This window comes from Streptomyces tritici (assembly GCF_048500665.1).
Lineage (GTDB): Bacteria > Actinomycetota > Actinomycetes > Streptomycetales > Streptomycetaceae > Streptomyces > Streptomyces tritici.
In genome coordinates this window covers 616,143-822,500 of the sequence record NZ_CP183183.1, presented here as the reverse complement: position 1 = coordinate 822,500, position 206,358 = coordinate 616,143, and the positions used below count along the sequence as shown (strand labels likewise).

The following is a 206,358-nucleotide window of genomic DNA, read 5'->3' as shown; positions in this document are numbered from 1 at the left end:
AGTGGATGATCCTATGCTGTCGAGAAAAGCCTCTAGCGAGTTTCATGGCGGCCCGTACCCTAAACCGACTCAGGTGGTCAGGTAGAGAATACCGAGGCGTTCGGGTGAACTATGGTTAAGGAACTCGGCAAAATGCCCCCGTAACTTCGGGAGAAGGGGGGCCACACCTGGTGATCGGATTTACTCCGTGAGCTGGGGGTGGCCGCAGAGACCAGCGAGAAGCGACTGTTTACTAAAAACACAGGTCCGTGCGAAGCCGTAAGGCGATGTATACGGACTGACGCCTGCCCGGTGCTGGAACGTTAAGGGGACCGGTTAGCTGACTTTCGGGTCGGCGAAGCTGAGAACTTAAGCGCCAGTAAACGGCGGTGGTAACTATAACCATCCTAAGGTAGCGAAATTCCTTGTCGGGTAAGTTCCGACCTGCACGAATGGCGTAACGACTTCTCGACTGTCTCAACCATAGGCCCGGTGAAATTGCACTACGAGTAAAGATGCTCGTTTCGCGCAGCAGGACGGAAAGACCCCGGGACCTTTACTACAGTTTGATATTGGTGTTCGGTTCGGCTTGTGTAGGATAGGTGGGAGACTTTGAAGCAGCCACGCCAGTGGTTGTGGAGTCGCCGTTGAAATACCACTCTGGTCGTGCTGGATGTCTAACCTGGGTCCGTGATCCGGATCAGGGACAGTGTCTGATGGGTAGTTTAACTGGGGCGGTTGCCTCCCAAAGGGTAACGGAGGCGCCCAAAGGTTCCCTCAGCCTGGTTGGCAATCAGGTGTTGAGTGTAAGTGCACAAGGGAGCTTGACTGTGAGACCGACGGGTCGAGCAGGGACGAAAGTCGGGACTAGTGATCCGGCGGTGGCTTGTGGAAGCGCCGTCGCTCAACGGATAAAAGGTACCCCGGGGATAACAGGCTGATCTTCCCCAAGAGTCCATATCGACGGGATGGTTTGGCACCTCGATGTCGGCTCGTCGCATCCTGGGGCTGGAGTCGGTCCCAAGGGTTGGGCTGTTCGCCCATTAAAGCGGTACGCGAGCTGGGTTTAGAACGTCGTGAGACAGTTCGGTCCCTATCCGCTGTGCGCGTAGGAATATTGAGAAGGGCTGTCCCTAGTACGAGAGGACCGGGACGGACGAACCTCTGGTGTGCCAGTTGTCCTGCCAAGGGCATGGCTGGTTGGCTACGTTCGGGAGGGATAACCGCTGAAAGCATCTAAGCGGGAAGCCTGCTTCGAGATGAGTATTCCCACCTCCTTGAGAGGGTAAGGCTCCCAGTAGACGACTGGGTTGATAGGCCGGATGTGGAAGCCCAGTAATGGGTGGAGCTGACCGGTACTAATAGGCCGAGGGCTTGTCCTCAGTTGCTCGCGTCCACTGTGTTAGTTCTGAAGTAACGAACTCGCCATCGCCGGCTTGAGTTCAACTTCATAGTGTTTCGGTGGTCATAGCGTTAGGGAAACGCCCGGTTACATTCCGAACCCGGAAGCTAAGCCTTTCAGCGCCGATGGTACTGCAGGGGGGACCCTGTGGGAGAGTAGGACGCCGCCGAACAATCATTGTGGGAAAGCCCCGCACCTCATGGTGCGGGGTTTTTCTGCGTTTCGGGTCCATAACTCCGGGCCGGGTCGCCGGCACCCCTGTGCACACCCTCGCCGGGCCTGCCGGTAAGGTCAGTGGGCATCGTTGCTTCGTTCCCCACAGGAGGCCCCCGGGTGGAGGTCCAGGAGACTCGCGTTCAGACGGACCGGGTCCTCACCATCCCCAACATCCTCAGCATGGCGCGTCTCGTCGGCGTGCCGCTCTTCCTGTGGCTGATTCTCCGTCCGGTCTTCGGGGGGCCCAACAGTGACGGCTGGGCGTTGCTCGTTCTCGCGCTGAGCGGGGTCAGCGACTATCTCGACGGGAAGCTCGCCCGGCGCTGGAACCAGATCAGCAGCCTCGGCCGGCTGCTCGACCCGGCCGCGGACCGGCTGTACATCCTTTCCACGCTCCTCGGACTCACCTGGCGCGAGATCCTTCCGCTCTGGCTCACCCTCGTCCTTTTGGCCCGCGAGGCGATGCTGCTGGTGATGGTGGCAATCCTCCGCAGGCACGGCTATCCGCCGCCCCAGGTGAACTTCCTCGGTAAAGCTGCGACCTTCAACCTCATGTACGCCTTCCCGCTGCTTCTCCTCAGTGACGGAGACGGGTGGATTGCGTCACTCGCTGAAGTTTTCGGGTGGGCCTTCGCCGGATGGGGTACAACTCTCTATTGGTGGGCAGGGATCCTCTACGTGGTCCAGGTCCGCCGCCTCGTCAAGGCGGACACCGAGGCCGATTGAGCCTGTCTGTCCCGTGCCGTGCAGCGCCGCCGGCACCGTCGATGACGTAAGAGGGCCACCGTACGGATGGGTGAAGTCGGCTAGACCGTCGTCTCAAGGAGGACGCTTCCGACATGAAGGCCGTCGTGATGGCTGGTGGCGAAGGTACTCGACTTCGCCCGATGACCTCGAGCATGCCCAAACCACTTCTGCCGGTGGCCAACCGGCCGATCATGGAGCATGTGCTGCGCCTGCTCAAGCGACACGGACTCACCGAGACCGTTGTCACCGTGCAGTTTCTCGCCTCCCTCGTCAAGAACTACTTCGGCGACGGCGAGGACCTCGGAATGGAGCTCACGTACGCCAATGAGGAAAAGCCACTCGGTACTGCCGGGAGCGTGAAGAACGCCGAGGAAGCGCTGAAGGACGACGCCTTCCTCGTCATCTCCGGAGACGCGCTCACCGACTTCGATCTCACCGATCTGATCGCTTTCCACAAGCAGAAGGGCGCCCTCGTCACGGTCTGTCTGACCCGGGTGCCCAATCCCCTCGAATTCGGCATCACGATCGTCGACGAAGAGGGAAAGGTCGACCGTTTCCTGGAGAAGCCGACCTGGGGACAGGTCTTCTCGGACACGGTGAACACCGGCATCTACGTGATGGAGCCGGAGGTCTTCGACTACGTCAAGGCCGACGTGCCCGTCGACTGGTCCGGCGATGTCTTCCCGCAGCTGATGAAGGAGGGCAAGCCGGTCTACGGCTATGTCGCCGAAGGCTACTGGGAGGACGTCGGCACCCACGAGAGCTACGTCAAGGCGCAGGCCGACGTGCTCGAGGGCAAGGTCCAGGTCGACCTGGACGGCTTCGAGATCTCGCCCGGGGTGTGGGTCGCCGAAGGGGCCGAGGTGCACCCGGACGCTGTGCTGCGCGGACCGCTGTACATCGGCGACTACGCGAAGGTCGAGGCCGGCGCGGAGATCCGGGAGCACACCGTCGTCGGCTCCAACGTGGTCGTGAAGTCGGGCGCCTTCCTGCACAAGGCCGTCGTCCACGACAACGTGTACGTGGGCCAGCAGAGCAACCTGCGCGGCTGCGTCATCGGCAAGAACACCGACATCATGCGGGCCGCCCGCATCGAGGACGGGGCGGTCATCGGCGACGAGTGCCTCATCGGCGAGGAATCGATTGTCCAGGGGAACGTGCGCGTCTACCCCTTCAAGACGATCGAGGCCGGTGCCTTCGTCAACACCTCGGTGATCTGGGAGTCCCGCGGCCAGGCGCACCTGTTCGGCGCGCGGGGCGTCTCCGGCATCCTCAACGTCGAGATCACGCCCGAGCTGGCCGTGCGGCTGGCGGGAGCGTACGCGACGACGCTGAAGAAGGGGGCCACGGTCACCACGGCCCGTGACCACTCCCGGGGCGCCCGCGCCCTCAAGCGGGCGGTGATCTCGGCTCTGCAGGCCAGTGCCATCGACGTACGCGACCTGGAGAACGTGCCGCTGCCGGTGGCGCGGCAGCAGACGGCGCGCGGCAGCGCCGGCGGGATCATGGTGCGGACCTCGCCGGGTGTGCCGGACTCGGTGGACATCATGTTCTTCGACGAGCGCGGGGCGGACCTGTCGCAGGCCGGGCAGCGCAAGCTCGACCGGGTGTACGCGCGTCAGGAGTACCGGCGGGCGTTCCCCGGCGAGATCGGCGACCTGTCGTTCCCGTCGAGCGTCTTCGACTCGTACACCGGGGCGCTGCTGCGGCAGGTCGACACCTCGGGGATCGCCGAGGCGGGGCTGAAGGTCGTCGTCGACGCCTCCAACGGCAGCGCCGGCCTGGTTCTGCCCAGCCTGCTCGGCCGGCTCCAGGTCGACTCGCTGACGATCAATCCCGGTCTGGACGAGTCGCGGCCCACGGAGTCCGTGGAGGCGCGCAGGGCCGGTCTGGTGCGGCTCGGGGAGATCGTGGCGTCGGCGCGGGCCGCGTTCGGGGTGCGTTTCGACCCCGTCGGCGAGCGGCTGTCGCTGGTGGACGAGCGCGGCAGGATCATCGAGGACGACCGGTCGCTGCTCGTGATGCTGGACCTGGTGGCCGCCGAGCGGAGGTCGGGACGGGTGGCGTTGCCGGTCACCACCACGCGGATCGCCGAGCAGGTGGCGGCGTACCACGGGACGCAGGTGGAGTGGACGACGACGTCCCCGGACGATCTGACGCGGGTCGGCCGCGAGGAGTCGACGATCTTCGGCGGCGACGGCCGCGGCGGGTTCATCGTGCCGGAGTTCAGCAGCGTCTTCGACGGCGCGGCGGCGTTCGTGCGGCTGATCGGTCTGGTGGCGCGGACGCAGCTCACGCTGAGCCAGATCGACGCGCGGATCCCGCGGGCCCATGTGATCAAGCGGGACGTGGCCACGCCGTGGGCGGTCAAGGGCCTGGTGATGCGCCGGGTCGTGGAGGAGGCCGGGGACCGGTTCGTCGACACCACCGACGGGGTGCGGGTCGTCGAGGCGGACGGGCGCTGGGTGATGGTGCTGCCCGACCCGGCCGAGGCGGTCACCCATCTGTGGGCGGAGGGCCCCGACGACACCTCGGCGCAGGCGCTGCTGGACACGTGGTGCGCGGTGGTGGAGAGCGCCGGACGATGACCGTGTGATGGGTGTGCCGGGCGGTGTCCGCAAGGGCCCGCCCGGCACTTCGGTGGGGCCATTCGGCGGTAGCAGCCACGACGTGCGACGATGTGCGGCATGTCGCAGCAGCCCCCCGTTCGGAGCACCGGCTCCCCGCCTCCGCGTCCCGACGCGTCCATGTCGCTGCTGAACAACGTGATGGACCACGCCCTCGACGACGGCTATGCCGAGGCCACGGCCCGGCGCGCCGCCGAGGGCGCCGGTCTGCCGCGTCCGCTGCGGGCCAAGCTGGGCCTGGCCGCCGGCCTGGTGCTCGCGGCGGCGGTCGTCACCCTGGGCGCGGCGCAGGCGCACGAGGCCGCGCCGATCGTGGCGAAGGAGCGCGAGGAGCTCATCGACCGGATCGACGCCGAGACGGCCGCCGCGGACACGCTGGAGCAGGACGTCGAGAAGATCCGCCGCGAGGTGGGGGAGCGGCAGCGCAAGGCCCTGGAGCAGCACGGCGGCGACCAGGGGCAGCTGGTGGCGCTGCTGTCCGGCGCGACGCCGGTGCGCGGGCCCGGTGTGAAGCTGGTCGTGGACGACGCCAAGGGCGCCGCGGACGGGGGCGGCGGGCCGCGCGAGAACAGCGGTTTCGCCGACACCGGGCGGGTGCGCGACCGGGACATGCAGCGGGTGGTGAACGGGCTGTGGCAGTCGGGCGCCGAGGCCGTGGCGATCAACGGCCAGCGGCTGACCTCGCTGTCGGCGATCCGGGCCGCGGGTGACGCCATACTGGTCGACAACCGTCCGCTGGTGCCGCCGTACACGGTGCTGGCGGTGGGGGACGGGCGGCGGCTGAGCACCGCGTTCCAGGACAGTGCCGACGGCCAGTACCTGCATGTGCTCCAGGAGAACTTCGGCATCCGCAGCAGCATCTCCGTAGAGGAAGAGGTGCGCCTGCCGGCCGCGCCGAGCCTGATCGTACGTACAGCTGAGCCGCAGGGCACCGGGGGCGGGAAGCCCGCCGGCGGGACCTCGGCCGACAAGGGGAAGGGCACATCGTGATCGCCGTACTGGGCCTCGTCGTGGGAGTCGTGGTCGGACTGTTGGTCCGGCCCGAGGTGCCGGCGGTGGTCGAGCCCTATCTGCCGATCGCCGTGGTGGCCGCCCTCGACGCGGTGTTCGGCGGCCTGCGGGCCATGCTCGACGGGATCTTCGTCGACAAGGTCTTCGTGGTGTCCTTCCTGTCCAACGTGGTGGTGGCCGCGCTGATCGTGTTCCTGGGCGACAAGCTGGGCGTGGGCGCGCAGCTGTCGACGGGTGTGGTGGTCGTGCTCGGCATCCGGATCTTCTCCAACGCGGCCGCCATCCGGCGCCACGTGTTCCGGGCGTGAGGCCGATGAGCGCGGAGGAGACCCCGAAGGGGGCGTCCCAGGAGCCGTCGGAGCCGGCGGCGGGCGGCGAGCAGGCCGCGGCACAGGCCGCGAAGCCGGAGCTGACCGGCCGTCAGCGGCTGGCCGCGGGGCTGTGGCCGCCGCGGTTCAGCCGGGCCCAACTCGTCGTCGCGCTGCTGCTGTTCGTGCTGGGCCTGGGCCTGGCCATCCAGGTCCGCTCGACCAGCGACAACAGCGCCCTGCGCGGCGCCCGCCAGGAGGACCTGGTACGGATCCTCGACGAGCTGGACGACCGCACGCAGCGGTTGGAGGACGAGAAGACCCGTCTGGAGAGCCAGCGGCGCGAGCTGGAGAGCAGCTCGGACCAGGCGGAGGAGGCCCGCAAGCAGACGCGGGAGAAGGAGCGGCAGCTCGGCATCCTCGCCGGCACCGTCGCCGCCCAGGGACCGGGCATCACGCTGACGGTCCGGGACGGCGCGGGCGCGGTCGAGTCGGACATGCTGCTCGACGCGATCCAGGAGCTGCGGGCGGCGGGCGCCGAGGCGATCCAGGTGAACGACGTGCGTGTGGTCGCGGACAGCTACTTCTCGGGCGGTGACGGCGACATAGAGGTCGACGGGAAGCGGGTGACGGCTCCGTACGTCTTCAAGGTCATCGGCAAGCCCGAGGATCTCGAGCCGGCGCTGAACATCCCCGGCGGGGTGGTGCAGACGCTGGAGAAGGAGCAGGCCACCGCCACGGTGAGCCGCTCGAACAAGATCGTCGTGGACGCCTTGCGGCCCGTGGAGCGCCCTGACTACGCTCGGTCGTCATCGCAGTGAGGCGGGGGTACATGGGGGAAGCGGGACAAGGGCGTGACGTTGCGGGGGGTCGCCGCAGGCAACTCCCGGTGCGTGGTGGAAACTGTCCGGAGGTTACGGACGTTGTGAAGGTGTCCGGGTCGACTGTTGTGTCGAGCCAGGGTTCGTCCTGCCCCACGGGCGGGTCTGTTTCGGTCAAGGGGAATCGCCCGTGAAGTTGTTTGGGAAGTTGTTCGGCAAGAGCGCACGCGAGGACGGCGGCAACGCCAAGCACCGCGCGCCGCGCGAGGCCCAGAGCGAGGAACAGCAGGCCGAGCGGCCGCTCTTCCGCGACGAGGTCGGTGCGCAGGGCGGTGACATTCCGGGCGGACAGGGCGCGTCTTCTGTTGACCCTGCCGGTCCCGGACGCATAGGTTTCGGAGAACCATCAACCTCAAGTGCGGGTGGAGGGTTTGCCTCCGACCCGTATGCGACCCACGCCTCCGCGGGGCAGCCGCGGCAGGAGGATGCGTCCATGCCGGTGTGTACGAGGTGCGGCCACCGCAACGCCGCGGACAGTCGGTTCTGCTCCAACTGCGGGGCGCCGCTGCGCGGTGCGGCCCCGGCGGAGCGCGCGTCGGAGACGACGTCGACGATCTCGATCTCGGGCATCGAGGCGTACGAGTCGGAGGTCACCGGCCAGACCGCACTGCCGTCGTTGTCGCCGGAGGCGCAGGCGGCGGTCGACGCCCTGCCGGCCGGTTCGGCGCTGCTGGTGGTGCGCCGCGGGCCGAACTCGGGCAGCCGCTTCCTGCTGGACGGCGAGCTGACCACGGCCGGCCGTCACCCGCAGAGCGACATCTTCCTGGACGACATCACGGTGTCGCGCCACCACGTGGAGTTCCGCCGGTCCCCGGACGGCAGCTTCACCGTGGCCGACGTCGGCAGCCTCAACGGCACGTACGTCAACCGCGAGCCGATCGAGTCGGTCCGGCTCAACAACGGTGACGAGGTTCAGATCGGCAAGTACCGGCTGGTGTTCTACTCCAGCCAGCGGAGCGTCTGACCGCTCCGGAAAACCTTCAGGGAAGGTCCATGGTGCGAACAGCGACGGGCGGTGCCGGTTCCGGCACCGCCACCGCGGGCGAGCGGCTGGTGAGCATCGGGGCGGTGCTCGGCCAGCTGCGCGACGAGTTTCCCGAGGTGACCATCTCGAAGATCCGGTTCCTGGAGGCGGAGGGGCTCGTCGAGCCGCAGCGCACCGCCTCCGGCTACCGCAAGTTCAGCCCGCAGGACGTGGAGCGGCTCGCCCAGATCCTGCGGATGCAGCGGGACCACTATCTGCCGCTGAAGGTGATCCGCGAGCACCTGGACGCGCTCGCCCGCGGCGAGCAGGTGCGGCTGCCGTCGCCCAGCCCGCAGCGCGACCTGCTGGACGGGGCCTGGGACCCGGAGCAGGACCGTCCGACGGCGGCCAGGATCGGCCGGGCCGAGCTGCTCGCCGCCGCCGAGGTGACCGAGGCGGAGCTCGCGGAGTGGGAGTCGTACGGGCTGATCGCCCCGGGGCCCGAGGGCGGGTACGACGCGGAGGCCGTCAACGTCGCCCGACTTGTCGCGGATCTGGGGAGATTCGGTCTGGAACCGCGGCATCTGCGGGCGGTGAAGGCGGCCGCGGACCGCGAGGCGGGTCTGGTCGAGCAGATGGTCGCCCCGCTGCGGCGGCACCGGAATCCGCAGACCAGGGCGCATGCCGAGGCGACCGCGAAGGAACTGGCGGGCCTGTCCGTGCGGCTGCACGCCGCGCTGGTGCAGACCGCGCTGGGGCTGCGGCTGCAGTGATCTTGGCCGGGCCCGACTATCCAAACCGGTCGAGCACGGCCTAGGGTTGCTGTGTGAACGAGCTCGACGTTGTGGGTGTCCGGGTGGAAATGCCCTCCAACCAGCCGATCGTGCTCCTGCGCGAAGTGGGAGGCGACCGGTACCTTCCCATCTGGATCGGTCCCGGAGAGGCGACCGCGATCGCCTTCGCCCAGCAGGGCATGGCGCCTGCCAGGCCGTTGACGCACGACCTCTTCAAGGATGTCCTCGAGGCCGTGGGCCAGGAGCTCACGGAGGTGCGGATCACCGATCTGCGCGAGGGCGTCTTCTACGCGGAGCTGGTCTTCGCCAGCGGTGTCGAGGTGAGCGCCCGGCCGTCCGACGCGATAGCGCTGGCGCTGCGGACGGGAACGCCGATCTACGGCAGTGACGGCGTCCTGGACGACGCCGGCATCGCGATTCCGGACGAGCAGGAGGACGAGGTGGAGAAGTTCCGCGAGTTCCTCGACCAGATCTCCCCGGAGGACTTCGGAACCAGCAACCAGTGACCCCCGTGCCGCGGGTGCGCTCAGCGCATTCGAGTAGCCTTTCCCGGAGAGAGACACGGGAAACCACTCTCAGGGTGATTATCACTCGGCGTGCCGAGTGTGGCGATCGTTGACGCACCCCGAGTGACTGCCTACCGTCGAGTGGGCAGGTCAAGGACGGAGGGTCGGCGTGATGAGCAGCGGCGACGGTACGGCAGGGGGCGCTCTCGGACGCACTCCGGGAGAGAGTGGGCTGTACCCGCTCCAGAGCGGCGCGGCCGGCGTGCCCGCCGAAACGAGCACCGACAGCATCGGCTACCGCGGGCCCACCGCCTGCGCCGCCGCCGGCATCACGTACCGGCAGCTCGACTACTGGGCCCGCACGGGTCTGGTCGAGCCCAGTGTCCGTCCCGCGTACGGATCCGGGACGCAGCGCCTGTACAGCTTCCGCGACGTGGTCGTGCTGAAGATCGTCAAGCGCTTCCTGGACACCGGAGTGGCCCTGCAGAACATCCGCGCCGCGGTGCAGCACCTGCGGGCGCGGGGGTTCCGGGACCTGGAGCGCATGACGCTGATGAGCGACGGCGCGACGGTGTACGAGTGCTCCTCGCCCGACGAGGTGGTCGACCTGCTCAAGGGCGGCCAGGGCGTCTTCGGGATCGCGGTCGGCGTGGTGTGGCGGGACGTCGAGTCGGCGCTGTCGCAGCTGCACGGCGAGCGGGTCGACACCGGCGAGACGCTGATCGGGCACAACCCCGGGGACGAGCTGGCCCGGCGGCGGCGCGACAAGGCCGTCTGAGACGACCGACTCCCACGGACCCGCACAACAGTGCGGGTCCGTTGTCAGTGGGGTAGGGCAGCATCGGAGCTGTGAGAGCCGCGCCGACGATCCTGCATCTCGACATGGATGCGTTCTTCGCCGCCGCCGAGCAGGCGGCGAAGCCGAGCCTGCGCGGAAAACCGGTCGTGGTCGGCGGGCTCGGCCCGCGCGGGGTGGTCGCCACCGCCTCGTACGAGGCCCGCCGCTTCGGGGTGCACTCCGCGATGCCGATGGCCCAGGCGCGGCGGCTGGCGCCTCATGCGGCTTATCTGTACCCGCGGTTCTCGCTGTACAAGGCGGTCAGCGAGCAGGTCATGCGGCTGCTCGGGGAGCTGTCCCCGCTGGTCGAGCCGCTGAGCCTGGACGAGGCCTTCGTGGACCTGGAGGCCGGGGGCGCGGCCTGGGACTCGGCGAGCGCGCGGGAGGCCGGTGAGCGGTTGCGCAGGGGCATTCTCGGCACCACGGGGCTCACGGGGTCGGTGGGGCTCGCGGGATCGAAGATGCTCGCCAAGATCGCCTCGGAGGAGGCCAAGCCCGACGGCCTGGTGCTGATCGAGCCGGGGACTGAGCGGGAGCTGCTCGGGCCGAAGTCGGTGCGGATCCTCCCGGGCGTCGGGCCGGCCACGGGGGAGCACCTGCGCCGGGCCGGGATGACCACCGTCGCCGATCTCGCCGCGGCCGGCGAGGACGAGCTCGTACGGCTGCTGGGGCGGGCGCACGGGGCCTCGCTGCACCGCATGGCCCAGGGGTACGACGACCGGCCCGTGGTGGCCGAGCGGGATGCCAAGTCGGTGTCCGTGGAGGACACCTTCGACGTCGACCTGCACGACCGGGTGCGGATCCGGATCGAGGTGGAGCGGCTCGCCGAGCGCTGCGTGGGGCGGCTGCGCGCCTCCGGGCACTCGGGCCGCACGATCGTGCTGAAGGTGCGCCGCTTCGACTTCTCGACGCTCACGCGCTCGGAGACGCTGCGCGGTCCCACCGACGACCTCGCGGTGGTCCGGGAGGCGGCCGCGCGGCTCCTGGAGGCCGTCGACACCACCGGAGGGGTGCGCCTGCTGGGGGTCGGCGTCAGCGGCCTCGCCGACTACACACAGGAGGACCTCTTCGCGCAGGCGGCGGAGGCCGCCGACGCCGCGGAGCCCGCGGCCGACGAGGGCGGGCCGGCCGCCGCGGAGGCGCCGGCGGACGAGCCCGAGCCGCCCCGGGAGCGGCAGTGGCACCCGGGGCAGGACGTCCGGCACGCCGCGTACGGCGCGGGCTGGGTGCAGGGCAGCGGCGTCGGCCGGGTCACGGTGCGCTTCGAGGAGCCCGGCTCGGCCCCCGGACGGGTCCGTACCTTCCCGGCCGACGACCCCGACCTGGAGCCCTCCGAGCCGCTGCCCCTGGTGCCGCGGACTTCCTAGGAAGGCCGCTCAGGACTCGTCGCGGCCCGCGAGGCGGCCGAAGTCCCGGTCCTCGTGGGGTGCGGGGGGCAGGGCGATGCTGTAGTGGCGGTAGAGCTGGAGCTCCTGCTCCGGCGAGAGGTGCCGGCCCACGCCGAAGTCGGGGGCCTCCTTGATGAGCGCCCGCTCGTACGGCACGTGGAGGCCGTCGTCGGCGAGCTCGCTGGTCTCCAGCGGGACGAACGCGTCCCGGCTGAACAGGCCGGTGCGGACGGCGGCCCACTCGGGGACCCCGGTCGCGTCGTCCAGGTACACCTCGTCCACGGTGCCGATCTTGGCCCCGTTGCGGTCGTACGCCTTGCGGCCGATCAGGCTGCGCGGATCGATGTCGGTCTGCACGGTCCCTCCAGATGGTCGCAACTGCTCTCCCCACCCCCTACGAAAGGGCACATCGGGGATATCGGCCACTTGAGCGATCTGGCGGCGCAACGGCGCTGGTAGGCTGGCTGTGGCTGTCGACCCCGCGCGGGAGAGTCCTCCGGAGATCCTCCGGGGGCGCCGAAGGAGCAAATCCTCCCCGGAATCTCTCAGGCCCCCGTACCGCGCGGACGAGGTCACTCTGGAAAGCAGAGCGGGAGTCCGACGGCATCCGCTCTCACCGACGGTGAAAGCCGGCATGCCCCCACGCGCGCCGGTGAAGCTCTCAGGTTGAGATGACAGAGGGGGAGGCCGTCCGGGCACCCGCGCCGAGGTGCCCCTTCAGGGTCGTGAAGACCAGGAGGCCTCCGCCATGACCGCCAACCGCACCCCGCTCACCGCACTCGAACAGGGCATCCCCTTCGAGCAGCGGCACATCGGGCCGGACGCCGAAGCCCGCGCCAAGATGCTCGCGCACGTCGGCTACGGCTCCCTCGACGAGCTCACCGCCGCCGCGGTGCCGGACGTCATCAAGAGCGCGGAGGCCCTCGGCCTCCCGGCCGCCCGTACCGAGGCGGACGTGCTCGCCGAGCTGCGCGCGCTCGCCGAGCGCAACCAGGTCGTCGCGCCGATGATCGGCCTCGGGTACTACGGCACCTTCACCCCGCCGGTGATCCTGCGCAACGTCATGGAGAACCCGGCCTGGTACACCGCGTACACGCCGTACCAGCCGGAGATCTCGCAGGGCCGCCTGGAGGCGCTGCTCAACTTCCAGACGATGGTCGCCGACCTCACCGGTCTGCCCACCTCCGGCGCCTCGCTGCTCGACGAGGGCACCGCCGCCGCCGAGGCCATGGCGCTGTCCCGCCGCGTCGGCAAGGTCAAGAACGGCGTGTACGTCGTCGACGCCGACGCCCTGCCGCAGACCATCGCCGTCATCGAGACCCGCGCCGAGCCGACCGGCGTCGAGGTCGTCGTCGCCGACCTGTCCGCCGGCATCCCCGCCGAGCTCGCCGAGCGCGGCGTCTTCGGCGTGCTGCTGCAGTACCCGGGCGCCTCCGGCGCGGTCCGCGACATCAAGCCGGTCATCGACCAGGCCCACGAGCTCGGCGCGATCGTCACCGTCGCCGCCGACCTGCTCGCCCTGACCCTGCTGGCCTCCCCGGGCTCCCTCGGCGCCGACATCGCCGTCGGCACCACCCAGCGCTTCGGCGTCCCGATGGGCTTCGGCGGCCCGCACGCCGGCTACATGGCCGTCCAGGACAAGCACGCCCGCTCCCTGCCCGGCCGCCTCGTGGGCGTCTCCGTCGACGCCGACGGCAACAGGGCGTACCGCCTGGCGCTGCAGACCCGCGAGCAGCACATCCGCCGCGAGAAGGCCACCAGCAACATCTGCACCGCGCAGGTCCTGCTCGCCGTCATGGCCGGCATGTACGCCGTCTACCACGGCCCCGAGGGCCTGCGGACGATCGCCCGGCGCACCCACCGCTACGCGGCGATCCTCGCCGGGGGCCTCAAGGCCGGCGGGGTGCAGCTCACCCAGGGCGCGTACTTCGACACCCTCACCGCCCGCGTCCCCGGCAAGGCCGACGAGATCGTCGCCGCCGCCCGCGAGGCCGGGGTCAACCTGTACCGCGTCGACGCCGACCACGTCTCGATGTCCTGCGACGAGACCACCGGCCGCGAGCAGCTCGCCGCCGTCTGGTCGGCCTTCGGCGTCACCGCCGACGTCGACGCGCTCGACGCCGTCACCGAGGACGCGCTGCCGGCCGATGCGCTGCGCACCGACGAGTACCTCACCCACCCCGTCTTCCACGCGCACCGCTCCGAGACGTCGATGCTGCGCTACCTGCGCCGCCTCGCCGACCGCGACTACGCGCTGGACCGCGGGATGATCCCGCTCGGCTCCTGCACGATGAAGCTGAACGCGACCACCGAGATGGAGCCGGTGACCTGGCCCGAGTTCGGCCAGATCCACCCGTTCGCGCCGGTCGAGCAGGCCCAGGGCTACGTCACGCTCATCACCGAGCTGGAGGAGCGCCTCGCCGAGGTCACCGGCTACGACAAGGTGTCCATCCAGCCCAACGCCGGCTCCCAGGGCGAGCTGGCCGGTCTGCTCGCGGTCCGCGCGTACCACCGCGCCAACGGCGACGAGCAGCGCACCGTCTGCCTCATCCCGTCCTCCGCGCACGGCACCAACGCCGCCAGCGCCGTGATGGCCGGCATGAAGGTCGTCGTCGTCAAGACCGCCGACGACGGCGAGGTCGACGTCGAGGACCTCAAGGCCAAGATCGAGCAGCACCGCGACGAGCTGTCCGTGCTGATGATCACCTACCCGTCCACTCACGGTGTGTTCGAGGAGCACGTCTCCGAGATCTGCGGCCTGGTCCACGAGGCCGGCGGCCAGGTGTATGTCGACGGCGCCAACCTCAACGCCCTGGTCGGCCTCGCCAAGCCGGGCCACTTCGGCGGCGACGTCTCGCACCTGAACCTGCACAAGACCTTCTGCATCCCGCACGGCGGCGGCGGCCCCGGCGTCGGCCCGGTCGCGGTGCGCGAGCACCTCGCCCCGTACCTGCCGAACCACCCGCTGCAGCCGACGGCCGGCCCGGAGACGGGCGTCGGCCCGATCTCGGCCGCCCCCTGGGGCTCGGCCGGCATCCTGCCGATCTCCTGGGCCTACGTCCGGCTGATGGGCGGCGAGGGCCTCAAGCGCGCCACCCAGGTCGCGGTGCTCGCGGCGAACTACATCGCCAAGCGTCTGGAGCCGCACTACCCGGTGCTCTACACCGGCCCGAACGGCCTCGTCGCGCACGAGTGCATCGTCGACATCCGCCCGCTGGCCAAGGCCACCGGCGTCAGCGTCGACGACATCGCCAAGCGCCTGATCGACTACGGCTTCCACGCGCCGACCATGTCGTTCCCGGTCGCCGGCACGCTCATGATCGAGCCGACCGAGTCCGAGGACCTCGTCGAGCTGGACCGGTTCTGCGACACCATGATCGCGATCCGCGCCGAGATCGAGAAGGTCGCCTCCGGCGAATGGCCCGCCGACGACAATCCGCTGGTCAACGCCCCGCACACGGCGGCCGCGCTGGGCGGCGAGTGGAACCACGCGTACACCCGTGACGTGGCCGTCTTCCCGGCCGGCGTCTCCGCCGCGGACAAGTACTGGCCGCCGGTGCGCCGGATCGACGGCGCGTTCGGCGACCGCAACCTGGTCTGCTCCTGCCCGCCGCTGGACGAGTACGACGCCTGAGCCCACGCCCCGCAGGGGCGGCCGGCATGAGTGAGGGCCGGTCCGGAGCACTGCTCCGGACCGGCCCTCGCCGTCGTGCGGCGGTGCGTTCAGGCCGCCTGCGCCACCTGCCCCGTGGTCAGCGGCCGGTGCGGCGCGATGATCTGGCCGTCCGGCAGCAGCTCACCGGTGTCCTCGAAGAGCAGGACGCCGTTGCACAGCAGGCTCCACCCCTGCTCCGGGTGGTGCGCCACCGGGCGCGCCGCCTCCCGGTCGGCGGAGTCGGCGGACGGACAGGCAGGCTGATGCTGGCACATGGATGCGTTCTTTCGCTGCGTGGTGGTGAGTGTCCTGCGGCTCGATGCGGTGTTCATGGCCGCCCCCGTGGTGAGTTCGTACGGTCCAAGTGTTCCCCTGCGGACGACGATCCGCAGGGATTTCACTGCAGCTCTTCCTACTACAGGAGGACGCATCACCCGCGCGGGCGGTTCAATCCAACTGCACGGCCCCTTCGGGTGGTTCGGGATGGTCCCGGCGGGCTAGTCCGTCCGGGGAGGGCTCCGCACAGCTGTGCTCAGGCGGCCGGGGCCGTCGAGCCGAACAGGGGTGCGGCGGGCGCCAGGCGCAGGGTGAGCACCGGCAGCAGATCGGCGACCCGGTAGGGCCGGTGCGAGGCGATCCCCGGCGGCGCGGGGGCCAGGGGGATCAGCAGATCGGACGGGTCGGGGACGCCGTCGGCCCCGTCGGCGGCGGTGTCGCCGTGCAGCCACAGCGTCAGCATGTACAGGTCGGGGACCGAGATCAGCCGCGGCTGGTACGTGCCCGGCAGCGACTCGGCCTGCGCCAGGGCGCGTTCGGTGGCGGCGAGGTACGGCCCCTCGAAGAAGTGCGAGAAGGACCAGCCGTCGGGGGTGAGGACCGCGTCGCCGGCGGCCACGGCCCGTTCCGTCCCCCGGATCAGGAACCGCCAGGCGGTGAGCCGGGTGCGGGGTGCCGGCGCGGGCGGTGCGGCCGGTTCCCGTACGTCCCACACGTGGACGGGCAGGGGGAGTTCGGGGCTGAGCGGTCCCTGGTGGGACCTGAGCGCGGGAGTGCGCGCCTCGCTGACGGCGGTGGGGGAACCGAGGGCCGCGAGGACGCTGCGCAGGGCCGGCGCGGGGGCCGGAGAAGGCAGGAGCATGGTGGGTCGCCTCTCGCTCAAGAGACAAGGGTGATGCGGGGCAGGCAGACGCGGACGGACGGCGCTGTCGGCTGCGGGGCCGGGCCGGAAGCGGGACATGTGGACATGACCGGGCGCCGACGCTCTGCCTCGTCCGCGGAGTTTATACGACGGCTGTTCAGACAGTGTTTCCGCTAGTCGCCCTCGATATTCCGGACAAGGCTCGATCAGGCCCTGTTTTCCGGGGGATTCGCCGGATTTCCGATGAACGCCACTGTGCCGCCTGCGCGTTCTCGGCGGGGACGGACGGCCGAATTGCTTCGGTGCCGGTCCGGACCGGTCGCGCGGAATATGCGTGAGGCGTCGTGCCACGGGTAAGTGCCGGTGGTTCGACGTAACTCAGCCTACCGTCCGGCCGGTGGCCGCGCAGGCGTTATGGATCAGTCAGCTGGGCATTATCGTCCGTGACGCGAGCGACGGAGCCGCGGGCTGCCCACTCGAGGAGGGACCCTTCGATGGGGGAGAAGGTCGTGGCAGACGGGTTCGACCTGTCCGATCGACAGAAATACCGCAGGAAGTTGCAGCAGTGCCTGGCGGGACTGGCGCGGCTGCTGGCGGAGAAGAGGTTCGACCGGCCCCGCAATCTCATGGGCCTGGAGATCGAACTCAATCTGGCGGGCCGCGACGGCCTGCCCCGGATGATGAATGCCGAGGTGCTGGAACGCATCGCGAGCCAGGATTTCCAAACAGAACTCGGCATGTTCAATCTCGAAGTGAACATCGCCCCGCACCAGCTCGGCGGCCGCGTCTTCGACCAGCTCGCCGAGGAACTCCGCGCCGGTCTGGGATATGCCGACCGCATGGCCCGGGAAGTGGACGCCGGGGTGCTCATGATCGGAATTCTGCCGACGCTCCGGCACGGCGACATGGGCCCCGAGCACCTCTCCGCCGTCGACCGCTACATGCTGCTCAACGACCAGCTGGTCGCCGCCCGCGGCGAGGACTTCGCCCTCGACATAGAGGGCGTCGAGCGGCTGCGCTGCACCTCCTCGTCGATCGCCTGCGAGGCGGCCTGCACCTCCGTGCAGCTGCACCTCCAGGTGACGCCCGCGCGGTTCGCCTCCGTCTGGAACGCGGCGCAGGCGACGGCGGCGGTGCAGATCGCCGTCGGGGCCAACGCGCCCTTCCTGTTCGGCCACGAGCTGTGGCGCGAGTCCCGGCCGCCGCTGTTCCAGCAGGCGATCGACACCCGGCCGCCCGAGCTTCAGGCGCAGGGCGTGCGCCCGCGGACCTGGTTCGGGGAGCGGTGGGTGGACTCGGCGTACGACCTCTTCGAGGAGAACCTGCGCTGGTTCCCGCCGCTGCTGCCGCTGATGGACGAGGAGGATCCGCTGCGGGTCCTCGACGAGGGCGGAGTGCCCTCGCTGCAGGAACTGGTGCTGCACAACGGCACGGTCTACCGGTGGAACCGGCCGGTGTACGGGGTGGTCGACGGCGTCCCGCACCTGCGCGTGGAGAACAGGGTGCTGCCGGCCGGGCCGACGGTGGAGGACGTGGTGGCCAACGCCGCCTTCTACTACGGCCTGGTGCGCGCGCTCGCCGACGAGCCGCGGCCGGTGTGGAAGCGGCTGTCCTTCCAGGACGCCGAGGCCAACTTCGACGCGGCCTGCCGGTACGGCATCGACGCCGAGCTGCGCTGGCCCCGGCCGGGCCGGGGCGGCGGCGTCGCGCCGGTGCCCGCCGTGAAGCTCGTACGGGACGAACTGCTGCCGCTCGCGGCGGCCGGGCTCGACGCCTGGCAGATCGAGCCGGCCGACCGCGACCACTACCTCGGGATCATCGAGCAGCGCTGCCGGCTCCGGGTGAACGGCGCGTCGTGGCAGGTGGAAACGTTCCATCGCGCCCTGGCGTCGGGGCTCGACCGGGACGAGGCGTTCGCGGCGACGACCCGCCGGTACACGGAGCTGATGCACACCGACGCACCGGTGCACACCTGGCCGGCGGGTCCGTAGCGCCGTCTACCCTGGCGGGGCTGGACGGACCCGAGGGGTGAGCGGCGTAGTGGAGGCACGAGTGCGGGCGGAGTCGGGAGCGGCGGCGGTTTCTCCTGTGCCGGAGGGACCGCCGCGGCGGATCCTGCGGTCCGAGACCTTGCTGGTCCTGGCCCTCTCGCTGGGCGCCAGCGGGGTGTCGGCGCTGATCAGCTTCATCGGCTCGCTGACCAAGCCGGGCGGCCTGAAGGACCAGGCGGCCACGCTCAACGGCTCCTACGCCCCGGGCCGCCCCTGGCTCGACCTGGCCTGGCAGCTCTTCGGCATCGCCAGCGCCCTGGTGCCGGTCGTGCTCGTGGCGCACCTGCTGCTGCGCGAGGGCACCGGTCTGCGGGCCATCGGCTTCGACCGGACGCGGCCCTGGCAGGACCTGGGCCGCGGGACGCTGATCGCGGCCGGCATCGGCAGTGCGGGGCTCGCCTTCTATCTGGTGGCCCGGGCGGCCGGGTTCAACCTGACCGTGGTGCCCGAGGCGCTGCCGGACGTCTGGTGGAAGTACCCGGTGCTGATCCTCTCGGCGATCCAGAACTCCGTGCTGGAGGAGGTCATCGTCGTCGGCTATCTGCTGCGCCGGCTCGACCAGCTGGGCTGGACGCCGTGGGCGGCGCTCGCCGCGAGCTCGGTGCTGCGCGGCTCGTACCACCTGTACCAGGGCATCGGCGGCTTCATCGGCAACGTGGTGATGGGCGTGGTGTTCGTCCTGCTGTACCGCCGCTGGGGCCGGGTGGGACCGCTGGTCGCGGCGCACGCGCTGCTCGACATCGTGGCGTTCGTCGGGTACGGGCTGCTGGCCGGCCGGGTGGACTGGCTGCCCACGGTCTGAGCGACCGCCCGCGAGACGCCGAAGGGGCGTACGGCACCGCCGTACGCCCCTTCGGCGTTCCTCGCCCGTCCTCAGGCGCGCAGTTCGCCCTCGATCACCGTCACCGCGTGGCCGTTGAGCAGCGTGCGGTCGCCGCGGAGGCGGGTGCGCACCATGCCGGTACGGGCGCCGCCCTGCAGTCCGGTGAGTTCCTCGCGCCCGAAGCGGGCCGACCAGAACGGGGCGAGCGCCGTGTGGGCGCTGCCGGTGACCGGGTCCTCGTCGATGCCGACGCCCGGGAAGAAGCCGCGGGAGACGAAGTCGTAGCCGCGCCCCGGCTGTTCGGCGGCCGCGGTGACGATGATCCCGCGGTCGGACAGGTCCTTCAGGGCCGCGTGGTCCGGCGTGAGCCCGCGGACGGCCGCCTCGTCGGTCAGCTCGACGACCAGGTCGCCGATGTGGGCGGAGGTGTCGTGCACCGAGACGACCTCGGCGCCGAGCGCCTCGACGAGGCCGGCGGGGGCGGCGACCGGCTTCAGCTCCGAGGTGGGGAAGTCCATCGTGATCGTGCCGTCGGCCTCGGCGGTCGCCCCGAGGATGCCGCACCGCGCGGCGAACCGCACGGTGCCCGCGGCCTTCCCGACCGTGTTGATGACGTGCGCGGTGGCGAGCGTGGCGTGGCCGCACATGTCGACCTCGGTGGTCGGCGTGAACCAGCGCAGCGCCCAGTCGGCCTCGCCGCCGGCGGGCAGCGGGTGGGCGAAGGCGGTCTCGGAGAGGTTCACCTCGGCGGCGACCTTCTGCAGCCAGTGGTCGTCCGGGAACGAGTCGAGGAGCAGCACGCCGGCCGGATTGCCGGCGAAGGGACGGTCGGTGAAGGCGTCGACGATTCGGATGCGCATGGGGCAGACCGTACGGCGTGCCCGCGGGCGCGGACCAAGGCCAATCGCGGACGGCTGGACCGGCTGGACCGGGACCGCGGGACCGATGCTTGCCGAGCGAGCTATTCCGATATATCGTCGAAGCATCGCGACAGATCAACGATGGAAGGAGCGTAGCGATGCGTTCACAGGGACACGAGCACGAGCACGGCCGCGGACACTGCGGCCCCGGACATCGCGGCTGGGGCGGTTTCGCCCGGGGTGACTTCGAGGCGCGGCGGGCGGCCTTCGGTCCGTTCGGACCGGGCTTCGGCGGCCCCTTCGGAGGCCCCTTCGGCGGCGGTCGCGGACGCGGCGGCGGAGGGCGGGCGCGGCGCGGTGACGTGCGCGCCTCGATCCTCGCGCTGCTGAAGGACCGCCCGATGCACGGTTACGAGATGATCCGCGAGATCGGCGAGCGCAGCGGCGGGGCCTGGAAGCCCAGCCCCGGCTCCGTCTACCCGACCCTCCAGCTCCTGGAGGACGAGGGGCTCATCACCAGCGCGAGCGAGGGCGGCAAGAAGCTGTTCACGCTCACCGACACCGGGCGCGCCGAGGCCGAGTCCGGGCCGGAGGCCCCCTGGGAGGAGGCCGGGCGCGGCGTCGACTGGGACGCCCTGAACGAGGTCCGCCAGGCCGGCTTCGGTCTGATGGAGGCGTTCGGGCAGGTCTGGAAGACCGGGAACGCCGAGCAGCGGCAGAAGGCCGTCGACGTCATCAACGAGGCGCGCAAGAAGCTGTACCTCATCCTGGCCGACGAGCACTGAGCCCTTGGCCCGGCCGGGCAGCGCGAGGGCCCCGCGGCGAACCGCCGCGGGGCCCTCGGGTGTACCTGCTCGTACCGCGCGTCCGGCGCGTACCGGCGCGTCTCAGGCCACCAGGCCCGCCAGCTTCCGCAGCGACTCGTCGAGCGCCGCCGTCGCAGAGTCCTTCAGCCTGCCCGCCATCAGCGAGACCGCCGCCCCGGTGAACTCGCCGTCGATGCGGACCGTCGTCGCCTCGCCGTCCGGCGTCAGCGAGTAGCGGGTGCCGACGTCGACGCTCATGGGCCCCTTGCCCCGGATCGCGAGGACCCGGGCGGTCTCCACTTCCTCCACCGTCCACGTCACCTCGGCCGGGAAGCCCATCAGCTTCATGTTCTCGACGAACGTGGCCCCGGCCGCCAGGCTCTGCGGGCCGCCGTTCGGGAAGCTCGTGTGGGTGGCGTTCCACGCGCCGTACGCGGTGAAGTCGGTCAGCTGCGCCCAGACCTTCTCGGCCGGCGCCTCGATCCGTGCCTCCGCGCTCACTTCGGCCATGCGACCACCCCTTCTCGTCGGGCTACCGGTGTCGCGGAACGTAGCCGGGCGGGCGTGAACATTCAATACTGATGAACCGTCAGATCCTGTTCCGGGCTCACGAGTTCTGCCGGGCCAGTTCCTCCGAACCGCCGACCCAGCGGATCTCGGCCGAGTCGAACCAGTCGGAGGCGCGCGGTCGGCCGCTGTCCTCGTGGCAGTGGTAGGCGGCCCAGAAGAGATCGGCGGGCAGCGCCTTGCGCGGTGCGTACACGCGGTAGACGTACTGCCGTCCGTCCAGAGCGACAAGAGCGACCATCCAGAACATACTTCGAGGACGAATCCTGGCGGGGTCATGGTTGCGTGTGGGGCGCAGGGCAAGGCGGCGCGCGCCACGCACGCCGGATCCGCGCGATCTCATCCGTAGGGAGGAGGCGTCGGCCGTGCGTGCCCACCTCACGTGGGATGCGCGGATGCTTCTCGGCGGGGATGTTCCGGCCACCGCGGGATGATGAGGTGGAAGGGTGCACCATCCTGTCCCGCGGATACCCGCCCAGCCCGCTCCGTACCGCCTCGCGATCGAGTCCCGCCTGACCGTCGAGCTGGCCATGGTCCTCGCCGGGGCCCGCCGCCGGGCCCTGCGGTGCGGCGACCGGCAGGTCGACACCGCGCACCTGCTGCACGCGCTCCTGGAGTCCGACCCGGCGGTGCGCGCCGCCTTCGCGGGCGAGGCGCAGGTCTCCCGGGTGCTGGCCTACCTCGTCCAGCGGAGCATCGGCTACGGCCTGCGGTGGCGGAAATCCGCCGCCCCGTCCACCTCCGCCTCGTCAGCGTCCGCCTCCGCCCCGTCCGCCTCCGTCCCCTCCCCGTCCGCCTCCTCCCGGTCCACCGAGCTCGTCCGCGGCCCCCTCGCCGCCGGGCCCGGAGGCTGGTCGCCGGCCGCCGCCGCCGCGATGGACGGCGCCCTGGAACGCGCCGCCCGCCGGGGCGACCAGCGGGCCGCCGGCCTCGACGTGCTCGCCGTCCTCGTCGCCGACCCGGACTGCCGGGCCGTCGAGGTGCTGCGCCGGGCGGGGGTCCGGACCGGCGTCCTGGCCGCCCGGATCGCCGAGCTGTCTCAACAGGTGTCACAGGGGTGACGCACCTGACGGTGCGCTGTCATGATGGCCGGATGCACGCGTCTCAGGGGAGAAGCGCCGGCCTGGGACTCGCCCTGGCCTCGGCCTTCGCATTCGGTGGATCGGGAGTGGCGGCCAAGCCGCTCATCGAGGCGGGACTCGACCCGCTGCACGTGGTGTGGCTCCGGGTGGCCGGCGCCGCCCTCGTCATGCTGCCGGTGGCGTGGCGCCACCGCGGACTGCTGCGCCGCAAGCCCGCCCTGCTGGCCGGCTTCGGTCTGCTCGCCGTGGCCGGCGTCCAGGCCTGCTACTTCGCCGCCATCTCCCGCATCCCCGTCGGTGTCGCGCTGCTCGTCGAGTACCTCGCGCCCGCCCTGGTGCTCGGCTGGGTGCGGTTCGTCCAGCGCCGGCCGGTGACCCGGGCCGCCGCGCTCGGCGTGGTGCTCGCCGTCGGCGGGCTCGCCTGCGTCGTCCAGGTCTGGTCGGGGCTGAGCTTCGACCTGCTGGGCCTGCTGCTCGCGCTGGGCGCGGCCTGCTGCCAGGTCGGCTACTTCGTCCTGTCCGACCAGGGCAGCGACGAGGCCGAACCGGCCGACCCGCTGGGCGTCATCGCGTACGGACTGCTCGTCGGCGCGCTCGTGCTCACCGTCGTCGCCCGCCCCTGGGGCATGGACGCGTCCGTGCTCGCCGGCCCCGCGCACCTGGACGGCACCGCGGTCCCCGCCTGGCTGCTGCTCGGCTGGATCGTGCTGGTCGCCACCGTCGTCGCGTACGTCACCGGCGTGCTGTCGGTGCGCCGGCTCTCCCCGCAGGTCGCCGGGGTGGTCGCCTGCCTGGAGGCCGTGATCGCGACCGTGCTCGCGTGGGTCCTGCTCGGCGAGCACCTGGGCGCGCCGCAGCTCGTCGGCGGTGCCCTGGTCCTGGCCGGGGCGTTCATCGCCCAGTCGGCGACGCCGAAGGCGTCGGCGCAGGATCCGGTGGCCGGTTCCGGACCGGCCGACCGCGAGACCGAGTTGTCCGCGGGCCGGACCGCCTCGTAAGGTGCCGATCATGCATTCGACCGTGCTTCCGCCCCCCGCCGCCTAGGCGCGGGCGGAAACCCTCCGACGAAGACCGGACCCGGCGGCGCGACCGCCCCGGGTGGTCCGTCGCTGCCCGCCCGCGGAGCCGAGCGACCACCCACCCGTCTTCCCACGGAGAAGAAGCACGTGTCGAACCCTCTTTCCCCCTCCACCCTGCCCGCGGTCGGGCGGAGCCTCCTCTACCTCGTCGTCGCCGGGCTCGCCTGGGGCACCGCCGGCGCGGCCGCCTCGCTGGTCTTCCGGGCCAGCGACCTCGGCCCGCTCTCCCTGTCCTTCTGGCGCTGCGTCGGCGGACTCGTCCTGCTGCTGCCCGTGCTGCTGCTGCGCCGCTCCCGCGCCACCGCCGAGGCGGCGGCCGAGCCGCGCGGCCGGCGCCTGCTGCGGATCCTCGGCACGGGAATCGGTCTGACGGTGTTCCAGAGCGCGTACTTCGCCGCCGTCCAGTCCACCGGCCTCGCTGTCGGCACCGTCGTCACGCTCGGCGCCGGTCCCGTCCTGATCGCCCTCGGCGCGCGGCTGCTCATGGGCGAACGGCTCGGCCGGGGCGGCGCGGCGGCCGTCGCCGGGGCGCTCGCCGGACTCGGCGTGCTGGTGCTCGGCGGCGGCGCCGCCGAAGTGCGCCCGGCCGGCGTGGCCCTCGCCGTGCTCTCCGCCGCCGGGTACGCGGCGATCACCCTGCTCACCCGGTGGCTCGGCCGGGACGGCGGCGCGGACTCCCTGTCCACCACCGCCTGGGCCTTCGCGATCGGCGCCGCGGGGCTGCTGCCCATGGCCGTCGCCGAGGGCCTCCTCCCGCACACCGGACGGCCGCTGGAGGTCGTGGCCCTGCTGGTCTACGTCGCCGCGGTGCCGACGGCGCTCGCCTACGCGCTGTACTTCGCGGGCGCGGCCGTCGTCCGGGCGGCGACGGTCTCCGTGATCATGCTCCTGGAGCCGGTGAGCGCGGCCCTGATCGCGGTGACGCTGCTCGGCGAGGAGCTCACGGCGGCCACCGTCGGCGGGACCGTGCTGCTGCTCGCCGCGGTGACGGGCCTGGCGGCGGCCGAGGCGCGCACGGCGGCGGTCCGTCGCCGCGAGGCGGCCCTCACAACGCCGTGACGTACTCCGGGACGGCGATGCCGGGGGCCAGGGTCTCGGCCGGGATCGGGGTGCCGTAGGCCGGGGTCACCGGCACGACGCCGGTCCAGTACGGGAGGCCCAGGTCCTCGGGGTCGTCGTTCGGGCCGCCGGTGCGGACCTTCGCCGAGACCTCCGCGAGGTCGAGGCGGAGGACCGCCGTCGCGGCCAGCTCCTTGGCGTTCGCCGGCCGGGAGTCCCGGGAGCGGCCCGGCACGACCTGGTCGACCAGCGCGTCCAGGGCCTCGCGCAGCTCGTCCCGGTCGGTGACCCGGTGGGCGGTGCCGTGCACCACGACCGAGCGGAAGTTGAGCGAGTGGTGGAAGGCGGAGCGGGCCAGGACCAGGCCGTCGACATGGGTGACGGTCAGGCAGACCTCGAGGCCGGGGTCGGCCGCGCGGGCCTGGCCCGAGCCGGTGGAGGCGTGCACGTACAACCGCTCGCCGATCCGGCCGAACAGCGTCGGGAGCACGACCGGCGCGCCGCCCCGCACGAAGCCCAGATGGCAGACGTACGCCTCGTCGAGTATCGAGTGGACCAGGTCCCGGTCGTACGAGACGCGGTCGCGGCTGCGGCTCGGGGCGGTGCGCCCGGTGGGCTCGTAGGCGGCGGGCTCGTCCGTGGGCGCGGTCCCGGGCAGGGTCGTCGACATTGCACTCTCCATTGCACTAGTGCATACTTGCGTTTGTGCTAGGAGAGTATCGGATCGAAGGGTGTCGCGCATCGGAGATCGCGGCCAGCGTGGAGCGCGGGGTCGGCTCGGGAGCTCTGGAGCCGGGCCAACTGCTGCCGCCCATGCGGGAGTTGGCGGCTCGGCTCGGGGTTAACCCGAACACCGTCGCGGCCGCCTACCGCACGCTGCGCGAGCGCGGGGTGATCGAGACCGCGGGTCGGCGGGGCAGCCGGGTGCGGTCCAAGCCCGCCACGACCGCCCGCGGCACCCTCCGGGTCGAGGCCCCCGCCGGCGTCCGGGACGTCAGCGAGGGCAACCCCGAGCCGTCGCTGCTGCCCGACCTCGGCGCGGCCTTGGCCGCGGCCGCCCGGCGCAACGCCGAACGGCCCGTGCTGTACGGGGAACCCGAGGTGGACGCCGACTTCGCCCGGCTCGCGCGGGCCGCGATGGACGCCGACGGCGTGCCGGGCGGCCCGATCGCCGCGACCTCGGGCTCCCTCGACGCGATCGAGCGCGTGCTGAACGCCCATCTGCGGACCGGTGACGCCGTGGTGGTCGAGGACCCCGGCTGGGGCAGCCTCCTCGACCTCCTTCCCGCGCTCGGGCTGCGGCCCGTGCCGGTGCCCCTCGACGACGAGGGCCCGCTGCCGGAGGAGGTCGCCCGCGCCCTGCGCGGCGGGGCCCGCGCGCTGATCGTCACCGCCCGCGCGCAGAACCCGACCGGCGCGGCCGTCGGCGCGCGGCGCGCCGCCGAGCTGAGGGCGGTGCTCGCCGAGCATCCGGGGACGCTGTTCGTGGAGGACGACCACGGTCACGGCATCGTCGACGTGCCGCTGCACCCGATCGCGGGCGGCACCACGCACTGGGCGCTGGTGCGTTCGGTCGCCAAGGCGTACGGACCCGACCTGCGGGTCGCCGCGCTGACCGGCGACCCGGTGACCGTCGACCGGGTGGCCGGCCGGCAGCGCCTCGGCCCCGGCTGGGTCAGCCATCTGCTGCAGCGGGCCGTCGTGGAGCTGTGGGCGAGCGGGGCGGTCGACCCGGCGGCCGTGGCCGGCTGGTACGGGGAGCGGCGCGACGGGCTCGTACGGGCGCTGGCCGCGCGGGGGGTTCCGGCGTACGGCGCGACCGGCATGAACGTGTGGGTGCCGGTCGCCGACGAGACCGGGGCGGTGACCCGGCTCCTCGGCGCCGGGTGGGCCGTCGCGCCGGGGGCCCGGTTCCGGTCGGCGACGGGGCCCGCGGTGCGGGTGACGGTGTCGGGGCTGGCCCTGTCGGACCTGGAGCCGCTCGCCGACGTGCTCGCCGCCGCGGCGGGGCCCGCGCCGGCCCGGGCCTACGGCTGAGGCGCGGCGCTCACTGCCGAGGCGCCGGGCCCACGGCCGAGGCGCCCGGCCTTCTGCCCGGGGCGCGGCAGTCGTACGACCGCCGTGCCCGCGGTCAGGTCCACCGTCGTCCGGTGCGGCGGGGCGCCGTCGTCCTCCTCGTCGGGGACGATCAGGCTCGACTGCCGTTCCTTCAACTCGTGCGCCTTGCCCGGCGACAGGCTGGCGTGCAGCTGCTCGAAGCCGGTCGCCGCGACCTGCCCCTGACGCGCGCCGTTCCGCCACGGCAGCACCCCGGCCCGCCCCATGCGCAGCAGCAGCTGGTCGACGAAGGCCAGGACGGTCAGCACGACGACCAGACCGGGCAGGGTCATGAAGACGATGGTCTGCATGACCCCAGTATCCGCGCCGCCCCTCGCGCCGTAAGTCGCCCGTCGCGCCGTGAGCCGCCCGTCGCGCCCAGCCGTGTGCGCGAGCTAGCGGCCGGTCTCGGCGGGGACGGGGTCCGTGCGGTCCTCGGCCGCGCCCGCCGCCACCGGCTCCGTTCGGGGGCGCCGGGCCGGGCCGCGGGTCTGGGTGAGCGCGGCGCCGGCGAGGACGACGGCCGCGCCGACCGGGGTGTTCCAGGTGAGCGACTCGTCGAGGAGCGCGACGCCCGCCGCCGTCGCGATGACCGGGATGAAGTACGTGACCATGGCCGCCGTCGTCGGGCCGACCTCGGCGACCACGCCGTACTGCAGCAGCATCGCGTACCCCGTGCCGAGGGCGCCCAGCGCCAGCACCGAGAGCAGCGGCAGCAGCTCCACCGAGTCGGGGACGGTCGTGAACAACGGGGTGACCACGGCCAGTTGGAGCGTCGCCAGGCCGACCTGGGAGCCCGCGAGGGAGAGGTGCGAGGCCGGGTTGCCGGCCAGCGTGCGGCGCACGTAGATCCAGCCGACCGCGTAGCTGAACGAGGCGAGCAGCGCCATCGCCGTGCCCGTGGCGTCCAGGCCCGAGAAGCCCTGCCAGGCTCCGAGCACGGTCAGCACGCCGACGAAGCCGATGCCCAGACCCGCCGCGCGCAGCCGCGTCGGCCGGTCCTCGGAGAGCGCGACCAGCGAGAGCAGCATGCCCCACAGCGGCGTCGTGGCGTTGCAGATCCCGGCCAGCGTGGACGGGATCGTCAGCTCCGCGTACGCGAACAGCGAGAACGGCAGGGCGTTCAGCAGGAACGCGGCCACCGCGAGATGCCCCCAGGTGCGCGCGCCGCGGGGCAGCCGCTCGCGCTTGACCGCCATGACGACCGCGAGCACCGCCGTCCCGAACAGCAGGCGGCCGAAGGTGACCTGGAAGGGGGCGAAGCTCTCGTTGCCCACCTTGATGAACAGGAAGCTGAAGCCCCAGACGAGGGCGAGGGCGGCGAAGCGGAGACGCCAGTCGACGGTACGGCGAGTGCGGGTCATGACGACCAGCGTGACGCCCCGGACCTCGTAGGACAAGCGAGATTTCGTGCGCGCTTTCTCGTAGCATCGCTTATATGTTGAACCTGGAGCGCCTGCGCACCCTCGACGCCCTCGCCCGCCACGGCTCCGTCAGCGGCGCCGCCGACGGGCTGCACGTGACGACCTCCGCGGTCTCGCAGCAGCTGTCCAAGCTGGAGCGCGAAGTGGGCCAGCAGCTGCTCGCCAAGAACGGCCGGGGCGTCCGGCTCACCGACGCGGGGCAGCTGCTCGCCGAGCACGCCGCGCGGATCCTGTCCCAGGTGGAGCTGGCCCAGGCGGACATCGAGGCGCAGCGCGGCCGCGTCGTCGGCGAGGTGCGCATCGCGGCCTTCCCGACCGCCGCGCGCGGGCTGTTCCCCGCGGCGCTGCGCGCGCTGCGCGCCGACCACCCGGAGCTGCGGGCCCGTACCAGCGAGCTGGAGCCGGAGCGGGGCATCCGGGAGGTGCTGCGCGGGGACGCGGACCTGGCGATCGTCCTGGACTGGAACAACAAGCGGATGCCCGTGCCCGGCGGGCTGGCCCGCGCCCACCTGCTCGACGACTCCGCGGACGTGGCCATGCCGCTGGACCACCCGCTCGCCGGGCGCTCCGAGGTGGACCTGGTCGACTTCGCCGAGGACGACTGGGTCTCCTGGCCGGAGGGCGAGTTCTGCTACGAGTGGCTGATGTTCACGCTGCGGTCCCAGGGCATCGAGCCGCGCATCGCTCACCTGGCCGGCGAGCACCACACGCAGCTCGCGCTGATCGCGGCCGGCCTCGGGGTCTGCGTCACCCCGCGCCTCGGCCGCGGCCCCGTGCCGGAGGGCGTGGTGCTCGTCCCCGTACGGCAGCGGGTGCGGCGGCACATCCACGCGGTCTGGCGCACCGACGCCGACCGGCGGCCGTCCATCCGCGCGGCCGTGGAGGCGCTGCGCGAGGCGGGCCGGGCGGCGGGGGAGTAGCCGGCGGAGGCCGGCGCGGTCCCCGGGGCCGTCCGGCCTCAGAGCGCGCCGAGTTTGCGGAAGTCCCAGGAGGCGATCGCGTCCGGGGTGAGCCGCAGCCAGGCGTGCCGGCCGTCGTGCGGCATCGCGTCCAGGCCGAAGTTCTTGCGGGCGAACAGCCGTTCCGGCACCTCGAGTTCGGGGCAGGGCTCGCCCGTGCGCGGGGCCTCGCCGACGAAGACCGCCGTACCGGACAGCTCCACGCCCCGCAGCTCCCCGTACTCCTCGCCGGCGTCCACCACCACCGCGAGGCGCGGGTCGCGGCGCAGCTCCGCCCAGCGGCGGCTGCGGGTGATCGAGTACAGCCACAGGGAGGCGCCGTCCCAGGCGAACCACAGGGCGCTGACGTGTGGGCGGCCGTCGGCGGAGACGGTGGCGACCCGGCAGGTGCGCTGCTCGGCGAGGAAGGCGTCCACCTCCGCGGGGGTCATCATGATCCTGCGTCCACGGCGCTGTGCGACGGTCATCTGCCGCCCCTCCCCATTGGTCTGACGGAACGTCAGAGAAGCATCCTCGCTCTTCCCCCCCGACGCAATGGCCGTTACCGTCGCGCGCCCGGAACGCCGGGCGGACCGCCCCGGCAGGAGCCCGGCAGGAAGCCCAGAAGGGGGAAGGCCATGGCGTCGTCGTCCGTACCGCTCGTGGAGCAGCTGGATCCGGCCACCACCGTCCTGCTCACCGTCGAATGCCAGGAGGGCGTCGTCGGGCGCGAGAGCGCCCTGCCCGCACTCGCCGAGGCCGCCCGCGCCTCCGGTGCGCTGGGCAACATCGCCCGGCTCGTCGCCGCCGCCCACGCCTCCGGCGTGCAGGTCGTGCACGCCGTCGCCGAACGGCGGCCCGACGGGCGCGGCGCGAACACCAACGCCCGGCTGTTCCGCGCCGCGGCGAGGCTGCCGGTGCAGCAGCACACCGGCAGCGCCGCCGTACGGATCGCCGAACCGATCGAGGTCGCCGACGAGGACCTGGTCGTGCGGCGGCTGCACGGGCTCTCCCCGCTGGCCGGCACCGACGTCGACCCGCTGCTGCGCAACCTCGGCTGCCGCACGCTGATCGTCACCGGCGTCTCCGCCAACGTGGCCGTCCCCAACGCCGTCTTCGACGCGGTCAACCTCGGCTACGCGGCCGTCGTGCCCGGGGACGCCGTGGCGGGCGTGCCGGTCGCGTACACCGCCGAGGTGCTCCGGCACAGCCTCGCGCTGGTCGCCACGGTGACCACCACGCGGGAGGTGCTCGCCGCCTGGAAGCGGCCGAGGCGCGTCACGCCAGCGTGATCGCGTCCCCCTCCACCTTGATCTGCGCGGGCGGCAGCGGCCGGGTCGCCGGTCCCTGCCGCACGCTGCCGTCGGCGGCCGAGAACGCGCTGCCGTGGCAGGGGCAGGTGATCGTGCCGTCGACGACGTCCTTCACCGCGCAGCCCGAGTGGGTGCACGAGGACGAGAAGGCCTTGAACTCGCCGGCCGTCGGCTGCGTCACCACCACGCCCTGATCGGCGAACACCTTGCCGCCGCCCTGCGGGATGTCCGCCGTCCTGGCCAGCACCGCACCGCCCCCGCCCTTCGCGGAGCCGCCCCCGGAGCCGCCGGACGCCCCCGGCGCGCCCGAGCCCGCGTCGTCCCCCGAGCCGCCGCACCCCGCGAGCATCCCGACCAGCCCGGCCCCGCCCGCCGCCGCGACCACCGTCCGGCGCGCCACTCCGCCCATCACAACTCCCCTTAATGTCCGGAATCCTGCCTACGCCCAGAGGTACGTACGGGGCCGCGCGCCCGTTCACACCCGCGCGCTCAGGCGTCGCGGAGCCCGAGGACGTACGTCGCGGTGAGCGCCACGGCGGGGTCCTCGTCGTGGGACAGGCCGGCGAGGGCGGCGGACGCCCGGTCGCCGGGGATGTCCGCGAGGGCCTGGGTCAGGCGCCCCCGGGCCGGCGATCCGGAGGCGTTCCGGTCGAGGCGCTCGACGAGCGCGTGGGCGATCCGGTCCGCCGACGCGGGATCGCTCGCCAGGGTGCTCAGGGCGTCGGCCGCGTCCGCGTCGTTCGCCCCCGCGACGATCATGTCGACGAGCGTCGGGACGGCGTCGGTCACGCCGCGTGCCCCGAGCTCCAGCGCCGCGTACCTGCGGACCACGACGTCGGGGCTCGTCAGGGCCTCGCGCAGCAGGGCGGTCGCCTCGTCGCCCGGAAACTCGGCGAGGGACCGCACGGCGCGCTTCCGCACCGGGGCCTCGGGCGAACCCAGGCCCTCCGCCAGCAGTGCCAGTCCGTCGGGGCCCGACTGCGCCAGAGCCCAGCGCAGGGCTCCCGCGACGCTCGGATCCGACTCGCTCAGCACGGCCTCGACCAGCGCGTCCACCGGTACGGGCACGTCCTCCGCCGCGGACAGGGCCGCGCGCTGCCGCGCCGCCGGGCTCTTCGAGCCCAGGGCCCGCAGGAGCACGACGACCTGGAGCACGTCCTCCCAGCCGGCCGGTTCCGAGGCGCCGATCCGGCGAAGCCGCGTGAGCAACTCCGTCTCCGCCGCGATGCGTTCGCGCGTGCGGCGGACGAGGTCGTCGACGAGCTCCCCGGGCGCGAACCCGGGGTCGTCGAGCGCGCGCCCGACGTCCCGCAGCGACAGCCCCAGGGACCGCAGGCACTCGATGTGGAAGACGCGCCGGATGTCCTCGTCGGCGTACTCCCGGTAGCCCGAGCCGGAACGGCCCGTCGGGCGTACCAGGCCGAGCGACTCGTAGTACCTCAGCATGCGTGCGCTGACCCCGGACCGCCGCGCCACGTCACCGATCAACACGCCCTAGTGCTCCTCGTCACCGATCAACACGCCCTCGTGCTCCTCCCGGCCGGCCCCGCCGAGGGCCACGACCCGCTTCGCCTCCTCGACCGCGAACGCGAAACCCGCGGCCGGATCGCGCCACAGCCGTTCCGTGGCGAGCGCGTGCGCGCGTACGCGCGGGTCGGCGTCCGTCGCCGCCGCGGTCAGTGCCGGGACCATGACCTCCCCGAGCGCGATCAGCGCCCGGCTCAGACTCAGCTGGATCTCGCGCCCGCCGCGTCCGAGCTGTGCCGCCAACCCTACGGCCAGCTCCCGCTCCTCACCTTCGGGCACGAGCACGACCGCGGCCCGCCACGCGCTGCGCGCCACCTCGTCGTCGGCGTCGGCCAGCAGCTCCGGAGTGATCGCCGGCCACGCCCGCCGGTCCCCGATCTTGGACAGCGTGTGCAACGCCTGGCTGCGCGCCTGCGCCCGCTCCGAGCGGACCTCGTCGACCAGCAGCGGGACGGTCAGCGCGGCCTCGTGGCGGGTGAGCGCCCACGTCAGCATCTCGCGCACCGAGAACTCGGGCTCGACCGCGCAGCGCGCGACCAGCGTGCCGATGAACGACGGGTCCGGGGTCGTGCCGACCGCGAGCGCCGCCTGCAACCGGATCGACGAGCTGCTGTTCTCCAGCTCCTGCACTGCGCGCATGATGATCGTGGCCTTTCGCTGGGGTGGTCGGGAGGACGGGCTCCCGTCCCCAGGAAAGGGCTTGTCACGGTGTCAAGGTCAAGCGGAGGCGTGGGCGGGCGACGGTGGCTGTCCACCCGGCGGTGGCCGGGGCTACGTCTGCCGGGACCTCGCGGGCCGGGGCCGGCCCGGTCCCGCAGGCCCTCGGGCAACAGGAGGAGGGCACCTCCACGACGCGCGGAACGCGGCCCTGACCCCTGACGGCCCCGCACCCTGGAAGGCGCGGCCCGTCCGGCGTACGGGAGGCCGGTCCTCAGACCGTGCCCGCCCGCAGATCGTCCAGGACCGCCCGCGCCGCCCGCGCACCCGACGCCAGCGCGCCCTGGACGGACCCCGTCGCCCGGTGGTCCCCGCACACGTACCGGCCGGGACCCCACCGCACGTCCCGGACGAGCGGCGCCGGTCCCGGCATCGCCGGCAGGGCGTCGGTGACGGTGACCCGGTGGACGGGCTCCCAGTCGCCCGTCTCCGTGCCGTACACCTCGCCCAGGGCCCTGACCACCGCGTCTGTCTCCACCGGGCCGGGGCGGCCGAGCACCGACGTCGACACCAGCGCCCGGCCGTCGGCGGAGAACCGGGGCTGGACGGCGGTGAGGACGCAGGTGTTGAGGAACCTGCGCCGAGCGTCGACGACGAGCACCGGCTCGTCCAGTGGAGGACGGACGGCGGCGTGGTACAGCGTGGTGACGGTCCGTCCGTCGGGCACGCGCAGCCCCGGCAGCAGCTCACCGGCGATCCGCTGCCCGGTGGCGACGACGACGGTCCGGGAGCGCACCTCGCGCCCGTCCGTGAGGCTGATGCCCCCGGGCGTCAGCGCCGAGACGGCGCTCCCGGTCCGCAGCACGTCCCGCGGCAGTCGGGCGGCGAGCTGCGCGGGCACCGCGCCGATCCCGTCCGCCGGCAGGCACAACGTGCCGCGCAGCATGCTCCGCCACACCAGGTGGAAGAAGCGCGCCGAGGTCTCCAGGCCGTCCTCCAGGAACACCCCGGAGAGGAACGGCCGGAAGAACGTCTCCACCAGCTGCGGCGACACGCCTGCCGCCGCCAGGGCGTCGAGCGTCGTACCGTCGGCGCCGCGCCGCAGCACGGACGCCGGCGCCAGCGCGTCCCGTGCCGACAGCGCGGCGAGGGCCGCCAGATCACGTGCCGACGCGAGCCGCCCCGGCAGCAGATCCCGGCTGTCCCGCGGCCGACGCGTCGGGTCCGTGAACCGGCGCGGCCCCCGGTCGGTGTGCACGAGCACCCCCGGCGTGAACGGCCGCAACCGCAGCCTCTTCAGGTCCACGCGCCGCTTCACCTGCGGATACGAGGTGTTGAACACCTGGAAGCCGCGGTCCGCGGTGAAGCCGGCCACCTGATCGGTGCGCATCCTGCCGCCGATCGTGTCGTCGGCCTCCAGAAGCAGCACCCGCAGGCCCGCCTCACACAGGTCGCCCGCGCAGGCGAGGCCCGCGGCCCCGGCTCCGACGACCACCGCGTCGTACCGCGTTCCGTCCTTCGTCCTCTCCATGCCGTCCTCGTTCTCGTGGTGCGTCGCGAGCGGGTCCGCGGGCCGCCGGACGTTTGTCGCCCCGGCGGCGAAGGCCCAGTTTCGTCCACCGGGTTCTTCCGCCGCGGGACGCCCGGCGGATGCGGAACGGCCTGACGCGGGCGACGTCGGCCAGCGGTATCGGCGTACACCGCGACGGGGCCGGCGCGGGCGAGGTCGAGGCTGCCGCATGCGCTGGAGGCCGCGGCGGGCGTGGCTCTTGACCGTGCCCAGCGGCATGCCGGTGGGTCCGCGATCCGGGTCTGCGTCAGCTCGGCGAAGTAGGCGGGAGTCCGGGGCAGCGGCAGACGGCTCCTGGAGGCCCACATGGCCGACCGGCGTGACGGACCGAGGGGCTCAGTCCCCGCCGCGCGCCGCCACCGCCGCCTCCTCGCCCGTGAACCGTGTCGGTCATGCTCCCACCCTGGGGTGCGCAAACGACGCGAGCCACGGGGAGCGCCCGGCGCTCAGGAGCGCCACGCCTCGGCGGCTTCCGGAAGGCGCGTGACCACCCCGTCGGCCAGCCGCTCGAACTCGCCGCGCAGGAACGGCGCCGCCAGCCGTGCCAGGCCCTTGAACCTCAGCGACGCCCGGTAGGTCAGCCGCGTCGCCGCTCCCTCCTCGGCGAACCGGAGGTCGTCCCGCGCGGTCACCGTGCTGTTCTCCCCGACGAACACCAGCCGCGTGGGCTCCCGCACGACGAGTTCGTACCGCAGCTCGGTCGTACGGCCCCGGAAGCGCGACGTGTTCCGCCACCGCGCGCCCCGCCGCACCGGCCCGTCGTCGAGCCGCACGCACCGGACGGTGCCGGGATCCCACTCCTCGGTCCGGGCGAAGTCCTCCAGATAGGCCACGACCTCGGCCAAAGGACGCCGCACCACCATCACCCGCTCCACGTTCACCACTGCAACGGCTCCTCCCACTGTCCGCCGGGGCACGCGACGGCCCCGGCGGTCAGGGTTTCCGCCCGCGGGCCCTACCGGATGCACCGACGGCCGGAGCTGCCCGCCCGGCAGGAGGCCCGGTGTGCCGCCCGCAGCAGCGACGCTCAGGGGCGGACGGAGATGGCCGGAGCCGGAGCGGTCATGAGCTCCGCCGCCCGGTTGGACCCCGCCTTCGAGGTGGCGTCGTGCCGCAGCTGCTCGATCAGACGGGCAGACGGGCACTGAAGCGCACGTGCAGGCCGGACGAGTACAGGACGCTCACAGGCCGCGAGGACATGGCGACCGGCAGGCCGGTGGCGGCCGCGACCAGTTCGTCGTCGAGCGAGAGCAACCCGGCCTCGCGGAGACGCCAGGGGCCGTGCCACAGGGGCCAGTAGTAGGTGCCGCCCCGGGTCGCCGCGTGCAGCCCCCACCGAGCCGTCAGGAAGTCGCCCAGCGCGTCCGGGTTCCTTCGTTCCCCGGCCAGGTCGGCCCGGACGCGCGACCGCGGGCCCCTCGAACATCGGCGGCGCACCGTGTACAGCACGCGGTCGTCGAAGCGGAGCCTCCGTGCCGAGGCCCAGTGGTAGGGCAGACGGTACGCGGCCCGCGCGGCGAACACGGGAAGCAGGCGCGCGCAATCGAGACTGAGGAAGACCACTCCTCGGCGCCCGTGGACGTCGACGCTGTAGAGCCGCACGTTGATCTCGGGGAACCGCCCGAGGACCGGAAGTGCGGGTCCTCGGGCGAAGGCGAGGTTCCGCATCTCGAAGAAGACCAGTCCGACGAAGGTGCGCCCGTCGAACGTGTCGGGGCGCGTGCCCTGCGGGAAGAAGCCGGCCACGGCATCGGGGGAGACCGCCCAGTGGACGAAGAGCAGGTCGCTCCAGTCCTGCCGGTAGGACAGGCCGGCAAGGGGGCGGGGTGCCGTCCGCGACACCGGCTCCGGTCTCTCCGGCGACGATGGCCGGTGCTCTCCGGCACCGTTCTCGGGCGCGTGCTGCGGGAGCGGGAACATCAGCGGCTCCCAAGGAGCCCGGCTGCCCCGGGCGTATCCACGTGGCAGCGCAAGGAATGTCGGGCGATCCGGACGATGCGCATGGAACCCTCCTCGTTCGAGGTCGCGTCCTCGTCCACCGTCCGGCACCTTCCGCGCGGTGGCAAGTCGCATCGATCGTGCACCGCTGGTCGGGCTGAACCTCACGCTCACGGTCGTTCCCCTCTCCTCCCGCCCCGAACTCGTCGTCGCCCTCGCCGCCGTGAAGGAGGCGGCCGCGCCGGCCCACCGGGAACCGGGAGCGCTTCCCGAGGAGTAGGTCCACGCCATCACCGGCGTGTGCCGGGAGCTACGCGTCTTCCTGTTGCGGGCCCACGGCCGCTGATCCCGCCGCCGGGTCACGTGTCCGCGGACGGTGAACTCCTCACACGCGGCCCGGGGCCACCGAGGCCATGGTCCGGACCAGCCGCCGCGCCATCCAGTCCGGACCCCGCCGCCGCACCTCGAGCGTCCATCCCGGCAGACCGGGCGGCACCTCCGCCAGCAGCTCGCGCAGCGCCTCTCCGGCCGCGCGCGGAGTCAGCCGGGACGGGTCGAGGCAGAGCGCGAGGCCGGCCCGCTCCGCGTCGTGAGCGATGCAGAACTGGTCGCTGGAGAAGGGCAGGACGAGCGCCGGCGTCCCCGAGACCACGCACTCGGTGAAGGAGTTGTTCCCGCCGTGGTGGACCATCGCGTCTGCCTTCGCCAGCAGCCAGCGCTGCGGCACGACGTCCGCGATGTGCACGTCCGGCCCGGCCAGCGGAGACAGGGCACCCGCCCGGTCGCCCGCGGCGACCACCACAGCGGCGTCGGGGACGTGGGACCGGACCCCGCGCACGAGGACGGCCAGCACGTCGTCGCGGGCCGAGAGGAAGGTGCCCAGGGCGACGAGCACCAGCCGGCGGCGGACCGTCAGGAGCCGGCGCACCACCTCGTCCCACACCCCACCGGGGCTCGGCTCCGCGGGCGGCGAGCAGTGCCCTCCGTAGAAGAACGGTGTTCCCCGGGGACGTTCCGGAAGCCACGGGAACGGCGGGTAGGCGAACACCACCCCGTGCGGCGACGCCAGCGCGAAGGCGCGTCCGGGAGCGGGGGCGGCCGGAGCGTGAGCACGCGCGACCTCGGCGAACCGTGCGGTGAACGCCTCCTCGGCGGCCGCCGCGGCGCGCCGCAGCTCGGCCATGTCCTCCTCGCCGGGGCGAACCGCACGGGGCCACCTGTGGGGTACGCCGAAGAGGGCCTCAGGCGCGTGCGGCACATAGGTCGGGTGTCCGGGGCAGAACGTGGCGTACGGAAGGCCGAGACAGTGCAGCGCCAGCGTCACCGGGTAGCTCAGCTGGTCGACCACGTACCAGTCGGGCGACAGACGGGCGTGCAGCTCCCGCAGCCCCGCCAGAACGGCCGACGGGTCTCCCAGCAGGTCCTCGCCGCGGTGCCGCGCCTGGGTGAGCAGCGCCGCGACGGCCCCGCTCCGGGTGGAGGCGAGGAACTCCTCCAGCCGCTCCGCCTCCCGGACGCCCTGCCGGGTGCTCCGGGCGACGCCGGTGTTCGCGTTCCGCGTGACGGTCAGCGACACGAACCGCACCCCCGCTGCCTCTGCGAGCGGGGCGAAGGACGGCGCGGTCGCCAGGTGCACCTCGCAGCCCGCCCGGGCGAGCGCCCCCGCCAGCACGGACAGGGGCTGGGCGTGCGAGAGGAAGGGAGGACTGACCACCACGACGCGTGGCGGGCGGGTTCCGGTGGCACCGGGACGCGAGTGCTTCATGCCGGGGTTTCCCCCGTCCGGCGTCCGGCGGATGCGCGGGTGCACAGCACCGGGACCGCCTTCCGGGCGCGGAGAGGCCCGCGGGGACCGACTTCCGGGCGCGGAGGCCGCCGCCCGGTGGCTGCGCCTCCCGCCGTCGAAGACGCGTGCATCCATGCCCCCGGCCCCCGGCGAACAACTCCTCGCCGCCCGTCGTCGAGGAGTTCCGATGAAACGCCCCGATCCCGCCGTGCCCGTCGACCCCGCCCCCCGGGGCCGCCCTTCCGGAAGGCCCGATCCGTTCGCGGCGGCCAGGGCCGCCTACTGGGAGCGCGCACCCCGTCCCTCCCCGGGGCACCGCGCCGCCGCACCGAACCTCTTCGCCGAACTCGTCCGGGCCGAGTACCGCCCCGACGACGCACCGGCAGGCCGGCCCGCCGCCGCGACCTCCGGGGATCTCGTCCTGGCCGGGCTGCGCCGCCGCGTTCGGGCGGGCCGCACGCCGCCTCCCGAGACGTGCGTGCGGCTCCTCGCCGACGGCGACCATGCCCGCGCGGCCGTCTTCGACGCGTGGCCGGAGGCCGTCCGGTGCCACGGCACGGAGCGAGCCGCGGCCGCCGTACGGCGCGGCCTCCACGGCACCCGCCCCCCGCATGTCGTCGCGCCCCTGCTCGACCTCGCCGCGGCGGAGTCCCTCGTCCCCCTCGCGCGGCCCGAACTGCTCCGGCTGGCCTACGCGCCCGAACGGACGGTACGCCACGCGGCCTGGCGTCTTCTCGCCGCGTACGACGGCTCGCTCCTGCTGCCCCACGCCGGTGCCACGCCCGGAACCCGTTCCGCGGACGCCTATGAGCGTCTGCTCCGAGAGGCCCTGCGGGCCCCCGGTCCCCCCGCCGCCCCAAAGAGCGCCGAACTGCGCCCCGGCACGCTCGTCGCCCAGTCCATGCTCCTGGGGCACCTGGACCGGCCCGGTGAGGGGCTCAGCGGCGGCCTCGGCGTCCTGCTGGGAGCCCTCGGCGACGCGCTCGCGCGGACCGACGGCGTCGCGGGCGTCCTCACCCTCGTCACGGCCTGCGCTCCCGAACTGGAGGCCGACCCCGTCCTCCTGCGTCGCCGGGGCCGGCGGCACTGGGTGCTCAGGCTCCCCGTCGACAGCCCGCGGCCGGTCGGGCCCGAGGAGCTGGGGCGGCACCGCGAGGCGCTGGCCTGGTGGGCGACCCGACTGCTCGGCTCACTGGGCAGACCCGTCGACGTGCTCCACATCCGCTACGCCGACGACGGCTCGCTCGCCCTCGCCGAAGCGGCCCGACGGACAGGCGCGGCCCTGGTCTTCACCGCCGCGCCCGACCCGCACCGCCAGATGACGGAGCGGCATGCCGGGCCCGGAACCGACGCGAACGCCCTCCGGCACGACCTGCACCGGGTGTTCGTCGCGGACCGGCTGGTCGAGCGGGCCGACCGCGTCGTCGGCATCGCGGGCCCCGGGGGAGAAGCGGACGAGCTGCTCCACCACTTCCCGCAACTGGCCGGCCGGGCCGGAGGAGCTCCCGACGCGCCGCCGGAGGGAATCGCGCCGTACCGGCCTCCGGAGGACGCCGGCCGGCGGATCGACTCCCTCCTCGCGACCGTCGGTGCCCGCCTCGGCGCCACGGCCGCACCGGGCCGGCCACGCACGCCCACAGTGCTGCTCACCGTCGGGCGGCTGCATCCCGTGAAACAGCAGGACGTCCTCGTCCGTGCCTGGGCCGAGTCGGGAGCCTTTCGGGAGTCGGTCCTCGTCTGCGTCGGGGGCAGCCCGTCGGACGCCGACCCCGCCGAACGCGCGATGCGCACACGCGTCGAACGGGCCGTCGCCGCCTGCCCCGAGGCGGCGGAACGCCTGCTCCTCCTGCCGGCTCTCGCCAACGCCGACGTACGCACGCTGGAGCGTCGACTGGCCGACCCCGCGAACGGGTTTCGCGCCCGATACGTGTGCCCGAGCGCCAAGGAGGAGTTCGGGCTGGCCGTTCTCGAAGCCATGGAGGCTGGACTTCTCGTCGCCGCTCCCGAACGCGGCGGCGTCCCGCATTACCTGGTGGACGGCCGCAATGGCCTGCTGATCGACACCTCCTGTGCCCGGACGCTCGGCGAGGGACTGCTCAGGCTGCTCCGGGCCGACGACGGCGCGGCGGCCGCGATGGCGCGCAACGCGCAGGGCCTCGTCCGCTCCACCTACTCCTCGAACGCCATGGCGCGTGCCCTGGCCCGCCACTACACGGCCGTGGCACCCCGCATCCGTACGGACCGGCAGGCCGCCGCACCTTCGCGCGAAGGACCCGTCCGCCGACCGGTCGCGCCGGAGGGGAGGAGCCGCACCGGAGGGGAGGGCACGAGCCTTCCGGAGCCTGACGGCCCTTCGGCCGTGAGGGCTCCCGCACGTGCCGCGCGCCCACGGACGGCGTCGTGGCGGGGGTGATCCCCGCGGCCGACGGGCACACCGCCGAAGCCGGCTCAGGAGCACCCCGTCCCGGCACAGGAGCAGCCAGGAGCACCCCGTTCCGGCCCGGGGTGTTCCTGCGGACTGCGGAGTGAGGCCGGTCAGGCGGGAGGCGCCGGCTCCTGGTGGCGGGGGATCTCGGCGGACACCATCGAACGCCACGCCTGGGCGGCGCAGTTCGGCGGGAACGCCGGGAAGAGGTGCCCGGCCATGTCGATGCGCCACGTGTGCGCGGCGGCGCAGTCGCAGACGTACTCGCCGGCCTCGGGCGTGTACGTGCCGGGAAGGTATCGGGCGGGTGTGGTCATGGTGTCTCCTCGTTCGGTCGATGTGATACCGCGACGACCTTCGCCCGCCCGTCCGCCGACGGATGCGAGGTCGCGGCCGTTCACCTGGACGGCCCCGCCGTCGTGGCGAGGGGCGGGCGGTCCTTCGTGTCACGGCGGCGCGTCACCGCGGAGGCGCTCCCGTTCCCGCTCCTGCTTCAGAAGTGCGGGCAGGTCCCGCAGCCGGTCCAGACCCCGCACCGCCCGCGTCATGCGGGCGTTCCGGCCGAGGCGGTCCCGGTGCCGGTGGAGGAAGGCCCAGTAGCCAGCGGTGAACGGGCAGGCGTCCTCGCCGACCCGCCGGTCCGGACGGTAGCGGCAGGGACCGCACAGATCGCTCATGCGGTCGATGTAGGAACCGCCGGAGGTGTACGGCTTCGTCGTCATCCTGCCGCCGTCGGCGTACTGGGACATGCCGACCACGTTGGGCAGCATCACCCAGTCGTACGCGTCGACGAAGCAGCGGTGGAACCAGTCCGTCACGGCCGCGGGATCCCAGCCGCGCTGGAGGGCGTGACCGCCGAGGACCATCAGACGCGGGATGTGGTGGGTCCACCCCGTGTCCCGGACCTGGCGCAGCGCCGTCGCCACGCACCGGGCCGACACGGCGTCCGCGTCGAGGTCGTCCCACCACCGGGGCAGGGCACCGGTGTGGCCGAGCACGTTCGACCTCCTGTACTCCTCGCCGAAGTACCAGTAGAGGTGCCAGACGTATTCGCGCCAGCCCGCGATCTGGCGGACGAACCCCTCGACCGAGTTGAGCGGCGCCCCGCCCGCCCGCCAGACTGCCTCCGCCCCTTCCACGCACTCGGCCGGATCGAGCAGCCCCAGGTTCAGGGACGAGGACAGCAGGCTGTGGCTCATGGCGCCGTCTCCGGCGAGCATGGCGTCCTCGTGCGCGCCGAACCCCGCGAGCCGGTGGCTCAGGAAACGCCGCAGCGCGGTCAGGGCCTCCCGGCGGTCGGCCGGGAACACCCGCGGACCGTCGCGGCCGGCGAAGGAGACGTCCCCGTCCTTCTCCCAGCGGTCCAGGTCGTGCCTCACCTCGTCGTCGACGGAGTCCTCCCGCGGGCGGTACGGCGCGGGCGCACCGAGCGACGACACTCCCCGCGGTGGCGGTCGGCGGTTCTCGTGGTCGAGGTTCCAGGTGCCGCCGGCCGGTTCTCCGCCGTCCATGAGGAGGTCGTGGTCGCGGCGGACATGCCGGTAGAAGGCCTCCATGCGGAGCGTGCGCTGTCCGTCCGCCCAGTCAGCGAAGGGCTCGTGGCCGACCAGGAACCCGCGCGGCGGCAGCACGGTGACGTTGTCGAGCGAACGTACGAGACGCAGAGCCGCCCGTGAGGTCGGGTGGTGGACCGTCACCCGACCGCGGCCGACAGCGCGCCGGAGCCCTTCCCGGTAGGTGTCCGCCCGCACGTACGTGACCCGGTCGCCCAGCTCGGCGGCGCGGTGCCGCATCGCCGAAAGGATCAGGTGGGCCTTGGCCCGGTGGAAGCGGCGGCGCCGGAAGACGGCCCGCGATTCGATCATCACGACAGGTGCGTCACGGGCGGGGCCGCCGTCCCCCGCCCTGAGGAAGGCGGGCCCGAGCTGATCGCCGAAGAGCCAGTGCGCGTCCGTCATGCCGGATCCGTTCTCGTGCGCGGTGCTCCGCAGCACCGTTCCTGCACCGTCCGTACCTGTTCGCCCCCCAGGCGCCCGTCGGATGCGGCAGCCGACGGCGCGGACCGGAGCCGTTCCCGCACCGGTCCGCCAGGCGGGGGAGACGGACCTTCGAAGCGCATCCGGAGCGGGACGTGTCGAGAAAAACCTGCTGAAGCACCACAAAGGGTGCTCCATGATGCGTCGGTCCGCCGGCGACCCGCCCCCCGGGTGGGAACCGGTGGACTCCGGAAGCAAGGGGAAAGCTGTGCGACTCAAGGACGAACTGCCCGTGGACCACCATCTGGCCACGGTGTACCGCTGGGGCGCGGCCCTCTGCGGGGGCATCCTGCTCGTGTTCGGATGCCTCGGCTTCGCGGACGCGCTCAGCCCCTTCGACACCTCCGGCGACCGGATCGCGGGGATGACCACCAACACCGCCCTGAGCGCGATCTCGGTCGTCGTGGGGCTCGTCCTGCTGGCGGGTGCCGCCGTGGGAGGGAACGCCGCCTCGACCCTGAACCTGACCGTCGGGGGCTCGTTCCTGGTCAGCGGGTTCTACCACCTGTTCGTGCTGGACCGGCCGGCCAACTTCCTCGACTTCGGCATGACCAACGTGATGTTCAGTTTCGTCATGGGGCTTCTGATTCTCACGTTCGGGATGTACGGACGGGTCTCCGGCAAGCTGCCCCACGACAACCCGTACTGGCGCCGGCGCCACCCGCGCGAGGCCGCCGCGGAGTCGCTCGCACGACGCCGGGCCGCCGGCGCCGTCCTGGGGCGGGACGGGCGGGTCACGCCGCCGTCGCCCACCGGCACGTCCTCGCCGGCCGTTCCGGAGGGGCCGCCGCGGTGAGCGGCGGCCCGCGGGAGGGGACGCGACTCCCTGACGACGGCCTGGGGATCACCGGAGCGCGGGTGCTCGTCGTGGGGGCGACGGGGCAGATCGGGGGCCTCGCGGCAAGGTCGCTGCACCGGCGGGGAGCGTCGGTGGCCGTGGCCGGCCGGAACGCGGGGCGACTCGCCGAGCGGTCGCGGCGGTCGGGCGCGTGCCCCCGCCGCCTCTTCGACGCCTACGACCTCGACGGCTGCGAGGGGCTGGCGGCGTGGGCGGTCCGCTCCCTCGGAGGGCTGGACCGTGTCGTCGTGGCCGTCGGCGTGGCCGGCTTCGGGCGCGCGGAACACGTAGGAGAGGCCGCCGCCGAGCACCTGATGACCGTGAACGCCCTCGCGCCCATGGCCATTGTCCGCGGCGCCCTTCCCCTGCTCGAAGCCGGCGGGGCGGTCGCGGTCGTGACCGGCGCGGTGGTCGACGCGCCGCCGCGGGGCATGGCCGACTACGCGGCCGCCAAGACGGCACTCGCCACTTGGCTGGAGGTGGTGGGCCGGGAGCAGCGGGCCCGGGGCGTACGTGTCCTCGACGTACGGATTCCCCACCTGGACGGCGGATTCGCCGCCCGGGCCGTCACCGGGAGCCCGCCCCCGCTGCCCCCCGGCGCCGACCCGGTGGCGTCCGTCGAGCGCCTCCTGGTCGCTCCCCTCATCGGCGCCGACGGCAGGGAGCGGTGAACGCCCCCGGCGGAGCCGTGGACGGTCAGTCGGTGGTCGCCAAGGGGCTGTCGGCGCCGGCGGCGGCGGGGCGTTCGGTGCGGGCGGGGCAGCAGCCGATGGGGCAGAGGTCGTGCGAGGGGCCGAGGGCGCCCAGGGCGCAGCGCTCGACCACCGTGCCGCGTTCGTGGGCTGCGCGTTCCAGGAGGAGGTCGCGGATGGCGGCGGCGAAGCGGGGGTCGTCTCCGACGGTGGCGGAGCGGCGGACCGGCAGGCCGAGTTCCTTGGCTTTGGCCATGGCCTCGGTGTCGAGGTCGTAGAGGACCTCCATGTGGTCCGAGACGAAACCGATCGGCACCATGACGGCGGCCGGGACGCCGGCGGCGTGCAGCTCCTCCAGGTGGTCGCAGATGTCCGGCTCCAGCCAGGGGATGTGCGGGGCGCCGCTGCGGGACTGGTAGACGAGCCGCCAGGGGTACGCGATGCCGGTGGCCTCGCGGACGGCCTCGACGATCACCCGGGCCACGTCCAGGTGCTCCTTGACGTACGCGCCGCCCTCGCCGTGGTCCTCGACGGGGCCGGAGGAGTCGGCGGCGGAGTCGGGGATGGAGTGGGTGGTGAAGGCGAGGTGGGCGCCGGCCCGGACGGACTCGTCAAGTTCGGCGAGCGAGGCGAGGACGCCGTCGATCATCGGCTCGACGAAGCCCGGGTGGTTGAAGTAGTGCCGCAGCTTGTCGACCCGGGGCAGCGGCAGCCCCTCCGCCTCCAGCGTGGCGAGGGCGTCGGCGAGGTTCTCGCGGTACTGGCGGCAGCCGGAGTACGAGGCGTAGGCGCTGGTGGTGAGGACGGCGATGTGGCGGCGGCCGTCGGTGACCATCTCCCGGAGGGTGTCCGTGAGGTACGGCGCCCAGTTCCGGTTGCCCCAGTGGACCGGCAGGTCGAGGCCGGCCCGCGCGAAGTCCTTCCGCAGCGCGTCGAGCAGGGCGCGGTTCTGGTCGTTGATGGGGCTGACGCCGCCGAAGAGGAAGTAGTGCTGCCCCACTTCCTTGAGCCGCTCCGTCGGGATGCCTCGGCCGCGGGTCACGTTCTCCAGGAACGGGACCACGTCGTCCGGTCCTTCCGGGCCGCCGAAGGAGAGCAGCAGCAGGGCGTCGTACGGGGCGGGATCGTGGTGATCGGACATGGGGCGCATCCTCGGGGTGGGTGGACGGTCAGTCCGGTACTTCTCCCTCCGGCGCGTTCGGGATGCGCTCCGCCCCGAAAGGGTCAGGTGGTCGATCCCACGTGCTCCCCGTGCCGCAGCGTGCATCCGACAGCACGCTCCGTACCGAAGCGCTGTGACCCGACACCTTCGAGGAGCCTTCAGCAATGGGTCGATCTTCCCTCACCACGGCGCGCGCCTCCGCCGTCCTGCTCGCGACCGCGCTCACCGCTGTGGCGCTCGCACCCGCCGCGTCGGCGGACCAGGCCGCGCCGGTGCCCCCCGTCCGTTCCGTGGACCTCTCTCGGTACGGCGGGACCTGGTACCAGTTGGCCGCGGTTCCCCGGCTGTTCGAGATCCAGTGCGCCAAGAACGTCAAGGCCGTGTACGGCCCCACCGCGCGGGGCGCCGTCGCGGTGACGAACAGCTGCGCGACCTGGCTCGGCACCACGAGCCGGATCTCCGGCGAGGCCCTCCCCCTCGACGCCACCCACGCCCGCCTCAACGTGTCCTTCCTTCCCTGGAAGGGGGGTTACCGCCACGGGACCGAGGCGAACTACATCGTGGCCGGCCTCGGCGCCGCGTACGAGTGGGCACTGGTGACCGGCGAAGGACGCACCTCCGGTTTCGTGCTCTCGCGCACCGCGCGGCTCGACCCGGCCCGCACGGCAGACGTCGTCGACGCGATTCGGCGCGCCGGGCTCGACCCGGCGGACTTCCGCACGACCCGTCAGGACGGCGGAGACCCCGGCTGGCGTCTGACGCCCTGAGAGACGTCGGGCCGCCGCTTCCGCGGCGGCCCGACGCGACGGGCGGCCCGCTCAGTCCTCGGCGGCGGTGACGCGCTCCGTCCGTCCCCACAGTTGGTAGGGGCGGAGCCGCTGCGTGCGGTCGAGATGGGGAACGGCCACGGCGCGACGGAACTCCGAGATCTCTCCTGGCAGACGGTCGGTCGCGGGGCGGCGGGGCTGCTCGTGCGGGAGGGGCGGGGGCGTCGTGCCCCGCTGCAGACGGAAGCCGAGGACGAACCCGGCCAGGAGCACGGTGACGACGATCAGTCCGACGAGGATGTGCATGGTGGCCTCCGGGGAGGGAACGGACCATCACTACCTCTACGCCGTCACCGCGGCTTCGGATGCACGGACCCGCCTCGTCACACGGCCGGCCGCACCCGGCGGGCGTCCGGTGCCTCCGGCCGGTGCCGCGCCGTGCCGTCACCACGGCGTGGTCCCGTCATGCCTGGTCACGACCAACCTGCTGCTTCTCTGCGTAGTGGGCGGACGGCGCCGAGTCAGACTCTGCGTTTGCCGCGCCCTGCCGTACGCCGACACGGGCCGCACCGCATGGCGGTCGCTCCCGGCCCAGACAAGGTCATCGAGGCCCACCCGGCGTCGAGCCGACGGCTCACGGCACAGGTCGCGTCGAGTGGACCTCAGATCCGGATGTCCAATGTCTTTACGGCCCCTGACGGCTGCACTAACTTGCCGAAAGATTCAGCAACATATTTCAGCCATCGGCGTTGGGACGGCGTCGAGGCTCTCCTCTGCCTGCCTTCCTGCCCCTGGGAGCCGCCATGTCCTCGATCACTCCTGTCCGCGCCAGGAGCAGGCGCCGCCTCGCTGCCCTTGCTGCCGCAGTCGTCCTGTCCGCCGCGCTCGCCGGTCCCGGCGCGCCCGACGCTCTCGTCGCCCCGGCCGCGGCAGCCACGGGCGGCCAACTGGGCGCACGCTATGACGCGACCGGCGCCAACATCGTGTTCCGCATCCACTCCTCGGCGGCCACCCGCATCGAGCTCGACCTCTATCGGACGGCGTCGGGCAGCCAGGAGGCCGCGGCCCTCACGCTCACCAAGGACTCCTCCACGAACGTCTGGTCAGCGACTGTGCCCGTGGCCACGATCCAGGGGCAGTACGGCATCACTGGGCCGGTCTACTACGGGTACCGGGCCTGGGGGCCGAACTGGCCCTACAACCCGGCGTGGACGAAGGGGTCGAGTGCCGGGTTCGTCTCGGACGTGGACGGCTCCGGCAACCGGTTCAACCCGAACAAGCTGCTGGCCGACCCCTACGCGCTGGAACTCACCCACGACCCGCTCACCCCGAACGGCCCTTCGAAGACCGTCTACGGCACCGGGCCGTCATACCGCTCGGTGGACAACGGCGCTGTGGCGCCCAAGGGCATCGTTCTGGCCGCCGAGTCGACGAGCACCGGGAGCAAGCCGACCCGTGCGCTGAAGGACGACGTCGTCTACGAGGTGCATGTGAGGGGGCTGACGAAGAACGACCCGTCCATACCCGCCGCGTACCGCGGAACGTACAGGGGTGCCGGGCTCAAGGCCGCCGACCTCGCCGCCCTCGGCGTGACCGCGGTGGAGTTCCTGCCCGTGCAGGAGACGCAGAACGACGCCAACGACGTCGACCCGACCGGTACCGCAGGCGACAACTACTGGGGCTACGAGACGCTGAACTTCTTTGCCCCGGACCGTCGTTACGCCGCCGACAAGAGCGCCGGCGGGCCGACCCGCGAGTTCCAGGGGATGGTGAAGGCGTTCCACGACGCCGGGATCAAGGTCTTCACGGACGTGGTCTACAACCACGCGGCCGAGGGCGGGCCGTGGAACGCCGGCGACAAGAGCACCTACAGCCTGTACAGCATGCGCGGTCTGGACAACCCCACCTACTACTCGCTGACCAGCGACAGGCAGGCGTCCTGGGACAACACCGGGGTCAACGGCAACCTCAACACCTACAACCCCGTCACCCGGAACCTGATCACCGACTCCCTCGCGCACTGGAAGGACACCCTCGGCGTCGACGGCTTCCGCTTCGACCTCGCGCCCGTCCTCGGCAACACCTGCGAGCACGGCTGCTTTCAGTACAGCCGCACCGACCCGAACACGGCACTGAACCGGATCACCTCGCTCATGCCTCCCCGTCCGGCGGGAGGCGGGGCCGGCACCGACTGGATCGCCGAGCCCTGGGCCCTGGGCAGCGGCACGTACCAGGTCGGCAACTTCCCCGCCGGCTGGTCCGAATGGAACGACAAGTACCGCGACACCGTGCGCCGCGACCAGAACGCCATGGGTGCGGAGAACGTCACGCCCAGCGACCTGGCCACCCGCTTCGCCGGCTCCTCCGACCTCTACCAGTCCAGCGGCCGCGCGCCTTGGAACTCGGTCAACTTCGTGGTCGCGCATGACGGCTTCACGCTCGCCGACCTCTACCGCTGCAACACGAAGAACAACAGCCAGGCATGGCCGTACGGGCCGTCCGACGGCGGATCAGACCACAACCTGTCCTGGGACCAGGCGGGCAACGCCGCGGACCAGCGCAAGGCCGCCCGCAACGGCCTCGCCCTGCTCATGCTGTCGGCCGGTACGCCGATGATGACCGGCGGCGACGAGTACCTGCGCTCGGTCAACTGCAACAACAACCCCTACAACCTGGACTCCTCCGCCAACTGGCTCTCCGCCTCCTGGACCGCCGACCAGAGCACCTACCGGACCTACGCCCAGCGCCTGATCGCCTTCCGCAAGGCCCACCCCGCGCTACGCCCGGCGAACTTCTACAGCGCCGCCGACGGAAACGGCAACGGCCTGGGCCAGCTCGACTGGTTCACCCCCGCCGGCGGTGCGCCGGACGCCGCCTACTGGGGCGACGCGAACAACCACGCCCTCGCCTGGCGCTACGACGGCACCGAACTCGGCGACCCGAACAGCGCGCTCTACGTCGGCTACAACGGCTGGTCCGGAGCCGTCGACTTCACCCTCCCGTCGCCCGGGGCGGGCAAGAGCTGGTACCGCGTCACCGACACCTCCACCTGGGCCGAAGGCGCGAACCAGGTCGCCCAGCCGGGCAGCGAGGCGCTGATCGGCGGGGCCGGCAGCGTCTACCGGCTCCACGGCCGCGCCGCCCTCGTCCTCATCGCCAAGTAGCACTCCCCGGACCGGCCTCGCCGCTGCCCCCGGAACCGCTGGGCAGCGGCGGGCCTCGCGGTACGCCGCGCCGGAATCCCGGCCGGTGCACCGCCCCGCCCTGCACCGACCGAGCCGCGGTCCCCGACCGCGCCCTCACACCAGGAGCCGCCATCGTGAGCGCCCCACTCCACCGGTCCCCACTCCACCAACCCCCACCTGCGAGGCGCAGGAGGCCCCGGCCGCGGGCCGGCCTGGTTCTCCTGACCGCCCTGCTGGGCCTGCTCGCCACCCTGCTCCCGGCCTTCACCGCGCCCGGCGCTGCCGCCGCCGAGGGCAACACCGCCACCGTCTATTACTACACGCCGACCCGGAACTGGACCGCGTACAACCTCCACTGGGCACCCTCCGGAGGCGGCTGGACCACCGTCCCCGGCACCAGGATGACGGCGGCCTGCACCGACTGGGTCAAGCTGACCGTCGACCTGGGAACCGCCACCACCTGGCAGGCCACCTTCAACAACGGCAACGGCACCTGGGACAACAACAACGGCGCCAACTACCAGCTCGGCACCGGCGCGGTCACCGTCAAGGACGGTGTGATCGCCCACAGCGACCCATGCGGCGCGGCGCAGCCACCGGCGGGCAACGCGGCGACCGTCTGGTACTCCACCGCCACGGTCGGCTGGCCCACGGTCAATCTGCACTGGGCCCCGGCGGGCGGTAGCTGGACCACTGTCCCCGGAATCGGCATGGAACCGGCCTGTACCGGCTGGGTGAAGAAGACGGTCGACCTCGGCACGGCCACCACCTGGCAGGCCACCTTCAACAACGGCAACGGCACCTGGGACAACAACAACGGCGCCAACTACCAGCTCGGCACCGGGAACTCCAAGGTCAAGGACAGGGTCGTCACGGCGAACGCCACCGATCCGTGCGCGGCCGCGGAACCGGACACCACGGCACCCACCGTACCCACGGGTCTGAACGCGAGTGTCAGCGACACCTCCGTGGTGCTCAGCTGGAACGCGTCCACCGACGACGAGGGCGTCACCGGCTACCAGGTCACCCGCACGGGCGGCGGCGGGACGTCGGTGGCCGACACCTCCTCCACCGTCCTGTCCGTGACCGGTCTGGAGGCGCACACCGCGTACTGCTGGACCGTGAAGGCCCTGGACGCGGCCGGCAACCTGTCCACCGCGAGCGCACAGAAGTGCGCCACCACCGGCGACACCCCGCCGCCCGCCACCCCCGGCACGCCGCTCGGCGGCGACCCGCGCAAGGACCCGATCTACTTTGTCCTCACCGCCCGTTTCAACGACGGCGACAGCTCCAACAACCGGGGCGGCAGCCAGCACGTGAAGTCCGGCAACGCGGCGAACGGCGATCCCATGTTCCGCGGCGACTTCAAGGGCCTGGTGCAGAAGCTGGACTACATCAAGGGGCTCGGCTTCTCCGCCGTGTGGATCACCCCGGTCGTCCTCAACCGCTCGGACTACGACTACCACGGCTACCACGGCTACGACTTCTACAAGGTCGACCCGCGCCTGGAGTCCGCGGGAGCCTCGTACCAGGACCTCATCAACGCCGCCCACGCCAAGGGCATGAAGATCTACCAGGACGTCGTCTACAACCACTCCTCCCGCTGGGGCGCCAAGGGCCTGTTCACCCCGAAGGTGTACGGCGTCCGCGACAGCCAGTGGAGCTGGTACTACGACCAGCCCAACTCCTCCTTCGAGTACGACGGCCTCACCGTCGAGCCCGTCTCCGGCAAGTCCTACTACAACGGCGATCTGTGGTCGACGGCCGAGCCCAGCGGCAACACCTGCCTGAACTGGGGCAAGCCGACTGGCGGCAAGAGCCCCGAGGGCTACACGATCTACAACTGTCAGTGGCCCAGCCCCACGTCGAAGATGTTTCCGTCGACGTACTACCACCAGTGCTGGCTCGGCAACTGGGAGGGTGAGGACTCGCGTTCCTGCTGGCTGCACGACGACCTCGCCGACTTCAACACCGAGAGCACCGCGGTCCAGAACTACCTGATCGGCGCCTACGACAAGTACATCGACATGGGCGTCGACGGCTTCCGCGTCGACACCGCCGTGCACATTCCACGCACGACCTGGAACCGGCGCTTCCTGCCCGCCATCCAGGACCGGGTCACGAGCAGGTTCGGCGCCCAGAAGGCGAAGGATTTCCTGGTCTTCGGCGAGGTCGGGGCCTTCGTCAACGACAAGTGGAACCGCGGCTCGGTCAACCACTCCGCACAGTTCTTCACCTGGAAGGAACGCAAGGAGTACGACGCCGACGACGCCAAGGCCGCCCTGGAGATGTACGACTACGAGCAGCAGCAGGGCACGGCGAACCAGCCCACCTCGAACAACGCCTTCCTCGTCGGCAACAGCTACCACACCCCGGACCGCAGCCGGTTCAGCGGTATGCACATCATCGACATGCGGATGCACATGAACTTCGGCTACGCGTCCAACGCCTTCAACAACGGCAAGGACTCCGACGACAGCGTCAACGACGCCACCTACAACGTCGTCTACGTCGACAGCCACGACTACGGACCCAACAAGTCCAAGGAGCGCTACACCGGCGGGACCGACGCCTGGGCCGAGAACATGTCCCTGATGTGGACCTTCCGGGGTATCCCCACCCTCTACTACGGATCGGAGATCGAGTTCCAGGCCGGCAAGGAGATCGACTGCGGGCCCACCTGCCCGCTGGCCACCACGGGCCGCGCCTACTACGGCGACAAACTCGCCGGCGAAGTCACGGCCGGCGACTTCTCGAAGGTCGCCAGCGCGAGCGGCACCGTCGCCACCACCCTCCAGCAGCCCCTCGTCAAGCACCTCCAGCGACTCAACCAGATCCGCCGGGCGATCCCCGCCCTCCAGATGGGCCAGTACTCCACCGAAGGCGTCAGCGGCGACATGGCCTTCAAGCGCCGCTACACCGACACGTCCAGGGGTGTCGACAGCTACGCCCTCGTCTCCGTCGGTAACGGCGCCACCTTCACCGGCGTCCTCAACGGCACCTACAAGGAGGCCGTCACCGGCCAGACCGTCACCGTCACCAACGGCACCCTCAACGCTCCAGCCTCCGGCAAGGGCAACCTGCGGGTCTACGTCCTCGACCTCGGCGGCTCCAACGCCGCACCGGGCAAGATAGGCATGGACGGACCGTACCTGAAGTGACCACCAGACCGGCGACGCGAGCAACGTCCGCGTCGCCGTAGCCTCGGCCCGGCCCTGCTCGGCGGCTCGGGCACTCTTCGCCGGCGATCACCCTCGGTTACTATGCTCACTTCATGCCGGAGGCCGGCGCCAAGGGGCGCGGCACCAGACGGGCTGCCTGGGGAGCAGGAGGACCGGCTCACCAGCTGGAACTCCCCAGCCCAGTTGATCGGCGATTCCGCCTCGACGCCCCGGCGAAGTCGTCCATAGACTCTAAGGTAAAAGAGATGGGTGGCCTGGGAAAGTGTTGAACGAGGTCGTAGCGACCCGCTATGTCACGCCCCTGCGTGAGGGCGGTTCGCTCCCCGGGATCGTCGAGGCCGACGACCTGGGCACGTACGTCATGAAGTTCACCGGCGCCGGGCAGGGGCGCAAGACCCTCGTCGCCGAGGTGATCTGCGGGCAGCTCGCCCGGCGGCTCGGGCTGCGGGTGCCCGAGCTGGTCACCATCCAGCTCGACCCCGTCATCGGGCTCTCCGAGCCCGACCAGGAGGTGCAGGAGCTGCTCAAGGCGAGCGGCGGGCTGAACCTGGGGATGGACTTCCTGCCCGGTTCGCTGGGCTTCGACCCGCTGGCGTACGAGGTGGACCCGCGGGAGGCCGGGCGGATCGTCTGGTTCGACGCGGTCATCAACAACGTCGACCGGTCCTGGCGCAATCCGAACATGCTCGTCTGGCACGGCGACCTGTGGCTGATCGACCACGGGGCCACCATGATCTGGCACCACAACTGGCCGGGCGCCCAGGCCTCCGCGGCCAAGCCGTACGACGCCTCCGACCACGCGCTCGCCCCGTTCTCGCCGGACGTCGCGGCCGCGGCCGCCGAGCTGGCCCCGCGGGTCACCGAGGAACTGCTGACCGAGGTGGCCGCGGACGTGCCCGACGAGTGGCTGGTCGACGAGCCCGGCTTCGACAGCCCGGACGCGCTGCGCCGCGCGTACGTCGAGGCGCTGCTGCCGCGCGCCGCCAGCATCCACGAACGGATCACCCTCGGGCCGCGCACCGAGCGCCGCCCGCAGCAGCCCCCCGGCTGGCTCGCCGCCCGCCTCGCCCCCCGGCACGCCCAGGAGAAGGACAGCACCACGTGACCGACCGCGACGTCTTCGAGTACGCGCTGCTGCGCGTGGTGCCCCGCGTCGAGCGCGGCGAGTGTTTCAACGCCGGCGTGGTCGTCTACTGCCGCGCCCGGTCCTTCGTGGCCGCCCGCACCCACCTGGACGAGGCCAGGCTGGCCGCGCTCGACCCGGGCGCGGACGTGGTCGGCGTCCGGGCGGCGCTGCACGCCGTGGAGGGCGTCTGCCTCGGCGGCGAGGACGCGGGACAGGCCGCGGGGGACGACGCCGGGCGGCGGTTCCGGTGGCTGATCGCGCCGCGTTCCACGGTCGTCCAGCCCGGGCCGGTGCACACGGGACTGACCACCGATCCGGAGGCCGAGGTCGAAAGACTGCTCGATCTGCTGGTGCGCTGATCGTGACGGCCGTCGCGGGGGTCGGCGCGACGGCGTGAGCGGGTGCACCCGGTGGGCCGTTGACACCGGGTGCCAGGACTTCTAGCGTCTCGTCTGCGGAAGGTACTAAGCGGTTGCTCACCCGTCGGGCGGGCCGCCGGTTCCGCCAACCAGGGATGATCCAAGGGCGAGGAGAACCAGCATGACCGAGCAGCGCGTAGCCGTCGTCACCGGTGCGGCGCGGGGGATCGGAGCGGCCACCGCCGTCCGGCTGGCCGCGGAGGGCCGGGCCGTCGCCGTGCTCGACCTCGACGAGGCGGCCTGCAAGGACACCGTCGAGAAGATCACCGCCGCCGGCGGCCGCGCCATCGCCGTGGGCTGCGACGTCTCCGACAGCGCGCAGGTCGAGGCCGCCGTGGCCCGGGTCGCCGAGGAGCTCGGCGCGCCGACCATCCTGGTCAACAACGCGGGCGTGCTGCGCGACAACCTGCTCTTCAAGATGAGCGAGTCCGACTGGGACCTCGTCATGAACGTCCACCTCAAGGGCGCGTTCCTGATGGCCAAGGCCTGCCAGAAGCACATGGTCGACGCCGGTTTCGGCCGGATCGTGTCGCTCTCGTCGTCCTCCGCCCTCGGCAACCGGGGCCAGGCGAACTACTCCGCCGTCAAGGCCGGTCTGCAGGGCTTCACCAAGACCCTCGCCAAGGAGCTCGGCAAGTTCGGCATCACCGCCAACGCCGTCGCCCCCGGCTTCATCGTCACCGAGATGACCGCGCAGACCGCGGCCCGCGTCGGCATGGGCTTCGAGGAGTTCCAGGCCGCGGCCGCCACCCAGATCCCCGTCCAGCGCGTCGGCCGTCCCGAGGACGTCGCCAACGCCATCGCGTTCTTCACGGGCGACGACGCCGGCTTCGTCTCCGGCCAGGTCATGTACGTGGCCGGCGGCCCGCTCAACTGACGCGGAACAGGACGACAGGAACAGGGGCAGGATCATGACCGCACAGGAACTTCCGCCGCTCTCCGGAAAGGTCGCCCTGGTCACCGGCGCGAGCCGGGGCATCGGGTACGGCATCGCGGAAGCGCTCGTCGCCCGCGGCGACCGGGTCTGCATCACCGGGCGCGGCGAGGAGGCGCTCAAGGAGGCCGTCGAGAGGCTCGGCGCGGACCGGGTGCTCGCGGTGGCCGGAAAGGCGCACGACGAGGCCCACCAGGCCGCGGCCGTCGAGGCGACGATGGCGGCCTTCGGCCGGGTCGACTTCCTGATCAACAACGCCGGCACGAACCCCGTCTTCGGACCGATCGCCGAGCTGGACCTGAACGTGGCCCGCAAGGTCTTCGAGACGAACGTCGTCTCGGCCCTCGGCTTCGCCCAGCAGACCTGGCGGGCGTGGCAGAAGGAGAACGGCGGCGCGATCGTGAACATCGCGTCGATCGCCGGCGTCTCCGCCTCGCCGTTCGTCGGCGCGTACGGCATGAGCAAGGCCGCCATGGTCAACCTGACCCTCCAGCTGGCGCACGAGTTCGCCCCGCGGGTCCGGGTCAACGCGATCGCGCCGGCCGTGGTCAAGACCAAGTTCGCCAGCGCCCTCTACGAGGGCCGGGAGGCGGAGGTCGTCAGCCGTTATCCGCTGGGCCGGCTCGGCGCTCCCGAGGACATCGGCGGGACGGCCGCATTTCTCACCTCCGAGCAGTCGGACTGGATTACCGGCCAGACCCTCGTCATGGACGGCGGTCTGTTCCTCAACGCGGGAGTGGCGTGACGCCCGGCGCCTGACGGCGTGACCTTTGCGTGACCGAATTCGGGGCCGCCGCGTGACCGGATTGTTCCCGATTACGCGCCGAATGCCTCAAGTGCCCCGCCAGGGCTCCACATTGACCTGGTGGGGCACTGCGGTATCGTCGGCCGACCCATGGCTGAACGAGGAGTGTGCACGTGTTCAACCGGACCAGTCTGCAGATCACTGCAGCCCTTGCGTCCATATCCCTGGTGAGCGGCTGCAGTCTGTTCGAGGACGAGGCGGCCGAGGGGGAGAAGAAGCTGGTCGTGGGCACCACGAGTTCCCCGACCACCTTGGACCCGGCCGCCGCGTGGGACAACTCGTGGGAGCTGTACCGGAACGTCTTCCAGACCCTGGTGGCCTTTCCGACGGGCAGCACCAGCCCGCAGCCCGATGCGGCCGACTGCAAATTCACGGACGCGGCGAGTCGTGTCTTCGAGTGCACGGTTCGTGACGGTCTGAAGTTCTCCAATGGGCATGCACTCGACGCGGAGGCCGTGCGGCACTCCATCGAGAGAATCCGGAAGATCAACCACAAGGGTGGTCCGAATGGAATGCTCGGATCGCTCGACAAGATCGAAACCGTCGGCAAGAACACCGTGGTGTTCAAGCTGAAGCAGTCGGACGCGACCTTCCCGTTCGTTCTCGCCACTCCCGCCATGTCGCTGGTCGACCCCGCCGAATACCCGATGGATCAGCTCCGCAAGGACGACAAGCTGACCGGTTCGGGCCCGTACGTCCTCGAGTCGTACGAGGCGAAGAAGGAGGCGGTCCTGGTCAAGAACCCCACCTACAAGGGGTTCGCCGACCGCAAGAACGGCGGCGTGACCATCAAGTACTTCGAGGAGTCGGAGCCGATGGTCACGGCCCTCAAGAAGAAGGAGATCGACGCGATCTACCGCGGTCTGACCGCGGAGGAGGTCATCGACCTCCAGGAGAAGACCAAGGAGAACGAGCACCTCCAGCTCGTCGAGTCCACCGGCGCGGACATCCGCTACCTCGTCTTCAACTCCGCCGACCCGGTCGCCCGCAAGACCGCCGTCCGCAAGGCCGTCGCCCAGCTGCTCGACCGCGACGAGCTGGTCGCCAAGGTCTACCAGGGCACCGCCGAGCCGCTGTACTCGATGGTCCCCAAGGGCATCGCGGGCCACACCACCAAGTTCTTCGACCGCTACGGCGACCCGGACGTCGGCAAGGCTCGCAAGTTCCTGCGCCAGGCCGGCATCGACAAGCCCGTCGAGCTGACCTTCTGGTACGCCACCGACCGGTACGGCTCGGCCACCGCCGCCGAGTTCGCGGAGATCAAGCGGCAGCTGGACGAGTCCGGGCTGTTCAAGATCACCGTCAAGGGCAAGCCGTGGAGCGAGTTCCAGGCGGGCTACCAGAACGGCGAGTACCAGGTCTTCGGCCGAGGCTGGTTCCCCGACTTCCCGGACCCGGACAACTTCGTCGCCCCGTTCGTGGGCAAGGAGAACGTGCTCCGCACCCCCTACGAGGCCCCGCAGATCACCGAGACGCTGCTGCCGCAGTCCCGCAAGCAGAGCGACCGCAGCGCGGTGACGAAGGAGTTCGAGCGCGCCCAGGAGATCATGGTGGACGACGTGCAGCTGCTGCCGGTGTGGCAGGGCAGGCTGTACGTGGCGGCCAACGAGGACGTCTCCGGCGGCGAGAGCGCCCTCGACCCGCAGACGGTCATGCAGATGTGGGAGCTGGGCAAGAAGGCCAGCTGGTAGGCCCCACGGGCGGCGGCGCGGGCATCCTGGGAGGTGAGGAGCCCGCGGCGGGCGTTGTCAGTGGCCCCCGGTAGGTTCTGTTCCAGAAGTGATCGCCTACCGGAGGTTGTTGACGTGACCGACACCGACATGCTGCCCGAGTCCTGGCGCGGCGTCCTCGGCGAGGAACTGCAGAAGCCGTACTTCAAGCAGCTCACCGAGTTCGTCGAGGAGGAGCGGGCCAAGGGGCCGGTCTACCCGCCGCGCGAGGAGGTCTTCGCCGCCCTCGCCGCCACCCCGTACGACAAGGTCAAGGTCCTGGTCCTCGGCCAGGACCCGTACCACGGCGAGGGCCAGGGCCACGGCCTGTGCTTCTCCGTGCGGCCCGGCGTCAGGACCCCGCCCTCCCTGCGCAACATCTACAAGGAGATGCACGAGGAGCTCGGCCACCCGATCCCGGACAACGGCTACCTGATGCCGTGGGCCGAGCAGGGCGTGCTGCTGCTGAACGCGGTCCTCACGGTCCGCGCCGGCGAGGCGAACTCGCACAAGAACCAGGGCTGGGAGAAGTTCACCGACGCGGTGATCACGGCTGTGGCCTCGCGTCCCGACCCGGCGGTCTTCGTGCTGTGGGGCGCGTACGCGCAGAAGAAGCTGCCGCTCATCGACCAGGAGCGGCACGCCGTCGTCAAGGGCGCGCACCCCTCGCCGCTGTCCGCGAAGAAGTTCTTCGGCTCCCGGCCCTTCACCCAGATCGACAAGGCGATCGCGGCCCAGGGCCACGAGCCCATCGACTGGCGCATCCCGAACCTGGGCTGACCCGGGCCGCGACACAGGCGCGGGCCCGCGCCCGCGCCTGACCTTCTTCGCGCGCGGCGGGGGCTAGGGTCTGTCTCCCGGAGCGGCCCGGCCCGGGGCCGACGGACCGTACTCAAGGAGGCCGCAGTGGGCGGACAGCAGCCCTCGGACGATCCCGTCATGACCCGGATCGGGCAGGCGATGATGCTGCTCCACGGCGGCGACCGGGAGGAGGCCCGCAACCGCTTCGGGACGCTGTGGGAGGAGATCGGGGCCGAGGGCGACCCGCTGCACCGCTGCACCCTCGCGCACTACATGGCCGACGCCCAGGACGAGCCCGACGACGAGCTCGCCTGGGACCTGCGGGCGCTGACCGCGGCGGAGGAGCTGAGCGAGGAGCGGGTCGCCCGGCACGACTCGGCGGTCGCGCTGCGTTCCCTGTACCCCTCGCTCCATCTCAACCTGGCGGCGGACTACGTGAAGCTGCGCCGCCCCGACGCCGCCCGCGAGCACCTCGCCCGCGCCCGCGCCGCCTCCGAGGCGCTGGACGACGACGGGTACGGGAACGGCGTCCGGGCGGCGATCGGCCGGCTGGAGAGCACGCTCGCCGCGGGGGCCTGAGCCCGGCGCGGCGTCAGCCTCTGCCGCCCCCGTACGTGTCGCGGCAGATGCGCGACTGGTCGCTGCCGCGGCCCCAGCCGCCGTACTTCTCGCCGAGGTCGCAGACCTCCTTGGGGGAGCGCGGCGGAGTCACCGGCAGCTTCGGCAGCACGGGCGGCAGGACGACCGTCGGGCGGCCCGGCGCCCAGCCGGGCGTGCGCTGCTTCTTCTTGCGCGCCCGTTCGGCCTCGCGCTGCTTCGGGCCGTCGTGGGCCCGCTCGGGCGCCTTCGGCCGGGGCGGCGCCTCGGCACGCTCCGGCGCCGGAGGGACGGCGGCCTCCAGCGCCTCGCGCGCCGGCGCCTCGACGACGACCTGCGGCTCCGTCTGCCGGGCCGGATGCTCGGCGGCCCCGGCGGGAACCGGGACGTGAGGCGCGGGGGGCGGCGGTTCCACGGACACGCAGCCGGTGATCGCCGCGACCGTCACGCCCACCACGCCGGCCATGCCGGCCAGGACCTTGGTTGTGGTTCTCGTTCCATGCACCCGCGCAACCTTGCAGGTCGCGCGGGCTCTTCGCGCCCCTACCGGCCGGGAATGCCCCGCACGAGTGATCTTCGCGCCGCGAGGTTCCCGGCCGTACGCGCGGGCGGCCGGTCAGTCGCCCGTCGCGCCGTCCACGGCCTGGCGGATGAGGTCCGCGTGCCCGTTGTGCCGCGCGTACTCCTCGATCATGTGCACGTAGATCCAGCGCAGGTTGAACCGCTCGCCGGAGCGGTGCGCGCCGACGCCGATCTCGTCGAGCTTCCGGCCGGCCGCGAGCTCCCGGGCCCGGGCGATCTCCGCCTGCCAGGTCGCGTACGCCTCCTCGAAGGTGTCGTCGGGGCCCGGGTGGAAGTCCCGGTCCCGGTCCTCCTCGGTGTAGTAGATCGGGCCGGCGTCCTCGCCCGCGAGGACCCGCCGGAACCAGCCGCGCTCGACCTCCGCCATGTGCCGGACGAGGCCGAACAGGGTGAGGTCCGACGGGGACACGGAGGCGGTGCGCAGCTGGGCCTCGTCCAGGCCCTCGGTCTTCAGGGCCAGCGTGGCCCGGTGGAAGTCGAGCCAGGACTCGAGGCTCTCGCGCTCGCCGGCCAGGGTGGAGGGATCGATCCGTTCGATGGTCATGCCCGGCATCGTCGCGCCGCCCGGCGGCCCGCGCCAGGGAATTACCGGTCGGGGCCGCCGAGCATGCCGCGCAGCAGTTCGCCGAAGCCGGTGCGCAGTTCGTCGAGGCCGGGCACGGCCGCGTGGAACGAGCCCACCGCGCAGGAGAACATCAGCCCCTCGCACCAGGCGATCAGGGACAGCGCGTGCCGCCGGGGTTCGGGCGAGCCGGCCCGTTCCATCAGCGCGATCAGCGGTCCGTGGAAGGCCGCCCCGGCCGCGTCGAAGAAGCTGCGCAGCTCCGGGCGGCGGGTCGCCTCCAGGGCCAGTTCGTAGCGGGAGACCAGCAGCGGACGGTGGTCGCTGAGGTAGCGGTGCAGGGCGAGCGCGAGCGCGTCGGCGACGGCCTCGGGGCCGCCTTCGGGGTCAGGCATCTCGTCCGGGGCGAGCACCTGCGCCTCGTGGTGGGCCTGGCGGCGCACGGCGGTCTCCAGGAGCGCCTGCCGGGTGCGGGCGTGGTTGGAGGTCGAGCCCTGGGGGAGGCCGGCCCGTTCATCCACGGCGCGGTGGGTGAGCCCGCGCATGCCCCGCTCGGCGAGCAGGGCCAGGGCGGTGTCGCCGATCAGCTCGGCCCGCGAGGAAGGCGGCGCGGCGGAGGTGCGTGCGGTCATGGCCCCAACCTATCGAGCCCTCCGCTCCCCACGTGACTACATCTGTAGTACCGTCGAAGCGTCACTACACCTGTAGTTACGAGGAGGGGTCATGCGGCAGCATGCCGTCGTCATCGGAGGCGGGATCGGCGGGCTCACCGCCGCCGTCGCGCTCCACCAGCAGGGCCGGCGGGTCACCGTCCTGGAGCGGGCCGCGTCCCTCGCGCCCGTCGGGGCCGGCATCGGCCTCGCCCCCAACGCCCAGCGCGCCCTGGACGTCATCGGCCTCGGCGACCGCGTCCGCGAACTCGCCGCCTGGCAGGGCGACGGCGGCATGCGCACCCCGTCCGGCCGCTGGCTCTGCCGCACCGACGCCGCCGCGGCCGCCGAGCGCTTCGGCGGGCCGCTCGTCCTGCTCCACCGCGCCGTCCTCGTCGACCTGCTGCGCGCGGCCCTCCCCGACGACGCCGTGCGTACCGGCGTCACCGCCTCGGTCGCCGACCCCGGCGACGGCCGGCGCCCCGCCCGCGTCGCCCTCGGGGCCGACGGCCGGGAACTGGAGGCCGACCTCGTCGTCGCCGCCGACGGCATCCACTCCGGCGTCCGCCGCGGCCTGTTCCCCGACCACCCCGGCCCCGCGTACTCCGGGTACACCACCTGGCGCCTCGTCGTCCCCGCCCCCGGCCGGCCCTTCGCCCCGCACGAGACCTGGGGCCGGGGCGGCCTGTGGGGCACCCAGCCCCTCAAGGACGGCCGGATCTACGCGTACGCCATGGCCGCCGCCCCCGCCGGCGCCCGCGCGCCCGACGACGAACGGGCCGAACTGCTCCGGCGCTTCGGGGACTGGCACGACCCGATCCCCGAGGTCCTCGCCGGCGCCGCGCCCGAGGCCGTCCTGCGCCACGACGTGCACCACCTGATCACCCCGCTCCCCGCCTTCCACCGGGGCCGCGTGGCGCTCCTCGGCGACGCCGCCCACGCCATGCAGCCCACCCTCGGCCAGGGCGGCAACCAGGCCGTCGAGGACGCCGTCGTGCTCGCCCACCACGTGGCCGCCGGTCCGTCGCCGGACCGCGCCCTCGCCGCGTACACGGCCGACCGGCTGCCCCGGACCACCGCGCTGGTCCGCAAGGCCGACCGCACGGGGCGGCTCGCGATGCTGTCCTCCCGGCCCGCCGTCGCCGTCCGCGACGCGCTCGTCGCGGCCGTCTCCCGCCTCGGCCCCGGACTCGTCCTGCGCGGCTTCGAAGGCATCGCCGACTGGTCGCCGCCGACCGCCGCGTATGCTGCCGACAGGGAGGCGGGACCTGCGGAAACGGGGACCGCGGACGTTCGGCGACGGAGGAGTACCCCGTGAGGATCGGCTGCATCGGGCTCGGCGACATCGCCCAGAAGGCGTACCTGCCCGTGCTGGCCACCCTGCCGGGCACCGAGCTCCACCTCCAGACCCGCACTCCCGAGACCCTCCGCCGCGTCGGCGACACGTACCACGTGCCCGGCACCCAACGGCACGCCGACCTCGACGCGTTGCTCGCCGCCGGGCTCGACGCCGCGTTCGTCCACGCCCCCACCGACGCCCACCCGGCGATCGTGGCCCGCCTGCTCGACGCGGGCGTCCCGACGTACGTCGACAAACCGCTCGCGTACGAACTCGCCGACTCCCGCAGGCTCGTGGAGCTCGCCGAGAAGCGCGGCACCGGCCTCGCCGTCGGCTTCAACCGGCGGCTCGCCCCCGGCTACGCCCAGTGCCTCGACCACCCGCGCGAGCTGATCCTCATGCAGAAGAACCGGATCGGACTGCCCGAGGACCCGCGGACCTTCGTGCTCGACGACTTCATCCACGTGGTCGACACCCTGCGCTTCCTGCTGCCCGGCCCGGTCGAGCACACCGACGTACGGGCCCGGATGCGCGACGGCCTGCTGCACCACGTCGTGCTGCAGCTCTCCGGCGACGGCTTCACCGCCCTCGGCATCATGAACCGGCTCAGCGGCTCCACCGAGGAGATCCTGGAGGTGTCCGGTCAGGACACCAAGCGCCAGGTCCTCAACCTCGCCGAGGTCGTCGACCACAAGGGCCAGCCGAGCGTCCGGCGGCGCGGCGACTGGGTGCCGGTCGCCCGGCAGCGCGGCATCGAACAGGCCGTCCACCTCTTCCTGGACGACGTCCGCGCGGGCCGCACGCCCAGCGCCCGCGACGCCCTGCTCACCCACGAACTCTGCGAGGACGTGGTGCGCGCGTGCCTGGCGCAGAGCTCCTGACCGCCCGGACGCCCTCCACCCCGCACAGCAGCGCCAGCACCGCGAACGCCGCGTACACCGCCCAGTCGCCGGCCCGCACGTACCCCGTCGACGCCTCCGACAGCGGTACGGCGTACACGGCCGCGCCCTCCTCCCGGGTGCCCAGCGGCTCGCCCACGAGCGCGCCGTCCGGCCCGTACACCGCGGTCACGCCGGTCAGCGTCGCGTGCACCACCGGACGGCCGGACTCCGCCGCCCGCAGCGCCGCCAGCGAGGCGTGCTGCTCCGGGGCCCAGCTGCCCTGGAACGTCGAGGTCGCCGACTGCGCCACCACCAGCTGCGCGCCGTCCCGGACCAGGTTCCGGGTCATGTCCGGAAACGCGCTCTCGAAGCAGACCAGCGGCCCGATCCGCAGCCCGTCCCGGCCGGGCAGCGCCATCACGACCTGCGCCTCGCCGCGCCGCCGGTCCTCGCCGGCCGCCTTGCCCACCGAGGTCGCCCAGCCGAGCACCGAGCGGGCCGGCACGTACTCGCCGAACGGGACCAGGCGCATCTTGTCGTACCGGTCGCCGGTGGTCCCGTCGGGGCCGACCAGCACGCTGCTCTTGTAGATCCCCGGCTGGTCCGCGCGGCGCGCGTCGACGTTGACGAGGACCGGCGCCCCGACCGCCCGCGACACGGCGGCGATCCGGTCCGCGAGATCCGGGCGCTTCGTCAGGTCCCGGCCCACGCTGCTCTCGCCCCACACCACGAGGTCCACGTCCCGCCCCGCGAGGCCGCGGGTCAGCTCCTCGCCCTTGTCGAAGCGGCGGTCCACGCCGCCGGCGCCGTGGTGGATGCCCGGCTGCACGACGGCGACCCGCACCTCGCCCGCCGGACGCGGCGGTTCCCCCACCAGCCAGACCAGACCGGTGGTGAGCGCGCACACCAGCAGACCCACCAGTGCGGGAACCCGCAGGGCGGCCGCCGACACCAGCAGTGCGACGGCGGTGTTGACCGCCACCACCAGCACGGTCACCAGCCACACGCCGCCCACCGAGGCCAGCCGCAGCGCCGGGGCGACGTCCCACTGGCTCGCGCCGAGCAGCCCCCACGGGCCGCCCAGGCCCTCCCAGGACCGCACCAGTTCGACCATCAGCCAGCCCGAGGGCACCACCGCGACCGCGACGAGCGCCCGGACCGCCGACGGCCGGCCGCCCAGCATCGCCCGGACCAGCACGCCCCACGGCAGCCACAGCAGTCCGAGCAGCGCGGCCACCAGCAGGATGAACACGTGCAGGTGCGGCATCAGCCAGTGGTGCACGGCCAGCATGAAGCCGATCCCGCCCAGCCAGCCGTCAAGACCGGCCCGGCCCGCCGACCCGGCCGACCGGATCAGCAGCAGCCACGGCACCAGCGCCACGTACGCGAACCAGCTCAGCGACGGCTCCGGGAACGCCAGCGCGGGCAGCGCGCCGGCCGCCGCCGCGAGCAGCGCCCGCCACCAGGGCGACGCCAGGGCGGCGCGCGCGGCCCCGCCTCTCGGGGAACGGGCGTCCGTACGGGCCGCGACCGGGGTCTGCATGGACGGGACGCCTCCTCAGGCCGGCTGCCGGCTCCGACCGCCGCGCCGAGCGGCGGCCACGGACCGGCGGCTTCGACCGGCGGGGGAGCGGTGTCGCCTCCAGTGTGCGCGCCGGGCGCGAAGGGGGACAGAGGGCGCGACGGGGGTCGCGCACGCCGGCGCCCGGGTTCAGCCGGACGGCATCCGGCGCCACTTCTCGCGCACCACCACCGACCGCAGCCGCCAGCCGTCGTCCGTACGGGCCAGGCCGAAGGCGTACCGGCCGCCGCAGACGAAGTCCTGGCCGGACTCCAGCCGCATGGGGTTGAGGTAGTCGGCCCGGACGTCCGCGGTGTCGCCGGGGTATCCGCCGAGGTCCTGAAGCCGGATCAGCCGGTTGACCACGAGGTGCTGGCGCACCGGGAACAGGCGCATCGTCTCCGCCAGCCAGTCGGCGACCTCGGCCGCCGGGCCCTCGATGCCGCCCGCGTCGCGGTAGTCGGCGCGGCCGTCGGGGGCGAACAGCGCCCGGTAGGCCGACCAGTCGCCGTCGTCGACGGCGGCCGCGTACCCGGTGACCACCTCGTCGACGGCCATGCGGTCCAGCACGGTCGCGAGTTCCACGCGCAGCGTCATCGCCTCAGTGTCGGGCCGCGCGGCCCCGGGGCCAAGAGCCGTGCAGCGACGAGGGGCCCCGCTGTCGGCGGGGCCCCTCGGTGGCGTGCGGGCGGGCGTCAGCCCGCGGACTCCCCGGCGTGGGGGGAGAGGACGTCCGTGCCGACGAGGACGAACAGGACGATGCCGAGGATGATCCGGTAGACGACGAACGGCATGAACGACTTCGTGGTGATGAACTTCATGAACCAGGCGATGACCGCGTAGCCCACCACGAACGCGATGACCGTCGCGAAGATCGTGGGCCCCCAGGAGACGTGCCCCTCGCCGGCGTCCTTCAGCTCGAAGACGCCGGACGCCAGGACCGCGGGGATCGCGAGCAGGAACGAGTACCGGGCCGCCGCCTCGCGGGTGTAGCCCATCAGCAGACCGCCGGAGATCGTCGCGCCGGAGCGGGAGACGCCGGGGATCAGGGCCATGGCCTGGCAGAGGCCGAAGATGAGCCCGTCCTTCACGCTCAGCTCCTGGAGCGTCTTGCGCTCCCGGATGGCGCGGTGCCGGCCGCCGGCCTCGTCGCGGGCCGCGAGCCGGTCGGCGATGCCGAGCACGATGCCCATGACGATCAGCGTGGTGGCGATCAGCCGCAGGTCGCGGAACGGCCCCTCGATCTGGTCCTTCAGCGTGACGCCGAGGACGCCGATCGGGATCGAGCCGACGATGACCAGCCAGCCCATCTGCGCGTCGTGGTCACGGCGCATCGACTTGTCGGTCAGCGAGCGGAACCAGGCGGAGAGGATCCGCATGATGTCCTTGCGGAAGTAGATCAGGACCGCCGTCTCGGTGCCGATCTGCGTGATCGCGGTGAACGCGGCCCCGGGGTCCTGCCAGCCCGCGAAGGCGGCGGTGAGGCGCAGGTGCGCGCTCGAGGAGATGGGCAGGAACTCGGTCAGCCCCTGGACGAGCCCGAGGATGAATGATTCGAACCAACTCATGGGGCTAGGGCCGTCCCGAATGTGCGCGTGCGGTCATGGGCGAGACGGTCGGTGATCGACCGCCGGTCGCCCGCAGCGTACCGTCCCGGGGTGAACGCCTCGATGCCGGGCGTCAGTCCCCGGCCGGGCCCGTCCTGGTCCAGCCGGGCGCGTCGACGCGGTCGGTGACGCTCGCGCCGTCCGTGTCGCCGCCGCACTCCGCGCACACGACCTTGGGGGCCAGCGCGGCGCCGCAGCGGTGGGTGAGGACCACCGGCGGGTCCTCGTTGAGGTGCCGGTCGCCCCAGGCCATCAGGGCCAGCAGGACCGGCTGCAGGTCGGCGCCGGCCGCGGTCGCCCGGTACTCGAAGCGCTGCGGCCGCTCGCTGTACGGGACCTTCTCGAGGAGCCCGGCGTCGACGAGCCGGCGCAGCCGCGCGGTCAGGATGTCGCGCGGGGCGCCGGTGTTGCGGGCGATCCGGTCGAACCGGTGCACGCCGAGCAGGACTTCGCGCAGGACGAGCAGCGAGTACTTCTCGCCCACCAGGGCGAGCGTGTCGGCGATCGAACAGGGGCGGGGCGCGGCCTTCATGGGGTCCAGCCTAGGGCAGTCCGAGGAGTGGGTTTGAAAACTGGACTCACTGGTCTAGGGTGACCCCGAGGGTCGGTCCAGTTTTCCAACTCACATCGCTCGTCCCCCGTCAGGAGCTGTGATCATGCGAGACGCCGTCGTCGTCGAAGCCGTCCGTACGCCCATCGGGCGCGGCAAGGCCAACGGAGCCCTGGCCGCGACCCACCCCGTGGCGCTGCTCTCCCACACCCTGCGCGCCCTGATCGAACGCAGCGGCATCGACCCCGCCCTGGTCGACGACGTCATCGGCGGCACCGTCGACCAGGTCGGCGAGCAGGCCATGAACACCACCCGGTACGCCTGGCTGGGCGCCGGCCTCCCCGAGTCCGTGCCCGCCACCACCGTCGACCGGCAGTGCGGCTCCTCGCAGCAGGCCGTCCACTTCGCCGCGCAGGGCGTGCTCTCCGGCGCGTACGACGTCGTCGTGGCCTGCGGGGTGGAGTCGATGAGCCGCGTCCCCATGTGGTCCAACGTGCCGCCCGGCGCCGACCCGTTCGGCCCCGGAGTCGCCGCCCGCTACCCCGGGGGCCTGGTGCCGCAGGGCATCAGCGCCGAGCTCATCGCCGCGAAGTGGTCGATCGGACGGGAGGCGATGGACGCGTTCGCCGCCGCCTCGCACGCCAAGGCCGCGCGCGCCTGGGACGCCGGGCTCTTCGACGCCGAGGTCGCGCCGTACGGCGACCTCCGCCGCGACGAGTCCGTGCGGCCCGCCACCACGACGGAGATCCTCGCCGGACTGCGCCCCGCCTTCGAGGACCCGGCCTTCGCCGAACGCTTCCCGCAGATCGACTGGTCGGTCACGGCCGGAAACAGCAGCCCGGTCAACGACGGCGCCTCCGCCGTCCTGATCATGGCCGCCGAGACGGCCGAACGGCTCGGGCTCCGCCCGCTCGCCCGGCTGCACGGCTTCGCCGTCACCGGCTCCGACCCGCTCCTCATGCTGACCGGTGTCATCCCGGCCACCGAGAAGGTGCTGAAGCGCTCCGGCCTCGGACTCGACGACATCGACCTGTTCGAGATCAACGAGGCGTTCGCCAGCGTGGTCCTCGCCTGGCAGCAGGAGACCGGCGCGGACCCCGGCAAGGTCAACGTGCACGGCGGTGCGATCGCCCTCGGCCACCCGCTCGGCGCGAGCGGCACCCGCCTGACGACGACCCTGGTGCACGCCCTGCGGGCGCGCGGGGCCCGGTACGGCCTGCAGGCCATGTGCGAGGCGGGCGGGCTCGCGAACGCGATGATCGTCGAGGCGCTCTGACGCCCGTCAGACGGCGGAGGGGGCCCTCTCGTCCGCGCGGACGCCGTCGCCGTGGGACTCGGCGGCGGCGTCGGCAGTGGCGGTGTCGGCAGTGGCGGCGTCCGGGTCGGCGGGGCGCAGCCGGTGGCGCTTGCGCCAGGCGACCAGGGCCCCCGCGGCGCCCGTCACCACGATGAACCCCGTCGAGATCAGGAACGCCGGCGAGGTCGGCGACGTGGCCTCGCTGCCGACGATCACGTACGCGGCGGTGTTGGGCAGCGAGCCCAGCGCCGTCCCCAGCAGGAACGGCGCGTACCCCATCCGTGAGACGGCGGCGCAGTAGTTGGCGGCGGCGAACGGCACCCCGGGGAACAGGCGGATCGCCAGCGTCGACCGGAAACCGTGCCGGCTCAGCTGCCCGTCCGCCGCCTTCAGCCAGCGCCCGCGCAGCAGCGGCCGCAGCGCGTCCTGGCCCAGCAGCCGCCCGAGCGTGAAGGCGAGGCCCGCGCCGAGGACCGTCCCCGCCAGCGCCCCGACCACCCCGGCCTGCGAGCCGAACAGGGCGCCCGCCGCCAGGTTCAGCACCGGCCGCGGCACGAAGGCCGCCGTCAGCAGCCCGTACGCCAGGCCGAACAGCAGCACCGCGCCCGCGCCGGACATCTGCGGCGGCCAGCCCGCGGCCAGCAGCCGGTGCGGCTCGAAGAGCAGCACCAGGGACACCGCCCCGGCCAGCAGCGCGACGAGCAGCGACAGCCGCACCCACGGCGAACGCAGCGCCCGGGTGAGGCGGAGGAGGAAGGAGCCCGGCGGCCGGGAGACGGGGTCGAGCACGCGGGGAGAGTAACCGACGGGGGCGTGTGATCGCCGTCAGGTCCGTCACGCGGCGGAACCTGATCGCCCGGACGATGGCCGTCCGGCGGGAACCACGGGCACGCACGGCAGGCACGCGGCGGTGCCTCTTCATACGGCCGGCGGCCGTACGGTGGGGACCGCGCGCAGGCATGGCTGTCACGCGGCGGGGGACCCGAGCGCGCGGACGACGGCCGCCCGGCGGGGACCTCCGCGCACGGACGACGGCCCTCCGGTCGGAACCCCGCGCACGCCGGACGGCGGTCGCGGCGGGCCCGCGTAGGGTGAACCGCATGACGCCCGCCGTGCCCGCCAGCGCCCTCGCCGACACCGTGCTGGCCCGGCTCACCGAGCTCTACCCGAAGGCCGGCGACCCCTTCCGGGCGCAGGAGATGGTGGCGTACATGAAGGGCGTCGTCCCCTTCCTCGGCATCCGCACCCCCGAACGGCGCGCCCTGTCCCGCAGGGTCCTGGAGGGCCTCGCCCGGCCCGACGAGGCCGACTGCACGGCGGTGGCGCTGCGCTGCTTCGCCCTGCCGGAGCGCGAGTACCACTACTTCGCCGTCGACTACCTGCGCCGCCACGCCGCCCGCTGCTCCTCCGGCTTCCTGTCCGTCGCCCGCCACCTGATCACGACCGACTCCTGGTGGGACACCGTCGACCACCTCGCCGCCCACGTCGTCGGGCCCCTCGTCGCCGCCGACCCGGCGCTCGGGGAGCGGATGGACGAGTGGATCGAGGACGACGACCTGTGGATCGCCCGCACCGCGCTCCTGCACCAACTCCGCTTCAAGGACGCCACGGACGCCGAGCGCCTCTTCGCCCACTGCCTGCGCCGCGCCGGCCACCCCGACTTCTTCATCCGCAAGGCCATCGGCTGGGCCCTGCGCGAGTACGCCAAGACGTCCCCCGCCGAGGTCCGCGCCTTCGTCACCGCCCACGCGGCCGAACTGTCCCCCCTGTCGGTCCGCGAAGCGCTCAAGAGCCTCTGACCGCGCCGTAATTCGTTCGACGGGCCGCCCGTCGTGGGGCAGGATCGGCGGCATGTTCCGGCAGCCCTTCCTCGCAGCGACGTCCGCAGACGCGGACGCGCCGAAGGCTGCCGTTCTCGCCGCCGGCGCGGCCGTCGCCGTCGCCGTCGCCGTTGCCGCAGCGGCCCTCGACGGCGCGCGAAGCTGACTCTCCCCGGAACGTCCGGCGGACCCCGCAGGGGGAGGGTCGGTCCGGCCCAGGGGTCCCCCTCCGCGAAGGAGAACAGCATCGAGTTCCGGGAAGGAACCGAACCCGTCATGTCCAAGACCGCCTACGTGCGCACCAAGCCGCACCTCAACATCGGCACCATGGGTCACGTCGACCACGGCAAGACCACGCTCACCGCCGCCATCACCAAGGTCCTCAGCGAGCGCGGCACCGGGGTGTTCGTGCCCTTCGACCGGATCGACCGGGCGCCCGAGGAGGCGCAGCGCGGCATCACCATCAACATCGCGCACGTCGAGTACGAGACCGACACCCGCCACTACGCGCACGTCGACATGCCCGGCCACGCGGACTACGTCAAGAACATGGTCACCGGCGCGGCCCAGCTCGACGGGGCGATCCTCGTCGTCTCCGCGCTCGACGGGATCATGCCGCAGACCGCGGAGCACGTGCTGCTCGCCCGGCAGGTCGGCGTCGACCACATCGTCGTGGCGCTCAACAAGGCCGACGCGGGCGAAGACGAGCTGACCGACCTGGTCGAGCTGGAGGTCCGCGACCTGCTCAGCGCGCACGGCTACGGCGGCGACACCGTGCCCGTCGTCCGGGTCTCCGGGCTCAAGGCCCTGGAGGGCGACCCGCGGTGGACCGGGGCCGTCGAGGCGCTGCTCGACGCGGTCGACACGTACGTGCCGATGCCGGTGCGCTACGTGGACGCGCCGTTCCTCATGCCGGTGGAGAACGTGCTCACCATCACCGGACGCGGCACCGTCATGACCGGCGCGGTCGAGCGCGGCACCGTCCGCGTCGGCGACCGCGTGGCCGTCCTCGGCGCCGACACGGAGACGGTCGTCACCGGCGTGGAGACCTTCGGCAAGCCGATGGAGTCCGCGCAGGCCGGCGACAACGTGGCGCTGCTGCTGCGCGGCGTCCCGCGCGACGCGGTCCGCCGCGGCCACGTGGTCGCCGAGCCCGGCAGCGTCGAGCCGCGCAGCCGCTTCACCGCGCAGGTGTACGTGCTGTCCGGCCGCGAGGGCGGGCGCAGCACGCCCCTGTCGACCGGCTACCGGCCGCAGTTCTACATCCGCACCGCGGACGTCGTCGGCGACGTCGACCTCGGCGCGGCGGGCCTCGCCCGGCCCGGCGAGACGGTCACCATGACCGTCGAGCTGGGCCGCGCGGTGCCCCTGGAGCCCGGCCTCGGCTTCGCGATCCGCGAGGGCGGCCGGACCGTCGGCGCCGGCACGGTGACCGAGGTCCACTGAGGCCGCGCCCGCGGAGGCCCGCGTTCCGTACCCCACGGGACGCGGGCCCGTCGGCGTGCGCCACACTCGGACCATGACGCAGACACGACGGACGGCACTGGTCCTGGGCTCGGGCGGACTCGTCGGCGCGGCCTGGGAGTTGGGGGTGCTCCAGGGCCTCGCGGAGGCCGGTGCGGACCTGTCCTCGGCGGACCTCCTCGTCGGCAGTTCGGCGGGCGCCGTCGTCGCCGCGCGGCTCGCCGCCGGAGATGCCCCGCTCGCCGAGCTGTACGCGCGCGAGCTCGACGGCGGCGCCCCCGCCGAACCGGCCGCCCGGCTCGGCGCCGGGACGGTCCTGCGCTACGCGCTCGCCGTGCTGACCTCCGGCAGCCCCGAGGAGTACGGGCGCAGGCTCGGACGGCTCGCCCTCGCCGCGGCCACCGTCGACGAGGCCGACCGCCGCGCCACCGTCGCCCGGCGGCTGGCGCCCGTCACCGACTGGCCCGAGCGCCCCCTGCTGATCACCGCCGTCGACGCGCACACCGGCGCGCTCGTCGCCCACGACAAGGACGGCGGCGCCTCCCTCGTGGACGCCGTCACCGCGAGCTGCGCCATCCCCGGCCTGTGGCCGCCCGCCACGCTGAACGGCCGCCGCTGGATCGACGGCGGGCTGCACTCCACGGCCAACGCCCACCTCGCCGCCGGGTACGAGCGCGTCGTGATCGTCGCCCCGAGCGCCCGCGGCAGCAAGGTGATCCACTCGCCCGCGCGGCAGGGCGCGGACCTCGCCGCGGCGGGGGCGCGCGTCGAGGTCATCACGCCCGACAAGGCGTCCCGGGCGGCCTTCGGACGCAACGGCCTCGACCCCGCGCGCCGCGCGCCCGCCGCCCGCGCCGGGCGGGCCCAGGCCGCCGCCCACGCGCCGGCGGTCACCGCGCTCTGGGCAGAATAGGCACGTGAACGAGCAGATTCCCGTGATCCGGGACGTCGACGGCGGCACCGCCCGCCTCCTGCCGGACGTCGACCGGGAGCGGGCCTGGCTGCTCACCGTCGACGACGCGCCCCAGTCGTACGTCGACCTCGACGAGCCGACGCACCTCGAGTTCGAGTACGCCCGCCGGCTCGCCCACGTCGTGGACCGGGCCGCGGCGGAGGGCGCCCCGCTCGACGTGCTGCACCTGGGCGGCGGGGCGCTGACCCTGCCCCGGTACGTGGCCGCCACCCGGCCCGGTTCGCGGCAGGACGTCGTGGAGGCCGACCGGGGTCTGCTCGCGCTGGTCGCCGAGCACCTGCCGCTGCCGGAGGGCTCGGGCGTCACGGTGCACGCCGCGGACGCCCGCGCCTGGCTGGAGGCCGCGCCCGCCGCCTCGTTCGACCTGATCGTGGGCGACGTGTTCGGCGGTTCGCGGGTGCCCGCCCATCTGACGACGAGCGCGTACGCGCGGGCGGTGCGGCGGGCGCTGCGGCCGGGCGGCGTGTACCTCGCCAACCTGGCGGACGGGGCGCCCTTCGCCTTCCTCCGCTCCCAACTGGCCACCTTCGCCGAGGAGTTCCCCGAGCTGGCACTGGTGGCCGAGCCGGCGGTGCTGCGCGGCCGGCGCTTCGGCAACGCGGTCCTCGTCGCCTCCGGCGCCCCGCTCGACACCGCCTACCTGAGCCGCCGGGCCGCCGCGGACCCGTTCCCGGCGCGGGTGGAGGAGGGCGACTCCCTGGCGCGTCTCATCGGCGACGCCCGCCCGGTCACGGACGAAGACGCGATCCCGTCCCCGATCCCGCCGGGCGGCACATTCACCGTCGGCTGAGCCCCGAGCCCGCTCCGGCGAGGCCGGCCCAGGCTGAGTCGGCTCAGCCCGAGCCCGGGCCCAAGTCGAGCCCTCCCAGCCCGAACCGACCCCCCCGAACCGCCCCCCCCCGAACCGACCCCCCCGAACCGCCCCCCGAACCGCCCCCCGAACCGACCCCCCCCGAACCGACCCGACCGAGCCCGCCCCGGGCCGAGCCCGGGCCAACTTGAGCCGACAGGGCCCGAGCCCGCTCAGGCCGGGCCGCTCCGGTCGAGCGCCGGCGCCGCGCTCGCCCCGCCGCCGCCGTCGGCCGCCGCCCCTCCGCCCGTCACCGGCTTCGTCTCCGTGCGGCGCGTCAGATTCCGTACGTCAGGGACCAGCAGGACCAGCGCCGTGACCACGACGATCAGCGTGGCCGAGCCCCAGAGCGCGTTCGTGCGGCCGAAGAAGCTCTCCGCCGGGCCCGCGAGGGCCGTGGAGACGGGCAGCATGGCCGTCGAGCCGAACCAGTCGTAGGCGGAGACCCGGGACAGCTTCTCCTCCGGAATCTCCTGGTGCAGCGCGGTCATCCACGCCACGCCGAACATCTCGATGCACACACCGCTCACGAACATCGCCGCGGCCAGCCCGGCCGCGTCCAGCGGCACGGCGAGCGCCGCCGACGGCAGCGCGAGCGGGAACACGCCCAGCGTGCCCACCAGCAGCATCCGCCGCGGCTTCCAGCGCATCATCAGCAGCGCGCCGCACAGCGTGCCGACGCCGAACGCGGCGAGCGCCAGGCCCCAGGGCCGGGAGCCGCCCAGCTGGTCGCGGGCGACCAGGGGCCCGTACACGGACTCGACCGCGCCGACCAGCGCCACCACGATCGAGAACTGCGCCACGATCGACCACAGCCACGGCCGGCCGATGAACTCCTGCCAGCCCTCGCGCAGATCGGCGAGCAGTCCGCCGCCGGGCTCGCGCTCGGCGATGTGGCTCACGTCGAGGAAGGCCCGCAGCCCGCCCGCGACGGCGAAGGCGAGTGCGTCGACGGCGAGCACCCAGCCGGGGCCGAGCGCGGCGACCATGACGCCGCCGAGCGCGGCGCCGCCGAGGCCCGCGCCGTGCATGGCCATCCGGAACAGCGCGAAGGCCCGGCCCGCCTGTTCGCCGCTCACGCTGGACATCAGCATGCCCTCGGCGGCCGGGTTGAAGAACGCCTGGCCGGTGCCGCAGAGCGCGGTGAGGAGCATCATCTGCCAGAGCCGCGGCTCGCCGGCGAGAACGAGCACGGCGAAGACGCCCTGCGAGACGCAGTTGAGAGCGTTGGCCGCGACCATCACCCGGTGCCGGGGCACCCGGTCGGCGACCGCGCCGCCTATGAGCAGGAAGAGCACCAGCGGCAGGATGCGCGCCGCCGCGACCAGACCCACCTCGCCCGCGCCGCCGCCGGCGTCGAACACCGCCCAGGTGGTGGCGATCAGGGCGCCGTGCGCGCCGAGGTTGGTGACGATCGCGGCGGCGGTCAGCAGGGTGTAGTTGCGTCCGGCCCAGGCGGGGGTGAGCCGGCGGCGGGGTGCGGCGGGGGGAGTACTCACCTCAGGACTATCCCCGCCGACGCACCTGTCTGCCAAACCGATATGCGGCCGCGAGCCGGGTCAGGAAGCGGACTCCGGGGCCAGCCGGACGGTGCTCAGGATCTGCCGGATCAGCGTGTCCGGGACCTCGTCCTTGACGCCCGTGTTCGCGTACAGCACCCACGTGGCGAAGTCGCCCTTCGCGTTCTTGAAGCTGAACGCGATCGACTTGCCGTCGGTGTCGCACTTGTTCTTCTTCGTCAGGCCGGTGACCTTCGCCGTGGCGACGTGGCCGCTCAGGCCGGACTTCGAGGTGTACGCCTCGGCCGGGCTGACCTTGATGAGCTGCCGGGCCTTGGCCTCCCCCTCGTCCTGCGCGAACGGGCCGAAGACCCAGGCGCCGGCCTCGTTGCGGGCGTTGTCCGAGGTGTTGGTGGCGCCCTGGCCGCCGCGCGTGCCGCTGTTGGCCAGGTTGCTGTCCTCCATCGTCCCGTCCTTGTCGGAGTCCTCGCTGCACCACTTGGACTTGTACTCGGCCGGGGCCGACATCACGATGTACGCCGAGCCGTCGTCCTTCTTGTGGTCCAGGATGATCGACTGGACGCCGGTGCCGGCGACCTCCCACGTCGGCGGCACGTCGTAGAGCGTGCCGTGCCGCGGGTTGAGGACCGGCTTCCAGCCCGGGATCGTCGGCTTGAGGTCGGAGCCGCCGCGCGGGTTGTCGATCGGCGGCTGCGTGCCGCCGCCGGAGACCGTCGCGCTCACCGACGGCTTCGGGTCGCCGCCGGCCTGCGGCTCCTCCTTGTCCTTGCCGAGCACGAGGAAGCCGGTGACGCCGGCCGCGACGACGACGGCGAGGGCCGCGACGATCGCGACGAGCGTCGTCTTGTTCTTCTGCCCGTCCGGCCCGCCGGGCTGCGGCGCGCCCGGCACCGCGTACTGGGGCACGGTCGGCTGCTGGTACGGGTTCGCCTGCGGGTACCCCGGCTGCGGCGGCTGCCCCTGCGCGGGCTGCCCCTGCGGGGGGTAGCCCGGCTGCGGGAAGCCGGGCTGCGGCGCCGTCGGCTGCTGGTACGGGTTCGGCTGCCCGTATCCCGGCTGCTGGTACGGGTTCTGGTTCTGGTCCTGCGGGTTCTGCTCGCCCCCGGGCGGCTGCTGTCCTGGCCACATGGCCAGTAACCATAGAGGTCATGCGGCCGTACTGGAGTACGGGGATGGCCAAGCCGTCCTACCCGTGGGTAACATCGCGGCCATGAGCGCAGACCAGATGTCCGTCGGCGAGATACTCGCCGCCACGGTGCCGATGGCCAGGACCCTGAAGCTGGAGTTCCTGGAGACCACCCCGGAGCGTGCCGTGGTGCGCCTGCCGGACCAGGCCGACTACCACAACCACGTCGGCGGCCCGCACGCCGGAGCGATGTTCACCCTGGCCGAGTCCGCCAGCGGCGCCATCGTGCTCGCCGCTTTCGGCGACCAGCTGAGCCGTGCCGTGCCGCTCGCCGTCAAGGCCGAGATCGGCTACAAGAAGCTCGCCATGGGCGTCGTCACCGCGACCGCCACCCTCGGCCGCCCGGCCGCCGAGGTCGTCGCCGAACTCGACGCCGGGCAGCGCCCCGAGTTCCCCGTCGAGATCGCGATCACCCGCGAGGACGGCGCCGTCACCGGCGAGATGACCGTCGTCTGGACCCTCCGCCCCAACGGCTGACCGGCCCGCACCGGCCGCCGGACCCCTCACTGCCGGCTCCCGCCCCCGCACCCCGAATGGGTGCGGGGGCGGGGTCGTTCCGGGGGCGGCGCCCCAGAAACAGACGAACCGTCACGCATAGTGCGTTCGGAACGATCCGCCGCGCGAAGGAGCCGCTGCCATGCCCGACGACGTACCCCAGGACAAGCCCGCCGTGCGCGGCGTGACCCGGCGCACCGCCCTCGGACTGCTCGGCGCGGCCGTCGCCCTCGCCACCACCACGGCCCCCGCCGCACCCGCCCGCGCCGCGGCGCCCGGCCGGCGCGTCGAGGAACTCCTCGGGAAACTGACCCTCGACGAGAAGGTCTCCCTGCTGCACGGCGCCACCGACCCCCACAGCCTCGGACAGGCCGGATACGTGGCCGGCGTCCCGCGCCTCGGCATCCCCCCGCTCCGGCTCGCCGACGGCCCCGCCGGGGTCCGCGTCCGCGAGAACGCCACCGCCCTGCCCGCCCCGGTCATGCTCGCCGCCGCCTTCGACCCCGCCCTCGCCCGCGCGTACGGCAGGGTCATCGGCCGCGAGGGCCGCGCCCTCGGCCAGGACGTCCTGCTCTCCCCGATGGTCAACCTGATCCGCACCCCGTACGCGGGCCGCAACTTCGAGACCTTCTCCGAGGACCCGCTGCTCTCCGCCGACCTGGTCGCCGAGGAGATCCGCGGCATCCAGGACGAGGGCCTGATCGCCACCGTCAAGCACTTCGCCCTCAACAACCAGGAGACGGACCGCACCTCCGTCGACGCCCGCGCGAGCGAACGGACCCTGCACGAGACGGAACTGCGCGGCTTCGAGGCCGCCGTCGGCGCCGGAACCGGCGCGGTCATGGCCGCGTACAACAAGGTCAACGGCGTCCACGCGGGCGAGAACGCCGCCCTGCTCACCGGAGTCCTGCGCGACCGCTGGGGCTTCGACGGCTGGGTGATGAGCGACTGGGACGCCGCCCACAGCACCGCCCCCGCGCTCACCGCCGGCCTCGACATGGAGATGCCCTCCGGGGCCCGCTTCGGCGAACCGCTCAAGACGGCCGTCGCCGAGGGCAAGGTCCCCGAGGCCGCCGTCGACCGGGCCGTGCGCCGCATCCTCACCATCCGCGAACGCTTCGGCCTGCTCGGCGGGGACGCGCCCCCGCGCCCCGACCGCGACGCCGCCGCCGGCGCCCGCCTCGCCCTGCGCGTCGCGACCGCCGGCGCCACCCTGCTCCGCAACGAGCGCGGCACCCTCCCGCTGACCGGGCCGGCCGCCCGGTCCCTCGCCGTCATCGGCCCCACCGGCGCGGTCCCCTTCGTCAGCGGCGGCGGCAGCGCCCACGTCGTCCCGGACGCCGCCGCCCGCCCGATCGACGCCCTGCGGGCCCGCGCCGGCGCCGGCGCCGAGGTCGCGTACGCGGTCGGCGAGGACCTCTACGGCAGGCCGCTGCCCGCGCTGACGCCCGCCGCCTCGCTGGAGGACCGGGGCGTCGCGGCCGGCGCGACCTGGAAGCACGAGGCGGCGTTCACCGTCCCCGAGGACGACACCTGGACGTTCGTCGTCCACTACAGCGGCGCGCGCCCGGTGGTCGTGGTCGACGGCGCCGAGCTCTTCCCGGTCCGCCAGGGCGTGGCCGAGTGGTTCGCCGGCGGGCTGCTCGGCACCGCCCCCGACGGCCTGCACGTCCGCCGCGCCGAGGTCCGGCTGACCGCCGGCGAGCACCGGATCGCGGTGACCGCCGAGGGCGGCGCCACGGGCCAGCGGTTCTCGCTGCGCGCGATCACCTCGGCGAGCCGCGCCGCCGACGTCGCCGAGGCGGTGGCGGCCGCCCGCGCCGCACACACCGTCGTGCTCTTCGCGTACGAGGACGCCACCGAGGGCCGCGACCGCACCGGCCTCGCCCTGCCGGGCCACCAGGAGGCGCTGATCCGGGCCGTCACCGCCGCCAACCGGCGCACGGTCGTGGTGCTCAACACCTCCTCCGCGGTCACCATGCCCTGGCTCGACCGGACCGCGGCCGTGCTGCAGATGTACTACCCCGGCCAGGAGGGCGCCGCCGCGACCGCCGCCGTCCTGTTCGGCGACGCCGACCCCGGCGGCCGGCTCACCCAGACCTTCCCGACCGCCGAGGACACCCACCCGATGGCCGGGGACCCGCACCGCTACCCGGGCAAGGACGGCACCGAGGAGTACTCCGAGGGCGTCCACGTGGGCCACCGCTGGTACGACGCCCGGGGCGTCGCCCCGCTCTTCCCGTTCGGACACGGGCTGTCGTACACGACGTTCGCGTACGAGGGCCTGCGGCTCGCGCCGCGCGCCGACGGCGCCCTGGACGTCACCTTCACCGTGCGCAACACCGGCGACCGGGCCGGCGTCGAGGTGGCGCAGATCTACGCCGGGCCCTCACCCGACCTGCGGCTCGACCAGCCCGCGCAGTTCCTCGCCGGCTATCGGCGGGTGGAGCTCGCGGCGGGGGAGCGGCGGCGGATCACCGTCCGCGTCGCCGCCCGCACGCTGTCGTCGTTCGATCCGGCGCGGGGCGGCTGGGTGCTCGGCACCGGTGTCCGGGAGGTGCGCGTCGGGGCCTCCTCGCGGGACCTGCGGCTGACCGCACGGGCGGAGGTGCGGTCACGGTGACCCGGTAGGCTGCCACGGCGTGCGCGACGCGGCGCACGCCACGCCCAACGGGAGGAACCCGCGTTGCACGTCCAGGAGTGGCTGGAGACGATCCCGGCGGTCGCCGTCTACGCGCTCGTCGGGGTGGTGATCGGCCTGGAGAGTCTGGGCATCCCGCTGCCCGGCGAGATCGTGCTGGTCAGTTCGGCCCTGCTGGCCTCCCAGCACGGCGACATCGACCCGTGGGTGCTCGGCGCCTGCGCCACCGCAGGCGCGATCATCGGCGACTCGATCGGCTACGCCATCGGCCGCAAGGGCGGCCGGCCGCTGCTGACCTGGCTCGGCGGGAAGTTCCCCAAGCACTTCAGCGAGGCCAACATCGCCCTGGCGGAGCGGTCCTTCGAGAAGTGGGGCATGTGGGCGGTCTTCTTCGGCCGCTTCGTGGCCCTGCTGCGGATCTTCGCCGGGCCGCTCGCGGGCGTGCTGAAGATGCCGTACTGGAAGTTCCTCATCGCCAACATCGGCGGCGGGATCCTCTGGGCCGGCGGCACCACCGCGGTCGTCTACTCGGTCGGCATCGTGGCCGAGGCGTGGCTCAAGCGGTTCTCCTGGCTGGGCCTGGTGCTCGCGGTGGCCATCGGCCTCACCTCGATGCTGGTGATCAAGAACCGGGCCAAGAAGGCGGCGGAGCGCGCGGAGAGCACGCCGGCCGCGGAGCCCGAGAAGGTCGCCGCGGTGGCCGACTGACGTATGCCGCATGCACGAGGGCCCGGCGCTCGGTGGAGCGCCGGGCCCTCGTGCATGCCGGGTCAGCCCTTCTCGTGGGCCTCGCGGTGCGCCTGCGCCAGATGCAGATACATCTCGGCGTTGAGCTTGATGCCCGCGCGCTCCTCGTCCGTCAGCTCCCGGCGCACCTTCGCCGGGACGCCCGCGACCAGCGAGCCGGGCGGGACGACCATGCCCTGCGGGACCAGCGCCTGGGCGGCGATCAGCGAGCCGGCGCCGATGTGCGCGCCGTTGAGGACGGTGGCGCCCATGCCGACCAGCACGTCGTCCTCGATCGTGCAGCCGTGCACGGTCGCGTTGTGGCCGACGGTGACGCGCTCGCCGATGGTCACCGGGAAGCCGGGGTCGACGTGCACCGTGCAGTTGTCCTGGATGTTGGAGTCCGCGCCGAGCACGATCGGACCGCAGTCCGCGCGCAGCACCGCGTGGTACCAGACGTTCGCGCCTGCGGCCATCGTCACGTCGCCGATCACCACGGAGGTCGGCGCGGCGAACGCCGCCGGATCGATCCGCGGCTCCTTGCCGCCCACACCCATGACCAACGCCCGGTCCGTCATCGTCCGTTCCGCCTTCCTCGCTGTCGGTCGCGCCAGGGGCACCCTACGAGATGCCCATGACGGACATCACAGCGCACCGCACTGATCAGCGGTGACGCGGCCGACTACCGTGGCCGGGTGCCCAAGAACAGAAACACGTTCTCGTCCTTCACCGCCTGGCGGCGGCGCCTCGTCGCGCGCGCCCTGCAGGGCGGCTGGAGATGGGTGCAGCAGGCGGGCGCGGTCTCGGCCCAGACGCCCGGGCGGCTGAGGTTCCGCCGGCTCGGGGCGGGTACCCGGCTGGCGTTCCCGCAGGGCACGGTCTTCGGCGAGCAGTGGATCGAACTCGGCGAGTGCTGCATCATCGCCGAGCAGGTGACCCTCACCGCCGGCATGATGCCGGGCCTCGACCTCGGTCCGGACCCCATCCTGACCCTCGGCGACGGGGTCGTCCTCGGGCGCGGCAGCCATGTCATCGCCGACACCCGGATCACCATCGGCTCCGACACCTTCTGCGGGCCGTACGTGTACATCACCTCGACCAACCACAGCTACGACGACCCGCACGAGCCGGTCGGCCGGCAGTGGCCGCGCACCGACCCGGTCGAGATCGGCCCCGGCTGCTGGCTGGGCACGGGCGCGGTGATCCTGCCCGGCGCCCGGCTCGGCCGGAACGTGGTGGTCGCGGCCGGCGCGGTCGTGCGCGGGGAGGTGCCCGACCACGCGGTGGTGGCCGGCGCCCCGGCGAAGGTGGTGCGCCGCTGGGACCCGGAGCTCGGCTGGCAGCCGCCGCTGCGCACGCCCACGCCGATGCCGATCCCGGACGGCATCACCCCGGAGCAGCTCGCCGCCCTGGCGGAACTGGACCTCCAGGACGGCTGACCGAGGACGCGTCCGTCCGCCGCTATCCCGTCGCGAGGAGCACCGTGCCGACGAGCGCGAGGCCCGCGCCCGCGGCCTGGACCGCACGGAGGCGTTCCTTCAGCACCCCGCGCGCGGCGAGCGCCGTCACCACCGGGTACAGGTTGGCGAGCACCGCCGCCACCGTCACCGGACCGTTCTGCGCGGCCAGGGCGTACGTGCCGTTCGCGGCCACGTCGGCGAGACCGACGAAGGCGAGGGCCGGGAGCGCGGCGGTGACGACCTTCAACCCGCCCTCCTCCGGCAGGGCCCGGCCGCCGCGCCGGACGGAGACGAACAGCGCGGCGCCGCCCACGGCCACATTGGTGACCCGCTGCACGAAGAGCGCGAGGAACAGACCGGTCAGCGTGGTGGACGCCTCCGCGATCAGCGCCATGACCGAGCCGAAGCCGAAGGCCGCGACGAGGGTGAGCACCACGGCCTGGCGCTGCACCGGAGCGCCCTTCAGCTCCGGACCGCCGGCCAGGATCACGCCCACGAGCGCCACGCCGATGCCGGCGAACTGCAGCAGCCCCGGCCGGTCGCCGAGCAGCAGCCCGATCGACACCGGGACGAGGACCCCGAGCGAGCCGAGCGGCGAGACGACGCCCATCGGGCCGAGCGCGAGCGCCTTGTAGAAGCAGAGCATCGCGGCCGGGCCGACGGCGCCGGCGGCGACCGCGTACCAGAGCTTCGGTCCGGCCTCGGTCCAGCCGCCGGTGGCCACCACGACCGCGCCGAGCACGACCACGGCGAGCGTCTGCGAGGCCACGACCACGGTCAGGGCCGGCATGCGCCGGGTGAGCAGTCCGCCGCCGAAGTCGGCCAGCCCCCACAGGAGGCTGGTGGCCAGGGCGAGCAGTGCTGTCATGGAATCCTCGCAGTACAGTGCGGTGGACATCGGGGTGCACTCGACGGTAGTGCACTCTGTTGAACTCTGTCATCCACAATAATGGACGGAATGTGTCGGACCTCGATCAGCTCACGCAGTCGCTCGCCCGCAACCTGAAGCGCTGGCGCGGCGAACGCGGCTTCACGCTGGACGCGCTCGCCGCTCGCTCCGGCGTCAGCCGCGGCATGATCATCCAGATCGAGCAGGCCCGCACCAACCCCAGCGTGGGCACCACGGTCAAGCTCGCCGACGCGCTCGGCGTCTCGATCACCACCCTGCTCGACTACGAGCAGGGCCCCCACGTCCGGCTCGTCCCGCCGGAGCAGGCCGTCCGCATGTGGTCCACCGAGGCCGGCAGCCACACCACCCTGCTCGTCGGGACCGAGTCGCGCGGCCCGCTGGAGCTGTGGACCTGGACCCTGATGCCCGGCGAGGGCAGCGTCTCCGACCCGCACCCCGAGGGCACCACCGAACTCCTGCACGTCACCGCGGGCGAGCTCACCCTCGTCGTCGACGGCCGGCCGCACGCGGTGCCGGCCGGGACCTCGGCCACCTTCGAGGCCCACGTCCCGCACGAGTACCGCAACGACGGCGAGGTCCCCGTCGAGCTGACGATGGCCGTCTCCGTCCCGCCCGTGCGCTGACCCGCCGTCCGGGCTCCGAGACGGTCAACGGCCCCGCGCCGGGCCGGTGTTAGCGTGCGGTGATGCGCGCACCCATCGGAGACTTCGACCACGCCCGCCCCGCCGCCGAGTGCCTCGACCTGCTCACCGAGCCGGTGGCCGCCGCCGTCCGCGCCTGGCAGGGCGGCGTCCCCGCCGACCGGATCCTGTACGTCGACACCGACCCCGCCATCGCCGACACGGCCGTCTTCGTCGAGCACCACGGCCGAGAGCTCCTCGACCAGTCGGCGAACTGCGTGATCCTCGCCGGCCGGCGCGGCGAGACGACCACCCTGGCCGCCTGCGTGGTGCGCTCGGCGACCAGGATCGACGTCAACGGAGCCGTCCGCAGACAACTCGGCGCGCGCAAGGTGCGCTTCGCCGACATGGACACCGCCCTCGGCCTGACCGGCATGGAGTACGGCGGCGTCACCCCGGTCGGCCTCCCCGACGGCTGGCCCGTCCTCGTCGACGCGACCGTCGTGGACACCGAGTGGGTCCTCGTCGGCAGCGGCCGCCGCCGCGGCAAGCTCATCCTCCCCGGCAAGGCCTTCGCCGAGCTCCCCGGCGCGGTGGTCGTCGAAGGACTCGGCGTGGCCTGACCGGCGGGCGCCCCGGCGGGTCAGCCCAGCCGGGGGATCTCGATGGCGGGGCAGCGGTCCATGACCATGTCCAGCCCCGCCTCCCGGGTCCGCTCGTACGCCGCCTCGTCGACCACCCCGAGCTGGAACCACACCGCCTTCGCGCCGACGGCCACCGCCTCGTCCGCGACCGCGCCCGCCAGCTCGCTGTTCACGAACACGTCCACGACGTCCACCGGGAACGGGACGTCGGCCAGCGAGGCGTACCCCTGCTCGCCGTGCACGGTCTCCGCCTTCGGGTGCACCGGCACCACCCGCTTGCCGAAGCGCTGCAGCACCTGCGCCACCCCGTACGCCGCCCGCGAACGGTTGGTGGACAGGCCCACCACCGCCCAGGTGTCGCCGCTCTCGGTCAGGATCCGGCGGATCGTGTCCTGTTCGGTGCCCGTCCCGATGCTCATGCGCTGCCTCCGGCCGCTCGTACCGCTGTGTCGTTCGTCGCCGGGAAGAACCCGCGGCGGGCCCGGCGGATTCCCGGCCCTCCCGCGCGGCATAGGGTGGCGGGATGCAGGAGCAGTACCGCACGGTGGCCCGCGAGGGCGTGCACGAGACCGAGATCGGCCGTTCGCGCTTCCTCTGCGCGCTCGCCCCCGCGGCCACCGAGCAGGAGGCCCAGGACTTCGTCGCGCGCATCCGCAAGGAGCACCCCACCGCCACGCACAACTGCTACGCGTACGTCATCGGCGCCGACGCCTCCGTCCAGAAGGCCAGCGACGACGGCGAGCCCGGCGGCACCGCCGGCGTGCCGATGCTCCAGATGCTGACCCGGCGCGAGGTGCGGTACGTCGTGGCCGTCGTCACCCGCTACTACGGCGGCGTGAAGCTCGGCGCCGGCGGACTGATCCGCGCCTACGGCGGGGTGGTCGGCGAAGCCCTCGACGCCCTCGGCACGATCACCCGGCAGCGGTTCCGGCTGGCGACCGTGACCGTCGACCACCAGCGCGCGGGCAAGCTGGAGAACGACCTGCGGGCCACCGGGCGCGCGGTGCGCGAGGTGCGGTACGCGGACGCGGTGACCATCGAGATCGGTCTGCCCGACGCGGACGTGGACGCCTTCCGGGCCTGGCTGGCCGACGCCACGGCCGGCACCGCCGTCCTCGAACTCGGCGGCGAGGCGTACGGCGATGCCTGACCGCCGCCCGGCGACGCTCCACCGCGGCCCGGCGACGCCCCACCGCCGTCCGTCCGGTGTGCCCGAAGCCGCCGCCGTTGTCCGACCCTGCCGATACGCTCCTCGATCATGAGACTCCTGCACACGTCGGACTGGCACCTGGGACGGTCGTTCCACCGGGTGAGCCTGCTCGACGCCCAGGCGGCCTTCCTCGACCACCTGGTCGCCACGGCGCGCACCCGCGAGGTGGACGCCGTGCTGGTGGCCGGGGACGTGTACGACCGGGCCGTGCCGCCGCTCGCCGCCGTCGAGCTCTTCGACCGGGCGCTGCACCGGCTCGCCGAGGCCGGCGTGCCGACGGTCATGATCTCCGGCAACCACGACTCCGCCCGCCGGCTCGGGGTCGGCGCGGGACTGATCGAGCGCGCCGGGATCCATCTGCGCACCGACCCGGCCGGCATCGGGACTCCCGTCGTGCTCTCCGACGCGCACGGCGATGTCGCGCTGTACGGACTGCCCTACCTGGAACCCGCCCTCGTCCGCGAGCGGCTCGGCGCGGCGCGGGCCGGGCACGAGGCGGTGCTCGCCGCGGCCATGGACCGCGTGCGCGCCGACCTCGCCGCGCGGCCCGCCGGCACCCGCTCCGTCGTCCTCGCGCACGCCTTCGTCGCGGGCGGCGAACCCAGCGACAGCGAGCGGGACATCACCGTCGGCGGCGTCGCCGCCGTGCCTGCCGGGGTGTTCGCCGGCGTCGACTACGTGGCCCTCGGCCACCTGCACGGCAGCCAGACCGTCGCCGAGCGCGTCCGCTACTCCGGCTCGCCCCTCGCGTACTCGTTCTCCGAGGAGCACCACCGCAAGACGATGTGGCTGATCGACCTCGGCGCGGACGGCGCGATCGAGGCCGCCGAGCGCGTCGACTGCCCCGTGCCGCGCCCCCTCGCGCGGATCCGGGGCCGGCTCGACGACCTGCTCGCCGACCCGGCGCTCGACCGGCACGAGGACGCCTGGGTGGAGGCCACCCTCACCGACCCCGTGCGGCCCGCCGAGCCGATGGCCCGGCTCACCGCCCGCTTCCCGCACGCCCTCAACCTCGTCTTCGAGCCCGAACGCACCGACGACGGCCCGCACGCCTCGTACGCCCAGCGGCTCCGGGACCGCACCGACCAGCAGATCGCGGAGGACTTCGTGGCCCACGTGCGCGGCGGAGCCGGACCCGACGGCGCCGAACGCACGGTGCTGCAGGCCGCGTTCGAGGCGGTCCGGGTGGACGCGGCGGAGCGCGAGGTGGCCCGGTGAGGCTGCACCGTCTCGTCGTCACCGGCTTCGGCCCCTTCGGCGGCACCCAGGAGATCGACTTCGACGCCCTGTCGTCGGCCGGGCTCTTCCTGCTGCACGGGCCGACCGGCGCGGGCAAGACCTCCGTCCTCGACGCCGTCTGCTACGCGCTGTACGGCGCCGTGCCCGGTGCCCGGCAGAGCCCCGGCACCTCCCTGCGCAGCGACCACGCGGCCCCCGGCACGTCCACCGAGGTCACGCTCGAACTGACCGTCGCGGGACGGCGTCTGGAGGTCACCCGGCGGCCCGCGCAGCAGCGCCCCAAGAAGCGCGGCGGCGGCTTCACCACCGAGAAGGCCCAGAGCTGGCTGCGCGAGTACGACGCGGAGACCGGCGCCTGGCAGGCGCTCAGCCGCTCCCACCAGGAGATCGGCGAGGAGCTCGGCCAGGCCGTCGGCATGAGCCGGGAGCAGTTCTGCCAGGTGGTGCTGCTGCCGCAGGGCGACTTCGCCCGCTTCCTGCGCGCCGACGCCGAGGCGCGCGGCAGGCTCCTGGGCCGGCTCTTCGACACCCGGCGGTTCGCCGCCGTCGAGGAACGCCTCGCCGAACTGCGGCGCGGCGCCGAGAAGCGGGTGCAGGAGGGCGACGAGCGACTGCTCGGGCTCGCCCAGCGGATCGCGGAGGCCGCCGGGGGCGCGGCCGGGGACGCGAGCGTCGAGCAGCGGCCCGGCGAACCCGGGCTCGCCGAGGCCGTGCAGGTACGGGCCGCGATCGCCCGCTCCGAGGCCCGTGAGACCCTCGACGTCGCGGGCCTGGCGCTGGCCGCCGCCGAGGACCGGCGGGACGCGGCGCGCCGCCGGCTCGACGAGGAGCGGGAGCTCGCCGCCCGGCAGCAGCGGCACGCCGAGGCCCTGCGCCGCCGCGCCGCCCTCGACGCGCGCCGCGCCGAACGGGACGGCTGGCAGGCGGCCCTCGACCGCGCCCGCAAGGCCGACCTCGTCGCGCCCGCGCTCGACCTGCGCGACGACGCGGAGCGGGCGCACGCCGACGCGGCCGCGGCCCGCGAGCGGTCCCGCGCCGACCTGCCGCCGGACCTCGCGGACGCGGGGGCCGAGCCGCTGTCCCGCCTGGAGCTCGAACTGCGTGAACGGCTCGCCCGGCTGGACTCCGCGCGCCGCGCGGAGCAGCGCAGTGCGGCCCTCGGCGAGGAGCTGGCGGCGCTGGACCGCCAGGCGCGGGCCGACGAGGAACTGCTCCAGGAGGCCGACGCCTGGCTCGCCGACTGGGAGGCCCTCCGCACGGCGCACCAGGAGCGGATCGACGCCGCGCAGGACGCGGCGACCCGCGCGGAGCACCTCGCGGGCCGCCTCGAACCGGCGCGCCGCCGCCTGGACGCCGCCCGTCGGCGCGACGAGCTCGCGGCACGGGTGACGCGGGGCGAGGCCCGGGTCACCGCCGCCCGCGAGGAGCGGAACGCGGCGAAGGAGACCTGGCTCGACGTCAAGTCCCGTCGGCTCCAGGGCATCGCCGCGGAGCTGGCCGCCGCGCTGACCGACGGTGACCCCTGCCAGGTCTGCGGTTCCACCGCCCACCCCGCCCCGGCCCGTACCGGCGCCGACCACGTCGACCGCGCCACGGAGGACGCCGCGTACGCCGCGTACAGCCGGGCGGAGCAGAGCCACACGGAGGCGGAACGCGAACTGGCGGTCACGCGGGAGTCCTGGACGACGGCCCGCGCGGAGGTCCTCGCGGGGCTCGCGTCGGCCGCACGCGTCGGGGCGGCGGCCGCGCGGAACGCGGCGGCGCACGCCGGACCGGACGCGGCAGCCCGGATCCCGGGCCCGGGCGCGGCGCCCGGCACGGACCGGACAGCCCTGACGGACCCGGCGGACCCGACCGCCCCGGCCGACGGCGAGGGCTCCTCGGTCGCGGTCCCCGGGCCCCGGCCCGCCGTCCCGGCACCCGCCGGGGCGGCCGCGCCCGCCGGGGCGGACGCCGAGCCGACCGTCGCCGAACTGGCCGACGAGGTACGCCGGCTGGAGCGGGAGCACGCCGCCGCCCACGCCCTCGCCGCGCAGACGCACGCCGCCCGGGAGGCGCTGGCCCGGGCCGAGCGCGAGCACGAGGAGCGCCTCGCAGCCCGGCAGGAGGCCGAGCGGCGGGTCGCCGCGCGGACCTCGCAGCGCGAGACCCTGGAGCGGGAGCGCGCGACGCTGGACGAGGAGGTCGCCCGCGGACGCGGCGACGTGCGGAGCGTCGCCGAGCACGCGACGCTGCTGGAACGGCGCATCGCCATCCTGGTCGACGCGGCCGAGACCGTACGGGCCGTCGAACTGACCGCCGAGCGGCTCAAGGAGGCCGACGGCAGGCTCGCCGACGCGGCCTTCCGCGCCGGCTTCGCGACCCCCGCCGAGGCCGCCGCCGCCCGTCTCGACGACGCCCGCCACCGCGAACTGCAGCACCGCCTCGACGCCTGGCAGGCCGAGGACGCCGCGGTTGCGGACCGGCTCCGCGACCCGGAGACCCGCGCCGCCGCCGCGCTCCCGCCGGCCGACCCGGCCGCCGCCGAGGCCGTGCACACCGCGGCCGAGCGGGCGCTGCGCGCCGCGGACGCCGCCCTGGCGGCCGTACGGGACCGGTGCGCGGCCCTGGACCGGCTGTCCCGGCAGGCGGACGAGGAGGTGCGCCGGCTCGGACCGCTCCGCGAGGAGTACGAGCGGGTGGCCCGGCTCGCCGCGCTCACCGCCGGCACGTCGGCGGAGAACGAGCGCAGGATGCGCCTGGAGTCGTACGTGCTCGCGGCCCGCCTCGAACAGGTCGCCGCCGCGGCGACGGCCCGGCTGCACCGCATGTCGTCCGGCCGCTACACGCTGGTGCACTCCGACGCCCGCACCGGCGGCAAGCGGGCCGGACTCGGCCTGCACGTCGTCGACGCCTGGACGGGCAACGAACGGGACACCGCCACGCTCTCCGGCGGCGAGACGTTCTTCGCCTCGCTGGCCCTCGCGCTCGGCCTCGCCGACGTCGTCTCCGACGAGGCCGGCGGCGTCCGCCTCGACACCCTCTTCATCGACGAGGGCTTCGGCAGCCTCGACGACCAGACGCTCGACGAGGTCCTCGACGTCCTCGACTCGCTGCGCGAACGCGACCGCAGCGTCGGCATCGTCAGCCACGTCGCCGACCTGCGCCGCCGCATCCCCGCCCAGCTGGAGGTGGTGAAGGAGCGGCACGGCTCGGCGGTGCGGCTGAAGGCCGGCGGCTGAAGGTCAGTGGGTGATCGCGCGCCGGGCCAGCGGGGAGGAGTACACCACGCTCGTCGTCACCGAACCGAGCGCGCCGACCTTGCCCGCGACCTGTTCCAGGTGCGTCATCGAACGGGCGGCGACCTTCAGGACGAAGCAGTCGTCGCCCGTCACGTGATGGGCCTCCAGGATCTCCGGAGTGGTGTCGAGGAGGTCGTGGAAGGGCTTGTAGTTCCCGTTCGGGTAGCGCAGCCGGACGAAGGCGAGGATCGGCAGGCCGAGGCGCTCGGGGTCGACCACCGCCGTGTAGCCGGTGATCACCCCGGCCTCCTCCAGACGGCGGACCCGCTCGGTCACCGCGGACGCCGACATGGACACCGCGCGGGCGAGTTCGGTGAAGCTGGCCCGGCCCTGGTGCTGCAGGGCCTCGATGATGCGCCGGTCCGTGGCGTCCGGCGAGTATCCCGTCATGGCCGCCACCCAACAGGGAAATCCCCGGGCGATCAAGCGTCGCCCGGGGATTTCCACGGGGTGAGAAGGGTCAGAGCTTCGACAGCTCGTCCACCAGGTCGTCGAGACCCAGCGGGCCCTGCGAGAGCGCCGCCATGTGCCAGGCCTTCGCGTCGAACGCCTCGCCGTGTCGGGCCTGCGCGTTCGCGCGGCCGAGCAGCCAGGCCCGCTCGCCCAGCTTGTAGCCGATGGCCTGCGCCGGCATGGACAGGTAGCGGGTCAGCTCGCTCTCCACGAACGCCGCCGGACGGCTGCTGTGCTGCTGGAAGAACTCCTGCGCCAGCTCCGGGGTCCACCGCTCGCCCGGGTGGAACGGCGAGTCCGCCGGGATCTCCAGCTCCAGGTGCATGCCGATGTCGACGATCACCCGGCAGGCGCGCATCATCTGGGCGTCCAGGTAGCCGAGCCGACGCTCCGGGTCCGGCAGGAAGCCCAGCTCGTCCATGAGCCGCTCCGCGTACAGCGCCCAGCCCTCGCAGTTGGCGGAGACGCTGCCCACCGTGGCCTGGTAGCGCGAGAGCGTGTCCGCGACGTGCGCCCACTGCGCGATCTGCAGATGGTGGCCGGGCACGCCCTCGTGGTACCAGGTCGACACCAGGTCGTACACGGGGAACCGGGTGTCCCCGTCCATCACCGGCAGCCAGGTGCGGCCCGGCCGGGAGAAGTCCTCCGACGGACCGGTGTAGTACGGGGCCGCCGCGCCCCCCGGCGGGGCGATCCGCGACTCCACCTTCCGCACCCGCTCGGCGAGTTCGAAGTGCGTGCCGTCCAGCGCCTCGATCGCCTCGTCCATCAGGCCCTGCAGCCAGACCCGCACCTCCTCGACGCCCTCGATGTGCGTGCCGTGCGCGTCGAGATGCGCCAGCGCCTCCCAGGGGTCGGAGCCCGGCAGGATCTTGTCCGCCTCGGCGCGCATCTCGCCGAGCAGCCGGTGGTACTCGGCCCAGCCGTACGCGTACGCCTCGTCGAGGTCGAAGTCCGTGCCGTTGAAGTACCGCGACCAGCGCCGGTAGCGCTCGCGGCCCACCGTGTTCGGGGCGTCGGCGACCGCCGGGGCGTACACCTCGCGCATCCAGTCCCGCAGGGCCGCCACCGCCGCCGTCGCCCCGCGCGCCGCCTCGTCCAGCTCGGCCCGCAGCTCCTCGGGGCCGCCCGCCGCGAACTCCTCGAACCAGCCCCGCTCCGCGCCCTCGCCGGACCACTCGGCGAGCTGCTCGACGAACGTGGCCGTCGGCCGCGGACCGGCGAACAGCTTGCGCTCCAGGCCGAGTTCCAGCGACTGGCGGTAGCCCTCGAAGGCGGCCGGCACCGCGCGCAGCCGCTGGGCGATCGCCGCCCAGTCCTCGGCGGTCTCCGTGGGCATCACCGTGAAGACGATCCGCACGCTGTGCGCGGGCGAGCGCAGGTTGCTGACCGCGCAGAGACCCTCCTCGGCCTCGTGGACGGCCAGTTCGGCGGTGAGCCGTTCCCGCAGCAGCCGGGCGCAGCGGCGCTCGGCGTCGCTGTCGGCGCCCGGACGGCGTTCGGCCTCGTCGAGCCGGGCCAGGGTGCGGCGGGCGAGTTCGGCCACCTGCTCCTGGCCGGCGGGGGAGAAGTCCGGAAGGCGTCCGGCGACCTCGTTGACTCCCAGGTAAGTACCGGTGATCGGGTCGAGGGCGATGAGTTCGTCGACGTAGGTGTCGGCGACCTGGCGGGGCAGCGGGCTGCTGGAAGTCTCTGGCATGCGGCTCATCCTGGCCCCTCGGGCGGCCCCGCGTCACCCTCATCCGATCTCAGTCGGCTGACAAATGAGCGCCGGCCGACGGCGGGAGCATCGGTCCGCACTCCCACTGCTGGAAGATCAGCCGGGTCTCCACGCGCGCCACCTCGCGCCGTGAGGTGAACTCGTCCAGGACGAGTCGCTGCAGGTCAGCGGCGTCCGCGACGGCCACGTGCACCAAGTAGTCGTCCGGACCGGTCAGATGGAACAGCGCCCGGGACTCCGGCAGGGCGCGAATCCGTTCGACGAACGGACCGATCAGTTCGCGACGGTGGGGCCGAACCTGGACCGACAGCAGGGCCTCCAGGCCGCGGCCGAGTTTGGCTGGATCCAGTCGTAGCCGATCGCCCAGGATCACTCCGGTGCGGCGCAGCCGGGCCACCCGGTCCAGGCAGGTGGAGGGGGCCACCCCGACCTCCGCCGCGAGCTGGCGGTAGGTCGTCCGGGCGTCGTTCTGCAAGAGGCGAAGAATGCGCAGATCGATCGGATCGAGTGCGACGGAATCGGCCATGCGGCGAACGTAACACGACGGTTTCACGCTACTGCCCGGTATCCGTTCAGCCTGCGGCCATGGACAACGACGTCTCGACCACCCCCAGAGCCCTCGCCACCGAGGCCGTGCACGCCGGCCGCGAAGACCTCGCCGCCCTCGGCCTGCACGCCCCGCCGCTCGATCTGTCGACGACCTACCCCTCGTACGACACCCGCGCCGAGGCCGCACGGATCGACGAGTTCGCCGGAACCGGCGCCCGGCCGGACGGCCCGCCCGTCTACGCCCGGCTGGACAACCCCACCACCGCCCGCTTCGAGGACGCCCTCGCCCGCCTGGAGGGGACCGAGAGCGCCGTCGCGTTCGCCAGCGGCATGGCGGCCCTGACCGCCGTCCTGCTCGTCCGGGCGAGCCTGGGCCTGCGCCACGTGGTGGCCGTCCGGCCGCTGTACGGCTGCAGCGACCACCTGCTGACCGCCGGGCTGCTCGGCACGGAGGTGACCTGGACCGATCCGGCGGGGGTCGCCGAGGCGATCCGCCCGGACACCGGCCTCGTCATGGTGGAGACCCCGGCCAACCCGACGCTGGCCGAGGTCGACATCGAGGCCCTGGCCCACTCCTGCGGCTCGGTGCCGCTGCTGGTCGACAACACCTTCGCCACCCCGGTGCTGCAGCAGCCCGTGCGGCACGGCGCGCGGATCGTGCTGCACAGCGCGACCAAGTACCTCGGCGGCCACGGCGACGTGCTCGGCGGCGTGGTGGCCTGCGACGAGGAGTTCGCCCGCGCGCTGCGCCAGGTGCGGTTCGCGACGGGCGGGGTGCTCCATCCGCTGGCCGGCTATCTGCTGCTGCGCGGCCTGTCCACGCTCCCGGTCCGGGTCCGGGCGGCCTCGGCGACGGCGGCGGAACTGGTCCGCCGGCTCTCCGCGGACCCGCGCGTCGCCCGGGTCCACTACCCGCGCATCGGCGGCGCGATGATCGCCTTCGAGGTGTACGGCGATCCGCACGCCGTGACCGCCGGCGTCCGGCTGATCACCCCGGCCGTCAGCCTCGGCAGCGTGGACACGCTCATCCAGCACCCGGCGTCCATCAGCCACCGGATCGTCGCCGAGGGCGACCGCCGGGCGGCCGGCGTCAGCGAACAGCTGCTGCGGATGTCGGTGGGCCTGGAGGACGTCGAGGACCTGTGGCGGGACCTGACGCAGGCGCTCAGCGCTCCGTCCGGTCGCAGTGCTCGTCCCGCAGTAGACGGCTCGCCGGTACCGCGTCCAGCCGTGCGGTGATCACCAGCGTGCCCTCCTCGATCTGGTAGTCGAGGGGCAGGTTCAGCGCCCGCATCGCCGCGACCATGCCGGTGTTGGACGACTGCGTCACCGCGTACACGCTCGCGCAGCCGGCCTCGACCGCCAGGGCGACCAGCCGGCGCAGCAGCTCCGAGCCGATGCCCCGGCGCTGCCAGTCGTCCTCCACCAGCAGGGCCACCTCCGTCTCGTCGCCGTCCCACAGCAGATGGCCGAGGGCGACGAGACGGCCGGAGGCGGTCTGCACCGCGAGGGTGCGGCCGAAGCGGGGGCTGAGCAGGTGGTTGAGGTAGCGGTCGGCGTCCGCCACGGGGCCGTGGTAGCGCAGGCTCAGGGTGCGGTCGGAGCAGCGGTCGTGCATGGCGCGCGCCGCGGCGACGTCGCCCTGGTCGGCGCGGCGGACGGTGATCTCGTTGCCCTCGGGCAGGGTGAGCACGTCGCGGCTGCGGGGGACGCGCGGGCCGAGCCGGGCGTCCAGTTCCACGAGGGCCCGGGCACGGGCGAACTCGGTGGGCGTGAACGGCAGATAGGGCCGCTCGACGGTGATCACCCCGCCGTTGGGGTCGCGCAGCCGCATCACGGTCTCCTCCAGGACGCCCTCGACGGGGGCGGGGTCGCGGAGCGGGCGGCCGGTGGGGGAGACGGCGGGCACGGAGTGGATCGTGCAGCGGCCGAGGAGCTGGCGCAGGGCGAGGGGGAGTTCGGCCGCGTCCAGTGCGGTACGGGTGGCCAGGCCGAGGAGCCGGGTGGGGGTGTCGACGAGGTCGTGGGCGTCGGCGCGCTCGATCCAGGTGCTGCGGCCGCCGGCCGCCGTGATCGCGTCGGTGAGGCGGTCGGCCTCCAGGCCGGCCGGGGCGCGCAGCAGGAACTCGTCGACGGTGCCGTCGGCGAGCGGGTGGGTCTGCAGGGTCAGGATGTCCACGGCGTGCCGGGCCAGGGCCGTGCACAGCGTGGCGAGGCTGCCCGGGGCGTCCTGCACGGTGGTCCGCATCCGCCACAGCACGGTCTCGGAACCGGTCGCGGTACCGGTCTCGGTGTCCGTCCCGTCGGTCCCGTCGGACGCGGCGGGCTGGCCGCCGCCGGGATCGCCGGCGGGCGGCGCATGGCTGTGCCTGCGTGCCCACCATGTGTGGAAGGCGGCCGTGGCGGCGAGCGCGACCGCCGAGACGACCAGGACGTAGGGGCCGTCCGGTCCCTTCACCACGGTCTTCGCGATCGTGTCGGCCACCACCACGGCCGTGAACAGCGCGGCCAGTTCGATGAGGTCCCGCCGCCAGTGGTGGGGGCGGCGGGCACTCTTCGCAGAAGTCACATCAGTCATGCACTCACTGTGGCCGAGCGGTGTTGCGTGATCACGAACGCTTTGTGACTGATGGGTTAAGCGCCGATCTGGTGGATTACTGCCCGCTTTCAACCGGTTGTGCGCCCTCTTGATCGGCGGCGTGTGCGAGTGCGATCGACAACCGCTTGGCCTGCACCACGAGCTGCGACGCACCCCGACGTCCCGCCACCGCGTCCAGGCCCGCGACCGTCCCACCCGGCCGGCACTGCTCGGCGCAGTCGGCCGCCACCGCGAGCAGCTCCCCGAGCGACCGCACCGGCTTCGGCTCCGCCAGGAGCGGCGGCAGCAGCGCGGCGAGCACCGCCCACACCGTGGCGTACGCGCCGGTCGCCGCCGCCGTACGGGCCGCGTCCGCCAGCCGGTTCGGCTTGGCGAAACCGTCCAGGACGAGACCGGCGAGCGCCGCCCCGAGACCGGCCGCGTCCAGGTCGCCGCGCGCGGCGAGCACCAGCGTCGCGTCCACCGCCGTCAGCCGCTCCTCCGCGTGCGCGCTCGTCAGCCCGCACGCCAGCGCGAGCAGCGCCGCCGGGCCGAGGTCGCCGTCCGCCTCCGCGAGCGCCGTCAGCCACGGGCCCTCACCCCGCACCTCCCATTCCACGCTGGACGCGATCCGCGGCAGCAGCCAGGCGGCCAGGGCCTCGCGGTCCACCGGCAGCACCGGCGGCAGGCACTCCGGTTCGTGGCCCCATAGCCGGCAGTTCTTCGTCCCGGTGTCCAGCGGGCGGAACAGGAACTGGAACGCGCCGGGGAAGTCGTGCAGCAGGCCGGGCCGCGCGCAGCCGGTCACCTCGACCCGCTCCGACCAGTACAGGTGCCCGTTGGCCCGCTTCTCGACCGGCGGCTTGAGACGCACCACGGGATCGAGCGGCGTCGGGTCGGCGAGCCATTGGGCGAGCCGGTCGCCGGCCCGCGTGCCGAGCGCCGCGGCCGCGCGGGCCGCGTCGGCGGCCTCCGGCCCCGTGCGCCGCACCCGCAGCAGCGCCTGGGCGAAGTCCGCCGGGGCCGGCTCGACGCCCGCCTCCCGGTACCGCCGCAGCCGCTCCACGAGCTCGCCCGCGTCCAGCGCGCCGGTGTGCCACGTGGGCGTGGCCAGCAGGAACGGCAGGGCGGGCGTGCCGATCAGATCGGCGAGCTCCCACAGCCGCTGCTCCACGACGGCCTCCAGGACGTGCCGCGCGCAGTCCGGGCCGAGGTGCTGCCGCGCCCGGCCGGCGTCCAGGTACGCCTGCGGCACCCTGCCGAGCAGGGCCGCGAACACCACCTCGACGCCCTGCGCCGAGTGCGCGAAGTACTGGTCGCTGTGGCGGTTGCCCTCCCGCATCCACCACGGGTCGCCCAGCAGCTCGCGCACCGCCTCCGCCAGGCCCTCGCGGTCCCGCGCCGCGTACCGGACGAGCCCGTCGAGTGCCCGCTCGAACGCCTCCGGCCCCGGCCGGCGACGGCCCTTGACCAGCGGGACCAGGTCCTCCAGCAGCTCCGGCAGGGTGCCGGCGGCCGGTGCGAGCCGCCGCTGCTCCGGGACCGGCGGCAGGAACTCCTCGTACGGCAGGACCGGTTCGGCCGGCAGCGCCGCGCCGAACAGCTCCAGGGCGAGCGGCCGGTGCACGGCGCTCAGCAGCTCCGCCGACCCGGCCAGCTCCTCCCGCACCGCCTCGTCCACGGCGGACAGATGCGCGCCGACCAGCTTCAGCGCCCGCAGTTGGACGTCGCTGTCCGCGTGCCCGAATGCCCCCGCGACCACCGGCAGCAGCTCCGGCGCCGCCGCGGGCCGCTTCCTCAGCACCTTCCCCAGCAGCGTGAGCTGGGCCCGGACCAGCTTCTTCTCCGTACGGAACAGCAGCGCGCCGGACATCTCCGCCAGCGGCCCGTCGGGCAGCTCGCCCGCGAGGGCCCGCGCGGCCAGGACCTGCTGCGCGTAACCGGCCACGGTGGACGGGCCGTCCGCGGCCATGGCGAGCAGATCGGCGGTGTGTCCGCGCAGTTCGTCCTCGGTCGGCGCGAGCCGCTGGAGCAGCGCCAGGTGGAAGCGCAGGTCGTGCGGCCGTCCGCCGCGCACCAGCCGGGCCAGACAGCCCTCCAGCAGGTCCCGGCGGCCGAGGAAGTCCTCCGCCGCCAGGACGGCCAGGGCCTCCTGCCAGGTCGCCTGCGTGGCCGGCTCGGCGCTCCACCACGAGTCGTTGCGGCTCAGCGGCTCGGGGGTCTCCGCCAGCTCGAAGATCCGGGACACGAGCAGCGCCGTGTGCGGGTGGGCCCGCAGCTCGCCGGCGAGCTGCTTGTGGTCGAGGGAGCGGGTCCAGGCGGCGACGTACGCGTCCGTGGCGGGCACCTCCCCGCCGGAGCGGAGCACCAGCTCCTGGACGAGCCCGAACTCGGCCTCGACGAAGGCCCGCCGGTCGGCCAGCCGGCGCGCCACGTCGCCGAGCCAGGCCGGGTCGCGGTCCGCGAGGACCTCCAGGGTGGCGGCGTGCGAGCCGCCGTCCCAGTCCTCCATGTCCCGTGCGGCCAGCCAGGTGGCGACGGCCGCCGCCCCCGTCAGGCAGCCGGCGCCCGCGACGCGGAGCGCCGAGAACGTGCGCTGCCACTCCCACCACCGCGAGCCGGCGCGCAGGTCGGTCCTCAGCTGCTTGAGCTCCCCCGCCAGGGCCTTGCGCCCGGCCGTGTCCAGGGCCTTGAGCAGGGCGGGGACCTCGTCGGTCCGTCCCGCGCGGACCGCCTTCAGCAGCGGCTCCGAGGGATCCTCGGCATGCTTCACCGGCTTCATCGGTCCGCTCCCGTCGCTGCGCCGCGGCGCGCCATGCGCACCGCGAGCGCGTGCTTGCAGGGGCCGCGCCGGCCCCGGTGGTCGGCCCACCACGTGCAGGTGCAGCTCAGCGCCCCGCCCGACTCGCGTATCTGGTAGGTGCGTTCGCCCGAGGCCACCGACGCCAGCTCGCCGTCGAGGGTCACCGCGCCCCCGGCGAGCAGCGCGCGGGCCGCCACCAGGCGCGGGTTGTGCCGTTCGGCGCGGTCGGCGTCGTACGGCAGTTCGCGGTGGAAGTACGCCGCGTCCGCCACGTCGTACCCGACGCGGCCGGCCGTGCCGAGGCGGGTCAGCGCCGCCCGCACCCGCTCCACCGTGAGCCCCGACTCCTCGGCCAGCTCGGCCGGGTCGATCCGCGGCTCCCAGGCGAGGAGCACCGCGATCAGCTCCGCGTCCTGCGCGGCCTCCTCCGTGGCCAGCGCCTCCAGGACGCCGCCCTCGCCGGAGAAGCCGCGCGAGGCGTCCGGCGACAGGGTGAGCGTCAGCCGCATCCCGGGCAGCACGACCTCCCAGGCGCTCGCCGTCGCCTCGCCGTCGGGCGCCGGCCCGTACACCCGCAGCGCCGTCGCGTCCCGCAGCACCCGCTCCAGGGCGACCAGCCGCTCCGGACCCGCCAGACAGACCGCGCCCGGGACGGGCCGGGTCGTCGGCCGCAGCGTCCGCCCCGCCGGCACCACCCACAGCGGGCCGCGCCCCCGGCCGCCGGACCGCGGCAGCCCGCGCAGGAACCGCACCGCCTCCGCCGCCGGCAGCTCCGCCCGCAGGTCGAACCCGGCGGACGCCACCTGCGCCTCGGCGAAGCCGCGCAGCCAGCGGTCCGGCAGCGGCACCTTCTTCTCCACCACGCGCCCGCCGAGCGTGGTCACCGCCAGCTCCTCCGGACCGACCCGCAGATGCAGCGGATCGTCGCCCGTCATCCGGGACAGCGCCTCGCGCAGCGGGTTGTTCACGTCGACGTTCGTCGTGCCGTGCCCGGTCCGCTCCCCGTCCAGGCCCTCGCTGAGCACGTCCAGGCGCGCGTACACCCCGCCGCAGCCCGAGAACGACTCGAAGCGCAGCCGGTCGCCGTTGCCGGTCACCACCGGGTCCAGCGAGGCGGGCCGCAGTCTCTGGTAGTAGCGCGCGGCGGCCACGTCAGCCACCGCGAGCAGCCCGCGGGCGGCGACCCTGGGGGAGCTGAGGAAACCGGTGAAGAAACGGGGGTGCGCCTCGACCCCGTGGGGCGTGAGCCCCTCGGAGGTCTCCAGCCCGAGCACCCGCCCGGCCCCGGACGACTCCAGGGCGGACGGGCGCGCGTAGGCGAGCGCCTGTACGGATCGCGTCATGCCGAGAACCGTAGGACCCCGCACTGACATTCGGCCGCGCGCCCCGGTCCGCCGGCTGCGCTACTGACCGACGAGCCCCGGCCGCAGCGTCTTCGTGAACAGCACGACACCGCCCTCGGCCCGCAGACGGACCGTCAGCTCCCCGCTGTCGCCGTCGATGTCGACCTCGCCGAAGTACTGTGGGGACTCCATCGGCGACAGGTTGGCCCGCTGCGGGGCGCGGACGAAGACCCGCTCCGGCCCGAAGGTGCCGTCCAGCGCGTTGGCCGGGAAGCCGCCGGCCGCGAGCGGGCCCGAGACGAACTCCCAGAACGGGGCGAAGTCCCGGAACGCGGCCCGCTCCGGCGCGTAGTGCTGCGCCGAGGTGTAGTGCACGTCCGCCGTCAGCCACAGCGTGCCGGTGATCCCGCGGTGCTTGATGAACCGCAGCAGCTCCGCGAGCTGCAGCTCCCGGCCCAGCGGAGCGCCCGGGTCGCCCTGGGCGACCGCCTCGAAGTTCGCAGCGCCGTCCGGCACCACCAGGCCGAGCGGCATGTCCGCGGCCAGCACCTTCCACACCGCGCGGGACCGGCTCAGCTCCCGCTTCAGCCACTCCAGCTGCTCCGCGCCCAGGATGCCAGTGGCGTCGTCGGCCTGCCGGCCCGGCGAGTTGGCGTTCCGGTACGAGCGCATGTCGAGGACGAACACGTCGAGCAGCGGCCCGTACCGGACCACCCGGTGCATCCGCCCCTCCGCGCCGCGCGGCCGCAGGGTGGACACCGGGTAGTACTCGGAGAAGGCCCGCAGCGCCCGCGCGGACAGCACGTCCACGTCCTTCTCGGTGTACCGCGGGTCGTCCAGGATCTGCCCCGGGTACCAGTTGTTGCGCACCTCGTGGTCGTCCCACTGCACGACCGACGGCACCTGGGCGTTGAAGGCGCGCACGTTGTGGTCGAGGAGGTTGTAGCGGAACTGGCCGCGGTACTCGTCCAGGGTCTCGGCGACCTTCGCCTTCTCCTCGGTGGTGACGTTGCGCCAGATCCGGCCGTCCGGGAGCGTGACGCTCGGCTGGAGCGGGCCGTCCGCGTAGACGCTGTCGCCGCTGCACAGGAAGAAGTCGGGGTTCAGGCCGCGCATCTCCTCGAAGGCGCGGAAGCCGCCGATGTCCGGGTTGATGCCCCAGCCCTGTCCGGCGATGTCGCCCGACCACAGGAACCGCACGCCGTCCCGGCGCTGTGCCGGGGCGGTGCGGAAGGTGCCGGTCACGGGCTCGCCGGTGCGGCGCGGATCGTCCGGGTCGGCCAGGGTGACGCGGTAGTGGATCTGCTCGCCCGGCGGCAGCCCGCGCAGCGCGGTCGTCCCGGTGAAGTCGCTCCCGGGGCCGAGCAGCGGCCCGTACCAGCGGCGCGCCCCGCGGAACGACTCGGTCGCCGCGGTCTCCACCAGCATCCGGGCGGGCCGGTCCGACCGCACCCACACCAGACCCGAGGTCGCCGTGACGTCCCCGGCCTGCACGCCCCAGGCGGCGCGCGGCCGGCCCGCCAGCGCGAGCGCCGGGGCGGTCCCGGCGAGCGCCCCGGCCGAGCCGAGGGACAGGGCGGCCGTCGCGGCCAGGGAGCCGCGCAGCACGCTGCGCCGGGCGGGTTCGGGACTCGGGGTGCCGTACGACATCGTCGCCTCCAAGCGGGTCGGGCGGGGCCGGTGTGCCGACCCATGCCTAACGCCCGGCTGCGGCCGGCACGCGAACCCCGCGTGAACAACGCCGCACGGCGGTCCCGGGTGACGCCGGGTCAGCGGCTGCCGTCGAGGATCACGCGGGCGACCAGCGCGGGATCGTCGTTCATGGGGACGTGGCCGCAGCCCGGCAGCCGGACCAGCCGGGCGTCCGGGAGCGCCTGCTTGGCGCGGACGCCCTGCCGGGGCAGCAGCAGCCGGTCGCGGCTGCCCCAGGCGATGGTGACCGGGACCCCGGCGACGTCCTCGGTGACCCGGACGGCGCGTCCGGCGGCGAGCGTCTGCCGGAAGCCGGTCGCCCCGCGCAGGGCGAGGGTCTCGGCGACCGCCGCCGCGGGCGAACGGCGGGCGGGCCGGGCGTAGATCGTGCTGGTCAGGGCCGTCCGCCCGGCCGCCGAGCGGGACAGCCGCTCGATCAGCGGCAGCGGCATGGCCGAGGCGGCGGCGTGCATCGCGCGCAGGGTGCCGAAGGCGTACTTCCGCTCGCCCTCGGACCAGAAGCCGGCGGGGGAGAGGGCGGTCACCGAGCGCACCAGCTTCCGCCGGCCCAGTTCGAGGGCGAGCAGCCCGCCGAGCGAGTTGCCCGCGACGTGCGGTCGGCCGATCCCGAGGGCCTCGCACAGTCCGCCGAGCACCGGGACGACGGTGGACAGGTCGTACGCGCAGCCGTCGGGCAGCGGGGCGGAGGCGCCGAAGCCGGGCAGGTCCACGGCGATCACCTCGCGCTCGGCGGCGAGGATCGGGATCACCGGCTCCCACGCCTGCCAGTGGTGGCCGATGCCGTGGAGCAGCAGCAGGGGCTCACCCGCGCCGCGCCGGTCGTAGGTCACCGAGACGGTGCGGGGCCCCGAGGGGGACTCGGTCGTGAACTCGATCCGTGCGGACATGCGGCTGCTCCCTCTGTTGGACACCCTGTCAGGAAGAATTACCCGCCAGTAGGGGCGAGTTCAAGGGCGGCGACGGAATCGATGCCCCCACGGGGGATTGCTGCGCGGGTCTCACGACGGCACGAACGTCCTGTGAACATCCGCGCCGGAGCGCCGGCACTGAGCGGACCCGACGCAGGATTGGTCTTGACCAAGTGGGAGGGCCGCCTTATGGTCGCAGAGTTAGTGCAGGAACCTTTAATAAACAAGGGCGCGGAAAAGCCGCCGAGGACACGGACCTTGCGGAGGATCAGGGTGGGGACCACGCAACCGGAAGCGGTGCCGGAGCCCAAGTACTGGCACCTGAAGACCGTGATCGGCGAGGCGCTGGACTCCGACTTCGCCGTCGGCGAGATCCTGCCGAACGAACGCGAGCTCGCGGCCCGCTTCGGCGTCGCCCGCGCCACGCTCCGCCAGGCCCTGGAGCAGCTGGAGCTCGAGGGCCGGCTGCAGCGCCGCCGCGGCGTCGGCACCACCGTCGCCCCGCCCCGCATGGGCGTCGACGTCTCCACCGCCCAGCACGCCTGGCCGGGCACCGGCGAAGACGTCTGGCAGTCCCTCGACTCCGCCACCGACGTGCCGCCCGCCGCGGTCGCCCGCCAGCTGGACACCGAGCCCGACGAGCCCGTCCACGTGGTGCGCCGGCTGCGCGTCAGCCAGGGCCAGCCCGTCGCCGCCGAGCTGCTCTACGTGCCGTTCGGCAGCGTCCCCGGACGCTCCGCCGCCGACGCCCTCACCGGCCCCGTCCGCGCCCGCGCCGTCCTGCGCGAGCTGCAGCAGCTGGCCCTCGACGGCCAGGACCGCTCCGTGGAGCTCGGCTCCGCCCGCGCCGACGACGCCAAGGAGCTCGACCGGCTGCCCGGCGCGCCGGTGCTCGTCGTCACCACCCGGTACCTCTCCGAGGGCCGCACCGCCGCCGTGTCGGTGGCCACCTACCGCGCCGACACCTGCCGGCTCACCTTCGGCGACTCGGGCGACCTCGTCATGGCCTCCTGACCCCCGAACCGCGCACGACGGCCCCGGCGTTCACCGAACGCCGGGGCCGTCCGCGTCCTCGAGGGCTCAGCGCCGGGACGTCACCGCTCCGTCCACCGCGAACAACTGCTCCTCCACGTGGTCGAGCGCCAGCCGCAGCGCACCCGTGCCGACCGCCGCCTCGCCCAGCAGGGACAGCGCCACCCGCGGCGGACGCAGACAGAACCGGGCCAGCTCCTCGCGCAGCGGCTGCAGCACCCCGTCGAGGCCCGCCGCCCAGCCGCCGACCACGACCAGCTCCGGGTCGAGCGCCAGCACCAGCGCCGCCACGTCGTGCACCAGCCGCTGGATGAAGCGGTCCACCGCCTCCTGCGCCCGCGCGTCGCCGCCGCGGGCCAGCGCGAACACCTCCGCCACGGCCTGCTCGTCGAGCGGGTGCAGCGGCTCGTCCGTCGTCGACAGCAGCGTCTCCGGGGTGGCCTCCCGGCCCAGCAGGTGCAGCGCCCCGATCTCGCCGGCGGCGCCGCCGTAGCCGCGGTGCAGCCGGCCCCCGATCAGCGAGCCCGCCCCGGGGCTGAGCCCGGCGAGCACGAACACGATGTCGTCCGAGTCGGTCGCGGCGCCCTTCCAGTGCTCGGCCACCGCCGCCGCGTTGGCGTCGTTCTCCACCAGCACCGGGCAGCGGAACGAACGGCGCAGCCGCTCGCCCAGCGCCAGGCCCGTCCAGCCCGGCAGCGCCGTGCCCAGCCGGACCGTGCCGTCCGCCTCGACGATCCCGGGCGTGCCGACGCCGACCGCGCGCAGATTGCTCCGCGGCACCCCGGCCCGCCGCAGCACGTCCGCGACCACCGCCCGCACCCGCTCCAGGCGTTCGTCCGCCGAGGCCGTCTCGGACACCTCGCGCGAACCGGCCATCATGATCCGGCCGTCGAGCCCGGACAGCAGCGCGGCGACCCGGTGCGGGCCGATCTCGACGCCCAGCAGATGCCCGGCCTCGGCGCGGAAACGGAACCTCCGGGCCGGGCGGCCCTGCCGCCGGGTCTCGCGCTCCTCCGGCGCGGCCTCGACGACCAGACCGGTCGCCATCAGCCCCTCGGTCACGCCCTCGACCGTCGGCCGGGACAGCCCGGTGACCCGGGTGAGGTCGGTCAGCGTCAGCGCGTCGGCGCCGCGCAGCGCATGGAGCACCACTGCGGAATTGATCCGCCGCAGCAGCGACGGGTCCCCGCCGGTCAGCCGCCCCACAGTGTGTCCTCCCAGCTCGCAGCGCGTGTCTGCCGGATGGTACTCAATGGTTCTCCAGGACGGCGAGGCGAGCGGCCGTCTGACGGACCCTCGGCCGGAGAGCTGACTGTCAGTGGGCTTCGCTTTACTTGATCCATGACCCTCGCAGGCCATCTCGCGACGATCGACCGGCTCCGTCTCGACCCCTTCCCCGAGGCGCCGGTCAGATCCGGGCCGTGCGACAGCGGTCCCGGCTTCCATGTCGCGGAATTAATCACGAGCGAGGACTTCTGGGACGACGACGGGTCGCGCCGGGAGCTCGCGGAGGAGCAGTGGGAGGCCGAACGGGAGGCGCTGGCCCAGCTGCTCGCCGGGCGCTGGGGCGAGCCCCAGGTGTTCGGTCTGGGCTCGCTGCTGACCCGGGGCTTCCAGGGCGAGCACATACCGGACCCCTGGGACCGGCTCTGCAACGCGGTGCCGGACGTCCACCTCTGGCGCGTCGACGGCCGCTGGATCGTGCTCGGAGTGGCGTACGGGGACAAGGAGATGCCCCTCCAGCTCCTGGCGGCCGTCACCACCGTCGACCCGCCCTGACGAAAAGGACGTCAGTCCTCCGCCGCCGCGGCCCGCAGCCGGCCGAACTCCTCGGCCATCGTCGCGGCCGTCCAGTGCGCGTTCAGCCCGCTGGGGTTGGGCAGGACCCAGATCCGCGTCCCGCCGATCGTCCGCTCCTGCGGGCCGATCCGCGCCTTCGGCTCCGCGAAGGCGACCCGGTAGGCGGTCACGCCGACCACGGCCAGCCAACGCGGGCGCAGCTCCCGCACCTTCGCGGTGAGGATCCGGCCGCCCTCGCGGTACTCCTCGGCCGTCAGCTCGTCCGCCCGCGCGGTCGCCCGGGCGACCACGTTGGTGATGCCGAGCCCGTACGCGAGCAGCTCCCGCTGCTCCTCCGGCAGGAGCAGGCGCGGGGTGAACCCGGACAGGTGCAGCACCGGCCAGAACCGGTTGCCGGGACGGGCGAAGTGATGGCCGGTCGCGGCCGTCATCAGCCCCGGGTTGATCCCGCAGAAGAGCACGGAGAGGCCGTCCGCGATCACGTCGGGGACGACGCGGTCGCGGGCGGCCTCCAGTTCCGCCGGGGTGAACCGGGTCAGAGGATGGCTCCCGGGGTGTAGGCCGCGGCCTCCGGGTGCTGCTTCACGAGCTCCTCGATCCGGGACAGCACCGCGGCCACCTGGCCGGCGGCCGCACCGGTGAAGGACAGCTTGTCCGCCATCAGCTCGTCGAGCTGCGCCCGGTCCAGCGGGATGCGCTCGTCGGCGGCCAGCTTGTCGAGCAGCTCGTTGCGCTCCGCGCCCTGCTCGCGCATGGCGAGCGCCGAGGCGACCGCGTTCTCCTTGATGGCCTCGTGCGCGACCTCGCGGCCGACGCCCGCGCGGACCGCGCCCATGAGGACCTTGGTCGTGGCGAGGAACGGCAGGTACCGGTCCAGCTCACGGGCCACCACGGCCGGGAACGCGCCGAACTCGTCGAGCACGGTCAGGAAGGTCTCCAGCAGGCCGTCCAGCGCGAAGAACGCGTCCGGCAGCGCCACGCGGCGGACCACCGAGCAGGACACGTCGCCCTCGTTCCACTGGTCGCCGGCCAGCTCCCCGGTCATCGACGCGTAGCCGCGCAGGATGACCATGAGGCCGTTGACGCGCTCGCAGGAGCGAGTGTTCATCTTGTGCGGCATCGCCGAGGAGCCGACCTGGCCGGGCTTGAAGCCCTCGGTCACCAGCTCGTGACCGGCCATCAGCCGGATCGTCTTGGCCACCGACGACGGCGCGGCCGCCAGCTGCACCAGCGCGCTGACCACGTCGTAGTCAAGGGAGCGCGGGTAGACCTGGCCGACCGAGGTGAAGGCGTGCGCGAAGCCGAGGTGACCCGCGATCCGCTGCTCCAGGTCGGCCAGCTTGTCCGCGTCGCCGCCGAGCAGGTCGAGCATGTCCTGCGCGGTGCCGACCGGCCCCTTGATCCCGCGCAGCGGGTAGCGGCCGAGCAGGTCCTCCAGGCGGGAGTAGGCGACCAGCAGCTCGTCGGCCGCGGTGGCGAAACGCTTGCCGAGGGTGGTGGCCTGGGCGGCGACGTTGTGCGAGCGGCCCGCCATGACGAGCTCCGCGTACTCGCCGGACAGCTTGCCGAGCCGGGCGAGCACGGCGACCGTGCGGTCCCGCATCAGCTCCAGCGAGAGCCGGATCTGCAGCTGCTCCACGTTCTCGGTGAGGTCGCGGGAGGTCATGCCCTTGTGCACGTGCTCGTGGCCGGCGAGGGCGTTGAACTCCTCGATGCGGGCCTTCACGTCGTGCCGGGTGACCTTCTCGCGCTCGGCGATCGAGCCGAGGTCGACCTGGTCGAGGACGCGCTCGTAGTCGGCGAGGGCCTCGTCGGGCACCTCGATCCCGAGGTCCTTCTGGGCGCGCAGCACGGCGAGCCACAGCCGGCGCTCCAGCTTCACCTTGTGCTCGGGGGACCACAGGACGGCGAGCTCCGCGGAGGCGTAGCGGCCGGCCAGGACGTTGGGGATGCGGGGCTTGGCAGTCACGTGTCCAGATTCTACTGGCGGTTTCTGCAGGCCAGCGCCATGGCCCCGTTGGGAGCTTGCTACGAGACGCCCGTCACGTCCCCGTCGCGCCCGACCGCCCGCGCCCCGGCGGGCCGTTCGTACGGCAGCAGCTCCGGGCGCTTGGCCGGGCGGCCGTCGCCGGAGGAGCGGCCGGTCAGCCGCCGGACGATCCAGGGTCCCAGGTGCTGCCGGGCGAAGCGCGCGTCGGCGACCCGGCGGCTCGCCCAGGCGGCCCGCACGGCCGGCGGCAGCGGGGCGCGCCAGTCGTCCTCGGCCGGCAGGCCGAGACCCTGCCAGACGGCCTCGGCCACCCGCCGGTGGCCCTCGTCGGTGAGGTGCAGCCGGTCGACGTCCCACATCCGCTGATCGCCGAGGACCGGGGCGCCGTACAGGTCGACCACCAGAGCGCCGTGCCGGGCGGCGAGCTCGTCGATGTGCGCGAACAGCTCCTCCATACGGGGCCGGAAGCGCTCCATGACGGGGCCGTTCCGGCCGGGGCTGCGCATCAGCACCAGCTGCCCGCAGGCCGGGGCCAGCTTCTCCACGGCCTCGGTCAGCAGCCCGCGCACCCGGCCCATGTCGCACTTCGGCCGCAGGGTGTCGTTCAGCCCGCCGACCAGCGTCACCACGTCCGCCTTCATCGCGGCCGCCGTGTCCACCTGCTCCTCGACGATCTGGCCGATGAGCTTCCCGCGCACCGCGAGGTTCGCGTAGCGGAAGCCGGGCGTGCGGGCCGCGAGCCGGGCGGCCAGGAGGTCGGCCCAGCCCCGGTACGTGCCGTCGGGCAGCAGGTCCGACATACCCTCGGTGAAGCTGTCGCCCAGGGCGACGAGACTGGTGTAACTGACATTGATCTCCATGGCGGGCTCATCATACCGGCCGGTATGGGGTGGCGGGCCCGAGGAGAGCGGGAGGGGAGACCCATGAGCGAGGCGCTGCAGCGCGCCCTGGCCGAGGCGCTGGCGGAGCTGGTGACGACGATCGACACCTGCGACGACGAGGTGCTCGACCCCGACACGGCCGTGAAGTGGCTGGAGTCCACCGGCTACGTCCTCGGCAACCTCTCCGCCGCCGACCGCCGGACCCTCGACCGGCTCTTCCGCGAGACCGCGCTCCGTCAGGAGCCCGGCTCGTGGCGCGACGCGCTGCTCACCACCTCCGAGGGCTTCGGCCTCACCGAGGACGTGCACACCGCGCAGTGCGAGGCCGTGGAGGACCTCGGCCGCCGCTTCGCCGAGACCGTCCGCGACGCCGACTTCGCCACCCCCGTCCCCACGTGCCCCGGCTGGACCCTCGCCGACCTGACCCGGCACGTCGGGACCGTGCACCGGTGGGCGGGCCACGTGGTGCGCACCCGGTCCGACGGCCGCGTCCGCGCCGCCGACCTCCCGCTGGAGCTGCCCGAGGACCCCGCCGCGTACCCGGACTGGCTGGCCGCCTCCGCCGCGTCCTGCCTCACGGCCCTGCGGAACGCCGACCCGGACGACGGGCTCTGGTCACCCGGCGGCGACCCGCACGTCCGGTACTACCCCCGGCACCTGCTCGCCGAGCTCGTCGTCCACCTCGCCGACGCAGAACTCGCGCTCGGCCGGGCGGCGAGCCCGATCGATCCGGGCCACGCCGCCGACGGCATCGACCACTTCCTGACGAACGCGGCGTACGTCCCCCATGTGGCCGAGCCCGTCGCGCGGCTCGGCCGCGACGGCGCGGTGCTGCGGCTCGAAGCCGCCGACACCGGCGCGGTGTGGTGCGTCACGCTCGGCGGGGGCGGCTTCGCCTGGCAGCGGGCGGGCGAGGGGAGCGGCTTCGGGTGGCTGCCGGCGCCGGACCCCGCCCCCACCGCGACCGTGCGCGGCGACGTCGCGGACCTGCTGCTGTTCGTCCACGGCCGGTACGAGACGCAGAACCCGCGGCTCGCCGTCACCGGCGACCACGGGTTCCTCGACGAATGGCGGGCCGCCACGGCCCTCTGAGCACTACGGCGCGAGCGGCCGGCCCACCAGTTCCCGGAGCACGTCCTCCATGGTGACCAGGCCGGCCAGCTTGCCGTCCTCGTCCAGGACGCCCGCCAGGTGCGTACGGCTGCGCCGCATCGCGGTCAGCACGTCGTCCAGCGGGGTCGCCGCCCGCACCCGGGCGATCGGCCGCAGCGCCGACACCGGGAACGGCAGGTCCCGCGGGGTGACGTCCAGCGCGTCCTTGACGTGCAGATAGCCGAGGATCTTCCGGCCCGCGTCCACCACCGGGAAGCGGGAGAAGCCCGACTGCGCCGACAGCGCCTCCAGCTCCTCCGGCGTCGTGCCGACCCGCGCGTACACCACGCGCTCCACCGGCATCACCACGTCGCGCACCGGGCGGCGGCCCAGTTCCAGCGCGTCGTGGAGCCGCTCGGCCGCCCGGTCGTCGAGCAGCCCCGCGTCCCCGGCGTCGGTGACCATCCGCGCCAGCTCGTCGTCCGAGAACGTGGCCGAGACCTCGTCCTTCGGCTCGACCCGCAGCAGCTTCAGCAGACCGTTGGCGAAGGCGTTGATCGTGAAGATCACCGGCCGCAGCGCCCGCGTCAGGGCCACGAGCGGCGGACCGAGCGCCAGCGCGGTGCGCGTCGGCTCGGCCAGCGCGATGTTCTTCGGCACCATCTCGCCGAGCAGCATGTGCAGGTACGTGGCGAGGGTCAGCGCGATCACGAACGAGATCGGGTGCACCAGACCGTGCGGCACGCCGATCGCGTCGAACATCGGCTCCAGCAGATGGGCGATGGCCGGCTCGGCGACGATGCCCAGCACCAGCGTGCTCAGCGTGATGCCGAGCTGGGCCGCCGCGAGCAGCGCCGAGACGTGCTCCAGGCCCCACATGACGCTGCGCGCCCGCCGGTCGCCCTCCTCGGCCAGCGGCTCGATCTGGCTGCGGCGCACGGAGATCAGCGCGAACTCCGCGCCCACGAAGAACGCGTTCACGACCAGCGTCAGCAGGCCGATCAGCAACTGGATCGCGGTCATCGGCCCGCCTCCCGGGTCTCGTCCTCGTCGTGCCCGGCGGCCGGCGCGTGCATCAGCACGCGGGCCGCGCGCCGCCCGGAGGCGTCCACCACGTCCAGCCGCCAGCCGGCCAGCTCCACACTGTCGCCGACCTCGGGAATCCGGCCGAGCGCCGTCGCCAGCACACCGGCCAGGGTCTCGTACGGGCCGTCCGGCACACGCATGCCGATGGCCGCCAGCTGGTCCGTACGGGCCGCGCCGTCCGCGGACCACAGCTCGCGCCCGTCCTCGTCGGCGCCCGCCCGGGCCAGGTCGGGGGTCTCGTGCGGGTCGTGTTCGTCGCGGACCTCGCCGACGACCTCCTCGACGATGTCCTCCAGGGTCACCACGCCCGCCGTGCCGCCGTACTCGTCGATGACGACGGCCATCGTCCGCTTCCCCGACAGCCGGTCGAGCAGCCGGTCCACGGTCAGGGTCTCCGGCACCAGCAGCGGTTCGCGCAGCACGTCGCCGACGCCGCGCAGGCGCCGCTCGTCCGCCGGTATGGCGAGCACGTCCTTGATGTGGGCGATGCCGACGACCGTGTCGAGGTTGCCCCGGTAGACCGGGAAGCGCGACAGGCCGGTGGCGCGCGTCGCGTTGGCCACGTCCTCGACCGTGGCCAGCACGTCGAGGGCGGTGACCTGGACGCGCGGCGTCATCACGTTCTCGGCGGTCAGCTCGGCCAGCCGGAGCGTACGGACGAACAGCTCGGCGGTGTCCGCCTCCAGCGCGCCCTCCTTCGCCGAGTGCCGGGCCAGCGCCACCAGCTCCTGCGGGGAGCGGGCGGAGGCCAGCTCCTCGGTCGGCTCCAGGCCGAGCATGCGCAGGATCCGGTTGGCGGTGTTGTTCAGATGGGTGATCAGCGGCTTGAACGCGGCGGAGAACAGCCGCTGCGGGGTGCCCACCACCTTGGCCATGGCCAGCGGCGAGGAGATCGCCCAGTTCTTGGGGACCAGCTCGCCGACGACCATCAGGACGACAGTCGACAGCGCCGTGCCGACGACCAGCGCCACCGACGAGGCGACGGACGCCGACAGGCCGATGGCCTCGAACGGTCCGCGCAGCAGCGCGGCGATCGACGGCTCGGCCAGCATGCCGACGATGAGGTTGGTGACGGTGATGCCGAGCTGGGCGCCGGAGAGCTGGAAGGTGAGGGTCCGCACGGCCCGCAGCGCGCCGGCCGCGCCGCGCTCGCCGCGCTCGGCGGCGCGTTCGAGCTCGGCGCGCTCGACGGTGGTCAGCGAGAACTCGGCCGCGACGAAGGCGCCGCACGCCACGGCCAGGAGGAGCGCCACCAGGAGCAGGAGCACTTCGGTCATCGGTTCACCTCCGTCCCATGATCGGGCAGGGGGAGGGGGTTCGCTCGATGTCTGCTACTGGGAGGCTCGCCCATGGGCGGACGCTCACACCTTTCGGTCGTACGGCTCCCGGGCGCGAGGGCGTCCGGGCTGGAGATCACCATGGTAAAGGACGGGCAAAGCGCGGCGCACGAGGCGGCCGACGCACCGGGCCCCGCCGGCCCGTGTCGGCCCGGCCGTCCGCCTCAGACCGTGCCCGCCGCCGGCAGCGGCTTGATCCAGCGGGTCCACTCCTCCTGCGGCCCGTACGAGGCGGACCGCCACGCCCGCTGCCCGAGCTCGTTCCGGTCCAGCACCATCGCGTCCGCCCGTCGCCCCCCGAGCCGGACGAACCGCTCCTCGGCCGCGGCGAGCAGCGCGCCCCCGACGCCCTGCCGCCGGTGCTCCGGATGCACGGCGAGCCGGTACAGGTGGCAGCGCCACCCGTCGTACCCGGCGATGACCGTGCCCACCAGCGCACCGGCCCGCTCCGCCAGGATCAGCGCCTCCGGGTCCCGTGCGACGAGCCGCGCGACGCCGTCGCGGTCGTCGGTGATGCTCGTGCCCTCGGCCGCCTCCCGCCAGAACGCCAGGACGGCGTCGAGGTCGTCGGGGACGGCGGGGCGCAGGTGTACCTGTACAAGATCGCTCATGCGGAAGACCCAAGCAGAACCTTCCCCGCGCGGGCGACCGGTTTCCCGTGGGCCGCGCGACGGCCGGCCGGCCGGTTCCGTCCCTTGTCTTGTCGGTGCTAGCGGACCGGCGCTAGCGTGACGGTGTGGCCAAGACACAGCTGAACGTACGCGTGGACGAGACCACCGCGGAAGCGGCCCGGCGACGGGCCCAGCAGCGCGGGGTCAGCGTGAACCGGTACATCGAGGAACTCGTGCAGCAGGACGCGGGCGAGGTCGGCCGGGCCTTCGTCGAGGCCGCCGCCGACTTCATGAGGGAGTACGAGACCGTGTTCGCCGAGGAGTTCGGGCAGGAGCGCACCGGCCGCGCATGAACGTCACCATCGACCTGTCCTGGCTGCTCATGGTCGCCGAGCACCAGACCCCGGGGGACCCGCAGGTCACCGACTGGGGCGCGCTCATCGCCGCCGTCGCCCGCCACGAGGCCGAGATCTTCGGCGTGCCCGTCTACCCCGACCCGCACGCCCGCGCCGCCGCGCTGCTCCAACTGCTGCTGCACGTCCCGGCCTTGGAACACTCCAACGCCATGTACGCCTCCGCCGTCGCCTACGGCTACCTCGTCGCCTGCGGCCTGAAGGTGGTCACCTCGCCCGAGCAGGTCCGGGACCTGGCCCGGCTGGTGAAGGACGGCAAGGGCGACGTCCGCGCGATCGCCGACGAACTGCGCGGCTGGACCCGCTGAACGGCCTCACGCGGACCCGCTGAACGGCCTCACGCCGCGGGCCGGCGTGCCGAACCCAGGACGCAGTACGACGAGGGCAGCCGCGGCCCCTGCTCCGGCACCGTCAGCCGCCGGTACGCGACGTCCTCGAAGCCGGCCGCCTCGATCGCCCGCACCGGCTCGCGCGCCGTGTGACAGCCGCCGAACAGCAGCGGCCACACCGTCAGGTCCAGGCCCCGCTGCACCCCCGCCATCGCCCGCCCCGGGGCCCGGCCGTGCTCGAAGAACCGCAGCTCGCCGCCCGGACGCAGCACCCGGTACAACTCCTGCAGGGCCCGCGGCAGATCCCGCACCGAGCACAGCACCAGGGACGCCACCGCCGCGTCGAACGCCTCGCTCTTCACCGGCAGCGCCTCCGCCGCCCCCGGCGCCACGTCCACCGGCACCCCGGCCCGCAGCGCCGACTCCGTCGCCAACTGCCGCAGATGGCGCTCCGGTTCGATCGCCACCACCTCCGAGACCGTGCCCGGATAGTGCGCGAAGTTCAGCCCGTTCCCCGCGCCGATCTCGATCACCCGGCCCGACAGGCCGGACAGCAGCGCCTCGCGGTGCTCCGCGACCCCGCCCTTCAGATCCGCCTGGACGCTGAAGCGGGCGTAGAAGCGGGCGAACAACGGGTGGTGGACGGCGTCCTTCGGAACCTTCGGGGGGCGCGGTGACATGACGGACCTCCTCGGGCGGATACGCCCATTCTCCCCCGAGGATCAGTTCACGAAGCAGAACTCGTTGCCCTCGGGGTCGCGCATCACCTGGAAGTCGCCCTGCGGATCCGCGACGACCCCGCCGACCCGCACCGCGCCCAGCCGCTCCGCCGCGTCCGCGGCGGCGGCCACGTCGCCCGACTCCAGGTCCAGATGGAGCCGGTTCTTCACCGCCTTGCCCTCCGGGACCTGCTGGAACGCGAGCCGGACGAAGCCGGGCGGCTCCACGTACGACCAGTCCGGGCCCCGGTCCACCGGGTCGCCGCCGAGCAGTGCCGCCCAGAACCGGACCAGCGCCGCCGGGTCCGCGCAGTCGACGACGAGTTCGCTGACCTTCGCTCTCATGGCGTCAGCCTACGGAGCGGGCGAAGCCCTCCGCGTCCCACACGCCGCCGAGCGCCGGGGCGAGCCAGTGCGCGGCCCGCGCCCGGAAGTCCTCCGGCGCGAGGGCGCCCGCTCCCTGCGGGACCGCACCGAGCAGCGGCGCCCCGGCGGCCTCGGGCAGGTCGGCGAGGTTGCAGCGGGCCGCGAGGTCCGGCTCGTCCGGCCAGCTGCCGACGACGACGCCGAGCGGTTCCAGGCCCCGGGCCCGCAGCGCCTCCGCCGTGAGCGCGGTCGCGTTGAGGGTGCCGAGCCCGGCGGGGGCGACGACGAGCACCGGAGCGGACAGGAGCCGGGCCGTGTCGGCGAGGGTGCCGCCGTCCGCGTCGAAGCGGACGAGCAGGCCGCCGGCGCCCTCGACGAGCACGAGGTCGTGCTCCTCGGCGAGCTTCGCCGCGGCCGCGGCGGCCTCCTGGGGGCCGACCGGCGCCATGCCGGCGCGGCGCGCCGAGGTGGCGGGGGCCAGCGGTTCGGGGAACCGCGCGAGTTCGGCGGCCGTCGCCGCGCCCGAGAGGCGCGCCGCTTCGGCGGCGTCGCCCCGCTCGTCGGGCGCGAGGCCCGTCTGGGCCGGCTTGAGCACGGCGACATGACGGCCCTGGGCGGCCGCGACCGCGGCGACGGCCGCCGTCACGATCGTCTTGCCGATCTCCGTGCCCGTCCCGGTCACGACGATGACGCTCATGGGGGAGTCCTTCCTTCGTTGCCGACAAGCGCCGGTCCGACGGCGCCGGTCCGACGGCGCCGGTCCGGCGCCGCCGGTCCGGCGCCGCCGGTCCGACGGCGTCTATCCGGCGGCCGCCGCCGCGCGGACCGCGGTCGCGATCCGGGCCAGGTCCGCGTCGCCCGTCACGTACGGCGGCATCGTGTAGATCAGATCGCGGAACGGGCGGAGCCAGACGCCCTCGCCGACCGCCGCGGCCGTGGCGGCCGCCATGTCGACCTCGTGGTCGAGCTGGACGACGCCGATCGCGCCGAGGACGCGGACGTCCCGGACGCCCGGCAGGTCCAGTGCCGGCGCGAGTCCCTCGCGCAGGGCCGCCTCGATGCGCTTGACGTCCGTGCGCCAGTCCCGGGACAGGAGCAGGTCGATCGAGGCGCAGGCCACCGCCGAGGCCAGCGGGTTGCCCATGAACGTCGGGCCGTGCGCCAGGACCGGCACCTCCCCGCGGGAGATCCCGTCGGCGACCTCCGCCGTGCACAGCGTCGCCGCCATCGACAGGTAGCCGCCGGTCAGCGCCTTGCCCAGGCACATCACGTCCGGCGCCACGCCGGCCGCGTCCGCCGCGAACAGGGTGCCCGTGCGGCCGAAGCCGGTCGCGATCTCGTCGAACACCAGCAGCACGCCGTGCTCGTCGCACGCCTCGCGCAGCACCCGCAGGTACTCCGGCGCGTGGAACCGCATGCCGCCCGCGCCCTGCACCACCGGCTCCACGATCACCGCGGCCAGCTCGTCCGCGTGCCGCGCGACCGCCGCGCGCAGCTCCCGCGCGTACGACTCCTCGTAGCCGGCGGGCGGCGGGCCGACGAACACCTGCCGGGGCAGCACCCCGGACCAGAGCTCGTGCATGCCGCCGTCGGGGTCGCACACCGACATCGGCTGCCAGGTGTCGCCGTGGTAGCCGCCCCGCCAGGTCAGCAGCCGCTGCTTCGCCGGCCGGCCCACCGAGCGCCAGTACTGCAGGCACATCTTCACGGCGACCTCGACGGACACCGAACCCGAGTCGCTGAGGAAGACGTGCCGCAGCGGCTCGGGGGTGATCTCCACGAGCTTGGCCGCCAGCCGGACCGCGGGCTCGTGGGTGAGCCCGCCGAACATCACGTGGCTCATCCGGTCGAGCTGGCCGCGGGCGGCCTCGTTCAGGACCGGGTGGTTGTACCCGTGGATCGCCGACCACCAGGACGACATCCCGTCGATCAGCTCGTCCCGCCCCTGCGCCGGTTCGGCGAGCCGGAGCCGTACGCCGGACGCGGACGCGACGACCAGCGGGTCCGTACGGCCCGGCATGGGGCCGTACGGGTGCCAGACGTGCGCCCGGTCCAGGGCGAGCAGTTCGCCGTTACGCATTCGGGGCCAGGTCCGTGCCCGCTCCGCGGCGGCGCACGGCCACCAGATCGGTCCGCGCCGGGTTCGCCTCTCCGGCGGCCTCGGCCACCGGCTCCGCCGCGTGCCCGCCGCAGGGACCGCAGCCGCCTGCCTGCGCAGCGCAGGCACCGGCGTCCGCCCCGGCCTCGGCCTCGGCGTGCGAGCCGCAGCCGCCCGCCGACGCGCCGGAACCGCAGCCGCCGCCCGCCGCGGCGAGCGCGTCGGCACGGTGCTTCGGGAGCGTCGTCGTGCCCGCGCCCTCCACCTCGAAGCCCGCGTCGGCGATCATGTCCAGGTCGGCCTGGCCGGCCTGGCCCTCGCTGGTCAGGTAGTCGCCGAGGAAGATCGAGTTGGCGATGTGCAGCGCCAGCGGCTGCATCGTCCGCAGGTGCACCTCGCGGCCGCCCGCGATCCGGACCTCCACGTCGGGGCAGACGAACCGGACCATCGCGAGGATCCGCAGACAGCGCTGCGGGGTGAGGTGCCACTCCTTCGCGAGCGGGGTGCCCTCGAACGGGATGAGGAAGTTCACCGGCACCGAGTCCGAGTCCAGCTCGCGCAGCGCGAACACCACGTCGACCAGGTCCTCGTCGGACTCGCCCATGCCTGCGATCAGGCCCGAGCAGGCCGACAGGCCGGCCGCGTGCGCCTTCTGCACGGTGTCCACGCGGTCCGCGTAGGTGTGCGTGGTGGTGATCTCCCCGTACGTCCCCTCGGACGTGTTCAGGTTGTGGTTGTACGCGTCGGCGCCCGCCTCGCGCAGCCGCTCGGCCTGGCCGTCGGAGAGCAGACCGAGGCAGGCGCAGACCTCGATGCCCTCGTTCTGCTCCTTGATCGTCTCGATCGTCTTCCCGACGCGCTCCACGTCCCGGTCCGTCGGCCCGCGGCCGCTGGCCACCAGGCACACCCGCTTCGCGCCGCCCGCGACACCGGCCGCCGCCGCCTGCGAGGCCTCCTCCGGCTTCAGCCAGGTGTACTTCAGGATCCCGGCCGTGGAGCCGAGGCGCTGGGAACAGTACGAGCAGTCCTCCGGGCACAGCCCGGACTTCAGGTTCACCAGGTAGTTCAGCTTGACCCGGCGGCCGAACCACTGACGGCGCACCTTGCCGGCCGCGGCCACCACATCGAGCAGTTCGTCGTCGGAGGTCGCCAGCACGGCGAGCGCTTCTTCACGGGTCGGCAGCTCGCGCCGCAGCCCCTTGTCCACCAGCGTGTTCAGCAGGTCCATAAGGGCAGATCCTGGCCTACGGCACGCCCCTCGGCCAAGGAGGATCCGAACAAACGGGCCCGTTCGAGGTGTGTGTATGACCACACCCCGACCTCGGCGTCCTGCGGTTAGGGTCTGTGCGCTGCCTACAAAAGGATCTGTCATGTCCCAGGCCGTGGACCCGCGCCGCCGCGCGTTCGACTGGACCGACGCGGAGGCCCGCCGCCGTGCCGGCGCCGGACTCGTCCGGACCCTGCGGCCGCGCGCCGCCGAACCGGACGTGCTGGACCTCGCGAGCAACGACTACCTCGGTCTGACCCACCGTCCCGAGGTCAAGGAGGCGGCCGCCGAGGCCGCCCTGCGCTGGGGCGCCGGCTCGACCGGCTCCCGCCTGGTCACCGGCTCGACCCGGCTGCACGCCCGGCTGGAGCGCGAGCTCGCCGAGTTCTGCGGCTTCGAGGCGGCCCTGGTCTTCTCCTCCGGGTACACCGCCAACCTCGCCGCGCTCACCGCGCTCAGCGCCCACGGCTCCCTGATCGTCTCGGACGCCGCCAACCACGCCTCGATCGTCGACGGATGCCGGCTGTCCCGCGCCGAGGCGGCGGTCGTCCCGCACACGGACCCGGCCGCGGTCCGCAAGACCCTCGACGCCCACCCGGACCGCCGCGCCCTGGTGGTCTCCGACTCGGTGTTCTCGGTGGACGGCGACCGGGCGCCGCTGGGCGCGCTCGCCGACGCCTGCCGCGCCCACGGGCAGGCCGCGCTGGTCGTGGACGACGCCCACGGCTTCGGCGTGCTGGGCGACGGCGGCCGGGGCGCGTTGTACGCGGCCGGGCTGGCCGGCGACCCGGACGTGGTCGCCACCCTCACCCTCTCCAAGTCGCTGGGCAGCCAGGGCGGCGCGGTCCTCGGACCGGCGCGGGTGATAGAGCACCTGGTCAACGCGGCCCGTACGTTCATCTTCGACACCGGCCTCGCCCCGGCCGCCGCCGGCGCCGCCCTGGCGAGCCTGCGCCTGATCGGCGCCGAGCCGGAGCTCGCCGAGCGGGCCCGTACCGTCGCGGCGACCCTGCACGGCCGGCTCACCGGGGCCGGGCTCACCGCGGCCCGCCCCGACGCGGCCGTGGTGTCGGTGCACGCGCCCTCCCCGGACGCGGCGCTGCGCTGGGCGGCGGACTGCCGCGAACAGGGCCTGGGCGTCGGGTGTTTCCGGCCGCCGTCGGTGCCGGACGGCATCTCGCGGCTGCGGCTCACGGCCCGCGCGGACCTCACGGAGGCGCAGATCGACGAGGCGGTGTCCACGATCCTGCGGACCGCGCCGCGGGACTGAACGGGGAAGGCCCTCGGGGGCCGAGCGCGGGCGTCCTGCGGGATCTCGCCCCACGGCCCGGCCCCAAATGCGTTCTCGCGTCGGAGAGTTCACCGCATCGAGCGACAGAAGTGCCCATATCCCGGTGAAACAGCCCCAGTTCTCCCGTAACGGTGGCAGTCTGGCGCGTAGCGCAATCCGGGGCCGGGCGCCCGGGTGGGAAAGGGACAGCGTCGCCATGGCAGACCACCAGGAAGCAACCGTCACCCTGCCGAGCGATCCGGCCTCGGTCTCCACCGCCCGCAGATACGTCGCCGACGTGCTCGCCGGCTGGGGCCTCGACGCGAGCTCCGAGACCTCCGACACCGTCCGTCTGATCGTCTCCGAACTCGCCACCAACGCCGTCCAGCACACCTTCGGCCAGTCGCCCACGTTCACCGTGGACGTCCGCCTCGAGCGCGACGAGCAGCTGCACATCGGCGTCACCGACAGCCACCCGCGCTGGCCCCAGCGGCTGCCCGCCGCCGTGCAGCAGGACAACGGCCGCGGCATGGTGATCATCCGCTGGCTGACCGCCGAGTGCGGCGGCCGGCTCTCCGTGCGGCCCACGGACGAGGGCGGCAAGACGGTCTGGATCGAACTGCCCTGGACCGCCCCCGCTCCGTCCCCCAACTGACCCGCCCGAAACCCGGTACCCGTTCCGGCCGGTTCCGCCTACCGTGTCCAGGCGCGAGCGGACACAAGAGCGGGGTGAGGGCATGCGGGCATGGGGAGCGGCGCTGGAGCGGCTCTACGCCGCCCAGGTCCCCGAGGACGAGGACGCCGACATTCCGGACGAGGTCCACGACGCGGTCGACGCGCTCATCGAAGCGTACGGGGCGGACGACATCGCGGAACTCGTCGCCGGGGCCGTGGACGCCGGACGCCTCACCGTGCGTCAGGCGACCACGGTCCTCGGCGTCGCCACCTGGTCCGGCACGGACAACGGCGCCTCGCTGTTCCGCACGCTCGACGCATGGGTGCGGCGGGCGGACGACACGGGGCGCCTGTACATGGCGCTCCACCAGCCGGCCTGGCCGCTGCCGACGCGGGCGGAGATGAACGCCAAGCTGACCGAGATCGCCGCCCGGTACCCCGAACACCGGGAGATCTGCGCCCGCAAGATCGCCACCCGGCGCAGCCCCTGAGACGCGCGTGGGCGTCGGCGCGTCAGCGGACCCTGCCGTACCAGACCTTGGAGGTCCAGATCCGGTCGAGCTTCACCCAGGAGCCCTTCTTGGGGGAGTGCCAGATCTTCCCGTTCCCGGCGTAGATGCCGACGTGGTAGACGCGGCCGCCGGAGTGGAAGAAGACCAGGTCGCCGCGGGCCCGGGAGGCGGCGGAGATGTGCCGGGTCCGGTTGTACTGCTGCTGCGCCGTGCGGGGCAGCGTCTTTCCGGCGCGCTTGTACGAGTACAGCGTCAGCCCCGAGCAGTCGAAGCGGTGGGGGCCGGCGGCGCCGTACTTGTAGGGGGCGCCCTTCTTGGAGGCGGCCACGCCGAGCGCGGTGTTCGCGTACGAGCCGGCGGCCCGCGCCTCGGGCGCGGCGCCGGGGGCCAGGAGCGTGCCGCCGACGGCGGCGGCGGTCAGAACCGAGACGGCTCCGGCCCGGGAGAGCAGGGACGGGACAAGCTTCTGCGCAGTCATGCGCAACCCTTCGTCAGCCGCCTGTGAAGGATGACCTGTCGGGTTCGGGCCCGAAGTCGCCCGGCCGCGCTGTGCGCGGCTTCACCCCGAGGACCTGCCGTGGTCGGTCGTACGGCCGGTCCGTGCTGCTCGGGTCCTCCACTCCTGCCGGTCCACTCTGTCGACCAGTCGTCCGGAGCGGCGGCAGGACTCGGCGTCCGCCCGGACCGCCCCGCCGCGGTGGCGGGGGCTTGTCGTCGTCAGGGATCTTGACCCAGGTCGTGCCGATTTCCGAGCTGAAACGGGGTTGTGTGAGGCTCCTCACGAATGATCCGTTCGGGTGGACAGGCAGCTTTCGTGATCAACGGAGGTTTGGCGGCTGAGCCCCGTACCAGCACCGGAATGATTGGTTCCGCCAAATGCGTACATCGGTGGTGCAACTCACCGGTGCCACATGTCGATTCGTCGACTACGCCGATCGAGGGAGGGTTTCTGCGACCGACTGGCCCTCGACACGACATGCGGAACTGTCAACGGGCGGACCCGTCGGGCACGGTGACCCGCCGGGCGCGGCGCTCGCCGTCCAACACCCGCAGGGCGCGCGCCAATGTGGCCGCGTGCACCTCGCTCTCTCCGCGCCGATGCATGAGTTCGAGGGCGTCCCGCAGGGCCACCGCCCGTCCGACCAGCGCCTGAGCCGCCCTCAGGGCCCCATAGGTATGCGAGGCCCTGGATGGATTGATTCTTCCCAGCTGGTCGACGACGTCGAGATAGGCGTCGACCAACTCCCCCTCGGCGCGCGTCAGCGCGGGCAGCGCGGGCAGTTCGGGGACCATGCCGGTCACCGGGGTCCGGCGGCGCGTGTCTGGATCACGTGGTCGACGAGCCCGTACTCCACCGCCGCCGCGGCGTCGAAGACGGAGACCCGGTCGATGTCGGTGTCGATCTGCTCGTGGCTCTGCCCGGTGTGCCGGGCCAGCATCCCGGCGACCATCCCGCGCAGCCGCAGCAGTTCCGCCGCCTGGATCTCCAGGTCGCTCGGCTGCCCCTGCACCGGCTCGTCCGTGCCCGGTTGCTGGAGCACGATCCGCGCCCCGGGCAGCGCCAGCCGCTTGCCGGGCGCGCCGGCGGCGAGCAGGACGGCGGCGGTCGACGCGGCCTGGCCGAGGCAGGTCGTCGCCACGTCGCAGGTGACGACCTGCATCGTGTCGTGGATCGCGGCCATGGCGGTGGGGGAGCCGCCGGGCGAGTTGATGTAGAGCGCGATCTCCCGGTCGGGGTCGGCGTATTCGAGGTGCAGCAGCTGGGCGATCACGTCGTTCGCGGAGGTCTCGTCGATCGGCGTGCCGAGGAAGACGATCCGCCCCTCCAGGAGCTTGGAGTACGGGTCGAGGGTGCGGCTCCCGTAGCTGGTGCGCTCGGTGAACTCGGGCAGGACGTAGCGGTTCTGCATGGCGTGCCTCCTCTGTAAAAAATGTACAGGACGTACAGGCCGTAAGATGAGGAGCATGGCCTACGAGATTCCGGTGACGCAAGCGCGGGCAGAGCTCGCCGACCTGATCAACCGCGTCGTGTACGGCAACGAACGCGTCGTCGTGACCCGCCACGGAAAGCCGCTCGTGGCCTTGGTCTCGGCCGCTGACCTGGAGAAACTCGAAGCGGAGCCGGAGCCGACGGAGGAGCGGGCGATCAGCACGGTCGCCGCGGTCCGGCCCGTGCCGTCCGCTCCGGGTGAACAGGGCCGCTTCGGCATCGCCGCCCACCACCGCGAACCCGGCGCATGACGAAGGCCGCGTGTCCCCGTCCGCTACGGCGGGGACACGCGGCCGCTCTCGGGCCGGCTCGGCGCCGGCTCACCTCGCGAGTTCGGGCTCCGGCCGGGCGGTCGTACGGCCCTGCTCCCGGGCTTCCGCCGTGCCGCCCCGGGCCGCGAGCACCGCGGCCAGGCCCGCCGCCGCCCAGAGCGCGAGCACCAGCAGCGCGCCCCCGGCGCCGTTCCCGTCGAAGAAGGCGACCGAGCGCAGCGCCGTGCCCGCGGCGCCCGGCGGCAGCCACTGGCCGAGCAGCCCGGCCGGCTCCGGGAGGAGCTGCGGCGCCGAGCCGATGCCCGAGAACGGGTTGCCGATCAGGATCATCAGCAGGCCGCCGAGTCCCAGGCCGCGCGGCCCGAGCAGCGCTCCGAGGCCCGCCATCGCCGCGCCGATGGACAGCACGGTCAGGCTGAGCACGCCCGCCTCCGCCCACCATGAGCCGGTCAGCACCCCGAGCCAGCTGTGGGCGAGCGCCGCGCCGGTCAGGCCCGCCAGGGCGGCCGCGCCGACCAGTGCCGCGGCGGCCCGCGGCCCGCGCAGTCCGAAGAGGGTGACCAGCGCGCCCGCCGCGGCTCCGGCGATGGCCAGCGGCAGCAGGCCGGCCGCGAACACCGCGCCGCGCGGGTCGTCCGCCGGCGCCTTCACGACATCGGTGACCTTCGGTTCGACGCCGGCCGGGAGCTGCCCGCCGACCGCCTCGCGCAGCAGTTGCGCCACGGCGGGGCTCGCGGCCGTGGCGGTCAGCAGCTCGGGGCCCCGCGGCGTCACCACCACGGCGCCGTACACCTCGCGCTCCTCGATCGCCCGGCGGGCCGCTTCGGCGTCCGCGTAGCGGTGCACCTCGAAGGCCCCCTCGTGGCGGGCGAGGCTCTGCTCCAGCGGGGCGGTCGCGGCGGCCGGTCCCGCCACGCCGAGCGGCAGCTCGCGGGGCGCGAGGCGGGCGGCCGGCCAGGCGAACGCCCACAGGGCCAGGGCCACCACCAGCGGGACCAGGACCAGCACCGCGACGGCGCGGCGGGTGGGAGTGACGGACATGGCGTCCCTCGATTCAAAGAGAAGGATCGTTCGTTTTCCGTGTCGTCACTGTCCCGCCGGGCCTGTTCCTTGTCAAGAAGGAATGTTCGTTTTAGGTTGGCCGCATGGCACGCGTATCCCAGGAGCACCTCGACGCCCGCCGCCGGCAGATCCTCGACGGCGCCGCCCGCTGCTTCGCCCGCAACGGCTTCCACGCCACGTCCATGCAGGACGTCTTCACCGAGGTCGGCCTCTCCGCCGGAGCGGTCTACCGCTACTTCAACGGCAAGGAGGCACTGATCGCGGCCATCTCCCAGGAGGCGTTCTCCGGGATCCGCGCCGCCTTCGAGGAGGCCTCGCGCGCGACCCCGCCGCCCACCCCGGACGTGCTGCTCGGCCGGGTGCTGCGCAAGTTCCTGGAGGAGCGCATCCCCGGCGCGGACCGCCAGGCGTTCGCCCGGCTGATCGTCCAGGTGTGGGCCGAGACCCTGCGCGACGAGTGGCTGGCCGCCCGGCTCTCCGAGGGGTACGAGGGCATGCGCGCGGCCTGGGGCGAACTCGTCACGGCGTACCGGAAGAACGGGATCCTGCACGCCGACGTCCCCGCCGACCACATCGCCCGCACCCTCATCGCGGTCGCCCAGGGCTTCATCGCGCAGCAGGCCCTCTTCGGGGACGCGGCCGTCGAGATCCTGGAGGACGGTCTGCGCGGACTGATGTCCATGGAGGCGCAAAGCGCCAGTTAACGCGCCGGAAAAACTTCCGCCCTAACGTGCAATGTCTGGCCCTGCGGGCCTTCGCCGCAGCTCAGGAGGCTGTTCATGATCGGTAGGGTCCGCAGCTGTCCGGGTGCCCGCCCGGTGGACGACTGTGAGGTGGAAGCGTGCGACTCAGCCCCCACGAGCAGGAACGACTGCTCATTCATGTCGCGGCCGATGTGGCCGAGAAGCGCCGGGCGCGCGGGGTGAGGCTCAACCATCCCGAGGCCGTCGCCCTGATCACCGCGCACGTCCTGGAGGGCGCCCGGGACGGCCGCACCGTCGCCGAACTCATGGCCTCCGGGCGGAAGGTTCTCACCCGCGACGACGTGATGGCCGGCATCCCCGAGATGATCCCCGACGTCCAGGTCGAGGCCACCTTCCCGGACGGCACGAAGCTCGTCACCGTCCACGAGCCGATCGTCTGAGGGGCGCAGCCGCCGTGATTCCCGGAGAAATCCTGCTGGGCGACGGCCCGGTGGTCCTCAACGAGGGCAGCCCCGTCACCACGCTCACCGTCCTCAACGCCGCCGACCGGCCCGTCCAGGTCGGCTCCCACTACCACTTCGCCGAGGCCAATCCCGGTCTGCGGTTCGACCGCGCGGCCGCGCACGGGCTGCGGCTGAACATCGCCGCCGGCACCGCCGTCCGTTTCGAGCCCGGCATCCCCGTCGAGGTCGAGCTGGTGCCGCTGGCCGGCCGCCGGCTCGTCGCGGGGCTGCGCGGCGCGATCGGAGGGCCGCTCGATGCCTGAGCTGCACCGCGCCGTGTACGCCGACCTGTTCGGCCCCACCACCGGCGACCGCATCCGGCTCGCCGACACCGATCTGCTGATCGAGATCGAGGAGGACCGCAGCGGCGGGCCCGGCCGGGCCGGCGACGAGGCGGTCTTCGGCGGCGGCAAGGTCATCCGCGAGTCCATGGGGCAGTCCCGCACCACCCGCGCCGAGGGCGCCCCCGACACCGTCATCACCGGCGCGGTCGTCCTCGACCACTGGGGCGTGGTGAAGGCCGACGTCGGCATCCGCGGCGGCCGGATCACCGCCCTCGGCAAGGCCGGCAACCCCGACACCATGGACGGCGTCCACCCCGGGCTCGTCATCGGCCCCGAGACCGAGATCATCTCCGGCAACGGCAGGATCCTCAGCGCCGGAGCCGTCGACGCCCATGTCCACTTCATCTCGCCGACGGTCGTCGAACAGGCCCTCGCCACCGGCGTCACCACCCTCGTCGGCGGCGGCACCGGCCCGGCCGAGGGCACCAAGGCGACCACCGTCACCCCGGGGCCCTGGCACCTGGCCCGGATGTTCGAGGCGCTGGAGACCTACCCGGTCAACATCGGCCTGCTCGGCAAGGGCAACACCATGTCCCGCGAGGCCATGCTCTCCCAACTGCGCGGCGGAGCCGTCGGGTTCAAGATCCACGAGGACTGGGGCGCCACCCCGGCCGTCCTCGACGCCTGTCTGCGCGTCTGCGACGAGACCGGCGCGCAGCTCGCCGTGCACACCGACACCCTGAACGAGGCGGGCTTCGTCGGCGACACCCTCGCCGCCATCGCCGGCCGCACCATCCACGCGTACCACACCGAGGGCGCCGGCGGCGGGCACGCGCCGGACATCATCACCGTGGTCTCCGAGCCGTACGTGCTGCCCAGTTCGACCAACCCGACCCGGCCGCACACCGTCAACACCGTCGAGGAGCACCTCGACATGCTGATGGTCTGCCACCACCTCAACCCGGCCGTCCCCGAAGACCTCGCCTTCGCCGAGTCCCGCATCCGGCCCTCCACCATCGCCGCCGAGGACGTGCTGCACGACCTCGGCGCGATCTCGATCATCTCCTCCGACTCCCAGGCGATGGGGCGCATCGGCGAGGTGATCCTGCGGACCTGGCAGACCGCGCACGTCATGAAGAAGCGGCGCGGCGCGCTGCCCGGCGACGGCCGCGCCGACAATCGGCGCGCCCGTCGCTACGTCGCCAAGTACACGATCAACCCGGCGGTCGCGCAGGGCATGGACCAGCTGATCGGCTCCGTCGAGCCGGGGAAGCTGGCGGACCTGGTCCTGTGGGAGCCGGCGTTCTTCGGCGTCAAGCCGCTCGCCGTGCTCAAGGGCGGACAGCTCGCGTACGCGCAGATGGGCGACGCCAACGCCTCCATTCCCACCCCCCAGCCGGTGCTGCCCCGGCCCATGTTCGGGGCGCTGGGGAAGGCGGCGGCCGCCGGCTCGGTCAACTTCACCGCCCCGGCCGCGCTGGAGGACGACCTGCCCGAACGCCTCGGCCTCGCCAAGACCTTCGCCCCCATCGGCAGCACCCGCCGGGTCACCAAGGCGGACATGCGGGAGAACGACGCCCTGCCGCGGGTCGAGGTCGACGCCGACACCTTCACGGTGACGATCGACGGCGAGCCGGTCGAACCCGCTCCGGCCGCCGAACTGCCCATGGCCCAGCGCTACTTCCTCTTCTGACGGGACAGGGCATGAGCACGCGATCCGCACTCCTGGTGCTCGCCGACGGGCGCTTCCCCGCCGGCGGGCACGCCCACTCCGGCGGCGCCGAGGCCGCCGTGAAGGCGGGCCGCGTCCGCGACGCCGCCGGTCTGGCCGCGTTCTGCCGGGGCCGGCTGCACACCACCGGGCTCACCTCCGCCGGGCTCGCCGCCGCGGCGGCCCTCGGCCTCGATCCGTACGCGCTGGACGCCGCGGCCGACGCCCGGACGCCCTCGCCCGCCCTGCGGGCCGCGGCCCGCAGGCTCGGCCGGCAGCTGATGCGGGCCGCCCGGGCCGCCTGGCCCAGCGCCGAACTCGACGCGCTCGCCGCCGCGTTCCCGCGCGGCGCGCACCAGCCCGTCGTCCTGGGCGCCGCCGCCCTCGCGGCCGGGCTCGGCCCCGAGGACGCCGCGCACTGCGTCGCGTACGAGACCGTCAGCGGGCCCGCGACGGCGGCCGTACGACTGCTGAGCCTGGACCCCTTCCAGGCCACGGCCGTCCTCGCCCGCCTCGCCCCCGAGATGGACGAGGTCGCCGCCCGCGCGGCGGCCGCCGCCCGGGAGGGCCTGCACGCCCTGCCCGCCGCGTCCGCGCCCCTGCTCGACATCACGGCGGAACAGCACGCCGCCTGGCCCGTCCGCCTCTTCGCTTCCTGAACCCTCCGGAGCCGCCCCATGCACCTCGACCACTCCCACGACTCCCACGGCGCCGTGTCCGCCGACGCCCACCGCCCGGACGGCAGCCGCCGGGCCCTGCGGATCGGCCTCGGCGGGCCCGTCGGCTCCGGCAAGACCGCCACCGTCGCCGCCCTCTGCCGCGCCCTGCGCGACCGCCATTCGCTCGCCGTGGTCACCAACGACATCTACACCCGCGAGGACGCCGAGTTCCTGCTGCGCAACGCCGTCCTGCCGCCCGAGCGGATCCAGGCCGTGGAGACCGGGGCCTGTCCGCACACCGCGATCCGCGACGACATCTCCGCCAACCTGGAGGCCGTCGAGGACCTGGAGGAGGCCGTCGGCCCGCTCGACCTGATCCTCGTCGAGTCCGGCGGCGACAACCTCACCGCCACCTTCTCCAAGGGCCTGGTCGACGCCCAGATCTTCGTCATCGACGTGGCCGGCGGCGACGACATCCCGCGCAAGGGCGGCCCGGGCGTCACCACGGCCGACCTGCTCGTCGTCAACAAGACCGACCTCGCCCCGTACGTCGGCTCCGACCTCGACCGGATGGCCCGCGACGCCAAGGAACAGCGCGGCGACCTGCCCGTCGTGTTCACCTCGCTCACCGGCCCCGAGGGCGTCGCCCCGGTCGCCGCCTGGGTCCGCGCCCGCCTCGCCGACTGGACCGCATGAGCCTGCGCGCCACCGCACGGATCGCCGCCGCGGCCGACGGCTCCCTGCCGGTGCTCCACAGCGACGGCCCCTTCGCGCTGCGCCGCACCCGCAGCACCGACGGGTCCACCCGGGTCACCGTCGTCGGCGCGATGAGCGCGCCGCTCGGCGGCGACGAACTCGCCCTGGAGGCGCGGGCGGAGGACGGTGCCCGGCTCACCGTCGACGCCGCCGCCGCGACCGTCGCCCTGCCCGGCCGCACCGCCGCCCCCGCCCGCTACCGGGTCCGGCTGTCCGCCGGAGCGGACGCGACGCTGCGCTGGCTCCCCGAACCGCTCGTCTCCGCGCACGGCTCGCACCTGCGGGCGCACACCACCGCCGAACTCGCCGCCGATGCACGGCTGGTGCTCCGCGAGGAGCAGGTCCTCGGCCGGCACGGCGAGGAGCCCGGGACCCTGGTGTCCCGGCTCACCGTCACCCGTGCCGGCCGTCCCCTGCTCGACCAGGAACTGGCGTACGGGCCCGGCGCCCCGGGCGGCTGGGACGGGCCCGCCGTCCTCGCCGGGCACCGGGCGGTCGGGCAACTGCTCGTCGTCGACCCGGACTTCGAGGGCAAGCCGGTCGAGCCCCGGCTGCTCGGCGACAGCGCCGCCGTCACCCCGCTCGCCGGTCCCGCCGCCCTGGTGACCGCGGTCGCCGGGGACGCGCTCGGCCTGCGCCGCGCACTCGACCGGGCCCTCGCCGCACTCGCCCCTTTCTGAGGCTTTCATCCCCCGTGCCCGGCCCGGGTGTTCGGTCAGCGGTTCGGCCGGTTCCGGCTATCGGTTCGGCAAAAAAACACCTGTACGACTGTTCTCCGGTGTACGGCGGACGCGAGGATCCCCCTCGACTCGATCAACACCACAGGGGGAAGGACCTTACGTGACACGTACAGGAGCACTCGGCACGGCGGGGGCGCTGGTCGCCGGCGCGCTCGTCGCGAGCGCGATCGCCGCGCCCGCGGCCGGCGCCGACACCCGGGACCGGACCTGGTCCGAGGACCGCGGCGTCAGGATCGCGGCGGCACGCGCCGCTCAGCAGGGCATCGACTGGGCCGAGTGCCCCGCCGACTGGAACCTGCCCAAGCCCATCGAGTGCGGCTGGGTCACCGTCCCGCTCGACTACGCCCGCCCGAACGGCAAGCAGATCAAGCTCGCCGTCGACCGCGCCAGGAGCACCGGCACGCCGGCCGAGCGCCAGGGCGCGCTGCTGTACAACCCGGGCGGCCCGGGCGGCTCCGGCATGCGCTTCCCCGTCCGGCTCGTCACCGGCAGCAAGCTGTGGGTCAACACCGCGAAGGCGTACGACTTCGTGGGCTTCGACCCGCGCGGCGTCGGCCGCTCCACGCCGATCTCCTGCATCGACCCGCAGGAGTTCGTCAAGGCCCCCAAGATGGACCCGGTCCCCGACAGCGAGGCCGACAAGCTCGCCCAGCGCAAGCTCGCCCGCGCGTACGCGGACGGCTGCGCCGAGCGCAGCGGCTGGATGCTGCCGCACATGACCACCCCGAACACCGCCCGCGACCTGGACGTCATCCGCGCCGCCCTCGGCGAGAAGAAGCTCAACTTCATCGGCGTCTCCTACGGCACGTACCTCGGCGCGGTCTACACGACCCTGTTCCCGGGCCACGTCCGCCGCATGATCGTCGACAGCGTGGTCAACCCCTCGCGCGAGAAGATCTGGTACCAGGCCAACCTCGACCAGGACGTCGCCTTCCAGACCCGCTGGAACGACTGGAAGGCCTGGGTCGCCTCCCACGACGCCACGTTCCACCTCGGCGACACGCCCGAGAAGGTCGAGGCGCAGTGGGCCGAACTCCGTGCCACCGCCAAGAAGGCCCCGCTCGGCGGCGTCGTCGGCCCGGCCGAGCTGATCTCCTTCTTCCAGAGCGCCCCGTACTACGACAGCGCCTGGGTGCCGGTCGCCGACGCCTGGAGCAAGTACGTCGCCGGTGACCCGAAGGACCTCATCGAGGGCGCGGCCCCGAACCTCGCCGACACCGCCGGCAACATCCGCGCGGAGAACAGCAACGCCGTCTACACGGCCGTCGAGTGCGCCGACGCCAAGTGGCCCACCAACTGGCAGCGCTGGGACCGCGACAACACCCGGCTGCACCAGAACCACCCGTTCATGACCTGGGCCAACGCCTGGATGAACCTGCCCTGCGCCACCTGGTCCACCAAGCAGCGCACCCCGGTCCAGGTGAAGTCCGGCAAGGACCTCACCCCCATCCTCATCGTCCAGTCCGAGCGCGACGCCGCGACCCCGTACGAGGGCGCCGTCGAGCTGCACAAGCGGCTGCACAACTCCCGTCTCATCACGGAGAAGAACGCCGGCTCGCACGGCGTCACCAACCTGGCCAACCCGTGCGTCAACGAGCGGGTGGACGCCTACCTGCTCCAGGGCACGGTGGACGCCGCGAACGTGACCTGCGCACCGCACGCCACGCCGCAGCCGTAGCACCACCGCACACGAGGGGCGGCCGTCCTGACGGCCGCCCCTCCCGCGTGTCCTACGACCCGGCCGCCAGCCAGGCGTCCTCCGCCGCGTAGTCGAAGAAGTCCACCCCGTACTTCACCAGGCCGGGGAACGCCTCCCGCCAGTCCTGCTCCCGCAGCCGCGCGGTCAGCCACGCGACCGTCGCCGGCAGCGAGTCCACGTACGACACCACCGGGCGGTACCCCAACTCCCGCTCCGCCGCCGTCATGTCGTGCACCACCGGATGCGCGCCGCTCCACGGCGTGAGGCCCACCGTGCCCTCCGGCGCACCCGGCAGCAGCACCGTCTCGCTCCGCACCCCCAGCACCGCGTCGATCGCCGCGCCGATCTCCGCGACCGTCGGCGCCTCGGGGTCCGCGCCGTTGAGCACCCGCGTGCCCGGCGCGGCCGCCGCCAGCCGGATCAGCTCCGCCAGGTTGTCCACGTGCACCGGCTGGAACCGCGACGCCCCGCCGTACGCGAGCAGCCGCACCGGCCGCCCGTCCAGCGCCCGCTTGACGAACCACGCCTCGCGCGGCCCGGGGGAGTACGGGCCGTGGATCGCGCCCGCCCGCAGCACCGTCGCCGGCAGCCGGTCGCCCGCCTTGAGCAGCTCGTGCTCCAGGGCCACCTTCCGCGTGCCGTACGTCCCGGGGCCCGGCGGCACCGTCGGGCAGGTCTCCGGGATCGGCAGCGGATAGCGCGGGAAGCCGTCCGGCTCGTCCTGGGTGTCGAAGCTGCGGCCCCGCTCGTCCGCGTACACGGCCCCGCTGGAGATCACCACCGCCGAGCCGATCCGGTCCGCGAGCCCGGTGAGCTGCCGACCGTGTCCGGCGTCGTACGCCACCATGTCCACCAGCACGTCCACGCCGTCGCCGAGCGCACGGGCGAGCGCGCCGTCCTCGTCCCGGTCCACCGCCGCCGACCGCACCTCGTCCGGCCAGTCCTCGCCCCGGCCGCCCCGGCGGGAGGCCGCGGTCACCTCCCAGCCGTCCGCGACGAGCGCCCGCACGGCCGCCCGCCCCACCTGTCCCGTCGCACCCAGCACGAACGCGTGTCCCTTGGTCATGCCCGCGACGGTACGGGGCCGGGGCCCCGGCGACCCAGCGACTCAGCTCTGGGCAGAGTCGCGGGCCTTCACCACGGCCGCGTAGTCGTCCACGTACTCCTGGCCGGACAGCTCCAGGATCCGGTACATGATCTCGTCGGTGACCGCCCGCACCACCGCCTTCTCGCCCTCCATGCCCGCGAACCGCGAGAAGTCCAGCGGCTCCCCGAACCGGATGGTGACCGGACGGATCCGCGGCAGCACCTTCCCCGGCGGCTGGATCTCGAAGGTGCCCACCATCGCGCACGGCACCACCGGCACCCCGGCCGTCAGCGCCATCACCGCCACGCCCACCTTGCCCTTGTACAGCCGCCCGTCGTGCGAGCGGGTGCCCTCGGGATAGATCCCGAGCAGCTCGCCCTTCGCCAGCACGCCGAGCCCCTCGCGGATCGCCGCCTGCCCGGCCTCCTTGCCGGAGCGGTCCACCGGGATCTGCCCCGCACTGCGGAAGAACGCCGCGGTCAGCCGGCCCTTGAGACCCGGCCCGGTGAAGTACTCCTGCTTGGCCAGGAAGGTGATCCGCCGCTTCAGCACCGCCGGCATCAGGAAGTGGTCCGAGAACGACAGGTGGTTCCCCGCGACGATCGCCGCGCCCTCCTCCGGGATGTGCTCCAGGCCCTCGATCCGCGGCCGGAACAGCAGCCGCAGCACCGGGCCGATCAGCACGTACTTCAGCAGTTGATAGAACACCGAGACCCCCGTGACGCGTCCGCGGACCCCGTTGTCCGTGGACTTCCGACTGAGAGTGTCCAACCAAGCGCCCCCGTGGTCCACTGGAGGGGGAGCACGACCATGCCCGGCACACCAGGACCCCGGCGCCCCGGCGCGATCCGCACCGCCCTCCTGTGCGCGGTGACGGCCGCCGGGCTGTACGGCTGCTCCTCGCCCGGCGAGCAGGAGACGCCGTCCCCGCCGAGCCCCACCGGGCCGAGCCCGAGCGCGAGCCCGATCGCCCGCTCCCCGTTCACCGGACTGCCCGCCCGGCCCGCACAGGTCCTCGCCGTCAAGATCGACAACGTGCCGGCGGCCCGCCCCGCCACCGGCCTCGGCACGGCCGACCTCGTCTACGTCGAGCAGGTCGAGGGCGGCGTGACCCGGCTGCTCGCCGTCTACTCCGCTCACCTTCCCGAGCGGATCGGCCCGGTCCGCAGCGCCCGCGAGTCCGACCTCGCGCTGCTGCGCCCCTTCGGCCGCCCGGTCCTCGCCTACTCCGGTGCCCAGTCCGCCCTGAACCCCCTGCTCCGCGCCGCGCCGCTGTACCCGGTCACCGAGAGCAGCACGCCGGCCGCCTTCCGGCGCGATCCCGGCCGCGCCGCCCCGCACAACCTGTACCTGCTGCCCGAGCGGGCGCTCGCCGCCGAGCCGGACGCCGGCCGCGCCAAGGACATCGGCTTCCGCTTCGGCTCCGCGCCCCCGGACGGCCGGGCGGTGAACGTCACCACCGTGCGTTACCCCGCCGCCCGCTACACCTTCACCTGGTCCGCCCCCGACCGGGCGTGGCGCGTGGCCATGGACGGCCGGACCGCCCGCAGCACCGACACCGGCCCGCTCACCCCCGAGACGGTCGTGATCCAGTACGTGACCGTCCGGCCCTCCGGCTTCCGCGACCGCTTCGGCTCCGTCTCGCCGTACACCGAGACCGTCGGCAGCGGCAGCGCGCTCGTGCTGCGCGACGGCCGCGCCCACGAAGCCCGCTGGAACCGCCCCACGGCGGACGCGGGCACGGCGTTCACCACCCCCGCCGGAACTCCGCTGAACTTCGCCCGCGGCCAGGTCTGGGTGGTGCTGGCCCCACGCTGAGGGATCCCGGGCGCCGGGCGGTATCGGGCGGTGGGCCCGAGGGCGCCGGGCGGCCTCAGGCCGTGGGCCCGCGCCGTCCCGGACGGGGCATCGCCGACGGGACGCTGTCCGCCGCCGCCATGCCGAGGGTGACCAGGCCGAGCACGACCCAGCCGAACCACAGCAGCCCGTTGCTGCCCAGCGCCACCGTGTACGCGGTCGTCAGCACCAGGGCGACGACGGTGATCACACCCATCGACTTCGTGGGACCGGACATGGCTGTCCTCCTCCGACCGGGGCCGTCCCCGCCATGGTCCCCCCGCCCCGGGCGGCCGCGCCACTACTGTGCGCGGATCACCTTCCGCACGTGGGGAGCGTCACCTTCCGCGGGTCTGGAGCGAGGCCAGGTACGCGTTGTACGCCTCCAGCTCCTTGTCGCCGTCCCGGTCCGCGGCCCGGTCCTTGCGCACCGCCTGGCGCTGCTCGGAGTGGTACCACTGGTAGACCAGCGCGATCAGGACCAGCACCGACGGGATCTCGCTGAAGGCCCAGGCGATGCCGCCCGCCGCGTTCTGGTCGGCCAGCGCGTCGATGCCCAGCGAGGCCGGCGGGTTTGCGTACGCCTGCACCATCGGCTCGGTCGCCATCATCAGCGCGATGCCGAAGAAGGCGTGGAACGGCATGCCCGCGAACAGCTCCAGCATCCGCATCACGTAGCCCGGCCGGTGCGGGCCCGGGTCGACGCCCATGATCGGCCAGAAGAACACCAGACCCACCATCAGGAAGTGGATCATCATCGCGATGTGCCCGGGCCGCGAGCCCATCAGGAAGTCGAACAGCGGCGTGAAGTAGAGCCCGTACAGGCTCGCGATGAACATCGGGATCGTGAACGCCGGGTGCGTGACGATCCGCATGTACCGGCTGTGCAGCAGCTTCAGCAGCAGCTCGCGCGGCCCGAGCGAGCCCCGTCCGGCCACCGGCAGCGCCCGCAGCGCCAGCGTCACCGGGGCGCCGAGCAGCAGCAGGATCGGCGAGACCATGCTGATCACCATGTGCTGCACCATGTGCACGCTGAACATGACCATGCCGTAGTCGTTCAGCCGGGTGCACATCACCAGCGCGATGCTCAGGGTGCCGAGCACGAACGCGACCGTGCGGCCCGCCGACCAGGCGTCCCCGCGGCCGCGCAGCCGCGCCACGCCCCAGCCGTACAGGCCGAGCGCGGCGAGACAGCCGAACAGGAAGAACAGGTCGGGAGAGAACTCCAGGGCCCGCCCCAGCGTGAACGGCGGCAGCTCCATGGTCGTGCCGTGCCCGCTGTGATCCATGTGTGTACTCCTGGAGCCCGATTCGCGCTTGTTGTCCGCACCAGACTAGAACCGCCCCCGGTCACGGCTGCGACCGGGGGCGGTACGGGACGTCGGCGGCGCGCCGCGGGCGCGTCCGGCGAGCCGTGCTCAGAGCACGGTCTCGGCCTCCTCGTAGCGGTCCGCGGGGACCGTCTTGAGCGTCTGCGTGGCCTCGGCGAGCGGGACCATGGTGATGTCCGTGCCGCGCAGCGCGGTCATCATGCCGAACTCGCCGCGGTGCGCGGCCTCCACCGCGTGCCAGCCGAAGCGGGTGGCGAGGACCCGGTCGTACGCGGTGGGGGTGCCGCCGCGCTGGACGTGGCCGAGGATCACCGGACGGGCCTCCTTGCCCAGGCGCTTCTCCAGCTCGACGGAGAGCTGGTTGGCGACGCCGGTGAAGCGCTCATGGCCGTAGATGTCCGTGCCCGCGGTCTTGAACTCCATCGAGCCCTCGCGCGGCTTCGCACCCTCGGCGACCACCACGATCGCGAAGCGCTTGCCGTTCTCGAAGCGGGCGCCGACGCGGGCGGTCAGCTCGTCCATGTCGAAGGGCCGCTCCGGTACGACGATGGCGTGCGCGCCGGCCGCCATGCCGGAGTGCAGCGCGATCCAGCCGGTGTGCCGGCCCATGACCTCGACGATCAGGACGCGCTGGTGGGACTCGGCGGTGGTCTTGAGCCGGTCCAGGGCCTCGGTGGCGACGCCGACCGCGGTGTCGAAACCGAAGGTCACGTCGGTGGAGGCGATGTCGTTGTCGATGGTCTTCGGCACGCCGACGATCGGCAGGCCCGCGTTCGACAGCAGCGTCGCCGCCTTGAGGGTGCCCTCGCCGCCGATCGGGATGATCGCGTCGAGACCCAGCTCGGCGACATGGCCGCGGGCACGCTCGACGCCGTCGACGAGGTGCGCGGGCTGGACGCGGGAGGAGCCGAGGATGGTGCCGCCGCGGGCGAGGATGCCGGCGACCGCGTCCAGGTCGAGCTTGCGGTAGTCCGCCTCCAGAAGGCCCTTCCAGCCGTCGTGGAAACCGATGACCTCGTCGCCGTGGTCGACGACGGCGCGGTGCACGACGGAGCGGATGACGGCGTTCAGACCGGGGCAGTCGCCGCCGGAGGTGAGCACACCAATGCGCATAGCCCGAAATACCTTTGCAACGTGGGCCGACTCCGGACCACGTCGTCCGGTTGGATCCCCGCCACCCTATCGGTGGCGGACGGCGGGGCCCTACCGGCTGTCCACATTCTGGACACCGTATTTACTTACGAATCCAATGCGCGTATGGGCGCTCAGACGTGCAGTCCGTCAGGCGGACTGCGTGGCCGCCGCGATCCGCTCCGCGCGCAGCGCCTCGTACCAGCGGTCGTCGGTCGGCGGCAGCGCGTTGACGTCGAGGGCCAGCTTCAGGAGCAGGTCCGCGATCTGCGGGTTGCGCGCCATGACGGGGCCGTGCATGTACGTGCCGAACACGGTGTCGTTGTACGCGCCCTCGGTGCCGTCGCCGGTCCCGTTGCCCTGGCCGAAGACCGTGCGCGCGAACGGGCGGGCCGTCGGGCCGAGGTGGGTGACGCCCTGGTGGTTCTCGAAACCGGTCAGCTGCGGCAGGCCGAGCTGCGGGTCGATGTCCGCGAGCACGTCGCCGACGCAGCGGGCGCCCTCGCCGCGCACGGTGGTCACGTCGAGCAGCCCGAGGCCGGGCTGGCGCTCGCCGATGTCGTTGACGAACTCGTGGCCGAGGATCTGGTAGCCGGCGCACACCGAGAAGATGATCGCGCCGTTGGCCGCGGCCCGGCTCAGGCCGCCGTCGCGGAGCAGCCGCTCGGCCGCGAGCCGCTGCGGCCGGTCCTCTCCGCCGCCGATCAGGTAGATGTCGCCGGAGGTCGGGACGGGCTGGTCGCTGCGCACGTCGAGCCGCTCGACGGCGAGACGGCGCTGGCGGGCGCGGCGCTCGACGACGAGCACGTTGCCCTGGTCGCCGTAGGTGCTGAGCAGGTCCGGGTAGACCCAGACCAGACGCAGGCTGCTGTCAGTCATGGTTGCCAAGTCCTCTGGAAGGTCGGGTCGGGTCAGTTGCCGACGCGGCGGCGGACGTCCTGGAACGCGGTGTAGTTCGCGATCAGCTCGATCTGCCCGGGCGGGGCCACCGAGACGGCCTCGTCGAGCGTGTCGCAGACACGGAACTCCACCCCGGCGACCTCCAGGCGGACCGCGAGGTCGAGCCGGCGGTCGCCGATCACCATGATCGGGTGTCCGGCCAGCCGGCCGTAGTCGACGTCCCACAGCCAGGAGGTGTCCGTGCCGTCCGCGCCGCGCGCGTTGACGGAGAGGATCACCGGCGCCGGCGGGCCGTCGATCAGGGAAAACGTTTCGAGCCAGCCCGCCGGGTTCTTCGCGAGCAGCAGCCGCAGCTCCCGGTTCTGGAAGGACACGACGTCGTACCGGCCGGCCACCGCCTGCACCTGGTACATGCGCTCCAGGGCGACCTGCGGCGGCACCCCGAACACCGCGGCGACCGCGGCGGAGGTGGCGGCGTTGGCCTTGTTGGCGCGGCCGGGCAGCTGCAGGTGGATCGGCCAGGCCGAGCCGTGCGGGTCGAGCACGTGGTCGCCGTTGAGCGCCCAGCTCGGCGCGGGGCGGCGGAAGCCGCACTCGCCGCAGAACCAGTCGTCGCCGGGACGCTGCATCACACCGCCGCAGGAGGGGCAGGACCAGGCGTCGTCCTTCCACTCCTGGCCGGCCGCGACCCAGACCACGTTGGGCGAGGAGGAGGCCGCCCACACGATCAGCGGGTCGTCCGCGTTGGCGATCACCACGGCCTTGGTGCCGTTGAGGCCCTCGCGCCACTTCTCGGCCAGCATCCGCGTCTCGGCGGCGCGGTCGAGCTGGTCGCGGGAGAGGTTGAGCAGCGCGATCGCCTTGGGCGTGGTGTCCCGGGCGACGCCGGCGAGGTACTTCTCGTCGACCTCGATCACGCCGTACTTGGCGTCCGAGCCGCCCGCCAGGGCCGAGGTGATGCCCGCGGGCATGTTGGCGCCCAGCGCGTTGGACACGACCGGGCCGCTGGCCCGCAGCGCCTCGGCGATCAGCCGGGTCGTCGTGGTCTTGCCGTTGGTCGCCGACACCAGCACGACGTCCAGATGCTGCGCGAGCCGGCCCAGGAGGTCGGGGTCCAGCTTGAGCGCCACCCGCCCGCCGATCACGGAACCACTGCCGCGTCCCGCCGCCCGCGACACCGCGGCGGCGGCCTTGCCCGCCGTCACGGCCAGCTTGGCACGCGGCGACAGCGGCTCTGGGTTACCGGGGTGTCCTGACATCGTCCTTGTTCCTCCTTGCGTCGGTCCGGGCTCAGCCTATCGAGGTCCGGCCGGGGCCCCGAACCGCGGCACCGCCGAAACGACGAGGTCAGACCGGAACGTAACCTTGCCGCCATGCGAAACCGCCCGATCCCCGGCACTTCCGGCCACGTCCGCGCCCTGACCCTCCTCGGCGACCCGGTGCTGCACACGCCCTGCGCCCCCGTCACCGACTTCGGCCCGGAACTGGCCCGGCTCGTCGAGGACATGTTCGCCACCATGTACGCCGCCGAGGGCGTGGGTCTGGCGGCGAACCAGGTGGGGGTGCCGCTGCGCGTCTTCGTCTACGACTGTCCGGACGACGAGGACGTGCGGCACCTGGGCCATGTGGTCAACCCGCGCCTCGTGGAGGCGGACGGGGAGGAGATCCGCGGTCCCGAGGGCTGTCTGTCCCTGCCGGGCCTGGAGGCCCCGACGCCGCGCCTCGACCGCGCGGTGGTGGAGGGCGTGCGGATGGACGGCACGCCGGTGCGGATCGAGGGCACCGGGTTCTTCGCCCGCTGCCTGCAGCACGAGTGCGACCACCTGGAGGGCTCGGTGTACGCGGACCACGTCACCGGCCTGCGGCGGTCCCGGCTCCTGCGGGCGATCCGCAAGCAGCCGTGGGGCGGGGGAGTGGCGGCGCTGGAGGGCTGAACGGGCGGGGCGGGGCCCGGCGCGGGCAAGGCCCGGCGGGTCCCCCCGTCAGAAGCCCGGTGCGCCCGCGCGGTCCTCCGCCTCGGCGAGCCGGCCCCACAGCAGGTCGGCCAGGCAGCTGACCAACTCGGCGCGGGAGCAGGGTCGTTCGCCGAGCCACCAGTCGCCGGCGGCGTGCATCATGCCGACGATGCCGTGGCCCCAGACCCGGGCGAGGGCGTCCCCGCCGGGGCCGAGGTCGATCCGCTCGGCGATCACCTGGCCGAGCTCCTCGCCCATCCGCCGCAGCAGTGGAGCCGAGTGCCGGCCGACGTCGAAGCCCTGCTCCGTCTGCTGGGACTCCTCCGCCGGGTGCATCAGGAACCGGTACACCTGGGGCATCGCCTCGATGGAGGCGAGGTACGTGTCGAGGGTCGCCTCCACCCGCCGCCGACGGTCGGAGGGCGCGTCCAGCGCCGCCCGGAGGGCCGAGAGCAGCCCGTCGGTGTGCCGCTTGGCCAGCGCGCGGTACAGCCCGCCCTTGTCGCCGAAGTGCCGGTAGAGGATGGGCTTGGTGATCCCGGCCTCCGCCGCGATCGCGTTCATCGACGCCTTCGGGCCGTCCCGGAGCACCACACGGTCCGCCGCCTCCAGCAGCTCTCGCCGGCGCTGCTCGGCCGACTTCTGCTGATCGGCCCGGTGTGCAGTGTCCATGGTGTCTCTCCCCGCCCGTGCGTGTTCCGTAAGGCTTGCGCAACGTAACACCCGGCCGCCCGTCGGCGCGTTCCGGGCCGCGGCCGATGGCCGGTGCGGGACGCCGGTTGACAGCGGATACTCGCCGGTAACAGACTGCCGTTACCGCAAGTAACGCAGTGCTGGGAGGGAACATGGCCGAGTTCACGCTCGATCTCAACGACGACCAGAAGCAGGTCCGTGACTGGCTTCACGGCTTCGCCGCGGACGTGATGCGCCCCGCCGCCGCCGAATGGGACGAGCGTGAGGAGACCCCCTGGCCGATCATCCAGGAAGCCGCCAAGCTCGGCATCTACTCGCTCGACTTCTACGCCCAGCAGTTCTTCGACCCGACCGGCCTCGGCATCCCGATGGCGATGGAGGAGCTCTTCTGGGGCGACGCGGGCATCGCCCTGTCCATCGTCGGCACCGGCCTCGCCGCCGTCGGCGTGCTCGCCAACGGCACCGAGGAGCAGATCGGCACCTGGATCCCGCAGATGTACGGCGACGTCAACGACGTCAAGGTCGCCGCCTTCTGCTCCTCCGAGCCCGACGCCGGCTCCGACGTCGCCTCCATGCGCACCCGCGCCGTCTACGACGAGGCCACGGACGAGTGGGTCCTCAACGGCACCAAGACCTGGGCCACCAACGGCGGCATCGCCAACGTCCACGTCGTCGTCGCCTGTGTCGACCCGGAGCTCGGCTCGAAGGGCCACGCCTCCTTCATCGTGCCGCCGAACACCCCCGGTCTCTCCCAGGGCCAGAAGTTCCAGAAGCACGGCATCCGCGCCTCCCACACCGCCGAGGTCGTCCTCGAGGACGTGCGCGTCCCCGGCAGCTGCCTGCTCGGCGGCAAGGACAAGCTGGACGAGCGTCTCGCCCGGGCCCGCGAGAAGGCGAAGAAGGGCGGCGAGCGCGTGAAGAACGCCGCCATGGCCACCTTCGAGGCATCCCGCCCGGCCGTCGGCGCCATGGCCGTCGGCACCGCCCGCGCCGCGTACGAGGTCGCCCTCGACTACGCCAAGACCCGCGAGCAGTTCGGCCGGCCGATCATCGACAACCAGGGCATCGCCTTCCAGCTCGCCGACATGCGCACCCAGATCGACGCCGCCCGCCTGCTGGTCTGGCGCGCCTCCTGGATGGCGACCACCGGCAAGCCGTTCACCGCGGCCGAGGGCTCCATGTCCAAGCTGTTCGCCAGCGAGGTCGCCAAGAAGGTCACCGCCCAGGCCATCCAGATCCTCGGCGGCAACGGCTTCACCCGCGAGTACCCGGTGGAGCGCATGCACCGCGACGCCGCGATCTACACCATCTTCGAGGGCACCAGCGAGATCCAGCGCCTGGTCATCGCCCGCACCCTCTCGGGCATGCAGATCCGCTGACCCCCCACGGGCCCGCGCCGGCTCCGCTCCCGTGGGGGGAGCCGGAGCCGGCGCACGGTTCCGGCCAACAGGCCGGTTCCGGACGGGAGCCCGCCGGCCCCTGTCCGCCGGATCGCCACTGCGGCACAATCGGCCGGGAAACGATCAAGGGGGCGTGGATCCATGGCAACCAGCGGAAACGGGATTCCCGGGCCGGCGGGACTCCCGCTGCTCGGCTCGATGTTCGACCTCAAGAACGACTCGCTCGGCACCTTCCTGCGGGCCCAGCGCGAACACGGCGACGTCGTGCGGATCACCGCCGGCCCGCCCGGGATCCGGGCCACCGTGTACGGGATCTTCTCCGCCGAGGGCGCGCAGCAGGTGCTCGCCACCGACTCGGCCAACTTCCGCAAGGACAACCACTTCTACCAGGAGATCCGCGAGTCCTTCGGCAACGGCCTGCTGACCAGCCAGGACGAGGACTACCTGCGGCAGCGCCGGCTCGTCCAGCCGCTGTTCACCAAGCGCCGGGTCGACGGCTACGCCGAGGCCGTCGCCGCCGAGGTCGCCCGGGTCGTCGAGTCCTGGCGGGACGCCCCGGACGGCACCGTGGACGTGCTCGCCGAGATGACCGGGCTCGCGCTGCGGGCGGTCGCCCGGGTCCTCTTCGGCACCGACGTCGACGCGGCCGTCGAGATCGTCGAGCGCTGCTTCCCCGTCATCAACGACTACGTGCTGCGCCGCGGCTTCTCCCCGCTCAACGCCCCCCGCGACTGGCCCACGCCCGGCAACCGGCGGGCCGCCGCCGCGCAGGGGGAGCTGTTCGCCGTCTGCGACCGGATCATCGCCGAACGCGGCGCCGCCGGCCGGGGCGGGACCGACCTGCTGAGCCTGCTCGCCGAGGCGGAGAGCGACGGGGACCGCGGCTTCGACGCGGGCGAACTGCGCGAGCAGGTCCTCATCTTCCTGCTCGCCGGCCACGAGACCACCGCCACCTCGCTCGGCTTCGCCCTGCACCTGCTGGCCCTGCACCCCGAGGTGCGCGAGCGCGCCCACGAGGAGGTCGACCGGGTCCTGGGCGGCCGCGTCCCCACAGCCGCCGACCTGGACGCCCTGCCGTACCTCACCCGGGTCCTCAAGGAGGCCATGCGGCTCTTCCCGGCCGCCCCGGCCATCGGCCGCCGCGCCGTCGTCGCCACCGAGATCGGCGGCCACACCGTCCCCGCCGGCGCCGACGTGATCGTCGCCCCGTGGGTCACCCACCGTCACCCCCGCTACTGGCCGGACCCTGAGCGCTTCGACCCCGACCGGTTCACGCCCCAGGCGGAGGCCGAGCGGCCCCGCTACGCCTGGTTCCCCTTCGGCGGCGGCCCGCGCGCCTGCATCGGCCAGCACTTCTCGATGCTGGAGTCCGTGATCGCCCTGGCGATGCTCCTCCAGGCCTACGACCTCGACGCCGTCGACACCGACGTCCCGCTCTCCACGGGCATCACCCTCCAGCCCCTGGGCACGGCCCGCGTCCGACTCAAGGAGCGCGGCGCGTAGCCACCCGGCCGGCCCACGCGAGGGTCCGCCCCGGACCCCCGCGTCGGCGGATCAGCGCGTGGCGGCCACGACGGTGGCGTACCGGTCCTCGTCGACGAGGACCCGGGCCGTGAGGCCGGCCGATGTCAGGATTGCGATCGCGGCCTCGCACTGCCGCTCGCTCGCCTCGCTCAGCAGGACGCCGCCGGGCGCCAGCCAGCCGGGCGCCTCCGCGGCCACCCGGCGCAGCACGTCGAGGCCGTCCGCGCCGCCGTCCAGGGCCACCAGCGGTTCGTGGTCGCGGGCCTCCGCCGGCAGCAGGCCGACCTCGTCGGACGGCACGTACGGCACGTTCGCGACCAGCACCTCGACCCGGCCGCGCAGCTCCTCGGTCAGCGGCGCGAAGAGATCGCCCTCGTACACCCGGCCGCCGCGCGGCTCCACGTTCCGCCGGGCGCAGCGCACCGACGCCGGTTCGATGTCCGCGGCGTGCACCTCCGCGCCCGCCACCCGCGCCAGCAGCACCGCGGCGGCCGCACCCGACCCGCAGCACAGGTCGACGCAGACAGCCCCGGGCCGGGCCGCCGCCACCGCCCGCTCGACCAGGAACTCGGTCCGCCGGCGCGGCACGAACACGCCGGGGTCGACCTGTATCCGCAGGCCCCCGAAGTCCGCCCAGCCCACCACGTGCTCCAGCGGCAGCCCCGCGGCCCGCCGCTCCACCAGCACGTCCAGCTCGGCCGGTCCGGCCGCGGCCGCGCGCAGCAGCTCCGCCTCCTCCTCGGCGAAGACGCAGCCCGCGGCGCGCAGCCGCTCCACCACCCCCTGCTCAGGCAAGCTGGGCCTCGATCGCCGCCACCAGCTCCGGGGCCTCCGGCTCGGTGCGCGGACGGAAGCGGGTGACCGTGCCGTCACGGCCGATGAGGAACTTCTCGAAGTTCCACTGCACGTCGCCGGCCTCGCCCTCGGCGTCCGCGAACCGCGTCAGCTCCGCGTACAGCGGGTGCCGGTCCGCCCCGTTGACGTCCGTCTTCTCCAGGAGCGGGAAGCTCACCCCGTACGTCGTCGAGCAGAACGTCTCGATCTCCTCCGCGCTGCCCGGCTCCTGGCCCGCGAACTGGTTGCAGGGCACGCCGAGGACGGTGAAGCCCTTGTCCGCGTACTCCTTCTGCAGCCGCTCCAGACCGGCGTACTGCGGCGTCAGGCCGCACTTCGAGGCGACGTTCACCACCAGGACGGCCCGGTCGCGGTAGTCGGCGAGGGACAGGGGCTCACCCGCGAGGGTCTTCAGCGGAATTTCGTACAGGCTCATGGACGGTTCCTCCTAGGCATGAGGTTTGATCTCAGCATGGGAGACGAACCGCTGGCAATCGAGATCGATTCCGCACCGGACGACGAGGCCGCCCGCCGCGTGTGGTGCCGGCTCTGCGGCCGCCCGCTCACCGGCGACCGGTCCCGCCGCACGGGCCTCGGCCCCGCCTGCGACGCCAAGCTCCACCCGCCCGGCCCCGACATCCGCACCCGCCGCCACGAGGTCGAGCAGGACACCCTGCCGGGCGTCTGACCCGGGGCGGGCTACAGCTTGCGGAACAGGCCCTCCTGGACCACCGACACCAGCAGCCGGCCCTCCCGGTCGTAGATCCGGCCCCGGGCCAGGCCCCGCCCGCCCGTCGCGATCGGGGACTCCTGGTCGTACAGGAACCACTCGTCGGCGCGGAACGGGCGGTGGAACCACATCGCGTGGTCCAGCGACGCCATGTCGAAGCCCCGCGGCCCCCACAGCGGCTCCACCGGGATCCGCACCGCGTCGAGGAGCGTCATGTCCGAGGCGTACGTCAGCGCGCAGGTGTGCACCAGCGGGTCGTCGCCCAGCGGGCCGACCGCCCGCATCCACACCGCGCTGCGCGGGTCCGTGTCCTGGACCTCCTCCTTCGTCCAACGCAGCCGGTCCACGTAGCGGATGTCGAAGGGCTGCCGCCGGGCCATCCGCTCCAGCGCCTCCGGCAGCGTGCCGAGGTGGTCGCGGATCTCGTCCGCGAGCCGCGGCAGCGTCTCCGGGTCGGTCAGGTGCCGCGGCGGGAGCTGGTGCTCGAAGGCGGACTCCTCCGGCTTGTGGAACGACGCCGTCAGATTGAAGATCGTCCGGCCCTGCTGGACCGCGGTGACCCGCCGCGTCGTGAACGAGCGCCCGTCCCGCACCCGCTCCACCTGGTACACGATCGGCACCCCCGGCCGGCCCGGCCGCAGGAAGTACGCGTGCAGCGAGTGCACCGGCCGGTCGCCCTCCGTCGTCCGCCCGGCCGCCACCAGCGCCTGCCCGGCGACCTGCCCGCCGAACACCCGCTGCAGCGACTCGTGCGGGCTGCGCCCGCGGAAGATGTTCACCTCGATCTGCTCCAGGTCGAGCAGGTCCACGAGCCTCTCGGCGGGATTGGTCACCACATGTCTCCTCTACCGCGGGCCCACGGCCGTCACCCGGACGACCGCCCTGCCCTCCTCGTCGGAGGCGGCCAGATCCACCTCCGCGCTGATGCCCCAGTCATGGTCGCCGTTCGGGTCGGCGAAGGTCTGCCGGACGCGCCAGAGACCGTGCGCCGGGTCCTCCTCGATCGACAGCAGCTTCGGGCCACGCGCGTCCGGGCCGGTGCCCAGCTCCTCGTACTCGTCCCAGTACCCGTCCATGGCCTCGCCCCAGGCGTCCGCGTCCCAGCCCGACTCGCCGTCCAGCTCGCCCAGCTCGTCCACGTGGTCGAGCGCCGCCAGCTCCACCCGGCGGAACATCGCGTTGCGCACCAGCACCCGGAAGGCGCGGGCGTTCGCCGTGACCGGCTTGACCTGGTCGGCCTTCTCCTGCGCCTCCTCGGCCGTCTCGATCTCCGGGTTGGCCAGCTGCTCCCACTCGTCGAGCAGCGAGGAGTCCACCTGGCGCACCATCTCGCCCAGCCAGGCGATCAGGTCCTCCAGGTCCTCGGTCTTCAGGTCGTCAGGGATCGTGTGGTCCAGCGTCTTGTACGCGCTCGCCAGATAGCGCAGCACGATGCCCTCGGTCCGGGCCAGCTCGTAGAACGACGTGAACTCGGTGAAGGACAGGGCCCGTTCGTACATGTCGCGGATCACCGACTTCGGCGACACCGGGTGGTCGCCCACCCACGGGTGCGACGTCCGGTACGTGTTGTACGCGTGCCACAGCAGCTCTTCCAGCGGCTTCGGGTACGAGATGTCCTGGAGCCGCTCCATCCGCTCCTCGTACTCCACGCCGTCGGCCTTCATCGCGCCGACCGCCTCGCCGCGCGCCTTGTTCTGCTGCGCGGCCAGGATCTGCCGCGGGTCGTCGAGCGTCGACTCGACCACGGACACCATGTCGAGCGCGTACGACGGCGACTCCGGGTCCAGCAGGTCGAAGGCGGCCAGCGCGAAGGTGGACAGCGGCTGGTTCAGCGCGAAGTCCTGCTGCAGGTCCACGGTCAGCCGGATCGTGCGGCCCTCGGCGTCCGGGGTCTCCAACTGCTCGACCACCCCGCCGGCGAGCAGCGAGCGGTAGATCGCGATGGCCCGGCGGATGTGCCGCAGCTGGTTCTTGCGCGGCTCGTGGTTGTCCTCCAGGAGCTTGCGCATCGCCTCGAAGGCGTTGCCCGGGCGGGCGATCACCGACAGCAGCATCGTGTGCGTGACCCGGAAGCGCGAGGTCAGCGGCTCCGGCTCGGAGGCGATCAGTTTCTCGAAGGTGTTCTCCGACCAGGCGACGAAGCCCTCCGGGGCCTTCTTGCGGACCACCTTGCGGCGCTTCTTCGGGTCGTCGCCCGCCTTCGCCAGCGCCTTCTCGTTCTCGATCACGTGCTCCGGCGCCTGCGCCACCACGAAACCGGCGGTGTCGAAGCCCGCCCGGCCCGCCCGGCCGGCGATCTGGTGGAACTCCCGGGCCCGCAGGGTGCGCACCCGGTTGCCGTCGTACTTCGTCAGCGCCGTGAACAGCACCGTGCGGATCGGCACGTTCACGCCCACCCCGAGCGTGTCCGTCCCGCAGATCACCTTCAGCAGACCGGCCTGCGCCAGCTTCTCGACCAGACGCCGGTACTTCGGCAGCATGCCCGCGTGGTGCACGCCGATGCCGTGCCGCACGTAGCGCGAGAGGTTCTTGCCGAACTTCGTGGTGAAGCGGAAGTTGCCGATCATCTCGGCGATGGCGTCCTTCTCCTCCCGCGAGCACATGTTGATGCTCATCAGGGACTGCGCCCGCTCGACGGCCTGCGCCTGGGTGAAGTGGACGATGTAGACCGGCGCCTGCTTGGTCTCCAGGAGCTCGGTGAGGGTGTCCGTGATGGGCGTCAGCCGGTACTCGTACGACAGCGGCACCGGCCGCGTCGCCGAGCGGACGGTGGCGGTGGGCCGCCCCGTCCGCCGGGTCAGGTCCTTCTCGAACATCGACACGTCGCCGAGCGTCGCCGACATCAGCACGAACTGCGCCTGCGGCAGTTCGAGCAGCGGGATCTGCCAGGCCCAGCCGCGGTCCGGCTCCGCATAGAAGTGGAACTCGTCCATCACGACCTGGCCGATGTCGGCGTCCTTGCCGTCGCGCAGCGCGATCGACGCCAGTACCTCGGCCGTGCAGCAGATCACCGGCGCGTCCGCGTTCACCGATGCGTCGCCGGTCAGCATGCCGACGTTCTCGGTGCCGAAGATCTTGCACAGGTCGAAGAACTTCTCCGACACCAGCGCCTTGATCGGCGCGGTGTAGAAGGTGACCTGGTCGTTCGCGAGCGCCGCGAAGTGCGCCCCCGCCGCGACCAGCGACTTCCCGGAGCCGGTGGGGGTCGAGAGGATCACGTTGGCCCCGGAGACCACCTCGATCAGCGCCTCCTCCTGGGCCGGGTACAGCGAGATGCCCCGGCCCTCCGCCCATGAGGTGAAGGCCTCGAAGAGGGCGTCGGGGTCGGCGGTCGCAGGCAGCTGATCGATAAGGGTCACGCCCCCATCTTGCCTGGATTCCCCCCGGAGGAGGGAACCGGCCGCCGGCCCGAAGATCACGGAGGATACGATGCCCCGTCTACCGGTCGTCAACTGGGCACCGGCGTACGACGAATGGGGCGGGGAACGACGATGATGGGACCGGCGCACTCGCTGTCCGGAGCGGCGGCCTGGCTGGGCGTCGGGGCGGCTGCGGCCGGCTTCGGGCACCCGATGCCGTGGCCGGTGCTCGTCGTCGGGGCGCTCATCTGCGCGGGCGCGGCGCTCGCGCCGGACCTCGACCACAAGTCCGCGACGATCTCGCGCGCCTTCGGGCCGGTCTCGAAGGGCCTGTGCGAGATCGTCGACAAGCTGTCGTACGCGGTCTACAAGGCGACCCGGTCCACGGCCGACCCGCGCCGGTCGGGCGGTCACCGCACCCTGACCCACACATGGGTCTGGGCGGTGCTGATCGGCGCGGGTTCCTCCGCGGCGGCCGTCGGCGGCGGCCGCTGGGCGGTCCTCGCGATCCTCTTCGTCCACCTCGTGCTGGCTGTCGAGGGACTCCTGTGGCGGGCCGCCCGGATGTCCAGCGACGTGCTGGTGTGGCTGCTGGGCGCGACCAGCGCGTGGATCCTCGCGGGCGTGCTCGACAAGCCCGGCAGCGGCGCCGACTGGCTGTTCGCCGGTCAGGACTACCTGTGGCTCGGCCTGCCGATCGTGCTCGGCGCGCTCGTGCACGACATCGGCGACGCGCTGACCGTCTCCGGCTGCCCGATCCTGTGGCCGATCCCGGTCGGCCGCAAGCGCTGGTACCCGGTCGGCCCGCCGAAGGCGATGCGGTTCCGGGCCGGTTCCTGGGTGGAGCTGAAGGTGCTCATGCCCGTGTTCATGCTGCTCGGCGGCGTGGGCGGCGCGTCCGCGCTCGGCTACCTGTAGGGGGAGGGGCCATGGGGATACTCGACGCCTTCCGCGGCGGAGCCGGCTCCCGGAGCCCGAAGGTGCTGGAGCGCCGGATCCGGGCCGCCCACGCGCTGATCGACCAGGGGCGGCACGCGGAGGCCGAGGAGGGCCTGCGCTCCGTGATCCGCGACGCCCGGCACCCGCTCGGCGCGACACACCCCGTGACGGCCGCGGCGCGGCTCGCCCTGGTGGCGGTGCTCCACGCGGCCGGGCGCTTCGCCGAGGCGGAGGACGAGGCCCGCGCGGTCGCCGCGACGCGCCGGCACCTCGCGGACGACGTCGTGCGGGTACAGGCGCTGAGCCTCGCGGCGATGGTCGGCAGCGTGCGGGGCCGGCACGAGGAGGCCCTCGCCGCGTACGACGAACTGCTGCCCGAGCTGACCCGGATCTGCGGGCCCGACGACCTGGCGACCCTCCAGCTGCGGACCAACCGCGCGCACGCCCTCGGCCTGACCGGGCGGTACGAGCAGGCCGCGGCGGAGGCCCACGAGGCCGCGGGCCGCGCGGACCGGCTGACGGCGCCGGCCGCCGTCATGCCGTGGCTCGCGGCCCGGACGGCGCTCGTGTACGCCCTGAACGGCGCCGGCCGCCACCAGGAGGCCGAGGTCGTGGCCCGGGAGGCCCTCGGGCACGCCACGGCAGCCGGCGCGACCAGGTTCCTGCTGGTCCTCGGCGCCTCGCTCGCCCGCGCGCTCGACGGTCAGGACCGGCACGCCGAGGCGCTGGCCGCGGTCGAGGCCGCCCGGCTGTACGACACCGGCGCGTACGCCGCCGACACCGGCCTGACCGAGCTCGCGGTGGCCCGCGCCCTGTTCGGCCTGGGCCGCGCGGCCGAGGCGCGCGAGGAGGCCGGGCGGGCGCTGGCGTCCTGCGAGGCGGTGCTCGGCCCGGACCACGCCCGGACCACGGAGGCCCGCGCCCTGGCGACGCGGACGGGGGAGTGACGCCGACGCAGGGGTGACGCCGTCCACGGGGAGCGGCGCCGTACATGGGCGCGAGGCCCGGAGTGGCCGGTTCCGTCCCGCGCCGTCCCCTGTGTCGCGCCGTGTGCCGTCTGGCCATACCGTCCCGCGCCGTCCATGATGTCTCCTCATGCACGCCGACGGGCCGTCAGAAACCCGTCGGCTTCCGGCTGTCGGACTGGGGGGTCCACATGAACGGACGGAGAGCACGACAGGCACACGGCACCCGGCGGGGGATCACGGCGGCGCTCACGGCGCTCGCCGCGCTGGCCGTGGCCGTACCGGCGGGGGCCGCTCAGGCGGCCCAGGCCGCGGGGAAGCCCTGCGTCCCGTCGATCAAGAAGCTGCGCACCCTGACGCCCACCGGCGGCGGCTCCGTCACCGGCCTCGGGCCGCGCGGCCTGAGCGTGGGCAGGGCCGGGGGCAAGCCCGTCTACTGGCGCGGGGACCGGATCCGGCAGGTGCCGCTGCCCGCGGGCTACACCGGCGGCACGGTCGCCGCCGTGAACCGCCACGGCCTGATGGCGGGCACGTTCACCGCGCCCGGCCGGCCGCCGGCCGCGTTCAGCTACCGTGCGGGCGCGCCCGCCGCCACGCTGCTGCCCGGCGGCGGGACCGTGCGGGACCTCAACGCGTCCGGGCGGATCGTGGGGGAGCGGCTCGAGGACGGCCGGGTGGTCGGCGTCGAGTGGCAGGGCCGCACGCTGCGGCGCGAACTCGCCGTGCCCGCGCACGTCCGCCTGCGGGCGATCGGCGGGATCAACGACGCCGGGCAGATCGTCGGCGACGGCTACGGCTGGAACGAGGAGTACGCGGGCGACTACTTCGCGGCCCTGACGTGGAGCGCCGGCGCGACGTCGGTGGCGGCCGAGCTTCCCCCGGTGTACCCGGGGGACACGTACTCCACGTACGAGCCGCGCGAGATCGACGAGCGCGGCCGGATCGTCGGCGTCTTCACCTACTCGCGGGCCATGGAGTCCTCGGGGCTGCTGTGGACCCCGCCGTACGCGGAGCACCCGCGGCACCTCGCGCCCGCGGGCGGCCGCACCGCGGGCGAACTGGTCGACCTCAGCCCGACGACCGGCGTCGCCGTCGGCACCGCGGCGGACTCCCCGATCACCGGCCCGTGGCCGCCGGAGACGGCCCCGCCGGTGCAGGCCCAGTACTGGCCGGGCGACGGGCCCGTCCTGCTCCTGCCCCGCCTCGCCGAGGGAGGCGTGTCCGGCGCGCACGCGGTGGACGACCGCGACCGGGTGGGCGGCAGCGCCGCCGACGCCTCCGGCCGCGTCCACCCGGTCATCTGGACCTGCGCCTCGCGCCAGGCCTACGCCCCGCCGGCGTAGGAGACCCGCCGGCGGCCGTTCGCTCAGCCGTGCCAGGACCTCCACAGCGCCGCGTACGCGCCGTCGGCGGCCACGAGTTCGTGGTGGCTGCCGAGCTCGGTGACCCGGCCGTCCTCGACGACGGCGATCACGTCGGCGTCGTGGGCGGTGTGGAGGCGGTGGGCGATGGCGACGACCGTACGGCCGTCCAGGACGCGCGCCAGGGACCGTTCGAGATGGCGGGCGGCCCGCGGGTCCAGCAGGGACGTCGCCTCGTCGAGGACCAGGGTGTGCGGGTCCGCCAGGACCAGCCGGGCCAGCGCGATCTGCTGGGCCTGCGCCGGGCTCAGCGCCAGGCCGCCCGAGCCGACCTCCGTGTCGAGGCCCTCGTCCAGCGCCCGCGCCCAGCCGTCGGCGTCGACCGCGCCGAGCGCCGCCCACAGCTCGGCGTCCTCGGCCCCGGTCCGCGCAAGGAGCAGGTTGTCCCGCAGCGAGCCGACGAAGACGTGGTGCTCCTGGTTGACCAGCGCCACGTGCTCCCGCACCCGCTCGGCCGGCATCCGCGCCAGCTCGGCCGCGCCCAGCGTGACCGAGCCGGTGCGCGGGGCGTAGATGCCCGCCAGGAGCCGGCCCAGCGTGGACTTGCCGGCGCCCGACGGGCCGACCAGGGCGAGCCGGGTGCCCGGGGCGACGTCCAGCGACACCCGGTGCAGCACGTCGACGCCCTCGCGGTAGCCGAAGCGCACCTCGTCCGCGCGGACCTCACGGCCGTTCGGACGCACCTCCGCGTCGCCCGCGTCCGGCTCGATGTCGCGCACGCCCACCAGCCGGGCCAGCGACACCTGGGCCACCTGCAATTCGTCGTACCAGCGCAGCACGATGCCGACCGGGTCCACCAGCATCTGCGCGAGCAGCGCGCCGGTGGTCAGCTGGCCCACGTTCATCCAGCCCTCGAGGACGAAGAAGCCGCCGATCAGCAGCACCGAGGCGAGCACCACGATGTGGGTCAGATTGACGACCGGGAAGAGCACGCTCCGCAGGAACAGCGTGTACCGCTCCCAGGCCGTCCACTCCTTGATCCGCCGGTCCGACAGTGCGATCCGGCCCGCGCCGAGCCGGTGCGCCTCGATCGTGCGGCCCGCGTCGACGGTCTCGGCCAGGGCGGCGGCGACCGCCGCGTAGCCGGCCGCCTCCGAGCGGTACGCCGCGCCGGCCCGCCGGAAGTACCAGCGGCAGCCGGTGATCAGCAGCGGCGCGGCGATCACCACGGCGAGCGCCAGCGGCGGCGCGGTCAGCGTCAGTCCGCCGATCAGCAGCCCCGCCCACACCACGCCGATGGCCAGTTGCGGCACGGCCTCGCGCATCGCGTTGGACAGCCGGTCGACGTCCGTGGTGATCCGGGACAGCAGGTCACCCGTCCCCGCCCGCTCCAGGACGCTCGGCGGCAGCGCCACCGCCCGCACGAGGAAGTCCTCGCGAAGGTCGGCCAGCATCTCCTCGCCGAGCATCGCCCCGCGCAGCCGCACCAGCCGCACGAACACGGCCTGCACCGCCAGCGCGGCCGCGAACAGACCGACCAGGTACGGCAGTCGGAGCTCGCGCGCCCCGTCGGCCAGCCGCTCGACGAGGTCGCCGAGCAGGTACGGGCCCGCCATGGAGGCCACCACGGCCACCGCGTTCACGCAGACCAGCAGGACGAACGCCCGCCGGTGCCGGCGCAGCAGCTCCCGCACGTACTGGCGTACGGTCGCCGGCGTGCCGACCGGGAGGGTGGTGGCCGTGGTCGGTTTCGCCGGGTCGTACTCCGGCGGGGCGATGCCGATCATGCCGACTCCCCTTCCGCTTCCGCGAGTTCCAGTGCGTCGTCGAGCGCCTTCAGTTCCGCGAGTTCCTCGTCCGTCTCACGGGTGACCACGGCGCGGTACCGGGGCTCCGTCCGCAGCAGTTCGCGGTGCGTGCCCACGGCCACCGTCTGTCCCTCGTGGACCAGCACGACCCGGTCCGCGCGGTCGAGCAGCAGCGGCGAGGAGGCCAGGACCACCGTCGTGCGGCCCTCCCGCAGCCGGGCGACGCCCGCCGCGATCCGGGACTCGGTGTGCGAGTCGACCGCCGAGGTCGGCTCGTCGAGCACCAGCACCTCCGGGTCGGTGACCAGCGAACGGGCCAGCGCCAGCCGCTGCCGCTGCCCGCCGGACAGCGAGCGTCCGCGCTCGGTGATCCGGGTGCGCATCGGGTCGCCGTCGGCGTCGGCCGACGCCTGCGCCAGGGCGTCCAGCACATCGGCGCACTGCGCCGCCTCCAGCGCCTCCGAGGCCGCGACCTTCCCGGAGGAGGGCACGTCCAGGAGCTCCGCCAGCGTGCCCGAGAGCAGCACGGGGTCCTTGTCCTGGACGAGGACGGCGGTGCGGGCGGTGTCCAGCAGCAGTTCGTCCAGCGGCACCGCGCCGAGCAGCACCGAGGCGTGCGCCTCGTCCGGCTCCGCCGGATGGCCGCCGAGCCGGTCGGCGAGCCGCCCGGCCGCGTCGGGGTCGCCGCACACCACGGCGGTGAGCAGCCCGGCCGGGGCGAGGACGCCGGTGGCCGGGTCGTACAGGTCGCCCCCGAGGGACGCCGCCGTGGTGTCGGCGCGCGTCTCGGCGGTGGTCGTGGTCCGGGCCAGCGCCAGCACGCGGGCGGCCCGCCGCGCCGACGGCTTGGAGAAGGAGTACGCCATCGCGATCTCCTCGAAGTGCCGCAGCGGCTGGTACGTGAGCGCCACCATGCCGTACACGGTGACCAGTTCACCGACCGTGATCCGCCCGTCGAGCGCGAGCCGCGCCCCGTACGCGACGACCACGAGCAGCAGCACGCCCGGCAGCACCACCTGGACGGCCGCGATCAGCGCCCACATCCGGGCGCTGCGCACGGCGGCCCGGCGGACCTCCTGCGAGGCGGCCCGGTAGCGGCCGAGGAACAGTTCCTCGCCGCCGATGCCGCGCAGCACCCGCAGGCCCGCGACGGTGTCCGAGGCCAGTTCGGTGGCCCGGCCCGCCTTCTCGCGCTGCTCGTCGGCGCGCCGGGTGGCGCGCGGCAGCAGCGGCAGCACGGCCAGGGCGAGCACCGGGACGCCCGCGGCGACGACGACGCCGAGCGCGGGCTGGTACACCACCAGGCCCACGCAGACCAGGACGAGCGTGAACGCGGCGGCGGCGAAGCGGGAGAGCGCCTCGACGAACCAGCCGATCTTCTCGACGTCGCCCGTGGAGACCGCGACGACCTCGCCCGCCGCGACCCGCCGGGTGAGCACCGAACCGAGCTCGGCGGTCTTCCGGGACAGCAGCTGCTGCACCCGGGCGGCGGCGGTGATCCAGTTCGTGACGGCGACCCGGTGGAGCATCATGTCGCCCACGGCGAGGGCGAGACCGAGCAGGCCGATCAGTCCGCCGGCGAGCGCGAGCCGTCCGCCGCTGCCGTCGATGACGGCCTGCACGGCGAGGCCGACGCCGAGGGGCAGCGCGGCGATGGCGAGCTGGAGCAGCAGGCCCCAGAGCATCGCCTTCACCTGCCCGCCCAGCTGGTTGCGGCCGAGCCAGAGGAGGAACCGCGTGCCCGAGCGCACATCGGGGACCCCGGGATCGGCGTACGGAAGTTCACGGATCTGCATGACGTCCCAGGCTGTCTGTGGGGGTGGGCGGTACGGCGAGCCGGTGGCTCAAACCGTGCAAGGTTCGCCTTCCGGGACGGCGATCGGCAAACGATTTTCCCGCAACCCGGCGCAGAACACGCCAAGATCGCACACCGCCCTCTGGACCGCACCACCCTTCCCGCGCTTCACTCGCGTGCCATGAGACCTCAGAGGATCATGAGCATGATCACCGGCCTGGTGCTGGCGGCCGGCACACTCTTCTCGGCCGTCCCTGCAGCCGCCGCCGACGACCCGGCGGCCCCCGCCCCACCGGCCGAATTCGGCAGCGACTGGCACGATCCGATCACGGCCGCGCCGCCCGTCCCCAAGCCCGACACCCGGTCCTGCACGGTCACCCTGGCGCAGGCCCAGTTCCGCGACTTCACCCCGTACCGCGGGAGTTACGCCCCGCCGAAGGAGTGCGGCACCCGCTGGAACAAGGTGGTGCTGCGCCTGGACGGCAACGTGAAGGGCCGTCAGTACGACCGCCTCGGCCATGTCAGCGTCGGCGGCGTCGAGATCCTGCGCACCTCCACCCCGCAGCCCTCGCCCGACGGCATCGTCTGGTCGGTCGAGAAGGACGTCACCCGCTACCGCGACACCCTCGCCCGCCCCCAGCCCGTCGAGATGCTCATCGGCAACGTCGTCAACGAGACGTACACCGGCGTCCTCGACGTCAAGGTCACCCTCACCTTCTACGCCGCCCAGGGGAACGTCCGGCCCGCCGCCACCCCCGACAAGGTCCTGCCGCTTCAGGACTCCCGGGTGACCACCCCGCGCAACACCGAGCGGATCCTCGCCGAGGTGTACGCCACCGGCTCCGGCGGCGGCTGCGAGGAGTACTGGTACATGACGGCGCCCGCCGCCGCCCCGTACTCCTGCCACGCCGACGACGGCCCGTACCGCGAGGTGCGGATCTCCGTGGACGGCCGGCTCGCCGGCATCGCCGCCCCCTTCCCGACCGTCTGGACCGGCGGCTGGTCCAACCCCTTCCTCTGGTACGTCACGCCCGGCCCGCGCGCCTTCGACGTCCAGCCGGTCGTCTACGACCTCACCCCGTTCGCGGCGCTGCTCAACGACGGCCGCGAGCACCGCGTCGAGGTCTCCGTCGCCGGCGTCCCGGCCGGGCAGACCGGCTGGAGCACCCCGACCAACCTGCTGCTCTGGCAGGACGAGGGCAGCTCCGTGGTGACCGGCGCGCTGGACCGGCACGAGGAGTCCGCGCCGCGCAACTCCTCGGTGCACACGGCCGGTCCGGAGCACCGGCTCGACACCGACGGCGGCCACCGGCTCACCGTCGCCGGCCACCTGAACACCTCGCACGGCCGGGTCGCCACCACCGTCACCCGCAGCGTCGCGAACACCTCCGTCCACCGCTGGACGGACGGCGAGAACCTCGACGCGCTCACCGCGAGCTGGACCGACGACGAGTCCGTCACCGTCGGCCGGACCACGACCCGCACCCACCGGACGTACACCATGGACGGCGAGACCACCCTCGGCGCGGACGCCCGGCTGCGGACCGTGCTGACCCTCGGCGACCGGGCCGACACGACCGTCCTGCGCGGCGGCGAGCGGCTGTCCTGGCAGCGGCTCGACGACCGCTACGAGGGCGACGCCACGTACACCACGGGCGTCCCGCGCGACCAGCGGCACGCGGTCGGGACGACGTCCGAGCGCTACCGCGTGTACGGCTCGGCCGGCTGCCACGACCGCTCCCTGAAGACCGTGCAGGGCACGCTCGTGGAGGACCTGCGGCGCTGCTGAACGGCCGTCGGGGTCCGGAGGCTCGTACGCCTCCGGACCCCGTCCGCCTGAGCGGGCGTCCGCCTACGCGGGCTTCGCCGAGTCCACGCCCGACCGCGCCTTGCGCCACTCGCCGCGCGTGAAGTCCGGGATCGGCTGCGGCGCGCCCTGGGCCTTGATCGACAGATGGCTGAGCGGCACCGGGGCGGTCCAGGTCGCCGCGTCGTACACGTCGAAGTCGGGGACGAGGCCCAGCTGCATGCACTGCATCAGCCGGAAGATCATGATGTAGTCCATGCCGCCGTGCCCGCCCGGCGGATTGGCGTGTTCCTTCCACAGCCAGTGGTCGAACTCGGCCGCGTAGGCGCCGAAGTCGCCCCACTGGTGGCCCTTGTGGTCCGGCTCGAGGTAGATCCGGGCCGGGTAGTCCTCGAACACGCCCCGCGTCCCGCCGAGACTGTTGATCCGGCTGTACGGGTGCGGGGTGGACACGTCGTGCTCCAGGCGGATCACGCGCCCCTTGGCCGTCTGGACCAGACTGATCGTCCGGTCGCTCTCGATGTACGTCTCCTTCCAGCTCGGGTCGCCCGGCGGCATGTGCTCCTCGCGGTACTGGGCGAGGCCGAGCGCGGGCGTGCCGAAGCTGCTGATGCTGACCACGCGGTCGCCCCGGTTGACGTCCATGTAATTGGCGACCGGGCCGAAGCCGTGGTTCGGGTAGAGGTCGCCGCGGAGCCGGGTGTGCCACAGCCGCCGCCAGGGGCCCTCGTAGTACGTCGGCGAGAACATCAGCTCGCGCAGGTCGTGGTTGTACGCGCCCGCGCCGTGCAGCAGGTCGCCGAACTTGCCGGCGTGCGCCATCCGCAGCACCCGCATCTCGTTGCGGCCGTAGCAGCAGTTCTCCAGCTGCATGCAGTGCCGGCGGGTCTGCTCGGAGAGGTCCACCAGCTCCCACAGGTGGTCGAGCCGCATCGCGATCGGGCACTCGACGCCGACGTGCTTGCCGTGGAGCATCGCCGTCCGCGCCATCTCGAAGTGGAGGTCCCACGGCGTGGCCACGTACACGAAGTCGACGTCGCCGCGCTCGCACAGGCGCGCGTAGTCCTCCTCGCCGTTCGTGTACACGGCGGGGGAGGGCTGTCCGGCGGCGACGACCTTCGCGGCGGCGCGCGCGGTCTTGTCCTTCACCGGGTCGCAGATCGCGACGACACGGACCCAGGGCAGGGCGAGGAAGAGGTCGATCATGCTGCCGCCGCGGTTGCCGAGGCCGATGATGCCGACGCGGACGGTGCTGCGGCGCTCGAAGGGGACGCCGGCCATGGTCGCGCCCCTGCGGGGCGGGGGCGCGGCCGGCGTCCCGGCGGCTTCGGCGGTGGTCCCGGCCTCGGCGGCCAGGGCGGGGTTCGCCCCCCAGGCGCCGATTCCGAGTCCGAGCCCGGCTCCGGCCGCACCGGTGGTTCTGAGGACGGAGCGACGGCTGGGGCGCGGGGGTGTGCTGTCGTTCATGGAACCTCCGATTGCCGTACGTGCATGGTGGGTTCATGAATCCCGCACAGGACCCTGGCCGTTGGGGCTCGGGGTGCGCAAGGGCGCCGTTTGGACTTATGGGGAGGGGTGGTTGGACTCTTCGCGTCCGGTTGCCGTCCGGTCGTCGTCCGGCTCGTGAGGGTGCGGGCCGCCGGGGCTCAGGGGCGGGTGGCGCGCTCCAGTTCCAGGAGCACCGAGCCGTACGTCCGGCCGGTCGCGTGGTCCATGCCGATCTCGCACATCCGGTTCGCCGAGAGGTGTGCGTCGTACGCCCGTGACGTGACCTCGGCGGCCTCGCGGGCCGTCGCCGACTCCGTCAGCTCCTTGTGCAGCAGCCCGCGGTCGCCGGCGAACGCGCAGCAGCCCGCGTCCAGCGGGACGACCACCTCGTCGGCGACGGCCTCGGCCAGGGCCGTGAGCCGGTCCTCGTCGCCCAGGTGCCGCATCGAGCAGGTCGGGTGCAGCACCGCAGAGCCGAGCCTGCGGCGCACCGTGAGCCGGGGGAGCAGTTCGTCCGCGGCCCACACGAGCGAGTCGACCACCGTCAGTTCGGCGTGCAGCTCCCGGTTGGCGTCGGTGAGGTACGGCACCACCTGCCGCGCGAGCCCGAGCGCGCAGGACGAGGCGTCGACGACCAGCGGCAGCGTGCCGCCGGCCGTCCAGCCCCAGGCGGCTTCGACGATCCGGTTCGCCATGATCGCGTCGCCCCGCTCGTACCCCTTGGAGTGCCAGATCGTGGCGCAGCAGGTGCCCGCCACGTCGTCGGGGATCCACACCGGCCGGCCCGCGCGCGCCGCCAGCCGTACGACGGCCTCGGGCAGCGAGGGCTCCGTCGTGTCCTCCGGGCCGCCGAAGATCCGGTTCACACACGCCGGGTAGTACACGGCGGTCGCCGACGGCCGGTGCGTGCGCGGCAGCCGCCGGGGCGCCGGGCCCGGCAGTTCGGGCAGCCACTCCGGTACCAGCTCGGGGCGCAGCGCCCGGCGGGCCAGGCCGGTCACGGATTCCAGGAACCGGTCGCCCAGCGGGGCCGCGGCCGCCACCGCGAGCCGCGCGGCGGCCTCGACGCCGCGGAAGTGCCGTGCCGCGTACGCGGCGGCCCGCTCCCGCGCCGGGGCGTGCGACTCGTGCCGCAGGCCCTTCATCAGCGCCCCGGTGTCGATCCCCACCGGACAGGCCGAGGCGCACAGGGAGTCGGCGGCGCAGGTGTCCACGGCCTCGTACCCGTACGACCGGAGCAGGCTCTCCGCCACCGGCGCCCCGTCGGCCTGCCGCATCAACTCCCTGAGCAGCACGATCCGTTGCCGGGGCGTGGTGGTCAGGTCGCGGCTGGGGCAGACGGGTTCGCAGAAGCCGCACTCGATGCACGGGTCGACGGCGGCCGCCACCTTCGGCAGGGTCTTCAGCCCGCGCAGATGCGCCCTTGGGTCGCGGTCGAGCACGATGCGCGGGGCGAGCACGCCGTCCGGGTCGATCAGACGCTTGGTGCGCCACATCAGTTCGGTGGCGGCCGGGCCCCACTCCAGCTCCAGGAACGGGGCGAGGTTCCGCCCCGTGGCGTGCTCGGCCTTGAGGGAGCCGTCGAAGCGCTCCACGGTCAGCTTGCAGAAGTCGGCCATGAACCGCGCGTACCGCTCCACGTCCGCCGGGTCGGCCGCGTCGAACGCGAGCAGGAAGTGGAGGTTGCCGTGGGCCGCGTGGCCGGCGACGGCCGCGTCGAAGCCGTGCCGTTCCTGGAGGTCCAGCAGCGCCGCGCAGGCCTCGGCCAGCCGCTCGGGCGGGACGGCGAAGTCCTCGGTGATCAGCGTCGTACCGGAGGGGCGCGCGCCGCCGACGGCGGTGACGAACGCCGTGCGGGCCTTCCAGTACCCGGCGACCGTGCCCGGGTCGCGGGTGAACGCGTGGTCCGCCGAGGCGACCGGCGCGACCAGGTCCAGGCCCGCCAGGATCTCCGCGGCGGCGCGCTCGTACGCCTCCAGGGCCGCCGCGTCCGGGGCGCGGAACTCGACGAGCAGCGCCGTCGTGTCCTTCGGCAGTCGGGCCCAGTCGGCAGGGACGCCCGGGACCTTCACGCAGGCGCGCAGCGTGTTGCCGTCCATGAGCTCGACGGCCCGGGCGCCGGCCTCGGTGAAGCGGGGCACGGCCGCGGCCGCGGCGGTCAGCGAGGGGAAGAACAGCAGCGCGGCGGTGGTCGCGCGGTCCAGCGGCAGGGTGTCGAGGACGGCTTCGGCGATGAAGCCGAGGGTGCCCTCGGAGCCGACCATCAGCCCGCGCAGGATGCTCACGGGCGTGTCGCCGTCGAGGAAGGCGTCCAGGCGGTAGCCGTGGGTGTTCTTGATGGCGTGCTTGGCGCGGATCCGGGCGGCCAGTTCCGGGTCGGCCTCCAACTCGGCCTTGATCGCCAGGAGTCCCGCGCACAGCCGCGGCTCCGCGCGGGCCAGCTCCTCGTCGGCGGCCGGGTCGGCGGTGTCGACGACCGTGCCGCTCGGCAGCACGACGGTGAGCGAGGCGAGCGTCCGGTACGCGTTCCTGGTGACGCCGGCGGTCATGCCCGAGGCGTTGTTGGCGACGACCCCGCCGACGGTGCAGGCGGCGGCGCTGGCCGGGTCCGGGCCGAGGACGCGGCCGTACGGGGCGAGCGCCGCGTTGACCCGGGCGACGGTGGTGCCGGGGCGGACACGCACTCGCGCCCCGCCGTCGAGGACCTCGACGCCGGTCCAGTGGCGGCGCACGTCCACGAGGATGTCCTCGCCCTGGGCCTGGCCGTTCAGGCTCGTCCCGGCCGCCCGGAAGACGACCTCGCGGCCCTTGCCGTGGGCGTACGACAGGACGGCGGAGACGTCGTCGACGTCCTCGGGGACGACGACGACCTGCGGCACGAACCGGTACGGGCTGGCGTCGGAGGCGTACCGCACCAGGTCGGAGACGGAGCCGAGCACCTTGCGCGGGTCGCCGCCGAGCAGGGCGGTCAGCTCGTCGCGGAGCGGACCGTGGGTGCCGCGGGACTGGAGGTCCGGGAGCCGGTCGGGGGCCGGGCGTCCGCGACGGCTGCCGGGGCGCAGGAGGGGCGGGTCGGGCTCCGGCAGCGGCATGGCGGGCTCCCCTCAGCAGCAGCGCTCCGGTGCCGGGTCGACCAGAGCGGTCAGCAGGCCGCCGAGCACGTCGCGCTGCTCGCCGGTCAATGGAGCAAGGATGTCCTCTGCGGCGGCCCGGCGCGCGCTGCGCAGCTCGCGCAGCGTGGCGCGGCCGGCGTCGGTGAGCTCGATCCGGATCACCCGCCGGTTGGTCGGGTCGGGGACCCGGCGCACCCGGCCGCCCGCCTCCAGCCCGTCGACCAGGCTGGTCACGGCGCGCGGGACGACCTCCAGGCGCGCGGCGAGGTCCGCCATGCGGGGCGGCCGGTCGTAGTGCGCGACCGTGCGGAGCAGCCGGGACTGCGCGGGGGTGATGCCGACGGGCTCCAGGTGCTGCTTCTGGATGCGGTGCAGGCGGCGGGTGAGGCGCAGCAGCTGCTCGGCGAGCAGTCCGTCGGAGTCGGGGGTGCGCGCTTCCGGGGTGTCCATGCGGGAACGATATCAGGACCCCGTTCATTGTGAGTATAGGTAACAATGAGCTAGGCTCTGATCGACTCGGAGATCGACGCGGACGGAGCCTGGAAGGAGACTTGAACCGGAGACCGGAACGGACACCGGAACGGAGACGGGACGAAGGTCCGGACCGAGACCTGAACCGAGATCCGAACCGAGATCCGAACCGAGATCCCAACCGTTCGCCCGGACCCGGACCCGGACCCGGCGCCGCGACCCGACCCGCCCCGCACGCCTCTCGCACCGCGTAGGAGCCCATGCACCCCCACGACCAGTCCACCTGGACGCCCCCGCCCCGCGATCCCGCGCAGCCGCAGGAGCCCGCCCAGATCCGGCGGATCCTGCGTCTCTTCCGCCCGTACCGCGGACGGCTCGCCGTCGTCGGCCTGCTCGTCGGCGCGTCCTCGCTGGTGTCGGTCGCCTCCCCGTTCCTGCTGAAGGAGATCCTGGACACCGCGATCCCGCAGGGCCGCACCGGCCTGCTGAGCCTGCTCGCCCTGGGCATGATCGGCACCGCCGTGATGACCAGCGTCTTCGGCGTGCTCCAGACGCTGATCTCGACGACGGTCGGCCAGCGCGTCATGCACGACCTGCGCACCGCCGTCTACGCCCAGCTCCAGCGCATGCCGCTGGCCTTCTTCACCCGCACCCGCACGGGCGAGGTGCAGTCCCGGATCGCCAACGACATCGGCGGGATGCAGGCCACGGTCACCTCGACCGCGACGTCCCTGGTCTCCAACCTCACCGCCGTCGTCGCCACCGTCGCGGCGATGCTCGCGCTCGACTGGCGGCTCACGCTCGTCTCGCTCGCCCTGCTGCCGGTGTTCGTGTGGATCAGCCGCCGGGTCGGCCGGGAACGGAAGACGATCACGACGCAGCGGCAGAAGCAGATGGCCGCCATGGCGGCGACGGTCACCGAGTCGCTGTCCGTCAGCGGCATCCTGCTCGGCCGCACCATGGGCCGGGCCGATTCGCTCACCCGGTCCTTCGCCGAGGAGTCCGAGCGCCTCGTCGACCTCGAAGTGCGCTCCTCCATGGCCGGGCGCTGGCGGATGTCCACCATCGGCATCGTCATGGCCGCCATGCCCGCCCTGATCTACTGGGCCGCCGGCCTCGCCCTCCAGTCGGGCGGCCCGGCCCTGTCCATCGGCACCCTGGTCGCCTTCGTCTCGCTGCAGCAGGGCCTGTTCCGCCCGGCGGTCAGCCTGCTCTCCACCGGTGTGCAGATCCAGACCTCGCTCGCCCTGTTCCAGCGGATCTTCGAGTACCTCGACCTGCCCGTCGACATCACCGAGCCCGAGCGGCCGGTGCGGCTGGAGAAGATACGCGGCGAGATCGCCTTCGAGAACGTGGACTTCCACTACGACGCGGACCACGGCCCCACGCTCGACGGCGTCGACGTGACCGTGCCCGCGGGCTCCGGCCTGGCCGTCGTCGGCCCCACCGGCTCCGGCAAGTCCACCCTCAGCTACCTGGTGCCGCGGCTGTACGACGTGACCGGCGGTCGGGTCACCCTCGACGGCGTCGACGTGCGCGACCTCGACTTCGACACCCTGGCCAGGGCCGTCGGCGTGGTCTCCCAGGAGACGTACCTCTTCCACGCCTCCGTCGCCGACAACCTGCGCTTCGCCAAGCCCGACGCCACCGACGAGGAGCTCGAGGCCGCGGCGCGCGCCGCCCAGATCCACGACCACATCGCGGCCCTGCCCGACGGCTACGACACCCTCGTCGGCGAGCGCGGCTACCGGTTCTCCGGCGGGGAGAAGCAGCGGCTGGCCATCGCCCGCACCATCCTGCGCGACCCGCCGGTCCTCATCCTCGACGAGGCGACCAGCGCGCTCGACACGCGCACCGAGCACGCGGTGCAGCAGGCGATCGACGCGCTCTCCGCCGGCCGGACCACGATCACCATCGCCCACCGCCTCTCCACGGTCCGGGACGCCGACCAGATCGTGGTCCTGGAGGCCGGCCGGATCGTCGAGCGCGGCACCCACGACGAACTCCTCGACCGCAACGGCCGGTACGCGGCCCTGGTGCGCCGGGACGAACACACGAACGCCCGAGCGGTTGTTCCCCGGTACGTGTGATCGTCTCCGTTTTCGTTGCCCGGGCCCCCTGGGGCGGCAGATGATTACGGTGCGCAAGCGACGGGCTGCAGACCGCGACTGCGCTGTCCCTGAAGCAGTACCTGTACGAGGAGAAAGCACCACCATGGACCTGATCACCAACCTGCTCGCCGGCGTCTTCCACTTCCTGGGCTGGCTCGTCTGACCCTGAACCGGCCCCGCAGGCCGAGCAGGAAAGCGGCGCCGTCGGCCCCCCGTCCCAGGGGGTCGGCGGCGCCGCCGCCGTTCGCGGGAACGCCCCGGGTCGCACGATCGGAAGATGGGGATTTACCACGATCTGACCGGTCGCCGGGTTAGCGTGCACCCATGACGCACGCGTTCCCCCGGCCCGAACCCCCACGCCGGCGCCGGAGCCGGGGCCGCCTGACCCGGCGCGGCCGGATGCTTCTGCTCGCGCTCGCGCTGTTCGTCGCGACGGCCGCCGTCGCCGTACCGCTGCTGCTGCTCCGCCCCGAGGCGAAGCCCCCGCCGGTCGCGGAGAAGAAGCGCACCCTCCTGATCCCGGAGGGCTGGCGGGCCGGCCAGGTGTACGCCGCCGTCGACCGCGCTCTGAAGGCCCCCGCGGGGACCGCCCGCAAGGCGATGAAGGCCGTCGCCCCGACCCTGCCGGCCGCCGCCCGCGGCAACCCCGAGGGCTACCTGTTCCCGGCGACGTACCCGATCGAGTCCACGACCACCGCCGAGAGCCTGCTCCGCTACATGGTCAGGACCGCGGGCGAGCGCTTCGGCACCGCGGGCCTCACGGCCGGCGCCCAGCGGCACGGGCTCAGCCTGCACGAGACGGTGATCGTGGCGAGCATCGTCCAGGCCGAGGCGGACTCCCCGCAGGACATGGCCAAGGTCGCGCGCGTGGTGCACAACCGGCTCGCCCGCGGCATGGCGCTGCAGATGGACTCGACGCTCAACTACGCGCTGAACCGTTCCACCGTGGACACCAGCTACGAGGACACCCGGATCGACAGCCCGTACAACACCTACGCGCGCACGGGCCTCCCGCCCACCCCGATCGCCAACCCGGGCGAGCAGGCGATGGCGGCCGCGGTCGACCCGGCGCCGGGGGACTGGCTGTACTTCGTCACCGTCCGGCCCGGCGACACGCGGTTCACGGCGGACTACGCCGAACAGCAGCGCAACGTCCAGGACTTCAACGAGGAACGCCGCCGGGCGACCGCGAGCTGACCCCTGGCCCCGCCCCGGTCCCTACGCCGGGACGGGCTCCGGCTCCCGGTCGAGCAGCCGCCGGATCTCCGCCACGGCGGCCCGCCCGGCGCGGTTCGCGCCGATGGTCGAGGCGGAGGGCCCGTACCCGACGAGGTGGACGCGCTCGTCGCGCACCGCCCTGGTCCCCTCCACCCGGATGCCGCCGCCGGGCTCGCGCAGCTTCAGCGGGGCGAGATGGTCGATGGCGGCGCGGAAGCCGGTGGCCCACAGGATCACGTCCGCGTCGACGGTCCGCCCGTCGTCCCAGGTCACGCCGGTCGGCGTGATCCGGTCGAACATCGGCAGGCGGTCCAGGATCCCGCGCTCGCGGGCGTCGCGGATCGCGTCGGTGAGCGGCAGCCCGGTCACGGACACGACGCTCTGCGGCGGCAGCCCCTGCCGCACCCGCTCCTCCACCAGCGCGACGGCGGCCCGGCCCTGCTCCTCGCCGAAGGGCCCCTCCCGCCAGACCGGCTCCCGCCGGGTCACCCAGGTCGTCGCGGCCGCCACCTCGGCGATCTCCATGAGGTGCTGTGTCCCGGACGCCCCGCCGCCGACCACCACGACCCGCTGCCCGGCGAACGCCTCGGGCCCCGGGTAGGCGGCCGTGTGCAGCTGGCGCCCGCGGAAGGTCTCCTGTCCGGGGTAGCGGGGCAGGAACGGGCGGTCCCAGGTGCCGGTGGCGTTGACGAGGGCCCGGGTCGCGTACGTCCCCTCGGACGACTCGACGAGCAGCCGCCCGCCCCCGCCCTCGCGGACGGCCCGCACGTCGACGGGCCGGTGCACCCGCAGCCCGAAGACGCCTTCGTACGAGGCGAAGTACTCGCCGATCACCTCGGAGGACGGCCGCCCGGGGTCCGCGCCGGTCAGCTCCATCCCGGGCAGCGCGTGCATGCCGTGCACCTTGCCGTACGTGAGCGAGGGCCACCGGAACTGCCAGGCGCCGCCGGGCCGCGGCGCGTGGTCCAGCACCACGAAGTCCCGCTCCGGCTCGAACCCGGTCCGCCGCAGGTGGTACGCGGCGGACAGCCCCGCCTGCCCGGCGCCGACGACCACCACGTCCACTTCGCGTACCCCGAAATCGTTCACGATTCCACTAACCTGCTCGGGTGCCGGGATCTTCCCGAGGTGGACGCGTCGGTGTGGGGACGAGGAATCCCCTCGGCGCAGGCGCGAGAATGCCCTCCATGCCAGCTGCCTTCACCACCAAGGTCCTCGACCTCACCACCGGCCGCTCCGAGACCGTCACCGACCTCACGCGCGCCTGCGAGGACTTCCTCGCCGAGGCCGCCGAGGGCCGCGACGGCCTGCTCAACCTGTTCGTCCCGCACGCCACCGCCGGCCTGGCGATCCTGGAGACCGGCGCCGGCAGCGACGACGACCTCCTCACCGCCCTCCACCACCTCCTCCCCGCCGACGACCGCTGGCAGCACCGCCACGGCAGCCCCGGCCACGGCCGCGACCACGTCCTCCCCGCCCTGGTCCCGCCCCACGCCACCCTCCCGGTCCTCGCCGGCCGCCTGTCCCTCGGCACCTGGCAGTCCGTCTGCCTCGTGGACACCAACAAGGACAATCCCGACCGTCAGGTGCGGCTGTCGTTCCTCGGGTAGCGGTCACCACCGGACTCCAGGTCGGATGTCCGGCCGCACTGACTGGCGATCGGTCCTGCGCCGGTCTCCCGCGTGAGGGTGGTGCGTTCGGCGGCACGCCATGGAGTGCTCCGGGCCGACCGGGCGTCCTTTTCGCCTCGTCGGCTCAGCAGAGACCATTCCCGGATGGCGCAGTGCCGCAGAGTGCGCACTAGTTGTATTCAAGTGTGCGCTCTCTGCGCAGGACGGGACAGCGCGGGGGACGCCTACCGGATGTTCCACGAACGGAGCCCTCGACATGACCCCCGAGCTTTTCGGTAACAATCCGACGGAAGACGGCAAAGGGCCCACAGTCGGGCCCGCCCCGGAGCGGGACGCTCCCCCAGCCGTGGCGAGTGTCCCGGAAGGGGCTCCGGCCCCGGCCGAGACCGACGACGAGGCGATACACACCCTTCTGCGGACGGCGGCCACCGAGCGTCCGGTGGAGGAGGTCGCCTCGCTGGTCGCCCGGCTCAAGCAGACCGGCGAGCTGTCCAGCCCCGCCGACGTGGCGCTACGGGCAGCCGCCGTATCCCGACCCCTGGACGAAGTGCGGCAGCTGGTCGCCCTGCTCAACGAATCGGGGTACGACCTTCATCAGGCCGAAATCACGCTGCGCGCCGCCGCTGTGGGCCGACCGATCGAGGACGTGGTGCAGCTTGTGAACATCCTCGGCGCCGACAGCAGCGACTGGCGCTCCACCGGCGGCGGGGATGGCGAGGTGCGGAAGGCCGGGCCCGGCCGGGACGACCGCGTGAAGGGTGGCGAAGACGCTGTCCCGGTCGTCGGGGCCTTCCGGCAGGGGCTGCGGAGGTCCGCGACGTCGGCGAAGTCGGCCCTGGACGGTGCACTGGCCGTGGGCCCCGGCAGCCACACCGTCTCCCCGGCGCTGCGGTCGGCGCTGCGCTGGCCGGCGGCGGTCGCCCTGTTCGCCTGCGGTCTCGTCCATCTGCCCACGGATCTCGCGGGCATTCGCTCAGGTGGCCAGGCGGAGGTGCTGTCCGCGGTCGTGACGGTGCTCTGCCTGCTGTGCGGAGTATGGCTCTCGGTGCGGGACACCGTGATCGTCTGGGCCGCCGCCATGGGGACCGCCGTCGGCCTTGTCGCACTCCATGGACTCGCGAGTTCCCTCGGCGTCGACCTGCTGAACGGCAGCCTCGGCTCCACGTTCACCTGGGCGAAGGCCGTAGGGCTGCTGAGTGCCGCGGCCGTGGTCGTCCTGGCCGGCTCGGCCCTGGTGCGCCACGCGAAGACGACCGGCGCGGCGGACAGTGCCTGAAGACGCAGGGGAACCGGGTCACTCATAGGCGTGGCTCTCTCGCGGCCACGCCGAGGGTTGTCCTTGCGGAGGTCGGCGGACACCGACAAGGACAACCCGGACCGTCAGGTGCGGTTGAGCTGCCTGGGCTGATGAGCCGATCAAGATCGTCCTGGGGGTGGCCGCCGGCCGGCCGCCCCGGCGGCCGAGTCGGGGGTGGACTACCTCGTGGTGACGCGGGAGAAGGAAGAACGCACCGACGCACCCTGCTTCGTAACATGTGATTCGAAGAAGCGGTTGCATGTCCAATCTGTAATGCCGGATACTTCGTGCCAGGCGGCGCGCGAGTCGCCCGTACCGACAGCGAGGGACGGACATGCGACGCGAAGAGCGCGATCTCATCGGCGTGCGAGAAGTGCCGGAAGGCGTGTACTGGGGCATCCACACCCTGCGCGCACTGGAGAACTTCACCCTGACGGGCATTCCGCTCTCGTCGCACCCCGAACTCGTCGTCGCGCTGGCCGCGGTGAAGGAGGCGGCCGCGCTGGCCCACCTGGAGCTGGGGACCCTTCGCGAGGAGCGGGCCCGGGCCGTCGTCGCGGCGTGCCGCGAGATCCGTGCGGGCCGCCTCCACGACCAGTTCGTCGTGGACGTCTTCCAGGGCGGCGCGGGCACCTCGGCGAACATGAACGCCAACGAGGTCGTCGCCAACCGGGCACTCGAAATCCTGGGGCACCCGCGCGGCTGCTACGAGCACCTGCATCCCAACGATGACGTGAACCGCTCCCAGAGCACCAACGACGTGTACCCCACGGCGGCCAAGCTGGCGGTGCACTCCTCCGCGGGGCGGCTGCTCGACGCGATGACCGTGCTGCGCGACGCCTTCGGCGACCGGGGCGGGCACTTCGCGAAGACGGTGAAGCTCGGGCGCACCCAGTTGCAGGACGCCGTGCCGATGACGCTGGGCCGGGAGTTCGACGCGTTCGCCCTCACCGTACGGGACGACGCCGACCTCATCGGCCAGGCCGCCGCCTCCCTCCTTGAGGTGAACCTCGGGGGCACGGCGATCGGCACCGGCCTCAACGCGGACGAGGGCTTCGCCCGGCTGGCCGTCACCCACCTCGAAACCGTCGCGTCCGTGCCGGTCCGGCCCGCCCGCGACCTGGTGGAGAGCACGCAGGGCGTCGGCGGATTCGTCCGGCTCTCCGGCGCCCTGCGCCAGTTCGCCGTACGGCTGTCCAAGATCTGCAACGACCTCAGGCTGCTTGCCTCGGGCCCCGGGGCGGGCCTCGGCGAGATCCGGCTGCCGGAGCTCCAGGCGGGGTCGAGCATCATGCCGGGCAAGGTGAACCCGGTCATGCCCGAGGCCGTGAACCAGGTCTGCTTCGACGTCCTGGGCGCGGACGCCGCCGTCTGTGCGGCGGCCCAGGCGGGTCAGCTCCAGCTGAACGCCTTCGAACCCCTCATGGTCCATCACCTGCTCAACTCCGCGAACCGGCTCGCCGCCGCCTGTCGGCTCCTGGCCGAGCGCTGCGTCGTCGGCATCGAGGCCGACGAGGAGCGCCTGCGCGTCCTGGTGGAGCGGAGCGCCGGTCTCGCCACCGCGCTGAACCCGGTCATCGGCTACCAGCGGTCCACGGCACTGGCACGGGAGTGCCGCGCGTCCGGGGTCCCCGTCCGGGAGCTGGCCGTGCGAGACGGGCTGCTCACCGACGGTGAACTCGACGTACTGCTCGATCTGCGGCGTCTCGCCCGGCCGAGCTGACTCCTGGTGGGCCGTGACGAGGCCGGGTCCCGGCCGAGCCGGGTCCCGGCCTGGATGTCATGTGCGGCACGTCGGGTGCACCGTCGCGTGCGGTGCGGAACGCCCGCGGGTCCCGGGCGCGCGTGCGAGGGCCCCGCGGAGGTCGACTGCCTCAGCTTCTGGTCAGGGTGCAGGAGTACGTGGCGGTGCCGGAGCCGCTGTAGGCCTCCACGTCGAGGTAGTAGGCGCCCGTGCCCGTCGCGGTTCTGGTGAAGGACAGGGACTCGTCGGTGCCGGCGCCGTCGTTCACGGACCGGGTCAGGGTGCTGCCGTTCGCGTCGAGCCAGTACACGTCAGCGTCGTAGGCGGTGGGCACGGCGCAGTTCACCGAGACGGTCTGGCCGGCCGCCACCGAGACCTTGAAGTAGTCGCGGTCGCTGGTCGACTTCATGCTGCCCGTGAGAGTGCCGGGCGAGGCGAGCGCGGTGGCGTCGTCGGCCGTGTCGCGCGTGTCGTTGGGCTCGCTCTCCACGACCGTGGACCCGCCGCCCTGGGTGCCGCAGTCAGTCACCGGCGTACCGCTGTAGAGGTTGGCGTCGGTCACGCCGTTCGTCACACTGCGCAGGTAGTAGCCGCAGGTGGGGCGGTTCTTGAAGTCGAAGGTGGAGCCGGGGGCCAGGCGCCAGATCTTGAAGCCGCTGTAGGTCAGCGGCTTCCTGTCCACGGCCTGTTCCGGCTGGTGGTCGGCGAGGACGACGTAGGCGTCCTTGCCGTACTGCGTCGCCTTGCCGTTGCGGTCGAGGAACAGCGAGCCGCCGCCCTCCTCCACTCCCACGCCCCAGGCGGCGCCCCCGGGCGCGAGGCCGTCCTTCACGGCGCGCGCGAGGAAGGACATGGTGCGGCCCATGCGGTCGCGGGTCACGAAGTGGGAGTCGTTGATGACGGCTCCGTAGTTCTCCCATTCGAACATGCCGGTGGTGAAGCTGACGTACCGGTCGTAGGGGTTGGCGAGGGCTTCGGAGCTGGTGACGCTTCCGTTGCAGGCGTCGTAGACGATCGGGCTGTTGATGTGGTGGCCCGCGCTGCCGCCGCCGGAGCCGCCGCCCTTGGCGACGACCGCCTCCACGGAGGCCTCCAGGGCGGTGCCCTTCCAGGCGGCGTAGCGGCACTGGTCGCCGCCGGCGAAGTAGACGAACTCGGCGTTGCGGACGTCGGTGTTCATCTGGCTGTTGTTGCCGTCGCTCGCCGTCGTGAGCGTCCACGTCGTACAGGAGTTGACCCCGGTCAGTCCGACGACGGCGTCGCACTCGGGAGTCCTGCTGCCCGAGGTCGGTGCCGAACCTGCCAGGACGACCACGTCGAGGCTCCCGGTGCCGCCGCGGATCTCATCGACGGCCCGGGCCATCGAGGCCGTCACGATGCCGCCGGCTCCGTTCATCGTGAACGCCGGACCGTTCCACGAACTGCGGCTGACGTCGGAAGCGCTGCCGAGCCGGCTGCGGTCGGCCGCCGCCTGCGCAGGCTGATGCGCCATCAGCACGGAGGCCATCGCGGTGAGGCCGACGGCGGCTGCCGCGGGGGTCCTGAAGGAACGGTGTGTCATGTGCACTCCTGGAAAAGGGCGAACTCGATGCCGCAGCCGTCGGAGGAGGGCTGCGGGATTGGTAGCGGAACATACAAGTAATGGGCCCGGTGCGGAAGATGTATGTCCGGAGCGATGGTCGGCCCGCCGTGATTGAGTCACGAATGCGCGACAAAGACCTCCAAATCGCCCAAATCGCGAGGCTGGAACTCTCGTTACATGAACGTAATGGGACTTACATCTAGCCATGTAATGGGTTCCTCTGTAATTTCGCAGCAGTGCCTGGCGGCCAGACTCCGCCGGCAGATGACCACCGAGAGGTTCCAGGCGATGAACGCTCGTATCGCACGCCCCACGGCCGCCGCGGCCGTCGCGGCGACCATGCTCCTGTCCCTGTCCGCCTGCGGCGGCGACGAGCCCGCCGCCCCGTCGGGCAAGGTCGCCATCGGCGGCGTGGAGATCGTGAAGGACCAGAAGCTGCACGACCTGCTCCCCGAGAAGATCAAGAAGACCGGCGAGGTGCGCGTCGCGACGGACGTGCCCTACCCGCCCTTCGAGATGTACGTGAAGGAGGGCGAGGCCGAGCTGACCGGTCTGGACTACGACCTCGGCCAGGCGCTCGGCGCCAAGCTCGGCGTGACCTTCGCGTTCTCCCCGCAGAAGTTCGACGGCATCGTCCCCGCCATCCAGGCCGGCAAGTTCGACGTCGCGATGTCCGCCATCACGGACAACAAGGAACGCCAGAAGGTCGTCGACTTCGTCGACTACTCCCAGTCCGGCTCCGGCGTCCTCGTCGCCGAGGGCAACCCGGCGAAGGTGACCACCCTCGACGACCTGTGCGGGCGGAAGGTCGCCGTCCAGGCCGCGACCAACCAGCTCGACCTCCTCAAGGAACACCAGGCCGCCTGCGAGAAGGCCGGCAAGGGGAAGATCGACATCCAGACCTTCCCCAAGGACTCCGACGCCCAGCTCGCGCTGCGCTCCGGGAAGGTCGTCGCCCAGGTGCTGACCAAGCCAGCGGCCGGCTGGGTCGCCAAGACCGCTGACGGCGGCAAGGCGTTCGACCTCGTCGAGGACCCCGCCGCCCCGGGCGGTTACAACGCCTCACCCAACGGCATCGCGGTCAGCAAGCAGCTGCCCGAGCTGACGGACGCCATCCAGAAGGCGCTGCAGTCCCTCATCGACGACGGCACCCTGATCAAGATCTACAACAAGTACGGCGTCGAGTCGATCGCGGTGAAGGAAGCCACCAAGAACGCGGCGGTGGACTAAAGATGGCCGGCACCACCAAGGTCCCGCCGAGCCCCACTGCCACGGACCAGCCCCCCACCGGGGAACTCGAGATCGTCCCCGTCCGCAACTACGCGCGCTGGATCGCGGCCGTCGCCTCGGTCCTCGCCCTCGTCGGACTGATCGGCTCCCTCGCCAAGAACGACAACCTGCACTGGGACGTCGTCGGTGACTACCTCTTCGCCGACCTCATCTTCGACGGTCTCGCGACGACCCTCTGGCTGACGGCCGCCGCCATGCTGCTCGGTCTCGCCCTCGGCACGCTGATCGCCGTCATGCGGCTCTCGTCCAGCCCCGTGCTGTACGGCCTGGCCAACGCCTTCGTCTGGGTCTTCCGCGGCACCCCGCTGCTCGTCCAGATCATCTTCTGGGGCTATGCCGCGGCGCTCTACAAGTACGTCAAAATCGGCATCCCGTTCACCGACGTCACGTTCTTCCAGGCCGAGACCAACGCGCTGCTGACACCGGCGATCGCCGCCCTCCTGGCCCTCGGCCTGAACGAGGCGGCCTACGCCTCGGAGATCGTCCGCGCCGGCATCCAGTCCGTCGACCCCGGCCAGGCGGAGGCCGCCCACTCGCTGGGCATGCGGCCCGCGCTCACGATGCGCCGGATCGTCCTGCCGCAGGCCATGCGCGTGATCATCCCGCCGATGGGCAACGAGACCATCAACATGCTGAAGATGACCGCGCTCGTCTCGGTCATCTCCGCCCACGACCTGATGTCGAACATCCAGGACGTGTACGCCCAGAACTACCAGGTCATCCCCATGCTGGTCGTGGCCAGCATCTGGTACCTGGCCCTCGTCACCCTCCTCAGCGTGCCCCAGGCCTGGCTGGAGCGGCGTTACGGCCGCGGGACCACCCGCGCGGGGCACGTCTCGCCCTTCCGGCGCCTCCTCGGCGGAACGGTGGAGCGGCTCGGCAAGAACAGCAAGGAGCAGAACCGATGAGCACCCCCATGGTGCGCGCCGAAGGCGTCCGCAAGCACTTCGGGAGGCTGAAGGTCCTCAAGGGCATCGACCTCACCGTGGAGCGCGGTCAGGTCTGCTGCCTCCTCGGCGCCTCCGGCTCCGGGAAGTCCACCTTCCTGCGCTGCATCAACCACCTGGAGAAGGTCGACGGCGGCCGGCTCACCGTCGACGGGGAGCTCGTCGGCTACCGCCAGCAGGGCAACAAGCTCCACGAACTGCGTGAACGCGAGGTCGCCGACCGCCGCCGCGACATCGGCATGGTCTTCCAGCGCTTCAACCTCTTCCCGCACATGACGGCCGTCGAGAACGTGATGGAGGCCCCCGTCAAGGTCGCGGGCGTCTCCCGCGCCGACGCCCGGGAGCATGCCCACGCCCTACTCGACCAGGTCGGTCTCGGCGACCGCGGGCACCACTACCCCGCCGAGCTGTCCGGCGGACAGCAGCAGCGCGTGGCGATCGCCCGGGCCCTCGCCATGAAGCCCAAGCTGATGCTCTTCGACGAGCCGACCTCCGCCCTGGATCCCGAACTCGTCGGAGACGTCCTGGACGTCATGCGGCAGCTCGCCGCGGACGGCATGACGATGGTCGTCGTCACCCACGAGATCGGCTTCGCCCGCGAGGTCGGCGACACCGCCGTCTTCATGGACGAGGGCGTGGTGGTGGAGGCGGGCGACCCCCGCCAGGTGCTCGTCGACCCGGAGCAGGAGCGCACCCGCGCCTTCCTGTCCAAGGTCCTGTGAGCGCCCCCACCCGCCGCCGGGAGAGGCTCGACGACCTCCTGGACCTGGCCCGCGCCCACCGCGCCGACTACCTGCGCGACCTGGAGGAGCTCGTCTCCGTCGACTCCGGTTCCTACAGCGCCGAAGGCGTCAACGAGGTCGCCGACTGGATCGAGCGCAGGCTCGAACGGATCGGGTTCACCGTGGAACGCGTCCGCTTCCCGTCGACCCCCGACGGACACCGGACCGGCGACGCCCTCGTCGGCCGCCGACGCGGCACGCTGCCCGAGTCGGAGGGCGGCCGCAGGATCCTCCTCGCCGGCCACATGGACACCGTTTTCGAGAACGGAACCGCGGCCGCCCGCCCCTTCCGGATCGACGGTTCCACGGCGTACGGCCCCGGCGTCAGCGACGACAAGGGAGGCCTCCTCGCCGGCCTCACGGCCCTGGAGATCCTGGGCGAGTGCGGCGTCGACGCGTACGACGAGCTGGTCCTGCTCGCCACCCCCGACGAGGAGATCGGCTCGCCCGCCAGCCGGCCGCTGATCGAGGCGACGGCCGCCGGCATGCACTTCGGGCTCGGTCTCGAATGCGCGCGGGAGAACGGCGACCTCGTCATCGCCCGCAAGGGCGTCGCCGACTTCCGCCTCACCGTCACCGGCCGGGCCGCCCACGCCGGCATCGAACCGGAGCGCGGAGCCAACGCGGCCCTCGCCGCCGCCCATCTGACCGTGGCCCTCCAGGCCCTCAACGGCCACTGGGACGACGTGACGGTCAACGTCGGCGTCGTGCGGGCAGGAACGCGCGCCAACATCGTCTGCCCCCAGGCGGAACTGCGCATCGAGGTCCGCGCCGCCACGACCGGCGACATCCAGCGCGTCACCCGGGCCATCCGCGAAGCCGCCGACCATCCCGGCGTCCCCGGTGTCACCGTCGAGGTCGAGCAGCTCGACCTCTGCCCGCCCATGGAGGACACCCCCGCCTCCCGGCGCATGTTCGACCACGCGTGCCGCGCCGCGTACGCGGCCGGCATCGAGCTGGGCGCGGCCGCCACCGGCGGAGTCGGCGACGCCAACCTCGTCGCCGGTGCGGGGGTCCCCGTCCTGGACGGTCTGGGCCCGGTCGGAGGCGCCGACCACACCCCCCAGGAGTGGCTCGACGTCACCAGTGTCCCCCCGCGCGTGGCCCTGCTCGCCGACCTGATCGCCTCCCTCGGGGAGGCCGGCACCACCTGAACGGCCTCGGCACCCGGGGCTGCTGTTCTCCCCGCCCCGCACCGGCCGAGCCGGGCGGACCGGTACGAGTCCGGTCCGCCCGGCAGAAGAACCTCACCGCCCCTTCTCCCGACCGGAGACACCCATGCGCGTCCCGCCCGCCCCCGCACGCCGCACCGTCCTCGTCGGCGCCCTCGCCGTCGCCCTCCTCACCGGCACCTCCGGCGCCCACGCCGAACCCCGCCCGGACCCGACCCGCACGGGCTCCCTGGTCCTCATCGGCGGGGCCCTGAAGGAGAACAACACCCAGGTCTACGGCGAGATCATCAAGCGCGCCGGCGGCCCGGAGGCCCGTATCGGCGTCATCACCGCCGCCTCCGTTCCCGAGAGCCAGGACCCCCACGCCGGCGACCCCGACCGCTGCAGCAACTCCGCCTGCAACGGCGCCTACTACGCCGACGTGTTCAAGCGGCACGGCGCCGCGGACGCCCAGTGGATCCCCCTCGACATCGACCACGTCGCCGACGCCGACTCCGACGCGGTGGTCGCCCAGGTCGAGTCCATGACCGGCTTCTTCTTCGGCGGAGGCGACCAGTACCGGTACGTCACCACCTTCCTGCGCGGCGACGGACGCAAGGACTCCAAGGTCCTTGCCGCCATCCGCGCCAAGCTCGCCCGCGGCGCCGTCGTCGCCGGGTCCTCCGCCGGCGCCCAGATCGCCTCCGGCCCCCACATGGTCACCGGCGGCGAATCGTACGAAGGGCTCCGCGACGGCAGTGCCCCCGGCTACTTCGACGACCCGACCCGCCTCGGCCACCTCCCGCACGGCGGCTTCGGCTTCCTCCGCTCCGGACTCGTCGACACCCACACCGGCGCCTACGGCCGTGAGGGACGTGCCCTGCGTCTCGCCTCCGACACCGGCCACGACCGCGTCTACGGCCTGGAGGAGAACACCGCCCTCGTCGTCGACCGCCCCGGCAGCGACCGCGAGCACCTGACCGTCCTCGGCCCGAACGGTGTCGCCGTCCTCGACCTGCGCGACGCCCGCGCGCACGACTCCGCGAACGGCTGGGCCCTGCGCCGCGCCCGGTACAGCCACCTCACCGACGGCGACCGGTACGACGCCCGCACCTGGACCCCGCGGGTCGCCTCCGGCAAGCGGCCCCTCACCCCCACCGGCACGACGCCCGTGCCGGCCAACACCGACGTCTTCCACTCGACCGCGAACCCGGACGGCACCCCCTACTCCTTCCTCACCACCGCCCGCGCGCTCGCCGCGACCCGAGCACAGGACAGCGCGACCGCGACGACCTTCGAGACCGGCCCCCGGTTCACGGTGACCTTCACCAAGGCACCCGGCTTCGCCGCCTTCACCGACGACGCCACCACCCCCCGGACCCTCGTCGACCTGCGGATCGACATCGCACCCCAGAGGTGAACCGGGCGGCCGGGCGGGCGCACGGGCCGCGCCCGCCCGGCCGCGCCCGCCGGTCCCGTCGGTCCGCAGCCCTCCTCCCGCGCCGTCATCCTCGTCGAGAGAGGCCGCTCCATGTCCGTGCGCACCCGCACCGCGCTCGTCTCCGCCACCGCCGTCGCCCTGGCGCTCCTCGTCTCAGGATGCGGGGAGCCGGCCGGTACGCCGTCCGCCCGCGAGGGGACCGGGCGGGCCGGTGGCCGTCCTGCCTGACCTCGTGGTCAGCCCGGACCCCCGGCTCCATACGACGCCCATGGACGACGGTTCCTACCGCAAGATCCTCATGAAGTACCAGGTCCCGAACATCGGGATCCCCGAGGCGACGGTGAACGGAGCGCTCGACTGACTCCGCCCTCCGGGAGACGGCCCCGCGGCCGACCGGCTAGAGGAGGCCCGTGCGCCGGGCGACCCGCTCGGCCTCCTTCATCCGCTTGTGGCCGTCGCCGCCGATCCGGTCGAGGACGGCGGCGACGAGCGCCTCGACGACCGCGAGGGCCGGTACAAGGCTGTCGTAGGGGGAGTCGGAGGAGACCTGGGTGATGAACACGACGTCCGCGTGGGCGGCGGCGGGGGAGAGCCACGGGTCGGTGAACACGACGACCTTGCCGCCCCGCTCCCGCGCCAGTTCGGCGATGAGGGTCTTGTCCGCCTCGTAACGCCGGTAGTCGAACAGGACGGTGACGTCGCGTCGGGCGAGCTGCGTGAGGAAGGAGGTCCGCTCCACGTCCTTGTGCGGCAGGAAGTCCACCTGGTCGCGGAACTGCATCAGGTGCAGGCCCAGGTACTCGGCCATCAGATGCGTGAAGCGTCCGCCCGCCACGTGCACGCGACGGCGGGGATCGGCGAGGAGGCCGACGGCGTCCTCGAACTCGTGGGCGGCCACCTCGTCGAAGGTCTGGGCGACGGCCTGCCGCACGAGCGAGGAGCGCTCGCCGAGCTGGGTGGCGGCGGCGTCCTGCGGAGCTTTCCGCTCGTGCTTCGACGTCTCCGCAGCCGTGTAGAGCGTGATCGGCGAGGCGTTGCGGGCGTCGAGCTCGGCGCGGAGAGCGGCCTGGAGGTCGGGAAAGCCCCGGTAGCCCAGCCGGGAGGCGCACCGCAGCACCGTGGGTGCCGACACGCTCGCCCGCTCCGCGATCGTGGCGACCGTCTCGAAGACCGCGGCCGGATACCCCGCCAGCAGCACCCGCGCCACCTTGCGCTCCGCCGGACTCAGTTCTCCGAGCCGACCGCGGATCTCGTCGGCCAGCGTGGGGCTCATGGCTTTCCCTTCCGCGGCGTCGGACCACCGGGGCGGACGGCAGCCGTCGAGGCCGCTTCCTCCGGCTCGCCACGTTTCAGAACGATGAGATTCACGGGCCGAATGTACCGCCTATTACGGAAACTGCCCAGTCCCGCCGGAAGGCACGGCGGAGGGCTCGCGCCGCTGTACCGCGCGGTGGCGCACCGCGCGGGACAGCGTCGGCCCGAGGGCGCCCGGCCGGCGGGTCGGGGCGGTGGCGGCCGGTCCGGGCGCCGCGCCACCTGGATGTGTCTGATTCAGCTACCGGCCCCGGCCGGCGCCTGCGCGTCGGTTCCGGTGACGTCCGGATGCTTGGCGGCTGCCTCCCGGGTGAGCCGACTGGGCCACCAGACGGCGGGGCCGATGTCCCTGACGAGCGCGGGCACCAGGAGTGAGCGCACCACGATGGTGTCGAGGAGGACGCCGAAGGCGACGATGAAGGCGATCTGGGCCAGGAAGGCGAGGGGGATGACGAGGAGTGCCGCGAACGTGGCCGCGAGGACGACTCCGGCCGACGTGATCACGCCGCCGGTGGCGATGAGCCCGCGGAGCATTCCCTGTCGGTTTCCGAGTCGCAGTGTTTCCTCGCGGACGCGGGACATGAGGAAGATGTTGTAGTCGACTCCGAGTGCTACGAGGAAGACGAATCCGTACAGGGGTACGGAGGCGTCCGTGCCGGAGAAGCCGAAGCCGTGCTCGAAGACCAGTCCGGCGATGCCGAGGGTCGCGAGGTAGTTCAGTCCCACGGTGGCGACCAGCAGGACGGGCAGGAGCAGCGAGCGCAGGAGGACGATCAGGATCACGAGAATGATCGCCAGAACGACCGGGATGATCACGTTCTTGTCGTGCTCGGCAGTGCGCTGCGTGTCGTACTGCTGTGCCGTGTATCCGCCCACGAGGGCGCTCGCCTCCGTGGCGTGGACCCGGTCGCGGAGGTTCTGGACGGTTTCCTTGGCGGCGTCGCTGTCGGGTGCGTCGGCCAGGGTCGCGTCGATGCGGACCAGGCCGTCCACGACCAGCGGCTTCCCCCCGGGAGTAGCGGTGATCACCTGTACGTCGGCCACTCCCGGCGTCTGTGCTGCGGCTTTCTGTGCAGCCCTCTGGCTGTCGGCGTCGGCGATGATGACGGCCGGCTGGCCGGAACCTCCGGGGAAGTGCCTGCCGAGGGTCTGCTGCGCGGCGACGGACGGGGCGTCGTTGACGAACAGTTCGTCCAGGGGCACGCCCTTGGACTGCAGTGCGGGGAAGAGGGCCGCGCCGATCAGCAGAAGACCTGTCGTGATGATCCACAGCTGTCGGGGGCGGGTGTCGACCCAGCGGGCGACTCGGCGCCAGATCCCGTGCCCGCCGGTCTCGGCGTCGGCCGACTTCGGCCTGGCCGGCCAGAAGGCGGTCCTGCCCATCAGAGCGAGGGCGGCGGGAAGGAAGGTGAGGGTGGTGAGGACCGCGCAGACGACGCCGATGGCGCCGACGGGGCCGAGAGCCCTGTTGTTGGTCAGATCGCTCAGCAGCAGGGCGAGCAGGCCGAGCGCGACGGTGGCGGCGCTGGCGGCGATGGCTCCGAACGATCCCCGGGTGGCGGCCCACGCGGCTGCGGCCCGATCGCCACTCGCGGCGAGGTCCTCGCGGAAGCGGGCGGTGAGCAGCAGGGCGTAGTCGGTGGCCGCGCCGATCACCAGGATGGAGAGGATGCCCTGGACCTGGCCGTCGACGCGGACGATGTCGTTGTCGGCGAGGACGTAGACGATCGCGCCGGCGACTCCCAGGGCGAAGACGGAGCTGACGATGATCAGGAAGGGGAGCAGGACGCTGCGGTAGACCAGCAGCAGGATGAGGAGCACGGCGGCGAGCGCCACGCCGAGGAGGAGCCCGTCGATGCCGGCGAATGCCTCTTTGAGGTCTCCTTGGGTCGCCGCGGGCCCGGCGATCTGGGCTCGTGCGTCCGGCACCGAGTCGGCTGCGGCCTGGATCTCGTCCAGGGTTCCGCCGAGCTCCTCACCGAGGTCGGGGGACAGGGGCACGACGCCTCGGAGGGCCTTGCCGTCTTGCGACGGGAAGGCCGGGGAAGGGGCCCCTTCGACGCCCTGGGCGCCGTTCAGCGACTGCAGCGCGGCGGTCGCCGCCTTCTGCTGGGCCTGCGAGATGCCGCCGCCGTCGGAGGCCGTCCAGACGACGATCGCAGGCAGTGTCTCCTGCTGGTTGAAGGCTTTCTGCTGCTCGATCACCTTCGTGGACTCGGCGTTCCGGGGAAGGAACGCAGCCTGGTCATTGGTGGAGACCTCGCCGAGCTTGCCTGCGTAGGAGCCGAAGGCTCCGCCCAGGCCCAGCCAGACCACTACGAGGACGAGGGGGACCAGCCAGCGGACTGGTCGACGCGCGCTGTTCATCGACTCCCTATCGGAACGAGCGAGTTAAGGTATCTCGAAGATAAACTATCTCAATCATTGAGTGATATTAGAATCGGCGTATGCAGTCACGTTCACCGGACACTCCCGACCAGGGCAGCGACCTGTTCACCTATGCGGTCCTGCTGCGCGCGCTGAACCGCGAGCTGAACCGGGTCACCCTGGACTTCGCCCAACAGCAGGGACTGCACACCACGGACATCCACGCCCTGGCCGTGATCATGGACTCCTCGGCGTCCGCCGACGGCCCCGTGACTCCCACGCGTCTGCGGGAGGAGCTGGGCCTCACCTCCGGAGCGATCACCGCCTGCCTCGACCGACTCCAGCGCTCAGGACACGTCAGCCGCGTCCGGGACACCGCGGACCGCAGAGTCGTGCACCTCGTCTACAACCCGGAGGCCCGCGCGCTTGCGCGCGAGTACTTCAGCCCGCTCGCACGGGCCACCGAGACCGCACGCAGCCACTTCACCCCCGAGCAGCTGAGCACGGTCGCGGACTTCCTGCGGTCCCTGAACGCCGAGCTGGCCACGGCGCACGAAACGCGGGCGTGAGGCAGCGGAGAGTCTGTCGAACCGTGATGAAGCCGCGGGCTCGATGACCTCTCCGACGAGTACGCGTCGCAGTGCGCTCCGGCGAGGCAGAGACCGGAAAGCCGAGGCGCTGCATCCGGCGACCCGGTCGCACCCGTTTCACCCGTCGTACGGAGTGGGGAGCCCCGCTTCCCGCGCGCCTGCGGGCCGGGCCTCGTCCTCCCGGCTCCGCGCCGCGCGCACCGGCCACCACATCCCCCGGCCCAGCAATGCCGCGGCCGCCGGGACGAGCAGGAGCGACAGGACGAAGGAGGACAGCAGGATGCCCAGGGCCGTGGCGAATCCCAGCTGGCGGGTGGAGGCGTCCGCGTTGACCGCGAGGCTGCCGAACGAGGCCGCGAGGACCACACCGGCCGTGGCGACGGCCGGCGCCGTGTGCCGTACCGCGAGGGCCACGGCGGCACGCGCCGGGCCTCCGCGGGCCATCTCCTCACGCAGGCGGTCACTGACGAGGATGTTGTAGTCGGTGCCGAGGGCCACGACGAACAGGAACAGCACCAACGGCAGGACGAAGTTGACCCCCGGCTCACCGCCGAGGTGCTGGAAGACCAGGGCGGAGGCGCCGAACGTCGCCGCGAAGCACAGCCCGACCGAGAGCATCAGCACCACCGGGGCCGCCAGGCTGCGCAGCAGCACCACCAGGATCAGCGCGATCAGCGCGGCGGCCACCAGGAACACCGTCCGAAGGTCCCGGTCGACCGCGGTCGCCACGTCGGCGAACACGGCCGCGGTGCCGCCCACATGTGCCGTGGTGCCGGGCGGAGTCGCCTCCCGTACGGCCTGGCGCACCGGTCCCGCCACGAGGTCCCGGGCGCGCGGGGACTGGGAGTCCACGGTCAGGTAGGCGTCCAGCCGGGCGGCGTCGCGGTCGGCGTTCAGCACCGGTGCGGCCACCTCGCCCACTCCGGCCACCTCGGACAGAGCCCGGCGCAGGACGTCCAGCCCGGCGGGGTCCAGAGGCCGGCCGTCGTCGGCGGTGACGTACACCGTCGTCGGGTCGGAGACGCCCGCCGGCAGGGCGCCGGCGATCTCCCGTGCTGTTGCGGCGGCCGCCGTGTCGCGCGGGGTGCCGCCGGTGCCGAAGTCCATGCGGACGCCCGCCATGCCGACCGCGAGCGCGCCGAGGAGGGCGACCGACGCCACGAGCACCAGCAGCGGACGGCGCGCCACCAGCTCGCCCGTACGGGCGGCCGGACCGAACCGCTCGGCCTTCGAGAAGCTCCGCGAGGGCCAGAACATCTTCCGGCCGGTCACCGCCAGCAGCGCCGGCATCAGGGTCAGGCTCGCCACCAGCATCACCAGCACCGACACCGCCACCGAGGGGCCGAGCACCCGGAACTGCCCGAATGTGGCCACGCCCAGCGTCGCGAAGGCCGCCACGATCGTCAGCGCCGCCGAGGTCACCGCGGTGCCCACCCGTCCGGCCACGTCCGCGGCCACCAGGCGGTGGTGTTCCTCCGGGCGCCGTCGCAGCTCCTCGCGGAAGCGGAACAGCAGGAAGAGGAAGTAGTCCACCCCGATGCCGATCAGCACGGTGCCGATCATGCTCGGTGTGCCGGGGTCCAGTTCGAGACCGCTCAGCAGCGCCGCTCCCACGACCGTGCCGGCGGCGGCACCGCCCACCACGGACACCGCGAACAAGGGGATGAAGGCGGCCAGGACGCTGCGGAACACCAGCACGTTGATCAGCACGATCAGTCCGACCATCAGGAGGCCGACCACCGTCTGCGTGGTCTCCTCCGCGTTGGCGCGGTCCACCACGTCCGCCAGGCCCCCGGTGAAGCCCGTGCGCAGCCCGGCCTCGCCGAACTCCTGCTCGGCCCGGTCGTGGAAGACCCGGTACACGGAGTGCATGCCGGGGTCGGTGGAGTTGCCCCGCAGCCGCGCGCCGAGCAGCGCGAACGACTTGTCGGGGGCGGTCGTCACCAGTGCCACGCGGGGGACCTGGGAATAGTCCTCGGAGATCCCCCGTACCTGTTCGTCAGTCCACGGCATCTCCACCCGTGTGGCGCTCAGTTCGCGCGCCACGGCCTCCACGCGCTTCCTGTCCGAGTCCGCCAGCGGCCTGCCGTCGCGCCGCGCCACCAGCACCGTCACCGTGTCGGCGTCGGGCTCCGCGCCGAACTCCTCCCGGGCGACCCGCAGCGCGGCGGCCGTGTCGTACTCCGGAGGCAGGAAACCGGCGCTGTCGGTGTGCGTCACGCGGAAGACGAGAGCCTGGCCCACGAGCGTCATGAAGATGCCGAGCACCGCCCACACGACGATGACCCGCCATGGTCTGCGGGTCGAGTAACCGGTCAGGGCACGGATCACGGGAGTCCTCCGGGAAGGTACGAGCGAAGGGGGCCGCGAGACCTGGACATGCGGTGCGGCGCCCCGTGCCGGGTCGTTCCGGCACGTGTTCCAGCACATCAGCGGCGCGCCGCCCGCACCTCGGAGCCGGGGACGAGAAACCCACTGGGAGCAGGGGCCCGTACCGTCCGGCCGCTGGGAGCCTGCTCCCAGCCACGGCTCCCTCCTGGTCCCGACGCCACGGCTCCGGCGCACCGGCACCATGGGACACTCGGGGGACGAGCCGCAGGTCATCGGGCTGCCGCGGCGGCCCCGGGGAAAGCGTGGATGCGCAGGGGAGGCGGGGATGGGACGGCGCGCGGACGAAACGCGCCCCAGCGGGGCGCGCGGAGGACCGGGGCCGTGGAGTCGGCACGACGGACTCGTCGCCGCCGGCGCCGCGGCCGTCGACCTCGTGGGCTTCACCTTCACCAGCCAGACGGACCAGGGTCACGTGCCGGTGGCCGGGTGCCTGGTCGTGGTCGTCGCCTCGCTGTTCCTGCTGGCGCGCCGCCGCGCGCCCCTGTGCGTCCTCGTGGCGAACGTGTCGCTCAACTGGTTCAGCTCCGTGGGCCAGCACTACGGGGCGGCCACCGTCGTGGCCCTCTACACCGCCGTACGTCACCACAGCGCAGCGGTCGGGGCGGCGGCCGTCGCCGGCTGCGTCGCGGTGCTCCAGTTCGTCCGCCCGGGAGCGCCCGCACCCTCCCTGATCGAGTTCGTCCCCAACGTCGTGTCGGCGCTGTTCGTGGCCGGCGCCGCCGTCGTGGTCGGCCGCTGGCAGCGCAACGCCGAGGCCCAGCGGCGGCTGCTCGCCGAGCGGGCCGTCTCCGACGAACGCCGCCGCATCGCCCGGGAACTGCACGACATCGTCGCCCACCACCTGACCACGATGCAGCTGCTCGCCGGAGGCGCCCGGGCCAACCTCGACCGGTCCCCTCAGGCGGCCCGCGAGGCGCTGGTCACCCTGGAGGGCTCCGGTCGCACCGCGCTGCGCGAGATGCGCCACCTCCTCGACGTGCTCCGGGCCGGCGACGACACCGACGAGGGCGAGACGACCGCACCGCAGCCCGGCATCGGCGACCTCGACCGCATCGTCGGGGACAGTCGCCGCGCGGGCCTGCCCACCACCCTCACCACGGACGGCGACCCGCGCTCGGTTCCGCCCGGTGTCGCGCTCACCGTCTTCCGCATCGTCCAGGAGGCCCTCACCAACGCCCGCCGGCACGCGGGCGACGGTGCGCACGTCGACGTGCGGATCACCTTCGCCGACCACGAGGTGGGGGTCGCCGTCACCGACGACGGTCCGCGTCCCGGCCGTCCCCTCGCGCGCGGGTCGGGCCACGGACTCATGGGGATGCGTGAACGCGTCGCCCTCCACGGCGGCACCCTGCGGGCCGGGCCGGAGGCCGGGGGGTTCGCCGTCCGGGCCCGTCTGCCCCTGCCCAGCGACCGCCAGGAGACGTACGCGTGAGCCCGACCGTGAAGGTCCTCATCGCCGACGACCAGCCGCTCGTCCGCCGCGGCCTCGCCCTGATGCTCGCCCCCGAACCCGGTTTCCAGGTCGTGGCCGAGGCGGGGGACGGCGCCGAGGCGGTCCGCCTCGCCCACGAGCACCGGCCCGACGTGGTCGTCATGGACATCCGCATGCCGGTCCTGGACGGCATCGCGGCCACCGAGCGGCTCACCGCGGAACTGCCGGACTGCCGGGTCCTGGCCCTGAGCACCTTCGACATGGACGACCACGTCGTGGGCGCCCTGAGGGCGGGAGCGTGCGGCTTCCTGCCCAAGGACATCTCGCCCGAGGACCTCGTCGCCGCCCTGCACGTGGTCCGCGACGGCGAGGCGATCCTCGCCCCGAGACTCCTGACCCGTCTCATCTCCCGGCACGTCACGGCCCCGGACCGCCGGACGGCACCCCGTGTGCCCTCCGGCACCGAGGAACTCACGCCACGGGAGCGGGAGGTGTGGCGGTTGATCGCCGGCGGCGCGGACAACGCGGAGATAGCCGACCGGCTCGGTGTGAGTGCCTCCACCGTGAAGAACCACATCACCGCCCTCTTCGCCAAGCTGCGGGTCCGCGACCGGGCTCAGGCGGTCATCGCCGCCTACGAGACGGGCCTGGTGACGGCACGACGTGAGACGTGAGCCACCGGATCGGGACGAGGGGCGCCGCCGCGGTACGGCCTGCGGGGGTGTATGGGCGTTCGGTTAGGCTGGCTGCGCCGGGGGACCGGCTCGGTGCCGTTCTGGTGCCACCGCGGTGATACGCAGGAGACGGAACGGGCAGAGGCGGGCACAGGTGAGAGACGGAGACCGGGCTTGTCCCCGTAGTGCGCGGCGACGCGGGCCCCGCCCCGGCGCCCGGGACGAGGCGTCGTGACCAAGGTCGCGCTCACGGCCGCCGGTCTGTACGCCATCGTGCTGCTCCGCGCCGGGGGGACCTTCGGCGTCGGGTGGCTCGCCGGTGCCGGCGCCAGACGCAGCAGATTCGCCGGGCGGATCTCCTCGGCCAAGTTCCGGCGCGTGGAACGGGCGATCCAGCGGTGGGGCGCGCCGGTGGTGGCCCTCTCCTTCCTGACCATCGGGTTCCAGACCGCCGCGAACTTCCTCGCCGGCAGCATGAGGATGCCCCTGACCCGTTACCTCCCCGCCCTGTTCGTGGGCGGCGCGGCCTGGGCGCTGGTCTACGCGACCGCGGGGCTCGGCGCGCTCGAGGTGCTGTCGAGGCTGTTCGCCGAGCGCACGGAACTCGGGGTGGCCGCGGTGGCCGTCCTCGTCCTCGCGGTGTGCGGTGCGGTGCTGTACCGCAGAAGAAGGGCGGCCCCGGCCTCCGACGAGGCCGTGTCCGAAGAGTCGTGAGCCCCGCCCGACAGGGGCGGGTGGCGCGGTCGTACGGTGGTCGCCGGCACGCGACGGCGAAGGAGCTGACGACATGACCGCAGGACGCCTGTTCAGGGCGAGCGAGCGACGGGCGACGCCCTGGCGCAACGGTGGCGGTGTGACGCGGGAGGTCGCCGCCGGACCCGCCGACGCCGGCCTGGAGGACTTCGCCTGGCGGGTGAGCCTCGCGGACGTCGCCGCCGGGGGCCCGTTCTCGTCGTTCCCCGGCGTCGACCGGATCATCACGGTCGTGGACGGCCCGGGCATGGAACTGATCGTCGACGGGGTCCCCCACACCGTCGACACCCCGTACGAGCCCTTCGTGTTCTCCGGCGACGCCGTCACGGATTGCCGGCTGCTCGGCGGCCCCCTCGTCGACTTCAACGTGATGACCCGCCGCGACGCGGCGACGGCGGACGTCCGCGTGACGCGCGAGAAGTTCGCGGTCGCTCCCCAGGGCGCGGCCCAGACCCTCGTGATCGCCCTGTCCGGCACGGCGACTCTCGCCGGAACCGACGTCACCCTCGACCGGTTCGACGCGGCCCTCTTCTCCGCCCACGAACCGGCCACCGTCCACGTCGACGGCGTGACGGCCGCTGTCACCATCACGCCCGTTTCAGCCTGACGCGGCACCCGCCCAAGAACTTCCCCCCGGTTCGTGCGACGGATCGGGGCGGCTGGTCCGTAGAGAAGGCGACGGAGCAGGCGAGGGGGAGGGAGTCGCGGGAATGGTGGGACGGGCTTGGGGGCGGGTGAGGGTGACGGTGGTCGCCGTCGTCGTCATGGCGGCGGTGACCGGGTCGCAGGCGCCGGGGCGGGTGGCCGGGGGTGGGACGGAGGTCGCGGGGCCTCCGGTGGGGCCGGGGGACTCGGTGTATCTGAGTGAGCTGCCGCCGCTGGCGGTGCGAGGGCAGGTGCCGGGGTCGGCGGTCCGGGCCGTCGTCGTGGCCGACCGCGCGGCGCTGCCCGCGACGGTGTTCGCGGCGTACCGGCGGGCCGAGGAGGCGCTCGCGCGGAGCACGCCGCACTGCCGCCTGCGCTGGCAGCTGCTCGCGGCGATCGGCCAGGTCGAGTCGGGCCAGGCGCGCGGCGGCAGGGTGGACGCGGACGGAACGACGTACGCGCCGATCATCGGCCCGCAGCTGAACGGCCGGGGCTTCGCCCTGATCAGGGACACCGACGGCGGCGCCCATGACGGCGACGCGGCCTACGACCACGCCGTCGGCCCGATGCAGTTCATCCCGTCCACCTGGGCCCGCTGGGGTTCCGACGGCAACGGCGACGGCAGGGCCGACCCGCACAACGTCCACGACGCGGCGCTCGCCGCGGGACGCTACCTGTGCGCGGGCGGCCGCGACCTCGCGCGGCCCGGGGACCTGCACCGCGCGATCCTGTCCTACAACCGGTCGCACGCGTACCTGAGCGTCGTTCTCGCCTGGTACGCCTACTTCCGGGACGGCCACCGCGTGGTGCCCGACCCGGGTGGTACGCACTCCTCCGCCGAGGCGGCGCGGCGGCCCGCCGCCCCGCCCGAGCCCGCCTCCCGTGCCGCCGAGCAGCCCGCGCAGCCGGCGCAGCCGGCGCCCTCGCCGCGGCCGTCGCGCAGCGCCGAGCCGAGCCCGGCGCCCTCGCCCCGGCCGACCACCTCCCCGCGACCCCAGCCCCTGCCGTCCCTGGTCACGGCCCCGGAACCCGGCGTGGAACTCTCGGACGCGCCCCTGATCCCGGGCACCGCGCCGCTTCCCGGCAACGGTTAGGACTCACTCGCCCGCCGCCCCCTCCCCAACCCCGGTACCCGCCGGTAGCGTCCGGGCGCATGGCGACGGACACGTACGACGACCCCGCCCACCTGCGCTGGCACCGCATGTGGAGCCAGCGCGAGCAACTGCTCAAGGTGGCGCGCCGCAGGTCCCTGAGCGAGCAGGACGCCGAGGACGCCGTCCACGAGGCGATGCTGCGCGCCGCCCAGCACACCCACCTGGACGACTCGCGCCTCGGCGCCTGGCTGACGACCGTCACCATGCGCCTGTGCGTCGACCGGCACCGCCAGGTGCGCCGCGAGGCCGAGCTCGGCAGCGCCCCGAAGCTGACCGCCCCGGGGCCCGTGCCCGTCGAGGAGGCGGTGTGCGACCGGGCGGAGGCCCGCTGGGTGGCCTACCGCAGCCGGGAGCTGCCCGCCCGCCAGGCGGAGGCCCTGCGGCTGAAGTCGGAGGACCGGGACGTCGACGAGATCGCCCGGGAGATGGGACTGAGCTACCAGGCCGTCGAGTCCCTGCTCGCCAGGGCCCGGCGCACCCTGCGCAACTCGCTGGCCGGCACCCTCGCGCTCGGCCTGTGGCTGATCGGCCGTGGCCGGGACCAGGCGGGCCAGGCCGGCGCGCCCGCCCACGCCCTGGCCGCGGCGTCGGCTGCGACGCTCGCGGTGGTGGGCCTGGTGGCCGTCCCGTTCGCGTACGACGCGGACCGCGAGCGCCCCGGCCCTCCCGCAGTGACGGGCCCGGGCGCGGCCGAGGTCGGCGCGGCCGGGTACGACGTGCCGGCCGCGACCCCCTCCGTACGCGCGGAACCGCCGGCCGCCCCGCCGTCGCCCTCCGCCGCGCCGCACGCTCCCGCGCCGTCCCGCGGCCTCCTGCCCGTGGACGCGCCCGTACCCCTGCCGCCCGTCCCCGTCCCCGTGCCCTCCGTGCCGGTCACCGGCCCCGTCCCGTCCGGGGTGGGCCTGCCCGACGTGGACGGCGCCCTGCCGGCCGTGACCGCCCAGGTGCCGCCGCTGCCCGAGGCGACGGCGCCCGTACCGACCGCCCCCGTACCGGCCCCGCCCGGCACCGGCGGCGTGCCCGGGACGGCGCCGTCCGTACCGCTTCCCGACGCCCGCTGAAAATTCTCCGGATTCCCGCGACGGACCCGCCGCCCCTCCCCGTAGAGCAGACGTAGGAGCTGCTCCGCCGAAGGGTGAACCGGATGGGTGTCGAGATCTGCGTGGAAGGGCTGACCAAGTCCTTCGGCCGCCAGGTCATCTGGCAGGACGTGTCGCTGACGCTGCCCGCCGGCGAGGTGTCCGTCATGCTCGGGCCCTCGGGCACGGGCAAGTCGGTCTTCCTGAAGACCCTCGTCGGCCTGCTCAGACCGGAACGCGGATCGATACGGATCGCCGGCCAGGACATCACCGCCCTGCGCGAGCACGACCTGTACGAGGTCCGCAAGCTGTTCGGCGTGCTGTTCCAGGACGGCGCCCTGTTCGGATCGATGGACCTGTACGACAACATCGCCTTCCCGCTGCGCGAGCACACCCGCAAGCCGGAGAGCGAGATCCGGCGCATCGTCCTGGAGAAGATGGACATGGTCGGTCTGATCGGCGCCGAGGAGAAGCTGCCCGGCGAGATCTCGGGCGGCATGCGCAAACGGGCGGGCCTGGCACGGGCGCTGGTGCTCGACCCGGAGATCATCCTGTTCGACGAACCGGACTCGGGCCTCGACCCGGTGCGCGTCGCCTACCTCAACCAGCTGATCGTCGATCTGAACGCGCAGATCGACGCGACGTTCCTCATCGTCACGCACGACATCGCCTCCGCCCGCCAGGTCCCGGACAACATCGGGCTGCTGTTCCGGCGCGAGCTGGTGATGTTCGGCCCCCGCGAGCAGCTGCTGACCAGCGACGAGCCGGTCGTACGGCAGTTCCTGAACGGCCGCATGCAGGGGCCGATCGGGATGGCGGAGGAGAAGGACGCCGCCCAGGTCGAGCAGGAACTCGCCGGCCTCGGCGACCGCGACGACACCCCGGCCCCGCTGCCCCCTCGCCTGCTGCCCAGCCCCGGCATCACCCGCCCGCCCCGCTGGCAGGCCATCGCCGACCGCGAACAGCGGGCACGGGAAGGGGCGGACGCGTGAACCTCTCCCCGACTGGCGCGCTGCGCCACACCGGCAGCCTGTTCGCCATGGCCCTGGACGTCCTGCGGGCCGTGCCCCGACGCCCCTTTCAAGTCCGGGAGTTCATCCAGCAGGCCTGGTTCGTCGCGAGCGTCACGATCCTGCCCACGGCCCTCGTCTCCATCCCGTTCGGCGCGGTCATCGCGCTGCAGATCGGCAGCCTGACCCGGCAGTTGGGCGCCCAGTCGTTCTCCGGCGCCGCCTCCGTGCTCGCGGTCCTGCGCGAGGCGTCGCCCATCGTCACGGCCCTGCTCATCGCCGGGGCCGGCGGCACCGCGATCTGCGCGGACCTCGGGGCCCGCAGGATCCGGGAGGAGATCGACGCCATGCAGGTCCTCGGCATCGACCCCATCCACCGGCTCGTCGTGCCCCGGGTGCTCGCCACGATGCTCGTGGCGGTGCTGCTCAACGGCCTGGTCTCGGTGGTCGGCGTGGCCGGCGGCTACTTCTTCAACGTGGTGATGCAGAACGGCACCCCCGGCGCCTATCTGGCCTCCTTCACCACCCTCGCCCAGCTGTCCGACCTGTGGGCCGCCGAACTGAAGGCGCTGGTCTTCGGCGCCATCGCCGCGATCGTCGCCTCGTACAAGGGCCTGACCGCCAAGGGCGGGCCCAAGGGCGTCGGCGACGCCGTGAACCAGTCCGTGGTCATCACCTTCATGTTGCTGTTCGTGACGAACTTCGTGCTGACCGCCGTCTACTTCCAGATCGTTCCGCAGAGGGGGTGACCATGACTTCGCGCAATCCGGCGGCCGCGCTGCTCCGGAGAACCGGGGACGTCCTGGAGGAACTGGGCACGCAACTGGTCTTCTACGGCCGCTCCCTGGCCTGGACCGGTCGCACCCTGCGCCGCTACAAGAAGGAAGTGCTGCGCCTGCTCGCCGAGGTGAGCTTCGGCCGCGGAGCCCTGGCGGTGATCGGCGGCACGGTCGGCGTCATCGCCTTCCTCTCCTTCTTCACCGGCACCGAGGTCGGCCTCCAGGGGTACGCCGCGCTCAACCAGCTGGGCACCTCCAACTTCGTGGCCTTCCTCTCCGCGTACTTCAACACCCGGGAGATCGCCCCGCTGGTGGCCGGGCTCGCGCTGTCCGCGACCGTCGGCGCCGGGTTCACCGCCCAGCTCGGGGCGATGCGGATCAGCGAGGAGACCGACGCGCTGGAGGTGATGGGCGTCCCCTCGCTGCCGTTCCTGGTCACCACGCGGATGATCGCCGGGTTCGTGGCGGTGATCCCGCTGTACGTGATCGGTCTGCTGTCCTCGTACTTCGCCGCCCGGACCATCACCACCGGCTACTACGGACAGTCGACCGGCACGTACGACCACTACTTCCAGCAGTACCTGCCGCCGGTCGACGTGCTCTGGTCCTTCGGCAAGGTGATCGTCTTCGCCCTCGTGATCATCCTGGTGCACTGCTACTACGGCTACCACGCGAGCGGCGGCCCGGCCGGCGTCGGCGTCGCCGTCGGGCGCGGCGTGCGGACGTCCATCGTCGCCGTCAACGTCCTCGACTTCTTCCTCAGCCTGGCGATCTGGGGCGCGAACACGACCGTACGGATAGCGGGGTAGGGCCGGTGCGCACCATGAGACTCAGGCTGTACGGGCTCGTCTTCGTCACCGTCGTCGCCCTGCTGCTGTCGCTGTCCGTCGCCGTCTACCGGCAGGCGTTCACCTCCGTCGTCCGGATCACCCTGGAGGCCGACACCCTCGGCAACCAGCTGGAGCCGCGGGCCGACGTCAAGCTGCGCGGACTGCTGGTCGGCGAGGTGCGCGAGGTGCGGGCCGACGGCGAGAAGGCCACGCTCGGCATCGCCCTCAAGCCGGAGCACGTCCCGCTCATCCCGTCGGACGTCCACGCCCGGCTGCTGCCCAAGACCCTGTTCGGCGAGAAGTACGTCGACCTGGTCGCCCCGCCGCGGTCCTCCGCGCGCCCCATCCGCGCCGGCGACGTCATCACGCAGGACCGCACCAAGGTCGGCATCGAGCTCCAGCAGCTGATGAACGACCTGCTCCCGCTGCTGCGCACCGTCCAGCCCGGGAAGGTCAACGCCACCCTGTCCGCGTTCGCCACCGCCCTCGAAGGGCGCGGGGCGGCCGTCGGCGACAACCTCACCCGCCTGGAGGGCTACCTGCGCCGGCTCAACCCCCACCTGCCGTCCCTGAAGGAGGACATCTCCCGGTTCGCCGACGTGGCCGAGGTGTACGGCGACGCCGCGCCCGAACTCGTACGGATCCTGGACAACACGCTCACCACCAGCCGGACGGTCGTCGAGAAGCAGCGGCAGCTGTCCGCGCTGCTCACCGGGACCGCGAGCGCCGCGCACACCACCAAGGGCGTGCTCGACGCGAACGCCGACCGGCTCATCACCCTCGGCCGGGTCTCCCGCCCCACGCTGGCCCTGTTCGCCCGCTACGCGCCCGAGTACCCGTGCGTCCTGGACGGTCTCGTCCGGCAGGAAGCGGCGTCCGAGGAAGCGTTCAGGGGCGGAAAGATGCGGATCACGCTCGAAGTCGTCCGCGCCCGGCCCCCCTACCGACCCGGCGAGGAACCGCGCTATGCCGACCGCTCCGGCCCCGACTGCCGAGGGCTCCCGCACCCCCAGGTGCCCGCACCGCCGATCAAGCTCGACGACGGGACGAGGAGCCGGGGCCCGGCCGGTCCCGTCTCCGGCACGCCGGCCGAACAGCACGCCGTCGCCGCGCTCGTGGCCCCCGTCATGGGTGTGCCCGCCGACGAGGTGCCGGCCGTCACGACCCTGCTCTTCGGGCCTCTCGCCCGCGGGACGGAGGTGAGCGTCGCATGAGCGCCAAGCGCCGTACGAGCGCCCGCGCGACCACCGCGCAGCTGGTCAAGCTCGGCCTCTTCACGGTCGTGACGGTGGCGGCGACCTCCGTGCTCGCGGCCACCATCGTGAACCTGTCCTTCACCCCCCAGGACACCTACACCGCCGTGTTCAGCGACGTCACCAGCCTGGAGGAGGGCGACGACATCCGGGTGGCGGGCGTCCGCGTCGGCGAGGTGGAGGACATCCGGATCAAGGACCGGAGCCTGGCCGAGGTGACGTTCAGCGCCTCCCGCGAGCGGCCGCTGCTCACCACCACCCGCGCCGTCGTCCGCTACCGCAGCCTGGTCGGCCAGCGGTACATCGCGCTGACCGAGGGCGCGGGGGAGGGCCGGCGGCTCGACCCCGGCGGGCAGATCCCCCTCTCCCGCACCGAACCGGCGCTGGACCTGAACGCCCTGCTCAACGGGTTCAAGCCGCTGTTCGCCGCGCTGAGCCCCGAGGACGTCAACAAGCTCGCCACCGAGATCGTCCGCACCCTGCAGGGCGAGGGCGGCACCGTGCGCAGCCTGCTCGCCCACACCGCCTCGCTGACCACCACCCTCGCCGAACGCGACAAGCTGATCGGATCGGTCATCACCAACCTCAACACCGTGCTCACCACCGTCGACCGGCGCAGCACCCGCTTCTCCGACCTGATCGCCCAGCTGCAGCGGCTGATCTCCGGGCTCTCCGCCGACCGCAAGCCCATCGGCGCGTCGATCGCGGGGATCAACGGCCTCACCGAGGCCACCTCGGGGCTCCTCAAGGACGCCCGCCCGCCGCTGAAGACCGACATCGCCGAACTTGCCGAGCTCACCGGCACGTTGAACGACCACGAGAAGACCGTGGAGGGCGTCCTCCAGCGGCTGCCGGGCAAGCTGGACAAGCTCACCGGCACCGCCTCGTACGGCTCCTGGTTCAACTTCTACCTCTGCGACTTCGACGGCCGGATCGTGCTGCCGAAGACGAACGAGGTCCTCACCCCCGAACTCCACGTCGCCCGGGCGAGGTGCGGCCGGTGATCCCCTTCCGCGACCGCAACCCCGTGACCGTCGGCGCCGTGGGCCTCACCACGATCGCCCTGCTGGTCGCCGCCGCGTTCAACGTCGAGAGCCTGCCGCTGATCGGCGGCGGCGACACCTACAGCGCCGCCTTCTCCGAGGCCGGCGGGCTGCGCCCCGGCGACGAGGTGCGGATCGCCGGGGTCAAGACCGGCAAGGTCGACGACGTCGAGCTGGCCGGCGACCACGTCAAGGTGACCTTCCGGGTCACCGGCGATCCCGAACTCGGCAGCCGGACCGGCGCGTCGATCCGGATCAAGACGATCCTCGGCGCGAAGTACCTCGCGCTGGAACCGAAGGGCGCCGGCCGGCTGAAGCCCGGCAGCGAGATCCCACTCGCCCGCACGGTCCCCGCGTACGACGTGGTCGCGGCGTTCAGCGATCTCACGACCACCGCCGAGCAGATCGACAAGCAGCGCCTCGCCACCGCCCTGGACACCCTCTCCGCCACCTTCGAGGACTCCCCGGCCGAGGTCAGGGCCTCCATCCAGGGGCTGTCGAAGATCTCCCGGACCGTCGCCTCCCGCGACGAGGCCCTGCGCGAACTCCTCGCCCACGCCAACGGCGTCACCGGCGTGCTCGCGGCCCGCAAGGGCGAGTTCGGCAAGCTGGTCAAGGACGGCGACAAGCTGTTCAAGGAGATCCACGCCCGCCGCCAGGCCATCCACGGGCTGCTGGTCAGCTCCGTCGCCCTGAGCGTCCAGCTCTCCGGACTCGTCCGGGACAACCGGAAGACGATCGGACCCGCGCTCACCCGGCTGAACACGGTGGTGAGGATGCTGGAGCGCAACCAGGCGAGCCTCGACCGCAGCGTCCGGCTGCTCGCCCCGTACGCCCGGGTCTTCACCAACACCCTCGGCAACGGGCGCTGGTTCGACAGCTACATCCAGAACCTGGTCGTCCCGGCACCGGTGACGGCCCGGAAGGGAGGGGCGCGATGAACAAGCGCGCCGTCCGCCGCATCGCCCTCGCCACCGCGCTCGCCGTGGCGGCCGGCCTGGCCGTCGTCCACCTGCGGCCGGAGCCCACCGTCCGGGTGACCGCCTACTTCCCCCGCACGGTGGGCATCTACCCCGGTTCCGACGTCCGCGTCCTCGGCGTGCGCATCGGCCAGGTCGGGACGATCACTCCGCAGGGCGACCGGGTACGCGTCGAGCTGGAGTACGAGGCCCGGTACAAGGTCCCGACCGGCGCCCACGCGGCGATCATCAACTCCTCGGTGGTCAGCGACCGTTACCTCCAGCTGTTCCCGGTCCACCGCGGCGGCCCCGCGCTGCGCAGCGGCGCCGTCATCCCGCTGGAGCGGACGGCCGTCCCGGTCGAACTCGACCGCGTCTTCGACAGCCTGCGCACGACGTCCGACGCCCTCGGCCCCCGCGGCGCCAACAAGGACGGCTCGCTCTCCCGGCTGCTCGCCGTCAGCGCGGACAACCTCCAGGGGCAGGGCGCCCAGCTGAACCGGACGGTCGAGGACCTCTCGCAGGCCGTCACCACCCTGTCCGACGGCCGGCAGAACCTCTTCGGGACCGTACGGAACCTGCAGGCGTTCACCGCCGCGCTGGCCGAGGACGACGCCTCCGTACGGTCGTTCAACGACAGCCTGGCCAAGGTGGCCGCCCAGCTGGCCGGCGAGCGCAAGGACCTCGCGGCCGCGATCACTCACCTGGCGGCGGCGCTCGCCGACGTCTCCGCGTTCGTCAAGGCGAACAAGAAGGCGCTCACGGCCGACGTCAAGGGCCTGTCCAAGGTCACCCGCGTCCTGGTCACCCAGCGCGCCGCCCTGCAGGAACTGCTCGACGTCGCCCCCGCCGGACTGTCCAACCTCCAGAACGCCTACAACCCCTCGTCCGGCACCCTCGACGTCCGCGGCAACCCGGAACAGCTCCACGACCCGGCCACGCTGCTCTGCTCCCTGCTGAAGACCACGGGAGAGAAGGCCGGGGAGGGCGACTGCCGGAACCTGAGGACCCTGTTCGACTCCCTGCCCGAGCCGCCCGCGGCCGACCCGCTCACCGGAGCCGCGCTCCCCGTGGCCGGCACGACGGACCGCACCCTCGGCGGAATCCTGGAGGCCCGCACATGAGAGCACTGCGCCGTCCGGTCCTCTGGACCGCCGCCGGCTCCCTGCTGTTCACCACCGGCTGCGAGTTCAACGGCCTGTACGACGTGCCGCTGCCCGGCGGCGCGGCCGCCGACGGACACAGCTACCGGGTCACGGTCGAGTTCCGCGACGTCCTCGACCTCGTCCCGCAGTCCACGGTCAAGGTCGACAACGTCACCGTCGGCGCCGTGGAGAGGGTGGAACTGGCCGGCTGGCACGCCCGCGTGCGGCTGCGCATCGACGACACGGTGCGGCTGCCCGCCAACGCGATCGCCGAACTCCGGCAGACCAGCATGCTCGGCGAGAAGTACGTGTCGCTGTCCGCGCCGACCGGCACCGCACCACAGGGCCGGCTCACCGACGGCGCGCGGATCCCGCTGTCGCGCTCCGGCCGCAACCCGGAGATCGAGGAGGTGCTGTCGGCGCTGTCGGCCCTGCTCAACGGCGGAGGGGTGGCCCAGCTCAAGACCATCACCACCGAACTGAACAAGGCCCTCGACGGCCGCGAGGACCGCGTCAAGTCCCTGCTCACCGAACTCGACACGCTCCTCGGCGGACTCGACGGGCAGAAGAAGGAGATCGTCCGCGCCCTGGAGGGCATCGACCGGCTGTCCGCGACCCTCGCCAAGGAGAAGAAGACCATCGGCCAGGCGCTCACCACCCTCCCGCCCGCGCTGAAGGTCCTGGCCGACCAGCGGACCAAGCTCACCGCGATGCTCACGTCCCTGTCGGCCCTCGGCGCCACCGGCACGAAGGTCGTCAACGCCTCCCGCGCCGACGTCGTCGCCAACCTGCGCGCCCTGCAGCCGATCCTGGCCCAGCTGAACAAGGCCGGCGCGGACCTGCCCGACGCGCTGGAGCTCCTGACCACCTACCCGTTCCCGCGCAACGTGGTCGACGCGATCAAGGGCGACTACGTCAACTTCGAGGTCACCGCCGACCTCGACCTGCGCACCCTCTACGGCAACCTCGCGGAGAAGCCCCGCACGCCCGCGCCGTCGACCCCCGCCCTGCCCCCGGCCCCCGGCGTGCCGGACCTCCCGGGCGTGCCCGCGCCGGACCTCCCCGACGTGCCCGTCCCGAAGGCCCCCGGAGCGCCCCTGCCCTCCCCGAGCCCCGGCGTCCCCGACGCGCCCGGTGACGACGACGGTTCCGGCGGCGGCCTGGACTGCCTGCCGCTGTGCGGCACGGCCGACCCCGTCGCCCACGGCGGCGCCGACGGCCGCCTGCCCGCCGGCGTCGACCTCGCGCTCGCCGAACTGCTGATGAAGGGGCTGGTGGCGTGATCACCCGTACCGTCAGGACCCAGCTCTGCGCCTTCGCCCTCGTCACCGCGGTCGGGGTGTCCTACGTCGCCGGCGAGTACACCGGCCTCGTCGACGGCGTCCTCGACCGCGGGTACAGCGTCCGGGCCGAGTTCGCCGACTCCGGAGGCATCTACTCCGGCGCGGAGGTCACCTATCGCGGCGTGCCGGTGGGCCGCGTCGGCGAGCTGCGGCTGACCGGCACCGACGGCGTCTCGGTCGAACTGCGCCTGGAGGACGCCCCCGCGATCCCCGCCGACACCCTCGCCGTCGTGGCGAACCGCTCCGCCGTCGGCGAGCAGTACGTGGACCTGCAGCCCCGCTCCGCCGGCGGCCCCGCCCTGCGGGACGGCAGCACCATCGCCCGCCGGAACACGCGGGTGCCCACGCCCACCACCGACATGATCCTGAGCCTGGACCGGCTGGTCGCCTCGGTCGGCAAGGACGACCTGCGGATCACCGTCGACGAACTCGGCGCCGCGTTCTCCGGCACCGGACCGCATCTGAGCCGTCTGGTCGACTCGGGCAACGCGCTCGTCGAGTCCGCGTCCGGGGCGCTGCCCGAGACGATCGCGCTGATCGAGGACTCCCGGAAGGTCCTGCGCACCCAGGCCGAGCAGGGCTCCGCGATCACCTCCTTCTCCCGCGATCTCGCCCTCCTCACCGCGCGGGTGAAGGCCAGCGACGGCGACATCCGCGCGCTCATGAGCAGCGGCACCTCCGCCGCCGCACAGGTGGAGGCGCTGATGAAGGACAACCGGCCGCACCTGCCGGTGCTGCTCGGCAACCTCATCAGCGGCGGCCAGGTCACCCTGGCCCGGCTGCCCGGCGTGGAACAGATGCTGGTCACCATCCCCACCACCGTCTCCGGCAGCTACACCGTGGTCCCCGGCGACGGCACCTTCCACTTCGGACTGGTGGTCAACGCGGACGACCCGCCGCCCTGCCGGCAGGGGTACGGCACCCGGTGGCGGGACCCGGCCGACACCTCCACGCGCCCCGCCAACACCCAGGCGCGGTGCACGGCCCCGCGCGGCGGCGAGACCTCCGTGCGCGGCGCGCAGAACGCCCCGCGCGCGGGAGGCGCGGGCGGCAACGTACAGATCGGCTCGACGGGCGGAGCCCAGAGCCTCTTCGGAAAGGACTCCTGGCAATGGCTGCTCGTCGGGCCCCTGGCATGACCCGCGCCCTCCTCGCCCGCGCCGCCGGGCCGCTGCGCCACCCGCGGGCCGTGGCGGTGCTCGCCGCGCTCGCCGTCGTACTGACCGCCGCCTCCGGATGGCTGGGCGTCCAGCTGTACGAACGGCACCAGGACGACCGTCGGCATCAGGAGATCCTCGCCGCCGCGCGGCAGTCGGCGCTCAACTTCACGTCGCTCGACCACCGGCACTACGCGCGGGACAGCAAGAACGTGCTGAGCGGGGCGACCGGGGACTTCAAGAAGGAGTTCGCGGCGCAGACCGCGCAGCTGACGAAGATCGTCGCCGAGAACAAGTCGGTCTCCGAGGGGCAGATCCTCGACGCGGGGATCGTGCGGGCGGACGAACGCAGCGCCCGCGTGCTGGTGGTGGCCGACAGCAAGGTCACCAACGTCGCCTCTCCCGCGGGCACGTCCCGCAACTACCGCCTCCAGCTCGACCTCGTCCTGGAGGACGGGCGCTGGCTGACGTCCGACGTCGAATTCGTCGGCTGACAGGAGAACCACCATGGGCAACACGACCGTCCGGGCGGCCGCCGTCCGCGCCGCCGCCAAGCGCGCCGAACGGGCCCGCCGCCCCGACCAGGACACCGCCCGGAAGCCGGCGGAGGACACCGCCCGGAAGCCGCGGCGCACGGAGCCGGCGGCGCACGCGGACGACACCGGTCGCACGGAGCCGGTGCGGCGCACGGCACCGGCCGGGACGCCGTCCGGCCGACGCGAGCGGGCCCGGCTGCGGCGGCGCCCCGGTGCGCTCGGCGCCGCGCTCGCCGTCCTGGTCGCCCTGTGCGTGGCCGCCACCGTCCTGCTCGGACTGCGGTACCGCGACGCCGAACGCACGGCGCAGGCGCGCACGCAAGCCCCGGCCGCCGCCGTCGAGGGGGCCCCGGTCATCCTGTCGTACGACCACCGCCGGCTGGACCGCGACTTCGCCGCCGCCCGCCGCCACCTGACCGGCCCGTTCCTCGACCAGTACGAGAAGACGACCACGACCGTGGTGGCGCCCACGGCGAAGAAGTACCGGGGCGTGGTCAAGGCCACCGTCGCCAAGCCCCCGAACGGCGACGCCACGCCGGCCGCGTCGGTCGTCTCCGCGTCCCCGGAGCGCGTCGTGGTCCTGCTCTTCATGAACCAGGTGACGACCAGCACCCAGGTCACCACCCCGAGGCTCGACCTCAACCGCGTCCGCATGACCCTCGTCCGCACCCCGCAGGGCTGGAAGGTCAGCGCCGTGGACGCGTTGTAGCGGCCCCATGGCCGAGCAGGACGAAGACCGGCGGCGGGCCCCTGTGGGTCCGCCGCCGGTCTTCGGGTGTCTGCCGGGAGGTCAGCAGCAGCGGCCGGTGTTCTTCCAGCCCTGGCAGAACGAGTTGTCCCAGCACTGGTTCGTGTAGAGCTGGCCGCGCGAGCAGAACGGCACGTACACGCACTTGGTGTCGGTCCACCAGGTGGCCTGGGCCGTGACCTTCGGGGCCACCGTGCCGACCATCCGGTCCGCGAGGCGCTGCAGCTTGCTCATCACCGTCTCCTTCCGTCGCCGGCCACCGGGTGCGGCCGGGCCGAGCCGGAACCTACGGCGCCGCCGCACACGCGGGATCCGCCCCGGCCGGAACGGATCCTGTATGCCGCCCGCCTACCGTGCCCAGCGCAGCGGCGAGGGACCGCGGCGGGAAGGGAGGGGCCGTGGAGGCAGCGGAACCCCTGGCGTACGCGGGCACGGCCGGACGGGTGCTGCTCGGATGCGTGTTCCTGGCGTCGGCGGGCGGCAAACTGCGCGGGCGGGCGGCGTTCACCGCCTTCCTGGACAGCGTCGCCGCGCTGCGGCTCGTCCCGCCCGCGCTCGCCCGCGCCGCCGGGCTCGCCACGCTCGCCGCCGAGTGCGCCGTCGTGGTGCTCCTGGCCTGGGGCCCCTCGGTGCGGGCCGGGCTGTGGCTCGCGCTCGGGCTGCTCGCCGTCCTGACCTTCGCCGTGGCGCGCACCGTGCGCCGCGGGATCAGCGCGCCCTGCCTGTGCTTCGGCGGTACGGCGCGGCCCTTCCGGCGCCGTCACGTCGTGCGCAACGCCCTGCTCCTGACGGCGGCGGCGGTCGCGCTCCCGAGGCCGGACGCCCTGTCCGCCGGGGCTCCCGCCCTGCTCGCCGCCGCGGCGGGCGTCGTCGCGGCGGCCGTCGTCGTCGCCCTCGACGACCTCGTCGACCTGTTCGCGCCCGCCGAGGAGCGGGCCGCGCCCCTCCGCAACGCCGGTCACTAGGAGTTCTCATGGATGTGTCGGACGCCCTCACGGGGCTGCTCGCCGTGCTCTGCCTGTTCAACCTGGTCCTCAGCTACGGCATCGTCCGCCGGCTGCGCACCCTGACGCGGGCCGGCGCCGGCGGCCCGGCGACCGTGTCCGGGGCCGTGGACGACTTCGCGGTCACCACGACCTCCGGCGCCCCCGTCGGCCGCGCCGCGCTGACGCCCGGCACCGTCCTGGCGTTCCTGTCGCCCGGCTGCCCTCCCTGCGCCGCGCTCCTGCCGCGCTTCACCCGGGCCGTCGAGGACGCCGGACTGCCCGCCGAGCGCGTGCTCGCCGTCGTCATGCCCGGCGAGGACCCGGCCGAGGCACGCCAGTACGTGGCGCTCCTGGAGGAGTTCGCCACCGTCGTGGACGGCGAGCACGCTCGTACCGTGTCCGCGGCCTGCGGGGTCCAGGGCTTCCCCGCCGTCTGCGCGATCGACGAGCAGGGCCGCATCCACGAGGTGGGCGGCGACCTGACCGCCCTCGGCGCACCCCGCCCGGCGGGCGTCGCGTGAGCCGGGCGGGCCGCCGGGCCGACGCGCTGCGCGCCGTGGTCGCGCTGGCGGTCCGCGCCGCACCCGGGCCGCTGGCCGGGGTGCTGCTCACCGCCGTCGTGGAGGCCGCCCTGCCGGTGCTCGCCGCCTGGCTGACCAAGACGGTCCTCGACACCCTGGCGGCCCCGGGCACCCCGTCCGTCCTGGCGCCCGCCGTCGCCCTCGCCGGCGTCGGCGTCGCCGCCTCCGTCCTGCCGCACGTCACGCAGCTGCTGCGCGCCGAACTCGGGCGGAGGGTCGGACTGCTGGCGCAGGACCGGCTGTACGCCGCCGTGAACGGGCTCACCGGACTGGGCCGGTTCGAGGACCCGGCGGCGCTCGACCGGCTCCGCCTGGCCCAGCAGTGCGGCCAGGACACCCCGCCGCAGATCGTCGCCAGCGCCGTCGGGCTGGCCAGGACCGTCGTGACGATCGCCGGGTTCTCTGTGTCGCTGGTGCTGCTGAACCCGTGGCTCGCCCTGGCCGTCCTGCTCTCCGCCGTGCCCGCGCTGCTCACCGAGGTCCGGCTCGCCCGCGCCCGGGTCGGCACCGCCCTGACGGTGAGCCCGCTGGAGCGGCGCGAGTCGTTCTACGCCCACCTGCTGGGCAGCGTGCAAACGGCCAAGGAGATACGCCTGTTCGGCATCGGCGACCACCTGCGCGGCAAGATGCGCCGCGACCGCCGGGCCATCAACGCCACTCACGGCAGGCTCGACCGGCGTGCCGCCCTCGCGCAGACCGCCCCGGCCCTGGTGGCCGCCGCGACCGGGGCCGGCGCGCTCCTGTGGGCCGTCGGCGCGGTCGCCCGTGGTCAACTGAGCCTCGGCGACGTGGCGTTGCTGCTCTCCGGTGTGGCCGCGGTGCAGGGCGGTCTGGCGACGACCGCGCTCATGGTGGCGGTCACCCATCAGCACCTGCTCCTCTTCGGGCACTACCTGGAGACGACCACCCAGCCGCCCGACCTGCCGGTGCCCGCCGAACCGCTGCCCGCCGGGCCGCTGACCCACGGGGTCGAGCTGCGGGACGTGTGGTTCCGCTACTCCGAGCAGCACGACTGGGTGCTGCGCGGAGTGAACCTGACCATCCCGGCGGGCGGCACGGTGGCGCTCGTCGGCGACAACGGCGCCGGCAAGAGCACCCTCGTCAAACTGCTGTGCCGGTTCTACGACCCCGTACGCGGCTCGGTGCGCTGGGACGGCACGGACATCCGCGAACTGGATCCCGGGGAACTGCGCCGCCGGATGAGCGGCATCTTCCAGGACTTCATGCGCTACGACCTCTCGGCGGCCGAGAACATCGGGCTCGGGGACGTGCGGCACGTCGACGACACGGCGCGGATCCGCGAGGCGGCGGCCCGGACCGGCATGCACGAGACCCTCGCGGCCCTGCCGCGCGGCTACGACACCATGCTGTCGCGGACCTTCACCGAGGACGGGGCGCAGGACGACGACGGCGTCGAGCTGTCCGGCGGCCAGTGGCAGCGCGTCGGTCTCGCCCGCGCCCTGCTCCGCCGGGACGCCGACCTGCTGATCCTCGACGAGCCGAGCTCCGGGCTCGACCCCGAGGCCGAGCACGAGATCCACCACCTGCTCCTCGCGCACCGTGAGGGCCGCACCAGCCTGCTCGTCTCGCACCGGCTCAACGCCGTCCGAGGCGCCGACCTGATCGTCGTGCTGCGCGGCGGCGAGGTCGTCGAACAGGGCGACCACGACGCCCTGATGCGCCGGGACGGCCGGTACGCGGCGCTCTTCCGGCGGCAGGCGGAGGGGTACGCCGACGCGGGGGCGGTGGCGCGGTGATCCCCGCCGGTACGGGCGGACTCGCCGCCGCAGGCGGGGCCTTGGCCGCGGCGCTGGCCTGCGCCTGGCTGGTGCGCCGGGTGCGGCGGCGCCTGGTCGTGGTCACCGTCGAGGGCTCCAGCATGGCGCCGACCCTGGGCGACGGGGATGTGGTGCTGGTCCGCCGCCGCGGCCTCGGGCGCCTGTCCGTCGGGGACCTCGTGGTGGTGGAGAGCCCGGTGCCGCCCGTGGCGCGGCCCGACTGGACCTGGCCCGACGCGGACGAGCCGCCCGAGCGGCGCGGCTGGATGGTCAAGCGCCTGGCGGCCCTGCCGGGACAGCCCTGGCCCGCCGCCTGCGCCGACCGGCACGGGCGGCTGCCCGACGGCATGATCGCGGTCCTGGGGGACAACGCGGCCGCGAGCGTCGACTCCCGCCAGATGGGCGCCGTCCCGGGTGACCGCGTGCTGGGGGTCGTGGTGCGCCGCATGGCCACCGGCCGACGCCCCGTCACATCCCCTCAGCTGCAAGAGTTTTCTGCAAGATGATGCAAGGATCTTGCTAAGCCGCCCCCGCCCGGTGCATCGTTCAAGCCGGCCGGACCGCACGTGCGGGTCCGGTGGAATGGGGGTGCCGTGGAAGCGACGTTTCGCGTGCTGGGACGAGTACGTCAGGGCGATGCGCGGTCGGGGGCCGCGACCGAGGTCGGCGGGGGCAAGACGCGTGCCCTGCTGGTGACCCTGCTGCTGCAGGCGAACCGCACGGTCACCGTGGACCGGGTGGTCGAGGCCCTCTGGGACGGGGAGCCGCCCCTGTCGGCGGTGGCCAATGTCCGTACGCACGCCAGCGTGCTGCGCCGACGGCTGAAGCGCGGCGCCGACCTCGTCGGCGGAGGCGGCGGCTACGTGCTGGAGGTGGCGGCGGACCGCTGCGACCATCTGATGTTCCTGGACCGCGCCGCCGAAGGCCGCGCCGCGCTGCGCGCGGGCGACAGCGCGGAGGCCGCGGACCTGCTCACCTCCGCGCTGGGGCTGTGGGACGGGGACGGGGCCGCCGTCGGGGTGCCGCGGCACGGCCCCCTCGCGGGCTGGCTGGGCCACCTGGAGGAGGAGCGGATGCGCGCCGTGGAGGACCTGGCCGCCGCCTACCTGAGGCTGGGGGAGCCCCGGGCGGCGCTGCGCGACCTCAACGGGCTGCTCGCGATCTCCCCGCTGCGCGGCCGCAGTTGGGCCCTGCGGATGCGCGCCCACCACGCGCTGGGGGAGCGCGGCAGCATGGCCGAGGCGTACCGGACGGCGGTGGTCGTGCACCGCAGCGAACTGGGCGTGGGGCCCGACGAGCAGCTCCGGCGCCTCTTCGAGGAGCTGGTCGCGGGCTGAACGGCGTCGAGGGCTTCGCCGTACGGCCCCGACGGGACGCGACGACGCCGCAGCACCTTGCGGGAGTTGCGCGCGGCCCAGTCCAGATGGGTGAGCGCCGCCGTCAGCTCCACCAAGGCGTCGGCCCTCACCTTGCCGTTCTCGCGCTCCAGCAGCGTGAGGATCTCCGGCAGCCGGCGGGCCATCGTGCGGCGCCAGGCGAGCAGGAGGGGCCGTCGGCCCGCGTGGCCGAGGCGGTCCCAGGACTCCGAGGCCCGCCGGGCCCGGGCCACCTTCTCCCGTACGGCCCGCTCGTCGTCGACCGGGAAGGTGGCGATCTCCTCGCCGGTCACGGGGTCGAGCGAGGCGAACCGCGGGAGGGCGCCCGCGTCGATTGCCGTCATGGGGTGCGCTGCCTTTCGGGAAGGGGCAAGCCGCAGGCCGGGGGCGGCGGGTTCCCGCCCAGCCCGCCGTGCGGCGCCTTGACCGTGCTGGGGCAGCGCTAGCCTAGAACGAGACGACTCGTTCTGGCCAGAGGTTCTGGTGACCTCCCGCCGTGTGAACGGCTCGTGCCCTCGGGAGAGTTGACGCGACGGAAGTCCGCCGCCGGCCCTGGTGAAGAATGGGCGGGGGCGGAACCGAGCGAAGAGGAGAACCCGGCATGGGGGAGAAGCGCACCCTGCACAGCGTCATGGCCCCGTCCGGCCCGCAGCGCCGCGACCTGGAGGCGAGGCAGCGCATCCTCGCGTCCACGCTCCGGCTCCTGGAGCGGGTCGGGTACGCGGACCTCACCATCGGCGAGGTGGCGGCGGACGCGAAGGTCGGCAAGGCGACGCTCTACCGGTCCTGGCCCGGCAAGGCGGAGCTGGTCCTCGACGCGGTGCGCACCCGGCTCGAGGACGTCCCCGTCGACGTGACCGGGAACTCCGCCGAGGAGATCCTCGCCGTGGCCCGCCGGGCGCTGGCCGACTTCTACTGCTCACCCGACGTGCAGTCGGTCCTCCCCGCCCTGCTCGCGGACACCGCCCGCAACCCCGAACTGCGCCGGCGGCTGCGCGAGGAGATCATCGAGCCGCGGCGCGCCCTCGCCCGGACCGTCCTGGAGCGCGCCGTCGAACGGGGCGACCTCCCCGCCGGCACCGACGTCGTCATGCTCCTGGAGATGTGGGCCGGCGCCATGATGTTCCGCAGCGTCGTCTACGACGGCACGTTCGACGAGGACGCCGTCGCCCGCATGGTCACCGCCACGCTGTCCTCGCCCCCGAGGCTCCCCGGGGCCTGAGCCCCGTCACCGGCACAGCGGCGCGCGCTCCAGCACGGCGGCCACGGAGTCCGCCAGCCGCGGAAGGTGCCCCTGCGCCAGGCCCGCGATGTTGATCCGGCCCGCCGACGTGCCGTACACCGCGAACCCGCGGCGCAGGCGGCGCATCCCGTCCGGATCGAGGGGCAGCATCGAGAACATGCCCTTCTGGCGGGCGAGTTCCGCCGCCTCCCGCTCCCGCCCCAGCGCCGCCAGCCGGGCGGCGAGACCCTCGCGGTTCGCGGCGATCCGGCCGCGCATCGCCTCCAGCTCCGACCGCCACAGGGCGGCCAGCCGCGGGTCCTCCAGGATCGTGGCGACCACGGCCGCGCCGTGCTCCGGCGGCATCGAGTACAGCGTGCGCGCCGCGTTCTGCAGGGCCGTCTCCACCTGCCGGAGCCCCCGCCGGGAGGGGCCGACGACGATCGCGCAGCCGGTGCGGTCGCTGTAGAGACCGAAGTTCTTCGAGCAACTCACCGCGATCAGCAGCTCCGGCAGCCGCGCGGCCAGCATGCGGGTGGCGGCCATGTCCGGCTCCAGGCCGTCGCCCAGACCGTGGTACGCCAGGTCGATCAGCGGGACCCAGCCCTCCCGAGCCGCCAGGTCCGCGAGGGCCCGCCACTCCTCGGGCGTCGGGTCGACGCCCGTCGGGTTGTGGCAGCAGCCCTGGAGCAGCACCACGTCGTGCCGGCGCGCCCCGCGCAGCCCGTCGACGAGGTCCGCGCCGCCGCCCAGCGCGTACGTGCGGACCGTCAGCCCGGCGGCCTCCAGGATCGGGCGGTGGTTCACGTACGCGGGATCGCTGATCCACACCGTGGCGCCCGGGTACGTCTGCCGCACCAGGTCGGCCAGGAGGCGCAGCGCGCCCGTGCCCGCCACCGTCTGGACGGTCACGGCCCGCTCCGCGGGCAGGGCCGGGCCCAGGACCAGGTCCTGCAGGGCGCGGTTGAAACGCAGGTTCCCGGACAGGCCCCGGTACTCCTTCGAGACGGCGCGCTCGGCGAGCCGCGTCTCGGCCTCGCGCACCGCCGCCATGACCGGCGTGGTGCCCGAGTCGTCGCGGTACACCCCGAGGACGAGGTCCAGGCGCTCCGGGCGCGGGTCCGCGGCGTACTCCGCGGTGAGGTCCCACAGCGGGTCGGCGGGCGGGGCGGGCAGCAGCTCAAGCATCGGTGGAGACCTTGGTTCGGGGGCGCCGGTTGGCGAGCACGACGCCCGAGGTGATGAGGGGGACCCCGATCAGGACGGACAGGGTCGGCGACTCGTGCAGCAGCGGCACGGCCAGCAGGACCACGAGGACGGGGCTGAGGCTGCCGACGACCGCGCAGCGCTCCGGGCCCAGGCTGCGGATGGCGAAGGCGTACAGCAGCCCCGCGCACAGCCCCACGCCCAGGCCCTGGACGACGAGGAACAGCAGCACGTCGCCGCCCGCCGCCCGGCCGAGGCCCGTCGGCAGCACGCCGGTGACCGCGAGCACCGCGACGATCAGGAACGACGGCAGGCACAGCACGCCGATGGAGCCCACCGGGTCCAGCCCCACCTCCCGCAGGCCCACGGTGTACAGCGCCCACAGCCCGCTGGCCACCAGCAGCGCGCCCGCGCCGAGCAGGACGTCCTGGTCCAGCGCGGCGGTGTGCCGCCACACCAGCGCGACGACGCCCGCCACGATCAGCGCCAGTCCCGCGGACTGCGCACCGCGCGGCAGCCCCCGGCCGCCCGCCACCATCAGGGCGGAGACGAACAGCGGCACCATGCCGGGCACGATCGCTCCGACGAAGGCGGCCGACGTGAGCGAGCCGCCGTACATCACGATCAGGAAGAACGGCACCCCCGCCCCGCAGACGATCTTGAGCGCGGGTGCCGGCCGTACCGCCGCCAGGAGGCGGCGCCGACGCCACAGCGCCGGAGCCAGGACCACCAGCGGCACCCCGAACCGCAGCAGGGCCACGTCGGCGGGCAGCAGGGTCGACGAGCCGAGCGCACGGGCGCTCAGCGCGAAACCGGCCCAGATCAGCACGGTCAGCCCGAGGGCGAGCGGCCCCGCGACCCGGGCGGTCGGCCGGAGGGCGGACAGGCCCCGCGGCTGGGCGGCGGAACCGGCCGGCCGGGCTCCGGCCTCTGCCGGCCGGGCCTCGGGAGCCGCCGCGGCGGCCGTGTTCGTCGCGACCACGAAAGCAGTCCTCCCCGTCGGGCATCGGTGAATGGGCGGACGGAAAGCGGAAGCACCTCGCCCGGACAGCAACCCTAGGAGCTCGGCCGGGGCAGCCGATTGCCAGTTCTGCCCTCCAGACCTAGCGTGGGGGCAGAATCTGCCAAGGAGCGACGATGGACGAAGTGGATCTCCAGATCATCCGCGAGCTGCAGGCGGACGGCCGGCTGTCCAACCAGGACCTCGCCGACCGCGTCCGTCTCTCTCCCTCGCCCTGCCTGCGCCGCGTCCGGCGGCTGGAGGAGGCCGGGCTGCTCAGCGGCTACACCGCGATGGTCGACCAGGTCGCGTACGGGCTGCCGATCACCGTCTTCGTGCGCATCGGCCTGGAACGGCACACCGCCGACGCGGTCAACGCCTTCGAGAAGCACATCGGCCTCATCGACCACGTCCAGGACTGCTATCTGATGGCCGGCAGCAGCGACTACCTGCTGCGCATCGTCATCGAGAGCCTGGAGGCGTACGAGACGCTGGTCCGCACCCGGATCCACGCCATCCCCGGCATCGCCTCCATCGAGTCCAGCTTCGCCTTCGGCAGCGTGAAGCAGTCCAAGGTGTTCCCC

At 73.3% G+C, this 206,358-nt stretch carries 197 protein-coding genes, 2 rRNA genes, 1 pseudogene and 2 riboswitches (2 of these 202 running past the window's edge); of the genes and pseudogenes, 116 read left to right on the top strand and 84 right to left on the bottom strand.

Features of this window, described 5'->3' with window-relative positions:
• From ACNJ93_RS03835 to ACNJ93_RS03780, 12 genes are all read left to right on the top strand, one after another.
• A 23S ribosomal RNA gene (locus ACNJ93_RS03835) occupies positions 1-1,361 on the top strand (it extends 1,756 nt beyond the left edge of the window).
• Between the two features lie 75 nt (positions 1,362-1,436).
• Positions 1,437-1,553 (top strand): 5S ribosomal RNA (rrf, locus tag ACNJ93_RS03830).
• Between the two features lie 161 nt (positions 1,554-1,714).
• The gene (locus tag ACNJ93_RS03825; protein WP_418955897.1) at positions 1,715-2,323 is read left to right on the top strand and encodes a CDP-alcohol phosphatidyltransferase family protein; all 609 of its coding nucleotides are present in this window, start codon (positions 1,715-1,717) and stop codon (positions 2,321-2,323) included.
• 113 nt (positions 2,324-2,436) lie between these two features.
• A complete protein-coding gene (locus ACNJ93_RS03820; RefSeq protein ID WP_418955896.1) occupies positions 2,437-4,932 on the top strand; it encodes a sugar phosphate nucleotidyltransferase in 2,496 nt (831 codons plus the stop codon).
• 99 nt (positions 4,933-5,031) lie between these two features.
• Positions 5,032-5,961, top strand: coding sequence for a DUF881 domain-containing protein (locus ACNJ93_RS03815; RefSeq protein ID WP_418955895.1), 930 nt, complete (start codon positions 5,032-5,034; stop codon positions 5,959-5,961).
• A complete protein-coding gene (locus ACNJ93_RS03810) occupies positions 5,958-6,290 on the top strand; it encodes a small basic family protein (protein ID WP_003970459.1) in 333 nt (110 codons plus the stop codon). Before ACNJ93_RS03815 ends, ACNJ93_RS03810 begins: the two co-directional genes overlap by 4 nt.
• Before the next feature lie 5 nt (positions 6,291-6,295).
• The gene (locus ACNJ93_RS03805; protein ID WP_418955894.1) at positions 6,296-7,111 is read left to right on the top strand and encodes a DUF881 domain-containing protein; all 816 of its coding nucleotides are present in this window, start codon (positions 6,296-6,298) and stop codon (positions 7,109-7,111) included.
• Between the two features lie 82 nt (positions 7,112-7,193).
• Complete coding sequence (locus tag ACNJ93_RS03800) at positions 7,194-8,135, top strand: FHA domain-containing protein (RefSeq protein WP_418961299.1); 942 nt, start codon at positions 7,194-7,196, stop codon at positions 8,133-8,135.
• A gap of 29 nt (positions 8,136-8,164) precedes the next feature.
• Complete coding sequence (locus ACNJ93_RS03795) at positions 8,165-8,908, top strand: MerR family transcriptional regulator (RefSeq protein WP_418955893.1); 744 nt, start codon at positions 8,165-8,167, stop codon at positions 8,906-8,908.
• A gap of 53 nt (positions 8,909-8,961) precedes the next feature.
• Positions 8,962-9,435 (top strand): bifunctional nuclease family protein, encoded by a 474-nt coding sequence (locus ACNJ93_RS03790; protein ID WP_067026588.1) that lies wholly within the window; start codon positions 8,962-8,964, stop codon positions 9,433-9,435.
• A gap of 172 nt (positions 9,436-9,607) precedes the next feature.
• Positions 9,608-10,213, top strand: a complete 606-nt coding sequence (locus tag ACNJ93_RS03785) for a MerR family transcriptional regulator (protein ID WP_418955892.1) — start codon at positions 9,608-9,610, stop codon at positions 10,211-10,213.
• Between the two features lie 71 nt (positions 10,214-10,284).
• Positions 10,285-11,640: a DNA polymerase IV gene (locus ACNJ93_RS03780; RefSeq protein WP_418955891.1), complete on the top strand. Its 1,356-nt coding sequence runs from the start codon at positions 10,285-10,287 to the stop codon at positions 11,638-11,640.
• A 9-nt stretch (positions 11,641-11,649) separates the two neighbouring features.
• On the opposite strand, the gene ACNJ93_RS03775 is transcribed toward ACNJ93_RS03780, so the two are convergent.
• Positions 11,650-12,018, bottom strand: coding sequence for a PRC-barrel domain-containing protein (locus ACNJ93_RS03775; protein ID WP_418955890.1), 369 nt, complete (start codon positions 12,016-12,018; stop codon positions 11,650-11,652).
• Between the two features lie 117 nt (positions 12,019-12,135).
• Positions 12,136-12,232, top strand: a riboswitch (glycine riboswitch).
• Between the two features lie 177 nt (positions 12,233-12,409).
• Here ACNJ93_RS03775 and gcvP point away from each other — a divergent pair.
• Positions 12,410-15,295 carry an aminomethyl-transferring glycine dehydrogenase gene (gene gcvP, locus ACNJ93_RS03770; protein WP_418955889.1) on the top strand — a complete coding sequence of 962 codons (2,886 nt, stop codon included), beginning with the start codon at positions 12,410-12,412 and terminating at the stop codon, positions 15,293-15,295.
• An 89-nt stretch (positions 15,296-15,384) separates the two neighbouring features.
• Here the strand turns inward: gcvP and ACNJ93_RS03765 are convergent, their stop codons facing one another.
• Positions 15,385-15,591: a DUF5999 family protein gene (locus ACNJ93_RS03765; RefSeq protein WP_418955888.1), complete on the bottom strand. Its 207-nt coding sequence runs from the start codon at positions 15,589-15,591 to the stop codon at positions 15,385-15,387.
• A gap of 257 nt (positions 15,592-15,848) precedes the next feature.
• On the bottom strand, positions 15,849-16,454 hold the full coding sequence (locus tag ACNJ93_RS03760; RefSeq protein WP_418955887.1) for a hypothetical protein: 606 nt from the start codon (positions 16,452-16,454) through the stop codon (positions 15,849-15,851).
• 494 nt (positions 16,455-16,948) lie between these two features.
• Here ACNJ93_RS03760 and ACNJ93_RS03755 point away from each other — a divergent pair, with 494 nt between their 5' ends.
• Both ACNJ93_RS03755 and ACNJ93_RS03750 read left to right on the top strand, forming a co-directional pair.
• A complete protein-coding gene (locus tag ACNJ93_RS03755; protein ID WP_418955886.1) occupies positions 16,949-18,445 on the top strand; it encodes a glutamate--cysteine ligase in 1,497 nt (498 codons plus the stop codon).
• A 97-nt stretch (positions 18,446-18,542) separates the two neighbouring features.
• The gene (locus ACNJ93_RS03750) at positions 18,543-19,307 is read left to right on the top strand and encodes a CPBP family intramembrane glutamic endopeptidase (RefSeq protein ID WP_418955885.1); all 765 of its coding nucleotides are present in this window, start codon (positions 18,543-18,545) and stop codon (positions 19,305-19,307) included.
• Between the two features lie 71 nt (positions 19,308-19,378).
• On the opposite strand, the gene ACNJ93_RS03745 is transcribed toward ACNJ93_RS03750, so the two are convergent.
• Positions 19,379-20,188 (bottom strand): PhzF family phenazine biosynthesis protein, encoded by an 810-nt coding sequence (locus ACNJ93_RS03745; protein WP_418955884.1) that lies wholly within the window; start codon positions 20,186-20,188, stop codon positions 19,379-19,381.
• A gap of 158 nt (positions 20,189-20,346) precedes the next feature.
• Between ACNJ93_RS03745 and ACNJ93_RS03740 the strand changes: the two genes are divergently transcribed.
• Entirely contained in the window at positions 20,347-20,973 is a 627-nt protein-coding gene (locus ACNJ93_RS03740; RefSeq protein WP_418955883.1) for a PadR family transcriptional regulator, read from the top strand.
• Between the two features lie 102 nt (positions 20,974-21,075).
• Here the strand turns inward: ACNJ93_RS03740 and ACNJ93_RS03735 are convergent, their stop codons facing one another.
• Positions 21,076-21,504: an SRPBCC family protein gene (locus ACNJ93_RS03735; RefSeq protein ID WP_418955882.1), complete on the bottom strand. Its 429-nt coding sequence runs from the start codon at positions 21,502-21,504 to the stop codon at positions 21,076-21,078.
• 97 nt (positions 21,505-21,601) lie between these two features.
• Positions 21,602-21,811: a hypothetical protein gene (locus ACNJ93_RS03730; RefSeq protein WP_418955881.1), complete on the bottom strand. Its 210-nt coding sequence runs from the start codon at positions 21,809-21,811 to the stop codon at positions 21,602-21,604.
• Positions 21,812-22,007: 196 nt separating this feature from the next.
• On the opposite strand from ACNJ93_RS03730, the gene ACNJ93_RS03725 reads away from it, so the two are divergent.
• The 3 genes from ACNJ93_RS03725 to ACNJ93_RS03715 all read left to right on the top strand — a co-directional run bounded on the left by ACNJ93_RS03725 (position 22,008) and on the right by ACNJ93_RS03715 (position 24,781).
• Complete coding sequence (locus tag ACNJ93_RS03725) at positions 22,008-22,622, top strand: Clp protease N-terminal domain-containing protein (RefSeq protein ID WP_418955880.1); 615 nt, start codon at positions 22,008-22,010, stop codon at positions 22,620-22,622.
• A 32-nt stretch (positions 22,623-22,654) separates the two neighbouring features.
• Positions 22,655-23,641 carry an EamA family transporter gene (locus tag ACNJ93_RS03720; RefSeq protein WP_418955879.1) on the top strand — a complete coding sequence of 329 codons (987 nt, stop codon included), beginning with the start codon at positions 22,655-22,657 and terminating at the stop codon, positions 23,639-23,641.
• Between the two features lie 168 nt (positions 23,642-23,809).
• Positions 23,810-24,781, top strand: a complete 972-nt coding sequence (locus tag ACNJ93_RS03715; protein WP_418955878.1) for a DMT family transporter — start codon at positions 23,810-23,812, stop codon at positions 24,779-24,781.
• Here ACNJ93_RS03715 and ACNJ93_RS03710 read toward each other — a convergent pair.
• Complete coding sequence (locus ACNJ93_RS03710) at positions 24,768-25,451, bottom strand: pyridoxamine 5'-phosphate oxidase family protein (RefSeq protein ID WP_418955877.1); 684 nt, start codon at positions 25,449-25,451, stop codon at positions 24,768-24,770. The genes ACNJ93_RS03715 and ACNJ93_RS03710 overlap by 14 nt on opposite strands.
• Positions 25,452-25,486: 35 nt before the next feature.
• Between ACNJ93_RS03710 and ACNJ93_RS03705 the strand changes: the two genes are divergently transcribed.
• Complete coding sequence (locus ACNJ93_RS03705) at positions 25,487-26,818, top strand: aminotransferase class I/II-fold pyridoxal phosphate-dependent enzyme (RefSeq protein ID WP_418955876.1); 1,332 nt, start codon at positions 25,487-25,489, stop codon at positions 26,816-26,818.
• On the opposite strand, the gene ACNJ93_RS03700 is transcribed toward ACNJ93_RS03705, so the two are convergent.
• Together ACNJ93_RS03700 and ACNJ93_RS03695 are read right to left on the bottom strand one after the other, a co-directional pair.
• Positions 26,809-27,189: a DUF6191 domain-containing protein gene (locus ACNJ93_RS03700; protein WP_418955875.1), complete on the bottom strand. Its 381-nt coding sequence runs from the start codon at positions 27,187-27,189 to the stop codon at positions 26,809-26,811. The two genes, ACNJ93_RS03705 and ACNJ93_RS03700, sit on opposite strands and share 10 nt — an antisense overlap.
• A gap of 84 nt (positions 27,190-27,273) precedes the next feature.
• The gene (locus ACNJ93_RS03695; protein ID WP_418955874.1) at positions 27,274-28,242 is read right to left on the bottom strand and encodes a DMT family transporter; all 969 of its coding nucleotides are present in this window, start codon (positions 28,240-28,242) and stop codon (positions 27,274-27,276) included.
• A 74-nt stretch (positions 28,243-28,316) separates the two neighbouring features.
• Here ACNJ93_RS03695 and ACNJ93_RS03690 point away from each other — a divergent pair, with 74 nt between their 5' ends.
• A complete protein-coding gene (locus ACNJ93_RS03690) occupies positions 28,317-29,222 on the top strand; it encodes a LysR family transcriptional regulator (RefSeq protein ID WP_418955873.1) in 906 nt (301 codons plus the stop codon).
• A gap of 38 nt (positions 29,223-29,260) precedes the next feature.
• Here the strand turns inward: ACNJ93_RS03690 and ACNJ93_RS03685 are convergent, their stop codons facing one another.
• Positions 29,261-29,728, bottom strand: coding sequence for a pyridoxamine 5'-phosphate oxidase family protein (locus ACNJ93_RS03685; protein WP_418955872.1), 468 nt, complete (start codon positions 29,726-29,728; stop codon positions 29,261-29,263).
• A 150-nt stretch (positions 29,729-29,878) separates the two neighbouring features.
• Here ACNJ93_RS03685 and ACNJ93_RS03680 point away from each other — a divergent pair, with 150 nt between their 5' ends.
• The gene (locus tag ACNJ93_RS03680; protein ID WP_418955871.1) at positions 29,879-30,532 is read left to right on the top strand and encodes a cysteine hydrolase; all 654 of its coding nucleotides are present in this window, start codon (positions 29,879-29,881) and stop codon (positions 30,530-30,532) included.
• Here the strand turns inward: ACNJ93_RS03680 and ACNJ93_RS03675 are convergent.
• From ACNJ93_RS03675 to ACNJ93_RS03650, 6 genes are all read right to left on the bottom strand, one after another.
• Complete coding sequence (locus ACNJ93_RS03675) at positions 30,519-30,962, bottom strand: Rieske (2Fe-2S) protein (RefSeq protein WP_418955870.1); 444 nt, start codon at positions 30,960-30,962, stop codon at positions 30,519-30,521. The two genes, ACNJ93_RS03680 and ACNJ93_RS03675, sit on opposite strands and share 14 nt — an antisense overlap.
• A gap of 80 nt (positions 30,963-31,042) precedes the next feature.
• Positions 31,043-32,044, bottom strand: a complete 1,002-nt coding sequence (locus ACNJ93_RS03670) for a HEAT repeat domain-containing protein (protein WP_418955869.1) — start codon at positions 32,042-32,044, stop codon at positions 31,043-31,045.
• Between the two features lie 3 nt (positions 32,045-32,047).
• The gene (locus ACNJ93_RS03665; protein WP_418955868.1) at positions 32,048-32,719 is read right to left on the bottom strand and encodes a HEAT repeat domain-containing protein; all 672 of its coding nucleotides are present in this window, start codon (positions 32,717-32,719) and stop codon (positions 32,048-32,050) included.
• Positions 32,720-33,011: 292 nt separating this feature from the next.
• Positions 33,012-34,268, bottom strand: coding sequence for an NAD(P)/FAD-dependent oxidoreductase (locus ACNJ93_RS03660; protein ID WP_418955867.1), 1,257 nt, complete (start codon positions 34,266-34,268; stop codon positions 33,012-33,014).
• Positions 34,269-34,753: 485 nt separating this feature from the next.
• Positions 34,754-35,191 (bottom strand): SRPBCC family protein, encoded by a 438-nt coding sequence (locus tag ACNJ93_RS03655; protein WP_418955866.1) that lies wholly within the window; start codon positions 35,189-35,191, stop codon positions 34,754-34,756.
• 241 nt (positions 35,192-35,432) lie between these two features.
• A complete protein-coding gene (locus tag ACNJ93_RS03650) occupies positions 35,433-36,149 on the bottom strand; it encodes a YqjF family protein (RefSeq protein WP_418955865.1) in 717 nt (238 codons plus the stop codon).
• 217 nt (positions 36,150-36,366) lie between these two features.
• On the opposite strand from ACNJ93_RS03650, the gene ACNJ93_RS03645 reads away from it, so the two are divergent.
• A complete protein-coding gene (locus ACNJ93_RS03645; RefSeq protein ID WP_418955864.1) occupies positions 36,367-36,525 on the top strand; it encodes a hypothetical protein in 159 nt (52 codons plus the stop codon).
• 105 nt (positions 36,526-36,630) lie between these two features.
• On the opposite strand, the gene ACNJ93_RS03640 is transcribed toward ACNJ93_RS03645, so the two are convergent.
• The gene (locus tag ACNJ93_RS03640) at positions 36,631-38,010 is read right to left on the bottom strand and encodes a glycosyltransferase (RefSeq protein WP_418955863.1); all 1,380 of its coding nucleotides are present in this window, start codon (positions 38,008-38,010) and stop codon (positions 36,631-36,633) included.
• 208 nt (positions 38,011-38,218) lie between these two features.
• Between ACNJ93_RS03640 and ACNJ93_RS03635 the strand changes: the two genes are divergently transcribed.
• On the top strand, positions 38,219-40,444 hold the full coding sequence (locus ACNJ93_RS03635; RefSeq protein ID WP_418955862.1) for a glycosyltransferase: 2,226 nt from the start codon (positions 38,219-38,221) through the stop codon (positions 40,442-40,444).
• Positions 40,445-40,566: 122 nt separating this feature from the next.
• On the opposite strand, the gene ACNJ93_RS03630 is transcribed toward ACNJ93_RS03635, so the two are convergent.
• Together ACNJ93_RS03630 and ACNJ93_RS03625 are read right to left on the bottom strand one after the other, a co-directional pair.
• On the bottom strand, positions 40,567-40,773 hold the full coding sequence (locus ACNJ93_RS03630; protein WP_418955861.1) for a hypothetical protein: 207 nt from the start codon (positions 40,771-40,773) through the stop codon (positions 40,567-40,569).
• A 129-nt stretch (positions 40,774-40,902) separates the two neighbouring features.
• The gene (locus tag ACNJ93_RS03625; protein ID WP_418955860.1) at positions 40,903-42,414 is read right to left on the bottom strand and encodes a cryptochrome/photolyase family protein; all 1,512 of its coding nucleotides are present in this window, start codon (positions 42,412-42,414) and stop codon (positions 40,903-40,905) included.
• Between the two features lie 286 nt (positions 42,415-42,700).
• Between ACNJ93_RS03625 and ACNJ93_RS03620 the strand changes: the two genes are divergently transcribed.
• Together ACNJ93_RS03620 and ACNJ93_RS03615 are read left to right on the top strand one after the other, a co-directional pair.
• A complete protein-coding gene (locus ACNJ93_RS03620; protein WP_418955859.1) occupies positions 42,701-43,288 on the top strand; it encodes a DUF4383 domain-containing protein in 588 nt (195 codons plus the stop codon).
• Complete coding sequence (locus tag ACNJ93_RS03615; protein ID WP_418955858.1) at positions 43,285-44,001, top strand: SDR family NAD(P)-dependent oxidoreductase; 717 nt, start codon at positions 43,285-43,287, stop codon at positions 43,999-44,001. Before ACNJ93_RS03620 ends, ACNJ93_RS03615 begins: the two co-directional genes overlap by 4 nt.
• 25 nt (positions 44,002-44,026) lie before the next feature.
• Here ACNJ93_RS03615 and ACNJ93_RS03610 read toward each other — a convergent pair whose 3' ends face one another.
• Positions 44,027-45,163: a ferrochelatase gene (locus ACNJ93_RS03610; RefSeq protein ID WP_418955857.1), complete on the bottom strand. Its 1,137-nt coding sequence runs from the start codon at positions 45,161-45,163 to the stop codon at positions 44,027-44,029.
• A 185-nt stretch (positions 45,164-45,348) separates the two neighbouring features.
• Between ACNJ93_RS03610 and ACNJ93_RS03605 the strand changes: the two genes are divergently transcribed.
• The gene (locus tag ACNJ93_RS03605) at positions 45,349-45,951 is read left to right on the top strand and encodes a lipocalin family protein (protein WP_418955856.1); all 603 of its coding nucleotides are present in this window, start codon (positions 45,349-45,351) and stop codon (positions 45,949-45,951) included.
• Between the two features lie 51 nt (positions 45,952-46,002).
• Here the strand turns inward: ACNJ93_RS03605 and ACNJ93_RS03600 are convergent, their stop codons facing one another.
• The gene (locus ACNJ93_RS03600; RefSeq protein WP_418955855.1) at positions 46,003-46,257 is read right to left on the bottom strand and encodes a DUF6479 family protein; all 255 of its coding nucleotides are present in this window, start codon (positions 46,255-46,257) and stop codon (positions 46,003-46,005) included.
• A 497-nt stretch (positions 46,258-46,754) separates the two neighbouring features.
• Between ACNJ93_RS03600 and ACNJ93_RS03595 the strand changes: the two genes are divergently transcribed.
• The 9 genes from ACNJ93_RS03595 to ACNJ93_RS03555 all read left to right on the top strand — a co-directional run bounded on the left by ACNJ93_RS03595 (position 46,755) and on the right by ACNJ93_RS03555 (position 58,691).
• On the top strand, positions 46,755-49,115 hold the full coding sequence (locus ACNJ93_RS03595; protein ID WP_418955854.1) for a glycogen debranching protein: 2,361 nt from the start codon (positions 46,755-46,757) through the stop codon (positions 49,113-49,115).
• Positions 49,116-49,357: 242 nt separating this feature from the next.
• Positions 49,358-52,297, top strand: a complete 2,940-nt coding sequence (locus ACNJ93_RS03590) for a carbohydrate binding domain-containing protein (RefSeq protein WP_418961298.1) — start codon at positions 49,358-49,360, stop codon at positions 52,295-52,297.
• A 283-nt stretch (positions 52,298-52,580) separates the two neighbouring features.
• A complete protein-coding gene (locus ACNJ93_RS03585; protein WP_418955853.1) occupies positions 52,581-53,423 on the top strand; it encodes a HipA family kinase in 843 nt (280 codons plus the stop codon).
• On the top strand, positions 53,420-53,803 hold the full coding sequence (locus ACNJ93_RS03580) for a DUF3037 domain-containing protein (protein ID WP_418955852.1): 384 nt from the start codon (positions 53,420-53,422) through the stop codon (positions 53,801-53,803). Before ACNJ93_RS03585 ends, ACNJ93_RS03580 begins: the two co-directional genes overlap by 4 nt.
• A gap of 181 nt (positions 53,804-53,984) precedes the next feature.
• On the top strand, positions 53,985-54,740 hold the full coding sequence (gene fabG, locus ACNJ93_RS03575) for a 3-oxoacyl-ACP reductase FabG (protein ID WP_418955851.1): 756 nt from the start codon (positions 53,985-53,987) through the stop codon (positions 54,738-54,740).
• Between the two features lie 34 nt (positions 54,741-54,774).
• Positions 54,775-55,542 (top strand): SDR family oxidoreductase, encoded by a 768-nt coding sequence (locus tag ACNJ93_RS03570; protein ID WP_418955850.1) that lies wholly within the window; start codon positions 54,775-54,777, stop codon positions 55,540-55,542.
• Positions 55,543-55,715: 173 nt separating this feature from the next.
• Positions 55,716-57,293: an ABC transporter substrate-binding protein gene (locus ACNJ93_RS03565; RefSeq protein ID WP_418955849.1), complete on the top strand. Its 1,578-nt coding sequence runs from the start codon at positions 55,716-55,718 to the stop codon at positions 57,291-57,293.
• 129 nt (positions 57,294-57,422) lie between these two features.
• Positions 57,423-58,091, top strand: a complete 669-nt coding sequence (gene ung, locus ACNJ93_RS03560; RefSeq protein WP_418961297.1) for a uracil-DNA glycosylase — start codon at positions 57,423-57,425, stop codon at positions 58,089-58,091.
• 159 nt (positions 58,092-58,250) lie between these two features.
• Positions 58,251-58,691: a hypothetical protein gene (locus ACNJ93_RS03555; protein ID WP_418955848.1), complete on the top strand. Its 441-nt coding sequence runs from the start codon at positions 58,251-58,253 to the stop codon at positions 58,689-58,691.
• A 13-nt stretch (positions 58,692-58,704) separates the two neighbouring features.
• On the opposite strand, the gene ACNJ93_RS03550 is transcribed toward ACNJ93_RS03555, so the two are convergent.
• The 3 genes from ACNJ93_RS03550 to ACNJ93_RS03540 form a co-directional block, all read right to left on the bottom strand.
• The gene (locus ACNJ93_RS03550; RefSeq protein WP_418955847.1) at positions 58,705-59,214 is read right to left on the bottom strand and encodes a hypothetical protein; all 510 of its coding nucleotides are present in this window, start codon (positions 59,212-59,214) and stop codon (positions 58,705-58,707) included.
• Positions 59,215-59,325: 111 nt separating this feature from the next.
• A complete protein-coding gene (locus ACNJ93_RS03545) occupies positions 59,326-59,835 on the bottom strand; it encodes a DinB family protein (protein ID WP_418955846.1) in 510 nt (169 codons plus the stop codon).
• Between the two features lie 41 nt (positions 59,836-59,876).
• Positions 59,877-60,485, bottom strand: a complete 609-nt coding sequence (locus ACNJ93_RS03540) for a TetR/AcrR family transcriptional regulator (RefSeq protein WP_418955845.1) — start codon at positions 60,483-60,485, stop codon at positions 59,877-59,879.
• A 91-nt stretch (positions 60,486-60,576) separates the two neighbouring features.
• Between ACNJ93_RS03540 and ACNJ93_RS03535 the strand changes: the two genes are divergently transcribed.
• Positions 60,577-61,821, top strand: a complete 1,245-nt coding sequence (locus tag ACNJ93_RS03535) for an FAD-dependent monooxygenase (RefSeq protein ID WP_418955844.1) — start codon at positions 60,577-60,579, stop codon at positions 61,819-61,821.
• A complete protein-coding gene (locus tag ACNJ93_RS03530; protein ID WP_418955843.1) occupies positions 61,818-62,723 on the top strand; it encodes a Gfo/Idh/MocA family protein in 906 nt (301 codons plus the stop codon). Before ACNJ93_RS03535 ends, ACNJ93_RS03530 begins: the two co-directional genes overlap by 4 nt.
• Here ACNJ93_RS03530 and lnt read toward each other — a convergent pair.
• The 4 genes from lnt to ACNJ93_RS03510 form a co-directional block, all read right to left on the bottom strand.
• On the bottom strand, positions 62,668-64,266 hold the full coding sequence (lnt, locus tag ACNJ93_RS03525) for an apolipoprotein N-acyltransferase (protein ID WP_418955842.1): 1,599 nt from the start codon (positions 64,264-64,266) through the stop codon (positions 62,668-62,670). The two genes, ACNJ93_RS03530 and lnt, sit on opposite strands and share 56 nt — an antisense overlap.
• Positions 64,267-64,434: 168 nt before the next feature.
• Positions 64,435-64,881 carry a nuclear transport factor 2 family protein gene (locus tag ACNJ93_RS03520; protein WP_418955841.1) on the bottom strand — a complete coding sequence of 149 codons (447 nt, stop codon included), beginning with the start codon at positions 64,879-64,881 and terminating at the stop codon, positions 64,435-64,437.
• Positions 64,882-64,979: 98 nt separating this feature from the next.
• The gene (locus tag ACNJ93_RS03515) at positions 64,980-65,852 is read right to left on the bottom strand and encodes an undecaprenyl-diphosphate phosphatase (RefSeq protein ID WP_418955840.1); all 873 of its coding nucleotides are present in this window, start codon (positions 65,850-65,852) and stop codon (positions 64,980-64,982) included.
• Positions 65,853-65,964: 112 nt separating this feature from the next.
• Positions 65,965-66,423 carry a winged helix-turn-helix transcriptional regulator gene (locus ACNJ93_RS03510; protein ID WP_418955839.1) on the bottom strand — a complete coding sequence of 153 codons (459 nt, stop codon included), beginning with the start codon at positions 66,421-66,423 and terminating at the stop codon, positions 65,965-65,967.
• A gap of 124 nt (positions 66,424-66,547) precedes the next feature.
• Here ACNJ93_RS03510 and ACNJ93_RS03505 point away from each other — a divergent pair, with 124 nt between their 5' ends.
• A complete protein-coding gene (locus ACNJ93_RS03505; RefSeq protein ID WP_418955838.1) occupies positions 66,548-67,717 on the top strand; it encodes a thiolase family protein in 1,170 nt (389 codons plus the stop codon).
• A 6-nt stretch (positions 67,718-67,723) separates the two neighbouring features.
• Here the strand turns inward: ACNJ93_RS03505 and ACNJ93_RS03500 are convergent, their stop codons facing one another.
• Positions 67,724-68,527 (bottom strand): TVP38/TMEM64 family protein, encoded by an 804-nt coding sequence (locus tag ACNJ93_RS03500; protein ID WP_418955837.1) that lies wholly within the window; start codon positions 68,525-68,527, stop codon positions 67,724-67,726.
• A 311-nt stretch (positions 68,528-68,838) separates the two neighbouring features.
• Here ACNJ93_RS03500 and ACNJ93_RS03495 point away from each other — a divergent pair, with 311 nt between their 5' ends.
• The 5 genes from ACNJ93_RS03495 to ACNJ93_RS03475 all read left to right on the top strand — a co-directional run bounded on the left by ACNJ93_RS03495 (position 68,839) and on the right by ACNJ93_RS03475 (position 72,785).
• Positions 68,839-69,537 (top strand): DNA alkylation repair protein, encoded by a 699-nt coding sequence (locus tag ACNJ93_RS03495; protein WP_418955836.1) that lies wholly within the window; start codon positions 68,839-68,841, stop codon positions 69,535-69,537.
• 52 nt (positions 69,538-69,589) lie between these two features.
• The gene (locus ACNJ93_RS03490) at positions 69,590-69,724 is read left to right on the top strand and encodes a hypothetical protein (protein ID WP_418955835.1); all 135 of its coding nucleotides are present in this window, start codon (positions 69,590-69,592) and stop codon (positions 69,722-69,724) included.
• Between the two features lie 110 nt (positions 69,725-69,834).
• A complete protein-coding gene (tuf, locus tag ACNJ93_RS03485; RefSeq protein ID WP_418955834.1) occupies positions 69,835-71,004 on the top strand; it encodes an elongation factor Tu in 1,170 nt (389 codons plus the stop codon).
• A 73-nt stretch (positions 71,005-71,077) separates the two neighbouring features.
• The gene (locus ACNJ93_RS03480) at positions 71,078-71,935 is read left to right on the top strand and encodes a patatin-like phospholipase family protein (protein WP_418955833.1); all 858 of its coding nucleotides are present in this window, start codon (positions 71,078-71,080) and stop codon (positions 71,933-71,935) included.
• Between the two features lie 4 nt (positions 71,936-71,939).
• Positions 71,940-72,785, top strand: coding sequence for a spermidine synthase (locus ACNJ93_RS03475; protein WP_418955832.1), 846 nt, complete (start codon positions 71,940-71,942; stop codon positions 72,783-72,785).
• Between the two features lie 233 nt (positions 72,786-73,018).
• Here the strand turns inward: ACNJ93_RS03475 and ACNJ93_RS03470 are convergent, their stop codons facing one another.
• Positions 73,019-74,344, bottom strand: coding sequence for an MFS transporter (locus tag ACNJ93_RS03470; RefSeq protein WP_418955831.1), 1,326 nt, complete (start codon positions 74,342-74,344; stop codon positions 73,019-73,021).
• A 60-nt stretch (positions 74,345-74,404) separates the two neighbouring features.
• Positions 74,405-75,493 carry a hypothetical protein gene (locus ACNJ93_RS03465; protein ID WP_418955830.1) on the bottom strand — a complete coding sequence of 363 codons (1,089 nt, stop codon included), beginning with the start codon at positions 75,491-75,493 and terminating at the stop codon, positions 74,405-74,407.
• A gap of 82 nt (positions 75,494-75,575) precedes the next feature.
• Here ACNJ93_RS03465 and ACNJ93_RS03460 point away from each other — a divergent pair, with 82 nt between their 5' ends.
• The 3 genes from ACNJ93_RS03460 to ACNJ93_RS03450 all read left to right on the top strand — a co-directional run bounded on the left by ACNJ93_RS03460 (position 75,576) and on the right by ACNJ93_RS03450 (position 79,395).
• The gene (locus ACNJ93_RS03460) at positions 75,576-76,028 is read left to right on the top strand and encodes a DUF4442 domain-containing protein (RefSeq protein WP_418955829.1); all 453 of its coding nucleotides are present in this window, start codon (positions 75,576-75,578) and stop codon (positions 76,026-76,028) included.
• Between the two features lie 160 nt (positions 76,029-76,188).
• Positions 76,189-78,669: a beta-glucosidase family protein gene (locus ACNJ93_RS03455; protein ID WP_418955828.1), complete on the top strand. Its 2,481-nt coding sequence runs from the start codon at positions 76,189-76,191 to the stop codon at positions 78,667-78,669.
• Positions 78,670-78,732: 63 nt separating this feature from the next.
• Positions 78,733-79,395, top strand: a complete 663-nt coding sequence (locus ACNJ93_RS03450; RefSeq protein WP_418955827.1) for a DedA family protein — start codon at positions 78,733-78,735, stop codon at positions 79,393-79,395.
• Positions 79,396-79,457: 62 nt separating this feature from the next.
• Here ACNJ93_RS03450 and ACNJ93_RS03445 read toward each other — a convergent pair whose 3' ends face one another.
• The gene (locus tag ACNJ93_RS03445; RefSeq protein ID WP_418955826.1) at positions 79,458-79,991 is read right to left on the bottom strand and encodes a gamma carbonic anhydrase family protein; all 534 of its coding nucleotides are present in this window, start codon (positions 79,989-79,991) and stop codon (positions 79,458-79,460) included.
• 117 nt (positions 79,992-80,108) lie between these two features.
• Here ACNJ93_RS03445 and ACNJ93_RS03440 point away from each other — a divergent pair, with 117 nt between their 5' ends.
• Entirely contained in the window at positions 80,109-80,852 is a 744-nt protein-coding gene (locus ACNJ93_RS03440; RefSeq protein ID WP_418955825.1) for an acyltransferase, read from the top strand.
• Positions 80,853-80,874: 22 nt separating this feature from the next.
• Here ACNJ93_RS03440 and ACNJ93_RS03435 read toward each other — a convergent pair whose 3' ends face one another.
• Positions 80,875-81,741 carry an EamA family transporter gene (locus ACNJ93_RS03435; RefSeq protein ID WP_418955824.1) on the bottom strand — a complete coding sequence of 289 codons (867 nt, stop codon included), beginning with the start codon at positions 81,739-81,741 and terminating at the stop codon, positions 80,875-80,877.
• A 92-nt stretch (positions 81,742-81,833) separates the two neighbouring features.
• On the opposite strand from ACNJ93_RS03435, the gene ACNJ93_RS03430 reads away from it, so the two are divergent.
• Complete coding sequence (locus ACNJ93_RS03430; protein ID WP_418955823.1) at positions 81,834-82,406, top strand: helix-turn-helix domain-containing protein; 573 nt, start codon at positions 81,834-81,836, stop codon at positions 82,404-82,406.
• 62 nt (positions 82,407-82,468) lie between these two features.
• Positions 82,469-83,026 (top strand): YbaK/EbsC family protein, encoded by a 558-nt coding sequence (locus tag ACNJ93_RS03425; RefSeq protein WP_418955822.1) that lies wholly within the window; start codon positions 82,469-82,471, stop codon positions 83,024-83,026.
• A gap of 20 nt (positions 83,027-83,046) precedes the next feature.
• Here the strand turns inward: ACNJ93_RS03425 and ACNJ93_RS03420 are convergent, their stop codons facing one another.
• Positions 83,047-83,466: a CoA-binding protein gene (locus tag ACNJ93_RS03420; RefSeq protein ID WP_418955821.1), complete on the bottom strand. Its 420-nt coding sequence runs from the start codon at positions 83,464-83,466 to the stop codon at positions 83,047-83,049.
• Positions 83,467-83,570: 104 nt separating this feature from the next.
• Here ACNJ93_RS03420 and ACNJ93_RS03415 point away from each other — a divergent pair, with 104 nt between their 5' ends.
• The 3 genes from ACNJ93_RS03415 to ACNJ93_RS03405 all read left to right on the top strand — a co-directional run bounded on the left by ACNJ93_RS03415 (position 83,571) and on the right by ACNJ93_RS03405 (position 88,717).
• Positions 83,571-84,197, top strand: a complete 627-nt coding sequence (locus ACNJ93_RS03415) for a YigZ family protein (RefSeq protein WP_418955820.1) — start codon at positions 83,571-83,573, stop codon at positions 84,195-84,197.
• A 108-nt stretch (positions 84,198-84,305) separates the two neighbouring features.
• Complete coding sequence (locus ACNJ93_RS03410; protein ID WP_418955819.1) at positions 84,306-85,475, top strand: exonuclease SbcCD subunit D; 1,170 nt, start codon at positions 84,306-84,308, stop codon at positions 85,473-85,475.
• Positions 85,472-88,717 carry an AAA family ATPase gene (locus ACNJ93_RS03405; RefSeq protein ID WP_418955818.1) on the top strand — a complete coding sequence of 1,082 codons (3,246 nt, stop codon included), beginning with the start codon at positions 85,472-85,474 and terminating at the stop codon, positions 88,715-88,717. Before ACNJ93_RS03410 ends, ACNJ93_RS03405 begins: the two co-directional genes overlap by 4 nt.
• Before the next feature lie 3 nt (positions 88,718-88,720).
• Here ACNJ93_RS03405 and ACNJ93_RS03400 read toward each other — a convergent pair whose 3' ends face one another.
• The 3 genes from ACNJ93_RS03400 to ACNJ93_RS03390 form a co-directional block, all read right to left on the bottom strand.
• Complete coding sequence (locus ACNJ93_RS03400; protein ID WP_418955817.1) at positions 88,721-89,167, bottom strand: Lrp/AsnC family transcriptional regulator; 447 nt, start codon at positions 89,165-89,167, stop codon at positions 88,721-88,723.
• A 70-nt stretch (positions 89,168-89,237) separates the two neighbouring features.
• Positions 89,238-90,929, bottom strand: coding sequence for a DUF885 domain-containing protein (locus ACNJ93_RS03395; RefSeq protein ID WP_418955816.1), 1,692 nt, complete (start codon positions 90,927-90,929; stop codon positions 89,238-89,240).
• A gap of 49 nt (positions 90,930-90,978) precedes the next feature.
• Complete coding sequence (locus ACNJ93_RS03390) at positions 90,979-91,476, bottom strand: Lrp/AsnC family transcriptional regulator (protein WP_418955815.1); 498 nt, start codon at positions 91,474-91,476, stop codon at positions 90,979-90,981.
• Between the two features lie 59 nt (positions 91,477-91,535).
• Between ACNJ93_RS03390 and ACNJ93_RS03385 the strand changes: the two genes are divergently transcribed.
• Positions 91,536-92,738, top strand: coding sequence for a trans-sulfuration enzyme family protein (locus ACNJ93_RS03385; RefSeq protein WP_418955814.1), 1,203 nt, complete (start codon positions 91,536-91,538; stop codon positions 92,736-92,738).
• Here ACNJ93_RS03385 and ACNJ93_RS03380 read toward each other — a convergent pair.
• The 5 genes from ACNJ93_RS03380 to ACNJ93_RS03360 all read right to left on the bottom strand — a co-directional run bounded on the left by ACNJ93_RS03380 (position 92,665) and on the right by ACNJ93_RS03360 (position 100,823).
• Positions 92,665-94,077, bottom strand: a complete 1,413-nt coding sequence (locus tag ACNJ93_RS03380; protein WP_418955813.1) for a GNAT family N-acetyltransferase — start codon at positions 94,075-94,077, stop codon at positions 92,665-92,667. The genes ACNJ93_RS03385 and ACNJ93_RS03380 overlap by 74 nt on opposite strands.
• A 76-nt stretch (positions 94,078-94,153) precedes the next feature.
• Complete coding sequence (locus ACNJ93_RS03375) at positions 94,154-96,859, bottom strand: DUF6493 family protein (protein WP_418955812.1); 2,706 nt, start codon at positions 96,857-96,859, stop codon at positions 94,154-94,156.
• A complete protein-coding gene (locus ACNJ93_RS03370) occupies positions 96,856-98,223 on the bottom strand; it encodes an SWIM zinc finger family protein (RefSeq protein WP_418955811.1) in 1,368 nt (455 codons plus the stop codon). The genes ACNJ93_RS03375 and ACNJ93_RS03370 overlap by 4 nt, the downstream gene beginning before the upstream one ends.
• A gap of 60 nt (positions 98,224-98,283) precedes the next feature.
• A complete protein-coding gene (locus ACNJ93_RS03365) occupies positions 98,284-99,873 on the bottom strand; it encodes an alkaline phosphatase D family protein (RefSeq protein WP_418955810.1) in 1,590 nt (529 codons plus the stop codon).
• 119 nt (positions 99,874-99,992) lie between these two features.
• Positions 99,993-100,823: an alpha/beta fold hydrolase gene (locus tag ACNJ93_RS03360; RefSeq protein ID WP_418955809.1), complete on the bottom strand. Its 831-nt coding sequence runs from the start codon at positions 100,821-100,823 to the stop codon at positions 99,993-99,995.
• 294 nt (positions 100,824-101,117) lie between these two features.
• Here ACNJ93_RS03360 and ACNJ93_RS03355 point away from each other — a divergent pair, with 294 nt between their 5' ends.
• The gene (locus ACNJ93_RS03355) at positions 101,118-101,858 is read left to right on the top strand and encodes a GntR family transcriptional regulator (protein WP_418955808.1); all 741 of its coding nucleotides are present in this window, start codon (positions 101,118-101,120) and stop codon (positions 101,856-101,858) included.
• A 66-nt stretch (positions 101,859-101,924) separates the two neighbouring features.
• Here the strand turns inward: ACNJ93_RS03355 and ACNJ93_RS03350 are convergent, their stop codons facing one another.
• Entirely contained in the window at positions 101,925-103,082 is a 1,158-nt protein-coding gene (locus tag ACNJ93_RS03350) for an ROK family protein (RefSeq protein WP_418955807.1), read from the bottom strand.
• A 135-nt stretch (positions 103,083-103,217) separates the two neighbouring features.
• Here ACNJ93_RS03350 and ACNJ93_RS03345 point away from each other — a divergent pair, with 135 nt between their 5' ends.
• Entirely contained in the window at positions 103,218-103,655 is a 438-nt protein-coding gene (locus ACNJ93_RS03345; protein WP_418955806.1) for a hypothetical protein, read from the top strand.
• A gap of 11 nt (positions 103,656-103,666) precedes the next feature.
• Here the strand turns inward: ACNJ93_RS03345 and mug are convergent, their stop codons facing one another.
• From mug to ACNJ93_RS03330, 3 genes are read right to left on the bottom strand one after another with little or no spacing between them, the layout of a single operon-like run.
• Positions 103,667-104,215 (bottom strand): G/U mismatch-specific DNA glycosylase, encoded by a 549-nt coding sequence (gene mug / locus ACNJ93_RS03340; RefSeq protein WP_418961296.1) that lies wholly within the window; start codon positions 104,213-104,215, stop codon positions 103,667-103,669.
• Entirely contained in the window at positions 104,212-105,645 is a 1,434-nt protein-coding gene (purB, locus tag ACNJ93_RS03335) for an adenylosuccinate lyase (protein ID WP_418955805.1), read from the bottom strand. Before purB ends, mug begins: the two co-directional genes overlap by 4 nt.
• A gap of 59 nt (positions 105,646-105,704) precedes the next feature.
• Positions 105,705-106,526 (bottom strand): SGNH/GDSL hydrolase family protein, encoded by an 822-nt coding sequence (locus ACNJ93_RS03330; RefSeq protein ID WP_418955804.1) that lies wholly within the window; start codon positions 106,524-106,526, stop codon positions 105,705-105,707.
• 63 nt (positions 106,527-106,589) lie between these two features.
• Between ACNJ93_RS03330 and ACNJ93_RS03325 the strand changes: the two genes are divergently transcribed.
• Complete coding sequence (locus tag ACNJ93_RS03325; RefSeq protein ID WP_418955803.1) at positions 106,590-107,639, top strand: maleylpyruvate isomerase family mycothiol-dependent enzyme; 1,050 nt, start codon at positions 106,590-106,592, stop codon at positions 107,637-107,639.
• Positions 107,640-107,642: 3 nt separating this feature from the next.
• On the opposite strand, the gene ACNJ93_RS03320 is transcribed toward ACNJ93_RS03325, so the two are convergent.
• The 3 genes from ACNJ93_RS03320 to ACNJ93_RS03310 all read right to left on the bottom strand — a co-directional run bounded on the left by ACNJ93_RS03320 (position 107,643) and on the right by ACNJ93_RS03310 (position 110,673).
• Positions 107,643-108,662 (bottom strand): hemolysin family protein, encoded by a 1,020-nt coding sequence (locus ACNJ93_RS03320; protein WP_418955802.1) that lies wholly within the window; start codon positions 108,660-108,662, stop codon positions 107,643-107,645.
• Complete coding sequence (locus ACNJ93_RS03315) at positions 108,659-110,002, bottom strand: hemolysin family protein (protein WP_418955801.1); 1,344 nt, start codon at positions 110,000-110,002, stop codon at positions 108,659-108,661. The genes ACNJ93_RS03320 and ACNJ93_RS03315 overlap by 4 nt, the downstream gene beginning before the upstream one ends.
• A 224-nt stretch (positions 110,003-110,226) precedes the next feature.
• Positions 110,227-110,673 carry a GNAT family N-acetyltransferase gene (locus ACNJ93_RS03310; protein WP_418955800.1) on the bottom strand — a complete coding sequence of 149 codons (447 nt, stop codon included), beginning with the start codon at positions 110,671-110,673 and terminating at the stop codon, positions 110,227-110,229.
• A gap of 125 nt (positions 110,674-110,798) precedes the next feature.
• Here ACNJ93_RS03310 and ACNJ93_RS03305 point away from each other — a divergent pair, with 125 nt between their 5' ends.
• Together ACNJ93_RS03305 and ACNJ93_RS03300 are read left to right on the top strand one after the other, a co-directional pair.
• Entirely contained in the window at positions 110,799-111,026 is a 228-nt protein-coding gene (locus tag ACNJ93_RS03305; RefSeq protein ID WP_418955799.1) for a toxin-antitoxin system HicB family antitoxin, read from the top strand.
• Complete coding sequence (locus ACNJ93_RS03300) at positions 111,023-111,394, top strand: fic family toxin-antitoxin system, toxin component (protein ID WP_418955798.1); 372 nt, start codon at positions 111,023-111,025, stop codon at positions 111,392-111,394. Before ACNJ93_RS03305 ends, ACNJ93_RS03300 begins: the two co-directional genes overlap by 4 nt.
• 29 nt (positions 111,395-111,423) lie before the next feature.
• On the opposite strand, the gene ACNJ93_RS03295 is transcribed toward ACNJ93_RS03300, so the two are convergent.
• The 5 genes from ACNJ93_RS03295 to bioB form a co-directional block, all read right to left on the bottom strand.
• Positions 111,424-112,095, bottom strand: coding sequence for a class I SAM-dependent methyltransferase (locus tag ACNJ93_RS03295; RefSeq protein WP_418955797.1), 672 nt, complete (start codon positions 112,093-112,095; stop codon positions 111,424-111,426).
• Between the two features lie 42 nt (positions 112,096-112,137).
• A complete protein-coding gene (locus ACNJ93_RS03290; RefSeq protein ID WP_418955796.1) occupies positions 112,138-112,479 on the bottom strand; it encodes a VOC family protein in 342 nt (113 codons plus the stop codon).
• A 4-nt stretch (positions 112,480-112,483) separates the two neighbouring features.
• Positions 112,484-113,197: a dethiobiotin synthase gene (gene bioD / locus ACNJ93_RS03285; RefSeq protein ID WP_418955795.1), complete on the bottom strand. Its 714-nt coding sequence runs from the start codon at positions 113,195-113,197 to the stop codon at positions 112,484-112,486.
• 102 nt (positions 113,198-113,299) lie between these two features.
• Positions 113,300-114,580, bottom strand: coding sequence for an adenosylmethionine--8-amino-7-oxononanoate transaminase (locus tag ACNJ93_RS03280; RefSeq protein ID WP_418955794.1), 1,281 nt, complete (start codon positions 114,578-114,580; stop codon positions 113,300-113,302).
• Positions 114,573-115,826 (bottom strand): biotin synthase BioB, encoded by a 1,254-nt coding sequence (bioB, locus tag ACNJ93_RS03275; RefSeq protein ID WP_418955793.1) that lies wholly within the window; start codon positions 115,824-115,826, stop codon positions 114,573-114,575. The genes ACNJ93_RS03280 and bioB overlap by 8 nt, the downstream gene beginning before the upstream one ends.
• Positions 115,827-115,968: 142 nt before the next feature.
• Between bioB and ACNJ93_RS03270 the strand changes: the two genes are divergently transcribed.
• From ACNJ93_RS03270 to ACNJ93_RS03260, 3 genes are all read left to right on the top strand, one after another.
• Positions 115,969-117,135, top strand: coding sequence for an 8-amino-7-oxononanoate synthase (locus tag ACNJ93_RS03270; protein ID WP_418955792.1), 1,167 nt, complete (start codon positions 115,969-115,971; stop codon positions 117,133-117,135).
• A gap of 217 nt (positions 117,136-117,352) precedes the next feature.
• Complete coding sequence (locus ACNJ93_RS03265) at positions 117,353-117,790, top strand: ATP-binding protein (RefSeq protein WP_418955791.1); 438 nt, start codon at positions 117,353-117,355, stop codon at positions 117,788-117,790.
• Between the two features lie 82 nt (positions 117,791-117,872).
• Complete coding sequence (locus ACNJ93_RS03260; RefSeq protein ID WP_418955790.1) at positions 117,873-118,301, top strand: hypothetical protein; 429 nt, start codon at positions 117,873-117,875, stop codon at positions 118,299-118,301.
• Between the two features lie 22 nt (positions 118,302-118,323).
• On the opposite strand, the gene ACNJ93_RS03255 is transcribed toward ACNJ93_RS03260, so the two are convergent.
• The 3 genes from ACNJ93_RS03255 to ACNJ93_RS03245 form a co-directional block, all read right to left on the bottom strand.
• Entirely contained in the window at positions 118,324-118,800 is a 477-nt protein-coding gene (locus ACNJ93_RS03255; protein ID WP_418955789.1) for a C40 family peptidase, read from the bottom strand.
• Positions 118,801-118,803: 3 nt separating this feature from the next.
• A riboswitch (cyclic di-AMP (ydaO/yuaA leader) is annotated at positions 118,804-119,006 on the bottom strand.
• A gap of 303 nt (positions 119,007-119,309) precedes the next feature.
• Complete coding sequence (locus ACNJ93_RS03250) at positions 119,310-119,615, bottom strand: hypothetical protein (RefSeq protein ID WP_418955788.1); 306 nt, start codon at positions 119,613-119,615, stop codon at positions 119,310-119,312.
• Positions 119,616-119,620: 5 nt separating this feature from the next.
• On the bottom strand, positions 119,621-120,232 hold the full coding sequence (locus ACNJ93_RS03245) for an ATP-dependent Clp protease proteolytic subunit (protein ID WP_418955787.1): 612 nt from the start codon (positions 120,230-120,232) through the stop codon (positions 119,621-119,623).
• Positions 120,233-120,287: 55 nt separating this feature from the next.
• Here ACNJ93_RS03245 and ACNJ93_RS03240 point away from each other — a divergent pair, with 55 nt between their 5' ends.
• Positions 120,288-120,563, top strand: coding sequence for a type II toxin-antitoxin system Phd/YefM family antitoxin (locus ACNJ93_RS03240; protein WP_418955786.1), 276 nt, complete (start codon positions 120,288-120,290; stop codon positions 120,561-120,563).
• 69 nt (positions 120,564-120,632) lie between these two features.
• Here ACNJ93_RS03240 and ACNJ93_RS03235 read toward each other — a convergent pair whose 3' ends face one another.
• Positions 120,633-121,625 (bottom strand): ABC transporter permease, encoded by a 993-nt coding sequence (locus ACNJ93_RS03235; RefSeq protein WP_418955785.1) that lies wholly within the window; start codon positions 121,623-121,625, stop codon positions 120,633-120,635.
• A gap of 104 nt (positions 121,626-121,729) precedes the next feature.
• On the opposite strand from ACNJ93_RS03235, the gene ACNJ93_RS03230 reads away from it, so the two are divergent.
• The 8 genes from ACNJ93_RS03230 to ACNJ93_RS03195 all read left to right on the top strand — a co-directional run bounded on the left by ACNJ93_RS03230 (position 121,730) and on the right by ACNJ93_RS03195 (position 128,681).
• Positions 121,730-122,350 (top strand): TetR/AcrR family transcriptional regulator, encoded by a 621-nt coding sequence (locus tag ACNJ93_RS03230; protein WP_418955784.1) that lies wholly within the window; start codon positions 121,730-121,732, stop codon positions 122,348-122,350.
• Positions 122,351-122,487: 137 nt separating this feature from the next.
• Positions 122,488-122,790, top strand: coding sequence for an urease subunit gamma (locus tag ACNJ93_RS03225; RefSeq protein ID WP_418955783.1), 303 nt, complete (start codon positions 122,488-122,490; stop codon positions 122,788-122,790).
• 14 nt (positions 122,791-122,804) lie between these two features.
• On the top strand, positions 122,805-123,116 hold the full coding sequence (locus ACNJ93_RS03220; protein WP_418955782.1) for an urease subunit beta: 312 nt from the start codon (positions 122,805-122,807) through the stop codon (positions 123,114-123,116).
• On the top strand, positions 123,109-124,830 hold the full coding sequence (locus tag ACNJ93_RS03215; protein ID WP_418955781.1) for an urease subunit alpha: 1,722 nt from the start codon (positions 123,109-123,111) through the stop codon (positions 124,828-124,830). The genes ACNJ93_RS03220 and ACNJ93_RS03215 overlap by 8 nt, the downstream gene beginning before the upstream one ends.
• Before the next feature lie 11 nt (positions 124,831-124,841).
• A complete protein-coding gene (locus ACNJ93_RS03210) occupies positions 124,842-125,507 on the top strand; it encodes an urease accessory protein UreF (RefSeq protein ID WP_418955780.1) in 666 nt (221 codons plus the stop codon).
• 18 nt (positions 125,508-125,525) lie between these two features.
• Positions 125,526-126,203 carry an urease accessory protein UreG gene (gene ureG / locus ACNJ93_RS03205; protein ID WP_418955779.1) on the top strand — a complete coding sequence of 226 codons (678 nt, stop codon included), beginning with the start codon at positions 125,526-125,528 and terminating at the stop codon, positions 126,201-126,203.
• The gene (locus ACNJ93_RS03200; protein WP_418955778.1) at positions 126,200-126,943 is read left to right on the top strand and encodes an urease accessory protein UreD; all 744 of its coding nucleotides are present in this window, start codon (positions 126,200-126,202) and stop codon (positions 126,941-126,943) included. Before ureG ends, ACNJ93_RS03200 begins: the two co-directional genes overlap by 4 nt.
• Before the next feature lie 160 nt (positions 126,944-127,103).
• Positions 127,104-128,681 (top strand): alpha/beta hydrolase, encoded by a 1,578-nt coding sequence (locus tag ACNJ93_RS03195; RefSeq protein ID WP_418955777.1) that lies wholly within the window; start codon positions 127,104-127,106, stop codon positions 128,679-128,681.
• Between the two features lie 52 nt (positions 128,682-128,733).
• On the opposite strand, the gene ACNJ93_RS03190 is transcribed toward ACNJ93_RS03195, so the two are convergent.
• Together ACNJ93_RS03190 and ACNJ93_RS03185 are read right to left on the bottom strand one after the other, a co-directional pair.
• The gene (locus tag ACNJ93_RS03190) at positions 128,734-129,768 is read right to left on the bottom strand and encodes an NAD-dependent epimerase/dehydratase family protein (protein WP_418955776.1); all 1,035 of its coding nucleotides are present in this window, start codon (positions 129,766-129,768) and stop codon (positions 128,734-128,736) included.
• A gap of 42 nt (positions 129,769-129,810) precedes the next feature.
• Entirely contained in the window at positions 129,811-130,497 is a 687-nt protein-coding gene (locus ACNJ93_RS03185; RefSeq protein WP_418961295.1) for a lysophospholipid acyltransferase family protein, read from the bottom strand.
• Positions 130,498-130,599: 102 nt separating this feature from the next.
• Between ACNJ93_RS03185 and ACNJ93_RS03180 the strand changes: the two genes are divergently transcribed.
• Positions 130,600-131,607, top strand: coding sequence for a DUF3048 domain-containing protein (locus ACNJ93_RS03180; protein WP_418955775.1), 1,008 nt, complete (start codon positions 130,600-130,602; stop codon positions 131,605-131,607).
• 55 nt (positions 131,608-131,662) lie between these two features.
• Here ACNJ93_RS03180 and ACNJ93_RS03175 read toward each other — a convergent pair whose 3' ends face one another.
• From ACNJ93_RS03175 to ACNJ93_RS03155, 5 genes are all read right to left on the bottom strand, one after another.
• Complete coding sequence (locus ACNJ93_RS03175) at positions 131,663-131,863, bottom strand: hypothetical protein (RefSeq protein ID WP_418955774.1); 201 nt, start codon at positions 131,861-131,863, stop codon at positions 131,663-131,665.
• 100 nt (positions 131,864-131,963) lie between these two features.
• Positions 131,964-132,914 carry a cytochrome c oxidase assembly protein gene (locus ACNJ93_RS03170; protein WP_418955773.1) on the bottom strand — a complete coding sequence of 317 codons (951 nt, stop codon included), beginning with the start codon at positions 132,912-132,914 and terminating at the stop codon, positions 131,964-131,966.
• Between the two features lie 129 nt (positions 132,915-133,043).
• Positions 133,044-134,069: a 6-phosphofructokinase gene (locus ACNJ93_RS03165; protein ID WP_418955772.1), complete on the bottom strand. Its 1,026-nt coding sequence runs from the start codon at positions 134,067-134,069 to the stop codon at positions 133,044-133,046.
• A gap of 168 nt (positions 134,070-134,237) precedes the next feature.
• Positions 134,238-134,966, bottom strand: coding sequence for a type 1 glutamine amidotransferase (locus ACNJ93_RS03160; RefSeq protein WP_418955771.1), 729 nt, complete (start codon positions 134,964-134,966; stop codon positions 134,238-134,240).
• 32 nt (positions 134,967-134,998) lie between these two features.
• Complete coding sequence (locus tag ACNJ93_RS03155; RefSeq protein ID WP_418955770.1) at positions 134,999-136,246, bottom strand: MurT ligase domain-containing protein; 1,248 nt, start codon at positions 136,244-136,246, stop codon at positions 134,999-135,001.
• 114 nt (positions 136,247-136,360) lie between these two features.
• Between ACNJ93_RS03155 and def the strand changes: the two genes are divergently transcribed.
• Complete coding sequence (gene def, locus ACNJ93_RS03150; protein ID WP_418955769.1) at positions 136,361-136,921, top strand: peptide deformylase; 561 nt, start codon at positions 136,361-136,363, stop codon at positions 136,919-136,921.
• Between the two features lie 48 nt (positions 136,922-136,969).
• On the opposite strand, the gene ACNJ93_RS03145 is transcribed toward def, so the two are convergent.
• A complete protein-coding gene (locus ACNJ93_RS03145; protein ID WP_418955768.1) occupies positions 136,970-137,614 on the bottom strand; it encodes a TetR family transcriptional regulator in 645 nt (214 codons plus the stop codon).
• 173 nt (positions 137,615-137,787) lie between these two features.
• Here ACNJ93_RS03145 and ACNJ93_RS03140 point away from each other — a divergent pair, with 173 nt between their 5' ends.
• Positions 137,788-139,014 (top strand): acyl-CoA dehydrogenase family protein, encoded by a 1,227-nt coding sequence (locus tag ACNJ93_RS03140; RefSeq protein ID WP_418955767.1) that lies wholly within the window; start codon positions 137,788-137,790, stop codon positions 139,012-139,014.
• Positions 139,015-139,176: 162 nt separating this feature from the next.
• Entirely contained in the window at positions 139,177-140,538 is a 1,362-nt protein-coding gene (locus ACNJ93_RS03135; protein ID WP_418955766.1) for a cytochrome P450, read from the top strand.
• A 51-nt stretch (positions 140,539-140,589) separates the two neighbouring features.
• Here ACNJ93_RS03135 and ACNJ93_RS03130 read toward each other — a convergent pair whose 3' ends face one another.
• Both ACNJ93_RS03130 and ACNJ93_RS03125 read right to left on the bottom strand, forming a co-directional pair.
• Positions 140,590-141,354, bottom strand: coding sequence for a putative protein N(5)-glutamine methyltransferase (locus tag ACNJ93_RS03130; RefSeq protein ID WP_418955765.1), 765 nt, complete (start codon positions 141,352-141,354; stop codon positions 140,590-140,592).
• Positions 141,347-141,829: a glutathione peroxidase gene (locus ACNJ93_RS03125; protein ID WP_418955764.1), complete on the bottom strand. Its 483-nt coding sequence runs from the start codon at positions 141,827-141,829 to the stop codon at positions 141,347-141,349. The genes ACNJ93_RS03130 and ACNJ93_RS03125 overlap by 8 nt, the downstream gene beginning before the upstream one ends.
• A gap of 36 nt (positions 141,830-141,865) precedes the next feature.
• On the opposite strand from ACNJ93_RS03125, the gene ACNJ93_RS03120 reads away from it, so the two are divergent.
• Positions 141,866-142,081, top strand: coding sequence for a DUF6011 domain-containing protein (locus ACNJ93_RS03120; protein ID WP_418955763.1), 216 nt, complete (start codon positions 141,866-141,868; stop codon positions 142,079-142,081).
• Positions 142,082-142,092: 11 nt separating this feature from the next.
• Here the strand turns inward: ACNJ93_RS03120 and ACNJ93_RS03115 are convergent, their stop codons facing one another.
• Positions 142,093-142,956, bottom strand: coding sequence for an acyl-CoA thioesterase (locus ACNJ93_RS03115; protein ID WP_418955762.1), 864 nt, complete (start codon positions 142,954-142,956; stop codon positions 142,093-142,095).
• Between the two features lie 12 nt (positions 142,957-142,968).
• Positions 142,969-145,542: a DEAD/DEAH box helicase gene (locus tag ACNJ93_RS03110; RefSeq protein ID WP_418955761.1), complete on the bottom strand. Its 2,574-nt coding sequence runs from the start codon at positions 145,540-145,542 to the stop codon at positions 142,969-142,971.
• Between the two features lie 72 nt (positions 145,543-145,614).
• On the opposite strand from ACNJ93_RS03110, the gene ACNJ93_RS03105 reads away from it, so the two are divergent.
• From ACNJ93_RS03105 to ACNJ93_RS03095, 3 genes are all read left to right on the top strand, one after another.
• On the top strand, positions 145,615-146,400 hold the full coding sequence (locus ACNJ93_RS03105; RefSeq protein WP_418955760.1) for a metal-dependent hydrolase: 786 nt from the start codon (positions 145,615-145,617) through the stop codon (positions 146,398-146,400).
• A gap of 11 nt (positions 146,401-146,411) precedes the next feature.
• Positions 146,412-147,368, top strand: coding sequence for a tetratricopeptide repeat protein (locus tag ACNJ93_RS03100; protein WP_418955759.1), 957 nt, complete (start codon positions 146,412-146,414; stop codon positions 147,366-147,368).
• Positions 147,369-147,577: 209 nt separating this feature from the next.
• On the top strand, positions 147,578-148,729 hold the full coding sequence (locus ACNJ93_RS03095) for a hypothetical protein (RefSeq protein WP_418955758.1): 1,152 nt from the start codon (positions 147,578-147,580) through the stop codon (positions 148,727-148,729).
• 23 nt (positions 148,730-148,752) lie between these two features.
• On the opposite strand, the gene ACNJ93_RS03090 is transcribed toward ACNJ93_RS03095, so the two are convergent.
• Together ACNJ93_RS03090 and ACNJ93_RS03085 are read right to left on the bottom strand one after the other, a co-directional pair.
• Entirely contained in the window at positions 148,753-150,534 is a 1,782-nt protein-coding gene (locus tag ACNJ93_RS03090; RefSeq protein ID WP_418955757.1) for an ABC transporter ATP-binding protein, read from the bottom strand.
• Positions 150,531-152,351 carry an ABC transporter transmembrane domain-containing protein gene (locus ACNJ93_RS03085; RefSeq protein WP_418955756.1) on the bottom strand — a complete coding sequence of 607 codons (1,821 nt, stop codon included), beginning with the start codon at positions 152,349-152,351 and terminating at the stop codon, positions 150,531-150,533. Before ACNJ93_RS03085 ends, ACNJ93_RS03090 begins: the two co-directional genes overlap by 4 nt.
• A gap of 180 nt (positions 152,352-152,531) precedes the next feature.
• Here ACNJ93_RS03085 and ACNJ93_RS03080 point away from each other — a divergent pair, with 180 nt between their 5' ends.
• Entirely contained in the window at positions 152,532-154,139 is a 1,608-nt protein-coding gene (locus ACNJ93_RS03080) for a peptide-N4-asparagine amidase (RefSeq protein ID WP_418955755.1), read from the top strand.
• Positions 154,140-154,202: 63 nt separating this feature from the next.
• On the opposite strand, the gene ACNJ93_RS03075 is transcribed toward ACNJ93_RS03080, so the two are convergent.
• The 3 genes from ACNJ93_RS03075 to ACNJ93_RS03065 all read right to left on the bottom strand — a co-directional run bounded on the left by ACNJ93_RS03075 (position 154,203) and on the right by ACNJ93_RS03065 (position 159,208).
• A complete protein-coding gene (locus ACNJ93_RS03075; protein WP_418955754.1) occupies positions 154,203-155,624 on the bottom strand; it encodes a Gfo/Idh/MocA family protein in 1,422 nt (473 codons plus the stop codon).
• A 179-nt stretch (positions 155,625-155,803) separates the two neighbouring features.
• Positions 155,804-158,737, bottom strand: a complete 2,934-nt coding sequence (locus ACNJ93_RS03070) for an FAD-binding and (Fe-S)-binding domain-containing protein (RefSeq protein WP_418955753.1) — start codon at positions 158,735-158,737, stop codon at positions 155,804-155,806.
• Between the two features lie 12 nt (positions 158,738-158,749).
• Positions 158,750-159,208, bottom strand: a complete 459-nt coding sequence (locus ACNJ93_RS03065; protein WP_418955752.1) for a MarR family winged helix-turn-helix transcriptional regulator — start codon at positions 159,206-159,208, stop codon at positions 158,750-158,752.
• A 281-nt stretch (positions 159,209-159,489) separates the two neighbouring features.
• Between ACNJ93_RS03065 and ACNJ93_RS03060 the strand changes: the two genes are divergently transcribed.
• Together ACNJ93_RS03060 and mltG are read left to right on the top strand one after the other, a co-directional pair.
• The gene (locus ACNJ93_RS03060) at positions 159,490-161,319 is read left to right on the top strand and encodes an ABC transporter ATP-binding protein (RefSeq protein ID WP_418955751.1); all 1,830 of its coding nucleotides are present in this window, start codon (positions 159,490-159,492) and stop codon (positions 161,317-161,319) included.
• 345 nt (positions 161,320-161,664) lie between these two features.
• The gene (gene mltG / locus ACNJ93_RS03055; RefSeq protein WP_418955750.1) at positions 161,665-162,537 is read left to right on the top strand and encodes an endolytic transglycosylase MltG; all 873 of its coding nucleotides are present in this window, start codon (positions 161,665-161,667) and stop codon (positions 162,535-162,537) included.
• A gap of 21 nt (positions 162,538-162,558) precedes the next feature.
• Here the strand turns inward: mltG and ACNJ93_RS03050 are convergent, their stop codons facing one another.
• Positions 162,559-163,647, bottom strand: coding sequence for an NAD(P)-binding domain-containing protein (locus tag ACNJ93_RS03050; RefSeq protein ID WP_418955749.1), 1,089 nt, complete (start codon positions 163,645-163,647; stop codon positions 162,559-162,561).
• 98 nt (positions 163,648-163,745) lie between these two features.
• Here ACNJ93_RS03050 and ACNJ93_RS03045 point away from each other — a divergent pair, with 98 nt between their 5' ends.
• From ACNJ93_RS03045 to ACNJ93_RS03035, 3 genes are all read left to right on the top strand, one after another.
• Complete coding sequence (locus ACNJ93_RS03045; RefSeq protein ID WP_418955748.1) at positions 163,746-164,168, top strand: secondary thiamine-phosphate synthase enzyme YjbQ; 423 nt, start codon at positions 163,746-163,748, stop codon at positions 164,166-164,168.
• A 367-nt stretch (positions 164,169-164,535) separates the two neighbouring features.
• The gene (locus ACNJ93_RS03040; protein WP_418955747.1) at positions 164,536-165,465 is read left to right on the top strand and encodes a hypothetical protein; all 930 of its coding nucleotides are present in this window, start codon (positions 164,536-164,538) and stop codon (positions 165,463-165,465) included.
• Positions 165,466-165,820: 355 nt separating this feature from the next.
• A complete protein-coding gene (locus ACNJ93_RS03035; RefSeq protein ID WP_418955746.1) occupies positions 165,821-167,209 on the top strand; it encodes an aspartate ammonia-lyase in 1,389 nt (462 codons plus the stop codon).
• Between the two features lie 151 nt (positions 167,210-167,360).
• On the opposite strand, the gene ACNJ93_RS03030 is transcribed toward ACNJ93_RS03035, so the two are convergent.
• A complete protein-coding gene (locus ACNJ93_RS03030) occupies positions 167,361-168,791 on the bottom strand; it encodes a pre-peptidase C-terminal domain-containing protein (protein ID WP_418955745.1) in 1,431 nt (476 codons plus the stop codon).
• Between the two features lie 285 nt (positions 168,792-169,076).
• Between ACNJ93_RS03030 and ACNJ93_RS03025 the strand changes: the two genes are divergently transcribed.
• The 6 genes from ACNJ93_RS03025 to ACNJ93_RS03000 all read left to right on the top strand — a co-directional run bounded on the left by ACNJ93_RS03025 (position 169,077) and on the right by ACNJ93_RS03000 (position 174,651).
• Entirely contained in the window at positions 169,077-170,042 is a 966-nt protein-coding gene (locus ACNJ93_RS03025; protein WP_418955744.1) for an ABC transporter substrate-binding protein, read from the top strand.
• Positions 170,043-170,044: 2 nt separating this feature from the next.
• Positions 170,045-171,010, top strand: coding sequence for an amino acid ABC transporter permease (locus tag ACNJ93_RS03020; protein ID WP_418955743.1), 966 nt, complete (start codon positions 170,045-170,047; stop codon positions 171,008-171,010).
• Complete coding sequence (locus tag ACNJ93_RS03015) at positions 171,007-171,771, top strand: amino acid ABC transporter ATP-binding protein (RefSeq protein ID WP_418955742.1); 765 nt, start codon at positions 171,007-171,009, stop codon at positions 171,769-171,771. Before ACNJ93_RS03020 ends, ACNJ93_RS03015 begins: the two co-directional genes overlap by 4 nt.
• On the top strand, positions 171,768-172,985 hold the full coding sequence (locus ACNJ93_RS03010) for a M20 family metallopeptidase (protein ID WP_418955741.1): 1,218 nt from the start codon (positions 171,768-171,770) through the stop codon (positions 172,983-172,985). Before ACNJ93_RS03015 ends, ACNJ93_RS03010 begins: the two co-directional genes overlap by 4 nt.
• Positions 172,986-173,109: 124 nt before the next feature.
• Positions 173,110-174,402, top strand: a complete 1,293-nt coding sequence (locus ACNJ93_RS03005) for a cyanophycinase (RefSeq protein ID WP_418955740.1) — start codon at positions 173,110-173,112, stop codon at positions 174,400-174,402.
• Positions 174,403-174,513: 111 nt separating this feature from the next.
• Entirely contained in the window at positions 174,514-174,651 is a 138-nt protein-coding gene (locus tag ACNJ93_RS03000) for a hypothetical protein (protein WP_418955739.1), read from the top strand.
• Between the two features lie 169 nt (positions 174,652-174,820).
• Here ACNJ93_RS03000 and ACNJ93_RS02995 read toward each other — a convergent pair whose 3' ends face one another.
• Both ACNJ93_RS02995 and ACNJ93_RS02990 read right to left on the bottom strand, forming a co-directional pair.
• Positions 174,821-175,696 (bottom strand): MurR/RpiR family transcriptional regulator, encoded by an 876-nt coding sequence (locus ACNJ93_RS02995; protein WP_418955738.1) that lies wholly within the window; start codon positions 175,694-175,696, stop codon positions 174,821-174,823.
• 278 nt (positions 175,697-175,974) lie between these two features.
• Positions 175,975-178,104 carry an MMPL family transporter gene (locus ACNJ93_RS02990; RefSeq protein WP_418955737.1) on the bottom strand — a complete coding sequence of 710 codons (2,130 nt, stop codon included), beginning with the start codon at positions 178,102-178,104 and terminating at the stop codon, positions 175,975-175,977.
• An 80-nt stretch (positions 178,105-178,184) separates the two neighbouring features.
• Here ACNJ93_RS02990 and ACNJ93_RS02985 point away from each other — a divergent pair, with 80 nt between their 5' ends.
• Positions 178,185-178,673, top strand: a complete 489-nt coding sequence (locus ACNJ93_RS02985) for a MarR family winged helix-turn-helix transcriptional regulator (protein WP_418955736.1) — start codon at positions 178,185-178,187, stop codon at positions 178,671-178,673.
• A 138-nt stretch (positions 178,674-178,811) separates the two neighbouring features.
• On the opposite strand, the gene ACNJ93_RS02980 is transcribed toward ACNJ93_RS02985, so the two are convergent.
• Positions 178,812-181,025: an MMPL family transporter gene (locus tag ACNJ93_RS02980; protein WP_418955735.1), complete on the bottom strand. Its 2,214-nt coding sequence runs from the start codon at positions 181,023-181,025 to the stop codon at positions 178,812-178,814.
• Positions 181,026-181,350: 325 nt separating this feature from the next.
• Here ACNJ93_RS02980 and ACNJ93_RS02975 point away from each other — a divergent pair, with 325 nt between their 5' ends.
• The 17 genes from ACNJ93_RS02975 to ACNJ93_RS02895 all read left to right on the top strand — a co-directional run bounded on the left by ACNJ93_RS02975 (position 181,351) and on the right by ACNJ93_RS02895 (position 197,586).
• Positions 181,351-182,517, top strand: coding sequence for a sensor histidine kinase (locus ACNJ93_RS02975; protein ID WP_418955734.1), 1,167 nt, complete (start codon positions 181,351-181,353; stop codon positions 182,515-182,517).
• Positions 182,514-183,191 carry a response regulator gene (locus tag ACNJ93_RS02970; RefSeq protein ID WP_418955733.1) on the top strand — a complete coding sequence of 226 codons (678 nt, stop codon included), beginning with the start codon at positions 182,514-182,516 and terminating at the stop codon, positions 183,189-183,191. The genes ACNJ93_RS02975 and ACNJ93_RS02970 overlap by 4 nt, the downstream gene beginning before the upstream one ends.
• A gap of 231 nt (positions 183,192-183,422) precedes the next feature.
• Positions 183,423-183,905 carry a DedA family protein gene (locus ACNJ93_RS02965; protein ID WP_418955732.1) on the top strand — a complete coding sequence of 161 codons (483 nt, stop codon included), beginning with the start codon at positions 183,423-183,425 and terminating at the stop codon, positions 183,903-183,905.
• Positions 183,906-183,978: 73 nt separating this feature from the next.
• A complete protein-coding gene (locus ACNJ93_RS02960; protein ID WP_418955731.1) occupies positions 183,979-184,551 on the top strand; it encodes a HutD family protein in 573 nt (190 codons plus the stop codon).
• A 103-nt stretch (positions 184,552-184,654) separates the two neighbouring features.
• On the top strand, positions 184,655-185,683 hold the full coding sequence (locus ACNJ93_RS02955; RefSeq protein ID WP_418955730.1) for a lytic transglycosylase domain-containing protein: 1,029 nt from the start codon (positions 184,655-184,657) through the stop codon (positions 185,681-185,683).
• 59 nt (positions 185,684-185,742) lie between these two features.
• Entirely contained in the window at positions 185,743-186,804 is a 1,062-nt protein-coding gene (locus ACNJ93_RS02950; protein WP_418955729.1) for an RNA polymerase sigma factor, read from the top strand.
• 83 nt (positions 186,805-186,887) lie between these two features.
• The gene (locus ACNJ93_RS02945) at positions 186,888-187,814 is read left to right on the top strand and encodes an ABC transporter ATP-binding protein (RefSeq protein ID WP_418955728.1); all 927 of its coding nucleotides are present in this window, start codon (positions 186,888-186,890) and stop codon (positions 187,812-187,814) included.
• On the top strand, positions 187,811-188,581 hold the full coding sequence (locus ACNJ93_RS02940; RefSeq protein WP_418955727.1) for an MlaE family ABC transporter permease: 771 nt from the start codon (positions 187,811-187,813) through the stop codon (positions 188,579-188,581). The genes ACNJ93_RS02945 and ACNJ93_RS02940 overlap by 4 nt, the downstream gene beginning before the upstream one ends.
• Before the next feature lie 2 nt (positions 188,582-188,583).
• A complete protein-coding gene (locus ACNJ93_RS02935) occupies positions 188,584-189,420 on the top strand; it encodes an MlaE family ABC transporter permease (RefSeq protein ID WP_418955726.1) in 837 nt (278 codons plus the stop codon).
• Between the two features lie 14 nt (positions 189,421-189,434).
• Entirely contained in the window at positions 189,435-190,655 is a 1,221-nt protein-coding gene (locus ACNJ93_RS02930) for an MCE family protein (RefSeq protein ID WP_418955725.1), read from the top strand.
• Positions 190,652-191,698: an MCE family protein gene (locus ACNJ93_RS02925; RefSeq protein WP_418955724.1), complete on the top strand. Its 1,047-nt coding sequence runs from the start codon at positions 190,652-190,654 to the stop codon at positions 191,696-191,698. Before ACNJ93_RS02930 ends, ACNJ93_RS02925 begins: the two co-directional genes overlap by 4 nt.
• Positions 191,695-192,678: an MCE family protein gene (locus ACNJ93_RS02920; RefSeq protein ID WP_418955723.1), complete on the top strand. Its 984-nt coding sequence runs from the start codon at positions 191,695-191,697 to the stop codon at positions 192,676-192,678. The genes ACNJ93_RS02925 and ACNJ93_RS02920 overlap by 4 nt, the downstream gene beginning before the upstream one ends.
• Positions 192,675-193,820 carry an MCE family protein gene (locus ACNJ93_RS02915; protein ID WP_418955722.1) on the top strand — a complete coding sequence of 382 codons (1,146 nt, stop codon included), beginning with the start codon at positions 192,675-192,677 and terminating at the stop codon, positions 193,818-193,820. The genes ACNJ93_RS02920 and ACNJ93_RS02915 overlap by 4 nt, the downstream gene beginning before the upstream one ends.
• Positions 193,817-195,124: an MCE family protein gene (locus ACNJ93_RS02910; protein ID WP_418955721.1), complete on the top strand. Its 1,308-nt coding sequence runs from the start codon at positions 193,817-193,819 to the stop codon at positions 195,122-195,124. The genes ACNJ93_RS02915 and ACNJ93_RS02910 overlap by 4 nt, the downstream gene beginning before the upstream one ends.
• Positions 195,121-196,323 carry an MCE family protein gene (locus ACNJ93_RS02905; RefSeq protein WP_418955720.1) on the top strand — a complete coding sequence of 401 codons (1,203 nt, stop codon included), beginning with the start codon at positions 195,121-195,123 and terminating at the stop codon, positions 196,321-196,323. Before ACNJ93_RS02910 ends, ACNJ93_RS02905 begins: the two co-directional genes overlap by 4 nt.
• Positions 196,296-196,835, top strand: coding sequence for a hypothetical protein (locus ACNJ93_RS02900; RefSeq protein WP_418955719.1), 540 nt, complete (start codon positions 196,296-196,298; stop codon positions 196,833-196,835). The genes ACNJ93_RS02905 and ACNJ93_RS02900 overlap by 28 nt, the downstream gene beginning before the upstream one ends.
• 13 nt (positions 196,836-196,848) lie before the next feature.
• Positions 196,849-197,586: a hypothetical protein gene (locus ACNJ93_RS02895; protein ID WP_418955718.1), complete on the top strand. Its 738-nt coding sequence runs from the start codon at positions 196,849-196,851 to the stop codon at positions 197,584-197,586.
• An 81-nt stretch (positions 197,587-197,667) separates the two neighbouring features.
• Here ACNJ93_RS02895 and ACNJ93_RS02890 read toward each other — a convergent pair whose 3' ends face one another.
• Entirely contained in the window at positions 197,668-197,859 is a 192-nt protein-coding gene (locus tag ACNJ93_RS02890; protein WP_418955717.1) for a hypothetical protein, read from the bottom strand.
• A gap of 164 nt (positions 197,860-198,023) precedes the next feature.
• Between ACNJ93_RS02890 and ACNJ93_RS02885 the strand changes: the two genes are divergently transcribed.
• The 5 genes from ACNJ93_RS02885 (at position 198,024) to ACNJ93_RS02865 (ending at position 202,307) form a co-directional block, all read left to right on the top strand.
• The gene (locus ACNJ93_RS02885) at positions 198,024-198,590 is read left to right on the top strand and encodes a MauE/DoxX family redox-associated membrane protein (protein ID WP_418955716.1); all 567 of its coding nucleotides are present in this window, start codon (positions 198,024-198,026) and stop codon (positions 198,588-198,590) included.
• Between the two features lie 8 nt (positions 198,591-198,598).
• Positions 198,599-199,132, top strand: coding sequence for a TlpA disulfide reductase family protein (locus tag ACNJ93_RS02880; RefSeq protein ID WP_418955715.1), 534 nt, complete (start codon positions 198,599-198,601; stop codon positions 199,130-199,132).
• On the top strand, positions 199,129-200,949 hold the full coding sequence (locus ACNJ93_RS02875; protein ID WP_418955714.1) for an ABC transporter ATP-binding protein: 1,821 nt from the start codon (positions 199,129-199,131) through the stop codon (positions 200,947-200,949). Before ACNJ93_RS02880 ends, ACNJ93_RS02875 begins: the two co-directional genes overlap by 4 nt.
• A complete protein-coding gene (locus ACNJ93_RS02870; RefSeq protein WP_418955713.1) occupies positions 200,946-201,476 on the top strand; it encodes a S26 family signal peptidase in 531 nt (176 codons plus the stop codon). Before ACNJ93_RS02875 ends, ACNJ93_RS02870 begins: the two co-directional genes overlap by 4 nt.
• A 105-nt stretch (positions 201,477-201,581) precedes the next feature.
• A complete protein-coding gene (locus tag ACNJ93_RS02865) occupies positions 201,582-202,307 on the top strand; it encodes an AfsR/SARP family transcriptional regulator (RefSeq protein ID WP_418961294.1) in 726 nt (241 codons plus the stop codon).
• Positions 202,308-202,333: 26 nt separating this feature from the next.
• Here the strand turns inward: ACNJ93_RS02865 and ACNJ93_RS02860 are convergent.
• A pseudogene (locus tag ACNJ93_RS02860) lies at positions 202,334-202,690 on the bottom strand (aldehyde dehydrogenase family protein); the annotation flags it as partial.
• 257 nt (positions 202,691-202,947) lie between these two features.
• Here ACNJ93_RS02860 and ACNJ93_RS02855 point away from each other — a divergent pair.
• Positions 202,948-203,568 (top strand): TetR/AcrR family transcriptional regulator, encoded by a 621-nt coding sequence (locus ACNJ93_RS02855; RefSeq protein WP_418955712.1) that lies wholly within the window; start codon positions 202,948-202,950, stop codon positions 203,566-203,568.
• A gap of 6 nt (positions 203,569-203,574) precedes the next feature.
• Here the strand turns inward: ACNJ93_RS02855 and ACNJ93_RS02850 are convergent, their stop codons facing one another.
• Complete coding sequence (locus ACNJ93_RS02850; RefSeq protein WP_418955711.1) at positions 203,575-204,756, bottom strand: aromatic amino acid transaminase; 1,182 nt, start codon at positions 204,754-204,756, stop codon at positions 203,575-203,577.
• Positions 204,749-205,756, bottom strand: a complete 1,008-nt coding sequence (locus tag ACNJ93_RS02845; RefSeq protein ID WP_418955710.1) for an EamA family transporter — start codon at positions 205,754-205,756, stop codon at positions 204,749-204,751. Before ACNJ93_RS02845 ends, ACNJ93_RS02850 begins: the two co-directional genes overlap by 8 nt.
• Positions 205,757-205,911: 155 nt before the next feature.
• On the opposite strand from ACNJ93_RS02845, the gene ACNJ93_RS02840 reads away from it, so the two are divergent.
• Positions 205,912-206,358 carry the 5' portion of an Lrp/AsnC family transcriptional regulator gene (locus ACNJ93_RS02840; protein ID WP_418955709.1) on the top strand. It continues 54 nt past the right edge of the window, so 447 of the gene's 501 nt are visible here — the first part of the coding sequence; its start codon is at positions 205,912-205,914; its stop codon lies beyond the right edge, outside the window.

What these genes read in the sequence shown, in the direction of transcription:
- ACNJ93_RS03760 (WP_418955887.1), bottom strand. Translation starts at nt 16,454, where the DNA reads ATGCTCCTGCCTTCTCCGGCCCCCGCGCCGGCCCTGCGCAGCGTCCTC.
- ACNJ93_RS03235 (WP_418955785.1), bottom strand. Translation starts at nt 121,625, where the DNA reads ATGTCCGTCACTCCCACCCGCCGCGCCGTCGCGGTGCTGGTCCTGGTC.
- bioB (WP_418955793.1), bottom strand. Translation starts at nt 115,826, where the DNA reads ATGGACCTGCTGAACACGCTGGTGGACAAGGGGCTGCGGCGCGAGCTG.
- ACNJ93_RS03660 (WP_418955867.1), bottom strand. Translation starts at nt 34,268, where the DNA reads ATGGAGAGGACGAAGGACGGAACGCGGTACGACGCGGTGGTCGTCGGA.
- ACNJ93_RS03380 (WP_418955813.1), bottom strand. Translation starts at nt 94,077, where the DNA reads ATGACTGATGTGACTTCTGCGAAGAGTGCCCGCCGCCCCCACCACTGG.
- ACNJ93_RS02910 (WP_418955721.1), top strand. Translation starts at nt 193,817, where the DNA reads ATGAGAGCACTGCGCCGTCCGGTCCTCTGGACCGCCGCCGGCTCCCTG.
- ACNJ93_RS03490 (WP_418955835.1), top strand. Translation starts at nt 69,590, where the DNA reads ATGTTCCGGCAGCCCTTCCTCGCAGCGACGTCCGCAGACGCGGACGCG.
- ACNJ93_RS03495 (WP_418955836.1), top strand. Translation starts at nt 68,839, where the DNA reads ATGACGCCCGCCGTGCCCGCCAGCGCCCTCGCCGACACCGTGCTGGCC.
- ACNJ93_RS03740 (WP_418955883.1), top strand. Translation starts at nt 20,347, where the DNA reads ATGCGTTCACAGGGACACGAGCACGAGCACGGCCGCGGACACTGCGGC.
- ACNJ93_RS02990 (WP_418955737.1), bottom strand. Translation starts at nt 178,104, where the DNA reads ATGAACAGCGCGCGTCGACCAGTCCGCTGGCTGGTCCCCCTCGTCCTC.
- ACNJ93_RS03720 (WP_418955879.1), top strand. Translation starts at nt 22,655, where the DNA reads ATGCACGCGTCTCAGGGGAGAAGCGCCGGCCTGGGACTCGCCCTGGCC.
- ACNJ93_RS03815 (WP_418955895.1), top strand. Translation starts at nt 5,032, where the DNA reads ATGTCGCAGCAGCCCCCCGTTCGGAGCACCGGCTCCCCGCCTCCGCGT.
- ACNJ93_RS03070 (WP_418955753.1), bottom strand. Translation starts at nt 158,737, where the DNA reads ATGCCGCTGCCGGAGCCCGACCCGCCCCTCCTGCGCCCCGGCAGCCGT.
- ACNJ93_RS03455 (WP_418955828.1), top strand. Translation starts at nt 76,189, where the DNA reads ATGCCCGACGACGTACCCCAGGACAAGCCCGCCGTGCGCGGCGTGACC.
- ACNJ93_RS03555 (WP_418955848.1), top strand. Translation starts at nt 58,251, where the DNA reads ATGACCCGGATCGGGCAGGCGATGATGCTGCTCCACGGCGGCGACCGG.
- tuf (WP_418955834.1), top strand. Translation starts at nt 69,835, where the DNA reads ATGTCCAAGACCGCCTACGTGCGCACCAAGCCGCACCTCAACATCGGC.
- ACNJ93_RS02985 (WP_418955736.1), top strand. Translation starts at nt 178,185, where the DNA reads ATGCAGTCACGTTCACCGGACACTCCCGACCAGGGCAGCGACCTGTTC.
- ACNJ93_RS03020 (WP_418955743.1), top strand. Translation starts at nt 170,045, where the DNA reads ATGGCCGGCACCACCAAGGTCCCGCCGAGCCCCACTGCCACGGACCAG.
- ACNJ93_RS03270 (WP_418955792.1), top strand. Translation starts at nt 115,969, where the DNA reads ATGTCCCAGGCCGTGGACCCGCGCCGCCGCGCGTTCGACTGGACCGAC.
- ACNJ93_RS03230 (WP_418955784.1), top strand. Translation starts at nt 121,730, where the DNA reads ATGGCACGCGTATCCCAGGAGCACCTCGACGCCCGCCGCCGGCAGATC.
- ACNJ93_RS03255 (WP_418955789.1), bottom strand. Translation starts at nt 118,800, where the DNA reads ATGACTGCGCAGAAGCTTGTCCCGTCCCTGCTCTCCCGGGCCGGAGCC.
- ACNJ93_RS03260 (WP_418955790.1), top strand. Translation starts at nt 117,873, where the DNA reads ATGCGGGCATGGGGAGCGGCGCTGGAGCGGCTCTACGCCGCCCAGGTC.
- ACNJ93_RS03190 (WP_418955776.1), bottom strand. Translation starts at nt 129,768, where the DNA reads ATGACCAAGGGACACGCGTTCGTGCTGGGTGCGACGGGACAGGTGGGG.
- ung (WP_418961297.1), top strand. Translation starts at nt 57,423, where the DNA reads ATGCTGCCCGAGTCCTGGCGCGGCGTCCTCGGCGAGGAACTGCAGAAG.
- ACNJ93_RS03370 (WP_418955811.1), bottom strand. Translation starts at nt 98,223, where the DNA reads ATGACGCGATCCGTACAGGCGCTCGCCTACGCGCGCCCGTCCGCCCTG.
- ACNJ93_RS03600 (WP_418955855.1), bottom strand. Translation starts at nt 46,257, where the DNA reads ATGCACATCCTCGTCGGACTGATCGTCGTCACCGTGCTCCTGGCCGGG.
- ACNJ93_RS02900 (WP_418955719.1), top strand. Translation starts at nt 196,296, where the DNA reads ATGGCTGCTCGTCGGGCCCCTGGCATGACCCGCGCCCTCCTCGCCCGC.
- ACNJ93_RS03200 (WP_418955778.1), top strand. Translation starts at nt 126,200, where the DNA reads ATGAGCCTGCGCGCCACCGCACGGATCGCCGCCGCGGCCGACGGCTCC.
- ACNJ93_RS02895 (WP_418955718.1), top strand. Translation starts at nt 196,849, where the DNA reads ATGGGCAACACGACCGTCCGGGCGGCCGCCGTCCGCGCCGCCGCCAAG.
- ACNJ93_RS03065 (WP_418955752.1), bottom strand. Translation starts at nt 159,208, where the DNA reads ATGGACACCCCGGAAGCGCGCACCCCCGACTCCGACGGACTGCTCGCC.
- ACNJ93_RS03685 (WP_418955872.1), bottom strand. Translation starts at nt 29,728, where the DNA reads ATGACCGTCGCACAGCGCCGTGGACGCAGGATCATGATGACCCCCGCG.
- ACNJ93_RS03755 (WP_418955886.1), top strand. Translation starts at nt 16,949, where the DNA reads ATGGGGGAGAAGGTCGTGGCAGACGGGTTCGACCTGTCCGATCGACAG.
- ACNJ93_RS03180 (WP_418955775.1), top strand. Translation starts at nt 130,600, where the DNA reads ATGCCCGGCACACCAGGACCCCGGCGCCCCGGCGCGATCCGCACCGCC.
- ACNJ93_RS02855 (WP_418955712.1), top strand. Translation starts at nt 202,948, where the DNA reads ATGGGGGAGAAGCGCACCCTGCACAGCGTCATGGCCCCGTCCGGCCCG.
- ACNJ93_RS03435 (WP_418955824.1), bottom strand. Translation starts at nt 81,741, where the DNA reads ATGACAGCACTGCTCGCCCTGGCCACCAGCCTCCTGTGGGGGCTGGCC.
- ACNJ93_RS03035 (WP_418955746.1), top strand. Translation starts at nt 165,821, where the DNA reads ATGCGACGCGAAGAGCGCGATCTCATCGGCGTGCGAGAAGTGCCGGAA.
- ACNJ93_RS03300 (WP_418955798.1), top strand. Translation starts at nt 111,023, where the DNA reads ATGAACGTCACCATCGACCTGTCCTGGCTGCTCATGGTCGCCGAGCAC.
- ACNJ93_RS03145 (WP_418955768.1), bottom strand. Translation starts at nt 137,614, where the DNA reads ATGGACACTGCACACCGGGCCGATCAGCAGAAGTCGGCCGAGCAGCGC.
- ACNJ93_RS03665 (WP_418955868.1), bottom strand. Translation starts at nt 32,719, where the DNA reads ATGCGCGCAGTGCAGGAGCTGGAGAACAGCAGCTCGTCGATCCGGTTG.
- ACNJ93_RS03325 (WP_418955803.1), top strand. Translation starts at nt 106,590, where the DNA reads ATGAGCGAGGCGCTGCAGCGCGCCCTGGCCGAGGCGCTGGCGGAGCTG.
- ACNJ93_RS02925 (WP_418955724.1), top strand. Translation starts at nt 190,652, where the DNA reads ATGAGCGCCAAGCGCCGTACGAGCGCCCGCGCGACCACCGCGCAGCTG.
- ACNJ93_RS03680 (WP_418955871.1), top strand. Translation starts at nt 29,879, where the DNA reads ATGGCGTCGTCGTCCGTACCGCTCGTGGAGCAGCTGGATCCGGCCACC.
- ACNJ93_RS03250 (WP_418955788.1), bottom strand. Translation starts at nt 119,615, where the DNA reads ATGGTCCCCGAACTGCCCGCGCTGCCCGCGCTGACGCGCGCCGAGGGG.
- ACNJ93_RS03315 (WP_418955801.1), bottom strand. Translation starts at nt 110,002, where the DNA reads ATGACCGAAGTGCTCCTGCTCCTGGTGGCGCTCCTCCTGGCCGTGGCG.
- ACNJ93_RS03765 (WP_418955888.1), bottom strand. Translation starts at nt 15,591, where the DNA reads ATGTGCCAGCATCAGCCTGCCTGTCCGTCCGCCGACTCCGCCGACCGG.
- ACNJ93_RS03420 (WP_418955821.1), bottom strand. Translation starts at nt 83,466, where the DNA reads ATGAGCATCGGGACGGGCACCGAACAGGACACGATCCGCCGGATCCTG.
- mltG (WP_418955750.1), top strand. Translation starts at nt 161,665, where the DNA reads ATGACGCACGCGTTCCCCCGGCCCGAACCCCCACGCCGGCGCCGGAGC.
- ACNJ93_RS03120 (WP_418955763.1), top strand. Translation starts at nt 141,866, where the DNA reads ATGGGAGACGAACCGCTGGCAATCGAGATCGATTCCGCACCGGACGAC.
- ACNJ93_RS03535 (WP_418955844.1), top strand. Translation starts at nt 60,577, where the DNA reads ATGCGGCAGCATGCCGTCGTCATCGGAGGCGGGATCGGCGGGCTCACC.
- ACNJ93_RS03425 (WP_418955822.1), top strand. Translation starts at nt 82,469, where the DNA reads ATGCGCGCACCCATCGGAGACTTCGACCACGCCCGCCCCGCCGCCGAG.
- fabG (WP_418955851.1), top strand. Translation starts at nt 53,985, where the DNA reads ATGACCGAGCAGCGCGTAGCCGTCGTCACCGGTGCGGCGCGGGGGATC.
- ACNJ93_RS03170 (WP_418955773.1), bottom strand. Translation starts at nt 132,914, where the DNA reads ATGGATCACAGCGGGCACGGCACGACCATGGAGCTGCCGCCGTTCACG.
- ACNJ93_RS03695 (WP_418955874.1), bottom strand. Translation starts at nt 28,242, where the DNA reads ATGACCCGCACTCGCCGTACCGTCGACTGGCGTCTCCGCTTCGCCGCC.
- ACNJ93_RS03505 (WP_418955838.1), top strand. Translation starts at nt 66,548, where the DNA reads ATGCGAGACGCCGTCGTCGTCGAAGCCGTCCGTACGCCCATCGGGCGC.
- ACNJ93_RS03415 (WP_418955820.1), top strand. Translation starts at nt 83,571, where the DNA reads ATGCAGGAGCAGTACCGCACGGTGGCCCGCGAGGGCGTGCACGAGACC.
- ACNJ93_RS03700 (WP_418955875.1), bottom strand. Translation starts at nt 27,189, where the DNA reads ATGCAGACCATCGTCTTCATGACCCTGCCCGGTCTGGTCGTCGTGCTG.
- ACNJ93_RS03690 (WP_418955873.1), top strand. Translation starts at nt 28,317, where the DNA reads ATGTTGAACCTGGAGCGCCTGCGCACCCTCGACGCCCTCGCCCGCCAC.
- ACNJ93_RS03375 (WP_418955812.1), bottom strand. Translation starts at nt 96,859, where the DNA reads ATGAAGCCGGTGAAGCATGCCGAGGATCCCTCGGAGCCGCTGCTGAAG.
- ACNJ93_RS03030 (WP_418955745.1), bottom strand. Translation starts at nt 168,791, where the DNA reads ATGACACACCGTTCCTTCAGGACCCCCGCGGCAGCCGCCGTCGGCCTC.
- ACNJ93_RS03640 (WP_418955863.1), bottom strand. Translation starts at nt 38,010, where the DNA reads ATGAAGCACTCGCGTCCCGGTGCCACCGGAACCCGCCCGCCACGCGTC.
- ACNJ93_RS03805 (WP_418955894.1), top strand. Translation starts at nt 6,296, where the DNA reads ATGAGCGCGGAGGAGACCCCGAAGGGGGCGTCCCAGGAGCCGTCGGAG.
- ACNJ93_RS03125 (WP_418955764.1), bottom strand. Translation starts at nt 141,829, where the DNA reads ATGAGCCTGTACGAAATTCCGCTGAAGACCCTCGCGGGTGAGCCCCTG.
- ACNJ93_RS03520 (WP_418955841.1), bottom strand. Translation starts at nt 64,881, where the DNA reads ATGACGCTGCGCGTGGAACTCGCGACCGTGCTGGACCGCATGGCCGTC.
- ACNJ93_RS03465 (WP_418955830.1), bottom strand. Translation starts at nt 75,493, where the DNA reads ATGTGGCCAGGACAGCAGCCGCCCGGGGGCGAGCAGAACCCGCAGGAC.
- ACNJ93_RS03540 (WP_418955845.1), bottom strand. Translation starts at nt 60,485, where the DNA reads ATGACCGCACGCACCTCCGCCGCGCCGCCTTCCTCGCGGGCCGAGCTG.
- ACNJ93_RS03100 (WP_418955759.1), top strand. Translation starts at nt 146,412, where the DNA reads ATGGGGATACTCGACGCCTTCCGCGGCGGAGCCGGCTCCCGGAGCCCG.
- ACNJ93_RS03735 (WP_418955882.1), bottom strand. Translation starts at nt 21,504, where the DNA reads ATGGCCGAAGTGAGCGCGGAGGCACGGATCGAGGCGCCGGCCGAGAAG.
- ACNJ93_RS03365 (WP_418955810.1), bottom strand. Translation starts at nt 99,873, where the DNA reads ATGTCGTACGGCACCCCGAGTCCCGAACCCGCCCGGCGCAGCGTGCTG.
- ACNJ93_RS03240 (WP_418955786.1), top strand. Translation starts at nt 120,288, where the DNA reads ATGGCCTACGAGATTCCGGTGACGCAAGCGCGGGCAGAGCTCGCCGAC.
- ACNJ93_RS03570 (WP_418955850.1), top strand. Translation starts at nt 54,775, where the DNA reads ATGACCGCACAGGAACTTCCGCCGCTCTCCGGAAAGGTCGCCCTGGTC.
- ACNJ93_RS03320 (WP_418955802.1), bottom strand. Translation starts at nt 108,662, where the DNA reads ATGACCGCGATCCAGTTGCTGATCGGCCTGCTGACGCTGGTCGTGAAC.
- ACNJ93_RS03265 (WP_418955791.1), top strand. Translation starts at nt 117,353, where the DNA reads ATGGCAGACCACCAGGAAGCAACCGTCACCCTGCCGAGCGATCCGGCC.
- ACNJ93_RS02960 (WP_418955731.1), top strand. Translation starts at nt 183,979, where the DNA reads ATGACCGCAGGACGCCTGTTCAGGGCGAGCGAGCGACGGGCGACGCCC.
- ACNJ93_RS03330 (WP_418955804.1), bottom strand. Translation starts at nt 106,526, where the DNA reads ATGGAGATCAATGTCAGTTACACCAGTCTCGTCGCCCTGGGCGACAGC.
- ACNJ93_RS03015 (WP_418955742.1), top strand. Translation starts at nt 171,007, where the DNA reads ATGAGCACCCCCATGGTGCGCGCCGAAGGCGTCCGCAAGCACTTCGGG.
- ACNJ93_RS03595 (WP_418955854.1), top strand. Translation starts at nt 46,755, where the DNA reads ATGTCCTCGATCACTCCTGTCCGCGCCAGGAGCAGGCGCCGCCTCGCT.
- ACNJ93_RS03245 (WP_418955787.1), bottom strand. Translation starts at nt 120,232, where the DNA reads ATGCAGAACCGCTACGTCCTGCCCGAGTTCACCGAGCGCACCAGCTAC.
- ACNJ93_RS03005 (WP_418955740.1), top strand. Translation starts at nt 173,110, where the DNA reads ATGCGCGTCCCGCCCGCCCCCGCACGCCGCACCGTCCTCGTCGGCGCC.
- ACNJ93_RS03480 (WP_418955833.1), top strand. Translation starts at nt 71,078, where the DNA reads ATGACGCAGACACGACGGACGGCACTGGTCCTGGGCTCGGGCGGACTC.
- ACNJ93_RS03710 (WP_418955877.1), bottom strand. Translation starts at nt 25,451, where the DNA reads ATGTCGACGACCCTGCCCGGGACCGCGCCCACGGACGAGCCCGCCGCC.
- ACNJ93_RS03785 (WP_418955892.1), top strand. Translation starts at nt 9,608, where the DNA reads ATGAGCAGCGGCGACGGTACGGCAGGGGGCGCTCTCGGACGCACTCCG.
- ACNJ93_RS03155 (WP_418955770.1), bottom strand. Translation starts at nt 136,246, where the DNA reads ATGTCAGGACACCCCGGTAACCCAGAGCCGCTGTCGCCGCGTGCCAAG.
- ACNJ93_RS02995 (WP_418955738.1), bottom strand. Translation starts at nt 175,696, where the DNA reads ATGAGCCCCACGCTGGCCGACGAGATCCGCGGTCGGCTCGGAGAACTG.
- ACNJ93_RS03310 (WP_418955800.1), bottom strand. Translation starts at nt 110,673, where the DNA reads ATGAGCGATCTTGTACAGGTACACCTGCGCCCCGCCGTCCCCGACGAC.
- ACNJ93_RS03140 (WP_418955767.1), top strand. Translation starts at nt 137,788, where the DNA reads ATGGCCGAGTTCACGCTCGATCTCAACGACGACCAGAAGCAGGTCCGT.
- ACNJ93_RS03295 (WP_418955797.1), bottom strand. Translation starts at nt 112,095, where the DNA reads ATGTCACCGCGCCCCCCGAAGGTTCCGAAGGACGCCGTCCACCACCCG.
- ACNJ93_RS03160 (WP_418955771.1), bottom strand. Translation starts at nt 134,966, where the DNA reads ATGACTGACAGCAGCCTGCGTCTGGTCTGGGTCTACCCGGACCTGCTC.
- def (WP_418955769.1), top strand. Translation starts at nt 136,361, where the DNA reads ATGCGAAACCGCCCGATCCCCGGCACTTCCGGCCACGTCCGCGCCCTG.
- ACNJ93_RS03630 (WP_418955861.1), bottom strand. Translation starts at nt 40,773, where the DNA reads ATGACCACACCCGCCCGATACCTTCCCGGCACGTACACGCCCGAGGCC.
- ACNJ93_RS03605 (WP_418955856.1), top strand. Translation starts at nt 45,349, where the DNA reads ATGGGTCGATCTTCCCTCACCACGGCGCGCGCCTCCGCCGTCCTGCTC.
- ACNJ93_RS03135 (WP_418955766.1), top strand. Translation starts at nt 139,177, where the DNA reads ATGGCAACCAGCGGAAACGGGATTCCCGGGCCGGCGGGACTCCCGCTG.
- bioD (WP_418955795.1), bottom strand. Translation starts at nt 113,197, where the DNA reads ATGAGCGTCATCGTCGTGACCGGGACGGGCACGGAGATCGGCAAGACG.
- ACNJ93_RS03000 (WP_418955739.1), top strand. Translation starts at nt 174,514, where the DNA reads ATGTCCGTGCGCACCCGCACCGCGCTCGTCTCCGCCACCGCCGTCGCC.
- ACNJ93_RS03390 (WP_418955815.1), bottom strand. Translation starts at nt 91,476, where the DNA reads ATGGCCGATTCCGTCGCACTCGATCCGATCGATCTGCGCATTCTTCGC.
- ACNJ93_RS02880 (WP_418955715.1), top strand. Translation starts at nt 198,599, where the DNA reads ATGGATGTGTCGGACGCCCTCACGGGGCTGCTCGCCGTGCTCTGCCTG.
- ACNJ93_RS03090 (WP_418955757.1), bottom strand. Translation starts at nt 150,534, where the DNA reads ATGATCGGCATCGCCCCGCCGGAGTACGACCCGGCGAAACCGACCACG.
- ACNJ93_RS03510 (WP_418955839.1), bottom strand. Translation starts at nt 66,423, where the DNA reads ATGAAGGCCGCGCCCCGCCCCTGTTCGATCGCCGACACGCTCGCCCTG.
- ACNJ93_RS03385 (WP_418955814.1), top strand. Translation starts at nt 91,536, where the DNA reads ATGGACAACGACGTCTCGACCACCCCCAGAGCCCTCGCCACCGAGGCC.
- ACNJ93_RS03820 (WP_418955896.1), top strand. Translation starts at nt 2,437, where the DNA reads ATGAAGGCCGTCGTGATGGCTGGTGGCGAAGGTACTCGACTTCGCCCG.
- ACNJ93_RS03730 (WP_418955881.1), bottom strand. Translation starts at nt 21,811, where the DNA reads ATGTTCTGGATGGTCGCTCTTGTCGCTCTGGACGGACGGCAGTACGTC.
- ACNJ93_RS03395 (WP_418955816.1), bottom strand. Translation starts at nt 90,929, where the DNA reads ATGCCAGAGACTTCCAGCAGCCCGCTGCCCCGCCAGGTCGCCGACACC.
- lnt (WP_418955842.1), bottom strand. Translation starts at nt 64,266, where the DNA reads ATGCAGACCCCGGTCGCGGCCCGTACGGACGCCCGTTCCCCGAGAGGC.
- ACNJ93_RS03085 (WP_418955756.1), bottom strand. Translation starts at nt 152,351, where the DNA reads ATGCAGATCCGTGAACTTCCGTACGCCGATCCCGGGGTCCCCGATGTG.
- ACNJ93_RS02950 (WP_418955729.1), top strand. Translation starts at nt 185,743, where the DNA reads ATGGCGACGGACACGTACGACGACCCCGCCCACCTGCGCTGGCACCGC.
- ACNJ93_RS03445 (WP_418955826.1), bottom strand. Translation starts at nt 79,991, where the DNA reads ATGACGGACCGGGCGTTGGTCATGGGTGTGGGCGGCAAGGAGCCGCGG.
- ACNJ93_RS02890 (WP_418955717.1), bottom strand. Translation starts at nt 197,859, where the DNA reads ATGAGCAAGCTGCAGCGCCTCGCGGACCGGATGGTCGGCACGGTGGCC.
- ACNJ93_RS03215 (WP_418955781.1), top strand. Translation starts at nt 123,109, where the DNA reads ATGCCTGAGCTGCACCGCGCCGTGTACGCCGACCTGTTCGGCCCCACC.
- ACNJ93_RS03345 (WP_418955806.1), top strand. Translation starts at nt 103,218, where the DNA reads ATGACCCTCGCAGGCCATCTCGCGACGATCGACCGGCTCCGTCTCGAC.
- ACNJ93_RS03280 (WP_418955794.1), bottom strand. Translation starts at nt 114,580, where the DNA reads ATGCGTAACGGCGAACTGCTCGCCCTGGACCGGGCGCACGTCTGGCAC.
- ACNJ93_RS03060 (WP_418955751.1), top strand. Translation starts at nt 159,490, where the DNA reads ATGCACCCCCACGACCAGTCCACCTGGACGCCCCCGCCCCGCGATCCC.
- ACNJ93_RS03625 (WP_418955860.1), bottom strand. Translation starts at nt 42,414, where the DNA reads ATGACGGACGCGCACTGGCTCTTCGGCGATCAGCTCGGGCCCGCCTTC.
- ACNJ93_RS03105 (WP_418955760.1), top strand. Translation starts at nt 145,615, where the DNA reads ATGATGGGACCGGCGCACTCGCTGTCCGGAGCGGCGGCCTGGCTGGGC.
- ACNJ93_RS03025 (WP_418955744.1), top strand. Translation starts at nt 169,077, where the DNA reads ATGACCACCGAGAGGTTCCAGGCGATGAACGCTCGTATCGCACGCCCC.
- ACNJ93_RS03165 (WP_418955772.1), bottom strand. Translation starts at nt 134,069, where the DNA reads ATGCGCATTGGTGTGCTCACCTCCGGCGGCGACTGCCCCGGTCTGAAC.
- ACNJ93_RS03545 (WP_418955846.1), bottom strand. Translation starts at nt 59,835, where the DNA reads ATGACCATCGAACGGATCGATCCCTCCACCCTGGCCGGCGAGCGCGAG.
- gcvP (WP_418955889.1), top strand. Translation starts at nt 12,410, where the DNA reads ATGACCGCCAACCGCACCCCGCTCACCGCACTCGAACAGGGCATCCCC.
- ACNJ93_RS03075 (WP_418955754.1), bottom strand. Translation starts at nt 155,624, where the DNA reads ATGAACGACAGCACACCCCCGCGCCCCAGCCGTCGCTCCGTCCTCAGA.
- ACNJ93_RS03460 (WP_418955829.1), top strand. Translation starts at nt 75,576, where the DNA reads ATGAGCGCAGACCAGATGTCCGTCGGCGAGATACTCGCCGCCACGGTG.
- ureG (WP_418955779.1), top strand. Translation starts at nt 125,526, where the DNA reads ATGCACCTCGACCACTCCCACGACTCCCACGGCGCCGTGTCCGCCGAC.
- ACNJ93_RS02975 (WP_418955734.1), top strand. Translation starts at nt 181,351, where the DNA reads ATGGGACGGCGCGCGGACGAAACGCGCCCCAGCGGGGCGCGCGGAGGA.
- ACNJ93_RS03360 (WP_418955809.1), bottom strand. Translation starts at nt 100,823, where the DNA reads ATGTCCGCACGGATCGAGTTCACGACCGAGTCCCCCTCGGGGCCCCGC.
- ACNJ93_RS03210 (WP_418955780.1), top strand. Translation starts at nt 124,842, where the DNA reads ATGAGCACGCGATCCGCACTCCTGGTGCTCGCCGACGGGCGCTTCCCC.
- ACNJ93_RS03635 (WP_418955862.1), top strand. Translation starts at nt 38,219, where the DNA reads ATGAAACGCCCCGATCCCGCCGTGCCCGTCGACCCCGCCCCCCGGGGC.
- ACNJ93_RS03745 (WP_418955884.1), bottom strand. Translation starts at nt 20,188, where the DNA reads ATGCGCATCCGAATCGTCGACGCCTTCACCGACCGTCCCTTCGCCGGC.
- ACNJ93_RS03045 (WP_418955748.1), top strand. Translation starts at nt 163,746, where the DNA reads ATGCCAGCTGCCTTCACCACCAAGGTCCTCGACCTCACCACCGGCCGC.
- ACNJ93_RS03610 (WP_418955857.1), bottom strand. Translation starts at nt 45,163, where the DNA reads ATGTCCGATCACCACGATCCCGCCCCGTACGACGCCCTGCTGCTGCTC.
- ACNJ93_RS02915 (WP_418955722.1), top strand. Translation starts at nt 192,675, where the DNA reads ATGAACAAGCGCGCCGTCCGCCGCATCGCCCTCGCCACCGCGCTCGCC.
- ACNJ93_RS02930 (WP_418955725.1), top strand. Translation starts at nt 189,435, where the DNA reads ATGAGACTCAGGCTGTACGGGCTCGTCTTCGTCACCGTCGTCGCCCTG.
- ACNJ93_RS02945 (WP_418955728.1), top strand. Translation starts at nt 186,888, where the DNA reads ATGGGTGTCGAGATCTGCGTGGAAGGGCTGACCAAGTCCTTCGGCCGC.
- ACNJ93_RS03175 (WP_418955774.1), bottom strand. Translation starts at nt 131,863, where the DNA reads ATGTCCGGTCCCACGAAGTCGATGGGTGTGATCACCGTCGTCGCCCTG.
- ACNJ93_RS03400 (WP_418955817.1), bottom strand. Translation starts at nt 89,167, where the DNA reads ATGACGGGATACTCGCCGGACGCCACGGACCGGCGCATCATCGAGGCC.
- ACNJ93_RS02955 (WP_418955730.1), top strand. Translation starts at nt 184,655, where the DNA reads ATGGTGGGACGGGCTTGGGGGCGGGTGAGGGTGACGGTGGTCGCCGTC.
- ACNJ93_RS03675 (WP_418955870.1), bottom strand. Translation starts at nt 30,962, where the DNA reads ATGGGCGGAGTGGCGCGCCGGACGGTGGTCGCGGCGGCGGGCGGGGCC.
- ACNJ93_RS03410 (WP_418955819.1), top strand. Translation starts at nt 84,306, where the DNA reads ATGAGACTCCTGCACACGTCGGACTGGCACCTGGGACGGTCGTTCCAC.
- ACNJ93_RS03080 (WP_418955755.1), top strand. Translation starts at nt 152,532, where the DNA reads ATGAGACCTCAGAGGATCATGAGCATGATCACCGGCCTGGTGCTGGCG.
- ACNJ93_RS03095 (WP_418955758.1), top strand. Translation starts at nt 147,578, where the DNA reads ATGAACGGACGGAGAGCACGACAGGCACACGGCACCCGGCGGGGGATC.
- ACNJ93_RS02850 (WP_418955711.1), bottom strand. Translation starts at nt 204,756, where the DNA reads ATGCTTGAGCTGCTGCCCGCCCCGCCCGCCGACCCGCTGTGGGACCTC.
- ACNJ93_RS03290 (WP_418955796.1), bottom strand. Translation starts at nt 112,479, where the DNA reads ATGAGAGCGAAGGTCAGCGAACTCGTCGTCGACTGCGCGGACCCGGCG.
- ACNJ93_RS02935 (WP_418955726.1), top strand. Translation starts at nt 188,584, where the DNA reads ATGACTTCGCGCAATCCGGCGGCCGCGCTGCTCCGGAGAACCGGGGAC.
- ACNJ93_RS03515 (WP_418955840.1), bottom strand. Translation starts at nt 65,852, where the DNA reads ATGAGTTGGTTCGAATCATTCATCCTCGGGCTCGTCCAGGGGCTGACC.
- ACNJ93_RS03795 (WP_418955893.1), top strand. Translation starts at nt 8,165, where the DNA reads ATGGTGCGAACAGCGACGGGCGGTGCCGGTTCCGGCACCGCCACCGCG.